The organism is Streptomyces sp. NPDC050610 (genome assembly GCF_040654875.1).
Lineage (GTDB): Bacteria > Actinomycetota > Actinomycetes > Streptomycetales > Streptomycetaceae > Streptomyces.
In genome coordinates this window covers 1-230,686 of record NZ_JBFAIV010000005.1, presented here as the reverse complement: position 1 = coordinate 230,686, position 230,686 = coordinate 1, and the positions used below count along the sequence as shown (strand labels likewise).

At 72.1% G+C, this 230,686-nt stretch carries 186 protein-coding genes and 5 pseudogenes; 87 read left to right on the top strand and 104 right to left on the bottom strand.

The annotated features are described in order from the left end of the window. Positions 1–276 precede the first annotated feature (276 nt). The 6 genes from AB0I22_RS08865 to AB0I22_RS08840 all read right to left on the bottom strand — a co-directional run bounded on the left by AB0I22_RS08865 (position 277) and on the right by AB0I22_RS08840 (position 8,581). A complete protein-coding gene (locus AB0I22_RS08865; protein WP_363129977.1) occupies positions 277–1,260 on the bottom strand; it encodes a ParB N-terminal domain-containing protein in 984 nt (327 codons plus the stop codon). Positions 1,261–1,423: 163 nt separating this feature from the next. Next, positions 1,424–2,035, bottom strand: coding sequence for a hypothetical protein (locus tag AB0I22_RS08860; protein WP_363129976.1), 612 nt, complete (start codon positions 2,033–2,035; stop codon positions 1,424–1,426). Positions 2,036–3,177: 1,142 nt separating this feature from the next. Next, positions 3,178–6,027: an AAA family ATPase gene (locus AB0I22_RS08855; protein WP_363129975.1), complete on the bottom strand. Its 2,850-nt coding sequence runs from the start codon at positions 6,025–6,027 to the stop codon at positions 3,178–3,180. Between the two features lie 537 nt (positions 6,028–6,564). Next, positions 6,565–7,380, bottom strand: coding sequence for an SAM-dependent methyltransferase (locus AB0I22_RS08850; protein ID WP_363129974.1), 816 nt, complete (start codon positions 7,378–7,380; stop codon positions 6,565–6,567). A 101-nt stretch (positions 7,381–7,481) separates the two neighbouring features. Then, a complete protein-coding gene (locus tag AB0I22_RS08845; RefSeq protein ID WP_363129973.1) occupies positions 7,482–7,715 on the bottom strand; it encodes a DUF397 domain-containing protein in 234 nt (77 codons plus the stop codon). 5 nt (positions 7,716–7,720) lie between these two features. Then, positions 7,721–8,581 carry a helix-turn-helix transcriptional regulator gene (locus AB0I22_RS08840; protein ID WP_363129972.1) on the bottom strand — a complete coding sequence of 287 codons (861 nt, stop codon included), beginning with the start codon at positions 8,579–8,581 and terminating at the stop codon, positions 7,721–7,723. Positions 8,582–8,876: 295 nt separating this feature from the next. Here AB0I22_RS08840 and AB0I22_RS08835 point away from each other — a divergent pair, with 295 nt between their 5' ends. Then, a complete protein-coding gene (locus tag AB0I22_RS08835; RefSeq protein ID WP_363129971.1) occupies positions 8,877–9,302 on the top strand; it encodes an ATP-binding protein in 426 nt (141 codons plus the stop codon). Between the two features lie 32 nt (positions 9,303–9,334). On the opposite strand, the gene AB0I22_RS08830 is transcribed toward AB0I22_RS08835, so the two are convergent. The 7 genes from AB0I22_RS08830 to AB0I22_RS08800 all read right to left on the bottom strand — a co-directional run bounded on the left by AB0I22_RS08830 (position 9,335) and on the right by AB0I22_RS08800 (position 18,893). Then, positions 9,335–10,579 (bottom strand): SLC13 family permease, encoded by a 1,245-nt coding sequence (locus tag AB0I22_RS08830; protein ID WP_363130102.1) that lies wholly within the window; start codon positions 10,577–10,579, stop codon positions 9,335–9,337. A gap of 101 nt (positions 10,580–10,680) precedes the next feature. Next, positions 10,681–11,856: a glycoside hydrolase family 6 protein gene (locus AB0I22_RS08825; RefSeq protein ID WP_363129970.1), complete on the bottom strand. Its 1,176-nt coding sequence runs from the start codon at positions 11,854–11,856 to the stop codon at positions 10,681–10,683. A 141-nt stretch (positions 11,857–11,997) separates the two neighbouring features. Continuing rightward, a complete protein-coding gene (locus AB0I22_RS08820; protein ID WP_363129969.1) occupies positions 11,998–13,224 on the bottom strand; it encodes an XdhC/CoxI family protein in 1,227 nt (408 codons plus the stop codon). Between the two features lie 34 nt (positions 13,225–13,258). Then, positions 13,259–14,707: an NCS2 family permease gene (locus tag AB0I22_RS08815; RefSeq protein ID WP_363129968.1), complete on the bottom strand. Its 1,449-nt coding sequence runs from the start codon at positions 14,705–14,707 to the stop codon at positions 13,259–13,261. A gap of 141 nt (positions 14,708–14,848) precedes the next feature. Then, complete coding sequence (pucD, locus tag AB0I22_RS08810) at positions 14,849–17,254, bottom strand: xanthine dehydrogenase subunit D (RefSeq protein ID WP_363129967.1); 2,406 nt, start codon at positions 17,252–17,254, stop codon at positions 14,849–14,851. A 2-nt stretch (positions 17,255–17,256) separates the two neighbouring features. Further along, complete coding sequence (locus AB0I22_RS08805) at positions 17,257–18,003, bottom strand: 2Fe-2S iron-sulfur cluster-binding protein (protein WP_363129966.1); 747 nt, start codon at positions 18,001–18,003, stop codon at positions 17,257–17,259. Continuing rightward, entirely contained in the window at positions 17,994–18,893 is a 900-nt protein-coding gene (locus AB0I22_RS08800) for a xanthine dehydrogenase family protein subunit M (protein WP_363129964.1), read from the bottom strand. Before AB0I22_RS08800 ends, AB0I22_RS08805 begins: the two co-directional genes overlap by 10 nt. A 449-nt stretch (positions 18,894–19,342) precedes the next feature. Here AB0I22_RS08800 and AB0I22_RS08795 point away from each other — a divergent pair, with 449 nt between their 5' ends. Together AB0I22_RS08795 and AB0I22_RS08790 are read left to right on the top strand one after the other, a co-directional pair. Then, positions 19,343–21,010, top strand: coding sequence for a PucR family transcriptional regulator ligand-binding domain-containing protein (locus AB0I22_RS08795; protein ID WP_363129963.1), 1,668 nt, complete (start codon positions 19,343–19,345; stop codon positions 21,008–21,010). Positions 21,011–21,194: 184 nt separating this feature from the next. Then, the gene (locus AB0I22_RS08790; RefSeq protein ID WP_363129962.1) at positions 21,195–22,577 is read left to right on the top strand and encodes an MFS transporter; all 1,383 of its coding nucleotides are present in this window, start codon (positions 21,195–21,197) and stop codon (positions 22,575–22,577) included. 21 nt (positions 22,578–22,598) lie between these two features. On the opposite strand, the gene AB0I22_RS08785 is transcribed toward AB0I22_RS08790, so the two are convergent. Next, positions 22,599–23,564, bottom strand: coding sequence for a C45 family peptidase (locus AB0I22_RS08785; RefSeq protein WP_363129961.1), 966 nt, complete (start codon positions 23,562–23,564; stop codon positions 22,599–22,601). Positions 23,565–23,856: 292 nt separating this feature from the next. On the opposite strand from AB0I22_RS08785, the gene AB0I22_RS08780 reads away from it, so the two are divergent. After that, positions 23,857–24,573, top strand: coding sequence for a glycoside hydrolase family 75 protein (locus AB0I22_RS08780; protein ID WP_363129960.1), 717 nt, complete (start codon positions 23,857–23,859; stop codon positions 24,571–24,573). 143 nt (positions 24,574–24,716) lie between these two features. On the opposite strand, the gene AB0I22_RS08775 is transcribed toward AB0I22_RS08780, so the two are convergent. Then, positions 24,717–25,745 (bottom strand): alpha/beta hydrolase, encoded by a 1,029-nt coding sequence (locus AB0I22_RS08775; protein ID WP_363129959.1) that lies wholly within the window; start codon positions 25,743–25,745, stop codon positions 24,717–24,719. A 425-nt stretch (positions 25,746–26,170) separates the two neighbouring features. Here AB0I22_RS08775 and AB0I22_RS08770 point away from each other — a divergent pair, with 425 nt between their 5' ends. Next, complete coding sequence (locus tag AB0I22_RS08770; protein ID WP_363129958.1) at positions 26,171–26,965, top strand: hypothetical protein; 795 nt, start codon at positions 26,171–26,173, stop codon at positions 26,963–26,965. A 90-nt stretch (positions 26,966–27,055) separates the two neighbouring features. On the opposite strand, the gene AB0I22_RS08765 is transcribed toward AB0I22_RS08770, so the two are convergent. Together AB0I22_RS08765 and AB0I22_RS08760 are read right to left on the bottom strand one after the other, a co-directional pair. Beyond that, entirely contained in the window at positions 27,056–27,475 is a 420-nt protein-coding gene (locus tag AB0I22_RS08765; RefSeq protein ID WP_363129957.1) for a GNAT family N-acetyltransferase, read from the bottom strand. Positions 27,476–27,517: 42 nt separating this feature from the next. After that, positions 27,518–29,104: a monooxygenase gene (locus AB0I22_RS08760; RefSeq protein WP_363129956.1), complete on the bottom strand. Its 1,587-nt coding sequence runs from the start codon at positions 29,102–29,104 to the stop codon at positions 27,518–27,520. 95 nt (positions 29,105–29,199) lie between these two features. On the opposite strand from AB0I22_RS08760, the gene AB0I22_RS08755 reads away from it, so the two are divergent. Further along, complete coding sequence (locus tag AB0I22_RS08755; protein WP_363129955.1) at positions 29,200–29,910, top strand: TetR/AcrR family transcriptional regulator; 711 nt, start codon at positions 29,200–29,202, stop codon at positions 29,908–29,910. Positions 29,911–30,011: 101 nt separating this feature from the next. Here AB0I22_RS08755 and AB0I22_RS08750 read toward each other — a convergent pair whose 3' ends face one another. Then, the gene (locus tag AB0I22_RS08750) at positions 30,012–30,779 is read right to left on the bottom strand and encodes a DUF4232 domain-containing protein (RefSeq protein WP_363129954.1); all 768 of its coding nucleotides are present in this window, start codon (positions 30,777–30,779) and stop codon (positions 30,012–30,014) included. A gap of 101 nt (positions 30,780–30,880) precedes the next feature. On the opposite strand from AB0I22_RS08750, the gene AB0I22_RS08745 reads away from it, so the two are divergent. Further along, entirely contained in the window at positions 30,881–31,312 is a 432-nt protein-coding gene (locus AB0I22_RS08745; RefSeq protein WP_363129953.1) for a DUF6191 domain-containing protein, read from the top strand. Between the two features lie 104 nt (positions 31,313–31,416). On the opposite strand, the gene AB0I22_RS08740 is transcribed toward AB0I22_RS08745, so the two are convergent. Beyond that, complete coding sequence (locus AB0I22_RS08740; RefSeq protein ID WP_363129952.1) at positions 31,417–32,220, bottom strand: GntR family transcriptional regulator; 804 nt, start codon at positions 32,218–32,220, stop codon at positions 31,417–31,419. A gap of 150 nt (positions 32,221–32,370) precedes the next feature. Between AB0I22_RS08740 and AB0I22_RS08735 the strand changes: the two genes are divergently transcribed. Continuing rightward, a complete protein-coding gene (locus AB0I22_RS08735) occupies positions 32,371–33,195 on the top strand; it encodes a (2Fe-2S)-binding protein (protein WP_363129951.1) in 825 nt (274 codons plus the stop codon). Positions 33,196–33,392: 197 nt separating this feature from the next. Next, a complete protein-coding gene (locus tag AB0I22_RS08730) occupies positions 33,393–34,445 on the top strand; it encodes a DUF2637 domain-containing protein (protein WP_363129950.1) in 1,053 nt (350 codons plus the stop codon). A gap of 54 nt (positions 34,446–34,499) precedes the next feature. Here AB0I22_RS08730 and AB0I22_RS08725 read toward each other — a convergent pair whose 3' ends face one another. Next, positions 34,500–34,919, bottom strand: a complete 420-nt coding sequence (locus AB0I22_RS08725) for an ATP-binding protein (RefSeq protein WP_363130101.1) — start codon at positions 34,917–34,919, stop codon at positions 34,500–34,502. Between the two features lie 272 nt (positions 34,920–35,191). On the opposite strand from AB0I22_RS08725, the gene AB0I22_RS08720 reads away from it, so the two are divergent. Further along, on the top strand, positions 35,192–38,359 hold the full coding sequence (locus AB0I22_RS08720) for a glycoside hydrolase family 38 C-terminal domain-containing protein (protein ID WP_363129949.1): 3,168 nt from the start codon (positions 35,192–35,194) through the stop codon (positions 38,357–38,359). 12 nt (positions 38,360–38,371) lie between these two features. On the opposite strand, the gene AB0I22_RS08715 is transcribed toward AB0I22_RS08720, so the two are convergent. From AB0I22_RS08715 to AB0I22_RS08705, 3 genes are all read right to left on the bottom strand, one after another. After that, positions 38,372–40,114, bottom strand: a complete 1,743-nt coding sequence (locus tag AB0I22_RS08715) for a pyruvate dehydrogenase (RefSeq protein ID WP_363129948.1) — start codon at positions 40,112–40,114, stop codon at positions 38,372–38,374. 84 nt (positions 40,115–40,198) lie between these two features. Further along, positions 40,199–41,107: a protein phosphatase 2C domain-containing protein gene (locus AB0I22_RS08710; protein ID WP_363129947.1), complete on the bottom strand. Its 909-nt coding sequence runs from the start codon at positions 41,105–41,107 to the stop codon at positions 40,199–40,201. A 1,512-nt stretch (positions 41,108–42,619) separates the two neighbouring features. Continuing rightward, a complete protein-coding gene (locus AB0I22_RS08705; RefSeq protein WP_363129946.1) occupies positions 42,620–46,024 on the bottom strand; it encodes a S8 family serine peptidase in 3,405 nt (1,134 codons plus the stop codon). A gap of 248 nt (positions 46,025–46,272) precedes the next feature. On the opposite strand from AB0I22_RS08705, the gene AB0I22_RS08700 reads away from it, so the two are divergent. From AB0I22_RS08700 to AB0I22_RS08685, 4 genes are all read left to right on the top strand, one after another. Next, positions 46,273–47,262 (top strand): helix-turn-helix domain-containing protein, encoded by a 990-nt coding sequence (locus AB0I22_RS08700; RefSeq protein ID WP_363129945.1) that lies wholly within the window; start codon positions 46,273–46,275, stop codon positions 47,260–47,262. Positions 47,263–47,552: 290 nt separating this feature from the next. Then, entirely contained in the window at positions 47,553–48,035 is a 483-nt protein-coding gene (locus AB0I22_RS08695) for a DUF456 domain-containing protein (protein WP_363129944.1), read from the top strand. A gap of 241 nt (positions 48,036–48,276) precedes the next feature. Next, positions 48,277–50,664, top strand: coding sequence for a Tat pathway signal sequence domain protein (locus tag AB0I22_RS08690; protein ID WP_363129943.1), 2,388 nt, complete (start codon positions 48,277–48,279; stop codon positions 50,662–50,664). 76 nt (positions 50,665–50,740) lie between these two features. Further along, complete coding sequence (locus tag AB0I22_RS08685) at positions 50,741–51,502, top strand: rhomboid-like protein (RefSeq protein WP_363129942.1); 762 nt, start codon at positions 50,741–50,743, stop codon at positions 51,500–51,502. Here the strand turns inward: AB0I22_RS08685 and AB0I22_RS08680 are convergent. The 7 genes and pseudogenes from AB0I22_RS08680 to AB0I22_RS08650 all read right to left on the bottom strand — a co-directional run bounded on the left by AB0I22_RS08680 (position 51,499) and on the right by AB0I22_RS08650 (position 60,397). After that, positions 51,499–51,987, bottom strand: a complete 489-nt coding sequence (locus AB0I22_RS08680) for a DoxX family protein (RefSeq protein WP_363129941.1) — start codon at positions 51,985–51,987, stop codon at positions 51,499–51,501. The genes AB0I22_RS08685 and AB0I22_RS08680 overlap by 4 nt on opposite strands. A gap of 168 nt (positions 51,988–52,155) precedes the next feature. Further along, the gene (locus tag AB0I22_RS08675) at positions 52,156–52,650 is read right to left on the bottom strand and encodes a methylated-DNA--[protein]-cysteine S-methyltransferase (RefSeq protein ID WP_363129940.1); all 495 of its coding nucleotides are present in this window, start codon (positions 52,648–52,650) and stop codon (positions 52,156–52,158) included. Next, the gene (locus tag AB0I22_RS08670; RefSeq protein WP_363130100.1) at positions 52,647–54,230 is read right to left on the bottom strand and encodes an AlkA N-terminal domain-containing protein; all 1,584 of its coding nucleotides are present in this window, start codon (positions 54,228–54,230) and stop codon (positions 52,647–52,649) included. The genes AB0I22_RS08675 and AB0I22_RS08670 overlap by 4 nt, the downstream gene beginning before the upstream one ends. A gap of 82 nt (positions 54,231–54,312) precedes the next feature. Next, positions 54,313–55,413 (bottom strand): ribosome small subunit-dependent GTPase A, encoded by a 1,101-nt coding sequence (rsgA, locus tag AB0I22_RS08665; protein WP_363129938.1) that lies wholly within the window; start codon positions 55,411–55,413, stop codon positions 54,313–54,315. 282 nt (positions 55,414–55,695) lie between these two features. Then, on the bottom strand, positions 55,696–58,296 hold the full coding sequence (locus AB0I22_RS08660) for an ABC transporter permease (protein WP_363129937.1): 2,601 nt from the start codon (positions 58,294–58,296) through the stop codon (positions 55,696–55,698). Positions 58,297–58,498: 202 nt separating this feature from the next. Next, positions 58,499–59,124, bottom strand: a pseudogene (locus AB0I22_RS08655) (YoaK family protein). 106 nt (positions 59,125–59,230) lie between these two features. Then, positions 59,231–60,397: a YihY/virulence factor BrkB family protein gene (locus AB0I22_RS08650; RefSeq protein WP_363129936.1), complete on the bottom strand. Its 1,167-nt coding sequence runs from the start codon at positions 60,395–60,397 to the stop codon at positions 59,231–59,233. Between the two features lie 217 nt (positions 60,398–60,614). Here AB0I22_RS08650 and AB0I22_RS08645 point away from each other — a divergent pair, with 217 nt between their 5' ends. From AB0I22_RS08645 to AB0I22_RS08585, 13 genes are all read left to right on the top strand, one after another. Next, complete coding sequence (locus tag AB0I22_RS08645; protein WP_363129935.1) at positions 60,615–61,886, top strand: GAF domain-containing protein; 1,272 nt, start codon at positions 60,615–60,617, stop codon at positions 61,884–61,886. A 114-nt stretch (positions 61,887–62,000) separates the two neighbouring features. Further along, positions 62,001–62,639, top strand: a complete 639-nt coding sequence (locus tag AB0I22_RS08640; RefSeq protein WP_363129934.1) for a GNAT family N-acetyltransferase — start codon at positions 62,001–62,003, stop codon at positions 62,637–62,639. A gap of 670 nt (positions 62,640–63,309) precedes the next feature. Beyond that, entirely contained in the window at positions 63,310–65,010 is a 1,701-nt protein-coding gene (locus AB0I22_RS08635; RefSeq protein WP_363129933.1) for a nitrite/sulfite reductase, read from the top strand. After that, the gene (locus tag AB0I22_RS08630) at positions 65,007–65,216 is read left to right on the top strand and encodes a hypothetical protein (protein ID WP_363129932.1); all 210 of its coding nucleotides are present in this window, start codon (positions 65,007–65,009) and stop codon (positions 65,214–65,216) included. The genes AB0I22_RS08635 and AB0I22_RS08630 overlap by 4 nt, the downstream gene beginning before the upstream one ends. After that, a complete protein-coding gene (locus tag AB0I22_RS08625) occupies positions 65,213–65,905 on the top strand; it encodes a phosphoadenylyl-sulfate reductase (protein ID WP_363129931.1) in 693 nt (230 codons plus the stop codon). The genes AB0I22_RS08630 and AB0I22_RS08625 overlap by 4 nt, the downstream gene beginning before the upstream one ends. Positions 65,906–65,930: 25 nt before the next feature. Beyond that, complete coding sequence (cysC, locus tag AB0I22_RS08620) at positions 65,931–66,476, top strand: adenylyl-sulfate kinase (protein ID WP_363129930.1); 546 nt, start codon at positions 65,931–65,933, stop codon at positions 66,474–66,476. Further along, complete coding sequence (gene cysD / locus AB0I22_RS08615; protein ID WP_363129928.1) at positions 66,473–67,408, top strand: sulfate adenylyltransferase subunit CysD; 936 nt, start codon at positions 66,473–66,475, stop codon at positions 67,406–67,408. Before cysC ends, cysD begins: the two co-directional genes overlap by 4 nt. Positions 67,409–67,410: 2 nt before the next feature. Beyond that, positions 67,411–68,757, top strand: coding sequence for a GTP-binding protein (locus tag AB0I22_RS08610; protein WP_363129927.1), 1,347 nt, complete (start codon positions 67,411–67,413; stop codon positions 68,755–68,757). Positions 68,758–68,964: 207 nt separating this feature from the next. Continuing rightward, positions 68,965–70,074, top strand: a complete 1,110-nt coding sequence (locus AB0I22_RS08605; RefSeq protein WP_363129926.1) for an ABC transporter substrate-binding protein — start codon at positions 68,965–68,967, stop codon at positions 70,072–70,074. 51 nt (positions 70,075–70,125) lie between these two features. Then, entirely contained in the window at positions 70,126–70,929 is an 804-nt protein-coding gene (locus AB0I22_RS08600) for an ABC transporter ATP-binding protein (RefSeq protein WP_363129925.1), read from the top strand. After that, on the top strand, positions 70,916–71,821 hold the full coding sequence (locus tag AB0I22_RS08595; RefSeq protein WP_363129924.1) for an ABC transporter permease: 906 nt from the start codon (positions 70,916–70,918) through the stop codon (positions 71,819–71,821). The genes AB0I22_RS08600 and AB0I22_RS08595 overlap by 14 nt, the downstream gene beginning before the upstream one ends. Positions 71,822–71,826: 5 nt before the next feature. Continuing rightward, complete coding sequence (locus AB0I22_RS08590) at positions 71,827–72,609, top strand: sirohydrochlorin chelatase (protein ID WP_363129923.1); 783 nt, start codon at positions 71,827–71,829, stop codon at positions 72,607–72,609. A gap of 157 nt (positions 72,610–72,766) precedes the next feature. Further along, positions 72,767–73,519 (top strand): hypothetical protein, encoded by a 753-nt coding sequence (locus AB0I22_RS08585; protein WP_363129922.1) that lies wholly within the window; start codon positions 72,767–72,769, stop codon positions 73,517–73,519. Positions 73,520–73,555: 36 nt separating this feature from the next. Here AB0I22_RS08585 and AB0I22_RS08580 read toward each other — a convergent pair whose 3' ends face one another. Further along, a complete protein-coding gene (locus AB0I22_RS08580) occupies positions 73,556–73,891 on the bottom strand; it encodes a cupin domain-containing protein (protein WP_363129921.1) in 336 nt (111 codons plus the stop codon). 169 nt (positions 73,892–74,060) lie between these two features. Here AB0I22_RS08580 and AB0I22_RS08575 point away from each other — a divergent pair, with 169 nt between their 5' ends. Beyond that, positions 74,061–74,372 (top strand): hypothetical protein, encoded by a 312-nt coding sequence (locus tag AB0I22_RS08575; protein ID WP_363129920.1) that lies wholly within the window; start codon positions 74,061–74,063, stop codon positions 74,370–74,372. Positions 74,373–74,851: 479 nt separating this feature from the next. Here the strand turns inward: AB0I22_RS08575 and AB0I22_RS08570 are convergent, their stop codons facing one another. From AB0I22_RS08570 to AB0I22_RS08555, 4 genes are all read right to left on the bottom strand, one after another. Further along, entirely contained in the window at positions 74,852–76,069 is a 1,218-nt protein-coding gene (locus AB0I22_RS08570) for a macrolide family glycosyltransferase (RefSeq protein ID WP_363129919.1), read from the bottom strand. 108 nt (positions 76,070–76,177) lie between these two features. Beyond that, positions 76,178–77,473, bottom strand: coding sequence for a sugar ABC transporter substrate-binding protein (locus AB0I22_RS08565; protein ID WP_363129918.1), 1,296 nt, complete (start codon positions 77,471–77,473; stop codon positions 76,178–76,180). Beyond that, positions 77,473–78,321, bottom strand: coding sequence for a carbohydrate ABC transporter permease (locus tag AB0I22_RS08560; RefSeq protein ID WP_363129917.1), 849 nt, complete (start codon positions 78,319–78,321; stop codon positions 77,473–77,475). Before AB0I22_RS08560 ends, AB0I22_RS08565 begins: the two co-directional genes overlap by 1 nt. Beyond that, complete coding sequence (locus AB0I22_RS08555; RefSeq protein ID WP_363129916.1) at positions 78,318–79,217, bottom strand: sugar ABC transporter permease; 900 nt, start codon at positions 79,215–79,217, stop codon at positions 78,318–78,320. The genes AB0I22_RS08560 and AB0I22_RS08555 overlap by 4 nt, the downstream gene beginning before the upstream one ends. Before the next feature lie 359 nt (positions 79,218–79,576). Here AB0I22_RS08555 and AB0I22_RS08550 point away from each other — a divergent pair, with 359 nt between their 5' ends. Then, complete coding sequence (locus AB0I22_RS08550; protein ID WP_363130099.1) at positions 79,577–80,425, top strand: aminoglycoside phosphotransferase family protein; 849 nt, start codon at positions 79,577–79,579, stop codon at positions 80,423–80,425. A 72-nt stretch (positions 80,426–80,497) separates the two neighbouring features. Here AB0I22_RS08550 and AB0I22_RS08545 read toward each other — a convergent pair whose 3' ends face one another. Then, positions 80,498–81,229, bottom strand: coding sequence for a GntR family transcriptional regulator (locus tag AB0I22_RS08545; RefSeq protein ID WP_363129915.1), 732 nt, complete (start codon positions 81,227–81,229; stop codon positions 80,498–80,500). A 66-nt stretch (positions 81,230–81,295) separates the two neighbouring features. On the opposite strand from AB0I22_RS08545, the gene AB0I22_RS08540 reads away from it, so the two are divergent. The 3 genes from AB0I22_RS08540 to AB0I22_RS08530 all read left to right on the top strand — a co-directional run bounded on the left by AB0I22_RS08540 (position 81,296) and on the right by AB0I22_RS08530 (position 83,424). After that, complete coding sequence (locus AB0I22_RS08540; RefSeq protein ID WP_363129914.1) at positions 81,296–81,718, top strand: VOC family protein; 423 nt, start codon at positions 81,296–81,298, stop codon at positions 81,716–81,718. Then, a complete protein-coding gene (locus AB0I22_RS08535) occupies positions 81,715–82,476 on the top strand; it encodes an SDR family oxidoreductase (protein ID WP_363129912.1) in 762 nt (253 codons plus the stop codon). The genes AB0I22_RS08540 and AB0I22_RS08535 overlap by 4 nt, the downstream gene beginning before the upstream one ends. A 297-nt stretch (positions 82,477–82,773) precedes the next feature. Then, positions 82,774–83,424 (top strand): DUF4232 domain-containing protein, encoded by a 651-nt coding sequence (locus tag AB0I22_RS08530; RefSeq protein ID WP_363129910.1) that lies wholly within the window; start codon positions 82,774–82,776, stop codon positions 83,422–83,424. 277 nt (positions 83,425–83,701) lie between these two features. Here the strand turns inward: AB0I22_RS08530 and AB0I22_RS08525 are convergent, their stop codons facing one another. From AB0I22_RS08525 to AB0I22_RS08510, 4 genes are all read right to left on the bottom strand, one after another. Continuing rightward, a complete protein-coding gene (locus tag AB0I22_RS08525) occupies positions 83,702–84,919 on the bottom strand; it encodes an ABC transporter permease (protein ID WP_363129909.1) in 1,218 nt (405 codons plus the stop codon). Further along, positions 84,916–85,584 carry an ABC transporter ATP-binding protein gene (locus AB0I22_RS08520; protein WP_363130098.1) on the bottom strand — a complete coding sequence of 223 codons (669 nt, stop codon included), beginning with the start codon at positions 85,582–85,584 and terminating at the stop codon, positions 84,916–84,918. Before AB0I22_RS08520 ends, AB0I22_RS08525 begins: the two co-directional genes overlap by 4 nt. 167 nt (positions 85,585–85,751) lie before the next feature. Further along, a complete protein-coding gene (locus AB0I22_RS08515) occupies positions 85,752–86,927 on the bottom strand; it encodes a peptidoglycan-binding protein (RefSeq protein WP_363129908.1) in 1,176 nt (391 codons plus the stop codon). After that, positions 86,914–87,543: a hypothetical protein gene (locus AB0I22_RS08510; RefSeq protein ID WP_363129907.1), complete on the bottom strand. Its 630-nt coding sequence runs from the start codon at positions 87,541–87,543 to the stop codon at positions 86,914–86,916. Before AB0I22_RS08510 ends, AB0I22_RS08515 begins: the two co-directional genes overlap by 14 nt. 128 nt (positions 87,544–87,671) lie before the next feature. Here AB0I22_RS08510 and AB0I22_RS08505 point away from each other — a divergent pair, with 128 nt between their 5' ends. From AB0I22_RS08505 to AB0I22_RS08490, 4 genes are all read left to right on the top strand, one after another. After that, complete coding sequence (locus AB0I22_RS08505) at positions 87,672–88,370, top strand: response regulator transcription factor (protein WP_363130097.1); 699 nt, start codon at positions 87,672–87,674, stop codon at positions 88,368–88,370. Continuing rightward, positions 88,363–90,219, top strand: a complete 1,857-nt coding sequence (locus AB0I22_RS08500) for a HAMP domain-containing sensor histidine kinase (protein ID WP_363129906.1) — start codon at positions 88,363–88,365, stop codon at positions 90,217–90,219. The genes AB0I22_RS08505 and AB0I22_RS08500 overlap by 8 nt, the downstream gene beginning before the upstream one ends. Before the next feature lie 170 nt (positions 90,220–90,389). Beyond that, complete coding sequence (locus tag AB0I22_RS08495; protein WP_363129905.1) at positions 90,390–91,016, top strand: class I SAM-dependent methyltransferase; 627 nt, start codon at positions 90,390–90,392, stop codon at positions 91,014–91,016. Positions 91,017–91,143: 127 nt separating this feature from the next. After that, positions 91,144–91,635 (top strand): DinB family protein, encoded by a 492-nt coding sequence (locus AB0I22_RS08490; RefSeq protein ID WP_363129904.1) that lies wholly within the window; start codon positions 91,144–91,146, stop codon positions 91,633–91,635. A gap of 15 nt (positions 91,636–91,650) precedes the next feature. On the opposite strand, the gene AB0I22_RS08485 is transcribed toward AB0I22_RS08490, so the two are convergent. The 4 genes from AB0I22_RS08485 to AB0I22_RS08470 form a co-directional block, all read right to left on the bottom strand. Next, positions 91,651–92,442 (bottom strand): DUF6796 family protein, encoded by a 792-nt coding sequence (locus AB0I22_RS08485; RefSeq protein ID WP_363129903.1) that lies wholly within the window; start codon positions 92,440–92,442, stop codon positions 91,651–91,653. Between the two features lie 115 nt (positions 92,443–92,557). Continuing rightward, a complete protein-coding gene (locus tag AB0I22_RS08480; protein ID WP_363129902.1) occupies positions 92,558–93,637 on the bottom strand; it encodes an FAD-dependent monooxygenase in 1,080 nt (359 codons plus the stop codon). Continuing rightward, positions 93,637–94,431: a 3'-5' exonuclease gene (locus tag AB0I22_RS08475; protein WP_363129901.1), complete on the bottom strand. Its 795-nt coding sequence runs from the start codon at positions 94,429–94,431 to the stop codon at positions 93,637–93,639. Before AB0I22_RS08475 ends, AB0I22_RS08480 begins: the two co-directional genes overlap by 1 nt. 224 nt (positions 94,432–94,655) lie before the next feature. Next, positions 94,656–95,900 carry an SAV2148 family HEPN domain-containing protein gene (locus AB0I22_RS08470; RefSeq protein WP_363129900.1) on the bottom strand — a complete coding sequence of 415 codons (1,245 nt, stop codon included), beginning with the start codon at positions 95,898–95,900 and terminating at the stop codon, positions 94,656–94,658. A 467-nt stretch (positions 95,901–96,367) separates the two neighbouring features. On the opposite strand from AB0I22_RS08470, the gene glgX reads away from it, so the two are divergent. Further along, positions 96,368–98,521: a glycogen debranching protein GlgX gene (gene glgX, locus AB0I22_RS08465; RefSeq protein WP_363129899.1), complete on the top strand. Its 2,154-nt coding sequence runs from the start codon at positions 96,368–96,370 to the stop codon at positions 98,519–98,521. Positions 98,522–98,834: 313 nt separating this feature from the next. Beyond that, entirely contained in the window at positions 98,835–101,273 is a 2,439-nt protein-coding gene (gene treY / locus AB0I22_RS08460; RefSeq protein WP_363129898.1) for a malto-oligosyltrehalose synthase, read from the top strand. Between the two features lie 83 nt (positions 101,274–101,356). Here treY and AB0I22_RS08455 read toward each other — a convergent pair whose 3' ends face one another. After that, a complete protein-coding gene (locus AB0I22_RS08455) occupies positions 101,357–101,572 on the bottom strand; it encodes a hypothetical protein (protein WP_363129897.1) in 216 nt (71 codons plus the stop codon). 124 nt (positions 101,573–101,696) lie between these two features. Between AB0I22_RS08455 and AB0I22_RS08450 the strand changes: the two genes are divergently transcribed. The 3 genes from AB0I22_RS08450 (at position 101,697) to treZ (ending at position 105,504) form a co-directional block, all read left to right on the top strand. Continuing rightward, on the top strand, positions 101,697–102,908 hold the full coding sequence (locus AB0I22_RS08450; protein ID WP_363129896.1) for a histidine kinase: 1,212 nt from the start codon (positions 101,697–101,699) through the stop codon (positions 102,906–102,908). Beyond that, a complete protein-coding gene (locus tag AB0I22_RS08445; RefSeq protein ID WP_363129895.1) occupies positions 102,905–103,624 on the top strand; it encodes a response regulator transcription factor in 720 nt (239 codons plus the stop codon). Before AB0I22_RS08450 ends, AB0I22_RS08445 begins: the two co-directional genes overlap by 4 nt. 134 nt (positions 103,625–103,758) lie before the next feature. Then, entirely contained in the window at positions 103,759–105,504 is a 1,746-nt protein-coding gene (gene treZ, locus AB0I22_RS08440; RefSeq protein WP_363129894.1) for a malto-oligosyltrehalose trehalohydrolase, read from the top strand. A gap of 79 nt (positions 105,505–105,583) precedes the next feature. Here the strand turns inward: treZ and AB0I22_RS08435 are convergent, their stop codons facing one another. Next, positions 105,584–106,840: an Ig-like domain-containing protein gene (locus tag AB0I22_RS08435; protein WP_363129893.1), complete on the bottom strand. Its 1,257-nt coding sequence runs from the start codon at positions 106,838–106,840 to the stop codon at positions 105,584–105,586. A gap of 368 nt (positions 106,841–107,208) precedes the next feature. Here AB0I22_RS08435 and AB0I22_RS08430 point away from each other — a divergent pair, with 368 nt between their 5' ends. Then, the gene (locus tag AB0I22_RS08430; protein WP_363129892.1) at positions 107,209–109,356 is read left to right on the top strand and encodes an NB-ARC domain-containing protein; all 2,148 of its coding nucleotides are present in this window, start codon (positions 107,209–107,211) and stop codon (positions 109,354–109,356) included. Here the strand turns inward: AB0I22_RS08430 and AB0I22_RS08425 are convergent. Then, the gene (locus AB0I22_RS08425) at positions 109,269–109,802 is read right to left on the bottom strand and encodes a hypothetical protein (RefSeq protein ID WP_363129891.1); all 534 of its coding nucleotides are present in this window, start codon (positions 109,800–109,802) and stop codon (positions 109,269–109,271) included. The genes AB0I22_RS08430 and AB0I22_RS08425 overlap by 88 nt on opposite strands. After that, the gene (locus AB0I22_RS08420) at positions 109,790–111,052 is read right to left on the bottom strand and encodes a hypothetical protein (protein WP_363129890.1); all 1,263 of its coding nucleotides are present in this window, start codon (positions 111,050–111,052) and stop codon (positions 109,790–109,792) included. The genes AB0I22_RS08425 and AB0I22_RS08420 overlap by 13 nt, the downstream gene beginning before the upstream one ends. 293 nt (positions 111,053–111,345) lie before the next feature. On the opposite strand from AB0I22_RS08420, the gene AB0I22_RS08415 reads away from it, so the two are divergent. Then, positions 111,346–114,501 (top strand): tetratricopeptide repeat protein, encoded by a 3,156-nt coding sequence (locus AB0I22_RS08415; RefSeq protein ID WP_363129889.1) that lies wholly within the window; start codon positions 111,346–111,348, stop codon positions 114,499–114,501. Between the two features lie 39 nt (positions 114,502–114,540). On the opposite strand, the gene AB0I22_RS08410 is transcribed toward AB0I22_RS08415, so the two are convergent. From AB0I22_RS08410 to AB0I22_RS08375, 8 genes are all read right to left on the bottom strand, one after another. Beyond that, positions 114,541–114,732 carry a hypothetical protein gene (locus AB0I22_RS08410; RefSeq protein ID WP_363129888.1) on the bottom strand — a complete coding sequence of 64 codons (192 nt, stop codon included), beginning with the start codon at positions 114,730–114,732 and terminating at the stop codon, positions 114,541–114,543. A gap of 331 nt (positions 114,733–115,063) precedes the next feature. After that, on the bottom strand, positions 115,064–116,305 hold the full coding sequence (locus tag AB0I22_RS08405) for a TIGR02679 family protein (RefSeq protein ID WP_363129887.1): 1,242 nt from the start codon (positions 116,303–116,305) through the stop codon (positions 115,064–115,066). A 90-nt stretch (positions 116,306–116,395) separates the two neighbouring features. Then, positions 116,396–120,598, bottom strand: a complete 4,203-nt coding sequence (locus AB0I22_RS08400; RefSeq protein ID WP_363129885.1) for a TIGR02680 family protein — start codon at positions 120,596–120,598, stop codon at positions 116,396–116,398. A 119-nt stretch (positions 120,599–120,717) separates the two neighbouring features. Further along, positions 120,718–122,070, bottom strand: a complete 1,353-nt coding sequence (locus AB0I22_RS08395; RefSeq protein ID WP_363129884.1) for a TIGR02678 family protein — start codon at positions 122,068–122,070, stop codon at positions 120,718–120,720. Beyond that, positions 122,067–123,632 carry a TIGR02677 family protein gene (locus AB0I22_RS08390; protein ID WP_363129883.1) on the bottom strand — a complete coding sequence of 522 codons (1,566 nt, stop codon included), beginning with the start codon at positions 123,630–123,632 and terminating at the stop codon, positions 122,067–122,069. The genes AB0I22_RS08395 and AB0I22_RS08390 overlap by 4 nt, the downstream gene beginning before the upstream one ends. A gap of 171 nt (positions 123,633–123,803) precedes the next feature. Then, positions 123,804–124,205 carry a hypothetical protein gene (locus AB0I22_RS08385; protein WP_363129882.1) on the bottom strand — a complete coding sequence of 134 codons (402 nt, stop codon included), beginning with the start codon at positions 124,203–124,205 and terminating at the stop codon, positions 123,804–123,806. Continuing rightward, positions 124,202–124,474, bottom strand: a complete 273-nt coding sequence (locus AB0I22_RS08380; RefSeq protein WP_363129881.1) for a hypothetical protein — start codon at positions 124,472–124,474, stop codon at positions 124,202–124,204. The genes AB0I22_RS08385 and AB0I22_RS08380 overlap by 4 nt, the downstream gene beginning before the upstream one ends. Before the next feature lie 59 nt (positions 124,475–124,533). Continuing rightward, positions 124,534–124,989: an ATP-binding protein gene (locus tag AB0I22_RS08375; RefSeq protein ID WP_363129880.1), complete on the bottom strand. Its 456-nt coding sequence runs from the start codon at positions 124,987–124,989 to the stop codon at positions 124,534–124,536. A 159-nt stretch (positions 124,990–125,148) separates the two neighbouring features. Between AB0I22_RS08375 and AB0I22_RS08370 the strand changes: the two genes are divergently transcribed. From AB0I22_RS08370 to AB0I22_RS08360, 3 genes are all read left to right on the top strand, one after another. Beyond that, a complete protein-coding gene (locus tag AB0I22_RS08370; RefSeq protein WP_363129878.1) occupies positions 125,149–126,027 on the top strand; it encodes a helix-turn-helix transcriptional regulator in 879 nt (292 codons plus the stop codon). Next, complete coding sequence (locus AB0I22_RS08365) at positions 126,024–126,269, top strand: DUF397 domain-containing protein (protein WP_363129877.1); 246 nt, start codon at positions 126,024–126,026, stop codon at positions 126,267–126,269. The genes AB0I22_RS08370 and AB0I22_RS08365 overlap by 4 nt, the downstream gene beginning before the upstream one ends. 106 nt (positions 126,270–126,375) lie before the next feature. Beyond that, the gene (locus tag AB0I22_RS08360) at positions 126,376–126,837 is read left to right on the top strand and encodes a hypothetical protein (RefSeq protein ID WP_363129875.1); all 462 of its coding nucleotides are present in this window, start codon (positions 126,376–126,378) and stop codon (positions 126,835–126,837) included. 1 nt (position 126,838) lies between these two features. Here AB0I22_RS08360 and msrB read toward each other — a convergent pair whose 3' ends face one another. The 4 genes from msrB to AB0I22_RS08340 all read right to left on the bottom strand — a co-directional run bounded on the left by msrB (position 126,839) and on the right by AB0I22_RS08340 (position 130,975). Next, positions 126,839–127,246 carry a peptide-methionine (R)-S-oxide reductase MsrB gene (msrB, locus tag AB0I22_RS08355; RefSeq protein ID WP_363129874.1) on the bottom strand — a complete coding sequence of 136 codons (408 nt, stop codon included), beginning with the start codon at positions 127,244–127,246 and terminating at the stop codon, positions 126,839–126,841. 13 nt (positions 127,247–127,259) lie between these two features. Further along, a complete protein-coding gene (gene murC, locus AB0I22_RS08350) occupies positions 127,260–128,663 on the bottom strand; it encodes a UDP-N-acetylmuramate--L-alanine ligase (RefSeq protein ID WP_363129873.1) in 1,404 nt (467 codons plus the stop codon). A gap of 306 nt (positions 128,664–128,969) precedes the next feature. Next, positions 128,970–129,614, bottom strand: coding sequence for a response regulator transcription factor (locus tag AB0I22_RS08345; protein WP_363129872.1), 645 nt, complete (start codon positions 129,612–129,614; stop codon positions 128,970–128,972). Continuing rightward, positions 129,611–130,975, bottom strand: coding sequence for a sensor histidine kinase (locus tag AB0I22_RS08340; RefSeq protein ID WP_363130096.1), 1,365 nt, complete (start codon positions 130,973–130,975; stop codon positions 129,611–129,613). Before AB0I22_RS08340 ends, AB0I22_RS08345 begins: the two co-directional genes overlap by 4 nt. 272 nt (positions 130,976–131,247) lie before the next feature. On the opposite strand from AB0I22_RS08340, the gene AB0I22_RS08335 reads away from it, so the two are divergent. Then, a complete protein-coding gene (locus tag AB0I22_RS08335) occupies positions 131,248–132,414 on the top strand; it encodes an ABC transporter permease (RefSeq protein ID WP_363129871.1) in 1,167 nt (388 codons plus the stop codon). Between the two features lie 83 nt (positions 132,415–132,497). Beyond that, positions 132,498–133,214, top strand: coding sequence for an ABC transporter ATP-binding protein (locus tag AB0I22_RS08330; RefSeq protein WP_363130095.1), 717 nt, complete (start codon positions 132,498–132,500; stop codon positions 133,212–133,214). Between the two features lie 30 nt (positions 133,215–133,244). On the opposite strand, the pseudogene AB0I22_RS08325 reads toward AB0I22_RS08330, so the two are convergent. After that, positions 133,245–133,457, bottom strand: a pseudogene (locus AB0I22_RS08325) (IS630 family transposase); the annotation flags it as partial. A 110-nt stretch (positions 133,458–133,567) separates the two neighbouring features. Further along, entirely contained in the window at positions 133,568–134,452 is an 885-nt protein-coding gene (locus AB0I22_RS08320; protein ID WP_363129870.1) for a helix-turn-helix transcriptional regulator, read from the bottom strand. Between the two features lie 130 nt (positions 134,453–134,582). Between AB0I22_RS08320 and AB0I22_RS08315 the strand changes: the two genes are divergently transcribed. Beyond that, the gene (locus AB0I22_RS08315) at positions 134,583–135,110 is read left to right on the top strand and encodes a cupin domain-containing protein (protein ID WP_363129869.1); all 528 of its coding nucleotides are present in this window, start codon (positions 134,583–134,585) and stop codon (positions 135,108–135,110) included. A gap of 616 nt (positions 135,111–135,726) precedes the next feature. Here the strand turns inward: AB0I22_RS08315 and AB0I22_RS08310 are convergent. Further along, a complete protein-coding gene (locus AB0I22_RS08310; protein ID WP_363129868.1) occupies positions 135,727–136,869 on the bottom strand; it encodes an FAD-dependent monooxygenase in 1,143 nt (380 codons plus the stop codon). A gap of 170 nt (positions 136,870–137,039) precedes the next feature. Here AB0I22_RS08310 and AB0I22_RS08305 point away from each other — a divergent pair, with 170 nt between their 5' ends. The 3 genes from AB0I22_RS08305 (at position 137,040) to AB0I22_RS08295 (ending at position 140,486) form a co-directional block, all read left to right on the top strand. After that, complete coding sequence (locus AB0I22_RS08305) at positions 137,040–137,375, top strand: winged helix-turn-helix domain-containing protein (RefSeq protein WP_363129867.1); 336 nt, start codon at positions 137,040–137,042, stop codon at positions 137,373–137,375. 137 nt (positions 137,376–137,512) lie between these two features. Next, a complete protein-coding gene (locus tag AB0I22_RS08300) occupies positions 137,513–138,253 on the top strand; it encodes a hypothetical protein (protein WP_363129866.1) in 741 nt (246 codons plus the stop codon). 382 nt (positions 138,254–138,635) lie between these two features. After that, positions 138,636–140,486, top strand: coding sequence for a S53 family peptidase (locus tag AB0I22_RS08295; RefSeq protein ID WP_363129865.1), 1,851 nt, complete (start codon positions 138,636–138,638; stop codon positions 140,484–140,486). Positions 140,487–141,083: 597 nt separating this feature from the next. Here the strand turns inward: AB0I22_RS08295 and AB0I22_RS08290 are convergent. Beyond that, complete coding sequence (locus AB0I22_RS08290) at positions 141,084–141,560, bottom strand: indole-3-glycerol phosphate synthase (RefSeq protein ID WP_363129864.1); 477 nt, start codon at positions 141,558–141,560, stop codon at positions 141,084–141,086. A gap of 125 nt (positions 141,561–141,685) precedes the next feature. Next, positions 141,686–142,501, bottom strand: a complete 816-nt coding sequence (locus tag AB0I22_RS08285; protein ID WP_363129863.1) for a pyrimidine reductase family protein — start codon at positions 142,499–142,501, stop codon at positions 141,686–141,688. A gap of 119 nt (positions 142,502–142,620) precedes the next feature. Here AB0I22_RS08285 and zapE point away from each other — a divergent pair, with 119 nt between their 5' ends. Next, a complete protein-coding gene (gene zapE / locus AB0I22_RS08280; RefSeq protein ID WP_363130094.1) occupies positions 142,621–143,697 on the top strand; it encodes a cell division protein ZapE in 1,077 nt (358 codons plus the stop codon). A 429-nt stretch (positions 143,698–144,126) separates the two neighbouring features. On the opposite strand, the gene AB0I22_RS08275 is transcribed toward zapE, so the two are convergent. Together AB0I22_RS08275 and AB0I22_RS08270 are read right to left on the bottom strand one after the other, a co-directional pair. Then, positions 144,127–144,894: a MerR family transcriptional regulator gene (locus tag AB0I22_RS08275; protein ID WP_363129862.1), complete on the bottom strand. Its 768-nt coding sequence runs from the start codon at positions 144,892–144,894 to the stop codon at positions 144,127–144,129. A 198-nt stretch (positions 144,895–145,092) separates the two neighbouring features. Beyond that, positions 145,093–145,719 (bottom strand): TetR/AcrR family transcriptional regulator, encoded by a 627-nt coding sequence (locus AB0I22_RS08270; protein ID WP_363129861.1) that lies wholly within the window; start codon positions 145,717–145,719, stop codon positions 145,093–145,095. Positions 145,720–145,989: 270 nt separating this feature from the next. Between AB0I22_RS08270 and AB0I22_RS08265 the strand changes: the two genes are divergently transcribed. Then, positions 145,990–147,390, top strand: a complete 1,401-nt coding sequence (locus AB0I22_RS08265; RefSeq protein ID WP_363129860.1) for an alkaline phosphatase PhoX — start codon at positions 145,990–145,992, stop codon at positions 147,388–147,390. A gap of 55 nt (positions 147,391–147,445) precedes the next feature. Here the strand turns inward: AB0I22_RS08265 and AB0I22_RS08260 are convergent, their stop codons facing one another. The 4 genes from AB0I22_RS08260 to AB0I22_RS08245 all read right to left on the bottom strand — a co-directional run bounded on the left by AB0I22_RS08260 (position 147,446) and on the right by AB0I22_RS08245 (position 150,183). Further along, on the bottom strand, positions 147,446–147,658 hold the full coding sequence (locus AB0I22_RS08260; protein WP_363129859.1) for a hypothetical protein: 213 nt from the start codon (positions 147,656–147,658) through the stop codon (positions 147,446–147,448). 62 nt (positions 147,659–147,720) lie between these two features. Further along, entirely contained in the window at positions 147,721–148,389 is a 669-nt protein-coding gene (locus AB0I22_RS08255; RefSeq protein ID WP_363129858.1) for an ABC transporter, read from the bottom strand. After that, the gene (locus tag AB0I22_RS08250; protein ID WP_363129857.1) at positions 148,386–149,330 is read right to left on the bottom strand and encodes an ATP-binding cassette domain-containing protein; all 945 of its coding nucleotides are present in this window, start codon (positions 149,328–149,330) and stop codon (positions 148,386–148,388) included. The genes AB0I22_RS08255 and AB0I22_RS08250 overlap by 4 nt, the downstream gene beginning before the upstream one ends. A 178-nt stretch (positions 149,331–149,508) precedes the next feature. Next, a complete protein-coding gene (locus tag AB0I22_RS08245; protein WP_363129856.1) occupies positions 149,509–150,183 on the bottom strand; it encodes an AIM24 family protein in 675 nt (224 codons plus the stop codon). Positions 150,184–150,411: 228 nt separating this feature from the next. Between AB0I22_RS08245 and AB0I22_RS08240 the strand changes: the two genes are divergently transcribed. After that, entirely contained in the window at positions 150,412–151,131 is a 720-nt protein-coding gene (locus AB0I22_RS08240; protein WP_363129855.1) for an aminoacyl-tRNA hydrolase, read from the top strand. Between the two features lie 87 nt (positions 151,132–151,218). Here the strand turns inward: AB0I22_RS08240 and AB0I22_RS08235 are convergent, their stop codons facing one another. After that, positions 151,219–151,584, bottom strand: coding sequence for a darcynin family protein (locus tag AB0I22_RS08235; protein ID WP_363129854.1), 366 nt, complete (start codon positions 151,582–151,584; stop codon positions 151,219–151,221). Between the two features lie 282 nt (positions 151,585–151,866). Here AB0I22_RS08235 and AB0I22_RS08230 point away from each other — a divergent pair, with 282 nt between their 5' ends. After that, on the top strand, positions 151,867–152,805 hold the full coding sequence (locus AB0I22_RS08230) for a LysR family transcriptional regulator (RefSeq protein ID WP_363129853.1): 939 nt from the start codon (positions 151,867–151,869) through the stop codon (positions 152,803–152,805). Between the two features lie 344 nt (positions 152,806–153,149). Then, complete coding sequence (locus AB0I22_RS08225) at positions 153,150–153,479, top strand: hypothetical protein (protein WP_363129852.1); 330 nt, start codon at positions 153,150–153,152, stop codon at positions 153,477–153,479. Between the two features lie 142 nt (positions 153,480–153,621). Here AB0I22_RS08225 and AB0I22_RS08220 read toward each other — a convergent pair whose 3' ends face one another. From AB0I22_RS08220 to AB0I22_RS08210, 3 genes are all read right to left on the bottom strand, one after another. Further along, positions 153,622–154,029 carry a hypothetical protein gene (locus tag AB0I22_RS08220; RefSeq protein ID WP_363129851.1) on the bottom strand — a complete coding sequence of 136 codons (408 nt, stop codon included), beginning with the start codon at positions 154,027–154,029 and terminating at the stop codon, positions 153,622–153,624. 11 nt (positions 154,030–154,040) lie between these two features. After that, complete coding sequence (locus AB0I22_RS08215) at positions 154,041–155,306, bottom strand: hypothetical protein (RefSeq protein ID WP_363129850.1); 1,266 nt, start codon at positions 155,304–155,306, stop codon at positions 154,041–154,043. Positions 155,307–155,723: 417 nt separating this feature from the next. Continuing rightward, positions 155,724–156,113, bottom strand: a complete 390-nt coding sequence (locus tag AB0I22_RS08210; protein WP_363129849.1) for a DUF6083 domain-containing protein — start codon at positions 156,111–156,113, stop codon at positions 155,724–155,726. A gap of 375 nt (positions 156,114–156,488) precedes the next feature. On the opposite strand from AB0I22_RS08210, the gene AB0I22_RS08205 reads away from it, so the two are divergent. Beyond that, positions 156,489–156,932 (top strand): BlaI/MecI/CopY family transcriptional regulator, encoded by a 444-nt coding sequence (locus AB0I22_RS08205; protein WP_363129848.1) that lies wholly within the window; start codon positions 156,489–156,491, stop codon positions 156,930–156,932. Between the two features lie 65 nt (positions 156,933–156,997). Here the strand turns inward: AB0I22_RS08205 and AB0I22_RS08200 are convergent, their stop codons facing one another. The 4 genes and pseudogenes from AB0I22_RS08200 to AB0I22_RS08185 all read right to left on the bottom strand — a co-directional run bounded on the left by AB0I22_RS08200 (position 156,998) and on the right by AB0I22_RS08185 (position 162,111). Beyond that, positions 156,998–158,902 (bottom strand): alkaline phosphatase family protein, encoded by a 1,905-nt coding sequence (locus tag AB0I22_RS08200; protein WP_363129847.1) that lies wholly within the window; start codon positions 158,900–158,902, stop codon positions 156,998–157,000. Between the two features lie 258 nt (positions 158,903–159,160). Next, a pseudogene (locus AB0I22_RS08195) lies at positions 159,161–159,319 on the bottom strand (type 1 glutamine amidotransferase domain-containing protein); the annotation flags it as partial. 28 nt (positions 159,320–159,347) lie between these two features. Further along, positions 159,348–160,322, bottom strand: coding sequence for an alpha/beta hydrolase (locus tag AB0I22_RS08190; RefSeq protein WP_363129846.1), 975 nt, complete (start codon positions 160,320–160,322; stop codon positions 159,348–159,350). A 523-nt stretch (positions 160,323–160,845) separates the two neighbouring features. Further along, positions 160,846–162,111: an NADH:flavin oxidoreductase/NADH oxidase family protein gene (locus AB0I22_RS08185; protein ID WP_363129845.1), complete on the bottom strand. Its 1,266-nt coding sequence runs from the start codon at positions 162,109–162,111 to the stop codon at positions 160,846–160,848. A 116-nt stretch (positions 162,112–162,227) separates the two neighbouring features. Between AB0I22_RS08185 and AB0I22_RS08180 the strand changes: the two genes are divergently transcribed. Together AB0I22_RS08180 and AB0I22_RS08175 are read left to right on the top strand one after the other, a co-directional pair. Beyond that, the gene (locus AB0I22_RS08180; RefSeq protein WP_363129844.1) at positions 162,228–162,839 is read left to right on the top strand and encodes a TetR/AcrR family transcriptional regulator; all 612 of its coding nucleotides are present in this window, start codon (positions 162,228–162,230) and stop codon (positions 162,837–162,839) included. A 354-nt stretch (positions 162,840–163,193) separates the two neighbouring features. Next, positions 163,194–164,153 (top strand): NAD(P)H-quinone oxidoreductase, encoded by a 960-nt coding sequence (locus tag AB0I22_RS08175; protein ID WP_363129843.1) that lies wholly within the window; start codon positions 163,194–163,196, stop codon positions 164,151–164,153. A 268-nt stretch (positions 164,154–164,421) separates the two neighbouring features. On the opposite strand, the gene efeB is transcribed toward AB0I22_RS08175, so the two are convergent. The 3 genes from efeB to AB0I22_RS08160 form a co-directional block, all read right to left on the bottom strand. Beyond that, positions 164,422–165,717 carry an iron uptake transporter deferrochelatase/peroxidase subunit gene (gene efeB, locus AB0I22_RS08170; RefSeq protein ID WP_363130092.1) on the bottom strand — a complete coding sequence of 432 codons (1,296 nt, stop codon included), beginning with the start codon at positions 165,715–165,717 and terminating at the stop codon, positions 164,422–164,424. A 56-nt stretch (positions 165,718–165,773) separates the two neighbouring features. Further along, positions 165,774–167,060, bottom strand: coding sequence for an EfeM/EfeO family lipoprotein (locus tag AB0I22_RS08165; protein WP_363129842.1), 1,287 nt, complete (start codon positions 167,058–167,060; stop codon positions 165,774–165,776). A gap of 406 nt (positions 167,061–167,466) precedes the next feature. After that, positions 167,467–168,144 (bottom strand): nuclease-related domain-containing protein, encoded by a 678-nt coding sequence (locus AB0I22_RS08160; RefSeq protein WP_363129841.1) that lies wholly within the window; start codon positions 168,142–168,144, stop codon positions 167,467–167,469. 738 nt (positions 168,145–168,882) lie between these two features. Between AB0I22_RS08160 and AB0I22_RS08155 the strand changes: the two genes are divergently transcribed. The 5 genes from AB0I22_RS08155 (at position 168,883) to AB0I22_RS08135 (ending at position 175,681) form a co-directional block, all read left to right on the top strand. Continuing rightward, on the top strand, positions 168,883–170,325 hold the full coding sequence (locus AB0I22_RS08155) for a DUF692 domain-containing protein (RefSeq protein ID WP_363130091.1): 1,443 nt from the start codon (positions 168,883–168,885) through the stop codon (positions 170,323–170,325). A 487-nt stretch (positions 170,326–170,812) separates the two neighbouring features. Next, positions 170,813–171,607, top strand: a complete 795-nt coding sequence (locus AB0I22_RS08150) for a DUF4142 domain-containing protein (protein WP_363129840.1) — start codon at positions 170,813–170,815, stop codon at positions 171,605–171,607. 6 nt (positions 171,608–171,613) lie between these two features. Next, the gene (locus AB0I22_RS08145; protein WP_363129839.1) at positions 171,614–172,855 is read left to right on the top strand and encodes a DUF1996 domain-containing protein; all 1,242 of its coding nucleotides are present in this window, start codon (positions 171,614–171,616) and stop codon (positions 172,853–172,855) included. A 235-nt stretch (positions 172,856–173,090) separates the two neighbouring features. Continuing rightward, complete coding sequence (locus tag AB0I22_RS08140) at positions 173,091–173,990, top strand: TIGR04222 domain-containing membrane protein (protein WP_363129838.1); 900 nt, start codon at positions 173,091–173,093, stop codon at positions 173,988–173,990. Positions 173,991–174,115: 125 nt separating this feature from the next. After that, the gene (locus AB0I22_RS08135; RefSeq protein ID WP_363129837.1) at positions 174,116–175,681 is read left to right on the top strand and encodes an alpha/beta hydrolase; all 1,566 of its coding nucleotides are present in this window, start codon (positions 174,116–174,118) and stop codon (positions 175,679–175,681) included. Positions 175,682–175,816: 135 nt separating this feature from the next. Here AB0I22_RS08135 and hemQ read toward each other — a convergent pair whose 3' ends face one another. The 4 genes and pseudogenes from hemQ to AB0I22_RS08115 form a co-directional block, all read right to left on the bottom strand. Then, entirely contained in the window at positions 175,817–176,533 is a 717-nt protein-coding gene (hemQ, locus tag AB0I22_RS08130; RefSeq protein ID WP_363129836.1) for a hydrogen peroxide-dependent heme synthase, read from the bottom strand. Between the two features lie 10 nt (positions 176,534–176,543). After that, positions 176,544–178,013: a protoporphyrinogen oxidase gene (hemG, locus tag AB0I22_RS08125; protein WP_363129835.1), complete on the bottom strand. Its 1,470-nt coding sequence runs from the start codon at positions 178,011–178,013 to the stop codon at positions 176,544–176,546. Between the two features lie 243 nt (positions 178,014–178,256). Next, positions 178,257–179,138, bottom strand: a complete 882-nt coding sequence (locus AB0I22_RS08120) for a D-alanyl-D-alanine carboxypeptidase (RefSeq protein WP_363129834.1) — start codon at positions 179,136–179,138, stop codon at positions 178,257–178,259. Between the two features lie 303 nt (positions 179,139–179,441). After that, positions 179,442–179,579, bottom strand: a pseudogene (locus AB0I22_RS08115) (TetR/AcrR family transcriptional regulator); the annotation flags it as partial. A 222-nt stretch (positions 179,580–179,801) separates the two neighbouring features. Here AB0I22_RS08115 and AB0I22_RS08110 point away from each other — a divergent pair. The 4 genes from AB0I22_RS08110 to AB0I22_RS08095 all read left to right on the top strand — a co-directional run bounded on the left by AB0I22_RS08110 (position 179,802) and on the right by AB0I22_RS08095 (position 183,986). Beyond that, positions 179,802–181,007, top strand: coding sequence for a thiolase family protein (locus AB0I22_RS08110; protein WP_363129833.1), 1,206 nt, complete (start codon positions 179,802–179,804; stop codon positions 181,005–181,007). A 22-nt stretch (positions 181,008–181,029) separates the two neighbouring features. Then, positions 181,030–181,827 (top strand): protocatechuate 3,4-dioxygenase subunit beta, encoded by a 798-nt coding sequence (pcaH, locus tag AB0I22_RS08105; RefSeq protein WP_363129832.1) that lies wholly within the window; start codon positions 181,030–181,032, stop codon positions 181,825–181,827. Continuing rightward, positions 181,824–182,456, top strand: a complete 633-nt coding sequence (gene pcaG / locus AB0I22_RS08100) for a protocatechuate 3,4-dioxygenase subunit alpha (RefSeq protein ID WP_363129831.1) — start codon at positions 181,824–181,826, stop codon at positions 182,454–182,456. Before pcaH ends, pcaG begins: the two co-directional genes overlap by 4 nt. Positions 182,457–182,570: 114 nt before the next feature. Continuing rightward, positions 182,571–183,986, top strand: coding sequence for an FAD-dependent oxidoreductase (locus AB0I22_RS08095; RefSeq protein ID WP_363129830.1), 1,416 nt, complete (start codon positions 182,571–182,573; stop codon positions 183,984–183,986). Between the two features lie 41 nt (positions 183,987–184,027). Here the strand turns inward: AB0I22_RS08095 and hemE are convergent, their stop codons facing one another. Then, positions 184,028–185,128 carry a uroporphyrinogen decarboxylase gene (gene hemE, locus AB0I22_RS08090; protein ID WP_363129829.1) on the bottom strand — a complete coding sequence of 367 codons (1,101 nt, stop codon included), beginning with the start codon at positions 185,126–185,128 and terminating at the stop codon, positions 184,028–184,030. A gap of 90 nt (positions 185,129–185,218) precedes the next feature. On the opposite strand from hemE, the gene AB0I22_RS08085 reads away from it, so the two are divergent. From AB0I22_RS08085 to AB0I22_RS08055, 7 genes are all read left to right on the top strand, one after another. Then, complete coding sequence (locus tag AB0I22_RS08085; protein ID WP_363129828.1) at positions 185,219–185,857, top strand: DUF3000 domain-containing protein; 639 nt, start codon at positions 185,219–185,221, stop codon at positions 185,855–185,857. Between the two features lie 160 nt (positions 185,858–186,017). Then, a complete protein-coding gene (locus tag AB0I22_RS08080; RefSeq protein WP_363129827.1) occupies positions 186,018–186,683 on the top strand; it encodes a response regulator transcription factor in 666 nt (221 codons plus the stop codon). A gap of 75 nt (positions 186,684–186,758) precedes the next feature. Continuing rightward, positions 186,759–188,036, top strand: a complete 1,278-nt coding sequence (locus tag AB0I22_RS08075) for a ribonuclease D (protein WP_363129826.1) — start codon at positions 186,759–186,761, stop codon at positions 188,034–188,036. 577 nt (positions 188,037–188,613) lie between these two features. After that, the gene (locus tag AB0I22_RS08070) at positions 188,614–188,772 is read left to right on the top strand and encodes a hypothetical protein (RefSeq protein ID WP_363129825.1); all 159 of its coding nucleotides are present in this window, start codon (positions 188,614–188,616) and stop codon (positions 188,770–188,772) included. Then, positions 188,769–189,680 carry a hypothetical protein gene (locus tag AB0I22_RS08065; RefSeq protein ID WP_363129824.1) on the top strand — a complete coding sequence of 304 codons (912 nt, stop codon included), beginning with the start codon at positions 188,769–188,771 and terminating at the stop codon, positions 189,678–189,680. The genes AB0I22_RS08070 and AB0I22_RS08065 overlap by 4 nt, the downstream gene beginning before the upstream one ends. 241 nt (positions 189,681–189,921) lie before the next feature. Further along, positions 189,922–191,142, top strand: coding sequence for an acetyl-CoA C-acyltransferase (locus AB0I22_RS08060; RefSeq protein ID WP_363129823.1), 1,221 nt, complete (start codon positions 189,922–189,924; stop codon positions 191,140–191,142). Continuing rightward, on the top strand, positions 191,139–193,268 hold the full coding sequence (locus AB0I22_RS08055) for a 3-hydroxyacyl-CoA dehydrogenase NAD-binding domain-containing protein (RefSeq protein ID WP_363129822.1): 2,130 nt from the start codon (positions 191,139–191,141) through the stop codon (positions 193,266–193,268). The genes AB0I22_RS08060 and AB0I22_RS08055 overlap by 4 nt, the downstream gene beginning before the upstream one ends. Before the next feature lie 163 nt (positions 193,269–193,431). Here AB0I22_RS08055 and AB0I22_RS08050 read toward each other — a convergent pair whose 3' ends face one another. The 4 genes and pseudogenes from AB0I22_RS08050 to AB0I22_RS08035 form a co-directional block, all read right to left on the bottom strand. Further along, entirely contained in the window at positions 193,432–194,493 is a 1,062-nt protein-coding gene (locus AB0I22_RS08050; protein ID WP_363129821.1) for an NlpC/P60 family protein, read from the bottom strand. Between the two features lie 257 nt (positions 194,494–194,750). Continuing rightward, a complete protein-coding gene (locus AB0I22_RS08045; protein WP_363129820.1) occupies positions 194,751–195,233 on the bottom strand; it encodes a poly-gamma-glutamate biosynthesis protein PgsC/CapC in 483 nt (160 codons plus the stop codon). A gap of 74 nt (positions 195,234–195,307) precedes the next feature. Further along, positions 195,308–196,498: pseudogene (gene pgsB / locus AB0I22_RS08040) on the bottom strand (poly-gamma-glutamate synthase PgsB); the annotation flags it as partial. Between the two features lie 11 nt (positions 196,499–196,509). Next, entirely contained in the window at positions 196,510–198,363 is a 1,854-nt protein-coding gene (locus AB0I22_RS08035) for a HAMP domain-containing protein (protein WP_363129819.1), read from the bottom strand. Positions 198,364–198,931: 568 nt separating this feature from the next. Here AB0I22_RS08035 and AB0I22_RS08030 point away from each other — a divergent pair. Next, the gene (locus AB0I22_RS08030) at positions 198,932–199,876 is read left to right on the top strand and encodes a hypothetical protein (protein WP_363129818.1); all 945 of its coding nucleotides are present in this window, start codon (positions 198,932–198,934) and stop codon (positions 199,874–199,876) included. A gap of 166 nt (positions 199,877–200,042) precedes the next feature. Here the strand turns inward: AB0I22_RS08030 and AB0I22_RS08025 are convergent, their stop codons facing one another. Next, complete coding sequence (locus tag AB0I22_RS08025) at positions 200,043–201,197, bottom strand: hypothetical protein (protein WP_363129817.1); 1,155 nt, start codon at positions 201,195–201,197, stop codon at positions 200,043–200,045. Positions 201,198–201,359: 162 nt separating this feature from the next. On the opposite strand from AB0I22_RS08025, the gene AB0I22_RS08020 reads away from it, so the two are divergent. Beyond that, positions 201,360–201,761 (top strand): NTP pyrophosphohydrolase, encoded by a 402-nt coding sequence (locus AB0I22_RS08020; RefSeq protein ID WP_363129816.1) that lies wholly within the window; start codon positions 201,360–201,362, stop codon positions 201,759–201,761. A gap of 18 nt (positions 201,762–201,779) precedes the next feature. Here the strand turns inward: AB0I22_RS08020 and AB0I22_RS08015 are convergent, their stop codons facing one another. The 6 genes from AB0I22_RS08015 to AB0I22_RS07990 all read right to left on the bottom strand — a co-directional run bounded on the left by AB0I22_RS08015 (position 201,780) and on the right by AB0I22_RS07990 (position 211,148). Next, complete coding sequence (locus tag AB0I22_RS08015; RefSeq protein WP_363129815.1) at positions 201,780–203,291, bottom strand: amino acid permease; 1,512 nt, start codon at positions 203,289–203,291, stop codon at positions 201,780–201,782. Between the two features lie 759 nt (positions 203,292–204,050). Next, a complete protein-coding gene (gene dxs / locus AB0I22_RS08010) occupies positions 204,051–205,985 on the bottom strand; it encodes a 1-deoxy-D-xylulose-5-phosphate synthase (RefSeq protein ID WP_363130090.1) in 1,935 nt (644 codons plus the stop codon). A gap of 386 nt (positions 205,986–206,371) precedes the next feature. Then, positions 206,372–207,673, bottom strand: coding sequence for a sugar ABC transporter permease (locus AB0I22_RS08005; RefSeq protein WP_363129814.1), 1,302 nt, complete (start codon positions 207,671–207,673; stop codon positions 206,372–206,374). Further along, a complete protein-coding gene (locus tag AB0I22_RS08000) occupies positions 207,670–208,458 on the bottom strand; it encodes an ATP-binding cassette domain-containing protein (protein WP_363129813.1) in 789 nt (262 codons plus the stop codon). The genes AB0I22_RS08005 and AB0I22_RS08000 overlap by 4 nt, the downstream gene beginning before the upstream one ends. Positions 208,459–208,672: 214 nt before the next feature. Next, complete coding sequence (locus tag AB0I22_RS07995; protein ID WP_363129812.1) at positions 208,673–209,782, bottom strand: substrate-binding domain-containing protein; 1,110 nt, start codon at positions 209,780–209,782, stop codon at positions 208,673–208,675. A 154-nt stretch (positions 209,783–209,936) separates the two neighbouring features. Beyond that, positions 209,937–211,148 (bottom strand): ROK family transcriptional regulator, encoded by a 1,212-nt coding sequence (locus AB0I22_RS07990; RefSeq protein WP_363130089.1) that lies wholly within the window; start codon positions 211,146–211,148, stop codon positions 209,937–209,939. A 281-nt stretch (positions 211,149–211,429) separates the two neighbouring features. On the opposite strand from AB0I22_RS07990, the gene AB0I22_RS07985 reads away from it, so the two are divergent. Next, positions 211,430–212,203, top strand: a complete 774-nt coding sequence (locus AB0I22_RS07985) for a GNAT family N-acetyltransferase (RefSeq protein ID WP_363129811.1) — start codon at positions 211,430–211,432, stop codon at positions 212,201–212,203. Positions 212,204–212,256: 53 nt separating this feature from the next. Here the strand turns inward: AB0I22_RS07985 and AB0I22_RS07980 are convergent, their stop codons facing one another. From AB0I22_RS07980 to ngcE, 3 genes are all read right to left on the bottom strand, one after another. After that, positions 212,257–213,144, bottom strand: a complete 888-nt coding sequence (locus AB0I22_RS07980) for a carbohydrate ABC transporter permease (protein WP_363130088.1) — start codon at positions 213,142–213,144, stop codon at positions 212,257–212,259. Between the two features lie 421 nt (positions 213,145–213,565). Continuing rightward, the gene (locus tag AB0I22_RS07975; RefSeq protein WP_363129810.1) at positions 213,566–214,483 is read right to left on the bottom strand and encodes a sugar ABC transporter permease; all 918 of its coding nucleotides are present in this window, start codon (positions 214,481–214,483) and stop codon (positions 213,566–213,568) included. A gap of 302 nt (positions 214,484–214,785) precedes the next feature. Then, on the bottom strand, positions 214,786–216,219 hold the full coding sequence (ngcE, locus tag AB0I22_RS07970; protein ID WP_363129809.1) for an N-acetylglucosamine/diacetylchitobiose ABC transporter substrate-binding protein: 1,434 nt from the start codon (positions 216,217–216,219) through the stop codon (positions 214,786–214,788). Between the two features lie 651 nt (positions 216,220–216,870). Here ngcE and AB0I22_RS07965 point away from each other — a divergent pair. Then, positions 216,871–220,734, top strand: a complete 3,864-nt coding sequence (locus tag AB0I22_RS07965) for a GH92 family glycosyl hydrolase (RefSeq protein ID WP_363129808.1) — start codon at positions 216,871–216,873, stop codon at positions 220,732–220,734. A gap of 192 nt (positions 220,735–220,926) precedes the next feature. Here the strand turns inward: AB0I22_RS07965 and AB0I22_RS07960 are convergent, their stop codons facing one another. After that, positions 220,927–222,021 (bottom strand): alcohol dehydrogenase catalytic domain-containing protein, encoded by a 1,095-nt coding sequence (locus tag AB0I22_RS07960; protein ID WP_363129807.1) that lies wholly within the window; start codon positions 222,019–222,021, stop codon positions 220,927–220,929. Between the two features lie 102 nt (positions 222,022–222,123). Here AB0I22_RS07960 and AB0I22_RS07955 point away from each other — a divergent pair, with 102 nt between their 5' ends. From AB0I22_RS07955 to AB0I22_RS07940, 4 genes are all read left to right on the top strand, one after another. Then, on the top strand, positions 222,124–223,017 hold the full coding sequence (locus tag AB0I22_RS07955) for a LysR family transcriptional regulator (protein ID WP_363129806.1): 894 nt from the start codon (positions 222,124–222,126) through the stop codon (positions 223,015–223,017). A 226-nt stretch (positions 223,018–223,243) separates the two neighbouring features. After that, a complete protein-coding gene (locus AB0I22_RS07950; RefSeq protein WP_363129805.1) occupies positions 223,244–224,425 on the top strand; it encodes a serine protease in 1,182 nt (393 codons plus the stop codon). A 110-nt stretch (positions 224,426–224,535) separates the two neighbouring features. After that, positions 224,536–225,492 carry a VCBS repeat-containing protein gene (locus tag AB0I22_RS07945; RefSeq protein ID WP_363129804.1) on the top strand — a complete coding sequence of 319 codons (957 nt, stop codon included), beginning with the start codon at positions 224,536–224,538 and terminating at the stop codon, positions 225,490–225,492. A gap of 122 nt (positions 225,493–225,614) precedes the next feature. Beyond that, entirely contained in the window at positions 225,615–225,770 is a 156-nt protein-coding gene (locus AB0I22_RS07940) for a hypothetical protein (RefSeq protein ID WP_363129803.1), read from the top strand. A gap of 175 nt (positions 225,771–225,945) precedes the next feature. Here AB0I22_RS07940 and AB0I22_RS07935 read toward each other — a convergent pair whose 3' ends face one another. Beyond that, positions 225,946–226,791: an LLM class flavin-dependent oxidoreductase gene (locus tag AB0I22_RS07935; protein WP_363129802.1), complete on the bottom strand. Its 846-nt coding sequence runs from the start codon at positions 226,789–226,791 to the stop codon at positions 225,946–225,948. A 388-nt stretch (positions 226,792–227,179) separates the two neighbouring features. On the opposite strand from AB0I22_RS07935, the gene AB0I22_RS07930 reads away from it, so the two are divergent. The 3 genes from AB0I22_RS07930 (at position 227,180) to AB0I22_RS07920 (ending at position 229,680) form a co-directional block, all read left to right on the top strand. Then, positions 227,180–228,028, top strand: coding sequence for a DUF3592 domain-containing protein (locus AB0I22_RS07930; protein ID WP_363129801.1), 849 nt, complete (start codon positions 227,180–227,182; stop codon positions 228,026–228,028). A gap of 3 nt (positions 228,029–228,031) precedes the next feature. Then, positions 228,032–228,298: a hypothetical protein gene (locus AB0I22_RS07925; RefSeq protein WP_363129800.1), complete on the top strand. Its 267-nt coding sequence runs from the start codon at positions 228,032–228,034 to the stop codon at positions 228,296–228,298. A 1,010-nt stretch (positions 228,299–229,308) separates the two neighbouring features. Beyond that, entirely contained in the window at positions 229,309–229,680 is a 372-nt protein-coding gene (locus AB0I22_RS07920) for a hypothetical protein (RefSeq protein WP_363129799.1), read from the top strand. A gap of 143 nt (positions 229,681–229,823) precedes the next feature. Here AB0I22_RS07920 and AB0I22_RS07915 read toward each other — a convergent pair whose 3' ends face one another. Next, a complete protein-coding gene (locus AB0I22_RS07915; RefSeq protein WP_363129798.1) occupies positions 229,824–230,384 on the bottom strand; it encodes a DUF3291 domain-containing protein in 561 nt (186 codons plus the stop codon). Between the last annotated feature and the right edge of the window lie 302 nt (positions 230,385–230,686).

The window sequence follows — 230,686 nt, the reverse complement described above, 5'->3', positions numbered from 1 at the left end:
CCTGTTTTGACACCACTTGCCAGAACGTGGCGGGCCGCTGCCGCGGCGCGCACGCGGCTGTCCCGCGCGCCTGCCCCGCCCAGGGGCAGCGCCCGCTCACCCCGTTCCCGGAACGACGGCGACCGCCGTCCAACCGGGCGATTCCGCACTTGGACACCGCTCCGGAGCCCTGGAGCCCCGGAGCCCTGGAGCCGCTCCGGAGGGCTGACGCCGCGCCGGACAACTGCCGGCGCGCTGCCGCCGATTCGCCTGAGCACCACGCCGACTCGCCGAGAGCTAGACGGTCTCGGCGACCCGGCGCTCCACCCGGACGGCGAACTCCGCCCACAGTCCCGCGCACTCGCTGGCCAGGTGGGCCACGATGCTGCTGCAGTGCGGCGGAATGTTGTCGATGATCTCCTCCCACTCCTCGGCGCTGGCCGTGTGGATGGCGAGCAGCCGCAGCAGGGTGCGCCCCGTCTCGCTCATCCGCAGCGCCGGATCCGCCTTGAGCCGCTCCACGATCGCGGTGCGGTCCTGCACCGGCGCGCGCTGCGGGACCGCCCCAGTGCCGAATCCCTTGCGCGTGCTCACCGCGGCCACGGCGGTGCCGGAGGAGCCGTTGAGCCGGCTCTTGACCCGCGGTTTGGGCAGCGGGTCCTCGCCCCGGCGCAGCCGGTTCCGGACGTCGCGGGCCGTCTCGGGGGAGATCCCCGCCGCCCGCGCGATCTGCCGCAGCGAGAGGCTCGGGTTCTCCGCGATGACCTCGCTGGCGAGCCTGCGCCCCTCGGTGCCGTTGACCGGGCGGATGCGGCCGTCCTGGCCGATCCTGCTGCGCACGGCGGTCAGCCCGCCCGTACGGCGCCTGCGGATCTCGGCGACCGTGCCGGGTGCGATGCCGGTGACCGAGGCGACGATCCGGTCCGACCACTGCGGGTGCGAGTCGATGATGCGCCCGGCCGCGCGCTTCCTGTCCGCCAGGGACAGCGGGAGGCCGTGCGCGATGTTCGACTCGACGGCCAGCACGAAGGCGTCGTCCTCGTCGCCGTCGAAGAATCTGACCGCGATCTTGTCGTGGCCGCAGAGCGTGGCGGCCCGCAGCCGGTGCACTCCGTCGATCACGCGCATCGTCGAGCGGTGCACGATGATCGGCGGCAGCTCGGTCTGCGCCACCGTCAGCGCCTTTACGTGTTCCGGATCTTCCCCGGAGATCCTCGGTGAATCGGCCACCGAGAGCGAACTGATCTCGACTCCGACGGCCATCTGCTGATCGAATGGCACCTTTCCCGGCTCCAACGCCAGCTCCTCACGCTCTGAATTCCCCCGTGCGCAGGCGAGCGTCGGCACGCCCAAGGCGTGCGTCGGCGCACCTGGCGACTCATGCGAGGCCGCAGCGCATCGTTCCCCCGCTGGTCTGCCCCGGCGTACGGCGCCGCCCCTCGGGTCAGACATCGGACCGGCCGCGCTGTGCGGCGGGTCCGGCGGAGGACCGGCGCGGCTGTACGGACTGACCGCCGGCGGGGTCCGGGAGGACGGCGCTCTCCCGGACCCCGCCGAACACACCGGCCCCGCCGGTCTCATCGCTCCCGCTGGTCCTGTTGATCCAGCCGACCCCGTTGGTCCAGCCCGTCTCGTTGGCCCCGCCCGCCTCGTCGGTCCAGCTCGTCCCGTTGACCCAAACAGCCTCGTTGGCCCAGCCCATCCCGTAGACCCGGACAGCCCCGTTGGTCCAGCCGGCCCCGTTTGTCCAGCCGGTCCCATCGGTCGTTCCGAACGCACCGTTTCCACCGGACTTCGTCACGCGCGCGGCCGATTTCGGCTGCCCCTCGGAAGGGGCCTGCCCCTCGGCACGACGCGCGGTGACGGCCTTTCGGCCGTACTCGCCGGTCATGATCCGGAATTCGATACGCGTTCCCGGAATCGGCTCTCCCGGCTCTCCCCGCTCCCCCGCGAAGACCGTTCCGCCAAGGAACACATCCTCGCCGTCGTCGGCCGCGGTGAAGCTTGAGCCGCACATCTCATCGAATTGCAGGATTCCGGCCGTCGCCAAACCCACGCGCCCTCCCCCCGTTGCCCCGCCCCACGTCATGCGTCATGTACAGGCGGCGAATTTCCCCTATTCGGACTCCGACTCTAACAGCGTCTTTACCGGTCAGGCACCCCTATCCGGAGCGCCCGGCACGTGGTGCCATGATTCGCTGATCCGGGGCAACTACCGGTGAGGACAACTCGGTACTGCATTGTGCGTAAGACACTTCTGGCGGCGGGCCCGGCGTCGTCGGCTTGGCGGGGTATTCGCCGGTGCGCGGCCTCGTCCGCCGGGACGAGGCGAACCCCGAGAGCCGCCGCCCGGCTTTCACCGGCGGCCACGTCAGCGTTGCCCGGCGGACCGCCGCGGTTTTTCCGGTATGGACCAAACAGCGCGATCGGACCCGCTACGACCAGCGAGGAAGCCGAGTCGTCGCGAGCACGTCAGTAAAGGTATAGGCCATCGAGAATCACGGTTCAGGATCGCACGAAAATCAGGTGCCGACGGCCCGATGAAATCTTGATTTCAAAATCAGTACCCCTATCGGGGAATATGCGAGGCACCGGGTAATCTCCCCGGAAGCTTTGGCCGCACAATGAACGGAACGTGTCCGGTGTGATCAGGAGGCCGTACCCGCAGGCTGCGGAAAGCTCCAGGTGGGCGCCGTTTCTGCCGGTAACCGGATGGGGCCGCGTGAATCCTTGACGGCCGTGCCGGCGCCGGACGCCCCGCCGACGCCGGCTCCGCGCCCGACGGGGTACCCCTACCAGAAGGCAGCTCGTGGGCGAAAGGTGTGTCAACGACACTTCGGGCCGGTCCGGTCACCGGAAGGGACCCGCGCGGGAAATCCGCGCGTCGTGAACTCCGGCTCGGGGACCGCGAGTAGCGCTGGACCGGCAAGAGCGGCAAGGACGGCCGAGGCCGAGAGCTCCGGAACGGCGGGGCCGATGAATCCGGGGTAAACACGTGTGCGGCCCCCCCCGGAGCGCCGCCCATTGCCATTCAACGCGCCACGAGTTCCGGGGTGTTCGCCCGAGAATCGCGCGCGGCCGCTTCCGGCTGCCCAGCCGATTCCGCCCGGCCCGCCGATTCCCCTGGGCCCATCGGTTACCCCTGGACCCGCCGATTCCCCCGGACCCGCCGATTCCCCCCGAGCCCGCCGATTCGGTCTAGACCGCGCGGAGCCGGTCATGGGCGGCGCCGTCGCCGCCCCCCTCCGCGTCGCCCGGTCCCCCGGCGTCGAGCCTGAGCTTCGGCGCGAGGTCCGTGCGGCGCTGGACGTCGAGCTTGCGGTAGACGCGGGTCAGATGCTGCTCGACGGTGCTGACGGTGATGAACAGCTTGCCCGCTATCTGCCGGTTGGTGTGCCCGCGGGCCGCGAGCGTGGCCACCCGCAGCTCCGCGTCGCTGAGTTCGACGGGCTGCCAGCCGGTGCCGGGCGACCACTGCCGCCCCGCGAGCGGGAGGGAGGCCCCGGCCACGGCGGCCCGGGGCTCGTACGCGGGCGGTTCGGCGCCGCTCTCCCGCATCAGCTGCTGCGCCTTGCGCGCGAGCGTCCGCGCCCGGCCCTCGTCGCCGAGGTCCCGGTGCGCACGGGCCAGCGCGTCCATCGCACGGGCCAGCTCCAGCCGGTGGCCGCGCTCCCGCAGGATCTCCACGGCCTCGCCGAGGAGCCTGGGCCGCCGGGCGGGCTCGGCGACGGCCGCGAGCACCCGCAGCGAGACCCCGCGCGTCCAGGAGCGTCCGGCGCCGACCCGCGCCAGCTGCTCCTCCGCGAGCGCCCGCGCGCGACGGTGGTCGCCCAGCGCCAGATACGCCTGGGCGGCGTCGGTGCGCCACGGTACGAGCGCGGGGAGGTCCCGGTCCCAGCCGGCCATCAGGTCCCCGCAGGAGCGGAAGTCGTCGAGCGCGGCGTACGGGCGTCCGGCGGCGAGGTAGAAGTGGCCGCGCGCCCAGAGGTAGAGGAGCCCGCCGGGGCTGTGGAAGGCCGCGTCGGGCACGGGGATGCTCAGATGGGCCGCTGCCTCGTCGAGGCGGCCCATCGCGGTCTTGGCGTACAGCAGGGCGGCGACGGGCGAGGCGATGGCCGCCCCCCACTCCTCGGGGGAGACGAGGGTGAGCGCGGTGTGCGCCGACTCCTCCGCCGCGGCGAGTCTGCCCAGCCTGATCTCGACGAGCGCCTTGGCGCCGGCGAACATCGACTGCCACATCGGGGCCCGCCGCTCCGTCGCCTCCTTGAGCAGGGCGTCGCACCAGGAGGCGGCCCGGTCCAGGCTGTCGGCGAAGAGGAGCGCGGCCAGGGCGGCGGTGACGGCCGGCAGCGTACGGTCGTCCAGCCGGGTGTCGCGGAGCAGCCGCTCCGCGCGGAGCACCACGTCGCCGCCGGAGCCGCGGTCCAGCGCCCCGTCCAGCAGGGCGACGGCCCGTTGCTGGGCGCTCTGCGCCGGGGTGAGGTCCCGCCGCCCGGTGAGCAGGCCGGCCCGGGCCGGGAGGCCCGAGAGCCCCGGGTAGCTGTAGGCGGCCCAGAGCCGGAGGTACCCCAGCTCGCGCGGTTCCCCGGCGTCCGCCCCGGAGCCGCCGCGGGCGTCGACGGCGTCGAGCACTTCGACGGCCGTGCCCACCTGGCCGAACCAGAGCAGGTAGCCGACCAGGGTCCTGGCGTCCCGGCCGCGCAGGCGTCCGGCGAGGGCGGCCGCGGTGAGTCCGGGCAGGTACTGGGCGGCGGCGGACGGGCTGACGCGCCATCCGGTCCGCAGCAGGGCGGCCCTGATGGCGAGGGTCCCCTCCTCGTCGGCGCAGGTGTCGTGGGCGACGCGCAGGCAGTCCAGGGCCAGTCCGGCCGCGTCGTCGGCCAGCGCCTGTTCGGCCGCCGCCAGCAGGGTGGGCAGCGCCCATGGCTCGTCGACGGGCTCGGCCACGATCAGGTGCCGCGCCAGGGCGGTCGGCGGCTCCCCGTGCGCGTGCAGCACGCGGGCCGCGCGGGCCTCCAGCCGGGCCCGGTGGGCCGGCTCGATGCTCCGCAGCACGGCGGCCCGGCCCGCTTCGTGGCGGAACCAGCCGCAGCTCAGCAGCCCCATCTCGGTCAGCGCGGTCAGGCTGTGGGCGACGGGTTCGACGCCGGTGGCCAGGACTTCCGCCAGTTCGGGGTGGGCGGTGCGCGGGCCGAGGACCGCGAGCGCCCGCGCGGTGCTCCGGGTCGCGGGGTCGCTGCGGTACAGGCAGGCCGTGACGGCCTGCTCGAACGCCTCGCCCGGCACCAGTTCGGCGGACCGGGCCCGGCCCGAGGCGTGGTAGTCCTCCAGCAGCGCCCGCAGCAGCAGCGGGCTGCCGCCGCTGAGCCGGTGGAAGTCGGAGACCAGGGGGCGCGCCCGCCAGCCCTCCTGGCCGGCGGCGATCATCTCGGTCACGCCGCGCCAGGGCAGCAGGTCGAGCCGGAGCGGGCGGCAGTTGGGGCGGCGCAGCAGTTCGGTTCTGAACCGCGGGTCGGCGGCGGGGAAGCCGCTGCTCTCGCCGAGGACCACCAGCACGCGGCTGACGTCCAGCCGGCGGGTCAGGTAGAGGACGCACTCCAGGGAGTGGGCGTCGGCGTGGTGCACGTCGTCGACGACAATCACCACGGGGCGCTTGCGGGCCTGGGCGAGCAGGATGCCGCAGAGCCGCGGGAAGACGTCGATGGCCACTTCGGCGGGGACGGTGCCTTCGGCTCCGCGGACCGGCGCGGTGGCCGCGACCAGGTTCAGCAGCCGGGCGGCGCGGTCGGCGTCCGCGCCGGGCAGGTCCGCGCCGAGCAGCAGTTGCCGCATCACCCCGAGGGGCTGGTCGTGTGCGGCCCCGGCCGCGGTGGCGCGCAGCAGCAGCGCGCCCGTCTCCGCCGCGCGTTCCCCGAACGCGCGCAGCAGTGCCGTCTTTCCGCTGGCCACCGGTCCGCTGACCCAGGCCACCCCGCCGTGCCCGGCCGCGCTGGCGTCGAGCATGTTCCCCATGGCTGAAAGCTCTTTGTCGCGTTCCACCAACCTCATGAGCTGGTTTCACCCCCGAATACTGACTTCCGTTCCGTGCTGTGGCCCTTGTCGCGAGTGTGTTCGCCGCTGCCGCGGGGCCCTGTGCCGCGGGGTTCCCGCCCGCGAGAGCGCCTGCCGTGAAACGGGTGGGGGCCGAAGCCGTGCTTGTCGCTTCGGCCGCACCGTGGAGATCGTGGAAGGCGACGGCGATGGTGACGGTAGGAGCGTTCCGGAAGGGGTGGTGGGGTCGGTGGGCTTGCGCTTTCCGCTGTCGGCGGTACGGTCGGCCCGTGCGTGCGTCGGCGTCGCCGGCCGGTCGGCCCGGCGATCGCGTCCGCGTCGGCTACGGCTCCGGTGGAGCCGTCCCCCTGCCGGCGCTCTGCCCCACCCCGTCATCCACCTATTTTTGCCTGCTCCTTACCTGGTCGCCAGTCCAATCGTGAAACAGTTTCGGGAGTTGGCGATTCCGTGGTGTGCTGTACGGCGCCTGTGCGGGCGGACGGCGGACGCACAGCACGGCCGAAGGGCGGGGCTCCGCCGGGCGCGGTGGCGCCGTTACGGCTTGCGGGCCACGCCCGCGTAGAAGGAGACCGCCGCGTCGGTGATCTCGGGGGCCAGTTCGGCGCCCTCGTTCCGCCAGCGGTGCGGCACCTCGACGCCGGGGTCGAGGAGTTCCAGGCCGTCGAAGAATCGTTCCACCTGCTCCTTCGAGCGGACTCGGGCGGGGATGCCGCTGCGGTGGTAGATGGAGATGACCTTCTCCCAGGACTCCGGGTCGAAGTCCGGCGTGCAGTGGGAGAGCACGAGGTAGCTGCCCGAGGGCAGGGCGTCGACGAGCCCCTTGACGATCTCGAACGGGCCGTCCGAGTCGGGGATGAAGTGCAGCAGCGCGTTGAGCGACATCGCGATCGGCTGGTCCATGTCGAGCGTGGCGTGCAGCCGGGCGGCCTTGAGGATGGACTCGGGGTCGCGGACGTCGGCGTGGATGTACTCGGTGCGGCCCTCGGGGGTGCTGCGCAGCAGGGCCTGCGCGTGGATCAGCACGATGGGGTCGTTGTCCGCGTAGACGATCTTGGCGTCGGGGGCCACTTCCTGCGCCACCTGGTGCAGGTTGGGGGTGGTGGGGATGCCGGTGCCGATGTCCAGGAACTGCCGGATGCCGGCCTCGGCGAGCACCCGGGTCGCCCGGTGCATGAACAGCCGGTTGGTCTGGGCGCAGATCTTGATGCCGGGGAAGGCCGCCTCGACGTCCGCCGCGGCCAGCGCGTCGACGTCGTAGTGGTCCTTGCCGCCCAGGTAGTAGTCGTACATGCGGGCCGGGTGCGGCTTGCTGGTGTCGATGGTGCCGGGTGCGCCGCTGGTTTCGGCCATGGGTGTCCGCCCTCCGTGCTCAGGAGTGATCTGTTCGAGTGTGGGTGCCGCCGGTGGTCCGGGGGTGCCGGGGCGCCGGGGGCGGGGGTGCTGCGGGCCGGTCAGTGGACGAGGAAGTCCGCGTCGCCGGCGCGGGCGCCCTGGATGAACGCCTTGATCTCGGCCTTGGTGTAGATGAGGGCGGGACCGTCGGGGTCGGTGGACTGGCGTACGGCGATATGGCCGTCGGACAGCTTCTTCGCTTCCACGCAGCTGCCGCCGTTGGGTCCGCTCCAGGGCTTGTGCCAGCCCTCGGTGCCGAGGGCGTTGGCGGGCATTCCGTTGTGGATCTCCATCTGCGTCACAGCTCCTCTCTCAGGTCCTTGAGGATGGTCCGGGTCTGCTCGAAGGAGGCGGCCTGGACCGCCATGTGGTCCAGGGCCTCGATATAGGCCGCGACGTCGGGGCGGTCGTCGAGGTACCCCGCGCCGGTGAGTCCCTCGGTGTAGATGACATCGGGCTGTTCGCGCAGCCGGCAGCGGAACAGATGGAAGGGTCCGAAGGCGCCACGGTGCGGCCCGGCCGCGAACGGCATGATCTGGAGCCGGACGTTCGGCCGCTCGGAGACCTCCAGGAGGTGGTCGATCTGGGCGCGCATGACGTCGGGTCCGCCGACGCACCGGCGGAAGACCGTCTCGTCCAGGAGGGCCCACACGGTGGGCGCGTGGTCCGTGGTGAGCAGGTCCTGGCGCTTGACGCGGAAGGCGACGCGGCGTTCGAGCTCGTCGCCGTCGCCGTCGGAGCCGACCTTCAGAACGGCGCGCGCGTAGTCCTCGGTCTGGAGCAGGCCCGGTACGTAGTGCGGCTCGTACGAGCGGATCAGCTCGGCGGCGTCCTCCAGGCTGACGTAGGCGCTGAACCAGTCCGGCAGGACGTCGCGGAACCGGTGCCACCAGCCGGGCTTGTTGGCCTCCCGGACCAGGGCGAGGAAGTCCTCGCGCTCCTCCTCGTCCAGGCCGTACCGCGCCACCAGCTCCTTGACGTAGGGGATCTTGAGCCCTACCTCGGCCTTCTCCATCCTGCGGATGGTCTGGTGGGTCACGTCGATGGCCGCGGCGGCCTCTTCGAGCTCCAGTCCGGCGCGCTCTCTGAGCCCTCGGAGCTGTATGCCGAGTACCAGACGCAGGACGGTGGGCGCGGTACCCGTTCGCGCGTCACCCATACAGCACCTCCTCAACTCTCCGGCACATCATGCCCTGAGCCATAGCGTTGAGGATAGAAGCAATTTGAGATTGCCTTCCTGAAATTATCAGGTTGACCGCTTGCCAGTTGACTGTGTCGGCACCCATAGTGATCGAGTGGCGCACCTCACGAACCACGAGCAGTCCACGCCAACCAGCCGTCTGCACGGTCGAGTTGTCCTGCCGGTAACCGACACGCCGATGCGCGCCTTGGCCTGCCGTGCTGGACCGCGAGGCCGTCGACAGACCCGCCCCCTCCGCTGGAAGGCGCTCCTCGTGCATGTTTCGCCCCCCACCCCGCAGTCGCAGCTGGAGGACGTCTTCCAGCTGCCGAGCCGCACGGCGTCCGTGGCCGAGGCGCGGCACCGCACCCGCCAGTGGCTCGACCGGTGCGCCGTGCCGGACGGGATATGCGCGGCCGCGGTCCTCGTCGTCTCCGAGCTGGTGACCAACGCGGTCGTCCACACGGACAGCGAGCGGATCTCCTGCCGCGTACGGGCGGACACTGCCCAGGTGCGCCTGGAGGTGCGGGACAGCGGCTCGGGGCGGCGCGGCCCCCGGCAGCGGAGCGCGGGACCGGACGCCGAGAACGGGCGCGGGCTGCTGCTGGTGGGGAGCATGGCCGACGCGTGGGGCGTGGCCGCCCCCGGGCACAGCACGGGCCACACGGTGTGGGCCACGCTGCGGATCACCGGCGGCTAGCGCTCGGCGGCGGCTGTAGGACGTACGCGCCCTCAGCCGCCGACAGCGCGCAGCATCGCCCACAGGGCGACGGTCGAGGCGGCGAGGGTGGCGGGCACCGTCAGCAGGCCGAGGCGGGTGAACTCGCCGAGGCCGGGTTCGGCGTCCCGCTCGCGCAGGATGCGCCGCCACAGGAGGGTGGCCAGGGACCCGACGTAGGTGAGGTTGGGGCCGAGGTTGACGCCGATGAGGACGGCGAGGACGGGGCCGGGGCCGGCGGGGGCGGCGAGCGGCAGCAGGGCCAGTACCGCGGGCAGGTTGTTGATGAGGTTGGCGAGGACCGCGGCGAGGGCGGCGACGGCGAGGAGTTCGGGGAGCGAGTCGCCGTCCGGCAGCAGCTCGCCCATGGCGGTGCCGAGGCCGCCCGCCACGACCGCCTTGACGACGATGCCGAGGGCGAGGACGAAGAGGCAGAACAGCGGGTTCGCGGAGCGCACGAGGCCGGGCACGGTGGTGCGCCCGCGGCGCAGCGCGCGCACCCCGAGCACGAGCGCCCCGCCGAGCGCGGCCCAGGCCGGGTTCGCGTCGGCGAAGGAGGCGACGACGAAGCCGCCGAGGGTCAGCGCGAGGACGACGAGGGTGAACACGGGCACGGCGGGCGGCTCCGGGGACCGTACGGCGTGCGCGCCGCTCCTCAGGTCGGCGCGGAAGAAGCGGCGGAAGACCGCGTACTCGACGGCGATGGCCGCGAGCCACGGCAGGGCCATCAGCGCGGCGAAGCGGGTGAAGGTCAGACCGCTGGCGGCGAACGCCAAAAGATTGGTGAGGTTGGAGACGGGCAGCAGCAGGGACGCGGAGTTGGCGAGGTGCGCGGTGGCGTAGGCGTGCGGCCGGGCGCGGGCGCCGACCCGCGCGGCCGTCGCGAAGACGACGGGGGTCAGCAGCACCACGGTGGCGTCCAGGCTGAGCACGGCGGTGACGACGGCGGCCACCGCGAACACCCCGCCCAGCAGCCGCCCCGGACTGTCGCCGCCGCGCCGCGCCACCGCGTCCCCGGCGGCCGCGAAGAGCCCGTCGTCGTCGCAGAGCTTGGCCAGCGCGAGCACCGCCGCGAGGAAGCCGACGACGGGCAGCAGGGTGCGGGTCTGCTCCCAGGCGTCGGCGGGCGAGACCGCGCCGAGCGCGACCACGACGGCCGCGGCGGGCACGGCCGCGAGCGCCTCGGGCAGGCCCCGGGGCCGTACGACGGCGAAGGCGAGCACCGCCAGTAGCAGGAGGACCGAGACCGTCTCGTGCACGGCGGTCACAGGGCGGTGTTCACGGTGCTCGGTCCTTCCGGCGGCGTTCGGCTGCGGCCGGTGGCGTACGGGCCAGACGGTACGGGCGGTACGGGCCTGGCTCAGGTCAGCGGCTGCTGTGCGAAGCGTACGAGCTCCAGTGCCTGGTCGGGGAACCAGTCCCCGGCCTCGGGGTCGCGTGTGCCGCGCTCGGGGTCGGCGGGACCGGGGGTGCCGCGCAGGCACCGGCCGTCCGACTCGCCGGGGTTCTTGATCCACAGCTTGGCGTCGTGGAGCCGGTCGCCGGTCTGGGCGGTGGGCCGCTCCCCCAGGCCGCGGCCCGGCGGGTTGCACCAGTCCTGCGGGTCGGAGTAGACGCCGTCCGGCGGGGTCCAGGGGCCCTGTCCGTTGCGGCTGGTGTCGGTGACGAAGTGGGGCATACGGGCCGGGTCGGCGGGCGGGTGGGCGGCCAGCCACCGCCGGGCCTCGGCGCGCGGCCACCGCTGGTCCGGGCAGCCGGCGGGGTCGCCGCCGTCGCGCGCGTAGGCGACGCAGGCGGAGATCAGCGTTCCGTACCAGGCGTTGGCGTCGTCGTCCTGGTAGTTGGACGCGTTGGTGAAGAAGCCGGTGGCGCGGGCGACTCCGGCCTTTAGGAGGCGGGGCACGAGGGAGCCGACGCGGTGCCAGCCGGGGTGGCCGGTGTCGAGGTAGACCGTGGTGCGCGGCAGCGGCGCGAGGCGGTCGACGGCGTGGTTCAGCTCGGCGTAGCGGGCCGCGGTCTTCGTGCCGCGCTCGTCGTCCTGCCCGCAGTCGGCGGGCAGCAGCGCGAGCGAGTCGGGTTCGAGCACGACGAGCGCCGGGCGGTGGCCGATGCCGCGGGCCACGGCGTCGATCCACGCGGTGTACTCGGCGGTGTCATGGGCCCCGCCGGACGAGTAGCCGGCGCAGTCGCGGCCGGGCACGTCGTAGAGGACGAGGACCGGAGTCGTGCTCGTACGGGCGGCAGCGCGCACGGTGGCCCGTACGGCGCGCTCGGCCTCGGCCGGACGCTGGTCCCCGAACCAGACGGCCTGCGGGGTACGGGCCATGGCGACGATGCCGGCGGCGTCGCCGATCCGCCCGCGCGTCACGAGCCCGAGGGCCTGCCGGTAGGCGTCGGGGTCGGCGGGCGGCGCGTAGAAGCCGCGCGGGGCCGAGGGCTCCGTGGCCGCGTGGACGGCCGGCGCCGTGGCGATCAGGGAGAGCGAGACGGCGAGTTGGGCGAGGAGCAGGGCGATACGTCCCGGTCTGCTGCGCACGGCCCCTCCCGGTCCACGGGGACCGCTGGGGCCCGTGGTGCGACGGCGTCTTTCAAGACTCCGAGATTCGTGCAGTGCGCGGCGCGCGTCAAGACGGTGCAGGGCAGGTGGGCGGAGGGGACGGGTCAGGCGGACGGCGAGTCAGGCGACTGACCCGATGCGCCCGAGGGGCGTCCGGACGTCGTGGTGGATCGGGGTGTGCGCGCCGGTCAGCGGGGCTCCCGTGCCGCCCCGGCGGGCCGCGACGATCTCGCCCGCGATGGACAGGGCCGTCTCCTCGGGCGTACGGGCCCCGAGGTCGAGGCCGATCGGGGAGTGCAGCCGGGCCAGTTCCGGTTCGGTCAGGCCGGCGTCGCGCAGCCGGGCCAGGCGGTCCAGGTGGGTGCGGCGCGAGCCCATCGCGCCGACGTAGGCGACGGGCAGCCGCAGCGCCCGTTCCAGCAGCGGCACGTCGAACTTCGCGTCGTGGGTGAGGACGCAGAGCACGCCGCGGCCGTCGAGCCGCTGCGTGTCGAGGTAGCGGTGCGGCCAGTCGACGACGATCTCGTCGGCCTCGGGGAAGCGCCGCGGGGTGGCGAAGACGGGGCGGGCGTCGCAGACGGTGACGTGGTAGCCGAGCAGTTTGCCGACTTTGACGAGGGCGGCGGCGAAGTCTATGGCCCCGAAGACGATCATGCGGGGCGGCGGGGCGCTGGACTCCACGAGCAGCACGACGCGCTCCCCGCACTGTTCCGCGGTGGCGTCCGCCTCGGAGTCCGAAGGCGCCGGGTCCGTTCCCTCCGCCCCCAGCGGAGCCGCCACCGCCTCCGTGCCGACCGTGAGGGTGCCCGTACGTCCGGCGTCGAGCATCGCGCGGGCCTCCGCGGCGACGGTCCGGTCGAGTTCCGCGGGGCCGCCGAGCGCTCCCTCGTACGTTCCGTCGGGCCGTACGAGCAGGGGGCGGCCCAGCGGCGCGGCCGAGCCGTCGGCACGGCGGACGACCCGGGCGAGCGCCGCCGCCTCGCCGCGCGCGGCGGCGGACAGGGCGGCGGCGAGCGTCCGTGCGTCGGCGCTCCCGGCGCGGACCGGGGTGATGAGGATGTCGATGACGCCGCCGCAGGTCAGCCCCACGGCGAAGGCGTCCTCGTCGCTGAATCCGAAGCGCTCCAGGAGGCTTTCGCCGCTTTTCAGCGACTCGCGGCACAGTTCGTACACCGCGCCTTCCACGCACCCGCCGGACACGCTGCCGATCGCGGTGCCGTCGGCGTCGACGGCGAGGGCGGCGCCGGGCTGCCGGGGCGCGCTGCCGTGCGTCGCCACGACGGTGGCGACGGCGAAGTCACGGCCCTGATCGCACCATTGGCGCAGTTCGGCGGCGATGTCCAGCATGGCGGTCAACTCCTTATGTGCCCCGGTCCGTCCCTCACTTGACGCCCAGCCACTGTTCGATCGGGCCGAGCGCGAAGTAGACGAGGAAGATAACGCTCAGCCCCCACATGAACCCTCCCGGCTCGCGCCACTGCCCCCGCGCGGCCCGGATGGCGGTGTAGGCGATGACGCCCGCGCCGACGCCGGCGGTGATGCTGTACGTGAAGGGCATCAGGGCGACCGTCAGGAAGACGGGGATGGCGGCCGAACGGTCTCCCCAGTCCACATGCTTGGCGGCGCCCATCATCATCGAGCCGATGACGACGAGCGCCGCCGCGGCCACCTGGGCGGGTACGAGCCTGGTGACCGGGGTGAAGAACAGGCAGGCGGCGAAGAACCCCCCGGTGACGATCGACGACAGGCCCGTACGGGCGCCCTCGCCGGCTCCGGTGGCCGATTCGATGAAGACGGTCTGGCCGGAGGCCCCGGCGACGCCGCCGATCGCGCCGCCCGCGCCGTCGATGAACAGCGCCCGGGACAGGCCGGGCATCCGCCCCTTGGCGTCGGTCAGTCCGGCCTCGGTGCCGACGCCGATGATGGTGGCCATGGCGTCGAAGAACCCGGCCAGCACCAGGGTGAAGACGATCATGCCGACGCTGATGGCCCCGATCCGGTCCCAGCCGCCGAATTCGACGTGTCCCAGGAGGGCGAAGTCGGGGGTGGAGACGGCGCTGCCGTGCAGCGCGGGGGTGGCGCCGCCCCAGTCCCGGTCGGTGAGGCCGCCGAGTTTGGTGACCGCGACGGACAGGACCGTGCCGGCGACGATGCCGATGAGGATGGCGCCGGGGACGGCGCGGGCCTGGAGCATGAAGATGAGCAGCAGGGTGACGGCGAAGAAGAGGACGGGCCAGCCTCTGAGTTCGCCGGTGGCGCCCAGTTGGACGGGGGCGCCCGCGCCCTTGCCGACGAAGCCGGCCTTCACCAGGCCGATCAGTGCGACGAACATGCCGATGCCCATGGTGATCGCGTGTTTCAGCGGCAGCGGGATCGCGTTCATGATCATCTCGCGGAGGCCGGTGACCACCAGGAGCATGATGACGGCGCCGTACATCACGCACATCCCCATCGCCTGCGGCCAGGTCAGCCGCGGCACGACCTGGGTGGTCAGCGCCGCCGAGACGTTGAGCCCGGCCGCGAGGGCGAGCGGCACCTTGCCGATGAACCCCATCAGCAGCGTGGACAGCGCCGCCGCGGCGGCGGTCGCGGTGATGACGGCGGTGCGGCCGAGGGTGTGCTGATCGGCGTCGGGGCCGCTCAGCAGCACCGGGTTGAGCAGCAGGATGTACGCCATCGCCATGAAGGTGGTGATGCCGCCGCGCACCTCGCGCGCGAGGGTCGAGCCGCGGTCGGTGATGTGGAAGTACCGGTCGGGCCACGACCGGCCGTCGGGCGGGCGCGAGCCGTCGTCGGCCGCGGCCTGCGGCCGTATCGACTGATGGGTCATGTGCCTGCTCCCAAGGTTCACAGGGGCGCCCGCGCACGGCGCGGGAGCTGGGATGGTGCGTGGGCTGCACGACCCGGGGGACGGCCCGAGGCGGATGGACGGACGTACGGCGGTGCGCGCTCGTACCGCCGTACCGAGGGGTCAGGTGCCGGTGAGGTGTTCGGGCCGCACCGGCACGCGCTTGAGGGGGAGCCCCGTCGCCGCCCGGATCGCCGCCACGACGGCCGGGGTCGAGGACAGGGTGGGCGCCTCGCCGACGCCGCGGAGCCCGTACGGGGCGGCGGCGTCGGCCAGTTCGAGGATGTCGACCGGTATGGCCGGGGTGTCGAGGATGGTGGGAATGAGGTAGTCGGTGAAGGAGGGGTTGCGGACCCGGCCGTCGTCGCCGACGACGATCTCCTCCATCACCGCGAGGCCCAGGCCCTGCGTCGTGCCGCCCTGTATCTGGCCGACGACCGACAGCGGGTTGAGCGCCTTGCCGACGTCCTGGGCGCAGGCCAGCTCGACGACCTTGACCAGGCCCAGTTCGATGTCCACCTCGACGACCGCGCGGTGCGCGGCGAAGGAGTACTGGACGTGCCCGTCGCCCTGCCCGGTGCGGCGGTCGAAGGGCTCGGTGGGGCGGTGCCGCCATACCCGTTCGACGTCGACGGCGTCGCCCGCCAGGACGTCCACGAGGTCGGCGAGGACCTCGCCGCCGTCGGTGACCACCTTGCCGCCCTCCAGCAGCAGTTCGGCCGTGGCCCACGCCGGGTGGTACGTGCCGAACCGGGCCCGCCCCAGCTCCAGGACCTCGGCCCGCACCGCCTCGCAGGCGTGCTTGACCGCGCCGCCGGTGACGTACGTCTGCCGGGAGGCGGAGGTGGAACCCGCCGAGCCGACGCGGGTGTCGGCCGGGTGGATGGTGACCTGGGCGACGCCGAGTTCGGTACGGGCGATCTGGGCGTGCACGGTGACGCCGCCCTGGCCGACCTCGGCCATCGCGGTGTGCACGACGGCGACCGGCTCGCCGCCGACCGCCTCCAGGCGGACGCGCGCCGTGGAGTAGTCGTCGGCCCCCTCGGAGAAGCCGACGTTCTTGATCCCCACGCCGTAGCCGACGCCCCGCACGACGCCCTCGCCGTGGGTGGTGTTGGACAGCCCGCCGGGCAGGGCCCGTACGTCGGCGCCCTCGGTCGTCTCCCACTGGTTCTCCGGCGGCATCGGCAGCGCCTTGACGCGGCGCAGCAGTTCGGCGACCGGGGCCGGTGAGTCGATGACCTGCCCGGTGGGCGTCAGGGTCCCCTGCGACATGGCGTTCGCGCGCCGCAGCTCCACCGGGTCCATGCCCAGCTCCGCGGCGAGCCGGTCCATCTGGGCCTCGTACGCGAAGCACGCCTGGACCGCGCCGAAGCCGCGCATCGCGCCGCAGGGCGGGTTGTTGGTGTAGAGCGCGAGCGCCTCGATGTCGACGTGGTCGACGGCGTACGGGCCGACGGAGAGCGAGGAGGCGTTGCCGACGACGGCCGGGGAGGAGGAGGCGTACGCGCCGCCGTCCAGCACGATCCGGCACGTGACGTGGGTGAGCTTCCCGTCCTTGGTCGCCCCGTGCTCGTACCGGAGCCGGGCGGGGTGGCGGTGCACATGGCCGAAGAACGACTCGAACCGGTTGTAGACGAACTTCACGGGCCGGCCGGTGCGCAGCGCGAGGAGGCTCGCGTGGATCTGCATCGACAGGTCCTCGCGGCCGCCGAACGCGCCGCCGACGCCGGAGAGCGTCATCCGCACCTTGTCCTCGGGCAGGCCGAGGACGGGGGCGATCTGCCACCGGTCGGAGTGGAGCCACTGGGTGGCGATGTAGAGGTCGATGCCGCCGTCCTCGGCCGGCACGGCGAGGCCGGACTCGGGGCCGAGGAACGCCTGGTCCTGCATGCCCACCTCGTACTCGCCCGTCACGATGACGTCCGCGCGGGCCCGCGCCGCCTCGGCGTCGCCCCGGACGATCGGCTGGCGGTGCACGATGTTGGGGTGCGGCACGTGGGCGGCGTGGTGGTCGGTGCGGCCGGGGTGCAGCAGCGGCGCGTCCGCGGCGGTGGCGCTCTCCTCGTCGGTGACGACGGGCAGCGGGGCGTAGTCGACCTTGATCTTCGCGGCGGCGCGGCGGGCGGTCTCGGGGTGGTCGGCGGCGACGATCGCGACGGGCTCGCCGTGGTGGCGGACCCGGCCGTGGGCGAGTGCGGGCGTGTCCTTGATCTCCAGGCCGTAGTTCTTGGTGGCGGCCGGCAGGTCGTCGTAGGTGAGGACGGCGTGTACGCCTGGCTGGGCCAGCGCCTCGGCGGTGTCGACGGAGCGGATCTCGGCGTGCGCGTGGGGGCTGCGGAGGGTGAAGCCCCACAGCATGTCCTCGTGCCACAGGTCCGAGGCGAACGCGAACTCGCCGGTGGCCTTCAGCGTGCCGTCGGGGCGCAGGGTGGACGCGCCGACGCCGCCCTGGGTGGCGGCCCCCTGGGTCAGGCCGGTGGGGATGCGGGTCGCTCGGGCAGTTCGGGCAGCTCGGGTCGCGCCCATGGTCAGCGTCCTCCTTCGGCGGCCGGGACGGCGGCGCGGGCGGCCGCGAGGCGGACCGCGTCGAGGATCTTCTCGTAGCCGGTGCAGCGGCAGAGGTTGCCGGAGAGCGCCTCGCGGATGTCGGCGTCGGACGGTTCGGGGTTGTGCTCCAGGAGTTCGTCGGCTGCGACGAGCAGGCCGGGGGTGCAGAAGCCGCACTGCACGGCCCCGGCGTCGATGAACGCCCGCTGCACGGGGGCGAGCCCGGCGGCCTGGGCGGGGCCTACGGGCTCGGGCCGCCGGCGCTGGGCCGCGTCCACGCTCGTACCGGCGTCGGCCGCGGGGTTCGTGGCGTCCGCGCTCGTTCCCGCATCAGCCGTACGGTCCGTGGCATCCGCGCTCGTACCGGCGTCAGCCGTACGGTCCATCGCGTCCGCGCTCGTAGCGCCGTCGGCCGTACGTCCTGTGGCGTCCGCGCCCGCGGTCGGGTCAGCCGTACGTCCGGCGGCACCCGCGCGCCGCGCGGCGAGGTCGGCCAGGCCCTCGACGGTGACGACCGCGCGGCCCTCGGCCTGCCCGGCGGCCACCAGGCAGGCGCAGACCGGGACGTCGTCGAGGCGGACCGTGCAGGAGCCGCACTCTCCTTGTTCGCAGGCGTTCTTGGAGCCCGGCAGGCCCAGCCGCTCGCGCAGCACGTACAGGAGGCTCTCGCCCTCCCAGACGTCGTCGGCCTCCTGCGGCCGGCCGTTGACGGTGAAGTTCACGCGCACGTCGCGCCTCCCTCGGTGGAGCGGCCGGGGCCGCGGAACTCGTCCCAGGTCCAGGCGAGCGTGCGGCGGGCCATGACGCCGACCGCGTGCCGCCGGTACGCGGCGCTGCCGCGGACGTCGTCGATGGGGTTGCAGGCCCCGGCGCACAACTCCGCGAACTGCCGGTACAGCGACGGGGGCAGGGCCCGCCCCGATTCCCAGAAGCCGTCCGCCGTGAGCGCCGCGTTCAGGAAATCCTCCGCCGCGCGGGCCCGTACGGGCGTGGGCGCGGCCGATCCGATGCCGGTCCGCACGGTGCGGGTCGCGGGGTGGAGGGCGAGGCCGAAGGCGCAGACGGCGATGACCATGGCGTTGCGGGTGCCGACCTTGGAGAACTGCTGGGGCCCGTCCGCCGTGCGGACGCGGACGGCCCGGATCAGCTCGTCGGGGGCGAGCGCGTTGCGTTTGACGCCCGTATAGAACTCCTCCACCGGGATGAGGCGGGTGCCGCGCACCGAGGCGGCCTCGACCTCGGCGCCCGCGGCGAGCAGTGCCGGGTGGCAGTCGCCGGCCGGGGAGGCGGCGCCGAGGTTGCCGCCGACGGTGCCGCGGTTGCGGATCTGGGGCGAGCCGACGGTGTGCGCGGCCAGCGCGAGTCCGGGCAGTTCGGCGCGGAGCCGCTCCATGATCCGGGTGTAGGGGACGGCGGCGCCGAGGCGCACGTACTCCTCGTGGGTCTCCCACTCGGTGAGCTCGCCGACGCGGCCGAGGTCGAGCAGGTGCCCGGGCCGCCGCTGGTCGAAGTTGAGCTCGACCATCACGTCGGTGCCGCCCGCGATGGGCAGGGCCGCGGGGTGCTCGGCCTTGGCGGCGAGCGCGTCCTCCCAGCGGGTGGGGCTCAGGAAGTCCATGGGTGTGTGTCTCTTCTCGATCGGGTTCGAGCTCGCGTGCGCGGTCAGGGCCGAGTTCGTTCGAGTTCGTTCGAATCCTTTTGAGGGAGTTGCTCGGGGCGGTGCCGGAGTGGTGCCGAGGGCGTGCCGGGGACGTGCCGGGCCGTGCTTCGCCAATGCTGCTGACAGCGCTGATGCCGCTGCTATATCCGATGCCGCCGATGCCGCGCTCGGGCTCGTACCGGTCGTGCGGCGGCGGGTGCTTCCTGTCCCGTTCGGGGGAGGTGCGCGCCCCTTACGCAGCGGCGTACGCCCAGTACACGCAGGAGGCGGCCTCCGGGTGCAGTCACCGAAACCATGAAGCAGTTGGCTGGTCGCGGGCCCGGTCTTGTAGATTCGAACGAGAGGCGAGGTCCGGAAACCTCACCGCATTCCACTGGCGACGACAAGACAGATCGGCGGAGACGACGATGCGCCTGCGCGCCCTGCTGGAGACCGAGGCCCTGGGCCTGCGGCTGCTCGGCGGCGAAGACGAACTGGAGCGCACCGTCCGCGGCGTGATGACCACCGATCTGCGCGACCCGAGCCGGTACCTCTCCGGCGGCGAACTGGTGCTGACCGGTCTCGCCTGGCGGCGCGAACCAGAGGACTCCGAGCGGTTCGTCCGCATTCTCGCGGCGGCCGGGGTTGCCGGGCTCGCGGCGGGCGAGGCCGAGATGGGCTCCGTTCCGGACGATCTGGTGCTGGCCTGCGCCCGCCACCGGCTGCCGCTCTTCTCGGTCGTGGAGGCCGTCTCGTTCGCGTCGATCACCGAGCACGTGGTGCGGCAGGTCTCCAGCGAACGGGCCGGGGACCTGGCGGCGGTCGTCGACCGGCACCGCCGGCTGATGACCGCGGGCCCCTCGGGCGGCGGGCCGGACGCCGTCCTCGACCTGCTCGGCTCGGACCTGGACCTGCGGGCCTGGGTGCTCTCCCCCACCGGGCGCCTGATCGCCGGCGCCGCCCCGGCCGGGTCCGGGCCGGAGCTGTCCGCCGAGGTCCGCGCCGCGCTCGCGGGCGAGCAGTTGGCCGCGTCCCGTGCGGGCCGCCGCGGCCCGCACCGCTGCACGGCCGGGGGCGGTACGTACTCCCTCTTCCCGGTCCGCGGCGGCGGGCGCGAGCTGCGGGAGACGGTGCTCTCGGACTGGGTGCTGGCCGTCGAGGCGGACGCCGGGGACTGGCCGGCGGAGCGGCTCGACCTGCTGCACGGCGTCACCCAGCTGATCGCGGTGGAACGGGACCGGCGGGACGCCGCCCGCACCGTGCGGCGCCGGCTGGCGCAGGAGGTCCTGGAGCTGGTGCAGAGCGGCGCGGCGCCCGCCGAGATCGCGGCACGGCTGCGGGTGGCGACCCCCGTCCTGCTGCCGGGGCTGGGCACGGCCCCGCCCTGGCAGGTCGTGGTGGCGCGCGTCGAGTGGGCGGGCGGGGACCTGCCGGGCGGCCCCGTGGCCCAGTCGCTGCTGGAGGAGGTGCTGGTCGACCCGGCCGCCGTGGGCCCCGAGCACTCCGACCGGATCGCGGTCGCGCACACCGGGGACGAGGCCGTGGCGCTCGTACCGCTGCCCGCGCTCCCCGACGAGGACGCGGAGGACGCGCCGGCCCCCGGACTGCACGCGGACGCGCTGCTGGCCGCGGTGCGCGAGCCGCTGTCGCGCGGGCTGGCGGACGACGGGCGGCTGACGCTGGGCGTCAGCGCGGCGGTGCACTCCGCGGAGGGGCTGCGCGGCGCGCTGGAGGAGGCGCGGCACGCCCGCCGCGTCGCGGCGGCCCGGCCCGGCGCGGTCTGCGCCGCGGGCCACCAGGAGCTCGCTTCCCATGTGCTGCTCCTTCCCTTCGTGCCGGACGATGTGCGCCGCGCCTTCACGGCGAGGCTGCTGGACCCGCTGCGCGACTACGACCGGCGCCACCGCGCCGAGCTGATCCCCACGCTGGAGGCGTTCCTCGACTGCGACGGCTCCTGGACGCGCTGCGCGGCCCGGCTGCATCTGCATGTGAACACCCTGCGGTACCGGGTCGGGCGGATCGAGCAGCTGACAGGCCGTGATCTGTCCCGGCTGGAGGACAAGCTGGACTTCTTCCTCGCTCTGAGAATGAGCTGACCGACGAGCCCGAAGCGGCCCCCTGGCGAGCGTTCGCCAGGGGGCCGCTCGCGTCTGCGGACCCACCGCCGAGGGGCGGCGTATCGCGGTGATCCAGTATTTGCATACAGTATGCAGGTACGCATGACGGCGTATACGCGTGACGACATAAGGCGTATACGCATGAGACGTAATCGGAGCCCGCATGGCGAAGTTCTCCACGGCCCCCCGGCTCCGGCCGGACGCGCCGACCGCGACCACCGGCCCGTCCTCCCGGGCCGCCTGGGCGATGGCCCTGCTCTACCTGGGCCATCTGGTCTCCATCGACTACGTCGCCTCGGCGCTGCCGATCCTGGTGCGGGCGGGCGGCGGCTCGCTGCACCAGGTCGCCCTCTTCGGGTACGTGATGGTGCTGTGGTCCACCCGCTTCGCCGTCGCCCCGCTCCTGGACCGCCTCGCGGCGCGGCGGTTCTCCTACCGCCTCCAGCTGCTCGTCTTCCGGCTGCTGGTGCTGGTCTCGCTGAGCACCCTGCTCTTCACCCGCTCCTGGCCGGCGCTGGCCGGCTGCGGGGTGGCCGTGGGGCTGTTCAGCGGGTGGGAACGGGCCGCCGGGGACGCCCTGGCGGTACGGGCGGCACCGGCCCGGCACCGCAGCCGGCTCTCCGCCGCCGAGTCGATGGGCATCCTGCTGGGCACCGCGATCGGCGGCGGCGTCGCCCTTACGCTCGGTTACCGGACGGCGGTGCTGCTGATCCTGGCCATCGGCGTGGTGACGGCGGTACCGGTACTGCTGCTGCGGGAGCGGCCGGAGGCGACGGGGGCGGTAGCGGCTGAGGCGGTCGGCGCTTCCCCCGCGCAGGAGGGGGCCGCCGCCCGCTCCGGCGCCCGCCTGATCGGCCTGCTGGCGGTCGCCGGGCTGACCCTGAACTGGCTGGGCGTCGGCCTGGCGCACAAGCTGACCTCGGTCCTCATGGTGGACCAGCACCTCTCCCCCCGGACCATCGGCGCCTTCATGGGCACCGCGGGCCTGGCCATGTCCTTCGTGGGCGCGCTGCTGTGGATACCGGTGCGGCGGCTCCCCCGGCCGCGGCTGGTCCTCGCCGTGGTCTGCGGGGAGGCGCTCTCCTGCGCCCTGCTGATCGCCGCCGCCGCTCTGCACGCGGCCCCGCTCACCCTGTTCTCGGTGCTGGTCTCGCGGGTCTCGTACGCGACCTTCTCCGCGCTGTCCACGCTGCTGGCCTTCACCCTGACCCGCCAGGACCGGCCGGCCACCCAGGTCGCGTGCTTCACGGCGATCCCGTTCCTGATCTCCCACCTGGCGATCGCGCAACTGGTGCCGCTGGCCGGACCGAAGGCCCTGGGCTACTCGGCGGTGTTCGCGGGCGCCACGGTCCTCACGCTGCTCAGCGCGGCCTTCCTGGCCGAGGCGGTGCGCAGGCACCATCGGGCCGACACCAGCGGCGATGCCGAGGCCGATGCCGAGGCCGACACCGCCATCGCCGCTGGTGTCGGAGCGGAAGCCGGTACGGAGGCCGATGCCGGTCTCGATTCCGACAGTGCCCGCCCTGTGTCCGCAGCGGCGAAGTGAGCGGCCGAGGGTCCGCCGCGCTCACCCAAGAGCCACCGTCCGCTCCCCCGGCGCGAAGGCGCCGAAGGACTGCTCCCAGGCCGCACCGGGCCAGTGATAGACCACGCGCCCCTCAGTAGGCCGGTAGTCGGCCGTGTAGACCGTGCCCAGCCCCTTGTCGTACGCGAACTGGTACAGCGGCGGCTCCAGCATCACGGCGGCATCGACGCCCTTCGCGGGTACGGCGCTGTTCGCCCGTACGGCCGCTCGTACGGTGGCCAGCCGCTCCTGGGTCCGGGTGAACCGCTCCTGCTCCTCGGGGACCGGCAGGCTCTGATGGTTGGCGGCGCAGGCGTCCGGGGCTTCGGTGAGGGGGATGTCGGGGCCGGTGTAGACCGTGACGGCGCGTTCGGCGTCGACCAGGGTGATGTTCTGCGGGATGCCCACCGGTATCGAGCGGAGTGCGGCGAGTGCCTCGCCGACGGTGTCGCAGGTCTCCAGGAGGTAGCGCAGCACGATGAGGACGCTGAAGCCGGGGCCGTGTACGTACCGGCCGCCGAAGGTGAGGGAGACGGCGAGCCCGGCGTCGTTCATTCCGTCCAGCAGCCCCCACCCCTCCTCCTGCATGCCGATCACGGGGCGCAGGAAGCAGGAGGAGACGATGGTGCCTTCGCACTGTGCGGGAGCGAAGTCGTAGTTGCGCAGCAGGGCGCCCGGCGCGCCGGTCTGCGTACAGCCGGAGAAGAACGGCCGCAGCGCGGCGTGGGTCAGATAGGTTTCGCCGCCGGGCCGGTCCAGCTCTCCTGCGAGCCGGTCGAGCACCGGGGCCAGTTCCGGCAGGTGCGTCTCGAAGAGCCGCCGGGCCCGGGCCGCGCCCGCCGCCGTGCGCCCCTCTTCGCTCAACCAGCCCTCGGCGACCGGCCACAGCTCCTGTGCGTGAGCGGCCCAGCGGCCGTCGCCGCCGTCGCCGACCTCGATGGCGCGGAAGGTCTTGTGCTGCTGAGGCATGGCTCTCCCCTGTTCGGTCCGGCCGCTCCTGTGCCGGCCCGGGACGGATGCTGCGCAACCTAGCCGGAATCGCTTGCGAATTACCAGGTCAGGCCGTGGGCGTCGGGTTCGGCGCGGCGGCGTGGGGAGGTACGGACCGACGGGCCGTCAACCGCGCGGGCGGCGGCGGGTGCGGCGCCTCGGCCTCCCGGCGTTCCGGAATTCCGGCTGCCGGAAGGGTTGACGCGGTCATGCCCAGGCGGGGACATTGACGCGGCACGGTAAGGAAGGTTTCCTAACAGAGGGATCCCCCATGCGTAAACGCACCCTCGCCGTCGGCATCGCCGCCGCGGCCACCGCTCTCGCCGTCGTCCCCGCCGCCGCGCAGGCCCACAACTCGCCGGTCGGCGCGACCGCGAAACCGGCCGCTCCCCGGCTCCAGGAAGGTTCGGTCAGCGCCGCGGACCTGCTGGCGAAGGTCAACGGCTGCAAACAGATATCCAAGGGCAAGTACCGGACGGACGAGGAGACTTCCGCCACCGTGCCGGTCTGCGAGAAGACCGGCGCCGTCTTCTGGAAGGCGGACATGGACGTCGACTGCGACGGCCAGGTGACCTCCAAGTGCAACAAGCAGACCGACCCGTGGTTCCAGGACGACACCTACTACCACACGTCCGACGACAAGCCCCTCAACGCCGAGAAGCTGCCGTACGTCGTCGTGCCGAGCGTCAGCGGCATCTGGGACTACACCAAGTCGGGCATCAAGGGCGGCGGCGTGGTGGCCGTGATCTACAACAACCAGGTCGAGTACGCGGTCGTCGGCGACACCGGCCCCGACAAGATCATCGGTGAGGCTTCGTACGCCGCCGCCAAGGGGCTCGGGATCGACCCCGACCCGGAGACCGGGGGTGCCGAGTCCGGAGTCACCTACATCCTCTTCAAGAACTCGCAGGCCAGCCCGATCGAGAGCCACAGCGACGCCGTGCAGCGCGGCGACGCGCTGGCGAAGAAGTTCGTCGCCGCCAACTGATGTGATCAGTACGTTCGTTGACGGTCAACCGTAGACGGCAGCCCAGCCCGTACGCGCTCCCTGCTCACGGTCGACAAGGAGCACGTACGGGCGGGCACTCCTGCTGCCCCGTCAGCTCACGAACCGTCAGAAGCCGGGCGGCCTCATGTGCGGGACAGCACCCCGTCCGGCAGCCCCCGCAACCACTCCGTCAGCAGTCCATTGACCTCCTCGGCACGCTCCTGCTGAATCCAGTGGCCGCAGCCTTCGAGGATGTGGGAGGCGACCAGGCCGGGCAGCGTCCGCGGGAACGCCTCGATCGCGTCGGCCAACCAGGTGGTGGAGGAGTCGAGTTCGCCGCCGATGAAGAGCGAGGGCTGCGCGATCGGGGCTCCGTCCCAGGCGGCGAGGTCCTCCCAGTCCTGGTCGACGTTGCGGTACCGGTTCAGCGCCCCGGTCAGCCCGGTCCTCTCGAACTCGCCCGCGTAGAAGTCGAGATCGTCCTCACTGAGCCAGGAGGGCAGGACGCCTCGGGGGAAGCGGTCGGAGAGCCGCGCGCCTTCGGGGACGAAGAAGAGGCCGCCCGCGCCCTCCTTCGGCATCGTGTCCGCCGACAGCCCGGCGTAGAACCCCGCGAGCCAGCCGCGGACGTCGGCCTCGATCTCCGCCTCGGCCCGTCCGGGCCGCTGGAAGTAGCTGACGTAGAACTCCTCGTCCCCGCCGATCATCGCGAAGGCGTCGGTGGGCCGGGGGCCGCCGCGGGGCGCGTACGGGACGCTGAGCAGCCCCACGGCCGTGAAGACGTCGGGCCGCAGGAGCGCCGTGTTCGCGGCGATGGTCGAGCCCCAGTCGTGGCCCACGACGGCCGCCCGTTCCTCGCCGAGGGCGCGCACGACCGCGACGTTGTCGGCGACATGAGCGAGCATCCGGTACGCGCCGGCCTCGGCGGGCTTCGACGAGCGGCCGTAGCCGCGCACGTCGACGGCGACCGCGCGGTAGCCCGCCGCGGCGAGGGCCGGGAGCTGGTGGCGCCAGGCGTACCAGGACTCGGGGAACCCGTGGAGCAGGAGGACCAGCGGGCCGCTGCCCTGTTCGACGAGGTGGATACGGCCGCCGGGCGTCTCCACCAGCCGGTGCCGTACGTCCAGCGCGGGCGCGGGGGACGAAGCGGGCGAGGGGGTGGGCTGGGGCATGGTTCCTCCCGGTGGCACTGATCAGTCGTCATGTCCGTACAAAGGGTGTCGCTCTTCGGCCGTCGCACCCTTGCCCCCGATCATGCGGGCGTGCCGCGCCAGGAGCGAGAGAAATTGCCGCCGCGGCAAATTCACCGATGCCGCGCAGCCCTCCGGAACCCGCCTCCCCTGGCTCTGTGACCTGCGGCCTCCGTGCTCACCTCCCGCTGCCGCCGAGCGTCGCCGGACATGAGGGTTCGGCAAATCTCCTCAGCCGCAACGGACTTCGGCCGACGCCTGGGCGGGGCCGGCGTCCGCGAGCAGCCGGGTTGTTTGTGAATTGCTTCACACCAGCCCCTTGGCCGGGCCCATGTCTTCGTGCTGAGATGCGGACAGGCTTCCAGCTCGACGGCGCGCTTGGGGAGGGCACTGTGGCGGATACCGCCATGCGGGATTCTGGGTTGCCGGAGCCAGAGGGATCACACCCTCCGGGTGGCGATCCGCTCGACCGGGCGGTATGGAGACTGCGCTCGCGCGCCTGCTGGGACGACGCCGCCGCGCTCCTCGCGCCGCGCGCCGAGACGGAGCCGGAGCCCGCGCTGCGGCGCGCCCGGGTGCTGATCGAGCGGTGCATGTTCACGGCGGCCGGGTGGGAGACGGCCGCCGACGCGCTGCGTTCGGCGGAGGCGCTGGCCGACGACGACGAGGCGCGCGGGGCGGCGGCGTGCGAGCGCGGCAGCCTGGCGTACGCCTCGACGCTGTTCGGAGTGCGGGACCGCGCCGACGAGGCCCGTTCCGCGCTGGGCCGCGCGGCGGCCCTGCTCAGACCCGGCTCGCCGACCCGCCCGCTGCTCGACTTCCGGCGCGGCCTGATCGCCCAGCACCTGTCCCGGAACGCGGCCAGTGCGTCGGCCGCCTTCCAGCGCGCCCACGCGGGCGCCACCGCCCACGGCCACCGGCTGCTGCTCTCCTCCACCTGGCGGCATGTGGCGGCGATGGCGGAGGAGGACGGCAGGCTCGCCGAGGCCCGGTACGGCTTCGCGGAATCCCTGCGCATACGCGAGGAGTTGGGTTACCTGATCGGTATCGCCCCGGCCCTGGCGTCCCTGGCCGAGGTCGAACCCGACGCCGACGAGGCGGCCCGGTTACGGGAAGAGGCCCGCCGTCTGGTGCAGTTGCTCGGCGGCGTGCCGTCGTGGCTCGCCAAGCGGCTGGCGGAGGCGGAGACGCGTTCGGAGTGATCGGAGTGATACGCGCGCGGTGTCCGACGCGGCGTCATCGGTTTCGCTGGTAGCCCAACGAGCCGGTTGACGCCGCGAGGTGACCACACATCAGTTATAGAGGTACGTCATCCACTGGTCCGGCTCCGCCAGCCCCTGGAAGCCGATCTTCGCGTAGACGCCGTGGGCATCCGGGGTGGAGAGCATTATGCGCCGCACCCCGCAGGGCTCCAGCTCGTCGCGGGCGGCCTCGACCAGGGCCGTGCCGAGCCCCTTCCCGCGCGCGGGGCGGTCGACGTAGACATCGCAGAGCCAGGCGAAGGTGGCGCGGTCGGTGACCACCCGCGCGTAGCCGACCTGGACGCCGGACGCCCGGTCGTACGCCCCGAAGTTCAGCGAACCGGCCATCGCCCGGTCCTGCTTGTCCCGCGAGCGGCCGAGCGCCCAGTGCGCGTCGGTCGAGAGCCAGTGGTGGACGAGGGCCGCGTCGAGCCGGGCCGGGTCGCTCGAAATCTCGTAGTCGTCGCTCATCCCGAGGACCCTGCCATACCGGCCGCCCGCGCGCACCAGAGATCAGCCGTCGCTCCCGCCTGCGGCGGGACCGGCCCATTCGCTCAGAGCCGCGGCGCGTCCGGCGCGCCGGGCGGCCTCGTCGGCGGCCCGGGACACCCAGGCGACGTGGCCGTCGGGGCGTACGAGCACTTCGCGCACCCCGTCGAGCGCGGCGTGCTCCTCGTGCTCGGCGACGGTGACCGCGGTGACGCGTGAGCCCCACCCGGCGGTGACGCTCTCCGCGAGGTCCGCGTCTCCGGCGAGGTCCAGCAGCACAAACCGCCCCCGGTGGAAGAGCTCGTACGCCCGTACCGCCTCCGATCCGTCGGCGGTCAGCCCGATGTCGGGCATGCGCTGCCCCACCAGCGGGTCGGCGTCCGGCGAGGCAGGCGGATAGGCGACGCTCAGGGCCGAAACCTGCCCGGCGAGACGGTGGTTGACCTCCGGAATCCTCAGCAGCTCGTCCATGAGCTCGCGCAGCCAGACGGCGGGGCGCTGGTACTGCGGGACGTACGTCAGCTCCATGAGCATCGTCTGCACCGCGGTGTTCTCGGTGACGGAACGGCCGACGGGGCGGCGCTCGGCGTCGTAGCTGTCGAGGAGCCCCCGCGGCGCCCAGCCGTGCAGCTCGGCGGCCAGTTTCCAGCCCAGGTTCATGGCGTCCTGGAGGCCGGTGTTGAGGCCCTGGCCCGCCGCGGGGAAGTGGATGTGGGCGGCGTCGCCCGCCAGCAGTACGCGGCCGGAGCCGGGGGAATCGGCGGGGCCCTCGGAGCGGTAGCGGTCCGCGAGGCGGGTGGCGTTGCCGAAGCGCGACAGCCAGCGCGGCTCGGCGATCCCGTAGTCCGTGCCGCAGTTCCGGATCAGGGCCGCCCGGAACTCCTCCAGGGTCACCGGCTCCCGGCTGGAGACCCGCATCCGCTCCGGGTCCATGCAGACGAACCGGGTCAGTCCGCCCTCCATCGGTGCGGCGATGACGCCGAGCGCCCGCGCCGCGGCGAGGGCGGCGGGGTCCGCGCCGACGGCCGCGAAGTCGCCGAGTATGCCGGTGAAGGTCTCGTCGTCGCCGGGGAAGCCGATGCCCGCGGCCTGCCGTACGAAGCTGCGGCCGCCGTCGCAGCCGACGACGTAGCGGGCGCGTACGGTCTCGACGGCGCCGTCAGGCCCGCGCAGCTCCACGTCGACGCCGTCGGCGTGCTCGGTGAGCCCGACGCCTTCGTACCCGCGCTCCGTCTCCACGCCGAGTTCGCGGGCCCGCTCCGCCAGCAGGGCTTCGGTACGGGCCTGGGCCAGGAACAGGGTGTAGCCGTGGCGGCTGTCCAGGGCGGTGAAGTCGAGCAGGGTGCCGAGGCCGGAGAAGTGCCAGCCGGGACGGGTGGCGCCGAGCGCGAGGAAGCGGGGCGCGAGGCCGCGCAGGTCCATCAGCTCCACGCTGCGCGGGTGGAGGGTCAGGGCGCGGGAGTTGCGCTGCGGTTCGGCGCGGCGCTCGACGAGGCGGGGCCGGACGCCGGCCAGGGCCAGTTCGCACGCGAGCATCAGGCCGGTGGGGCCGCCGCCTATGACGAGCACATCGGTGTGCGCGTCCAAGTTCGCGCCCGAGTTCGTGTCCAACGGATTCGTACCCAACGGATTCGTGTCCAACGGAGACACCCTCCCTCATTTAGTGAACAGCGTTCACGTGAACGCTGTTCACTATAGTGGGGTCCATGAGTTCTCCGTCAAGCGCCGAAGGCGCCACGAGCACCGCCAGGGGCCGTCCCGCGCGGCTCGATCCGTCGCACACGGTCGAGACGGCGCTGCGCCTGCTGGACGAGTCCGGCCTCGACGCGCTGACCATGCGGCGGCTGGCCGATGCGGAAGGGGTGCAGGCCGGGGCGCTGTACCGCTACTTCGCCACGAAGCAGGAGCTGCTGACGGCGATGGCGGAGCGGATGCTGGCCGGGGTCGCGACGGAGGCTTCCGCTTCCGCGGCGGCGGGCGACTGGAGTGAGCGGCTGGCGGCACTGGGCCGGGCCATGCGGACGGCGCTGCTCGCCCGGCGCGACGGCGCCCGCGTCTACGCCGGGACGCACTCGACGGGCGCGCACACGCTCGGCTTCGCCGAGGCCGTGACGGGTGTGCTGCGCGGGGCGGGCTTCGGCGACGAGGACGCGGCGCACGCCCTGATGGCGGTGGGCGCCTTCACCCTCGGCCACACACTGGAGGAACAGGCCGCACTGGAACCGGACGGCGCCGACGGCGCCGCGCCCGCGGACCCCGGACGCCTGCGTCACGCGGTGGCGTCGGGGCCCTACCCGCACTTGGCCGCGGGCCTGCCCACCCTGGCCGGGGGCGACTTCACCGCCCACTTCGAATTCGGGCTGCGGCTGCTCGTGGACGGACTCCGGTCATTGGAACGGAACCGCCACCGCCTCTGACATCGGGTGCTGTACGTACGGACGTCACAACGCCGTACGGGCGCGCCGACGCCCCTACGAGCGTGACGCGCCCGTACGGGCGTGGCGGCGGCGCGGTTCGGTCAGCCCGCGTTGACGGGGTTGACGAACGTACCCGGGTGAGTGGCGGTCGACTGGTCGAGGATGGCGCCGCCGTACGGCCACTTGAGCTGGAAGTGATGCGTCTCGTTCGGCGGGGTGACCAGCACCGTGCTCGGCTTGATGATGTGCTGATCCGAGTCGAGCGGCTCGGGGAGCAGCCGGATGGTGAAGGACGTGTCCTCGCCCGGCTTCAGGTTGACGGGAACCGGCTTCCGGAACGAACGAGGCAGGTCGATGGCGCTGCCGTTCGCGGGCTTGAGCCGGACGCCGGGAAAGCCGCTGAGGGTGCAGGCGCTGCTGCCGGTGTTCTTCAGCCACACGGCGGCGGTCTGCTGATCGTCGCTCTTCATGTCCGGCGCGGCGCCCCAGCCGGCCTTCATCTCCGCGGTGGTGCAGCGGCCGCCGGACGCGCTCGCCGACGACTTGCCGTGGGTCGAGGCGCTGTGCTGGGCGTGAGCGGCGGACGAGGCGGAGCCGCTGCCCGAGCCGGCACCGCCGCGGGAGTCGCTGTGGCTCGGCGACGGGGCCTCCTTGGTGACCGAGTCCGCCTCCGAGGAGTTCCGCGAGGCCTGCGCGTCGAGCGAGGCGGAAGGGGGAGACGAGGAGGACGAAGGGGACGAGGAGGAAGAGGCCCCCGCCGACTCGGACTTGTCGCCGTCACAGGCGGTCAGCGCGAGAGCCGCGGCTGCGACCAGAGTGGCAGCGGCGGCGGCCTTGCTGCCCCGGCGGAGCGCGGTGCGGTGCGGCATGGATTCCCCTTGGTGTTGCGGTGACGTGCGGGCCTTTCGCGTACGCAAGGAGAACTGTGCTCGGAGTCTCTGATGATCCACTAACGCATCGCTAACGCCGCATGGGGACAGCGCGCGAGAGCCACCTCCCGTGCGGCTCGGTGCGGGCCCAGTTCGGGGCCGGTGCGGGCCCGGTGACGGAACGTTTCCGCCGAGCCGCGCGTTTCCCCCTCGTGCTGAGTCTGCTGACGGGGCCCGCGCTCGCCCTGCTGATCGTGATTCCGCTGTTCCTGCTGGCCGCCGTGCGCAAAGGCGTACGCCTGGCCCGGCGCCCGGGCCGTGCGGGGCACGCGTACGGCAGCCGGGGCGTGGGGGCCACCGCGACCGAGGAGTTGCATGCCCTGATCTACCCGAGCAAGCGGGTCCAGCTCGTGCAGCGGCGCATAGAGCTGGTGCTGCGGGACGACGAGCGGGACGGCGCCCCCGAGCGGACCGGGATCGACCTGGCGGCGGGCACCGCGCGTATCGGCACTGAACGCCCGTACCGGCGCTGATCGCTGTTACGCCGCCTGGTCGCTGTTACGCCGCCTGATCTCCGTGGCACCGCCTGCCCGCCGAATGCGCCGCCTGACCGCTCGTACCGGCGCCGGCCCTCGGGTCAGGCGGCTCCCGTGAAGTGCTCCGTGACCAGCATCTCGACGGTCGCGAAGTCCTGTGCGGCGAGCGCTTCGAGGAGGGCGAGGTGTTCGGCGGCGTCCGCGACGAGGTCGGCGGTGCGGGCGGCCGGGCCGTGGGGGGCGACGGGCCACTGGGAGCGGCGGTGGAGGTCGTCGGCGACGAGGACGAGCTGGCGGTTGCCGGTGAGGGCGAGGAGCGCGCGGTGGAAGGCGCGGTCGGCTTCGGCGTAGAGGGCGCGGTCGCCGCGCGCGGCGGCGGTGGCGGTGGCCTCGGCGAGGGGGCGGAGGGCGGGCCAGTCGACGGTCTGGCTCGTACGGGCGAGGCGCAGCATGGCGGGGACTTCGAGCAGGGCCCGTATCTCGGCGAGTTCGGCGAGGTCGCGGGCGCTGCGGCGGGCGACGCGGAAGCCCCGGTTGGGGACGACCTCGACGGCGCCTTCCAGGACGAGCTGCTGCATCGCCTCGCGGACGGGGGTCGCGGAGACCCCGAAGCGCTCGCCCAGCGCCGGGCCGGAGTAGACCTCGCCGGGTATGAGTTCGCCGCCGACGAGCGCCGAGCGCAGGGCGTCGAGTATCTGACCGCGCACGGAGTGCCGCTGCGGCAGTTTCCGCGCGGGAGTCGACGGCGCCGACGGCGGGGCGGGCGACGGGTCGGCGTCCGGGTGGCCGTACGCGGGCTCGGCGCAGGGATGTTCTCCGCGCGCGGCCCGCGCGGCCGGTGTGGCCTGCGCCGGCACACTGGCCCGCAGCCATGACGGCGCGGTCTCCGTTCGCCCCTGCTCCATCTGCTTCCTCCTGTCGTCCTTTACGAACGATAGGCGGACCCTGTGACAGTTCAAACAGTGGAGCGATTCAACACTGGAGCAGTCAATCAACCCAGGTGTCGGGTAAGGTAAGGCTTACCTGTAAATGATCGTGATTCGGTGGAGCCCCGCATGTCCACTGCCGCAGCCCTCCCCTCATCGCCGGTCGGCGCGGCGTACACCCGGCTCTCCGAGGCCTTCCCGGGGCTGACCGTCACCGAAGAGCCTCCCCAGCGGGGCGACGGCTGGGTCTCGGCGGCGGAGCTCGCGGCGGGCGGGGCCGCGCTCGACGCCTTCCTCTCCTGGGACGACGCGCAGATCCTCGCCGACTACGGGCAGCGGGCCCGCCCCGACGTCGTCGCGAGCTTCGGTCTGCACCGCTACGCCTGGCCCGCGTGCCTGCTGTTCACGGTCCCCTGGTTTCTCGACCGCCGGGTCCCCCGCGTCCCGGCGGACGGCGTCTCCTACCAGCGGGCCGCGGGCCGGATGACCGCGCGGATCGCCTCGTTCTCCTGTCTGCCGGGCGACCCGGCCGCGGCCCTGCCCGGCGCGAAAGTCGTGGCGGACGAGGAGGAGCTGCGCGCGGAGGCGCGGTCGGCGATCGGCGAGCACCTGGAGCCGGTGCTGGACGGGTTCCGGCCCCGGATGCGGCGGGGGCGGCGCGCGCTGTGGGGCATGGCGACGGACGAGATCGTCGAGGGGCTCTGGTATCTGGGGCACCTGTTCGGCGCGGAGGCCCGGGCCAAGCGGGAACTGGGGCTGCTGCTGCCGGGCGGCACCGGCCCGTACGTCGGCGACGCGGCGTTCCGCGAACTGACCGGTCACCGGGGCGAGCAACTGGGGACGCGGGACCGGGCGAGCTGCTGCCTTTTCTACACGCTGCGCCCCGAGGACACCTGCGTCACCTGCCCGCGCACCTGCGACGCGGAGCGCATTGAGCGGCTCTCCGCAAGATAGGCCCGTTCATTCCACCCGATCGAGTGGTGCGAATAGAACGCAATCGGTTTTTCCATCACGCGAGTTCGAACAGAAACACACCTATTCGTAGGCCCTTGGGGCCCATTGGTGACTTGTTGCTCCAAAATCCCTTGCCGAACAGCGAATTCCGCCAGGATGGCGCGAGAAACGCCGTACTGCAATGCAAGGGACGCGAAATGAGACTGACCGACATATCGCTGGACTGGGCGCTTCCGGGTGCCGTGGCGCTCGTCGGGGTCGCGGTGGCGGTGGCGGTGTTCCTGCGCGGCCGGCGCGCCGGCGCGGCGGACGACGGGGCCAAGGCCGGGGACACCTGGGAGCGCAGCGAGGAGCGCCGGCGGCGCAAGGAGGCCGTGTACGGCAGCGCTTCGTACGTGCTCCTCTTCTGCTGCGCGGCGGTCGCGGCCGCGCTCTCCTTCCACGGCCTGGTCGGCTTCGGGCGGCAGAACCTCAACCTCTCGGGAGGCTGGGAGTACCTGGTGCCGTTCGGGCTCGACGGCGCGGCCATGTTCTGCTCGGTGCTCGCGGTGCGCGAGGCCAGCCACGGCGACGCGGCGCTCGGCTCCCGGCTGCTGGTGTGGACGTTCGCGGGCGCCGCCGCCTGGTTCAACTGGGTGCACGCGCCGCGCGGTCTGGACCACGCGGGCGCGCCGCAGTTCTTCGCGGGCATGTCGCTGTCGGCCGCCGTGCTCTTCGACCGGGCGCTCAAACAGACGCGGCGGGCGGCGCTGCGCGAACAGGGCCTGGTTCCGCGCCCATTGCCGCAGATCCGCATGGTGCGCTGGCTGCGGGCGCCGCGCGAGACGTTCCGCGCCTGGTCGCTGATGCTGCTGGAGGGGGTGCGGTCGCTCGACGAGGCCGTCGAGGAGGTGCGCGAGGACCGTCGGGAGAAGGAGCGGGAACGGCTCCGGCAGCGCGAGGCGGGCAAGTTGGAGCGGGCCCGCATCAAGGCGTACAACCGGCAGCACCGGGTATGGAGCCGCGGCCGCGGCCGTCAGGTGCCCGCGGCTCCGTCCGGCGTGCGGCAGCAGCCGCAGATCGGCTCGGAGCCCGCGATACCGGAACCGGAGCCGGAGCCGGAGCAGCTGCCGGTGCGGCCACGCCCTCCTCTTCAGGCCGTGACCGCCCCGGAGCCGATCGATCTCACCGCCGAGGACGACACGCAGACGGTCCCGCGGCTCGACTCCCTCGAAGAGAAACTCAAGGAGATCGAGCGGCAGTTCGGCTGAGCCGCGGCGGGCCGGTGCGGGCCGGCGGGCCGCGGCGGACCGGACGCCCCGCCATCAGGCCGGTCCGCCGTTCAGTTCGAACCACACGGCTTTCCCCACGCCGTGCGCCCGCACCCCCCAGGCGTCCGAGAGGGTGTGCACGAGTTGGAGACCCCGGCCCGACGTGTCGTCCGCGTGGGCCGCGGCGCGCAGCGTCGGGCGGCGCGCCATGAAGTCCCGCACCTCCACCCGGAGTCGTCCCTTCACGAATCCGTCCGGACCCTCGGCGATCGCGGCGGTGACCACCGCGCCGTCGCCGGTGTGCACCAGTGCGTTCGCGACGAGTTCACTCGTCAGCAGTTCCGCGATATCGGCCTGTCCCGGTACCCCCCACTCCCGCAGCATTTCCCGCAGCGACTGGCGGACGTCCGAGACGGCCGACAGATCGGCGCGTCGGAGCCGCCGCTTGAGATACGGCTGGATGTCCCCCTCCACGGGTTCGGAGGCGTGGTGGGAACCGTCACCGCGATGTCGGCTCCCCACGCCCGCACAACCTGGAATACGCCTCTTCATTCCTCCCCGCCCCGACCGCTCCCTCGACAGTCCGGCATCGAACACGTTCACGGGAATGCATGCCCCGCGTCACCGTGCCCGACTCCTGTTGAGCCGTCAACATGGCGATATGGGGGCGGGGACGGGTGCGCCATACCCCGAGCGGGAATTGATGCTATGACCATGAATACGGTGACCGACGCCTAGGAGCCGTGATGCACAACGACCGACCACTGGTGGAAGGGCGCCTGGAACGGGCGCTCAGCCAGTTCATCCGGCCCGCGCAGTACGCGGAGCGGACCCCGCTGGCGCTCACCGTCTGGCACGCGCCCGGCGAGCCCGTGCCCGTACAGGAGGCGCTCAAGGGGACGTACGAGCCCTTCGCGACCGGTACGGCCTGGGGGCGGCCCTGGTCGACGAGCTGGTTCCGGCTCGACGGCACGGTGCCGACCGCATGGGCGGGCCGGCGCGTCGAGGCGGTCATCGACCCCGGCTTCTCCGGCGACGGGCCGGGCTTCCAGGCCGAGGGGCTCGTCCATGACGCCGACGGCGTGCCCATCAAGGGCGTCCACCCCCGCAACCGGCATGTGGCCGTCGCCGCCCGCGCCGCCGGGGGCGAGCCGGTCCACCTCCTCCTGGAGGCCGCCGCCAACCCCGCCGTGCTGCGCCACGGCTTCGCGCCGAACCAGCTCGGCGACGTGCTGACCTCGGGCGACGCCCCGCTGTACCGCTTCGCCTCGGCGGACCTGGCCGTGCTCGACGAGAACGTATGGCACCTCCTCCTCGACATCGACGTGCTCGTCGAGCTGATGCGGGAACTGCCCGCCGACCGGTCGCGGCACCACGAGATCCTGCGCGCCCTGGAGGACGCCCTGGACGCGCTGGACCTGCACGACGTCGCGGGGACCGCGGCGGCGGGCCGGGCCGCGCTGGCGGAGGCGCTGGCCCGGCCCGCGCACCCGAGCGCGCACCGCGTCTCGGCGACGGGGCACGCACACATCGACTCGGCGTGGCTGTGGCCGCTGCGCGAGACCGTCCGCAAGGCCGCCCGCACCTTCGCCAATGTCACGGAGCTCGCCGACGAATACCCCGAGCTGGTCTTCGCGTGCTCGCAGGCGCAGCAGTACGCGTGGGTGAAGGAGAATCAGCCGCATATTTGGGAGCGCATCAAGCGGGCGGTACAGGAGGGGAATTGGGCGCCGGTCGGCTCCATGTGGGTCGAGTCCGACGCGAATATGCCAGGAGGCGAGGCGCTGGCCCGTCAACTGGTGCACGGGAAACGCTTCTTCCTGGAGGAGCTGGGGGTGGAAACGGAAGAGGTGTGGCTGCCCGACTCCTTCGGCTATACGGCCGCATTCCCGCAGCTCGCCAAGTTGGCCGGAATCCGCTGGTTCCTCACCCAGAAACTCTCCTGGAACCAGTCCAACCGAATGCCGCATCACACCTTCTGGTGGGAGGGCATCGACGGCACCCGGGTTTTCACGCATTTCCCTTCGGTGGACACATACAACTCTCAGTTCAGTGGCGCGGAGCTCGCCCACGCGGAGCGGAATTTCGCCGAGAAGGGCCGCGCCACGCGCTCGCTCGTGCCGTTCGGCTGGGGCGACGGGGGCGGCGGGCCGACCCGCGAGATGCTGGAGCGGGCCCGCCGGCTGAGGTCGTTGGAGGGTTCGCCGCGCGTCGAGATCGAGCGGCCGGCGGCCTTCTTCGCGGCGGCGGAGGAGGAGTACGGGGCCCAGGCGCCCGTCTGGTCGGGCGAGCTGTACCTGGAGTTCCACCGGGGCACGTACACGACGCAGGCGAAGACGAAGCAGGGCAACCGGCGCAGCGAACACCTGCTGCGGGAGGCCGAGTTGTGGGCTACGGCGGCATCCCTCGACGCGCCGTCGTACGCCTATCCGCACGACGCGCTCGACCGGATCTGGAAGACGGTGCTGCTGCACCAGTTCCACGACATCCTCCCCGGCTCCTCCATCGCCTGGGTGCACCGCGAGGCGCGCGACACGTACGCGCGGGTCGCCGCGGAGCTGGCGGAGATCACGGCGGAGGCAGTACGGGCCCTGGGCGTGCGTGCGGGCAGGGCCGCCGGGATCGGCGTACTCAACGCCTCGCCGTACGGGCGGCGCGAGGTCGTCCCCCTCGACCGGGACGCGGCACGGGCGCTGCCGCCCGGAGCCCTTACGCAGGAACTGCCCGACGGGCGCGTCGCGGTGGCCGCCGCCGTCCCGGCGCTCGGTTCCGCGCCGCTCGGTTCCGCGCCGATCGGGGAGAGCGCGGCTCAGGAGGCGGGGCAGGAGCCGGGAGCGGTGACCGCCACCGCCGAGGGCGGCTCGTACGTGCTCGACAACGGCCTGCTGCGGGTCACCGTCGACCGCGACGGGCTCCTGACGTCCGTACGGGACCTGGCCGCTGGTCGCGAGGCGCTGACCCCCGGCGGGCGCGGCAATCTGCTGCAACTGCACCCCGACCACCCCAACCAGTACGACGCCTGGGACATCGACCGGCACTACCGGCGCAAGCACACCGACCTCACCGACGCGGTGTCCGTCGAGCTGACCGCGGCGGGCCCGCTGCGCGCGGAGGTCACGGTCGTACGGGCCTTCGGGGCGTCCCGAGTCGAGCAGGCGGTGCGCCTCGACGCGGGCGCCGAGCGGGTCGACATCGTCACGGAGGCCGACTGGCACGAGTCGGAGAAGGTGCTCAAGGCCGCCTTCCCCCTCGACGTGCACGCCGAACGGAGCGCGGCCGAGATCCAGTTCGGGCATGTGCACCGGCCGACGCACGCCAACACCAGCTGGGACGCGGCCCGGTTCGAGATCTGCGCGCACCGCTGGCTGCGGGTCGCCGAGGCGGGCTACGGCGTCGCGCTGCTCAACGACTCGACGTACGGGCACGACGTGACGCGGACCCCGCACGCGGGCGGGCTCGGCACGACCGTACGGCTCACCCTGCTGCGCGCCCCGCACAGCCCGGACCCCGAGACCGACCAGGGCACGCACCGCTTCGCGTACGCGCTGCGGCCGGGGGCGGCGGTGGGCGACGCGGTCGCGGAGGGGCTCGCGCTCAACCTGCCGCTGCGGGCGGCGGCCGTGTCCGCGCGGCCGCCGCTGGTCTCGGTGAGCGATCCGGCGATCACCGTCGAGTCGGTGAAGGCGGCGGAGGACCGCAGTGGGGATGTGGTGGTGCGGCTGTACGAGTCGCGGGGCGGGCGGGCCGACGGGGTGCTCCGCGCCGGGTTCCCGGTGGCGCGGGCGGAGGTGACGGACCTGCTGGAACGGCCGCTGCGGGCGGCGGAGACGGGGCCCGCGGGCCCGGAGGAGGTCGCGGTGTCGCTGCGGCCGTTCCAGATCCTGACGCTGCGTCTACAGCCGGCCAGGAAATGAGGTGACGTAGCGTCAGGGGCGGGGCACGTTGCGGAGGTTGGAGCGCGCCATCTGGAGCATCCGGCCGACGCCGCCGTCCAGCACGATCTTGCCCGCCGAGAGGGCGAAGCCGCTGACCATCTCCGCGCTGATCTTCGGCGGGATGGACAGGGCGTTCGGGTCGGTGACGATGTCCACCAGCGCCGGGCCCTTCTGGGCGAAGGCGTCCCGCAGCGCGCCCCGCACCTGCTTGGGCTTCTCGACCCGCACGCCGTACGCGCCCGCCGCCCGGGCGATGGCCGCGAAGTCCGGGTTGTGGTTGGTCGTGCCGTACGACGGGAGCCCGCCGACCAGCATCTCCAACTCGACCATGCCCAGCGCGGAGTTGTTGAAGAGGACCACCTTCACGGGCAGGTCGTACTGGACGAGCGTGAGGAAGTCGCCCATCAGCATGGAGAATCCGCCGTCGCCCGACATCGAGACGACCTGCCGCCCCCGGTCGATGAACTGCGCGCCGATCGCCTGCGGCAGGGCGTTGGCCATCGAACCGTGGGTGAACGAACCGATCACCCTGCGGCGGCCGTTGGGGGTGAGATAACGGGCCGCCCAAACATTGTTCATCCCCGTGTCGACCGTGAAGACCGCGTCCTCGGCGGCCTCCTCGTCCAGGATCGAGGCGACGTACTCCGGGTGGATCGGCACATGCTTGTCGACCTTGCGGGTGTACGCCTTGACGACGCCTTCGAGCGCGTCGGCGTGCTTCTTGAGCATCTTGTCGAGGAACTTGCGGCTGGGCTTGGCCCGCACCTTCGGCGTCAGGCAGCGCAGCGTCTCGCGGACGTCGCCCCACACGGCGAGGTCGAGTTTGGAGCGGCGGCCGAGGTGCTCGGGGCGCACATCGACCTGGACGATCTTCACATCGTCGGGGAGGAAGGCGTTGTACGGGAAGTCGGTGCCCAGCAGGATCAGCAGATCGCACTCGTGCGTGGCCTCGTACGCGGCGCCGTAGCCGAGCAGACCGCTCATGCCGACGTCGTACGGGTTGTCGTACTGGATCCACTCCTTGCCGCGCAGCGCGTGCCCCACCGGGGACTTCACCCGCTCCGCGAACTCCATCACCTCGTCGTGCGCCCCCGCCGTGCCGCTGCCGCAGAACAGCGTGACCCGGTCGGCGTCGTCCACCATCCGGGCGAGCGCCTCGATCTCGGCGTCCCCGGGCCGTACGGAGGGGCGCGCCGTGACGATGGCGTGCTCGATGGAGCGCTCCGGGGCCTGCTCCCCGGCGATGTCGCCGGGCAGCGAGATGACGCTGACGCCGCCCTGCCCGATCGCGTTCTGGATGCCGGTCTGGAGGACGCGCGGCATCTGCTGGGGGTTGGAGATCAGCTCGCTGTAGTGGCTGCACTCCCGGAACAGCTGGTCGGGGTGGGTCTCCTGGAAGAAGCCGGTGCCGATCTCGCTGCTCGGGATGTGGGAGGCGATGGCGAGGACGGGGGCCATGGAGCGGTGCGCGTCGTACAGGCCATTGATGAGGTGCAGGTTGCCGGGGCCGCAGGAGCCGGCGCAGGCCGCCAGCTTGCCCGTGAGCTGGGCCTCGGCGCCGGCCGCGAAGGCGGCCACTTCCTCGTGGCGGACCTGGATCCAGTCGATCGCGGCGTTGCGGCGGATGGCGTCCACGATGGGGTTGAGACTGTCGCCGACGACACCGTAGAGCCGCTGCACCCCGGCCCTCACCAGGATGTCCACGGTCTGCTCCGCCACGGTCTGCTTCGCCATTGCGCGCTCGTCCCTTCGGGTGCCGCCGGTCGCTCCCGCACCGGTCGTACGGGGCCGCCTTCCATCAACCCACGGATCGCGCCGCTATGCCTCCCAGACGACGCACGCGGTGCGGTCGGCCGCGTACCCCTTCGCCCGCAGCTGCGCGTCGGCCAGGAACGCGGCCAGTCCGGGCGGCTCCGCCTTGGACTCCGCGCCGGGCTCCGTACGGGCCCGTGCCCAGCGCTCGGCCAGCCGCTCGCCGAACGCGGGCTCGCCGCGCAGCGGCTCGGCGAGGCCGGGGCTGCACAGCAGGAGGGCGTCGCCGGGCCGGGCCGAGCAGATCCGGAAGCGGAAGGGCTCGGTGGGGGGCTGTTCGGGGGCGGGGGCAGGGGCTGAGACGGGGCCGGAGGCGGGGGCGGCCCCTTCGCCGGGGGCGACGACGCCGAGATCGACGGTGACGCGGTCCCCGATGACGCGGTCACCGCTGGGGCCCTTAGCAGTCTCCGTGTGCTCCAAGTCCTGCCACGCCCCGTCGCGGAGCCGGAAGAGTCCGCCCTCTCCGACGCCGAAGAACACGCGCGTACCGCACTCCGGGTCGGCGGGCAGCAGCAGACAGCGCAGGGCGGCGGAGTACTCGGCGGGATGCCGGCCCAGCTCATGGGCGCGGGCCCGCAGCCGCCCGTACGAACGGTCGGTGAGCCGGTGCAGCCCGGACCCCAGCGCCCCGCGGCGGCCGGCGCGAATGTCCTCCGCCAGCCGCCCCTGGCTGCGCCCGACGGCCCCGCCGATCCACTCGCACGCGTCGCGCGCGGCCCGATGCGCGTCCGGCGCCGCCCACACCCCGCTCGCCACGGCCACCAGCACGAGCGCGTCGTCCCCCGCCCCGAACCGTGCCGTCAGCAGCGCGTCCCGCCGCGGCTCCCCCCGGTAACGCGCGGAGTCCCCGCGCAGCGACACGGCCCGCAACGTCGCCGCCCCGCACCGCGCCCCGTCCAGCACCGTGTCCGGCACCAGCCCGCCGAGATCGGCGGGATCGGCAGCGGGCAGCGCCGTCGGCTCGGCTTCATAGGTCGGCGGCCGGTCCCCGACGAATCCGACTCCACCGAACCCGATCCCACCGAATCCGGCTCCAGGGGACGGTGCCGGGTGAGGCCCCGGAGATTCAGGCCCGGCCACGGCTTCGGCTACGGGCCCGGTCACGGCTTCGGTTACGGGCGCGGCCTCGGGGGCGTCGTACGTGCTCTCGGGGGCGGCTGCGACTTCGCCTGCGGGGGCGGCTGCGTTCGCGGGTTCGGGGGCGGCTGCGACTTCGACTACGGGCTCGGCCTCAGCCGCGTCGTACGTGCCCTCGGGGGCGGCTGCGACTTCGCCTGCGTACGCGGCTTCGGGGTCGGCTACGGCTTGGGCAGCGAGGTCGCTCGCAGACCCGTCCGGGAGGCCGCCGACCGGGTGGAGGCCTATGGCCGGGGGTTCCGGAAGGCGGGGTGGCTCTGCTGCGCCTTGGGCCTCAGGCAGGTCCGGCGGCTCGGGGAGGGGGAACGGTCCGGCTACTTCCAGGACCTCAGGCGGATGGGGTGGAGCGGGAGGATGGGGCGGCGGCTCGGCGACGTCCGCGACGCCGGGCGAGCCTGGCGCACCGGGGGTACCGGCGGCATCGGGCGACCACGCCGTCACCTCGTCCCACGCGAAGTCTGGCGGACCGGGAAGGTCCGAGGACGCCTCCGTCTCTGGGAGGCCGGGCAATTCCGGCGGGGCGGCAGTGTCCGGGGCCGCATCCAGTGATCCGGCCTGGTCAGGCGGCCGCGCGGCCCCTGGGTCCCGGAACCGGTCACCCTCGCCGGAGTCGGAGTCGGAGCCGGAGCCGGAGCCGGAGGCACTACCGCTGCCCCTCTCCCCCGAGGACCACCAGGCGAACGGTGCCCCCTCCTCCGACGGGCCAGGGTCCGGTGGATCTGGTGGCAGTGGGGCGGAAGTGTCGGCCAATGGGCCGGGGGGCGGTGGCGGCGCGTCGTCACCCGGCGGACCGGCCGACGACGGGGCCAGGACGTCGCCGGTCGGTCCCAACAGCAGCGGAACCGTGGCGTCAGCCGGTGGACCCGCTGACGGCGGGGCCAGGGCGTCGCCCGACGGCCCCAGCAACAACGGAACCGTGGCATCAGCCGGCGGACCGGCCGACAGTGAAGCCGTGGTGTCGGGCGGCAGGCCGGGCGCCGGTGAAGCCGCGACATCGGCCGACAGGTCCGGCGCCAGTGAAGCCGTACCGTCGACCAACGGACCCGGCGGCGATGAAGCCGTACCGTCGAGCGGCAGGTTCGTTCTGGAGGAGTTCGTGTCGGGCTGGTTCTCGTCGTACAACTGGCTCCACCAGTCGTCGTCGCTGCCGTCGTGCCGCTCCCCCTGCTGGTTCATGCCCTTATTGTCCACAGTCCGGGGCCTACCGGAACAGTGCCTTCGCAAGTCCCCCCCCGAGCGGGTGCGGCGTGGCGGGGCCCCGGCGCGTGGCACCGGGGCCCCGCCGCACGTTCAGCGCACGTCGTAGGCGCGCTTCACCATCTGGGTGACGGAATTTCCCTTCGCGTCCGTCAGGGAGACCTTCAGGGTGACCGGCTTCCCGGACGCGCCCGTGTGGTCGACCACGGCGTTCCAAGTGCCGTGCTGCTGGGCCACCTTGGCGTTGGTCAAGGTGGTGCCGCCGTCGTACGAGTACGCCAGCGACGCCTTGGTGATCTTGCCGGGTTCGTATCCGGCGTGCCCGTGGGCCGAGAGGCGGATGTGCTGGCCGGCCGCGGCCGGGAGGGTGTTGAGGCCGTCGACCGGGAGGTCGTAGGCGGGGAAGAGGACGGGGAGCCCTCGGGAGTAGACGTCGGGTTCGAGGCGGGAGCGGAAGTTCCACGTGGTGGTGGTGTCCGTGGAGCGCAGCCAGTTACGGTCGGAACTGGTCAACTTCGTTGTGTTCAGCTGGAGTTCATACGCGGCGTCGCCGTCCGGGACGTCGAAGACCCCGTACGGGTACGGGCTCTCGCCGATGGTCTTGCCGTCCCGACGCAGCGTCATGTTGCCGATGTCGCCGAAGGAACCGCCGTACGACCAGTGGTCGCCCGAGCCGTCGTTCCAGAACGCGGGCTGGATTCCCATCCGGCCGCCCTGCCGCTCCGCGACGAGCAGCGCCTTGCCCTGCGCGTCGCGCGCGGCGTCCGGCCTCAGCACGCCGCGGTACCACTCCTCGTCGCGCCGCTCACCGGCCCGGTAGGTGCGGTCCTGGTCCTGGAGGACGGCGGCGAAGGGGAAGGTGGTCTGCGCCTGGTGCTGCCAGCTGCCGCCGCCCGGCGTGTAGTACTCGGTGCGGGTGCTGGGCGCGTGGACCTGGTCGAAGACGCCGATGCCGACGGTCGCGGCGGGGTTCCACGTCGGCCGCAGCGACACGATGTCGGCGTAGTCGGCTGCCTTGCCGACCGCGTTCCAGCGGGCGGTGACGGCGGCGAGCTTCTTGTCCCGGGTCCGGTAGGCGCGGTCGGAGCCGAGGGGCCCGCGCTCCGGGTAGGAGAGGTTGTAGACGTACGGGCCCTTGGCGTCCGAGCCGTACGCGCGCCAGTTGCTGCTGAACTCGTACCCGCCGTCCCTGGCCTTGCCGACCACGGAGGCGTAGACCTTCTTGACGTCGGCGGGGGCGCTGAGCGAACCGGCCGTCGCCCAGGCGTCGTCCCACCAGCGTCCATACGACAGGACGGTGCGCCGCACCTCCGTCTTGCGGTCGGTGCGCACGGTCAGCCGGTGGGCCTTGCGCGCGTCGAGGACGACGGTGGTGTCCTTGGTGAGGTCGAGCTGCGGGTGGGCTAGGTAACTGACCGAGTCAGGGAGGGAGTTGGCGTCAACCCCACCGCTCGTCACGAAGCTGCTCAGCAGGTAGTCGCCGGGCCTGACGTGGAACAGCTGCTCCTTGGCCCCGTCGTTGACGCGCTGCTCCCCCGTGCTGGCGTCGGTGCTGACGACGTCGAGCGAGGACGCGCCCCGCGCGGGCGCGCCGTCCCGGTCGATGAGCTTGACCCGGAGCGTGACCGTCTGCGGCTGGATGTAGAGCGCGAAGGGTACGGAGACCCGAACACCCTTGCCTTTGGCGATAATTCGCCCCGAGACGTCGCCGTACTGGGCGTGCTTCAGATGGGCGCTGGGGTCGAGCCGCAGCGGCACCCGCACCGTGCCGCCCGCCGGGACGGTGATCTGGCGCTTGCCGAGTCGGGCCATTCCCGAGGTGACCGAAGAGCCGTCGTTGCCGCGCACGTCGCTCACGGACAGCGTCAACTTGACGTCGGCCCCGGTGGTGTTGGTGTACGGCACGTCCACGCTCGTACGGTCCGAGGAGTCCTGCGGCCAGCTGAAACTGCCGCCCTGCACGGCGGACGCGCCGAGCACCGGCTGCCGGTAGGCCAGGCCCGCGTCGAGCCGGCCGCCGCCGGTCTCGTCCGCGCCGCCGACCTTGCCGCCGGTCTGCGCCGAGCCGACCAGCGCGGCCTTGACCTGCCGCGCCGTCCAGTCGGGGTGCGCCTGCCGGACGATGGCCGCGGCCCCCGCGACGTGCGGGGTGGCCATGGAGGTGCCGGACATCGTCTGGTACGCGTAGACCCCGCGGCCCCCGGCCGCCGCGGCCGAGATGCCGACGCCCGGGGCGGCGATCTCCGGCTTGAGGGTGTGCGTGGTGAGCACCGGGCCGCGGCTGGAGAACTGCGCGGTGGTGTCGTCGCGGTCGACCGCGCCCACAGTGAGGACGTCCGGCACGCAACCGGGCGACGTGACGGAGGGCTTGGCGGGTCCGGCGTTGCCCGCGGCGACCACGAAGAGCGTCTTGTCTCCGTCCGCGAGCTGCCGCGCGGCCTCGCTCATGGGGTCGGTGCAGTCGCTGGGCTCCGGGGAGCCGAGGCTCATCGAGACGACGTCGGCCTTCTGGTCGACGGCCCACTGCATGCCCGCGATGATCCATGAACTCGCGCCGGAACCCGAGTCGTTGAGCACCTTGCCGATGAGCAGGTCCGCCCCCGGGGCCACGCCCTTCTTCTTGCCGCCGCTGGCCGCGCCCGAGCCGCCGACGGTGGACGCGGTGTGCGTGCCGTGCCCCTGGCGGTCGTCGGTGGAGGGCGAGTCGGTGAAGTTGCGGGAGTCGGCGACGCGGCCCTTGAGGTCCGGGTGCCCGGCGTCCACGCCGGTGTCCAGGACGGCGACCTTCGCGCCCTTGCCGTCGTACCCGGCCGCCCACGCCTGGTCCGCGTGGACCTGCTTCGTCGACCGGTCGAGGGTGGTGGCGACCTTGCGGTCCAGCCACAGCTTCCTCAGCCCGGAGCCCGAGCGGGAGCGGCGGTCGGCCACGTCCTGCCACACCTGGCCCGCCTGCTTCTTGTCGGCCTTGAGCGCGACGCCGTCCACGGCCGGGAGCAGCAGTCCGCGCCGCGCCCCGCGCGGGGCGGCGGGCGCGCTGCGGGCGACGTTCACGGACGGTTCGTAGGTGGCGATGAGCGGCAGGTCGCCGGTGTGGGCGTCGTCGTAGCCCTGCCGGATCAGACCGGTGACGTTGAACAGTTCCTCGTCGACCCGCTTCGCGGCCAGCGCCGCCGTCGCGGACTCCGGGTAGACGTAGAGGTCCTTGCCCAACTGCCTGGTCCGTACGAGCGGTTGGCGGCCCCGCGAGTCCGGCAGCGGGGTGGCGGTGGCGTGCCCCTGGCTGTCGGTGACGACCTGGACGCGGTCGCCGGTCACCAGCGTGACGGTGGCGGCGCCGCCCTGCTTCGCCGCCGCTCTCGCCGCCTCGCTGCCGGCGATCGGTCTCTTGCCCGCGTCGCCACCGCCGTGCGGCGCCCCGGCCGCTGACGGTGCGAACGCGGTGACGGCCAGGACCGCGGCGCTCGCCGCCGCCAGGGCCGTACGCGATATCGGACGCATCGATCTCCTCGGTCTACCCAGTGGTGTGCGGAAAGTCGCGTGACACACATGGCGTGGCAGCCCGTGGCAGCGGCTTCCGCGGGTGCGGGAGCCGCCGTCCGGTGCTGTGGTGCCGTCACATTGGCAGAGCGGCGCGGAGTGCGGGGATGATGTCCGAGGCGGAATTGTGCCGTGGCTCATTCCCGCCACGGGGTGGGGGAACCGCTGGTGGAACCGGCGGGAACGGTCCTATGGGGAGGGCACATCGCATGCTGACAGCGCTCGGTCTGGACGAGGCACAGGAAACGGCCTACCGGACGCTCGTGGCGCTCGGCGCGGCCGAGCTGACCGACCTCGCGCACCGGCTGACACTGCCGGAGGAGGAGGCCGTACGCACGCTGCGCCGCCTGGAGCACCAGGGGCTGGCCGCGCAGTCCTCCGCCCGCCCCGGCCGCTGGGTCGCGGCGCCGCCCGCCGTCGCCCTGGGGGCGCTGCTGACCCAGCAGCGCCACGAGCTGGACCAGGCGGAGCTGGCGGCGGCGCTGCTCGCCGAGGAGTACCGGGCCGAGGCCGCGGAGCCCGCCGTGCACGACCTGGTGGAGGTGGTGACGGGCGCGAGCGCCGTGGCGCACCGGTTCCTGCAACTGCAACTGGGGGCGGCCGACGAGGTGTGCGCCCTGGTCACCGGGGTGCCGCAGGCGGTGACGGGGATCGAGAACGACGCGGAGGAGCAGGCCGCGCGGCGCGGCGTCCGCTACCGCGCGGTGCTGGAGCGCGCGGTCCTCTCCGGCCCGCACGGGCTGGCCGAACTGTCCGCCGCCCTGGGCCGCGACGAGCAGGTACGGGTCGTGGACCGGGTCCCCACCAAGCTCGTGGTCGTCGACCGTACGCTCGCGATGGTGCCGCTGACCTCGCGGTCCGCCGAGCCCGCGGCCCTCGTCGTGCACGCCAGCGGCCTGCTCGAATCGCTGATGGGGCTCTTCGAGGCGGTGTGGCGCGACGCGCTGCCGCTGCGGCTGGGCGTGTCGGGCACGGTCCACGAGGACCCGCCGGAGGGGCCGGACGGTACGGATCTGGAGATCCTCTCGCTGCTGCTGGCGGGGCTGACCGACGCGAGCGTCGCCAAGCAGCTCGATCTCGGGTTGCGGACGGTGCAGCGGCGGGTGAAGGGGCTGATGGGACTGGCGGGGGTGACCACCCGGTTACAGCTGGGGTGGCACGCGTACGAGCGCGGCTGGGTCTCCCGCAACGGCCGGTGACGGCGGGGCGGGCAGGGCGGGCGGAACACGCGGACGCGCCACCGGCCACGCGGACGCGGCGTGGCCTCGGGAACGCCCCCCCATGCCTTCACGCCCCACGCCCCCCACGACGTAAACCGGCACGCGGACGCACCCAGCCGCCCGCAGGCGCACGCGGGCAGGCGGTAGTCGCGCGTCCGCTTCGGCCGCTGCCGGGAAAACCGGGGCGTGTGGGGCCTCCGCGCCCGTAAGTGGTGAATGTCGATATTCGCCCGGAAGCGGACCCGCACGGCTTCCGGCAACCTTGGTTCATGGAGACGCCGCAGCTACTCCTGGTCGGGCTGGTCCTGCTGCTCGGCCTGCTCGGCGTGGTCACCCCCGGCGTGCCCGGCCCGCCGATCGTCTGGGCCGGCGTGCTGTGGTGGTCGATGACCGCGCGGACCACGCTCGCCTGGGGCGTACTGGCCGGGGCCACCGCGGTACTGCTGCTGAACCAGGCGGTGCAGTGGCTGCTGCCCGCCCGTTCGCTGCGCGGCGCGGGCATCACACGGCGGACGTTCCGGCTGGCCGGGGCCGCCGGGGTGGCGGGATTCTTCGTGGTGCCGCTGGTCGGGGCCCCGCTGGGCTTCGTCGCGGCGATCTACGGCGTGGAGCGGCGGCGGCTCGGCGGCCACGGCCAGGCGTGGGCGTCCACGCGGGGCGTGATGCGGGCGATCGGAACCAGCGTGCTGGTCGAGCTGTTCGCCTGCCTGCTGGCGGTGGGCGCGTGGGCGGGCTCGGTCCTCTGGGGCTGACCTCGGGGGCGGATCTGTGGAGCCGACCTCGGGTACCGGCCTCGGGTACCGACCTCTGACACTGGCCTCGGAGACCGGCCCCTGAGGCCGCCCCGGCCCGTATCGCGCACAGAGCACCCACTCATCGGATCTCTGTCAGAACTATTGACGACTCCTTCCCCGCTTCCTACGTTCCTCCGGTGGAAACCTCGGATGAATCCGGGGAATCAGTGTGAGCTCGTCACGCGCGCCTGGAGGCGGAGTGGATACCTCGAACGGAACATCCAGCGGAGCGTCCAGACGGGCCGTGCTCGGCGGGGCCCTCGCCGCGGGCGCGGCGGGCGCCGTAGGGCTCGGGGCCCCGCCCGCGCACGCGCTGCCGGCCGTCTCCACCCCCGCGGGCCGTCAGCCGCAGCACGCGCACGACCCCTGGCGCGAGGTCCTGGCCGACGCCGACCTCGTCTGGCGGAAGCTGCCGAAGACCTGGTACGAGGGCCCGTTCCTCGGCAACGCCCTGCTCGGCTCCGGCATCTACGCCGAACCCGGCCGCAACGCGATCCGGTTCAACGTCCAGCACAGCGAGGTGCAGGACCACCGCCCCGAGTTCGGCTCCCTCTTCGGTCTCGCCCGGCTGCCCATCGGCTGGTTCACCCTCGAACCGGTCGGGCGGATCACCGGCGTCGACTGGCGGCTCGGCCTGCACGACGCCGAACTCACCGGCACGGTCACCACCGAGGCGGGCGCCCTCACGCTCCGGGCCATGGTGCACAACTCCCGCTCCGTCCTGGCCGTGGAGATCGCCCCGAGCGCGGGCGAGCGCGGCTTCCGCTGGACCTTCCACCCCGCCGAGGCGATCAGCCCGCGCGCCGCCTTCAAGCCGCTGCCCGCCGGGTACGCCGGCAATCCGCCCGCGACCGTCGAGAACCACGGCGGCCTACGGGCCGCGGTCCAGCCGCTGCTGGCGGGCGGCCAGCACGTCACCGCGTGGCGCGAGCGGGCGCACGGGCACGGCGGCCGGCGCACCCTGTACGCCGCCGTCGCCTGGTCCCACCCCCGGGCCACCGCCCGCGCGAAGGCGCTGCGGACCGTACGGAGCGCGTCGGCGCTGCCGTACGACGCGCTCGCGCCCTCGCATCGCGCCTGGTGGCACCGGTACTACCGGAAGAGCTTCCTGTCGGTCCCCGACGCCCGGCTCCAGCGCTTCTACTGGGCGCAGCTCTACAAGGCCGCTTCCGCCGCCCGCCGCGACGCGCCCGTCATGGCGACGTCCGGCCCCTGGCTGGAGCCCACGCCGTGGCCCGCCACCTGGTGGAATCTCAATGTGCAGTTGGAGTACTGGCTGATCCACGGCTCCAACCACCTCGAACTCGACGCCGTGACAAGGGCGCTCGGCGAGTTCCGGCACCGGCTGAGCGACGAGCTGGCGAAGCCGTACCGGGCGGATTCGGCGGGGATCGCCCGTACGACCGATATGACGCTGCTCAACGGGGCGTCCGTCGCGAACGGCGGCTACGCGGTCGGCGTGCCCGGCCAGGACCCGCCCACGCCGGAGGTCGGCAACCTCACCTGGGCGCTGCACAACGTCTGGCTGAGCTACCGCCACACCATGGACGAATCGATCCTCCGCGACGTCCTCTTCCCCTTGCTGCGCAAGGCCGTCACCTACTACCTGCACTTCCTGACCCCCGGCCGGGACGGCAAGCTGCACCTGCCCGCCACCTTCTCCCCCGAGTACGGCGTCAACGCGCCGGACTGCAACTACGACCTGATGCTGCTGCGCTGGGGCTGCTCGACGCTGCTGGACGCGGCGGAGACGCTGGGCGTACGGGACGCGCTCGCGCCGCGCTGGCGCGAGGTGCTGGCCAGGCTGACCCCGTACCCGACCGACGCCGACGGCTTCATGATCGGCGCGGGGGTGCCGTTCGCCAAGTCCCACCGCCACTACTCCCACATGCTCGCGGTCTACCCCCTCTACGAGGTGACGTGGGAGCAGCCCGAGCACCGCGCGCTCATCGAGAAGTCGCTGAACCACTGGGTCGGCTTCGAGGGCGCCCTCCAGGGCTACACCTTCACCGGCGCCGCCTCCATGTCCGCCCAAATGGGGCGCGGCGACGACGCGTTGAAGTACCTCGGCGAGCTGATGGCCCGTTTCATCCAGCCGAACACCATGTACAAGGAGTCCGGCCCGGTCATCGAGACCCCGCTGTCGGCCGCGCAGTCCCTGCACGACATGGTGTGCCAGAGCTGGGGCGGGGTGGTCCGGGTCTTCCCCGCGCTGCCCGGCTCCTGGCGTGCGGCGGCGCTGCGGGACTTCCGTACACAGGGCGCGTTCCTGCTGAGCGCGGTCCGCGAGGAGGGCCGGACACGGTGGGTGCGGCTGCACAGCGAGGCGGGTGCGCCGTGCGTGGTCCGGCACGGGATCGAGGGGCCGGTGGAGGTCCGCGACGAGCACGGGCGGCGGCTGCGGTACGAGCGGGCCGCCGGGAACGGTGGGCGTGACCGTCATGACCGTACGGGCGGCACCATCCGCATCGCGCTGCGCAAGGGCGGAACGGCCCTGATCACGGCGCGCGGGGACCGCCCCGACCTCACCGTCGGCCCGGTCCCCGCGAACGCCCCCGCCCCGCGCTGGGGGCTGCCGGACGCCTGAGCCAGGCCCCAGGGGTCAGGGGTGTGTCCGGGATATCCCCGATGGCAGGGGTCCGCCCGGAGCCGATGATCGGCTGATGGACTCTCATACGGGCCCCGGGCGGGCCGAGCAGGAAGCCGCGGCGGCCGTCCCTCCCCCGGCTCCGGAGCGCGGGGGAACCGGCGCGCCCCGGCTCCGGCGCGCCGGTACACGGCTCAGGACGTGGGTGGCGACGGCCCCGGCCACCACCGCCCTCTGGGCCTTCCTCGTCGTCCATTCGGTGGTCCTCTTCCAGTTGGACCCGGGCGGCCGGGCCGAGGTGCTGCGCAGCCACAGCACCAACCTCACCCAGCTCGCCGAGCACCCGGTCACGGTCCTGGCCGACTCCGCCCTGTGGATCGAGATACCGGACCTGCCGATGGTCGCCCTGCTGGCGCTGTGCGTCCTCGCGCCCGCGGAGCGCCGGTTCGGCACGCTCCGCACGGTCGTGGTGTTCTTCCTCGGCCATGTGCTGGCCACGCTGGTCACCGCCGGGGTGCTGACCACCCTGCTCCACACGGAGAGCGCGCACTTCCCGGACCGCGGTTTCGGCAGCGCGATCGACGTCGGCGTCAGTTACGGGAGCCTGTGCGTGGCCGGGCTGCTCGCCTACTGGGTGCCGAGTCCGCCCGTACGCCTGCTGACCATGGCGGGGCTGCTGGCCGCGGTGGTCGCGTCCGGCAGGTTCTTCGAGGACTACACCGCTTTCGGACACAACACCGCCGTGGTCCTCGGCTTCCTGCTCTATCCGGTCGCCGCGCCGGTGCTGGGCAGGAGGGCGGAGGGCCTCGGCGGTGCTTCCGTCGGCGCCGTCGGTTAGCCGCGGCCCCGGGCCTTGAGCAGCCGGTCGAGGGCCGGCGCGCCGGGTCCGGTGAAGACCAGGAGCAGGAAGGCGAAGGCGTAGGCGGCGGAGAGTTCGCCGCCGTTCTGGAGCGGCCACAGGGCGGTGGCCTGGTGCGCGTCGAAGTAGGCGTAGGCCATCGAGCCGGAGCAGATCAGGGCCGCCGTGCGGGTGCCGAAGCCGAGCAGCACCAGCCCGCCGCCGACGAGTTGGATGACGGCCGCGTACCAGCTGGGCCAGGCGCCGGCGTCGACCGTGCCGCCCTGCGGGCCCGCGCCGCCGAGCACCCCGAAGAGGGCGGCGGCGCCGTGGCAGAGGAAGAGCAGGCCGATGACGGTGCGGAAGAGGGCGAGCGCGTACGGGCGGGCGGCGTCGAGCCGTTCGGTGAGCGGCGCGTACGGGCCGGCGGCGGGCGGGGGCGCGGTGGGCGGCACGGGGGTGCGGGCCGCGGTGGTGGCAGGCATGGCGGGCTCCTCGGATCGGATGGCGGTCGGTCGCCCCGAGGCCGCTCGGAGCGGGCTCGGAGCGGATCAGTCGCCTTCCACCTTCGCCGAGGCCGGGCGCCCGCGCGTCGTACGGCGGGCGGCTCGTGCCGTACTCCGCGGGCGGTACGCGGAAAGGCCCGGGCCGCCCTATGACTCCAGGTCCAGCAGCAGCCGCTTGCGCTCCAGGCCGCCCGCGTACCCCGTCATCGAGCCGTCCGCGCCGATCACCCGGTGGCAGGGGCGCAGGACGAGCAGCGGGTTGGCGCCGATCGCGCCGCCGACGGCGCGCACCGCCATCCGGGAGGCTCCGACGCGGGCCGCGATCTCGCCGTAGGTGGTCGTCCGCCCGTACGGCACGGCGTCCAGCGCCGACCAGACCTTCTCGCGGAACTCGGTGCCGTGCGTGGTGTATTCGAGCCCGAAGTCGCGCAGTTCCCCGGCGAAGTACGCCTTGAGGCGGCGTTCGGCCTCGGCGAAGGCGGCGGGCTCGCGCCGGTCGCCGGGGCCCGGCCGGGCGGCGCCCTTCTGGCCGGGCACGGACAGGGAGGCCAGGGCGGTGCCGCCGGGCGCGGTGGGCGAGGGTTCGCCGGTGAGCAGCAGCAGCCCGAGGGGGCTGTCGATCTCGGTGTACAGCACGGTCATCCGCTCTTTTCCGTCTTCGTCGTCATCACTGTCACTGCCGTCGCTGTCGTCGCTACCGCCGCCGTCGTCGTCGCGGCGTTCCATAGGTGGTGCAGTGCGTACGAGCGCCAGGGCCGCCAGCCCTCGGCCGCTTCCGCCGTCGCCCCGAGCGCCGCCAGCCCGTGCCGGACGCCCGCGTCGCCCGGCAGGAACACATCGGGGTCGCCCAGCGCCCGCATCCGCATGTAGCGGGCGGTCCACGGGCCGATGCCGGTCAGGGCGAGCAGCGCCTGTTCGGTGGCGTCGCGGTCGACGCCGGGGTCGAGGGCGACGCTGCCGTCGGCGAGCGCGCCCGAGACGGTGCGCAGGGCCCGCCGCCGCGCGTCGGGCATCCCCAGCTCGGCCAGGGTCGCGTCGGCGAGGATGCCGGGCTCGGGGAAGACGTGGGTGAGGGCGCCGTCGGGGGCGGAGAGGGGTTTTCCGTACGCCGCCACGAGTACGCCCGCGAGCCGGCGGCCCGCCGCCACGGTGACCTGCTGGCCGAGTACGGCCCGTACCGCCAGTTCCTCGCTGTCCGCCGCGCCGGGCGAGCGCAGTCCGGGCCGGGCCGCGACCAGCGGGGCGAGCCAGGGGTCGGCGCCGAGCCGTTCGGCGACGGCGTACGGGTCGGCGTCCAGGTCGAACAGCCGCCGCAGCCGGGCCACGGCGGTGGCGAGGTCCCGGAGGTCGGTGAGGTGCAGTCGGCACTCCAGCCAGCCGCCGCCGGGCGCGGTCGCGCCGCGGGCGGTTCGGCGGCCCGCGCCGCCGTGTTCGTCCACCTCGGCGACGGCGGTGCCGTACGGGAGGCGGAGGGTGCGCCGGTAGGTCCGGGCGCCGGGCGGGCCGAGGGTCTCCTCGATGCCCGCGATGGCCCGGCGGTCGAGGAAGTCGAAGATCTCGCGGGCGGCGTACGGGCCGCGGTACGCGAGCCGCAGCGGGATGCCGGCCGGGGCGGGGTGATCGCGCTCGTCCTGCCCGGTGTTCCTGGCGTTCCCGCCGGGGGCCGGACGGGCGGCGGCCCGCAGTCCGGTCGGTGTGCTGGCGTAGATCTCGCGGATCGTGTCGTTGAACTGGCGGACGCTGGCGAAGCCCGCGGCGAAGGCCAGTTCGGTGACGGGCAGTGTGGTGGTTTGCAGCAGCACACGCGCGGTGTGGGCGCGCTGGGCGCGCGCGAGGGCGACGGGCCCGGCCCCCAGCTCCTCGGTGAGCTGCCGGTGCACCTGCCGGGAGCTGTAGCCCAGCCGCCCGGCGAGCCCGCCGACGCCCTCCCGGTCGACGACGCCGTCGCCGATCAGCCGCATGGCGCGGCCGACCAGGTCGGCGCGGACGTTCCACTCGGCCGACCCGGGGGCGGCGTCCGGCCTGCATCTGCGGCAGGCGCGGAAGCCGGCCCCCTGGGCGGCGGCGGCCGACGCGTAGAACCGCACATTGGCGCGTTTCGGCGTGACCGCCGGGCAGCTCGGCCGACAGTAGATGCCGGTGGTCGAGACGGCGAAGAAGAACTCTCCGTCGAAGCGCGCGTCCCGCCCGCGCACCGCCTCGTACCTGGTCTCTTCGTTCATCACGCGTACCAGTCTGCGGTACCCGCGCCCCGGCGACCAGCGGAAATCGGACGTGACGCTCGGGGCGCGGGCCAGGGGACCGTTACTGCTTGTGCGGCCCCCGCTTCCGCTCCGCCATGTGCCGTCCGAGCGCCTGCTTCTGCCGCCAGTCGCGGCGCCGCTCGGCCCGCAGCCGGGCGTCCGTACGGGCGGCGAGCCGCTCGTTCTCGCGCAGCAGCTTGCGGTAGCTCGTCAGCCGACGTTCCGTCAGCTCGCCGGAGTCGGCCGCGGCCAGCACGGCGCAGCCCGGCTCCGCGACATGGCCGCAGTCGTGGAAGCGGCACTCCTCGGCGAGCGCTTCGACCTCGGCGAAGACCTGCGCGACGCCGCTCTGGGCGTCCCACAGGCCGACGCCGCGCAGCCCGGGGGTGTCGATGAGCACACCGCCCCGCGGCAGCGGCAGCAGATTCCGCGTGGTGGTGGTGTGCCGCCCCTTTCCGTCGCGGTCGCGAATGGTCTGTACGTGCTGTGTCTCCGCTCCGGACAGCGCGTTGGCGAGTGTGGACTTGCCCGCGCCGGACGGTCCGAGGAGTACGGCCGTACCCCCGGTGAGCACCGCGGCGAGCACGTCGACGCCCTGTCCGGTCTCCGCGCTCACCGCGAGGACGAGCACACCGGGGGCGGCGCCCTCGGTGTCGGCGACGAGGTGGCCGAGCACGGCGGGGTCGGTGACGAGGTCGGCCTTGGTGAGCACGACCAGCGGCGTGGCCCCGCTCTCCCAGGCGAGCGCGAGGAACCGCTCGACGCGCCCGAGGTCCAGTTCGGCGGTGAGCGGCACGGCGATGATCGCGTGGTCGACGTTGGCGGCCAGGATCTGGCCTTCCGACCGCTTGCTGGAGGTGGACCGTACGAACGCGGTGCGGCGCGGCAGCAGCGCCCGTACGTATCCCTGCTCGCGGTCGAAGGCGGCCCAGTCGCCGGTGCACATGATGCGCACCGGGTCGCCGGTGGTGACGAGGGAGGTGTCGCCCTGCACGGTGGCGGTGGTGTCGCCGTCGGCCACGACGAGGTCGCAGCGGCCGCGGTCGACGCGCACGATCCGGCCGGGCACGAGCCCCTCGGCGGTATGGGGAGCGAAGCTTTCGGCGAACCCCTCGTCCCAGCCGTAGGCGGTGAGCGGGTGCGCGGAAATGATGTCTGACAAGGGATGACCCTTCACAAGGGCGGCCCCGGCCGTGCGCGCCGAACGGCGCGCGGAGAAGAGAGAGGTCGAGTCAGCCGGAGACCGTGGGGGTGGGATGGGTGAGCTCGTGAACCTGGGCAGCGCCCAGCGCGATGACAGCCGTCACGGTTCTCACCTCCGCTTCCCTCGCACAGCCTCCGGCGGCGGCGGTCGGCCGCCGTCCTGGACGCTTCCGATGCTAGACCGGCCGCGCGTACGGGCGCCACGGGTTTTCCCGTCGGCGCCCGTACGCGCGCCCATCGCTCACTCCGTATCGGACCCGATCGCCTCCAGCAGCGGGATACGCGCCGCCCGGCGGCCCGGCCACAGGGCCGCGAGCACGCCGATGGCGGCGGTGGCGACGAAGCACAGGGCGATCCTGTCCCAGGGCAGCGCGAGGGGGACGCCCTCCTGGCTGAGGACGGCCGCGGCGCCGAAGACGATTCCGGCGAGCAGTCCCATGACGGCGCCGAGCAGGGCGATGGCGACGGATTCGAGGCGCAGGACGGAGGCGAGGCTGCGGCGGTCCAGGCCCAGGGCGCGCAGCAGGCCGATCTCCCGGACGCGTTCGGAGACGGCCATGCCCATGGTGTTGACCACGCCCAGGGCGCCGATCAGGACGGTGACGCTGAGCAGGGCGTACATGATGTTCAGGAACGGGGCCATCCGCTCGGCGGCGGCCTCGCGGGCGTCGGCGCGGTCCTGGATGAGGAGCGCGGGGTTGTCCAGCGTGCGCCGGATGGTGTCGCGGAGGGCCGCGGTGCGGCCGGGGGCGGCGTCGATGAGGACGGATTCCACGTGGGGCCGGTGTTCGGCGCCGGTGGTGCGCGGGAGGGCGGCGGCGGAGATGAGGGCGGGGGTGAAGGAGTCCGGCGCGTCGTAGATCGCGACGACCGGCAGCGTGGTCCGCGCGGTCGACCCGGCGACCGTGGCGGGGACGCGGGAGCCGAGCCGCCAGCCGTGGAGGCCGGCCGTCCGCTCGGTGACGGCGATGCCGTGGCCGAGGCCCTTCAGCGAGCCTTCGCGAATGTCGACGGGCGCGAGCCGGGCCACGGTGGCGGGGTCGACGGCGGTCGCCGAGAGGGTGTCGCGCTCGCCGGGGACGGTGAGTTCGGTGCGGACGACCGGGGTGACGGCGGCGGCGTCGGGCAGTTTCGCGACGCGGTCGGCGACGCGGGGCCCGATCTCGGCGAAGTCGACGGCCGTGACGCGCAGGTCGGAGGTCATGGCGCGGTCGGCGTCCCGTTCGTCCGCACGGGTCGCCGAGGAGACGACGACGGTGACGGCGGTGACCATGGCGAGGCCGACCATGAGGGTGGTGGCGGTGGCCGCGGTGCGGCGGGGGTTGCGGCGGGCGTTCTCGACGGCCAGCTTGCCCCGGATGCCCGCGAGCCGCGTCATCGGGGAGCGCAGCAGGCGAGTGGCGCCCAGGGCGAGCAGCGGGGCGAGGATGATCAGGCCGACGAGGAGTACGGGCACGGCGAGGAAGAGGAGGTTCTCGTCGCCGGTGGCGGCCCCGGTCAGCAGCGCCCCGAAGGCGGTGACCGCCCAGCCGGTCCGGTTGCGGCGGCGCAGTGCGGCGGGGGCCGGCGGTTCGCTGGTGCGCAGCGCCGCCACGGGCGGCACGGAGGCCGCGCGGCGGGCCGGCAGGTACGCGGACAGCGTGGTGACGCAGATGCCGACGGCGAACGCCGCGAGCAGCGGGGTGGGGGTCAGCGGCCGCAGCGGGGCGGCCGGGCCGTCGGCGACGCCGAACAGGGTGCTGAGCAGTTCGGCCACGCCGATGCCGAGCGCGTACCCGGCGGCCGCGGCGACCGTTCCGACGAGCGCGGCCTCGGCGAGGACCAGCCGCATCACGTACCCGCGGGTGGCTCCGACGGCGCGCAGCAGGGCGTGTTCGCGGGCGCGGGCGGCGCTGAGCATGGTGAAGGTGTTGGCGACGAGGAAGGTGGAGACGAACAGCGCGATGCCGGCGAAGCCCAGCAGCAGCGTGGTGAGCTTGTCGTTGTCGGCGGCGGAGGCGTCGGAGTCCTGCTCCGCGGCGGTGACGGCGCGCAGGCCGGTGGGCAGCTTCCGCCGGGCCAGCTCCGCCAGCAGGGAGTCGGCGGTGCCGTCGGCGGCGGTGAGGGTGATCGCCGAGTACGTGCCGGGGGCCGTGAACTGCCGCTGCGCGGTGGCCGTGTCGTAGGCGGTGAGGGTGGCGCCGGCGGCGGTCCGGCTGTCCTTCGCGGTGAAGACACCGACCAGCCGGACGGTGCGGGCGGCGCCGCCGACGACGACGCGCACCGTGTCGCCGACCTTCTGCCCGGCCCGTTCGGCGGCGCCCCGGTCGACGGCGATCTCCGAGGCGGTGCGGGGGCCGCGGCCTTCGGTGAGGGGGTAGCGGGGGTCCTTCCCTGCGGCGTCGGGGGCGTAGTTGACGCCCGTGGCGCGGTAGAGGTCGCCGACGAGAGTGCCGTCGGGGCCGACGAGGAAGGAGCGGCCCTCGGCGGTGCCGCGGGCGGCTGCCGCGCCGGGGAGCGTGCGGAGCTCGCGCAGCAGCGCGTCGTCGAGCCGGGGCGCGGAGCCGGGCCCGGCCGCGTCGGCGGGCCCGGTCCGCTCGTCGGCTGTGACCGTGACGGACACGTCGGGCTGCGAGCCGGCGTGCGCGCGGGCCATGGCGGTGCGGACGGAGTCGCTGTAGATGAGGGAGCCGGTGACGAACGCGACGCCGAGCAGGACGGCGAGGGCGGGCAGCGCGAAGCGCAGGCGGTGGGAGCGCAGGCTGCGGGCGGCGGTGCGGAGCAGGGACGGGGTGCGGGTGCGCTTCGCCCGTTCTCGCGTCGCCTTCACGCGGGGTGAGCGGGCATCGGTCCTCTGACGCATGGCGTATCGCTCCTGCACGGCTCTGTACGGCTCCGCACGGTTCTGTGCGGAAAGAGAGCGTCCGCGCCCGGAGTTGGGGCTCCGGGCACGTCCGCCGCTCGATCGTGCGCCGTGGAGCGGGGGCGGCGGATCGGCCGTAGAGCCGACGTGCCGAGGCCCCCATCGGCCGAAAGGCCGACGGGGGCGCGTAAGAGAGGCGGGGCTACCCGGCTGGAGTTCCGCGCCGTGCCGCCGCCTCCACGACCAGCGCGGACACCGCCAGCGGCACGGCCACCAGGCCCGTACCGGGCGACCACAGCAGCTCGACGAGCGCCGTTATGGCAGCGCCCGCCACGATGGCGAGGAGCCGACCGCCCACCCATCGGTCGGCCGGGCGCAGCGCGCGGTTGCCCGCGCGGCCCGCGAGGGTGGTGAGCGTGCCGGTGATGTAGTTGGTCGGGGAGGCGCAGACGCTTCCCTGTATCCCCATGGCCAGGGACACGGCCGCGAGCAGCGCGAAGTGCGGCCAGCCGCTTCCGCCGAGGCCCGCCGCCCACACCACGGCGACGGCCACGAGCAGAAGGCCGCCCCGGCCACGTAGCCGATGAGGGTCGTCCCGGCGCGGAAGGCGACCCTGTCGCCGCCGGAGCCCAGGGACGCGCCGATGAGGATGAGGTTTCCCGTCATCACTCCGGCGAAGACCTTGCCGAGGCAGATGAAGGCGAACGCGTCCACGGCCCCGGACGCGGCGCTGAGGAGCAGCAGCGCGGCGTCGGCTCGCAATCGGCCGTGGCTCTGGTCGTCTGCTGTTACCCCTACAGAACGCGCTGATGTGGTTGCAGAACTCATTTGATCAACGTAGCCCTGTCCGCGTTACGGACAACTCCGGTATAGCGCGCTAAAGGAAGGCTTTACAGAGCTCTACGAGGCTTTGCGGGGCTTTACGGGACGGAGGTCATTCCTTGTCCTGTTTGGAGTGGTGGAGCCGGGACTTCACGTCCTCCGGCGGGAGGAACGAGGCCCAACGCTCCGGGAATTCGGCCGGCGGCTCCACGTCCTCGTCGGCCGGTCCGTACTCCTCGTCGTCCCCGTCGCCCTCGGTGTCGTCGACCAGCCCGCGCGCGGCCCGCTCGACGGCGTGCGCCGCTGCGGCGGCCAGGGCGGCGGCGTCCCGGGTCCGTTCGACCTCGGCGCGCGCGGCGGTCGTGGCGACGGACGGCCATACGCGGTCTATGGCGGCGTTGACGGCGGCGCCGACGAGCACCGCGAACGCGGAGACGCCGATCCACAGCAGCACGGCGACGGGCGCGGCGAGCGAGCCGTAGATGGTGGGGCCCTCGACGGTGTGCGTGAGGTAGATGCGCAGCAGGAAGCTGCCCAGGACCCAGATCGCCAGGGCCACGAGAGCGCCCGGAATGTCCTCCTGCCACGGTGAACGGACCGGCACGGACACGTGGTACAGCGTGGTCAGGAAGACGATGGACAGGAGGATGACCACGGGCCAGTACAGGACGCGCACGAGGTCCGTGCTCCAGGGCACGAGGGAGACCATCGTGTCGGGGCCCACCACCATCAGGGGCAGCACCACCGCCCCTATCAGCAGGGCGACGATATAGAGCAGGAAGGCGAGCAGCCGCGTCTTGACGATGCCGCGCCTGCCCTCCAGCCCGTACATGATGGTGATCGTGTCGACGAAGACGTTGACGGCCCGGGAGCCGGACCACAGGGCGATGGCGAAGCCGATGGAGGCGACGTCGGGGCCGCCGCCCTTGACGACGTCGTCGAGCAGCGGCCGGGCGATCTCGTTGACGCCCTTGTCGGACAGGACCGTGGCGGACGCCTTGAGGATGTTCTCCTGCACGCTGGCGATGATGTGCGAGTCGGTCCACACGTCGAGGTAGCCGAGCAGGCCGAGGATGCCGAGCAGCAGGGGCGGCAGGGAGAGCAGGGTGAAGAAGGCCGCCTCGGCGGCGAGCCCGGTGACCCGGTACTCCATGCAGGAGTTGACGGTGTCCTTGAGGAGCAGCCACGCCAACTTGCGTTTCGACACGTTGCGGTAGAGGGCCCGGGCCCTACGGAGGAGCCCGACCGGCCGCTCCGGTGGTTCGTTCGCTGGCTGCACCTCCTTACCGTATCCGCCACCTCGGGGGTGACCTGCACGGCAGGGGGTGACAGTGGAGGGTGGCGCCGCGCCGACTCGGCACCACCCTCCGACCGCTCCTCGCCACCTTCGACCACGGGGCCGACGGCTCGCAACAGTTGCAATGCGTTGCAACCATTCGATATCGGATCTCGGCGATGGCGGCGTGCGCGACCCGCCACAGCGGCACCATGGCAGCGTGAACCGCAGACCAATCCCCCAAGGTTGCCTGCCGGCCGTCCGGGATGCCGTCCTGGGCGGCGGCAGGCCGCCGGCCCCGCCGCGCCCCGTGATCGACGACTCCTGGCACCGGGTGCGCCGCAGCGGCCTCGATCCGGACACCGGGCGGCCGTCCCGGCCGCTGTCGACGGAGGAGATCGAGCACCGCCGGCACGCCTCCCCGCTGGGCCAGTTGCTGCCGCAGCTCAAGGGCGGGCTGATGTCCGTCGCCGACGCCGAGCGCCATCTGCTGGTCGTCACCGACCCCGAGGGCAGAGTTCTGTGGCGGTACGGCGACCGGGCGGTGCGGCGGAGCGCCGACCGGATCGAATTCGGCCTGGGCGCCGCCTGGTCGGAGGACGCGGTCGGCACGAACGCGATCGGCACCGCCCTGGTCGAGCGGCGGCCGGTGCAGGTGCACTCCGCCGAGCACTTCGTGCGCACCCACCACGCGTGGACGTGCGCGGCGTCGCCGCTGCACGATCCGCGGGACGGCCGGCTGCTGGGCGTGGTGGACGTCAGCGGCCCGGCCGAGACGTTCTATCCGGCAACGCTGGCGCTGGTGACCGCGGTGGCCAAGGTCGCCGAGGGGGAACTGCGCACCCGGCACTGGGAGACCGTGGACCGGCTGCGGTCGATGGCCGCGCCGCTGCTGTGCCGGCTGGGCGGCCGGGCCCTGGTCGTCGACCGCGACGGCTGGACGGCGGCGGTCGTCGGGATGGCGTCAGCGGGCCGGGTGGCGCTGCCCAAGTCCGTACAGGCGGGCCGCCTGTGGCTGCCGTCGCTCGGGATGTGCTCCGTGCAGCCGCTGCCGGACGGCTGGCTGGTGCGGCTCGACGACGACGAGGCGCAGGCGGACGAGCGGGCCCGGACGGCGAACCGGGTCGTGGTGGACCTGCGGCGGCCCCGGCCGTGGACCATCACCGTCTCGGGTGAGGCGGGCCACTGGGCCCAGGACCTGACCCCGCGCCACGCGGAGCTGCTGTACGCGCTGGCCCGGTACCGGGCGGGGCGGACGGCCGCGGAGCTGGCGGTGGACCTCTTCGGCGACGCGACGCGCACGGTGACGGTACGGGCGGAGATGTCCCGGATGCGGCGCACCCTGGCGGGGGTGCTGGCGCACCGCCCGTACCGCTTCGCGGAGAGCGTCGACGTGCAGTTGCGCTGCCCGCCGGACGCCGCGGATCTGCTGCCCGGCTCGACGGCCCCGCTGGTGCTGGGCGCGCGGCGCGGCCGGGACGCCGTGCCTTGACGCGGCGGGACCCGCGCCCGCGTACGGCGTGGCGGGCGGGGCCGCCGACCGACGGCGTCGACCTCGCGGGACCCGCGCCCGCGCGCGGCGCGGGCGCGTGGTTGGGTGACGCGCATGAGCGATCGCATCACGGTGACCACCTGGCACCTGGAACAGACCTCGCCGGCCGATCTGACCCCCGCCGGCGGCGCGGCGGAGGCGCCGGGCGTCCGGATCGTACGGGCCGAGGTCCCCTCGCCGGAGTTCAGCCGTTTCCTCTATACGGCCGTGGGCCAGGACGTGACGTGGACGGACCGGCTCGGGTGGCCGTACGCGCGGTGGCGGGAGTTCCTGGACCGGCCGGGCGTGGAGACCTGGGTGGCGTACGACCGGGGGACGCCGGCCGGGTTCATCGAGCTGGACGGCGGAGACGGCCAACCCGGCACATCCGGTGCATCCGGTGCATCCGGCGAATCCGGCGAATCCGGCGAATCCGGCGAATCGACGGTCGAGATCAGCTATTTCGGGCTGCTCCCCGCCTTCCGCGGGCGCCGCATCGGCGGCCTGCTGCTGTCGTACGGCACGGCGCGCGCCTGGGACCTGGCCGACCGCCGGCCGGGGCGGGCGGAGACGAAGCGGGTGTGGGTGCACACGTGCAGCAAGGACGGGCCGCACGCGCTGGGCAACTACGAGCGGCGCGGCTTCCGGGTGTTCCGGACGGTGACGGAGGAGGAGCCGGCGCTTCCGACCCCGGGCCCGTGGCCGGGCGCGTAACGGAACCCCGCCCCTGAGCGGGCGCGAGGAACTGCGCGCCCAGCCCCGCCCCATCCGCGGACGACACACCGGCAGCACCCCGTCAGGCGCGCGGGGAACTGCGCACCCAACCGCACTCCGCCTGCGGACGAAACACCGGCAAAGCCCCATCAGGGGCACGGGGAACTGCGCACCCGGCCCCGCCCCGCCCGCGGACGAAACACCGACAGCACCCCATCAGGGGCGCGGGGAACTGCGCGATCAGCCCCCACGAACCCGCGGACAACTCGTCCCCAGCGGCCGGCACGGCGCGCGACCGGCGACCACACCGTCTCAATCTTCGGGACAATAAAATCCGCCATGCGGACACTGGTGGACTGCCGACAGAGCCCCGTGCCACGCTTCCGTCATGTCTCGCGCCGGAATTGCCTTGGTGAGTCGACTCCACGTCGACTTCGGCCGCATGTCCAGCGCCATCTGTCCGGCGGGCTGAGAGTCCCAGCACCGCCGACTTCTTTCCCGCTTTCCCGCCGTCCCGGCCGCCCTCGCCGGCGCGGACGGACCGCACCCTGATACGCCCACCGCCGCCGTGGCTCCTTGTGCCCTGCCGGGTACGCCCGCGCGCCCAGGGCCTGCCGGGGTGCCCGCGGGCACGATCCGCTTTCCCAGAGCCGCCCCGAAGGACACCGCCATGGCTGCCACCACGCCGGAACGCCCCGTCGCCGCCCCGCCCCGCCGCAAGGCCGGCCGCCACCGCGGCGAGGGCCAGTGGGGCGTCGGCCACCACACGCCCCTCAACGGCAACGAGCAGTTCAAGAAGGACGACGACGGTCTCAATGTGCGGACACGCATTGAGACGATCTACTCGAAGGCCGGTTTCGACTCGATCGACCCCAGCGATCTGCGCGGCCGGATGCGCTGGTGGGGCCTGTACACCCAGCGCAAGCCCGGCATCGACGGCGGCAAGACCGCGATCCTGTCGCCGGAGGAGCTGGACGACAGGCACTTCATGCTGCGGGTGCGCGTCGACGGCGGCCGGCTGACCGCCCGGCAACTGCGCACCGTCGGCGAGGTCTCCGAGGAGTACGCCCGCGGCACCGCCGACATCACCGACCGGCAGAACATCCAGCTGCACTGGATCCGGATCGAGGACGTGCCCGCGATCTGGGAGAAGCTGGAGGCCGTCGGGCTGTCCACGACCGAGGCGTGCGGCGACTGCCCCCGCGTGATCATCGGCTCGCCGGTGGCCGGGGTCGCCGCGGACGAGATCATCGACGGCACGCCCGCCGTGGAGGAGATCCACGACCGCTACATCGGCAGCCCGGAGTTCTCCAACCTGCCGCGCAAGTTCAAGACCGCGGTCTCCGGCTCGCCCGTGCAGGACGTGGTGCACGAGATCAACGACGTCGCGTTCGTCGGGGTCGTGCACCCGGTCCACGGGCCGGGCTTCGACCTGTGGGTGGGCGGCGGCCTGTCCACCAACCCGCGGCTCGCCGAGCGGCTCGGCGCGTGGGTGCCGCTGGACGAGGTGGCGGACGTCTGGGCCGGGGTCGTCGGGATCTTCCGGGACTACGGCTATCGGCGGCTGCGCAACCGCGCGCGGCTGAAGTTCCTGATGGCCGACTGGGGACCGGCCCGGTTCCGTCAGGTGCTGGAGGACGAGTACCTCGGCCGCGCGCTGGTGGACGGGCCCGCCCCCGATGAGCCGTCCTCGCGGTGGCGCGACCACGTGGGCGTGCACCGGCAGCGGGACGGCCGCTTCTACGTGGGGTTCGCGCCGCGCGTCGGCCGGGTCGACGGCACGACCCTGACGAAGATCGCCGAGCTCGCGGAGACGCACGGCTCCGACCGGCTGCGCACCACCGTCGAGCAGAAGATGATCATCCTGGACGTGGCCGAGGACCAGGTCGACTCGCTCGTCGCGGGTCTGGAGGCGCTGGACTTCCAGGTCGCGCCGTCGCCGTTCCGGCGCGCCACGCTGGCCTGCACGGGCATCGAGTTCTGCAAGCTGGCCATCGTCGAGACGAAGGCGCGCGGCGCCCGGCTCATCGACGAACTGGAGCGCCGGATGCCGGAGTTCCGGGAGCCCGTGTCCATCAACATCAACGGCTGCCCCAACGCCTGCGCCCGTATCCAGACCGCGGACATCGGTCTCAAGGGGCAGCTCGTGCTCGACGAGGACGGCAACCAGGTCGAGGGCTACCAGGTGCACCTCGGCGGCGCGCTGGGCCTGGAGGCCGGGTTCGGCCGCAAGGTGCGCGGCCTCAAGGTCACCTCGGACGAGCTCCCCGACTACGTCGAGCGCGTGCTGACCCGCTTCGAGGCGCAGCGCACGGACGGCGAGCGGTTCGCGGCCTGGGCGGCGCGCGCCTCGGAGGACGATCTCTCATGAGCGAGCGCGCCGCACCGTTCCACTGCCCGTACTGCGGTGACGAGGACCTGCGCCCCTCCGAGGAGGGGCACGGCGGCTGGGAGTGCCACAGCTGCAACCGCGCCTTCCAGCTCAGGTACCGGGGGCTGCTGACGCGGGGCCTGACCGCCGGCGTCCCCGCCGAAGCGTCCGAAGCGTCCCAAGCGTCCGAAGGAGAAGGCTCGTGACAGCCACCACGGACTTGCCGCACCTCGCCGAGGAGGCGGGCCGGAGGCTGGAGGACGCCTCGGCGCTCGACATACTCGGCTGGGCCGCCGACACCTTCGGCGCCCGCTTCTGCGTCACCTCCTCCATGGAGGACGCGGTCGTCGCCCACCTCGCCGCGCGCGTCCTGCCGGGCGTGCGCGTCGTCTTCCTGGACACCGGCTACCACTTCCCGGAGACCATCGGCACCCGCGACGCGGTCGCCGCCGTCATGGACGTCAACGTACTCACGCTGACGCCGCGCCAGTCGGTGGCCGAGCAGGACGCCCAGTACGGACCCCGGCTGCACGACCGCGACCCGGACCTGTGCTGCGCCCTGCGCAAGGTCCGGCCGCTGGAGGAAGGGCTCGCCGGGTTCGACGCGTGGGCGACCGGGCTGCGCCGCGACGAGTCCCCGACCCGGGCCGGCACCCCGGTCGTCGGCTGGGACGCCAAGCGGCGGAAGGTGAAGGTCTCGCCCATCGCCCGCTGGACGCAGGATGATGTGGACGCGTACGTGGCCGAGCACGGCGTGCTCACCAATCCCTTGCTGGCGGACGGCTTCGCCTCGGTGGGCTGCGCGCCCTGCACGCGCCGGGTGCCGGCGGGCGAGGACCCGCGCGCCGGGCGCTGGGCGGGCAGCGGCAAGACCGAGTGCGGGCTGCACGGCTGACATGACGAGACCTCAGGAGAGTGCGATGAGCCTGCCCGACCAGGGGGCCACGATCTGGCTGACCGGGCTGCCGAGCGCCGGCAAGACCACGATCGCGTACGCGCTGGCGGAGCGGCTGCGCGCGGACGGACACCGGGTGGAGGTGCTCGACGGCGACGAGATCCGGGAGTTCCTCTCCGCCGGGCTGGGCTTCTCCCGCGCGGACCGGGACACCAATGTGCGGCGGATCGGCTTCGTCGCCGGGCTGCTCGCCGCGAACGGCGTGAAGGCCCTGGTACCGGTCATCGCGCCGTACGCGGACTCCCGCGCGGCGGTGCGCGAGCGGCACCAGAAGGCCGGCACCCCGTATCTGGAGGTGCACGTCGCCACGCCCGTCGAGGTGTGCTCCGTACGGGACGTCAAGGGGCTCTACGCCAAGCAGGCGGCCGGCGAGCTGACGGGGCTCACCGGGGTAGATGATCCATATGAGACACCAGCCGATCCGGACCTGCGCATCGCGGCGCACGAGCAGGGCGTCCACGAATCCGCGGCGGCACTGTTCGCGCTGCTCAGTGAGAGGGGACTGGCATGACGACGGTGGCAGCCGTGGGTGAGGACACCGAGAATCCCTACGCCCTGTCGCACTTGGACGCGCTGGAGTCCGAGGCGGTGCACATCTTCCGGGAAGTGGCGGGCGAGTTCGAGCGGCCGGTGATCCTCTTCTCCGGCGGCAAGGACTCGATCCTGATGCTGCACCTGGCGCTGAAGGCGTTCGCGCCCGCGCCGGTGCCGTTCGCCCTGCTGCACGTGGACACCGGGCACAACTTCCCCGAGGTCCTCGACTACCGCGACCGGACCGTCGCGGAGCACGGGCTGCGCCTGCACGTCGCCTCGGTCCAGGAGTTCATCGACGACGGGCGGCTGCGCGAGCGCCCCGACGGCACCCGCAACCCCCTCCAGACGGTGCCGCTGCTCGACGCCATCGAGACGGGCCGCTTCGACGCGGTCTTCGGCGGCGGCCGGCGCGACGAGGAGAAGGCCCGCGCCAAGGAGCGCGTCTTCTCGCTGCGCGACGAGTTCGGCGGCTGGGACCCGCGCCGCCAGCGCCCGGAGCTGTGGCAGCTCTACAACGGCCGGCACTCCCCCGGCGAGCACGTCCGCGTCTTCCCGCTGTCCAACTGGACCGAGCTGGACGTGTGGCAGTACATCGGCCGCGAGTCCATCGCGCTGCCCGCCATCTACTACGCGCACGAGCGCGAGGTCTTCGCCCGCTCCGGCATGTGGCTGGCCCCCGGCGAGTGGGGCGGCCCCAAGGACGGCGAGCACGTCGAGCGGCGCACGGTCCGCTACCGCACGGTGGGCGACATGTCCTGCACCGGCGCCGTCGACTCCGACGCCGCCACCATCGAGGCGGTCATCGCGGAGATCGCCGCCTCCCGCCTCACCGAGCGGGGCGCCACCCGCGCCGACGACAAGCTGTCCGAGGCCGCCATGGAGGACCGCAAGCGCGAGGGGTACTTCTAACCATGACCACGACCTTCGACACCACCCTCGATACGGGCGCCACCTCGCTGCTGCGCTTCGCGACGGCCGGCTCGGTCGACGACGGCAAGTCCACCCTGGTGGGGCGGCTGCTGCACGACTCCAAGTCGGTGCTGAGCGACCAGCTGGAGGCCGTCGAGCACGCCTCCCGCAGCCGCGGGCAGCAGGCCCCGGACCTCGCGCTGCTCACGGACGGGCTGCGGGCCGAGCGCGAGCAGGGCATCACCATCGACGTCGCGTACCGCTACTTCGCCACGCCCCGGCGGCGGTTCATCCTCGCCGACACCCCGGGGCATGTGCAGTACACCCGCAACATGGTCACCGGCGCGTCCACCGCCGAGCTGGCCGTGGTGCTGGTCGACGCCCGCAACGGCGTGGTCGAGCAGACCCGCCGGCACGCCGCCGTGGCCGCCCTGCTGCGGGTGCCGCACGTGGTCCTCGCCGTCAACAAGATGGACCTCGTGGACTACGCGGAGCCCGTGTTCGCGGCGATCGCCGAGGAGTTCACCGCGTACGCCGCCTCGCTCGGCGTCCCGGAGATCACCGCGATCCCGATCTCCGCCCTGACCGGCGACAACGTGGTCACCCCGGCCGCGAGCATGGACTGGTACGGCGGCCCGACCGTCCTGGAGCACCTGGAGACGGTGGCCGTGGTCGCCGACCCGTCCCGTGACCCCGCGCGCTTCCCCGTCCAGGTCGTGATCCGCCCGCAGACCCCGGAGCACCCCGACTACCGCGGCTACGCCGGGCAGATATCGTCCGGCGTGCTCCGCGTCGGGGAGGCCGTGACGGTGCTGCCGTCGGGCCGTACGAGCACCATCACCGGCATCGACGCGCTCGGCCGGGGCGTGGACGTGGCCTGGGCCCCGCAGTCCGTGACGCTGCGCCTCGCCGACGACCTCGACGTCTCCCGCGGCGACCTCATCGCACCGAGCGCGGGCGCGCCCGCCGCGACGCGGGACATCGAGGCGACGGTCTGCCATGTCGCGGACCGGCCGCTGAGGGCCGGCGACCGGGTGCTGCTCAAGCACACCACCCGTACGGTCAAGGCGATCGTCAAGGACATCCCGTCGCGGCTGACGCTCGACGACCTCTCCCAGCACCCGGCGCCCGGGGAGCTGGCCGCCAACGAGATCGGCCGCGTCGTCGTGCGCACCGCCGAGCCGCTGGCCCTCGACGCGTACGCCGACTCCCGGCGCACCGGCTCCTTCCTCCTCATCGACCCCGCCGACGGCACGACGCTGACCGCCGGGATGGCGGGCGCCGCGTTCGCCTCGTCCCGGCCGGGCGTTCAGGCGGACGACAACGCCGATTCGGGCTGGGACTTCTGATGGCGGCCCGGGACTTCTTCTCGACCTTCGACAAGGAGGGCGGCCGCGTCGGCAGCGGCTCCCTCGGCAGCGGCCAGGGCGGGGTCGGGCGATGTGCGCGCTGACGACGGACTCCGCCACGCGCCGCACCCGATCCCGAAGCCCCGCTGAACCGCCGGGCGCGCCTTAGGGCGCGCTGTACCCGGCTTGGTGAGAGGAACCCCTCCCATGTCTGCCGTACGCCCGCCCCGCCGCCGCTTCCTGGCGGCCGCCGCCGCCCTTCCGCTGCTGATCGGCACCCTCGGGGCCTGCGGGTACGGCTCCCAGCGGCAGGACGGCGGCGGCAAGGCCACCGCGACGGGGAAGAAGGTCGACGGCCTCGACTCCGTGAAGATCGGCTACTTCCCGAACCTCACGCACGCCACGGCGCTGGTCGGCGACCACGAGGGGATCATCCAGCGGGAGCTGGGCGGCACCAAGGTCAAGTCGACCACGTTCAACGCGGGCCCGTCCGAGATCGAGGCGCTCAACGCGGGCTCGATCGACATCGGCTGGATCGGCCCGTCGCCGGCCATCAACGGCTACGTCAAGACGCACGGCACCGGCCTGCGGATCGTCTCCGGCTCCGCGTCCGGCGGCGTGAAGCTGGTGGTGAACCCCGAGAAGATCAAGTCCCTGGACGACGTCAAGGGCAAGAAGATCGCCACGCCGCAGAAGGGCAACACCCAGGACGTGGCGTTCCTCAACTGGATCGCCCAGCGCGGCTGGAAGGTCGACCCGCAGAGCGGCAAGGGTGACGTCTCCGTGGTCCGTACGGACAACAAGGTGACCCCGGACGCCTTCAAGTCCGGTTCGGTGGACGGCGCGTGGGTGCCCGAGCCGACCGCGTCGCGGCTGGTGGCCGGCGGCGGCAAGGTGCTGCTGGACGAGTCCACGCTGTGGCCGGACCGCAAGTTCGTGATCACCAATGTGATCGTGTCCCAGAAGTTCCTGGCCCGCCATCCGGACGTCGTCGAGGCCGTGCTGCGCGGCTCGGTGAAGACCAACGCCTGGATCAAGTCGAACCCCGCGAAGGCCCGGGCGTCCGCCAACGCCGCGCTCGGCGCCCTGGCGGGCAAGGGACTGCCGCCCGAGATCCTCGACCCGGCCTGGCGGAGCATCCGCGTCACCGACGACCCGCTCGCCTCGACGCTTGACGCCGAGGCGCGGCACGCCGTCAAGGCCGGGCTGCTGTCCGAGCCCGATCTGCGCGGCGTCTACGACCTGACGCTCCTCAACAAAGTGCTCAAGGCCGAGGGCAGGCCGACGGTCGACGCCGCGGGGCTCGGCGCGAAGTAGCGCCCGGCCCCCATCCGCACCGCCCACCCAGCTGACAGGAGGTGACCGGCGATGGCACCGGCACTGACCACCGAGACGCCCCTGAAGGACGACGGCGGCGCGACCGCACCGGCCGCCGTACGGATCGACCGCGTCCACAAGTCCTTCGGCCGCCCCGGCGCGGCCCAGCCCGTCCTGGACGACATCACCCTCGACGTCCGGCCGGGTGAATTCGTCTGCATCCTGGGCGCCTCCGGCTGCGGCAAGTCGACGCTGCTGAACCTGGTGGCGGGGCTGGACGAGCCGACGTCCGGCGCCATCGAGGTGCCCGGCGGCCGGCCCGCGCTGATGTTCCAGGAGCACGCGCTGTTCCCGTGGCTGACCGCGGGCCGGAACATCGAGCTGACGCTGCGGATGCGCGGGATGCCGCGGGCGGAGCGGCGGACGGAGGCGGAGCGGCTGCTGGAGCTCGTACGGCTCGGCGGCGCGTACGGCAAGCGGGTGCACGAGCTGTCGGGCGGCATGCGGCAGCGCGTCGCGCTGGCCCGCGCGCTCGCGCAGGACTCCAGGGTGCTGCTGATGGACGAGCCGTTCGCGGCGCTGGACGCGATCACCCGCGATGTGCTGCACGGCGAGCTGACCCGCGTGTGGGAGGGGACGGAGCTGTCGGTCCTCTTCGTCACGCACAACGTCCGCGAGGCCGTGCGGCTCGCCGAGCGCGTGGTGCTGCTGTCCTCGCGGCCCGGCCGGGTCGCGCGCGAGTGGGCGGTGGACATCCCGCAGCCGCGCCGCATCGAGGACGCGGCCGTCGCGGAGCTGTCCGTCGAGATCACCGAAGAACTGCGTGGGGAGATCCGCCGCCATGGCCAGCACTGAGACCACCGCCGAGGAGACCGGACGGCCGGACGGGCGGCACGATCTGGCGAGCGTCGAGGCCGGGCTGGACGCGCTCGACACCGTGCAGGTCAAGCGGGTGCCGATCTCCCACACCCTGCTCCACAAGGTGCTGCCGCCGGTGGTCGCCGTGCTGCTCGTCCTGGCCGTGTGGAAGCTGCTCGTCCTGGCGGAGGTCACCGACGACTACAAGCTGCCCGACCCCTCGGCCGTCTGGCACAGCCTGCGCGTCCTGTGGCTCCAGGGCACGCTCGGCGACATCGTCTGGACGAGCGTCTCGCGCGGCCTGCTCGGCTTCCTCGCCGCGCTCGCCATCGGCACGCCGCTGGGGCTGCTGGTGGCCCGGGTGAAGGTCGTGCGCTCCGCGCTCGGCCCGATCCTCTCCGGCCTCCAGTCGCTGCCGTCGGTGGCCTGGGTGCCGGCCGCCGTGATCTGGCTGGGCATCACCGACTCTGCGATGTACGCGGTCATCCTGCTGGGCGCGGTGCCCTCCATAGCCAACGGCCTGGTCTCCGGCATCGACCAGGTGCCGCCGCTCTACCTGCGCGCCGGCCGCACCATCGGCGCCACCGGGGTGCGCGGGGCGTGGCACGTGCTGCTGCCGGCCGCGCTGCCCGGCTACATCTCGGGGCTCAAGCAGGGCTGGGCGTTCTCCTGGCGGTCGCTGATGGCCGCCGAACTCATCGCCTCCTCCCCCGACCTCGGGCTGGGCCTGGGCCAGTACCTGGAGAACGCCCGTACCGACTCCGACATGCCGGGCGTGCTGCTCGGCATCATCCTCATCCTCTTCGTCGGCATCGCCATCGACCTGATCATCTTCAGCCCGCTGGAGCGCCGGGTGCTGCGCAACCGCGGTCTGGCGGGCGCCCGTTGACGGGCGTGCGGCGCCTGGCCGCCCCGGGCCCGGCCCCCGCGCTGCTCGTCGTCGCGCACGGCAGCCGCGATCCGCGGCACGCGGCGACGGTCGGGGCGCTCGTCGAGCGCGTCCGCTCGCTCCGCCCGGACCTGCGCGTCGAGGCCGGCTATCTGGACTTCTGCGCGCCGAGCGTGCCGCAGGCGCTGTCGCGGCTCGCGGCGGACGGGGGACGTGAGGCGGTCGCGCTGCCGCTGCTGCTGACCCGGGCGTTCCACGCGAAATCCGACATCCCGGCCGTCCTGCACGCGGCCGCGGCCCGGCTGCCGGGGCTCGCGGTCCGCCGGGCCGAGGTGCTGGGGCCCTCGCCGCTGCTGGTCGGCGCGTTGGAGAGGCGGTTGTACGAGGCCGGGGCGCGCCCCGAGGACCGGGGCTCGACGGGGGTCGTGCTGGCCTCGGCGGGCTCCAGCGACCCGGAGGCGGTCGAGGTGCTCGCCGGGATCGCGCGGGAGTGGCGGCGCACCGGCTGGCGCGCCGTGCGGCCCGCGTTCGCCTCCGCCCGGCTGCCGAGGACCGAGGACGTGGTGCGGGAACTGCGCGCCGAGGGGGCCCGGCGCGTCGCCGTGGCCCCGTACGTCGTCGCTCCCGGCCGGCTGCCGGACCGGATCGCGCGGGGCGCGCGGGAGGCGGGCGCGGACCTGCTCGCCGAAGTGCTGGGGCCGTGCGAGGAGTTGGCGCGGCTGATGGCTCTCCGGTACGGACAGGCCGTGGCGGCGCCGTCGGAGAGCCTCCCGGCGCTCAGCGCCTGACCGGCCGGCCGGGGCGGCGCCACTGGCCGATAAGCGGACGCCAAGGGGTCGTACAGATCCTGTCTTTCCCTCCCAAGAGCCATACGTGACGGCTGAGGCCATGCCTACACTGCGATGCACGTTGGCCACGGTCAGTACGGACCGAGGAGGTGCGATCGTGCCGATCAGAAGTGTGGAGACGGTGCTCGAACCGGATCGCCTGGCGCAGCTCGCCGAAGCGGGCGCTCCGGGCGAGGGGTTACGGGAGCGGTTCGAGCGGGACGGATATGTGAAGCTGCCGGACGTGGTGCGCGGGGCCCGGCTCGGCGCGCTGCGGGCCGAGACGCGGCGGCTGGAACGGCTCGCGCGGCGGCGGGACTTCACGGTGACGGCCCCGGACGCCTCGCCGCGCCGCATGGCGACGGTGAGCGGGCAGGTGGCCGGCGCGCTCGCGCCCTGGATACCCCGGCTGTACGCGGACGCGTCGCTGGCCGCGCTGATCCGGCGGATCTCGGGCGTCGAGGCGGTCGAGGCGCCGGACCTGCTGGAGCGCTATGTGCTCACGGTGCTGCACCGGCGGGGCGATACGCACGGCCCGCATCTCGACGGCCATCCGCTGACGTTCGTGCTGTGCGCGGACGCGCCGTCCTCGCCGCGGGACGGCGGGCTGCTGGAGTACGCGCCGGGCGAGCTGGACCCGGCCGGGCTGGAGAGCACTGTGGCGATGCGGGCGCACCACCGGCCCGGCGACGCGTATCTGCTGCGCGGCGACGCGTCCGTGCACCGCGTCACCCCGCTGCGCCGCGCCGGGCTGCGCCGGACGGTGCTGGCGCTGTCGTACGGGGCGCGGTCGCCCGTACCGCCCGTATCGCCTGCTTCGCGCGTGCCGGAGCAGGGGCGGGCGCGGCGCGCGGCGCCGCTCGGGGACTGACAGCCTCGGCGGCCCCCGCCGTCAGCCCTCGGGGTATCAGCCCTCGGGGTAGAAGATGAAGAGCGTGCAGCCGGTGGTGGACTGCGGTATGTGCGAGGAGCCGGCCGGGGCGTGGATGAAGCTGCCCGCGGGGTAGTCGCGGACGCCGTCGTTGAAGACGCCGGAGGCGACGTAGACCTCTTCGGGGCCGGGTTCGTGCACGTCGAGCCCCTCCCAGCAGCTGCCGGGGTCGATCTCCACGATATGGGCCGAGGCGCCGTTCTCCCCCGTCCACAGGGTGCGCAGCCGGATGCCGGGGAACAGCTCCTTGGCCGGCGTCTTCGCCGCCTCGGCCCATACGTAACCGTCCATGCCGCCCATTGCGCCGCTCATGCCGTGCTCCTTGTCGATCAGTTGAGGAAAGCATGCCATGGGCGGCGGGCCGAGCCCATGGCCGAGCCTATTGGTGTCACCACCAGGAAAAGGCCGCGGATCACGTTACGTTGATGATTTCCGTTACGGCTTCTAACATCGATATATGGCGGAACAAAGGGCAGTTGTCATGGTTGACATCGACGTCAGACCGTCTCCCGTCGCGGCATGGTTCCACCACCTGCTGACGAGGCCGGTCATCGAGGTCGACGGACGGGAATGCGCCGCGAAATGGGGCGCCGCGAAAATCCCGGTGCGCCCCGGCGAGCACCGCCTCAGCGTGTATTTCCGGTACCGGGGGCAGAAGAGCGCGCGTCTCGCCGAGGCGGGCGCGGACTTCGCCGTGGACGAGGCGTCGACGGGATTGCACGTCGCCGTCAGGCTCGGCCCCCGCAACGGCGACCGGTTCCGGATCGACGGACCGGCGGTCCACCGCCATTAGCCCCCGGGCCGCACGGGACCATCGGCCGCCGTGCCTCGTGGGGGAAAGGCACGGCGGCCGATGGCGGTCTCCGGTGCGGCGTCGGCCCGCATACGGCCCGGGGCCATCTCGCGGTCGTCGGCAGCCTGTTGAGCGGTAAGCCTTGTTGCGGTACTCCCGGAGCGCGGGAAGATCCGCTCCGGGATAACTCGAAACACTGTCGGATTGACGCGCTCAATACAACCGCCATAGCCATGTGTGAGATACGCAACGCCCCTATGTAACTCCAAATCCCAACCAACGACGGCAAATTGGACAGCTATTCGGCGGCGGTCGCTTCCGCGGGATTTCCGGGCGCCCTTCGGAGCCCGGGACGGCTTCGACGGCCCTGGCGGGGCGGGCTCCCGTACGGCTGCCCGCCCCGCGCGGACGGCGGCACCGGGCTCCCCTGACAGGGAACCCGGCCCCCACGCCCCGTACGCCCCGTCCGCCCCCGCCCGTCAGCCCGGCAGCTCCGCCTCGATGAGGTCGGCGGCGCGCGGGGTGCCGCCCTCCGCCGCCAGCTCCGCCTTGAGTTCGGCGCAGCGGGCGGCCACCGCCGGGTCGTTCACGAGGGAGAGCACGGCCTCGCGCAGCCGCTCGGCCGTGGCCTCCTCGGTGGGTACGTGCCGGGCGACGCCCAGCTCTTCGAGGACCGCCGCGTTGCCGAACTGGTCGACGGCCTGCGGCACGGCCACCATCGGGACGCCGCAGGCGAGCCCCTCCCTCGATCCGCCCGCTCCGGCGTGGGTGATGAACGCGTCGGCCTGGCCGAGGATGGCGACCTGCGGCACCCAGTGGTGCACCTCGATGTTGGCGGGCAGGGCCGCGCCCTCGGGGACGATGTCGGCGGCCTGGACGTGCTTGCCGACCTGGAGCACGACGTGCCAGCCGGGCAGGTCCCCGAACGCCTTGACGCACTCGCGGTAGAAGTCCGGCAGCTTGGTGAAGGTGGAGCCGAGGGAGATCAGCAGCACCTTGTCGTCGGGGTCGAGCCCGGCGGGCCGCTGCCAGTCGCCCTGGTGGCCGCCGTCGCTCTGGCAGGAGCCGACGAAGGTGGTGCGCCGCCCGTCGACCCGGTCGGCGTTGGGCTGGAGGGCGCGCGGGATGAGCGCGATGATCCGGTCGGGCCGGCCGATGAAGAGGTCGGGGTCGATGGTCATGCCCTGCTCGGTGAGCCAGTCGCGGAAGAGCTGGTCGTAGGCCGCGCCGCGCGGGGTCTCCTTCATGGCCCGGAAGGGCTCGGACACGGGCTCCTGGTCGTATCCCTCCCAGGCGACCAGGTTCGGGGAGAGCTGCACGATGGGCACGCCCCAGCGGTGCGCGAGCACCCGGCCCGGGTACGCGGTGATGTCGTACAGGACCAGATCGGGGCGGTCGTTCTCGTAGGCGGCGGCGAGCTGCGGAAGCGCCTGGATGGCGTCGTTGAGGAAGATCTCGACGTGGTCGATCAGCTCGCTCCCCCACGCCTCGGGCTGCTCCTCCGTGGGCAGCGTCGAACGGTAGATCACGGGCTCCGCGCCGACGCTGGCGACCAGTTCGGCGAGGGGTTCGGGGATGGCGTAGGTGACGCGGTGGCCACGGGCGACCAGCTCGCGGATGACGTCCAGGCTGGGCTGGACATGGCCGTGGGCCGCGATGCTGAACATGGCGATATGGGCACGCTGTGGCGTTGGCATGGACGGCACGCTATGCGAGACGATACGTATCGTGCAATGTCATTTCCGGGTGGGCGCGGCGCCGACCCCGACGGGCGCGGTACGGGCGTACGCGCGCCCGTACCCCCCTCACCTCTGATACCGCGCCAGCACCAAGTTCCCGTCCTCCACCAGCCGTCGGCGCAGCTCGCCCATCCCGATCGCGCCGCTGTAGTACTCCTGGAACGCGGGCGTGGCGATCTTGTCCTTCCACTCCGGGTAGCCGCGTACCGACCGGGCCGGGGCCGGGCGCAGATCGGCGGCGAGCGCCGCGCCCGTGGACCAGCCGTGCCGCGCGGTGTGCAGCTCCGGGGCGGCGAGCGCCTCGGCGCCCGTGGGCAGCATCCAGTCGCCCTTCGCGAGCCGCGCCATGTTCGCCGGCCGCAGCAGGAAGTCGATGAACCGCACCGCCTCCTTCTTGTGCGGGCTGTCCTCGGCCACGGACAGGGTCTGCGGGCTCACGCCCTGGCTCCGCTCGCCGCCGGGCCCGGCGGGCGCGGGCAGCACGGTCCAGTCGAACCCCTCGGGCGCCTGCTGGACGATCTGCTGGCGGTAGGAGAACCCGAGCGGCACCATCGCGTACTTGCCTCCGAAGAAGCCCGGCAGGGTGTCGGCGCCGCCCATGGACAGCGTCGTACGGGCGGCCGAGCGGTCCCGTACGACCTGGTCGCGGATGACGCGCGGCACCCGTTGGTCGGCGGCGGCGAAGCGGACGGCGGCCTTCCCGTCGGCGCCCCGGTGGAAGACCTGGCCGCCGGTGGACAAGGACAGGTTGAGCGTCGCGGAGACCGGGTCCTTCAGCGGCCAGGCGACGCCGTACGTGCCGCCGCGCGTCATCCGCCTGGCCGCCTCCTCGAACTCCGGCCAGCTCCACGGGTGTTCGGCGTCGGGAATGCGCACGCCCGCCTTCTTGAGCAGCGTGCGATTCGCCATGATCACGCGCGGCTCCTGGAGGAACGGCACACCGTAGACGCCCTCGCCGAATGTCGCAGCCTGCCAACTCCGCCGCGGGATATCGGATTTCAGGCGCGCGGGCAGGAGGGGGCCGAGATCGGCGAGGTAGCCGCCGTACGCGAAGTCGGCGAGGTCGTCGGAGGCGTCGTGGATGATGTCCGGCGCCTCGCCGCCCTCGAAGGAGGTGAGGAGCTGGTCGTGGACGCTCTCCCAGCTCCCCTGCACGTACTCGACCCGGATATCGGGGTGGGCCGCGTTCCACTCCCGTACCAGGCGCTTGTTGATCTCCACCGACTCGTCCTGCCAGGCGAGCGACTGGTAGCGCAGGGTGATCCGGCCGTCGTCGCGGTCCGTTCCGGAGGCGCAGCCGGCCAGGAGGAGGGCGAGCGCGCAGACGAGGGCGGCGACGGCGGCGAACGGGCGCGTGCGCATCAGTTCTTCACCGCCCCGGCCAGCATCCCGCCGGTGATCCGCCGCTGCACGAACGCGAAGAGGACGAGCGAGGGGAGGGTGGCGAGCAGCGCGGCGGCGGCCAGCGGGCCGAGGTCGGCCACGCCCTCCGCGCCGATGAAGTGGGTCAGTACGACGGGCATCGTCTGCTTCTCCGGGGACTTCAGCAGGACCAGCGCGAAGAAGAACTCGTTCCAGGAGGTGATGAACGCGAAGAGGACGGTGGCGACGATGCCCGGCGCGAGCAGCGGCGCGGTGACCGAGACCAGGGTCCGCAGCCGCCCCGCGCCGTCCACGGCCGCCGCCTCCTCCAGTTCGCGCGGCACGGCCCGTACGTACCCGGTGAGCATCCACAGCGCGAACGGCAGCGCCCAGACGACGTACACCATGACCAGCCCCGGCACGGTGTCGACCAGGCGCAGGGTCTTGAGGACCAGGAAGAGCGGGATGATCACGAGGACGATGGGGAACGCCTGGCTGACGACCACCCAGCCGCTCGCCGCCCGCGTCAGCCGGGAGCGGCGGCGGGCCAGTACGTAGGCCATGGGCGTGGCGATGACCGTCGCGATCAGGGCGGCCGAGGCGGCGGCGGTCAGGCTGTTGAGGGCGGCGCGCAGCAGGGGCTGCTCGTCGAACGCCTGCCGGAAGTTGTCGAGGGTGGGGTGATCGGGAATCCAGCCGGGGTGCAGGGAGGCCAGTTCGCGGGCGGGCTTGAAGGCAGTGGAGAGCAGCCAGGCGAGGGGGAAGGCGAGGAAGACGAGGTAGCACAGGAGGGCGAGGTACTGGCCGGCGCGGGTCGCGGCGCGCCGCGCGGGGCGCCCCCGGCTCATTCCTCGCCTCCGTTGAGCCGGCCCGCCAGATAGCAGGCGAGGAGCACGGCGACGACGGCGACCATGACGCAGCCCATCGCGGCCGCGTAGCCGAACTGCCCGTAGCGGAAGGCCTCTTCGTAGGCGAAGAGCATGGGGAGCCGGGTGTGCCCGCCGGGGCCGCCGTTGGTCAGGACGTAGACGAGGGCGAAGGAATTGAAGTTCCAGATGAAATTGAGCGCGCTGATGGCGAGCGCGACGGGCCGGATGGCGGGCCAGGTCACGGCGGCGAACCGCCGCCAGGCCCCCGCGCCGTCCATGGCGGCGGCCTCGTGCAGCTCGCCGGGCACGTTCTGGAGCCCGGCGAGGAGGGCCACCGTCGTCTGCGGCATGCCCGCCCAGACGCCGACGAGGACGACGGCGGGCAGCGCGGTGGACAGCCCGCCCAGCCAGTCGACGCCGGTGCCCAGCGTCTCGTTGAGGATGCCCGCGTCCGGGTGGTAGACGAGCCGCCACATGATGCCGACGACGACCTCCGGCATCGCCCAGGGCACGATCGCCAGGGCGCGGGCCGCCCAGCGCAGCCGCAGGTTCTGGCCGAGGAGGAGCGCGAGGCCGAGGGCGAGCACGAACTGCGGGACGGTGACGCCGACCGCCCACACCAGCCCGACGCGGAACGACTCCCAGAAGAGGGAGTCGTGCAGGAGGTCGCGGAAGTTGAGGAGGCCGATCCAGCGGGTGGGCGCCGTGCGGCCCGACTGGGAGTCGGTGAACGCGAGCGCGATGCCGTAGAGCAGCGGGCCGACGCTGAGCAGGAGGATCGGGATCAGCGCGGGCAGCACCAGGAACCAGCCCCCGGCGGCGCGCGGCCCGCTCACGGGCTCGGCCGACCGCCTGGGCGCGGTCGCGAGGGTCACGTCAGGGGCTCCTTGGGATCGGCTCGGCGACGGCTCGTACGGGCGCCCGGCCCCTGGGCGGCCCAGGCCCACGTCATCGTGGTGAGGGCGGGAACCGCAGTCAAGGGTTGTGCGGGGGCCGGTGTGGCGTCCCCGTGTCGCGTGGTGCGTCCACGCCGTCCGGAAGCAGGCGCCTTGCACCCGGCACCTGCCACCCGGCGCCGGGGCCCGTCGCCGGGGAGAGGACAATTGTCGTGATCGACTCAATAGCCTGCGGAGGATACGGCGTGGCGGACGCGGCGGCATCAGCGAATACAGCGGACTCGGCGGACTCAGCGGACTCGGCGGATTCGGCATTCACCGAGCGACGGGCGCGCGAGCTGCTCGCGGCAGCGGGTCTTCCCGGCCTCGCCGCCGACGCGGCGCTGGTCGCGCTGGGCGAGAACGCGGTCTTCAGCGGGCAGGGCCTGGTGGCCAAGGTGGGGCGCGACCCCGAACTGCTGCCGCGCGCCGCGCGCGAGCTGCGGGTGGCCCACTGGCTCGCCGAACGCGGCGTCCCGGCCGTACGGGCCGCCGAGCCCGAGGCCCGTACGGCCGACGGCCGCCCGGTCACCCTCTGGCACCGGCTCCCCGAGTCCGCACGCCCCGCCGGCCCCGCCGACCTCGCCGGCCTGCTGCGGCTGGTCCACGCGCTGCCGTCGCCGGGCCCGGCCGACGGCGGCGAACTGCCGAGGCGCGAACTGCTCGGCGGCGTCGAACGGTGGCTCCGGCTGGCCGGCGACACCATCGACCCGGCCGACGCGGCGTACCTGCGCGAACGCCGCGACGGCTTCGCCACCGCGGCCGCCGCCCTGACCCCGCGCCTGGAACCGGGCCCGATCCACGGCGACGCGCTGCCGCGCAACGTCCACGTCGGCCCCGACGGCCCGGTCCTGGTGGACCTGGAGACCTTCTCCGCCGATCTGCGCGAACACGACCTGGTGGTGATGGCCCTCAGCCGCGACCGCTACGGACTCGCCCCGGCCGCCTACGACGACTTCGTCGCGGCCTACGGGTGGGACGTGCGCGAGTGGGACGGCTGCGCCGTGCTCCGGGGCGCGCGCGAGACCGCCAGCTGCGCCTGGGTCTCCCAGCACGCCCCCGGCAACCCCGCCGCCCTCGCCGAATTCCGACGCCGCGTCGCCTCACTGCGCGACGGCGACCCCACGGTGCGCTGGCGCCCCTTCTGACGTTCCGGCGGTACGGGCCCCTTGGAGCAGCGCGTACGGGTGGCCGTCGGAGTGACCGACCGGTCCGGCGCACTAATCGTCAGCGCCTGCCGAACGACGCCTGACGATCGGCCCCTGACGGTCGGCGGCGAAACCTGTGCGACCGGCGAGCAGGCTGCATCGGGCGGACTCGACGTGTTCCTCGGCGCGCCGCGCGAGCGTCTCGCGGTCATCCGAGCGCAGCAGCGCCGCCAGTTCGCGGTGCTCGTCCACGACGCGGGCCCGGTAGTGCTCGAAGCCGAGGGCGATACGGCGGGCCTGGAACAGGTGGACCTGCGAGCGGACGGCGTGCCAGGCGGCGAGGAGCCTGCCGTTGTCCGCGGCGTCGTAGATCCGGTCGTGGAAGGCGAGATCGAGAGCGAGCAGCCGTGTCCCGGCTGCCTCGCGGCCGGCCTCTACCGCCATCTCCCGTACCAAGGCGTCGAGTTCGTCCAGCTGACCGGCGGTGGCCCTGCCCTGGGCGCTGGTCGCCGCGAGCCGGTCCAGTGCGGCGCGCAGGGTGTAGACCTCGTCGACGTCCTGGGGCGTGACGTCGATGACGGTGGTGCCGCGGTGCCAGGCGCTGCGGACGAGCCCCTCGCGGTCGAGGTGTGCGAGCCCTTCGCGCACCGATCCGCGGCTGACGCCCAGCGAGGCGGCGAGTTCGACCTCTCGCAGCTGCGATCCGGGCGGGAAGTGGCCGGCGAGGATCGCTTCGCGCAGGAGGTCGGCGGCCTCTTGCGCCAGGCCGCGGCGGCTGGCTTTGGGGAGCGGTGCGGCAGTCATGTCTGAATGTTGACATTCGACATCGGCGCTTACAAGCTGGCGGCACACCGAGCCGAAGGAGTGCCGATGTCCATGCGCCCCGCCTTCCATCTGGCCGTACCGGTCGACGACCTCGACAACGCCCGCACGTTCTACGGCGACGCCCTCGGGCTGCGCGAGGGGCGGTCCGGCGACCACTGGATCGACTGGGACCTGTGCGGCCACCAGTTGGTGACCCATCTGATCCCCGGCGACCGCGTGCCGATCGGAACCAGTGAGGTCGATGGGCACGCGGTGCCCGTGCCGCACTTCGGGCTGCTGCTGCCGACCGAGGACTTCCACGCACTCGCCGAACGCCTCCGCGCGGCCGGCGCCGAGTTCGCCGTCGAGCCCTGCCGCCGCTTCCCCGGCGAGCCGGCGGAGCAATGGACGATGTTCCTGCGCGATCCGGCCGGCAACGCGCTGGAGTTCAAGGCGTTCCGCGACGAGGCCCAGGTGTTCGCGCGATGAGGCGGGTACTGGTCACCGGGGCCTCGCGCGGTATCGGCCGGGCCGTGGCGCTGGCGTTCGCCGAGTGCGGGGACCGGGTGGGGGTGCATTACGCGGCCAACCGCGCCGACGCCGAGGAGACGCTGCGGCGGCTGCCCGGCTCCGGTCACGCCCTGCTGGCGGGCGACCTCGGCGACCCGCAGGCCGCGCGCGACATCGTCGATGAAGCCGTGGACCTGCTGGGCGGGGTCGACGTCCTGGTCAACAACGCCGCCACCGCGACCTCCGACGCCACCCGGCACCCGGTGGCCGAGGTGTCCTACGAGGACTGGCAGCGTGTCTGGCACCGCATGGTCGACGTCAACCTGCTCGGCGCGGCGAACGTCACCTACTGCGTCGCCCGGCACCTGATCGACCGCGCCGGCACGGGCAGCATCGTCAACATCGGCTCCCGCGGCGCCTTCCGCGGCGAGCCCGACTTCCCCGCGTACGGCGCGAGCAAGGCCGCGCTGCACGCCTTCGGCCAGTCGATGGCCGTCGCGCTGGCACCGCACGGCATCGCGGTGACGTCCGTGGCGCCGGGCTTCGTGGCGACCGAGCGGCAGGCCCCCAGGCTGGCGGGTCAGGACGGCGAAAGCCTGCGCGACCAGAGCCCGTTCGGGCGGGTCGGGACGCCCGAGGAGGTCGCGGCCGCGGTGCGCTATCTCGCCTCACCGGAGGCCGCCTGGTCCTCCGGAACGGTCCTCGACCTCAATGGCGCGTCCCATCTCCGCACTTGAGCGGCTGTCGTCCTCAAAGCACGCGCGATGTCGCCGATGGGCCGGCCACCTCCTCATGGCAGGTGGCGCCGCGCGGCCGCGCCGCCCGGCGCCCCGGGTCCGAGCGTCGCACGGCGTCCGAGCGGCGGTTGCGGCAGGACGCGGCAGGACGCGGCAGGACGCGGCAGGACGCGGCAGCCAAAAGTTAGCCGGACGACAGCGGGGGCTGGAATATTGACTGCCGTCCGGGGGCGAGAGGATCGGCAACGGACACCGAACCGTGCCGGGCACCACGCCCACAGCTACCGAGGAGCACCCATGCACCGCCGTAAAACCGTCCGCAGGGCCGTAACCGCCGCCGCCGTCGGGCTGGCCGCCACCGCGGCCCTCACAGCGTGCGGGGCGAACGACTCCTCGGACTCGAACGGCAAGAGCGGCTCCTCCTCGACCGCGGCGCCGTCCTCGGACACGCTCAGCGGGTCGTCGGCGGACTCCTCCAACGGGTCGGGGGCAACGTCCGGGAAGAGCTCGGACACCTCCTCGACATCTTCGACGTCCTCGAAGGCGTCGACGTGCCGCACCGCGAATCTGCGCATCACGGCGAAGAACCAGGGCGAGGCCAACGAGGGGCTGGGCTCGATCGTCATCAGGTTCACGAACACCGGCGGCAACTGCCGGATGAACGGGTTCCCGGGCGTCGACCTGAAGACCAACTACGGCACACAGTCGGTGGACCGCAACAAGCAGGAGGTGGGGATGGCGTTCACCCTCAAAGCGGGCAAGACGGCCACCGCGAACGTTGTCTACCCGATCAACGACACCGGCGGCTCCGGCGTCCACGGCACCGCCCTCGTGGTCACCCCTCCGAATGAGACGCACCACGCCACCGTCCCGGTCGAAGTCAGCCTGCCGGTGAGCGACAAGGGCAATGGGGGCCTGGAAGTCACCCCGATCTTCGAAGAGCACTGACAGACCGCGCGGCAAGACTGTCGCCGCGCCGCCGCCGGGCCGGGTGAGGGCGGGGCGGGGGCGGGGCGGGGAAGCGCTCCGCCCGTGTTCGTAGCGGCGGAGGAGACGGCGGCGGCCGGCGCGGTCGGTGTCCGGGCCCTGGCCGAGAGTGTGGCGCCCCGCCCCGGCCGTGGTGGCGGGACGGGGCGCCGCAGGCGAGTGACACTCCCAGGGCGCGGCCATTCCGGAAGTGCCTCACCGTGCACCGTGCGGGGCTACGGAGAAGGCGTTGGGCGGCTCACTGTGTGGCCAGTGCCTCGGTCGGGGCGAGCCGGGCCGCGCGTACCGACGGGTAGACGCCCGCGATCACGCCCACCAGGATCGCGCCGCCGAATCCGGCGCCCACCGCGCCGGGCGGGATCACCAGCGGCCAGTCGCGCCAGGCCGCGTACCCGAGGGTCGCCGCGGCTCCGATGACGGTGCCCGCCACCCCGCCGAGGCCGCTCAGGACCACCGACTCGGTGAGGAACTGGCCCCTGATCTGGCCCCGGTTGGCGCCGAGCGCCCGGCGCAGGCCGATCTCCCGGCGTCGTTCGAGGACCGAGATCACCATGGTGTTGGCGACGCCGACGCCGCCGACCAGCAGCGCCACCGCGCCGAGGCCGAGGAAGAGCGCGGAGAACGTGTTCTCGGTGGCCCGCTTGGCGGCCAGCGCGTCCGAGGGGCGGCTGACCTGCACCATGGCGGGCTCCTGCGGGTTCAGTGTCGCCGCGAGGACGCCACGTACCCCCTCGATGGCGTCCTCGCGCGCCTTCACGTAGACGACCGTCGGGTGGCCGTCGAAGGCCAGGCGCTTGCGTGCGACGTCCCAGCCGATCAGGACCGAACTGTCCAGCTCGTCGGCCAGCGGCACCGGCGCGAGGATGCCGATGACGGTGTACATGTCCTTGCCGATGGCCACTTGGGGCGCTTGTCCGCCGCTCATCATGGTCCGGTCGACGCCGAGCCGGGTCGCCGCGTCGTGGCCGAGTACGACGGTCGGGAAACGGGAGCTGGTCGCGTCGAGGAAACGGCCGCTCTGCAGGTGGGCGTTGACCGACGAGAGCAGGTCGGTGCGCGCCGCGAGCGCCGCGATCCCGGCGCCGTCGCTCTCCGGCACCTGGTCCGAACGGCGCACCTTCGCATGGGTGTTGCCGACCGCGCTGGCCCCGGTCACCGGTCCGACCCGAAGCGCGGAGGCGACCGAGCTCTCGGGCAGCAGTACGGGCGGCTTGTGGTCGGGCACCGGTTCGGCGCGCAGCATGTTCGTGCCGAGTGCCGACAGTTCGTTCATCAGCGCCTTGTGGCTGGAGGCCGGGATGCCGATGACCAGGATCAGGGTCGCGATGCCGATGGAGATGCCGAGCGCGGAGAGCGCGGCGCGCAGTTTGCGGGTGCGTACGCCGAGCAGGCCGAGCCGCAGGATGTCGCCGGGGGAGAGCCGTACGGGGCGCACGGATCCCGACGGCGCCCTCATGAGGACGTCCCGGACGCCGTGTCGGCGACCACGCGGCCGTCGAGGAGCTCCACGCGGCGCGGCAGCTGGGCCGCGATGTCCCGGTCGTGGGTGATGACGGCGATGGTGGTGTCCTCCGCGTTGAGCCGGGTCAGCAGGTTGAGTACGGAACGGCCGTTGGCGGTGTCCAGGGCGCCCGTCGGCTCGTCCGCGAGGACCAGCGAGGGCCCGTTGACCAGGGCGCGGGCGATGGCCACGCGCTGGCGCTCGCCGCCCGACAGCTCGTGCGGACGGTGCTCGGCGCGGTGCGCGAGTCCGACGCGGGACAGCGCCTCCAGGGCCAGCGGCCGTCTCTTGCGGCGGGCGACTCCCGCGTACAGCAGGCCCGTCGCGACGTTCTCGGCGGCGCTCAGGCCGTCCGTCAGATGGAACTGCTGGAAGACGAAGCCGAGCCGTTGGCCGCGCAGCGCGGACAGCTGCCGGTCGGTGAGCGTCGCCACGTCCTGCCCGTCGATCTCCACGCTGCCCTCGGTCGGCCGGTCCAGGGTGCCCATCAGGTTGAGCAGCGTGGACTTGCCGGAGCCGGACGGGCCGAGGATCGCGAGCAGTTCGCCGCGTTCGACGGTGAGCGAGACCCGGTCGAGAGCCGTGACGCCGCCCGCGTAGCGGCGGGAGGCCGCGTGCACGGCGAGGACGGGCGGTGTGTTCCCGTACCCGCTGTTCGGCGGCGCGTTCTCGTACCCGCCGTCGGGCGGCACGTTCCCGTACCCGCCATCCGGCCCCGACCTCGACTCCGCCTCCGCCCCCGGCGGCGGCGCCGGGGCGGGGGGCGCGGAATACGCCGGTTCCGGGGTCACGAGGCCACCACGACCTTGGCGCCCTCGGTCAGGCCCTTGCCCGTCACCTCGACCATGCCGCGCGAGAACATCCCGGTCTTCACGGCGATCAGGCTCCCGCCCGGCCGCTGCACCGCGTAGCCGCCCTCGCTGAGGGCGAGGAGCGCGCCGACCGGGACGGTCAGTACGTCGTGCCGGGTCTGCGAGGTGAACCGTACGCGGACCGAAGCCGCGTCGAATTTCCCCGGGGCGGAGTCGGTGAGATGCACGGTGACGTCCGACTTGGCGGGGCCGCCCGAATCCGCGTCGCCGCCGCCCGACACGGTCCGGCTGATGTTGCTGACCTCGCCCGGCGTCTCCTTGCCGTCCGGCAGGATGACGGAGACCTTCGCGCCCTTCTTGATGGAACCGACGTCGGTCGTCGCCACCGACACGGTCACCGCCTTCGCGGTCGGCGTGAGGGTCAGCAGTTCCCCGGCCGCGTCGTCGCCGAGCTGCGCCTTGACCACGCCGACCCGGACCTGGCCGGGCAGCACCAGGACGTCGCCGACGTCGAGGGAGCCGGTCGGCGCCATGCCGACGTACTTCTGCCAGCGCTTGATCGCGGCGCTCAGCGAAGCGGTGAACCGGCCCTGGTCCGCGCCGGCCCCGCCGGGTCCGGGCCGGCCGTCGGAGCCGCCGGGCACCCCGTCGAAGTCGTATCCGAGCGCCCGCAGGTTGTCCGCGACGACCTTCACGTCGGGGCCCTTCGTGCCCGGCTTGTCCAGCTTTCGGTAGAGCGGGGTCGCGCCGTAGAAGACGGGCACCGGATGGTCGTCCACTTTGTACAGGGGCTTGCCGCGGGTCACGGTGGCGCCGCTGGCCGGCAGCCAGGTCACCACGCCCTTCTTGCTGCCCTTGACCGGCTTCTCGGTCCCGTAGCCGAGCGTGCCGCCCAGTTCCTGCGTGTCGGAGAGGTCCGTGCGCTGCACGGCGGCCGTCTTGACGGCCGCCTTGCCGGTGGCCGCGGTCCCCTTCGACCCGCCGTCGGTGGCCAGCACGACGCCGCCGGCGATGGCGGCCACCACCAGGACGCCGGCGGTCACGAGAACGGCGCGGCGCCGCCGGGGGCGGGGCGCGGGGGCGTCCGCTTCTTCGTCCGCGTACGCCGCGTCGCCGTCGTCCGTCGGCGCCTCGTACTCAGTGCTTGCCACCGAAGGCCTCCAGCTCGCACGCCTTCTCGATCTTGTTCTCCTGGGCCTCGCTGAGGCCCGACGACTGGTCCGTGAAGGACCAGTCCGTGCCCTTGTCGCCGCCGAGGACGACCTTCATGCCCTTGTCCTGCATGCACTTCACCTCGGCCGCGAGCATCTGGTCGAACTTCGGGTTCTTCTTGCGGTCCAGTACGTCGGGCGCCTGCGGCATCTTGCTCTCGCACTTCGTGTACGCGGCCTTCGGCTCCTTCTTGCCCCCGACGCCGAGGACCTTGCCGTCGGGACCCGCCGGAAGGTCGTGGCCCCGCTGGCTGTTCATGCGGACGCCGTTCTCCTTGAGGCAGCCGTAGTAGCGGTCCCAGATAGCGACGATCTCCTCGTCGGTCGAGTCGAGGCGCCACCGGGGACGGCCGCTGTCGGACGAGGCCTTGCCGGAGTCGTTATTGGCGCCCGCTCCGGGCTTCCCCGTCTCGATGGACGCGACCCCGTCTGCTTTGTCCCCCTTCGCATCGTCGCCGCCCCCGCCGCAGGCGGTGAGCAGTGTGGTCAGGGCGAGGGCACAGGCGGCGGACAGCCAGGCGGTCCGTGCGGAGCGGCGAGGGGTGGAAATCGGCATGCCACGAGAGTGGCGGCCGGATATGAAGAACTTGTCAGGCCGATGTCGCCATGCCGTCAGCCCGCTCTCCCCGGTCCGGACGTCCCCGCGCGGGCGGCCTAGGCTCGGGCCTCGTGAACGCGTACGTGATGGTCGCCGAGGACGACGAGAAGCAGGCCGAGCTGGCCCGCCGCTACCTGGAGCGCGAGGGCCACACCGTGGTCGTCGTGCGCGACGGGCGCGAGGCGCTCGACCACCTCCACCGGGCCGCACCCGACCTGCTCGTGCTCGACGTGATGATGCCGCGCCTCGACGGCCTCGACGTCGTCCGCTCCCTGCGCGCCGAAGGGCACGAACTGCCCGTCCTGATGCTCACCGCGCGCTCCACCGAGGACGACCTGCTGCTCGGCCTCGACCTGGGCGCCGACGACTACCTCACCAAGCCCTACAGCCCGCGCGAACTCGTCGCCCGGGTCCGCACCCTGCTGCGCCGCGCCGCACGCACCGCCCCCAACCTCGCCCCCGCGCCCGACCCGGTCCTGCGCGTCGGCGCCCTCGCCGTGGACCCGGACCGCCACCTGGTCACCGTCGAGGGCGCCGAAGTCGTCTGCACTCCGGGCGAGTTCCGCATCCTGTCCGCGCTCGCCGCGGAGCCCGGCCGGGTCTTCAGCCGCCGGCTGCTCCTGGCCGAACTGCACGGTTTCGACCGCTTCATATCGGCGCGCACCGTCGACGTGCACATCCTGAACCTGCGCAAGAAGATCGAGGCCGACCCGCGCGCCCCCGCCCGGCTGCTCACCGTCTACGGCGTCGGCTACAAGCTCACGGCAGGCAGCGTCCATGCGTAGCCGCCGGGGCGCGCCGCGCGACCGGCTGCCGCTGCGCCGGTCGCTCCTCGGCCGCCTGCTGCTCGTCTCCGCGCTCGTCGCGCTCTGCTCCGTCGCCGCCACCGCCTGGCTCGCCGTGCAGACGACGTCCGGCGCGATCAAGCAGCAGCAGGGCCGGCTCCTCGCCGACGACACGGAGATCCTCGACTCCCTGACCGGGTACGCCGCCACGCACACCTCCTGGGACGGCGTCGCCGGGACCGTACGCGACCTCGCGCGCCGCACCGACCGCCGTATCGCCCTCACCGCCGAGGACGGCGCGCCGATCGTGGACAGCGCCCCGTCGGCCGGGGAGCTGCCGTCCCGGGCCTCGGCGCTCGTCGATCCGCTGGCCGGCACCGGCGACACCCCCATCGACCCGCGCGCCGTCGGCCCCTTCCGGCTCCCGGCCGCCGAACGGCCCCTGCTCAAGGCGCTGGCCGGACGCCGTGCCAAGTGCCTCACCGACCGCGGCATCGACGCCGCCGTGGCCCTCACCCCGAGCGGCCGGTCCGTCGTCCGCACCCTCGGGGACCCGGCGGACAGCCGCACCCGCGACTGCTCGCCCCGGCCGCTGAACGCGCCGACGCCGACCGAGGCCAAGGCGCTCAAGACCCTCGACCAGCTGCTCGCCGAGTGCCTGGACACCGGGCCCGGAAGGAGCGTCCACGTCAACCCGGACTTCAGCTGGCGCGTGCCGCGCGCGGCGGACCCCGCCCTGGAGGCGCGCGTCCCGGCCTGCCTGACCCAGGCCCGGCAGAAGCAGCTACGGGCATACGTCGCCCCGACCGCCCGGCTGATCCTCGCCTCGCCCCGGTCGGAGGGAACCGCCGCACAGGGCTTCACCCTCTCGCCGGGCAACACGGCGCGGATCGCGGGCGCCGCCGCCCTCGTCCTCGCGCTCACCGTCGGCGCCTCCGTGCTCGCCGCGACCCGGCTCGTGCGGCCCCTGCGCGCGCTCACCGGCGCCGCCCAGCGGATGCGCGACGGGGACGACGACGCGCGGGCCGTGGTGCGGGTACGCGGCGACGACGAGATCGGACGGCTCGCCGCCGCCTTCAACGAGATGTCCGAGCAACGCGCCCGCCTCGCCGAACAGCGCCGCGCGATGGTCGGCGACGTCGCCCACGAACTGCGCACCCCGCTGTCCAACATCCGCGGCTGGCTGGAGGCCGCGCAGGACGGGGTGGCCGCCCCCGACGGCGAATTCATCGCCTCTCTGCACGAGGAGGCCGTCCTGCTCCAGCACGTCATCGACGACCTCCAGGATCTGGCCGCCGCCGACGCCGAGGAACTGCACGTGCACCCCGAACCGGTCGGCACGGCCGAACTCCTCGGCCAGGTAGCCGCCGCCCACCGGGCACGCGCCGAGGCCGCGGGCGTCACCGTCACCACGGACGTGCCGCCCGGCCACTGGCTCACCGCCGACCCGGTCCGGCTGCGCCAGGCCGTCGGCAACCTGGTGTCCAACGCGGTACGGCACACACCGCCGGGCGGCTCCGTACGCGTCACCTGCCGCCCCGGCCCCGCCGGGGACACCGTCATCGAGGTCGCCGACTCCGGCACGGGCATCCCCGCCGACGACCTGCCGCACGTCTTCGACCGCTTCTGGCGCGCGGAGAAGTCCCGCTCCCGACGCACCGGAGGCAGCGGCCTCGGCCTCGCCATCGTCCGCAAGCTGGCGGAGGCGCACGGCGGCACGGCCGACGTCCGCAGCGCCGTCGGCCAGGGGTCCGTCTTCACCCTGCGACTGCCGAAGGAGCACCCCGCCGAGGACGGTAAGACCGCGGGAATCGAAGCCCGGGGCGCCCGCCCCGACCGGTGTCCTTAGAAGCGACCGTGGTCCGAGAGTCCGGAGCGCCCGCCCCGGGTCCAGGGGCGGTGCGCGCCGCAGGCGATGGCCTCCGGTGCGGCCGTCTTGCCGAAACGGCATGGATTGGTGCCAGTTCCGGGCTCGTCGGCTAAGACTGTCCCCTCACGAAACCGAGGGGAAGGAACCCAATGGAGCACGTCGACGCCGCTGCGTACTGGGACAAGATGTACGCGGAGCGACCCGCGGCCACCGATCCGCGGCCGAACGCACGCCTCGTCGAGGTGGTGTCCGAACTCCCCTCGGGAGACGCGCTGGACCTCGGGTGCGGTGGCGGCGGCGACGCGCTGTGGCTCGCCGGCCGGGGCTGGCGGGTCACGGCTCTCGACGTCTCGGCCGTGGCGACATCCCGGCTCACCGAGCTGGCCCGCTCGCGCGGTCTGAGCGACCGGATCACCGCCGAACAGCACGACGCGCGCGCCTCGCTGCCGGAACTGCGGCTCGATCTGGTCACCGCCCACTACTTCCACGCCCCCTACGACATGGACCGGACGGCCATCCTCCGCTCCGCCGCCCACCTGCTGCGCCCCGGCGGCCGGCTCCTGGTGGTCGATCACGGATCGACGGCGCCGTGGTCGTGGAACCAGGATCCGGATGTGCACTATCCGACCCCCGAAGAGGTCGCGGCGCCGATGCGCCTCTCGCCTGAAGAGTGGACGGTCGAACGCGCGGACTCGCCGCGCCGGGTCGCGACCGGCCCCGACGGGAGCACCGCCGAGGTCATCGATCATGTTCTGCTCATCCGCCGGAACGCGTGACGCCGCCTCGCGAAGTCCGCAGGCCGCAGGCCGCAGGCCGCAGGCCGCAGGCCGCGACAAGCACTGCACGGCACCACATGGCACCGCACCACATGGCACAGCATCGCGTCGCACAAGGAGAATCTCCGTGCCCACCGCCCCTCGCCGCAGCGACACCCCTCCGCCCCGCACCGCGAACAGCGAAGCCGACGTCCTGCGCGGGTTCCTCGACTACCTGCGCACCTCGATCGCCGCCAAGGTCGAGGGAGCCCCGGAGCCGCAGGCCCGCACATCGGCGGTGGCCTCGGGCACGACCCTGCTCGGCCTGCTCGGCCATCTGACCGCCGTCGAGAGCGCGATGTTCACCGGCGAGCAGGTCACCGACTGGCAAGCAACGCTCCGGCCCGCCCCTCAGGACAGCGTCGCCGACGTCGCCGCCCGCTACCGGGCGGCCGTTGACCGCGCGAACGAGGTCCTCGACGCGTGCGCCGACCTCGGCGCACCACTCCCCCGGGCGGGGCGTTCAGGCTCAGCGCCGAGCGTTCGCTGGGCGCTGACGCACATGATCGAGGAGACCGGCCGCCACGCGGGCCACGCGGACATCCTCCGCGAACTCATCGACGGCTCCACCGGGCGCTGAGCGGGCCGGCCCGCTTCACACCGCCGGGTTCTCCCGCTCCGGCGCGCCGGCCGTCCCCTTCTCACCGTCCGATGCCGCCACCGGCGTCGGACGGTCCCTGTCCATCCCCGTCCCCGGGCGCGCCTTCCAGAGCGCGATGGTCGACACCGTGAACATCAGCAGGTTCCCGATGCTCAGCTGCGCCCCCTGGACCGCGGTCCCCACGGAACCGGGCAGCACCGCGGCGATGAACCCGCCGAGGGGAAGGAAGATCAGCGGATTCACCACGCACATCCACCGGGGGAAGACGGTGGCGCCCCGGAGCACGCAGACAGCCATCCATACGGACCCCAGCACCCAGCAGGCCAGCAGCACCCCGTAAGGGATCATCAGTACGTCCGCCATGTCGCCCGGCAGCCCGGTCAGGGCTGCCGACCGCGAGCCGGAGGCGTCGACCGCCTTTGCCGCCTGGCCCCAGTAGTAGAAGGAGCCGTGAGCAAAGGGAGCGAGCGCGAAGCCCGCGGTGAGCAGCAGGAACGGCGGCAGGGAGAGCAGCCGCCGCGCCGGGCGGAGCCCCTGGTACAGGTGCCAGCACGCGACCAGGTAGAGCGGACCCGTCAGCACGCCGAGCAGCGCCCCCCAGGCCAGTCGCGACGTGGACGCCGGCAGCATCGCGGCCAGTGAGTCGCCGGCCGTTCCGCTGTAGTCGTTCAGCAGGGGATGATCGGCGGCCGACGCCATGGGTTTGCCCAGGAGCAGGATGTCCCCGACGAGCCAGGCGATCGACGCCAGAACGCCCGCGATCCCGGCGAGCCGTACCAGTCTCATCCCGCTTCCACCCATCCGCACAGCGCCGGCACCCGGCGCAATGATCAAAGTATGGTTAGCCTAACCTAACCATCTGGAGTGGTACAGGGAAGGTTCCATCGGTCTCGCAAGAGCCTCAACGCGCGCCCACCCACCGCCGGATCGCGGTGTCGAGCCACCCCGAAGCATCCGCGTCGGATGACGTCGCGGCCCCCGCGATCACGCCGTCCGGACGTACGCACAGGCTCGGCGGCGACGCGAGCGCCACACCGGACTCGGGGGCGGGGTCCGCCACGTACGCGATCCGCGGCTTCAACTGGCGCACAGAGTCGACGAAACCGCCGTCGGGCGACCGGTCGACGAGGACGAAACGGCCGTCGCGAGCCTGGTCGGCAAGCCGGCTTCCGGGCGCCGGCGGGATGTCGCCGGCTATCGAGCCGACCGGCGCCACGGCGTCGGCGGCGGCGACGCCGTCGTCGTAGCGCCGCGCGATGCCCGCGGTCAGCGCGATCATGCGGTTCATCGCCCCCGGCACGGTGAACAGTTCGCCGACGACGATCTTCCGGAGCTGTGCCGTGTGCTCGTCGCCGCGCATCAGCGCGACCTGCGCCCGCGTCCAGTCCAGGACCCACGCCGCGATCGGGCGGCGCTCACTGCCGTACATATCGAGGAGGCTCTCCGGGGCCCACCCGTTGACCGTCGCGGCGAGCTTCCAGCCGAGGTTGACCGCGTCGCCGAGGCCAGGGTTCAGCCCCTGACCGCTGAACGGCGAGCGCACATGCGCGGCGTCGCCCGCGAGCAGCACCCGGCCGTGCCGGTACGAGCGCGCCTGCCGGGCGTTGTCCGACCAGCGGGTCGCGCGGCCCCGAATGCCCTTGACGGTCACGCCGGTTCCGGTGACGTCCCGCACTGCGCCCTGCGATTCCTCGACCGTGACGGGTGCGCCCCGGTCCTCGGGCTGCGGGCCGAAGCGGGCGACGAGGATACGTCCCGGAATCGGGCCGTACGCGTAGATGCCGCGCGGCGTCCACGTCCAGCCGCACCCCAGCCGGGCGCAGCGGTGGCGTGCGCGCGGGACGGTCGTCCGGTCCGCTACGAGCGGTGGCCGAGCCCCGCGGCCGGAAAGACCGCCCTCCGCGCGCGCACGTGCGTCATGCGTACGAGGACACGTGGGGCCCGGACACCGGCCCGCCCTCCGCGCGCGCACGTGCGTCATCAGCTCATCCGGGGATGACCACTCGTCCGCTGAACGGGAATCCGGCCGGACCCGGGCGAGGACGGCCCCCCTTCGGGACGGGCGTCGCCGTTCGGGATCACCGGCCAGGCCGGCTCTATGTACGCGGTGGGGTTCGACGTGCGGCGCAGGTAGCTCTGTAGCGAGGCGGACTGCTCGGCCGCGGCGGCGACTTGGAGTTCGTACAGGTCCGCGAGCGGTATCGACCCCACGGGCGCGTGCGTCTCGCCCACGCGCCGTGCCGCACGGGCGGCGGCCACCGCGTCGGCCTCCGCGTGGTGCGCGGCGTCGAGCGGTACGCCGTAGTGGGCGCAGAGCGCTTGCAGGGTGCGCTTGCCCTTGCGGTACCGGTCCGCGTGCTTGTCCAGCACGAGGGGGTCGACGACCGGCCAGGGGCCGGGGCCCAGCCGTTCCGACAGCGGTGCGACGCCGTGGCGGCGGCACTCGCGGTCCAGCAGCGACAGGTCGTACCGCGCGTTCATGACCACGAGCGGCGCGCCCGCGCGCAGCACCTCGGCGACGGCGTCCGTGATCTCCGCTATGGCGGGCGCGGCCGAGGAGCCGTGGGCGCGGGCCCGCTCCGTGGAGATGCCGTGGATGGCGGCGGCCTCTTCGGGGATGGCGATCCCCGGGTCGAGCAGCCAGGTGCGCTCGCCCGCGACGCCGCCGCCCGGCTCCAGCCGTACGAGTGCCGCGGTGACGACGCGGTCGTGCTCGACGTCCGTACCCGTCGTCTCCAGGTCGAATCCGGTCAACGGCCCCCGGTACCAGTTCATCGCGACCCCCTCCTCTGTGGTGCTTCCCCCGACTGGTCCCCAGCCTCGCATGCCCCACTGACAATGCCCCCGGCCCCCGGCGCCCACGCCCGTGACGGGCCTCTCGCGACGCCGCTCCCACACCGACGGCCGCCGCGCCGACAGCTCCGCGCCGACAGCCTTCGTAAGGCCGTCACCCCGACGCTCCGTCACCGCCCCCGCGGCGCCGTCTCTCTACGACCTCTCTACGACACCGGCCGCGAGTCCGCCCACACCCCGTCGAACTCCTCCCGGTATGTCGCGAAGAGTCCGTTGTCGGCGTCCTGGTCCTCCCGTACCACGTCGCGTTCCCGCCCTCCGCCGCGCAGCACCAGCACCGGCGCTTCCATGCCGCGCGCCTTGCGGAGGTAGGACTGGACGACGGCGAGGCCGTCCGCGCCGTCGCCGTTGACGAGGTAGGCGGTGAAGCGCGGCGTCTCGTCGAAGACGCGGATCTCGAAGGCGGCGGTGTCCCGGAGCCGGTCGCGCACCCGCCGCATGTGCATGATGTTCATCTCGACGGAGCGGCTCATCTCGCCCTTTTTGATGCCGAGTTCGCGCTCCCGGCGGCGTACGGCGCTGCTCGCGGGGTTGAGGAAGAGCAGTCTGGAGCGGCAGCCGGCCTCGGCGAGCCGCACGAGCCGCCGCCCGGAGTAGTTCTGCACGAGGAGGTTCAGACCTATGCCGACCGCGTCGAGCCGTCGGGCGCTGCCGAAGAGGTCCTCCACGGGCAGTTGCCGCTGGAGGCGCACCCGGTCGGAGTGGACGCCGATGACGTCCGCGTACCGGTCGCCGACCAGGTCCTCCACCGCGTCGACCGGCAGCCGGCCGGCGGCCGAGCTGTGGGCGCCGACGCCGAGGATCTCCAGCAGCCGGGCGGAGGCCCGTTCGGCCTGGGCGAGCACGGTCACGGACAGGGCGCGGTTGCGGGAGACGACGTTGCGGGAGACCTCCAGCTCGTCGAGGGCCAGCTCCAGCTCGCGTCGGTCGTCCATGTAGGGCTCGAAGCAGGGCCAGTGCTGTACGAGCAGTTCGCGCAGCTGGGGCAGGGTGAGGAAGGAGAGCACGTTGTCGTCGGCGGGGTCGAGCAGATAGCCCTTGCGGCGGCTCACCTCCCGTACGGCGGCGGCGCGCTGCACCCATTCCTGCCCGGCGGGCCCGGCGGCGGCGACGACCCACTCCTCCTCGCCGTGCACCGGTTCGTAGACCGGCCGCAGCACCGCGGCGACGACGGCGCGCAGCCGCTGTTCGACGAGGTTGAGCCAGATGTAGGCCCGTCCGGCGCGCCGCGCCCGCGTGCGCACCTCGCTCCACGCGTCGGCGCCCCAGTCCAGCTCCGCGCCGATCTCCATCGGCCGTGCCAGGGACACCGCGCCGGGTGGAGCGTCGGTCGAGCCGTCTCCCTCGGAAGCTTCGCTTCCGGGGGGCAGCTCCAACCCGCCCGAGCTCACCTGTGCACCGCCTTCCGCCCCCGTCCAACGATCAAGGCAGACTACTGTGCGGCGGGAGTGCGGTGCAGCCCGATGGGGGCAGTCCTGCGCCAACTCTCCCACTCGCGGTATCCGTTGCGGCCGGGCCCGGCGGAGGGAGTGAGCGGATTCATAGCGACCGCCCGTCATGGACGGCCGGGGACGGTGGTACCGGACCGGTCGAGGACGGCAGTGCCGGACCGACCTGGGACGGCGTACCGGCCTGGCGCGGCAGTATCGGACCGGTCGGGACCGTGGCCCGATGCCCGGTCCCACCCATTTGTCCGAGGGTCACCCGGTTGGAGTGACCGAAGTAAGAGGTGGCCGCTCTGCTTTTGGGGAAGATCTGCCGAAAGGACCGCCCGAAGGCGTCAGTTGGGCGAGGATTCCATTCCGACCTGGAGCAGGGGTCCCCACGGCGTCCGATACAGAAGTGGAAGAGTCGACTCATGCAGGTCTGGCCGGGACAGGCGTACCCCCTCGGTGCCACGTACGACGGCGCCGGCACCAACTTCGCGGTCTTCTCGGAGACCGCCGAGCGGATCGAACTGTGTCTGCTGCACGACGACGGCTCGGAGACGGCGGTGGAGCTGCGCGAGACGGACGCGTTCGTGCGCCATGCGTATCTGCCCGGCATCATGCCCGGTCAGCGGTACGGCTTCCGGGTGCACGGCCCGTACGAGCCGGAGCGCGGGCACCGCTGCAACTCCGCGAAGCTGCTGCTCGACCCGTACGCGCGGGCGGTCGGCGGGCAGATCGACTGGGGCGAGGCGGTCTACGGCTACCACTTCGAGCGGCCCGAGAAGCGCAATGACATGGACTCGGCGCCGCACATGATGTCCTCGGTGGTGGTCAACCCCTACTTCGACTGGGGCGACGACCGGCCGCCGCGCACCGACTACCACCGCACGGTCATCTACGAGGCCCACGTCAAGGGGCTGACGATGCTCCACCCGGAGCTGCCCCAGGAGCTGCGCGGTACGTACGCGGCGCTGGCCCACCCGGCGGTCATCGACCACCTGACGAAGCTGGGGGTCACGGCGCTGGAGCTGATGCCGGTGCACCAGTTCGTACAGGACCACCGGCTGGTGGACTCCTCGCTGGCCAACTATTGGGGCTACAACACCATCGGTTTCTTCGCCCCGCACAACGCGTACGCCTCCTGGGGCGACCGCGGGCAGCAGGTGCTGGAGTTCAAGTCCGCCGTGCGGGCGCTGCACGCGGCGGGCATCGAGGTCATCCTGGACGTCGTCTACAACCACACCGCCGAGGGCAACCACCTCGGGCCCACGCTCTCCTTCCGGGGGCTGGACAACCTCTCGTACTACCGGCTGACCGACGACCCGCAGTACTACATGGACACCACCGGCACCGGCAACTCCCTGCTGATGCGCAGCCCCCATGTGCTCCAGCTGATCATGGACTCGCTGCGGTACTGGGTGACCGAGATGCGGGTGGACGGCTTCCGCTTCGATCTGGCGGCGACGCTGGCCCGTCAGTTCCACGAGGTGGACCGGCTGTCGTCGTTCTTCGACCTGGTGCAGCAGGACCCGGTGGTGAGCCAGGTGAAGCTGATCGCCGAACCGTGGGACGTGGGCGAGGGCGGCTACCAGGTGGGCAATTTCCCGCCTTTGTGGACCGAGTGGAACGGAAAGTTCCGCGACACCGTGCGGGACATGTGGCGCGGCGAGCCCCGGACCCTGGCCGAGTTCGGCTCCCGGCTGACCGGCTCCTCCGACCTCTACCAGGGCGACGGCCGCCGCCCGCTGGCCTCGGTCAACTTCGTCACCTGCCACGACGGCTTCACCCTGCACGACCTGGTCTCGTACAACGAGAAGCACAACGAGGCCAACGGCGAGGACAACCAGGACGGCGAGAGCCACAACCGCTCCTGGAACTGCGGCGCGGAGGGCGACACCGACGACCCCGGCGTGCTCGCGCTGCGCGAGCGCCAGATGCGCAATTTCATCGCCACGCTGATGCTCTCCCAGGGCGTACCGATGCTCAGCCACGGCGACGAGTTCGCCCGTACGCAGGGCGGCAACAACAACGCCTACTGCCAGGACAACGAGATCTCCTGGGTGCGCTGGCCCTCTCCGGATACGGAGGGCGAGGGAGGCGAGGAGGACGGGGACGGCGGAGACCCGGCCCGCAGACTGCTCGACTTCACCCGCGCCATGGTGTGGCTCCGCCGCGACCACGCGGTCTTCCGGCGCCGCCGCTTCTTCCACGGCCGGCCGATGCAGGGCACCCACGACGACCTGTCCGACATCTCCTGGTTCACGCCCGAGGGCGAGGACATGGTCCAGCGCGACTGGCAGGCCGATCACGCCAAGTCGCTGACGGTCTTCCTCAACGGGAGCGCCATCTCGGAGCCGGGCCCGCGCGGCGAGTCCATCGCGGACGATTCGTTCCTGCTGATGTTCAACGCGCACGACGAATCCATGGAATTCACGGTTCCGGTCGACCACGGGAGGCAGTGGCAGCTGATCGTCGACACGGCCCGGCCGGACGGCGTCGAGCGCGCCGGCCCCAAGGTCCAGGGCGGCGACCGAATCACCCTCGCGGACCGCAGCCTGACCGTCCTCCAGCGCCCGGCCTGAGGAGCCGACGGACGGGGGCGGCGGGCGGCGGATTCCCCCGACGGACCGACGGACCGCCGGGCGCCGGAGTTACCCGACGGGCCCCGGGCCCCTCCGACCGGCCGACGGGCCACGGCCCCCTCTGGCCGGCCGACGGGCCACGGACCCCTCTGCCCGGCCGACGGCCATCCGACGGTCCGATTCCGACAACGCCTCGTCCGACAGCCCGGCGATCACCCCCCCTGCCCAGCGAGATCGCCCGCCCACGGCCCGATAGTGCGTGTACCGCCCACATGGATCGCCGGAGCGCCCCGGCGCGGGTACGTACGTTCCCATGAGGCCCGATCCCGCCGCACCGCCCACCGCCACCTACCGGCTCCAGCTCCAGCCGGAGTTCCCGTTCTCCGCCGCCGAACGGGCCGTTCCCTACCTCGCCGACCTCGGCGTCTCCCATCTGCACCTCTCCCCCGTGCTGGAGGCCGTGCCGGGCTCCGCGCACGGCTACGACGTGGTGGACCACAGCGCCGTACGGGCAGAGCTAGGCGGCGAGGACGGGCTGCGCGCGCTGGCCCGTACCGCGCACGCGCACGGGCTCGGACTGGTCCTCGACATCGTGCCGAACCACATGGCGGTCCCCGCGCCCGAGCGGCTCAACCGCCCGCTGTGGGAGGTGCTGCGGGACGGCCCGGCCTCCCCGTACGCGCGCTGGTTCGACATCGACTGGGCCGAGCACGGCGGCAAGGTGCTGCTGCCGGTGCTCGGCGGCCGGCTCGGCGAGGAACTGCGCCACCTGAGCGTGTCGGGCTCGACGCTGCGCTACTACGACCACGAGTTCCCGCTCCGCCCCGGCACCGAGCGGCTGCCGCTGCCCGGCGTGCTGGACCAGCAGTGGTACCGGCTCGGCTGGTGGCGCCTCGCCCGTACGGACCTCAACTACCGGCGGTTCTTCACCATCTCCGACCTGATCGCGGTGCGCGTCGAGGACCCCGAGGTCTTCGACGCCACGCACGCCAAGGTGGTGGAGCTGCTGCGGGACGGCGTGCTCGACGGCCTGCGCGTGGACCACCCGGACGGCCTCGCGGACCCGGCCGGATATCTGCGTCGGCTGCGCGAGGCGGCCGGGGGCCGGTGGACCGTCGTGGAGAAGATCCTCGGCCGCGACGAGCGGCTGCCCGCCAGCTGGCCGGTCGCCGGGACCACCGGCTACGACGCGCTCGCGCGCATCGACGGCCTCTTCATCGACCCCGAGGGCGCCGAAGAACTCGCCCGCGCCTACCGCGCCTTCGCCGCCCCCGCCGCCGACCGGGGCGGCGACTGGCCCGCGACCGCCCGCCGGGCCGCCCGCAAGGTCGCCGTCCACGAGCTGGCCTCGGAGGTCGAGCGGCTGGTGCGCACCGCCGACCGGATCTGCGCGGCGCGGCCCTCGCTGCGCGACCACGCCCCGGCCGCGCTGCGCACCGCGATCCACGAACTCCTGGTCCGGCTCCCCGTCTACCGCCCGTACGCCGTGCCCGGCTCGCCCGCCGCCCCCGAGGATGCCGCGCTTCTCCAGGAAGCGGCGGAGGGGGCCCGTACGGCCTTCGCGGTGCCCGCGGAGGCACACGCCGTGGACGTCGTGCGGGACGCGGCGCTCGGCCGGCTCGGGGACGGCCCGGACCAGCGGGACTTCTGCGCGCGCTTCGCGCAGACCGCCTCCGCGCTGCGCGCCAAGTCCGTCGAGGACACCGCCTTCTACCGCTACGCGCCGCTGCTGTCCGCCGCCGAGGTCGGCGGCGCGCCCGAGCGCCCGGCCGTGGCGCCCGAGGAGTTCCACGCCTACTGCGCCCGTACGCAGCGCGACTGGCCGGCCTCCGGCACGGCCCTGTCCACGCACGACACGAAGCGGAGCGCGGACGTCCGCGCCCGGATCGCCGCGCTGAGCGAACACCCGCACCAATGGCGGGAGTTGCTGGCATCACTGGAGCCTCTGGCACCCCTGGACCCCGACGCGCACCACACGGCGGCGGGCTCCGCGCCCGACAGGCATGTCGCCTGGGTGACCTGGCAACTGGCCCTGGGGCTGGGCGACGCGGACGCTGATGCCGCCGCCGAGCGGCTGGTTCCGGCCGTGCTCAAGAGCGTGCGCGAGGCCGCGCTGCGCACCACCTGGACCGAGCCCGACGCGGCGTACGAGGCGGCGGTGACGGCGTTCGCCGAGGCGGGACCCTGCGGTCCGGCAGGCGCCGAACTCGCCCGGTTCCGCGCGGCGATCGCCCCGTCCGTACGGGCCAGCACGCTCGGAGCGGCCCTGCTGCACCTGACCATGCCCGGCGTACCGGACCTCTACATGGGCACCGAACGCGAATATCTCGCCCTGGTCGACCCGGACAACCGCCGCCCGCCCCGCCTGCCGGACCAGCCCCTCGGGGAGGCCGGTGCGGCCCCGGGCAGCCTCTCGGACGAGAAACTTCTGCTGACGCGCGCCGCGCTGCGGCTGCGCCGGTCGCGCCCCGAGTCGTTCGGGACGGCCGCCTCGTACGAGCCGCTGGCCGCCACCGGCCCGGCCGCCGGCCACTGCACCGCCTTCGCCCGCTCGGGCGCGGTGGTCGGCGTGGTCACCCGGCTCCCCCGCCGCCTCGCGGACACCGGCGGCTGGCGCTCCACGGCACTGCGACTGCCGGACGCGGACAGCGGCTGGCACGACCTGCTGACGGGCCGGGCCGTGGCCGGCGACGTCGTCCCGCTGTCCGAGCTGCTGGGCCTCTACCCGGTGGCGCTGCTCGTACGGGCATGAGCGCGGGGATGCGTACGGGTATCAGCGCGGACGCGCGTACAGGTCTGAGCACGGGTGCGCGTACGGGCATGAGCCGATCCGCGTCAACCGCCCTTCCGCTTGGCGAGGGTGTCCGACCCCACGAGAACGGCCGCGCCGAGCACGGCGAGGACGATGCCCGCGAAGACCTCGTAGCCCGCCAGGAAGGGGAGGCGCGTGAACAGCCACACCGGACGGTGCCAGCCGGTGAAGTGGCACAACAGGGCCGCGCACCCCTCCACCAGCAGGATCACGCCCAGCGACTCCCATGTCTTCTTCATGCTGCCAGGCTAGGAAACCGCAGGTCGGGGGCGAGTCGGCCAAAGGTATACGGCCGTGCGACTTTGGTCGGCGATCGGACTCGCGCCCGGCCGCCCCGCCCTTCAGGTCAGTAGATTCGTCGACATGAACAGCTCATCGGGGGACGCCCGAACGGCGCGCGACTGGATCGTCGACATCTCCTGCTTCCTGCTCGCGGCGGCCTTCATCCTGCTGACCGCCGACTCGGCGGCGCGGGACACGACGCACAGCGTGCTCGTCGCCGACCAGCTGGTGGGCGCGCTCAGCTGCGCCGCGCTGTGGCTGCGCAGGCGGTGGCCGGTGGCGCTGGCGACGGTGCTGGTGGCGCTCAGCGCGTTCTCGCAGTTCGTGCCGGGCGCGGCGGCGGTGGCGCTGTTCACGGTCACCGTGCACCGCCCGTTCCGGGTCACCGCGTGGCTGGGCGGCCTGGCGGTGGCGACCACCGTCGTCTACCCGCTCCTGCGCCCCGAGCCGGGCCTCTCCCTCGCCGCGGCGGTACTGGTCGGCTCCATGCTCTATCTCGCGGTGATCGGCTGGGGTATGTTCGTACGCTCCCGCCGCCAGCTCCTGCTGTCGCTGCGCGAGCGGGCGCGGCGCGCCGAGGCCGAGGCCGGGCTGCGGGCGGAACGGGCGCAGCGCCTGACGCGGGAGCGGATCGCCCGCGAGATGCACGACGTGCTGGCCCACCGGCTGTCGCTGCTGAGCGTCCACGCGGGCGCGCTCGAATACCGTCCGGACGCGCCGCCGGAGCAGATCGCGGTCGCGGCCGGGGTGATCCGCGACAGCGCGCACCAGGCGCTGGAGGATCTACGGGAGGTCATCGGGGTGCTCCGCGCCCCGGACGACGACGGCGACGGCGGCGGTGAGGGCGGCGGCAGCGGGGCCCGGCCGCAGCCCACCCTGACCGACCTCCCGCGCCTGGTCGCGGAGGCGCGGCTCGCCGGTACGGACGTCTCGTACGAGGCTGTCGAGCCGGTGTCCGCCGCCGGTTCCGTGCCCGCCGCCACCGGTCGCACGGCCTACCGGATCGTGCAGGAAGGGCTCACCAACGCCCGTAAACACGCGCCGGACGCGGCGGTCGACGTACGGATCACGGGGGCGGCGGGCGAGGGGCTCAGCGTGTCCATCAGCAATCCGCTGGCCCCGGACGCGGGCCGGCCGCCCGCCGCGGGCGCCTCGGCGAGTCCGGCGATCCCCGGGGCCGGCGCGGGGCTGATCGGCCTCGCCGAGCGGGCCCAGCTGGCGGGCGGGCGGCTGGAGAGCGGCGCGGACGGCGCTGCCTTCCGCCTCTCCGCCTGGCTACCGTGGCCCGCATGAGCGACCCTGCCCTTCCGCCCACCGCCCCCGCTGACGACGACTCCCCCGAACCGCCCCCCGTACGGCTGCTGCTCGTCGACGACGATCCGCTCGTACGGGCCGGGCTGCGGCTCATGCTGGGCGGCGCGCCCGATCTGGAGATCGTCGCCGAGGCGTCCGACGGCGTCGAGGTGCTGCCGCTGGTGGACCGGTACGCGCCCGACGTCGTCCTCATGGACATCCGGATGCCGACCGTGGACGGGCTGGCGGCGACCGAGGCGCTGCGCCGCCGGCCGCGGCCGCCGCAGGTGATCGTGCTGACCACGTTCCACGCCGACGAACAGGTGCTGCGCGCGCTGCGGGCGGGGGCGGCCGGGTTCGTACTGAAGGACACCCCGCCGGCCGAGATCGTCGCGGCCGTACGGCAGGTGGCCGCGGGCGAACCGGCGCTCTCGCCGACCGTGGTGCGGCAGCTCATCTCGCAGGTGGCGGGCTCCGGCGCGGACGGCCGGCGGACGCGGGCGCGGGCGCTGCTGGATCAGTTGAACGACCGGGAGCGGGAGGTGGCCGTCGCGGTCGGGCAGGGCATGGCGAACGCCGAGATCGGCGCGGCCCTGTTCATGAGCGTCGCCACGGTCAAGACGCATGTGTCGCGGATTCTCGCCAAGCTCGATCTGTCCAACCGGGTCCAGATCGCCCTGCTGGCCCACGACGCGGGGCTCCTCGACCGGGAGTGAGGCACGGCGCGTACGAGGGGCGGGGTCCGGCCCGTACGACGAGTCCAGCCCGTATGGCAAGTGGGAGCATCGCCCGGAAGCCGCCGAAGGAGCACCATAGGGGCATCGCCGTCCAGGGGACAGGGGAGCCGACAATGCAGTTCGAGGTGTGGTCGCCCGACGCGCGGCGGGTCTCGCTCCGTCTCCAGGGCCACGAGTACGGCATGGAGCGCGACCCGGACCGCCCCGGCTGGTGGCGATGCGCGGCGGAGGCGGGGCACGGCGCGCGGTACGGGTTCTCGGTGGACGGCGGCCCGGTGCTGCCCGATCCGCGCTCGCGCCGCCAGCCGGACGGGCCGGACGGGCCGAGCGCCGTGGTCGACCACGGCCGTTTCGGGTGGCGGCATCCGTGGCACGGCCGGCCGCTGCCGGGCGCGGTCCTGTACGAGCTGCACGTCGGTACGTTCACGCGCGAGGGCACCTTCGCCGCGGCCGCGCGGCGGCTGCCGTACCTGGCCGGGCTGGGGGTGACGCATGTCGAGCTGATGCCCGTCTGTCCGTTCCCCGGTACGCACGGCTGGGGGTACGACGGTGTGGCGCCGTGGGCGGTGCACGAGCCGTACGGCGGGCCGGACGGCCTGAAGCGCTTCGTGGACGCGGCGCACGCGCTGGGGCTGGGCGTCGTGCTCGACGTGGTCCACAACCACCTCGGCCCTTCGGGCAACTGCCTTCCCGCGTACGGACCGTACTTCACGGACCGGCACCACACGCCGTGGGGCGCGGCCGTCAATCTGGACGCGCCGGGCTCGGACGAGGTCCGCCGCTACTTCACGGGCTCGGCGCTCGCGTGGCTGCGCGACTACCACGTGGACGGGCTGCGGCTCGACGCGGTGCACGCGCTCGTCGACACGCGGGCGGAGCACTTCCTCGCCGAACTGTCCGTCGCCGTCGACGCGCTGGCCGCCAGGCTCGGCCGGCCGCTCTTCCTGATCGCCGAGTCCGACCGCAATGATCCGCGCACCATCGCGCCGCGCGAGGCGGGCGGCCATGGCGTGCACGCTCAGTGGAACGACGACTTCCACCACGCCGTGCACGCGGCCCTGACCGGCGAGTCCCAGGGCTACTACGCCGACTTCGCCGCCTCCCCGATGGAGGCGCTGACCAAGGTTCTCATCGGCGGTTTCTTCCACGACGGCGCGTACTCCTCGTTCCGGGGCCGCTCGCACGGCCGCCCCCTCGACCTGCGCACGACGCCCGCCCACCGGCTGCTGGCCTACACCCAGACCCACGACCAGGTCGGCAACCGGGCGCTGGGCGACCGGCTCGCGGCCTCCCTGTCCCCCGGCCTCCTGGCCTGCGCGGCGGCGCTCACGCTGTGCGCCCCGTTCACGCCGATGCTCTTCATGGGCGAGGAGTGGGGCGCCCGCACCCCCTGGCAGTACTTCACCGACCATCCCGATCCGGAGCTGGCGGAGGCCGTACGGACGGGTCGGCGGCGCGAGTTCGCGGCCCATGGCTGGGCCGAGGAGGACATCCCGGACCCGCAGGACCCGGCCACCCGCGAACGTTCCTGCCTCGACTGGTCCGAGCCCGAGCGCGCCCCGCACGACGCGCTGCTCGCCTGGTACCGGCGCCTCATCGAGCTGCGCCGCACCGAGCCGGCGATCACCGACCCGGACCCCGGCCTCCGCTCCGGGCTGTCGGTGAGCAGCGGTCTGACGGTGACGATGCGCACGGGTCCGCTGCACATCGTCGTCAATCCGACCGGGGAGCCGGTGGAGGTGTGGCTCGGCCCGGACGCCCGGTGCACGGAGGTGGTCGCGGCGTGGCGGCCGGTGACGCTGCCGGACGAGGAGGGCACGCTGCTCGTACCACCGGAGACGGCAGCAATCCTGCGCTGAAGACGCCGGTGGCGGCACTCCGAACGGAATGCCGCCACCATGTGACCGTGCCCGGGGCTCCAGGGCTCCAGGGCTGGGATCAGCTGTTGCCGCCGCCCTTGATGGCGCTCTTGGCGAGCCACTGGTCCCAGGAGACGTTCCAGTCGCCGTAGCCGTTGCCTTCCGCGACGGTCTCCGGGGCGTGCTTCACGTCGAAGACATCACCGGGGATGACCTGCTCGTAGAACCACTTGGCGTCGCCGTTCGTGCGCATGCCGATGCAGCCGTGCGTCTCGTTGGAGTTGCCGCCGAACGTGTTCGCCGCCTTGTTCATATGGGCGTACGTGCCGGACGGCGTGAGGTGCACCGCGTAGTAGTACCAGTCCTTGTACTCGTCCCCGTACCCGACTGACTGCGAGGTCATGTACACCTTGTGCTGCTTGTCCAGGACCGGCATGACGCCGCCCCAGGTGTCGCGCCCGGGGGCGCCCAGGGTGACGGGCAGCGTCTTGACCTTCTTGCCGTCCTTCTCGACGGTGAGGGTGTGGGCGCTGTTGTCCGCCGTGGCGATCAGCGAGCGGCCCACCGTCCAGGTCTCGGAGGCGTTCTTGACGGTGTAGTGCTGCCCGCCGGTGTTCACGCCGTTGAGGTTGGCCTTGACGGTCACCTTGGTACCGGGCTTCCAGTACTCCTTGGGCCGGAAGTCGATGCGGCCGGGATTCTCCGCGGACCGGTCCTGCACCCAGCTCCAGGCGCCGTCCACGTGCGGGCTGGTGGAGACCTCCAGGGCCTTCTGCACCGCGGCCTTGTCGTTGATCTTCTGGTCGAAGGTGACCGACACCGGCATGCCGACGCCGTACGTGCCGCCGTCCGCCGTATTGATCTTGAAGTTGACCGGGTGCTTCGGCTTCAGAGTCGTGAACCCGGACGTCTTGGTGGTGCTGTGCCCGTCGGAGTCCTTGGCCGTCGCGGTCACCGTGTACTTGGCGCCCGTCTCCAGATGCCCGGTGCTCTGCCACGAGGCATCACCGAAGCCCATCGCCCCCGTGGCCGCCTTCCCGTCCGGCCCCGTGACCTTGACCTCGGTCAGCTTGCCGCCGCTGGCGGTCACCTTGACCGGCTTGTCCGTCGCGACCGTAGCGGCGTCCTTGGCGGGCGCGATCGCGATGGACGCGGAGGAGGCGGCATCGTCGCCGGCCTTCCCCGACGCGCCGTCCTTGCCACCGCACGCGGTCAACAACAGCGCCGCCGCAGCGGCCGCCCCGCCCACGGTCAGCGCCCGCGCGAGTTTACGGTCGGGTCGACGCGTGATCCGCTCGTCAGCTCTCGTTATCTCTCCCCGGTTGTGCTCAGACATGTGCGCCGTCCACCTCATGTACTCCAGTCCCTGGCTCCGCCCGCGCCGCTCAGTCGCGACCTGCCACTTCTTTGTCCTTAGACGGGTCGGGGAGGCCATCCCGTTGCACTCCGCCATGTTGCGATTCGACAAAAAGAGACGGATGAGAGCGGAGGAGACGAATTCGCCTGCCTTCCCAGGGGACGGCACCCGGCACCACCCCGCGCCTGAGCAGGTCCGGGGCCCGGGGAACGCTTCCGTCCCTGTGGTCTTCTGTCGTCAGAGAGCCACATCACCCTGACGGGACGGATACCACCCGCTCATGAGGAAAGGCTGTTCTCCGGGAACCGGCACGACGGAGCCCTACGCACACGGTCGAGGGGGGACGGGTGGGAGGCAGCGAACACCACAGCCGCAATGAGTTGAGCGGCACGGTGCACGGCCCCGCGGTACAGGCGCAGACCATCCACGGCGGCATCCACATCCGTACCGAAGCGCCATCCGGACACCAGCCGCCATGGCAGCTTCCGCCGTCGGTCCGCATCACCGACCGCACAGCGGTGCTGAGCGCACTGGAACGGCACCGCTCGCACTCCGCGCAGGGCGACCACCCCACGCTGGCCGCGGTCAGCGGCCTGGGCGGCGTCGGCAAGACAGCGGTGGCGCTGGCCTGGCTGAACACGCTGCGCCCGCACTTTCCCGGCGGACAGCTGTACGCGGACCTGGGGGCACAGTCCCCCGGCGGACCGGCCGATCCGGGAGAAGTCGTCGGCCGTTTCCTGCGCGCCCTGGGGGTGCCGACCCAGCAGGTACCGACGGCCTTCGCCGAACGGACGGCGCTGTACCGCTCGTTGACGGCGGAGCGACGGCTCGTCGTGCTGCTCGACGACGCCGCGTCGGCGGCCCAGGTCCGCGCACTGCTGCCCGGCGGCCAGAGCGTGACGGCCGTCACCAGCCGCTGGCGCATGCCCGGCCTGACCGTGGACGGCGGCTACGCGGTGCATCTGGAGCCCCTCACTCCGGAGGCGGCGCTCGAACTGCTGGAGGCGACGCTCTCCGACGGCCGAGTGGCCGCACAGCCCGATCAGGCGCGCGCCCTGGTCGAGCTCTGCGCCGGCCTGCCGCTGGCCGTGCGAGTCGCCGGGGCCCGTCTCGCGGCGCGCCCTCAGCGCGGCATCACCACAATGGTGCGCGCGCTCACCGAGGAGCACCACCGACTGGAGGCGTTGGCCATCGAAGGCGACCACAACGTACGAGCGGCGCTGGACGTCTCCTACCAGGGGCTGCCGCCCCGCGCCGCCCGGCTCTACCGCCTCCTCGGGCTGCATCCCGGCTCCGAGTTCGGCAGCCCGGCAGCCACGGCGGTGCTGGCCGAGGACGCGACGGACACGCTGGACCTGCTGTACGACGCGAATCTGCTGACCGACGTCGGTGACGAGCACACCGGCGAGGAGCGCTACCGCTTCCACGACCTCGTCCGACTGCACGCACTCGCCAAAGCGGAGGACGTCGAATCCGCGCAGGAGCGGGCCGCCGCCCTGCGCCGTATCGCCGACCACTACCTCGCCACCGCCACCCGCGCCGAGGGGATCATCGACCCCCACCACCTCACCATGAACCGCGACTACGGCGCGGGGCCGGTGGTCACAACGGACTTCGGCGACGACGTGGCCAGCGCGCTGAACTGGCTGGAACGCGAGCTGCCCAATCTGATGGCGGTGATCCGCAGTGCACGCCCAGCGGGCTTCGCGACCGTCGGATGGCAGCTCGCCGATGCCCTGTGGCCCCTCTTCCTGCGGCGCAAGTTCTACGAGCATTGGCGGACCGCCCATGCCGAAGGCGCCGCCGCCGCAAGGGAGTTGGGAGACACCGAAGCGGAGTGCCGGATGCTGACCTCCGGCGGCATCGGCGAGCTGGGCATGGAGAGCCCCGAGCGCGCTCTGGAGATGTTCGAGCAGGCGGCACGGGCGTTCCGCGCCACCGGGAACGAACTCGGGTACGCCCGTACGCTCAACTACCAGGGCCTGGCCCACCAGCGGCTCGGCCGACTGGACCGGGCGGCGGAGTTCTTCGCGGACGCCGCTTCTGAACTGTCCCGGTGCGGCGACCACCGGGCGGGCGGCCTGGCCCGCTTCAACCTCGCCGACATCGCCCTCACGAGAGATCTCCCCAGGGAGGCCATCGCCGGCGCGGAGGCCGCGTACACGACTCTCACGGAAGCGGGCGACACCTACAACGCCGCACGCGCGGCCACCCTGCTGGGCCGCGCACACCTCGCGGTGGGCCTGCTCGACCAGGCCGAGGATCAGCTGTCCCTGGCCCTGACGACGCTGCGCGCGACAGCCTCCGGCTACGAGACGGCCCGCGCTCTGGGCACCCTGGCGGCCCTCGCCGAGCAGCGCGGACAAGCGGATCTCGCCCGTACGCACTGCCGGGAGGCCCTGGACCTCTACGACGCGGCGGGCCGCTCCCGATCCGCCGACGCCGAAGCGGCGCGCACGCTCCTCGGACAGCTGGAGGACCGCGCCGGAGAATGATCCAGCAGCAGGCGCACCGGAACCGACGCGAACTCCGCCACCGGCAGGCCGGACATCAGCCAGGTGTGGGCCAGCGAGGCCCACATCGCCCACGACGGTCTTGCCGTCGACCGCTGCGCACTGAGCGTCAGCGAGTATCCGTTGGTGGCGAACCGTATCCAGCAGTCGTGGCCTCGGGATACCGCCGCCACCAAGGCGCCCGGATGGGCTGCGGCCAGCTCCGCCGCGCTCCGGTTCCCTCCTTCCTCGTCCCCCTCCCTGAGGAGCACGTCGGCGAGCCGGGGCCATGGCGCGAGTGCGGGGAGTTCCACCCTCAGATGTTCGTCGACGATCAGAACGCCGGAGACCGGGTGGACCAACATCACCCGCGCCCGGCGCACCGCCTCTCGTTCCCCGGCGGCTTCGGGGACAGCCGACTCGGATGCATAGACGGTCAGCGCCGCCATGACACGACACTTCCCGGCTCGTCGTACCGCACAGTGAGCGGAAGCGGCGCGGGCTCCACAGCGATCCGCACCGCGGGTGGCCGGAGCCGTAGCTTGCGGTAGATCAGCGCGCGCATCTTCTGGGCGAACTGCCCCGGCTCGGACGTTATCCGGGCCGCGATTCGCTCGTAACGATGCGGCCGGTACGCCGTGGAACTCCGGTTGAACTGCTGGCGCAGTGGCCGGTCCCCGCATAATCGGGGCGCGAAGGAGATCAGTTCGGCCAGTGGCGACGCCGGGTCGACATTCGCTTCGGGAAGGCCGGCCGTCAACACCGGCGCGCCGGTCATCGCACCGTAGAGGGTGACGGAGCCATGATCGCCCACGATGTAGTCCGCGGCGACGAGTGCTCCGACCCAGTCGGCGCACTGGCTGATCACGGTGAGCCCGGAGCGCCCCAGCGCCGCCAGCCAACTGCGGATCTGCCATCCGCCGTGGGCGTTCCACACGTTCGGGTGCAGCAGCAGCGCGACACGGTACTCGTCGCTGGGCAGTTCGCCGACGAGCCGCTCCAACAGCCCCCAGCTCTGTCCCAGGAGCGATTCGGGCCCCCAGGTAGAGCAGAGGAGGATCATCTGTTGGCGGGCCCTGACGTGCACGGCCTCCCGGTACAGCACCCGCGAGGAAAGGCTCGCGGTGATGCGGTCGTAGCAAGGGTCACCGACCACTCGCGCGGCGGGCAAGGCCTCCGGGCACTCGCGGCCGAGACGGGCCAGCTCCTCGTGGTGCGCCAGCACGATCGCCTCGGGGATCACCGTGCCGTCCCGTATCAGGCGTTGCCTGCTGAGCCCGTACACGCCCCGCTCCGCCACCAGGCGTCCGCGCTGTCCAGCAGGGACGATCTTGTTGTGCCCGGCGCCGTGCGGCAGCACGATCACTGGGGCGTGCAGCTCGTGCAGGCTGCCGTGGCTCGCGGCCAGCGCGAGGTCGAACTCGGTCTGCACCGCCTGGCCCCACGGCAGCACGAGCCCGTTGAGTTCCTCCAGGAATTCCTCCACCCCGTTGCTGAACACATCGGGAGCGGCGGTGAAGAACACCTGTATCCGCGGGTCGCCCTCCAGCAGGCGAACCGCGTCGAACAGCCTCTTCCCGGCGGTCACCGTATGCACCACGACCAGCAGTCTCCGGTGGATTCGGCGCGTGGCCCAGCGCTCAGCGTCCAGGCGCACCGGCACATAGTGCCCGTGCGCTTCCATCATGGTCATGCTCATCGGGTCCGCCCCCTGGTCTTCTCCGCCCCCGGAACGGTCGTTCGCTCCGGTCAACCGCGACGGTCGCGGCCGCTGACCAGGGGATGCCCCGAGGGCTGGATGGACGGCTTGCAGGAACCTTGCACTCCACGTGCAGCTGTGCGGCAGCGGTCGCGAAACCGCTTGTGCGCCGGTCGTGCTTCCATGCGCCCCTGTCCGCTCCCCCTCGCCTCGTGGCAAGAGTGAAGTGAGTTCCGCACGGATGTGCGGGCGCTGCCGACGGCAGCAAGAAGAAGCGCACCCGTCGGGGGGCGATGGTGGAACTTCTTGCTCTGGGATCACTTGAACTATGGCACCACGAGCAGCAGCACGCGCTCGGTTCGGTGAAAGAGCGCTGTGTATTGGCCGTCTTGATCCACGCCCGAGGCGAACCAGTCAGTGTGGACGCCCTGTTGGACCGCCTCTGGGACGACGACCTGCCCCGGACTGCCCTGGAAACGCTGCACACCTATCTGTCCCGATTACGGGGCCGACTGCGCCGGGCAGTCGGTGACCTGGCCCGGGTGGAACGACCGTCGCCACGTCTGTACCGGCTCCGCGTCGACCCGAAAGACGTCGACCTGATGCGCTTCCAGTGGCTGCGCGCCGACGCGGACGCGGAGGCCGGCCGGGGCGGGAGGGAAGCGGCCATCGGTCTGCTGCGCAGGGCCGAAACCCTGTGGCGAGGCGATCCCCTGGCAGAGTTCACCAACGAGTGGGCCGCGTCGTCGCGAGCCCGGCTGGTCGAGGACTTCCGCCGTGTACGGGAGGAGCGAATACGCCTGGAGCTGGAGTTGGGACGGCACGCGGATCTCATCGGTGAACTCCACGAACTCGCCGCGCAGAATCCGCTCGCGCAGCGCGTGATCGCCCAGCTGATGCTGGCGCTGTACCGCTCCGGGCGGCACGACGAAGCGCTCACCCTCTATCGGACCACACAACGACGTCTCGATGTGAGACAAGGGATCAAGCCAGGAGCGGAGCTGCGAGAGCTCCACCAACGGATTCTCCGGCAAGACCGTTCGCTGCTCAGTGATGCCGTTGCTGTTCCCCCAGTGGTGGTACCGGAGCCTCGGAATTACTTGCCGCGCGACACCCGGGACTTCACAGGACGGGCGAGCGAACTGCGTATCCTACTCGCGCAACCCACGTCCGCGGCGGGTGCGGAAACAGCGATGCCGCTAACGATTGTTCACGGAATGCCGGGAATCGGAAAGACCGCGCTGGCTATTCACGCTGCCCACCAGATGCGTGCATCCTACCCGGACGGACTTTTCTACGTGGACTTGCACGCCTACAGCGGCCATCCGCCTTACGACCCCGCCGAGGCGCTCGCCGCACTGCTGCATGCCTCCGGAGAATCCGGCGCATTGCCTGACTCGCTCGATGAGCGCGCGGCCAAATGGCGGGAGTGGACAGCCCGCCGCCGCATACTCGTCGTCCTCGACAACGCCCGAAACGCCTCGCAGGTCAGCCCTCTGTTGCCCGGCTCCCCCACCTGCCGGGCGATCGTGACCAGCCGAAATCGGCTTACCGGACTCGACGGTGCCACTTCGCTATTCGTCGACGCCCTCTCCGCGACGGAGGCAACCGGACTCTTCACCCGTATCGCGGGCAGCGCCCGGGTATCCGCCGACTGCGCGGCCCTCGGGCAGGTCGTGAACACGTGCGGGGGCCACCCGCTCACGCTCCAGCTATTGGCGAATCACTTCAGGCATCATGATTCCTGGGATCTACGCCATCTCCTGGATCGGCTCGCTCAGTCCGCCGACCCTCTGGGCGAGTTCGACGGATCGGTCACCGCCGCGTTCCAGCTCACATACAGCGAGCTCAGCGCACCCGCGCAGTGCTTGTTCCGCCGATTGGCACTGCACACAGGCCCTGACATTACCCTCGAAGCAGCGACCGCACTCATCGCGCCGGAAACCGGAGTGGCATCGGAACCGATTCGCCGGAGCGTGGAAGAGCTGCTCGATTGTCATCTGCTCGAAGAACCCGTACGGGACCGCTACCGGTTCCATGACCTCGCCCGCGCCTTCGCCCTCCGGCTCTGCTCCGAGACAGAACCGGAGCCCGTCCGCCACAAGGGCGTCGACCGACTCCTCGACTACTACCTCACCAGCGCCCACCGCGCCGACCGCCTCACCCATCCACGTCGTCCCACCCTGCCGCTGGGAAAGGCAGGGCGGTCTCCGTACGCACCCGAGTTCGCCGACACGGACGAGGCGTCAGTGTGGCTCGCCGTGGAACGCGCCAACCTTCTGGCGGCGGCACGCGCCGCCGCCGCCACATCGCCCGGTCATGCCGCGCTCTTCCCCTACGTACTGGCAGAGTCACTCAAGATCTGGGGCACTTGGAATATCGCCGCCGACCTCTACGACGCGGCGGTAACCGCCCTCCGTACGCGCGGCGCCGGCACCGCCCTGGCCCGGACCCTGGTCGAACGAGCGGCCATCCTGGCTCAGCAGGACCCCACCGAGGCTCTGCGCTGCGCGACAGAGGCCCTGACTCTCTTCCAGGACCGCCAGGACCCACGCGGCTGCGCCGACTCCCTGCTCCAGTCGGGCCGCGCCGAACTGGCTTCCGGAAACGGCGACATGGCGCTGCGCCTCCTGGACCGGGCCCTGTCGAGCTACCGGGAGATCCCCGATCGCTCGGGGGAAGCGGACTGCCTCAACGTCCAAGGCGCGGCCGTGTATTACAGCGGGCGACACAAAGACGCATTCCAGACGTTCAGGTCAGTCCTCAGCATCCGTGAGGAACTCAATGAAGTGGGAGGAATGATTACCGCCCTGAACGACATGGGCGAACTCCACTCCAGGCAGGGACAGTTGGAAGAAGCTCGGGACTACTACGAGCGGTCCTTGGCGCTGGTCCAGCGACACGGCGGCCGGCAGGAACTCGCCATCCTCAACACCAATCTCGGAGCGATCCACCAGGAGACGGGACAGACCGCGCGGGCACTTGAGTGCTTCCAACGCGCCCTCGACAGCCACCGATCCGGAGGCGACGCCCTGGGCGAGACCAACGTACTGATCAACATCGGCACGACCTACGCACAGACTGGGCGGCGAGGCGAAGCGCTGCTCCACTTCAGCATGGCCGCCGAGGTCGCTCACAGCATCGGCAACGCATACGAACGTCAGCGCGCCCTCATCGGCATGGCCGACGTCCAGCGCGACTCAGGGCGACTCGGCATCGCGCTGGACATCTACGAACAGGCCCTGGAGGTGGCTCGGATCGCCGACTCCCCGTTGGGTTCCGCCCACGCGCTCGCCGGGCTCGCGCGAACCGCTCTCTCATCGCGCAGCATCGAAGTGGCGCGCCAGTACGGTGCACAGGCCGTCACCATCTATCAAAGCCTTGAAGCCACGGCGGAGGCGGAGAGCCTTCAGAGCCTTCTCATGGACCACGGCGTTACCGGCTCCTGAGAATTCCCAGGAGCCTGTCGCCTGAGCGGAAAGTCCGGGTCAGACCCGCGCGAGACTCGGCACGTCCACGGGCTCCCTATCCACGCCCGCCGACTTCCACCACATCAACTGCACGTTACTTGCATCGGTGACCACGCCCCGCGGCCCCCACCACATCAACTGCACGTTGCTCGCGTCGGGGACCACGCCCTCCTGCTCCGGCAACGTCGCCTGCGCGATACTCGCCGACACCGTCGCCGACTGTTCGGACAAGCCAGCACGAAAGCTCTTCGTCACGGCTGCCGAACCAGCCGCACCGACGCATACAACTACTGCAGTTACACAGACAACGCCAGCGAGAACTTTCCCGATACGGCCCACAATTCCCCTAACACTTAAAAGAGTTGACGACCCGTGCCCACAAGATCATCGCTGAATGCCGCAGGCTAGCACTTGAGAGGCCCTCGCGAGACCACGTATCAGGATCCGGATCATGGCAGCCGAGGACAGCGTCCGAGTCGCGACCGACCGACGGTATGCCGTGGCTACGCGCCTCAGCAGTCACACCACTGCCGCACGCCTCTCACCTGCGGATGCGGTTCCGAACGTGCACCGCCAGATCCCCCAGCAGCACCTCCGCCACCCGCTCCTCGACGACCGAGGCCCCCGCCTCCCGGAGGGCTCCGGCCAGCTCCTGGTCCCAGGGCGCCTCGGTGATCCGGCCGGGGTCCGGGCCCCGTTCAGCGGACCGTAGGGCCGTCAGGTAGTCGGCGGTGGTCATGCGCCAAGGTTTGGCGGGGGTTTTGGCCAGGATGTGGGCGGCGATGCGCAGGCCCTCGCCGTCGAGGTCGCCGTGGTAGTGGAGGTGGCAGTCGGCGGCTGCGAGGTGGCGGAGCAGGAGCATAGCGGCGCTGTTGGGCCAGCCTGAGGTGCACACCATCGGCGGGCAGGACGGGCCGAAGCGGCTCAGGGCGAGGGCGAGGATGCTCGGGTTCTCCGTGATGTGCACGTGCTGGGCGGGGAATCGGAGGTCGCCTGGGGTGCGGAGTTGCGCGAGGGTGAGGTGGGCGGCGTGGCCCGCTTCGGAGTACGCGGTCAGGGCGCGGGCGAGCGGGCCGGAGCCGGACGGGTGGAAGCCCGCGGTCAGGACCGTGGTGGACAGGGCGTCGTCCGCGATTCCGGCGCGGCCCCACAGTGCACGGCGGTCGGCCGCGGATTCGGGTGCGGGCGTCTCGTGCAGCGTGGCGAGAGCCCGTAGGACCAGGGAGGAGAGGCGGGTTCCGTCGTCGAGGGCGTGCGAGTCGGAGAGGACGGCCGTCGCGAACACCGGCAGCGGTTCGCCCTGTGCGGGCAGGGCGGCCAGGGTGCGCAGTGCCTGTTCCAAGGACTCGCGGGTACGGTCGACGGAGCCGGCGATCAGGCCCGTACGGCGCAGTTGCGCCGTCCACGCGGCGAGCGCGGGCTGGGCGGTCACCGTCGGGTGGGCATCCAGCCATGCCCACAGGTCGGCGCGGCGCGTCCGCTCCGCTTCGCGTTCGGCGGCCCGGTCGCCGAGCGGCCCGACGATGTCGGCGACGACGGCCCGTACGCCGTGTCCGCAGATCTCCAGGAGCGCGGTGTCGAGCCGCGCCAGGTCCACGCTCGTGTACGCGTCCGGCAGCCGGTCGAGGCCGAGCAGGTCGGCCAGCGCGCTGCGGCCCTCGGGGGTGAGCGGCCCGACGCGGAGCCTGCTGACGGGGCGGCCCGCGGAGAGCCGGTGGTGGGCGGCTTGCCAGAGTGGGGCCAGCTCCGGGCGGTCCGCATAGCGGCGGCCCGGGGAGTTCATGGCCGCTCCCCGGGAGTCGGCTCCGGGCGGTCCGCATAGCGGCAGCTTGGAGACCTCATCGCCGCTCCCCGTGACGGCGGACCAGGCCGCTCACAGTCCCTCCCCATCAGGTACGAGCTCGGCTCCGTCCCAGACGAAGCGGGCCGTCGTGACCGCCTCGTCCGCCCCGGCGTCACCGGCGTCGCCCCCACCGTCGCCGGTGATGAGCTGGTGCACGGCGATGCCGTCCAGTTCGCGGTAGGTGCACCACTCGTGGTCGGAGGTGAGCATCAGGTCCAGGTCGAGGGCGCGCAGCAGGTCGAAGACCTGGCCGCGGTTGGTGGCGTCGACGCCGACGAACACCTCATCCAGCAGGATCAGCCGGGGCGCCCGCGGGACGGCGTGGTAGTGCGCGGCCACGGCGGCGAAGAGCGGCAGATGCAGCGCGATGGCCTTCTCGCCGCCGGACAGCGCGCCGTGCAGCTTCTTGGTCAGCAATTGCCAGCCGTGCCCGTTCGCCCGGTCGAGTTTCACCACGAACTGGTGCCAGGCCGTGTAGTCCAGCACCTGCGCCAGTTGTTCTTCCCAGCTCGCGGCCGTGTCAGCGGCCTTGGCCTCCTCGATGCGGTCGCGGAAGAACCGGTGCAGCGCGTCGCGGTCCGCTTCGGTCACCCGTACCGGGTCCTTCAGCAGCAGTTCGCGGGCGGCTCTGGTGCCGGGCGGCAGTGCGGGGTCCACCTGCCATACGAGCCGGACGGCGACGCGGGAGGCGGTGCGTACCCGCTCAAGGCGGGCGTTCATGGCGTCGACCAGTTCGTTGGCCTGGCGGATACGGGCCGCGAGGTGGCGGCGGGTGTCGCCGGTCAGGGTCTGGTCGAACAGTTCGCGTTCCGCGGCGGTGATGTCGTCCCGGCTGCGGTCGCGTTCGGCGGTGAGTGCGGTCAGGAGCTGCGCCGCGCCGATCGACGCGCCGTCCATCGCGGCCGTGAAGACCTGGACGTCGCCTTCGTCGTCCGGCCCGAGGTCCAGGTCGGCACGGTCGCTGAGGGCCTGGCGGCTCTCGTGCACCGTCTCGCCGAGCCGGCCCAGGGCGTCCGCCAGGTTCTTCGGCGCGTGCGGCACGGCGTGCCATTGGGCGGCGACCGTGCGGGCGGCCTCCAGGGTCGCCTTGGTGCCGTCGCCCGGTGCGAGTTGGAAGTCGGCGGCTCCGGCGTCGGCGGGGAAGCCCAGGGCCGCGTACCGGCGCAGCCGCCCGGCGGCGGCGTCCCGCGCGGCGATGGCGGTGTCGCGCTGATCGGCCGCGCTCAGGCGGGAGTTGCCGAGCGCGCCGATGCGGCCCGCGAGGTCGATGAGTTCGGCGGAGAGCCGCTTGACCTCCTCGTGTGCGCGCCGCAGGTCCGCGCGGAGCTGCTCGATCCGGGCCAGTACTTCCTTGTACTCCGCGCCGACCGAGCGCGTGACCTCCTCCAGTGTGGCGGCCAGCGTGCGGGCGGCCGTCTCGGCCCGGTGCGCCTCGCTCTCCCGTTCCTCGGCGGTTCGCAGGGACCGGTCCGCCTGCCCGCGCACCTCGGCGGCGGTACGGAGTCCATGGGCCAGTCGCAGTTCGGCGAAGATCCACTGGCCGGCCGTCTCGCGCAGGTTCTCGGCGCTCTCGACGAGCCGTTCCAGCGCCTCGCGGTCGGTGGGCAGGGCGTGTTCCGCCGCCGTGGCCTCCAGCGTGAGCCGGGCCGCGGTGACCCCCTTCTCCTGTACGGAACGCCTGGTCACGGCCGTACGTACGGTGTCGTCGTGGTGGGCGACGTCGCTTTCGGCGTGGTCCAGCGCGCGCTGGGCCGCCGCCACCGGGCGGTGGTCGGGCCGGCCTCGCCGCTCCAGGTCCAGGGCCCGGCGGCGGCCCGCGACGGTGGACAGTTCGTTGTCGCACTCGGCGATGGTCACATCCAACTCGCCGATACGGTGCGTCAGTTCGGCGATTCGGCGCGTGCGGGCGCGGTGCCGTGCCATGGCGCCGATGTGGGCCGATTCGGTCTTGGCCCAACTGCCGGTCATGCTCGCCAGCCGCCAGGTGCCGTCCGCGCCGACCGCCGCGCGGTGCCCTTCGGGCAGGGTCTCGCCGTAGGCGATGCCGGACAGCAGCCGCAGGATGCGTTCGGCGGGCACCGGAGCGTCGGGCTCCGGCCGCAGGACGTCCGCGAGGCTGCGGGCGGGGGCGGGCACCGACCCCACGGCATCCGCGAAACCGCTGCCCGCCACCGGCTCCGCCCAGTCCGCCTCGGCGAACGTGTCGTGGCCCGCGGCGAGTAGACCGCCGTGCGGCCCCACCCAGGCGTCGAGCAGCCCCGCGGCCTCCAGCGCCGCCTCGGTCCCGGCCTGCGTGGCGTCCGGTACGGACTCGTGGAAGGCGACGAGCTTCCACAGCGGCGCTCCGGGCAGTACGGAACGGTCCGCGGTACGGGTCCGCGGCGGTTCGGGCGGCAGGTCGCTCTCGCCCTCCAGCTCCGCGGCCTCCGCCGCCAGCCGCTCGCGCACGGCCGCCTCCTCGGCGCGGCGGCGCGCGGCCGTGGTCTCCGCCGACGCGAGGGCGCGGTCGGCGGTGCGCACGGCGGCCTCGGTGAGCGTCAGCACCTCCGCCTCGTGTGCCGCCTGCGCGGCCAGTTCCTCGATGAGGTCGGCGCCGAAGGCGAGTTCCGTGCACCCCGCCGCCCAGGCGCGCAGCCGCCGGGCCTGTTCGCCGAGCGCGGCCCGGTGGTCTTCGTCGCACGCGGTACGCCGCTGGGAGGCGGCGGCCAGCGCCGCCCTGGCGTCCTCCAGGGCGGCCTCCGCGGCGTCGCGTTCGCGTACCGCGTCGCGGTGCGCGTCGAACGCGGTCCGGACGGTGGCGATCGCGCCGAGCCTGCCGCGCACCGCGCCGTGCAGCAGTTGCCTGGCGAGGTCCGCGTCGCCCGCCGCGACGGCGGTCGCGGCCTCGGCGTACGCGGTGGTCAGCCCGGCCTGCCGGGCCGCCCCCTCGGTCGCGGCGGCCGCGTCGCGCGCCCGGCCGGCCTCGGCCGTGGCCGCGGCGTCCGCCTCCGCGGCCCGTACCGCGTCGCCATGCGCCTCCCCGCGCGCCCCCTCGGCGGCGGCGCCCCTGGTGTCGGCCTCCCGCCGCGCGTCGGCCGCGCGCTGCCCCAGCCGGTCGAGTTCGCGGCCCTTGCGGTAGGTCTCGGACTCGGTGAGCCCTTCGATCCGGGAGCGCAGCTCCTCCCCCAGCTCTTCGACTTCCGCCTGTTTCTCCTGCGCGTCGGTCCGGCGTACGAGCGCCCGGTCGTACTCCTCTTCGCTCTCGCGCGCCGCACGGGTGCGGTTGTCCATGTCGGTGGTGGCCGCGATCAGGTCCGCGGCCCCGGCGCGCAGGACGCGCTGCGCGTACGAGCGCTGGCGCGCGGCGAGCGTCTGCGCGGCGCGCACCTCGCCGTCCAGCTTGGCCAGGTGCTCGCGCTGCCGGTCCAACCGCTCGAACCCGTCGGCCAGGTCGGAGAGTTCGCCGCGGTCCAGTGGCGGCAGCGCGCGGGAGAGCAGGGTGGACAGGAGGGACGGGTCGAGCCGTTCGGAGAGTTTCGGGGTGCGCAGTTGGAGGAGAGCGGTGATCAGCGCGTCGTAGCGCTGCTCGGTCAGGCCGGGGAAGAGGGTCCGGCGGACGGCGGCGCGGTGGTCGGCGCCGGAGGCGTGCAGTTCGCCATGCCCGGTGAGGGCCTGGGCGAGCGCGGCGCGGGTCAGGGGCTGACCGGACTCGCCGACGAGCGACAGACCGCCGGGCACGCCGGGCACGCCGACGCGCTGAGTGGTGGTGAAGTAGTCGGCGGTCACCGAGGTGGTGCGCTCGCTGGCCTGCAACCGGGCGCCGATCGTGAACCAGGCGCTCCCGCCAACCTCTTCGCCTCCGTCGCCCCCTTCAGCCCCGTCGCCCGCCCCATCCCTCTTCCCCGTCCCATCCCGCTGGCCCGCATCCGTACGGAATTCCAGCCAGACGTATCCCACCCGCGTGACGCCCGAGGCCCCCTCGCCCATCAGGTTCCAGTGCATCGTGCGCTCGGAACCGCCGAACGTGGACAGCCGGTTGGGGCGCAGGCTCGCGTCGTACAGGAAGGGCAGCAGCACCTCCAGGGCCTTCGACTTGCCCGTGCCGTTCGGCCCCCGGAGCAGCAGCTTGCCGCGGTGGAAGGTGAATACCTCGTCGTAGTAGCGCCAGACGTTGAGCACTCCGGCGCGCGACGGCTGCCAGCGGAGCGCACTCGCACGCTCCGCGCGGGGCTGGGGAAGCGCGGTGACCGTCACGGGACCACCCCTTCGAGCCGGGCAAGCACGGTGACGTTCATACGGGCGTCCCTTCGGACTGGCAGGGCACGGCAACCGTCATACGGATGCCCCTTCGGACCGGCCGAGTACGGCAACCGTCATACGGGCCTCCCTTCGGGCTCGGCGGCGCCGGTGACCCGGTAGCGGAACGCGGCGGGGCGGGCGGTGATCCGGTCGCCCTCGCGGCGTACGAGCCCGAAGCCGGCCAGTACCGCCACGGCGTCCTCGGCGAGGCGGGCCGCGCCGTCCTCGGACCGGTACGCCTTGGCCCAGCTCGGGAAGCGGCCGAGCAGCCCGGCGGCGGCGGCCGCGAGCTGCTCGGGCGTGGTGCCGGCCGGATCGGCGGTGACGGTGTCGAGCAGCAGCAGGGCGGCGACCTTGGCGTGGCTGGAGTCGTCGGGGAACTTGCCGTCGGTGGCGATCCCGTCCGGATCGGCGAGCAGCCAGCCCTCGGCGCGCTCCTCCAGCACGCAGCCGGCCTGTTCGGCGGCCCGGCGCATGATCTGCCGCCCGGTCGGCGAGGCGAGGTAGCCGAGCTGGGCCTCGGTGAGCTCGTCCCGGTACACCACCGGATCGTCGAAGAGGCGGCGCAGCACCGAGTGGCGCAGCCACAGGTTGCGCTGCACCACGGAAGCGACCGGGGTCGTGTCGGCGGGACCAGTCGGCTCAGATGCCACGGCAGACTCGACCAACTCCTCAGAATCGGCCGCCCCGTCAGCGCCATCGACCCTGTCCGAACCGACACCCCCACCAGCGGACTCCGCCCCCCGAACCCCATACCGCCGCTCCCGCACCAGCCCGGCCAGCAATTCCTCGAACCGCCCCGGAACGCTGTCCGGCTCGACCGCGAGCCGCGACGCGCCGTTGGGCGCGGCGAGCAGCCGCATGAGGACCCCCGCCTGCACTTGGTAGAGCACCTTCGCCTCGGCCGAGTCCGTGAAGCTGTCCGTCGCCCCGTCGACGGTCCGCAGCGCCCCGTACGACTCCAGCAGCCGCAGGACGTCCACGAACGCCATGCGCTCGGCGCGCTGGGCGGTGTCGAAGGGGGCCAGCGCGGGGTCGGCGGCGGCGGCCTGGGCGACGCGGCCGGCGAGCAGCCCGATGGTGGTGACCGGTACGGACAGCAGCTCGGCGGCGGTCACGCACAGCAGGACGTAGCGGCGGCGGTCGAACGGCGCGCGGCCGGACCTCGTCCGCCGGGCGGGGCGGCCGGCGTCGGCGTGCTGCCGTACCTTCGCGAGCCGGGCGTGGCCGAGCCTCGGTTCGACGGTCAGCGTCCAGCCCAGGGTGTAGTCGAACCAGCGGACCAGCGACTCCCTGCGGCGGCGCACCAGGTCGAACGCGTCGGGGTCGGCGCGTTCCGTCAGCAGCGGACGGGCGAGCAGTAAGCGAATGCCGCGCGCGACCTCTTCGCGTTCGGCGATCACGAGTTGGTTGGCGAGTGAGCTCATCCGGCTGCCTCCGCTCCGGCTGACTGTGCGGGGAGTCGCGTACGCGCCGTACGGACCTCGATCACGTAATCCGGCCCGGTCAGCCGGCCGCGCGCGGTGCGCAGCACGGCCTGCGCGCCGTCGGCCGGGGGCCGCAGCACCACTTCCACCCGGCCGTCGCCCGTGACCGCCCGCCGGGCCCCGGTACTGTCCGGGGCGACGGCGAGGGCTCGGCCGAGCAGGTCCAGCAGCCGTTCGAAGGTCCCGTGGTCGAGGGCGCCGAAGGCCGACAGTCGCAGTGGCGATTCCGTACGCAACAGGCTCCAGGCGGCTTCGAGTTCGGCGCGTTCCGCGCGGGCCCGTTCGGCGCGGGCGGCCTTGAGCGCCGCGACGTCCCGCACCCGGCCCGTCCGGGTGAAGCGTTCCGTACGGCCGCTGGAACGCAGCAGGGCCGACACCTCTACGGGCGGTACCGTCGCCCAGCTCTCGGAGGCGCCGCTCAGTTCGGGGTCGGCGGGTACGAGGTGCGCGTGCCGGGCGGAGCCGAGGCCGAACGCCGCCGACCACAGCCGGTGCAGTCCGTCCTCGTCCGGGGCGGCGGCGAACCAGCGGGCGAGTTCCCTGAAGTCCTGCGCCGCGCTGGACGAACGGCGGCGCGACTCCGTGATCCGGTCCAGCACCTGGAGCAGGGTGACGATGGCGCGGCGCGCCACATGGTGCAGTTGCTCCACGCGGGGCGATGAGCCGTCGGCCGGCAGGAACCAGGCGCGCAGCCCGTCCCACCGGGCCCGCCGCAGGCTCAGCCAGGCCGGGGCGGGGTCGCCGCCCGCGGTCGGCGGCAGTTCCGCGCCGCGCAGCGCCCGCCGCCACAACTCCTCGACTCCGTCGCCCTCTCCCGCCGCCTCGCCCCCACTCGCCCCGCCTCCCCGCGCCTCGACGCGGGAGATGGCGCTCGCGATGGCGTGCGCCCGCTGGTCGAGGTTGGTGAGGAACTCCTGGAGGTAGCCGACCGTGGCGGCCTTCACCTCGTGGAAGGTGGCGAGGTCGGTGCCGTCGGCCCGTAGGAGGCGCTGGAGTTCGCCGTTGAACTGCTTGGTGTTGGAGCGCAGGGCGTCCAGATGCCCCTCCAGCTCCTGGAGTGTGCTGAAGACGCGACGGTCGGTGGAGCCCGCGTCGCCGAGCAGCGCCGCCAGCTCGGCGACCCGGTCGGCGATGGCGTCCAGTACCGCGGTCTGGAGCGCCCCGGTGGAGGCGAGAACCGCCAGCGCGTGCTGAACGCCCGCGAACGCGGCTTCGCCCCGGCGCGTCAGGGAGTACTGGAGGTTGCGGCGCTCGTACTCCTCGGCCGTGTGGTAGTTCTCGGCGTGGTTCTGCACGACGTCCAGCAACTGCCACTCGCCCAACTGCTTGAGCGCCGACACCAGATCGTCGTCGGTGAGCGCGTCGAACCAGCCGACGCCCCGCAGCCGTTCCCGTACATCGTCCAGGCCGAGAGCCGTCACCAGCCGTTCGTTGGCGTCGCCGAACGCGCGCAGAATCGCGGCGTACAGCGGCGCCCGATCGCCGGTGGTGAACCGGAACATGTCGGCCGGAATTCTGGCCGCCCCGTCCATCCCGCCCCTCGCACGTCGGCTCCGCATTCCGTACGTTCGCCAGCGTACCGGGCCCCTCCGACAGCCATGGCGGGTACGGGCGGGCCCCGCATCCATCCGGGCGCGATCGGGCACCTAACTCCGATCGGACGTCAGCAGGCCTCAGCGATCGAGGTCCATGACAGCCGCCCCCAACCCCTCATACGGCTCCGGCGAAACAGTCGCGATGAGCACAGCATCGCCAGGGCACTCGTGCTCCAGCCGACGCGCGGCCACCACGGCCGCGGCCTGCCCCAGAGCAAGACCGTCGGCCTCCCGGCGGACCAGCTCGAAGGCCGCGTACGCGGTGGCGTAGTCGACATCCACGGTGCGGAAAGCGTCGATCTGCCCTACGTGCGCCAGGAGACCCGCGGCCTCACGCTCCGCTTCGACCAGGGACAGCAGAGGAATCCACAGACGGGCGGCCGGATCGAGATAGGCGTTGTGGATCAACCCGGAGAGCTGCCTGCTGCCGCGCAACGCCATCATGCTCGGCGCATCGAGAACGAAGTGCTCCAGAATCACGCGGTGCTCTTACCGCGCCGGTGATAGACGGCGACGGCCTCATTCATCTTCCTGCGCACGTCGGCGGCTTCCTCATCGGTGACGTAGTGCCCGAAGTGCTCGGCCATGTAGGCACGAGCACGCTCGGCCCGCTCCCTGCGCTCGTCGGGAGTGAGCGTGGTCTCGGCGAATTCCTGCACTATGGACCGGATCGAGCTGCCGCGGGCTTCGGCGAGAACGGCGAGGCGGTCGCGAACCTCGGCGGGTACCCGGATCATGACATCTCCCATGGAAGAAGTATACGTTCACGTATACGCGAGCGCCCGCAGACGGGGCGGAGTCGCCCGGATCAGGCCGGGAGATCCAGCTCGACCCGTACGGTCTTGCCGACGGGTACGCGGTCGATCACCGCCCACCGGTCCGCGAGCGCCTCCACGAGGACCAAGCCACGACCGGTCTCCGAGTCCGGCGCGGGCAGGGAAGCCTCCCCCGGCCCCGGAACGCGCAGCTCGCCCCGCGTGTCCGAGACCTCGATCCGCAAGGTCTCCGGCGTCCACGTGAGCCGCAGCTCGAAGTCCCGTCCGGCGACCCGCCCATGAGTCACGGCGTTCGCCGCCAGCTCCGCCACGAGCACGGCGACCGAACTCGACGTGGAGCTGGAGTGCGGAATACCCCAGCTCTCCAACTGATGCAACGCCAGGTGCCTGGCGAGGCGCGCGCCGAGCCTGGTCGAGCTGAACCGCTGAGTGAACGCACGCACGGTGACGATGCGCTGATGCGGCTGATGTGTGGGGGGTGTCGTCATGAGGCCCAATGTGGCCTGCCAAGACCCCAGCCACCAGGAGGGCCGCGCGTACGCTGAGTCAGCGTACGCGCACGAAGGGTAGACAGTACCGATGACTTGGCGTAACCATGGCCGCGTCGTGAGTGGATAGCGAGACAGGCGCGCGAGAGGTAACTGAACATGACGGACGGGTCGGACGGTACGGAAAGCACGGACGATGTGGCCGGCAGCCCCGGCTACACAGAACCCGAACCCTCGGACAGCCTGCGAACCTTCGGCGCGGTGGTGCAAGCCCTGCGGGAACACGTCGGCCTCAGCCGCGAAGAGTTCGCCGCCCTGGTGCGCTTCTCCAAGCACACAGTCGCCTCGATCGAACTGGGCCGCCGCATGCCGGACCCGGCGTTCGTGGAACGCGGGGAGGACGCTCTGGGGAACACCGGGGCGTTGCGGAAGGCTTCGCCGTATCTGACACGGAAGCCGGGGCTGGCGGCGTGGTTCAGGATGTGGGCTCAGCTGGAGCAGGTAGCAATCAGTCTGTACACGTACGAATGTCGGGTGCTCCCCGGCCTGTTGCAGACCAGGGCATACGCGCAGGCGGTCTCGTTCAGCGTTCCACCGCTTCCGAACGAGGAGGAGTTGGACCAGCGGATCACCGCGCGACTGCTTCGGCAGAACTTGCTGTCCACGCGCCGCAAGCCACCCTGCGCCTTCAGCTTCATCGTCGAACAGGCGGTACTGGAGCGGCACACGGGTGGCGAGGAAGTTACCCGGGAGCTGTTCGATCACCTGCTGGACGTAACCGAGCGGCACTGGAACGTGGAGTTTCAAATCATGCCGCTGCGGCAACCGACACACGCCGGACTGGACGGTCCTATGCAGTTGCTGGAGTCACCGGAGCACCGATGGTTCGGATACTCCGAGGGACAAGAGTCCGGCCAGTTCATCTCGACTCCGAAAGCGATCAGCCTCCTTCATCAGCGGTATGCCAAGATGCGCTCGCAGGCTCTCACCCCCGAGGATTCCCGGGGCCTGTTGAAGCGAATGCGAGGAGCGCTATGAGCACAACGGGACTGACTTGGTTCAAGAGCAGCTACAGCGGCTCACAGGGTGACAGCTGCGTCGAGGTAGCCCTCTCCTGGCACAAGTCCAGTTACAGCAGTGGGGGCGACGGTGACTGCGTCGAGGTGGCCGCCTGCCCCGCCACCGTGCACGTCCGGGACTCCAAGGACAAGCAGGGCCCGCAGCTGACGCTCTCCTCCACCGCATGGGCGGCCTTCGTCGCGTACGCGGTACGGAGCTGACCGCACCCACCACGTAGGCGAACCCCCCGCGGAGCGGACCGGTACCGTTGGGGGTTCGTACTCGTGGGCCTCCTGGTGGGCTGCGTGATCACCTGGAGGAGCAGAGATGACGACGAACCGTGGACGCAAGGACGTCATCCGGGACCGGATGGCGGCGACGGGCGAGTCGTACAACGTGGCGGCGCGGAATCTGAAGTCGATGAAGGACATGGGCGCTACGCGTGAGGCGGTGCTCACGCAGCGTTGGCGGCCGGCGGAGTCGCTGGATGTGCCGTGTCCGTGCGGCGGGACGTGCGAGCCGGGCGAGAAGTGCGAGCGGTGCCATGCGCGGTACCGGCATGTGGCCCGTATGCCGGGGAGCACCACGGACGTGGAGACGTGGGCGGACCGGTACGAGTGCATGGGGTGCGCGTCGGTCTACACGCTGACGGTGGTGCTCCCCGGACGCCCGTGGGGTGTCGCCGAGACGGTGGTCAAGGGCGGGGCGGCGGAGCCGGTCGTACAGGCCACGGTGTTCCCCGGGGTCGTACATCCACTGCTGCGCCCCGAGGCGTCCGGGGAGAACTGACTCAGCCCTCGTCGGGGGTCAGGGCCAGGGAGATCGAGTTGATGCAGTACCGCTGGTCCGTCGGGGTGGGGTAGCCCTCGCCCTCGAAGACGTGGCCGAGGTGGGAGCCGCAGCGCTTGCAGCGGACCTCGACGCGGACCATGCCGAGGGAGCGGTCCTCGATCAGTTCGACGGCGTCGGAGTCCTTGGGGTCGTAGAAGGACGGCCAGCCACAGTGGCTCTCGAACTTTTCGGTGGAGCGGAACAGCTCCGCGCCGCAGGCGCGGCAGGAGTAGACGCCTGCGGTCTTGGTGTCGGTGTACTCACCGCGGTAGGCGGGCTCGGTGCCGGCCTCGCGGAGGACGTGGTACTCCGCCGGGGACAGTTCGGCCCGCCACTGCTCTTCCGGCTTGTCGATCTCGTACGGCATCTGCGGTCTCTCCTCAGCTGTCCCGGCGGGCCATGCGCTCCAGGATGCGCGGACCGAGGTCCGTCACATCGCCCGCTCCCATGGTGAGAACAAGATCTCCCGGCTTCGCCATTCCGGCGATGACGTCCGGGATGGCGGCCATGTCGTGCTCGGGGGTGACGTCCGCGCCCTTGGCGGCGGCCGCGTCGGTGATCAGGGCGCTGGTGACGCCGGGGATCGGGTCCTCGCGGGCCGGGTAGATGTCGAGGACCACGCAGGCGTCGGCGAGGGTGAGGGCCTCGCCCATCTCGGTGGCGAGTTCCTGGGTGCGGCTGAAGAGGTGGGGCTGGAAGACGACGAGGATGCGGGAGCCGGCGGCGGCGCCGCGGATGGCCTCCAGGTCGGCGGTCATCTCGGTGGGGTGGTGCGCGTAGGAGTCGATGACCTGGACGCCGCCCGCCTCGCCCTGGAGCTGGAGGCGGCGCTTGACGCCGGTGTACTTGCCGAGGGCCGAGGCGAGGTTGTGGACCGGGAGGCCGAGGGCGACGCCCGCGGCGAGGGCGGCGACGGCGTTGTGCGCGTAGTGGCGGCCGGGGACGGAGACGGCGAAGGTGAGCATCTTGCCGTTCAGGACGACGGTGACCTCGCTGGCCAGACCGCGCGGGTTGACCTTGGTGACGCGTACGTCCGCGTCCTCGGCGTCGCCGTAGGTGACGACCTCGATGTCGTGGCGTCCGGCGATGCGCCGGGTGAGTTCGCGGGCGCCGGGGTTGTCCGCGGAGATGACGAGGGTGCCGCCGGGGCGGATGCGGCCGACGAAGGTCTCGAAGGACTCGTAGATCTCGTCCATCGAGGCGTAGTTGGCGTGGTGGTCCAGCTCCACGTTGAGGATGATCGCGACCTGGGGCGCGTACTTGTGGAAGCTGCGGTCGCTCTCGTCGGCCTCGGCGACGAAGATCTCGCCTTCGCCGTGCCGGGCGTTGGAGCCGGGCGCGTCGAGGTCGCCGCCGATCGCGTACGAGGGGTCGAGACCGAGGGCGCCGAGGGAGACGGCCAGCATGGAGGTGGTGGTCGTCTTGCCGTGCGTACCGGCGACGGCGATCGGGCTGAGGCCGTCCATCAGCGCGGCGAGGGCGTCGGAGCGGTGCACGACGGGGATGCCGCGGTCGGCGGCGGCCACCAGCTCGGGGTTGTCCTGGCGGATGGCGCTGGAGACGACGACGCAGGTCGCGTCGGCGGCGAGGTGCTCGGCGGCGTGGCCGATGTGCACGGTGGCGCCGAGGTCGCGAAGGGCCGCGGCGGTCGCCGACTCGCGGGAGTCGCTGCCGGCTACGCGGGCGCCGCGCTGCGCGAGGATCTTGGCGATGCCCGACATCCCGGCGCCGCCGATGCCGATGAAGTGCGGTCGTTCCATGGCGGACGGGGTGCTGGGGGCCATGCGCTCTCCATACGGGTGCTCTGAGGTTCTGTGGATCTTGCGTCCGGCTGCCGCCGGGATCGTCTTAGATCGTCGTCGGTCGTCATCAGTCGTCGCCGGTCGTCGTGGACGGCGTCGTGGACGGCTTCTGACGGCCTCTGGCAGCCGACGACGATTGTCGCACTCCAACCTGACAACCGGGGCCGAGCCCGCTGTGGCGGGGGCCGTGCGTGAGGGCGCCCGTTCCGCCGGGCGTCACGCCCGACGTTACGTCGGCCGTCGTGCCGGGCGTTACGTCGGCCGTCACGCCGGGCGCTTTGCCGACCGTCACGCCGGGCGGATCAGGCCGCCCGCGAGGCCGGCGGCGATGGCTGCCGTCCGACTGTCGACGTTCAGCTTGTCGTAGATGTGCACGAGGTGGGTCTTGACCGTGGCCTCGCTGATGAACAGGCGACGGGAGATCTGCTTGTTGGCCAGGCCCTCGGCCAGGAGACGCAGGATCTCGATCTCGCGCGGGGACAGCGTGGGCCGGCCTGCTCGTACGCGGCCCAGCAGGCGGGCGGCCACGGGCGGGGCCAGGACGGTCTCACCGCGGGCGGCGGCGTGGACGGCGGTGGCGACTTCCTCCGGCGGGGCGTCTTTCAGCAGGTAGCCGGTGGCCCCGGCCTCGACGGCCGCGAGGATGTCGGCGTCCGTGCTGTAGGTGGTGAGGATGAGTACCGCCGGGGGTTCGGGGAGGGCGGTGATGCGGCGGGTGGCCTCGACGCCGTGCATGCCGTCGCCCATCTGGAGATCCATGAGCACGACGTCGGGCTGCGGCTGCCCGTTCTCCCGCGCCTCGGCGAGGAGGCGCAGCCCGGCCGCGCCGTCCGCCGCTTCGCCGACCGCCTCGACGCCGGGCAGTTCGTCGACCATGGCGCGGAGCCCGCGCCGTACAACGGGGTGGTCGTCGACCAGCAGCACGCGGATCATGCGGCGGCCCTGTTCCGTGCCGAGGGGCGGGACCGGGACGGCTGTGTACCGGTGTGTGCGGCCACCTCGGTGCCCGCGTCCGTACCTGTCTCCGTACGGGCCTCCCCCGCCCGTACCCGTACCGGCAGAGCCGCGGCCACGGCCGTACCCTCGCCCGGCGCGGACTCCACGGTGAGGGTGCCGCCGAGTTCGGCGATGCGTTCCCGCATGCCGTGCAGGCCGAAGGTCATGCGGCCCGCTCCCCCGGCGGAGCCGCCCGGTGTGAAGCCGACGCCGTCGTCGTACACGTCCAGCGTCACCTGCCCGTCCAGAAAGGCGAGCGTGACGGCGGCCCGTTCGGCGCGGGCGTGGCGGGCGACGTTGGCGAGCGCTTCCTGGGTGAGGCGCAGCAGGGCGACCTCGGCCTCTATAGGGAGCCGCCGGGGCTCGCCGTCCAAGTGGAAGCGGACCTCGGGCCCGCCCGTGAAACCGGCGGTCAGGCGGCGCAGCGCCTCCGGCAGCGAGGCGTCCTCCAGGGCGGGCGGAGTGAGCGCCCGTACGAAGCGGCGGGCCTCGGCGAGGTTGTCGGAGGCGGTCCGTCCGATCTCGCGCAGGTGCGCGCGGGCGGCCGGGAGGTCGGCGGGTTCTGTGCCTGCCGTGGACGCACTGACCCCACCGGTCCCGCCTGCCCCGCTGGTCCTGCTCGTCCCGCGGGGCTCTGCCGCCGCCGCGGCCTCGGCGGCGCGGGCGAGCAGGACGATGCTGGACAGGCCCTGGGCAAGGGTGTCGTGGATCTCGCGGGCCAGGCGCTGGCGCTCGGCGAGCCGCCCGGCCTCGCGCTGGGTCGCGGCCAGCTCGTCCCGGGTCCGTACGAGGTCGTCGATCAGGTGCTGACGGTTGCGGCTCTCCCTGTAGAGCGCGGCGTACCCGTAGGCGGTCAGTACGGCGACCGCCGCGCCCGCGACCGGCCCGATGACCTTCGCGGCGGTGAACCCGCCGGGCCCCACCGCCTGCACGGCGACGACCGCGGCCGTGGTGGCGGCCACGGCGGGCAGGGACCAGCGGACCGGCATGACGTGCAGGAAGAGGAAGAAGAGCGGGAAGACGACATAGCTGAAACCGCGGTCCATGACGAGGAGGACCAGCCACAGCCCGGTGACAGCGGCGAGCCACAGCCCGGTACGGGAGCCGAGGGGCCGCCGCCCCTCCCCCGCCTCTCGGGATTCCCGGGCTGCCCCGAGGCCGTAGACGATGGCGAGCGCCACGCCGGGGATCAGTACGTACGGGCTCCGGGAGCCCTCCGAGCCGATGGCGGCGACGGCGGCGGGTGCGAGGGCGATGGCGAGCAGCACGTAGAACGCGCCGTGCAGCGCGAGGCGCATCAGGCGCAGCGACGGGGCGTCGGCGTGCTGATGGCGGTGGGCGCGGGGGCGGTCCACCTGCCGCTCGGGCGGCCGGGGTGCGTCGGGGTTGCTCACTCCATCGAGCGTACGGCGCTCGCGCGAACCCCTTTCCGCGCTTCCCATCAACCGTTCGATTGATTTCGAGGTGGACCCGATGGACGGGGCGAGGACCGCTCCTGTCCCCGATGACGGGCGCGCGGCGGCGACGGAGGGTTGGGGACGTCCTGACAAGAAGCCCTGGGAGGGTTCCTGTGTTCGTCGCGCTCCGTGACATCCGCTTCGCCCGAGGGCGATTCGCCCTCATGGGCGCGGTCGTCACGCTGATCACCACCCTCGTGGTCTTCCTGTACGGCCTGACGGGCGGGCTGGCCCGCGAGGCGTCCTCGGCCGTGTCCGGCCTGCCGGTGGACCGCATCGTGTTCGGCGCGCCGGCGGGGGCGGAGCCCGAGGTGTCGTTCGGCAACAGCACGATCGGACCGGAGCAGGAACGCGCCTGGACGAAGGCTCCCGGCGTCTCGTCGGCGGAACCGCTGGGCGTCGCCATGACCCGGCTGACGGCCGACCGCAAAGCCGTGTCCGTGAGCGCCTTCGGCACATCCGACGCGCTGCGGCCGGCTCTCGTCTCCGGCGCCGCGCCGAAGGACGGGCAGGACGGGCAGGGTGGGCGGGACAGGCAGGGCGGCCAGGTCGCGGTGAGCGAGTCGACGGCGCGCGAGAACGGCATCGGCGTCGGGGATTGGGTGACACTCGGCACTGAGCGGTTGACGGTCTCGGGCCTGACCGCCGATCGCTCGTTCGGGCACGCGCCGAGCGTCTGGACGAGCCTCGCGACCTGGGAGCGGGTGAGCCACCAGCAGCGCCCGACGGCGCTGGCGGTCAAGGGCGACGGGTCTCCGGACGGCGGGGGCAGCGGATCAGGGGTGGGCTCCGGTACGGCCTCCGATACGGGTACGGGCTCTGGTACGGGCTCCGGTACGAGCGCGACGAAGGCTGTGTCGGTCGACGCCGCGCTCGCGGGGATCGACGGCTACTCGGCCGAGCACGGCACGCTGCAACTCATCCAGGGGTTCCTCTTCGCGGTGAGCGCACTGGTCGTCGGGGCCTTCTTCACGGTCTGGACGGTGCAGCGCAAGCCGGACATCGCGGTGCTCAAGGCGGTGGGCGCGAGCAGCGGCTACCTGGTGCGGGACGCCCTGGCCCAGGCCCTGATCGTACTGGTCGCGGGGGCCGCGCTGGGCGGCACGGCGGGGGTGGCCGGCGGGGCGCTGGCCGCGGCGTCGGTGCCGTTCGAACTGGGCGCGGCGACCGTGACCGTACCGGTGCTGGCGATGGTGGCGCTGGGCCTGGCCGGTTCCGCGCTCGCCGTACGCCGCATCACGTCCGTAGACCCGCTGACCGCACTGGGAGCCACCCGATGACCGCCGCCGACTCGACCGCTTCGTCTGCCTCGACCACCTCGACCACCTCGACCGCCTCGACCACCTCGACCGCCTCGACCATCGTGACGGACACCGCCACAACCGCCGCCCTGTCCCTGGAGTCGGTGACGCTCACCTATCCGGATGGCGACCGCCGCCTGACCGCTCTGGACGCGGTGTCCCTGCGGGTGCCCGCCGGGGAGCTGGCGGCGGTCGTGGGCCCGTCCGGTTCCGGGAAGTCGAGCCTGCTGGCGGTGGCGGCGACGCTGCTGCGGCCGGACGAGGGGCGGGTGGTCGTGGCGGGCGAGGACACGGCGCGGCTGAGCGCGCGGGCCCGTACGGCGCTGCGGCGCAAACGTGTCGGCATCGTGTTCCAGCAGTCGAACCTGCTGCCGTCGCTGACCGCGCTGGAACAGCTGCTGGTGGTCGAGGACCTGCGGGGCCGGGGCGCGCGGGCGGCCCGCGGCCGGGCGGCGGAGCTGCTGGAGTCGGTGGGCCTGGACGGGTCGAAGCAGCGGCGCAGGCCGCACCAGCTCTCCGGCGGCGAGCGCCAGCGCGTGAACATCGCCCGCGCCCTGTTCGGCGGCCCGTCCGTACTCCTGGTGGACGAGCCCACGTCGGCGCTCGACCACGAGCGCGGGGAGCGGATCGTAGAACTGCTGGCGGAAGTGACGCGCCGTCACCTAACGGCGACGGTACTGGTCACCCACGACCACGGCCTCCTCGCCCGCGCGGACCGCGTGCTCTCCATGGAGGACGGACGCCTGGCGCCGCATCCGGCCGGGCCCGGGAACCGGTGACCCTTCGGTGACGCCCCGACAGCCGCCGTCGTTGAAGTTGTGGATCACATCGCGGACCCGGTCCTCGCCGGTGAACGACACCTCGGCGATCTTCGCCACCGCCACCGGCATGCCCTGTACCGACAGCAGCACCATCTTGGCCCGGCGCCAGGTCACCACCGATCCGGTGCCTCTGCGGATCATCCGCAGCAGCCGTTTTCCCTCGTCAGCGTCGACCCCGCGTACGCGTACTCGATCAGCCACCACCCCGACGAGGTGCCGGGCCACGCACCGCCCGCGGGCCAGCCCCCCGACGGCTCGTCACCAAAGCAGGGCGAATATTGCCTGACACGGCATCAGCGGGGTGACGCTTGTCAGCGCTCGTGTGCGGTCGAGCTGGTCCAGCTGGCCAGAAGGTCGAGTGCCTGACGTGCGGGTGAGTCGGGCTCGGGCGAGTAGATGGTGATACAGAGCCCGGGGTCAGTGGGCAGATGGAGGGCTTCGTAGGGCAGGGCCAGGTTCCCGATGAGCGGGTGGTGGAGTTGCTTCATGCCGGAGTGGTGGAACTTCACGTCGTGCCTGGCCCAACGCTGGGCGAACTCGTCGCTCTTTGTGGAGAGCTCTCCGATCAGGTCCGTCAGGCCCTTGTCCTGCGGCGAGCGGCCGGTCTCGGTGCGCAGCAAGGCGACTGAGTCGTTGGCGGCTTTCTCCCACTCGGGCCAGAAATCGGCGGAACCAGGATCGAGGAACAGGAATCGCGCGGTGTTCACCGGACCACGCTGCGCGAACAACGGGGAATCGTAGACCGGGGCATACAGAGCCTGGCCGAGAGAGTTGGCGGCGAGGATGTCGAACCGCCCGTTGCGGATGTAGGCCGGCAGGTCGGTCATCGCGTCGAGCATCCGCAGGACCACCGGTCGGATCCGCCCAGTCGCAGCGGGTGGCCGACGCCCGGACGCCGTGGCCGCGCGGGCCAGGTCGTAGAGGTAGGCCCGCTCGGCATCGTCGAGCTGAAGTGCGTGGGACAAGGAGTCCAGCACCGAGTCCGAGGCGCCGCTCAAGTTCCCGCGCTCAAGGCGGATGTAGTAGTCAATGCTCATCCCGGCCAGCAATGCCACCTCCTCCCGGCGCAACCCCGTCACTCGTCGTTTGACACCGAAGACGGGCAGCCCTGCCTGCTGGGGCGTAATGCGGGCGCGTCGGGTACTGAGGAACTCCCGCACCGCGCCGGCCTGCTCATGTCTCTCGCTGTCGGTCACCTCACCACCATAGGCCGTGCGGCGGTGTGCTGGGAGGTACTGCCATTACCTGGAAGAGCGGTAACTCCCACCGGCGCACGAATGCGGATTTCATGGCAGGGCACGGCAGCAACGCATTAGGGAGCTCAACATGACGATACGCCGAGTAGCCACTGGTCATGACGCGGAAGGCAAGGCTGTTTTTGCCAGCGACGTGGAGCTTGAGCACGACGGGGGCGGTGGCCCTATTTACCAGATCTGGGGCGGCGACTACAAAGGTGTGCACTTCCCTGACGCCGGTTCGGAGCCCGCCTGCGAAGACGAGTACTTCCCGAAGACTGGCGGGTTTCGTTATGTAATGATCTCGCTGGCGCCGAATGGCGCAGACCCGGTGCCGGAGCTAGCACCGGGGACATTTACCCCGCGGCGGCCAATGCGTCAAGGCTTCGACGGTAATTTCCCCGAAGGCGGCGGGATGCACAAGACGGCCAGCATCGACCTCATGGTGGTCTTGTCCGGAGAACTCACCCTTGAACTCGACGATGGCGCCAGCAAGACTCTGAAAGCAGGCGACACAATCATCCAGAACGGGACGAAGCACCGGTGGATAAATAATGGTGACGTGCCAGCGGTCTGGGCGGCCGTTATTATCGGTATTGACCACGACGACTTCGCCTAGTAGTGCAGAGCTAGTTGCTGGAGTGTCGCCGACACTCCAGCAATAGTCCGTGGAGTAATCAGAATGAGATTCCCCCCCCCGAAGAATTTCGGCTTGCTCCCCCGAAGGCGCAGTCACCCCGGCAGACCTTGAGCCTTTTCCCACCTCAGGTTGAGGCGTGACGAAGGGCGGGGATGGTCTTCACGATGGCGGTGACTCGGTTGGTGCTACAGCGGAGTTTCCGCGGGAGGCGCCAGCCCTTCAGGGCGGCCATGGCTTGTTCGCCGAGGCAACGGATTCCGGCCTGGGCGCTGTTGTGCCGATGTTGCCGCTGTGCCGACGTTGCCGCAGCTTGAGACGCCGACCGCGGGCGGGCGCCCGGGTGGTGCCGCCGGCGCCTCGATACGCCTTGTCCGTCCAGCACTTCACCTCCGCGTCGCGGGGGGGTGTAGCCACCGGCAGTACCCATGCCGTGGCGAGCGCCCGGAACGGTGGGTGAGGCCGTCGGCAGCCGGCCTGCCGCATCGGCGATGGCCTACTACACGGAGCCGGGCTCGTCGGACATGGCGGCACCGACACGGCTGAGAGCTACCGCGGAGCTGCGCACCGACTGGTGACCGGTCGGTGCGGGCCCGGCCTACCGGTTCGCGGCTTCGCGAGTGGCGGTCCGGCTCGTGCGCCCGACCGCGCGGCCCACGGCGTTGCGCACCACGAGGCCCGGCCGGGTGCGGGGCACCATGAGCCTGGAGAGCAGGCCGACGCGTCGCTGCCGCGGGCCTACCTCACGGCGGAGCCGCGACTCGTAGGCGGTGAAGGCGCGGGCGTGATCACCGGGATGGGCGGCGAGCTCTTCCGCGAGGGCGTACGCGCCCGCCATCGCCATGCTGGACCCGTCGCCCAGCAGGGCTGTCGCCGCCGCCGCGTCCCCGAGCAGTACGACCCGTCCGCGGGACCACGAGGGCATCCGGACGGTGGTCAGGCGGTCGAAGTACGGAGCCGGGTGGTCGAGGAACGCCGCCACGAGTTCCGGTGCCCGCCACCGCACGTCGGCGTAGGCGTCGGCCACGGTCTGCTTGTGAAGGGCGATGTTCTTGCGGTCGTGGGGCGCCAGCTGTGCGGCCCGGAAGGTGAAGATCGCGAGCGGAGTGGTCCGCGAGGGGTGGAGGACCAGCATCCGGTTCGGCACGGTCAGCATCGTCATCTCGCTCGGGTCCTCGATGGCGTCGGGTTCCAGCGGGACGGTCGCGCCGTACAGGCCCAGGTCGCTCGCGAACTGCCGCTCGGGTCCGAACACCAGGCGCCGTACGGTGGAGTGCATCCCGTCGGCACCGACGACCAAGTCGAAGCGCCGTGGCGCGGACCGCCGGAAGGTGACGTTGCCCCCGCCTTCATCCTGGTCGAGAGCGGTGACCGTGTCGTCGAACAAGAACTCGGCCTCGGTCTGCGCCGACCGGTGGAGCACCTCGGACAGGTCGGCTCGGGTCACCTCGACCGTCGGCGCCTTGTCCGAGGTGAGCGGGGATTGCAGGATCCGCCTGCCGCCGGGGTCGAGCAGGGTCAGCGACCGATTGCGGGTGGCGAGCTCGCGGAGTTGCGGGAGGATGCCCATGCGCTCGGCGACCGGGATCGCGGGCCCCTTCACGACGATCGCGCTACCACCGGAGCGCAGCTGCCGGGCGTGTTCGACGACCGTCGGCCGGTATCCATTATGGGACAGCCAGTACGCGAGTGCGGGCCCTGCGATTCCGGCGCCGACTATCAGCACTTCGGGCTTCTTCATGACGATGACCTCTAGGAGTGTCGATGACCAGGTCCGCGGCGAGTGCCAGGCCGGGGCTCAGGGAGCGGCGGCACGGGGCAGCACTACCCGGTCAAGGTACGATCAACTTCGTACCTCAGTGGAGCACATCCTTCAGGTACGATGCAAGCCGTACCTGAAGGGGGTGCCGCGTGGCCGGGAGGAACCTGGTCGGCCCGGAGGCCGATGCGCTCGATCTGGGTGCGGTGTTTCGCGCCCTCGCCGACGAGCACCGTCGTTCGGTGATGATGGAGTTGGCCGCCGACCGCAGCGACAGCGAGCGGGGCTGCAACTCGTTCAATCTTCCGATCTCGAAGCAGACCCAGACCCACCACTTCCGGGTCCTGCGCGAGGCAGGTCTCATCGACGAGATCGACTACGGCAACCGCAAGGGCATCCGACTACGACGCGCGGACATCGAGAAGAGATTCCCCGGGCTGCTCACGCTCCTGGGCGCAGAGTCCCCGGGCGGTACCGCTCCTCGCTGAAATCACCGCCTACCAAGGCCCCGACCCTCTTCGGCCCCCCGCAACCTCGCCGCCCCACTGGCCGACTTGCTCCGGAACGGAGCCTCGGATCAGCCACTGACGCTGGGGCTGTGAGCGGCCGTAGGAGCGCACCCCGGATGACCCACGACAACGGCAACGGCAACGGCGAACCTCGTCACCTCCTCGTACGCGCTCAAGGGGACCGCTCCCCGCTGTACGCGTCGAACGACGGGCTCTTCGCGGACACCAGCGGCTTCGTCCGCAACGTGCCCGTCGACCACCCCGCCCTGGGCCTGACGCACGGTGATCTGGCTCGTCAGCTGACCACGTGGTCCGAGAGCCGCCCGCCGGTTGGCTCCGCTGCCCGCCCGGCGCTGCGCGAACACGTCAAGAAGGGCCTGGAGACCGCCCAGGCGCCGGCCCGGTATCTCGGTCCCACGTGGGCGGTGCGTTACTGGGACGAACGGCACGGGACGACGAAGTTCGCGTGCTGGGGATGCCTGCGCCCGCACTGGACCCTCGACCCTCACGACAGCCCGCGGCACCCGCTCCACATCACCGTCGAGGGCGAATACAAGTGGCACCCGCTCCGTGCGGAGGGGTTCGGGGACTTCGCCCCGGACGACCAAGCCGCCGCACTCGGCCTGTCCGAAGAGTTGGTGGCCGACCTGTACGCGTGGGCGGCGGAGATCGACGCGGCCATGGAGACGTGGCTGCGGAATCGCGATGACGCCGAGCTGGAGGCCGCGTACGAGCGTCTGCGCGGCGACGGTTCACAACTGGCCGAACGCCTCGGGCGCGAACTCGGCCCGGGAAGGACCGTCACCTACCGAGGGCTCCAGCCCGCCGCCCGAGGGCTCGCTCCAGCCGCTCAATAAGCGCTGTGCATCGTGAAGTTGCAGGTCGCGGGCCTGGTGTGCGCGGTGATTCGGGTACTCGCGCTGGTCGGTGACCGATGCCCCGCGGCCAGACGCTGTCCAAAAAGCACTGGCCGCGGGCGGTCGTGCGCCTCGGTCGCGGCGGAAGCGATATCCAAGCGGTATCCCTAAAACTATCTTGACATGTTTCTGACATTTGCGGATTACGGTCGGAGCGTGCCGTGGCACCGGTCAACAACACGGCCGACGAGCTGCCCCCTTTGGATCGAGACATCCGGATGGAGACATCATTTTGCGGACAAGTAGATGGCTGGCGCTGGCTGCCGTTGCCGGGCTGGCCCTTACAGCGACGGGTGAAGGCACAGCCGACGCTGCGACGGATATGAATCAGCGGGCCTTGGTGGGAAACACACCACTGTGGACCGAGTCGGCCGAGCACCTCGGGCACGCGGACTCGGGTGGGACTCTGAAAGCAAACATACTGTTGGCCGGTCAGGATCCCGCGGGGCTGGCCCGTCATGCTCAAAAGGTTTCGGACCCGCACAGTCCCTCCTACCGGCATTTCCTGACCGCACAGCAAGCTCTTGACCGGTACGGGACCAGCCATGCGCAATTGGAACGGGTCACGGCGTGGGCGCGTGCCGCGGGTCTGAAGGCTACGGTCAGTGGACCTCACTCGATTTCTGTGCGGGGAGACACGAGCCGGCTTGAGGCAGCCTTCGGCACCCGCATCGACGAGTACCGCGTCGACGGACGTACAGTGCGGGCGCCCGCCCGTTCTGTCAGCGTTCCGCATTCCCTCGCAGGCGACGTCTTCGGTGTGACCGGACTGGATACGAAGCAGCCGGCGCATCCTATGAGTGTTCACAAGAACGCCCCGTCCACAACCGACAGTAAATGCTCGTCGTTCTACGGGGAAAAACCAGCGGCCAACCTTCCGAAGGCTTACGGGCGGACCGTCTCATGGGAACCGTGCGGCTACACGCCGGCGCAGATACGCAGCGCCTACGGCATCAAGGGGACCGGGCTCACCGGCAAGGGCGCCAAGGTCGCGATCCTCGCCTCCCTGGTCTCTCCCACCCTTCTGGCGGACGCCAACACCTACGCCGCTCAGCACGGTGAGCAGCCCTTCGCCCCGGGACAGCTGACCATGCGCCTACCGCCGGGTGCGCCTCAGATCGTGGGCGACGACGAAGGGGCGATGGATCTCGAAGCGGTGCATGCGATCGCTCCGGACGCCGCAGTCACCTTCGATGTCGGGACAGGCGACGTGACCGGCAACGCGGTGCTGGACGCGCTGACCGACGTCGTCGACCACCGGCTCGCCGATGTACTGACGAGCTCCTACGTGGAGGGCGTTCTGCCCGGTGGACAGGGTGAGGACCCGGTGGATCCGGCGATTGTGAAGGCAACCGAACAGTCCCTCCAGCAGGCCGCCGTTGAAGGCATCAGCACGAACTTCTCATCGGGCGACAGCGGCGGTTTCAACGGCGGCGATGCTTCCCATGGGACTCCGCAACTGGAATATCCCGGTTCCAGCCCCTGGACCACCGCTGTCGGCGGGACGAGTCTGGCTATCGGGGCCAAGAACGAGTACGAGTGGGAGACCGGTTGGGAGAGTGACGCTTCGAACCTGGCCGCCGACGGCAAGTCCTGGGCTCAGCCTCTGCCCGGAACCTTCTCGGCCGGCGCGGGCGGCGGTGTGAGTACCGTTTTCCCTCAGCCTGCCTACCAGCGCAATGCCGTACCTGCCTCGCTGAGCTCACCGGACGGCAAAAAACCGATGCGGACAATGCCCGACGTAGCTGCTGTGGGCGACTTCCATACCGGCATCCGCGTCGGCGTGTCACACCCATCCGCTACCGGCCAAAAGCCCCAGTACCGCGAACAATCCGACGGGGGCACAAGCCTGTCATGCCCCCTCATCGCCGGCATGGAGGCCCTGGCCGTCCAGGCAGGAGGCGGCGCATCTCTGGGATTTGCGAATCCGGCCCTCTACGCTCTCCAGGGGACGGGGGCCTATCATGACGTCACCGACCACCCCAGCGGGGCGCACGAGAAGGAATCCCTCGCTGCGGAGATGGTGAAGCCTCGAACGCAAGAAAAGTACACTCAGCTGTTCACTCTCGGGCAGTCGGCCGACTCGGGTCTGGTATCAGCCGCCGGCTATGACACGGTCACCGGTCTGGGCTCACCGACGGGAAAATTCTTCAAAGCCCTGGCAGGCAAGTAACGCACATGAACAGGTAACGCACGTAAAGCTGTACGCGCGTGAAAACAGGGCCTCTTGGCAACTCGCGGTCGTCAATTCCAGCGAGCGGCAAGAGGTCCTGTACCTTCATCCGCATCTGGCGTGTGAGCTGACCCGAGTTCCGCAGAGTCGGTGATCCTGTTTCAGCCCGGATCCACCGGCTTGTTTCCGGGGGCCGGTCATCGTTTCGGGGCCGGCCGTGGAGGCTGCTGGCGGATCGTAGGCGAGGGTCGGTCGCGGGCGCGGCCGAACCCGGCATCCCGCCGGAACCGGCCACGGACACGGCCCCGGCCCCGGGCCCGGACCCGCCCGATGATCTGCACCACGGCCACCGATCATCGGCCATCGGCCACCGCCCAGCGCGAGTACCCGAATCGCCGCGCACACCAGACCCGAGACCCGTGAACGGCGACTTCACCATGCACACCACTCACTGAGCGGCCCGTGCCCGTACGCCCCGCCCAGCCCCCCCGGGAGAGCGGCGCTCCGTGGCACGGCCCCCTCGGCTCAAACGGCCGGGACGGCCGAGGCGTTCATTCGCCTCGGCCGTCCCGGCCGGCGTTTCGAGTCAGTGCAGTCTCACTCGTCCCCGTCCGCGGCGTGGGCGTAGAGCTTCAGGACGGGTACGCCGACCTTGTGGCGGGCGCGGGAGGCCCAGTCGCGGTGGAAGAACTCTTCGACCAGGTGCGGTGCGGTGAGAACGATCACTTCGTCGGCGCCGGTCTCGTCGACGACGCCCCGCAGCATGTCCAGCGGGTGCCCGTCGACGATCTGGCCGACGGCTTCGCTGCCCGATTCGCGCAGCATGTGCAGGGAGTAGTTGAGTGCCTGCGCGGCCGGGCGGGCCGCCTCTTCGCCCTCCGGCTCCTCCGATTCGTGGACGGCCTGTTCCAGCTCGCCGAGGGCTACGTCGTCGATCGCGCGCAGCAGCCGGTCCTCGTCCCCCCTCGGCCGCATGAGGACGACGAACGACATGTGGTCGTCGTGGAGGGATGTGACGAAGTCGACGTCCGTGGTGGTCAGCGGTTGTTCGATCATCAGTACGCTCGTGAACACGGTGGGAGCCCCTCTCCTACGTGGGCCACCGGGCCCAACAGAAACCATCCTGCGCGTGCCCCGTGGGCACGCTGACTCAATTCTGCCCGCCGGAAGCTAACCGGAACGGGAAATTCCGCTGATTGTCAGATTCGACGGTATCGGGTGAAGAGGAAGCCGGCCTCCTCCATGACGGACGCGAGGACGAATCGTTCCGGCACCTCCAGACGTGGCCCGTTCATGATGCGCGGTGCCGCTCCCGCCGCCACCATCGGGGCGAGGGAGAGGCACAGTTCGTCGAGTGCCCCCGCGGCCGCGAACTGACCGAGCATTTTCGGCCCCCCTTCGGTCAGCAGCCTGGTGAGGCCGCGCTCCGCGAGCACCCGCTTGACCCGGCCCGGCTCCACCCGCGCCGAGTCGCCCGCCACGATCACCTCCGCCCCCGCCCTGCGGGCCGCGGCCACCCGGTCCGGCGCGGCCCCCGCACCGGTCAGCACGATCGTCGGCACCAGCGGTTCCGTGAACAGCGGCAGCGAGAAGTCCAGGTCCAGGCTCGCGCTGACCACCGCGATCACCGGGGCCTGCGGCTGGCCGAGCGCCGCGCGCCGGGCCGCGAACGCCTCGCGGGCGCGCGCCGGCCGGTACCCCTCCTGCCGTACGGTCTGCGCGCCCACCACCACCGCGTCGGCGAGCCCGCGCAGTGTGCCGAAGATCCGCATGTCGGCGTCGGAGGACAGCGGCTGCGACCGGCCCTCGTGGTGGGCCGCGCCGTCCAGCGACGAGACCATGTTGGCGCGCAGCCAGCCGGTGTCCCGGTCCCCGTCCGGGCGGCCGCCCTGGCCGCCTTCCAGGGCCTCGTCGCGGTCGGTCGGATAGGCGTAAACGTCCGCCAGCTCGTCCAGACCCCATTGGCGGTTGCCGAGATCGGATGTTTCGTGAGAGGCGGGGAACAGGCGTCGCATACGCGGCAGTGTGACATGGCTCGCTCACCGCGCCGAGTCCCCGGGCGGAGCGACTAGGCTGGACGGCTGTGTCGCCCTCAACCACCTCCGAGTCCAGCAGCGCTCCCGACTCGCTCCCGATAGCCGGTGCTCCGGCCGACGGCGCGCCGATCGCCCTCACCGCCCGCGCGCCGCACGTGCCCGCCGACCGGCTGGTCGCCGAGATGGTGCCGCCGCCGCGCTTCGGTTCCGCGCGCTTCGACACGTACATCCCCGACCCGAACCAGCCGAGCCAGGCCGAGGCCGTGACGGTGCTGAGCGCCTTCGCCGCCGGGCTCGGCGGCGGGGCGAGCGCGGCGGCCGGCGGCAAGAAGCGCTGGTTCCGGCGCGGCGGCGGGACCGCGGCCCCGGCCGGCCCGCGCGGCGTCTACCTCGACGGCGGCTACGGCGTCGGCAAGACCCACCTGCTGGCCTCGCTCTGGCACGCCACCCCGGCGGCCCCCGAGCACAAGGCGTTCGGCACGTTCGTCGAGCTGACCAACCTCGTCGGAGCGCTCGGCTTCCAGCAGACCGTGCAGACGCTGGGCGGCCACCGACTGCTCTGCATCGACGAGTTCGAACTCGACGACCCCGGCGACACGGTGCTGGTCTCCTCGCTGCTCAGCAGGCTGGTCGAGCAGGGCGTCGCGCTCGCCGCCACCTCCAACACCCTCCCCGGCAAGCTCGGCGAGGGCCGCTTCGCCGCCGCCGACTTCCTGCGCGAGATCCAGGGCCTGTCCGCGCACTTCCGGCCGCTGCGCATCGACGGCGAGGACTTCCGCCACCGGGGCCTGCCGCAGGCCCCGGCCCCGTACGACGACGAGACCGTCACCAAGGTGGCGTACAGCACCGAGGGCGCGTCCCTCGACGACTTCCCCTCCCTCCTCGAACACCTCTCCCAGGTCCACCCGAGCCGCTACGGCGCGATGTGCGACGGCGTCCGGGCCGTCTGCCTGACCGGGGTCGAGCCGGTCCCGGACCAGTCCACGGCGCTGCGGCTGGTGGTGCTCGCCGACCGGCTGTACGACCGGGAGGTGCCGGTGCTGGTCTCGGGGAAGCCGTTCGAGGAGCTGTTCAGCGAGGAGATGCTCAAGGGCGGCTACCGGAAGAAGTACTTCCGCGCGATCTCCCGCCTCACCGCGCTCGCGCGCGACGGCAAGGGGCTCGTGGAGGGGTAGCGGGGCCGGGGGCGCGGCAATGCGGGGCGGGGACGCGGGGCTGTGTTCGTGTGCGGACGGTGCGGCACCGCGCTGGCGCGATCTACGACCACGTCAGTCAGGGACCACCCGTCCGACCGGCCGTTCCAGCACCTTGATCGACGGCCGACGGCCTCGGTCGCAGCCGTACGAAGCTGACGGCGGCGTGCGCGGCGAGCGCCACCGGCACGGCCAGAAGGACATCCCACCGAACCGTGCCGACCGCGGCCAGGAGGCAGCAGACCGGGACGGCGAGAAGGGTGGGAAAGGTTGAGATCAGAGCGGTGCGTATGCGGGTTCGCCGGTTCACAGTCGGACTCCTTTGGCGGGTACAGCAGGTACAGCGGGTAACACGTACAGCGAGTACGGACGGCGAGCGCGGATGACGTCCTGGACCGCGGTGGACGCCGGTCAGGCCGTGCCGCGGCGGGCGAGGTCCAGATAGTCGGCCAGCTCCTGCCAGTCGTCTGCCGGGGCCTCCGGGTAGCCGGCCATGGCGGCCGGGCTGTCGCGCCAGGCGTCCCGTACGCCGGCGGCGATGCCGGCGTCCCCGCCGGTGAACAACGTGCTTAGCTCGTCCATGCGGACCACCAGCCGCCGGACCTTCTGATCGTCGGGAGGGGTTCCGGCCGCGCGAAGCCGGTCGGCCCTGCGGTACAGCTCCGGCCACTCGATCTCCAGCAAGTAGTGCCGCGCGGGGCCCATCGCCTCGGCACGGGCACGCAGCACCCGCAGCTGGTCGGCATCCAGGTGGCGGCGCAGCGTGTGTTCGCCCTCCGGACCGGCGCCGCCGATCGCCCGAAGCGCGGAGAGCAGTTCCGCGGGCGTCGGCGCCCGGCCCGCGTCCAGTTCGCCGCCGAGCCGCAGGAGCCTCTGCCGCAGACCGTCGAGAGCGGCGATGGAAGCTTCCACGCCTGCCAGGTGGTCCCTGACCAAGCGCGCGGGATCGACTCCGGCGTCGAGGCAGACCGCGATGGTCTCCAAGCTCAGCCCCAGGCTGCGGAGGGCCAGTACCTGGTAGAGACGGACGAGGTCTTCGTCGGCGTACTCGCGGTGCCCGCCCGCTGTGCGCCGGGAGGGACTGAGCAGACCGATGGTGTCCCAGTGGTGCAGTGTGCGTACGGTCAGTCCGCTGGCCTCGGCGAGCGGACCGACCTTCCAGGTCGCGGAAGCAGTCATGGGGCAACGATGCATCCTCACGCGACGTGAGGATCAAGTCATGGCGACGGCCGCCCCTCCGTGCCCGGCCGTGGAGCGCCGCACCTCATGAGGAGTCGCCCGCTTCCCGAAGGGCGGTGGGCGGAGGGCGGGAGGGAAGGCGAGCGCGCGGAGCGGCGCTCTGGCGATCGGAAGGTCAGGGCTGCCCCGCCCAGCAGGTCAGGACCCCGCCGCCGTCAGGTAGCGGGTGAGCATCGCGACGAGTTCGTTCTCGAAACGGTCGACGTCGACGGGGTTCGGTTCGGCCACGAGGCGGTGGACGAGGAGTTCGACCGAGGTGACGACGAGGCGGGCGGCAGTCTGCTTGTCCTCGACGCGGACCTCGGGGTGACGGTCCAGCAGTTCCCTGGTGAACTCGACGCTCGATGCCTCGTACGCGTACATCAGCTCCATCAGCTGGGCGGTGCGCGGGGCCTGTTCGAACAGCACGCGGAGCAGCTGGGGGTGGCCGCGGTGGTTGCTGATCGCGCCGCGGACGAACAGGCGGAGGATGTCTTCGAGCGATTCGGGCAGCTCGCCGTCCCGGCGTTTCTGCACGAGGGTCAGCCCGGCGTCGAGGTGGGCGGCTGTCAGCTCGACGAGGATGGCGTCCTTGTTCGGGTAGTACTGGTACAGCGACCCGATCGAGATCCCGGCCCGCTCGGCGATCCGGTTGGTGGTGCCGGCGGCGTAGCCGTAGTCGGCGAAGACGTCGGCGGCCGCCTTCAGGATGCGGCGGCGCGTGAGCTCCGCGCGTACCTGCTTGGGCTGCTTGCGCGGCTGGAACCGCCGCTGGCCCGACGTCATGGCGCCCCTCGCCCCTCTCGGTGATGCCCCTCGGTGATGTGCCCCTCGGTGATGCCCCTCGGTGGTGGCTCTCCGCATCATGCGGAACAGTGCGCACCGCACTACGTGAGCAATTACTCATAATTATGCCGTGGCCTGGTCGGGAAAGACAAAGCCCGGCCCCGGCGAAACGTCGCGCGCACCTGCTTCCGGCGGCGGGAGCCACGTGCTACACACAGGCGCGTCACACTCCTGTCCGCTCGCTCCTGTCCGCCAGCAGGGAGTCGTCTCATGTCCACAACACGACGTCAGATTCTGTCCAGAACCGGTGCGCTGGGGGCGGGGATCGCCTTCACGGGCGCCGTCCCGGAGCTCTTCGCCGGTACGGCCGCCGCGGCCCAGAGCCCCCAAGGCCACGGCGGGACCGGTTACGGCCCGCTCGTCCCCGACCCCGACGGCCTCCTCGACCTCCCCAAGGGCTTCCGGTACCGCGTCCTGTCGCGCGAGGGCGACCCGCTCCGTTCCGGCGAGGGCAAGGTGCCGAGCCACCACGACGGCATGGCGGCGTTCCCCGGCCGCGGGCGCCACGCGAGCGGCCGCGACCGGCGCGTCCACCTCGTGCGCAACCACGAGAACCGCCCCACCGCCGCCCACCGCGTCCCCGCCGTCGACGGCCTCACCTACGACCCGATGGGGATGGGCGGCTGTACGGCCCTCGAACTCGACGCCGACCACCGCGTCCTCGGCGAACGCGTCGCCATCGCCGGCACCTCCACCAACTGCGCGGGCGGCCCCACCCCCTGGCACACCTGGCTGACCTGCGAGGAGAACGAGGAGAAGGCCGGCACCAACGGCTACACCAAGGATCACGGCTTCATCTTCGAAGTCGACCCCTACGACCCGCGCCGCACCGGCGCCGTACCGCTCACCGCCATGGGCCGCTTCCAGCACGAGGCCATCGCCGTCGACCCGGACAGCGGCGCCGTCTACGAGACCGAGGACGCCTTCGATCGCCCCTTCGGCCTCTTCTACCGCTTCCACCCGCACAAGCCGCTCGGCGGCCGGGGCTCGCTGCGCGCCGGAGGCCGGCTGGAGGCGATGCGGGTGCCGGGCGTGCCCGACCTGTCGGTCGTGCAGGAGCCGGGGACCGTCTTCGACGCCGTCGAGTGGGCGCCCGTGCCCGACCCCCTCGCCCGCCACACCCCCGTACGCCTCCAGGACTTCGGCCGCCGCGGCATCACCCACGCCCAGAAGCTCGAAGGCTGCTACTGGGGCGGCCGGAGCGTCTACTTCGTCTCCAGCTTCGCCAAGCGCGCGAACGGCTCGGCCGCCGACCACTTCGGCCAGGTGTGGCGGTACGACCCGAAGCGCCACCGCCTCACGCTCGTCGTCGTCTTCGGCCCCCGTACGGACGTACAGCTGCCGGGCGAGTCCCCCGACAACATCACCCTCGCCCCCGGCGGCGGCCTCATGGTCTGCGAGGACGGCGAGGGCGCGCAGTACGTCTTCGGCGTGACGCCCGGCGGCGACGTCTATCCGATGGCGCGCGGACGGCAGAACATCGGCACCCCGGACAAGCCCGAGTGGGGCGAGTTCGCGGGCGTCACCTTCTCCCCCGACCACAGCACGATGTACGTCAACGTCTACACGCCCGGCACGACGTTCGCGGTGACGGGGCCCTGGCGTCGTTGAGCAGCGGCGGCGGGGCCGCCCCGTCCGCCTTGACACCCCGTCAGCCCGAACTCCGTCAGCCCGAGCAGGCCGTGCGCTGCGCTTCCTGCCATTCGCACACCGGGCAGAGCGTGGCGCCTGGCCGGGCGGCGGGGTATTCGGTCGGCTCGCCGCAGTGGACGCACTCCGCGTACGGGGGCCCGGCCGCCGCAGCCGGTGGAGCCGGTGGAGTGATCGCCGGTGCCGCGGTGTCCTCGCGGCGGTCGCTCGTACGGTTACGGTCGTCCATGCCGCCGACCCTATCCCCGGCCGCCGCCGCCCCTTCGGCGGTTGCTCCGGGCGCCGCCCCGCTCACGACCGGCGTGAACTGAGCGCGCAGGCGATCGCCGTGGCCGCGGCGGCGAGTACGGCGGTCGCCGCCAGCGGCAGTAGCGGTGTCGCCACCTGGCCGCTGAGCGAACCGGTGACGAGCCCGGTCACGGCGGCGTGCGCGGGCGACCCGTCGACCACCAGGACCAGCAGCGCGGCGATCGCCGTCGATGGCACGGCCCAGCCCGTACCGCGCAGCAGCGGCCGGTTGCAGAGCGCGCCCACCGCCGTTCCGAGCAGCGCGCACGCGAGCGCGGTGAGCAGCCCGGCCAGGGTCGCGGGTCCGACCGGGACGTCGATCTGGCGGTCGGAGCTGCGCGGATCGCTGATGACCGCGACGAGCGCGGTTCCGAGCGTCCCGAGGAGGACCGAGCACGTGAGCGCGGTGAGCACGCTCGCCAGATGGACCCGGGCGGGGCTCGTCGCGGCGGCGGCGACGTGCCGGGCGGCCGGCGGCTCGTTGGTCACGCAGATCCGTACGAGCCACGCGGCGGCGAACAGCAGCGCGACCCCGGCGTAGCCGAACGAGTCGAGGATCGGCTGTCCGCCCTGCACCCCGATGGCCATGAACAGCGCGTACAGGATCAGCGGCGGCAGCAGGCGGTGCGAGCGGAGGAGGAGTTCGGCCTGGTAGCGGAAGAGGGCGGTCATGTGCGGTCGGGCCTCTGAGTGGGAGAAGAATCTTGAGAGGGCGCGGATGTGGGAGGCGGTTCTTCCTTCGGGCCCGCCGCCTCCCCGGTGTGTACGGGCGCCACCTCCCGGATGTGCCAGGCGGGCCGGGCCGCGAGGAGCGCGCTCAGCACGGCGTCGGAGTGCGTCGCGGGGACGGTGAGCCCGACCGTTCCCTCGCGCTCCGGCTCGCACGCGGGCGCGCCGGGCAGGTCTCGCGGAAGCGTGGCGCCGGGCGGGCCCTGCGCCGTGATGCGTACGCGCGGGCCTGCCGTGTCCACTCCGTCCGGAGCCGCGGTCTCGGCGGGGGCGACCCGCCCGTCGCTCGCCACCCGGTACACGGCGTCGGCCGCGCCCGCCAGCCGCCGCGGGTCGTGGTCCACGAAGACGACGGCGCCGCCCTCCGCGACCCGGTCGCGCACGGCCCCGTCGAGGATGTCGCGGGCCGTGCGGTCGAGGCCGGTCCACGCCTCGTCGAGGACGAGGAGTTCGGGTGCGGCGAGCAGGGCCTGTGCCACGGCGACCTTCTGGCTGGTGCCCTTGGAGAGCTCGGCCAGGGGCGTACGGGCGTGGGCCCCGGCGCCGAACCGTTCCAGCCAGTCGGCCGCCGCGTGCTTGGCCGCGCTCCGGCCCAGGCCGTGCACGCGTCCGATCATGGCCAGGTAACCGCTGGTGGAGAACGGGAGCGCAGGGGGGAAGCGTTCGGGGACGTAGGCGGTGCGCGGGCGGCCGGTGATGCGGCCGGCGCTGGGCGCGTCGATGCCGGCGAGCAGGCGCAGCAGGGTGGATTTGCCGGTGCCGTTGGCGCCTTCGATCCGCAGCAGGGAGCGCGGCGGCACGTCGAGGTCGACGCCGCGCAGCACCCATGGGCCGCCGAGTCCGTAGCGTCGGCCGACGCCGCGCAGTTCTATGCCGCCGCTCATCCGCCCGTACCGCTCGTGTCGTCCGTACCGCTCGTGCCGCTGGTGCGGCTCGTACCGCTCATGCCGCTCGTACCGCTCGTACCGCTCGTACCGCTCGTACCGCTCATGCCAGTTGACCGTAGCCGATCAGTCGCTCGTCTCAGTAGCTCGTCTCAGTTGTTCGCCTCAGCTGCCCGTCTCAGTTGCTCGTCTTCTCCGGCTTGGCCTCGCTGGGCCGTACGATCACGAACCCCTCTCCCGACAGCATGAGCTGGACCGCCTCGCCCGACCCGCCCCGCAGCATGGAACCGAGGCTCTGGGAGCGGTGCAGGGAGGTCTGGAGGCGGTCGCTCCAGCCGACGACGGCGTCGGTGTCCACGTACACGGGGGCGTGCTGGCTGACGGGGATGACGATGGGGTTGCCCTCGCAGATGATGCCGAGCTTGCCGTGGCCGGTGAAGACGGAGTTGAAGAGGCCGCCGCCGGTCATGCCCGCGCCCTTCACGACCGATATCTCGTAGGAGAGCGTGGGGTCGAAGCACAGGATGTTGCGGCCGTTGACGGTGAGGCCGTCGCCGGGGGCGAGGTCGACGATGAAGCAGTTGGCGGCCTCGTGCGCGAACCAGACCTCGCCCTGCCCGCGGACCGCCATGAGGGCCAGCCCCTCGCCGGTCACGGCGCGCTTGAGGAACTTGCCGACGCCCTGGCCCTGCTTCTCGAACTGGAGATCCCCGCGGAACGCGACCATGGCGCCCTGGCGTGCGAAGCACTCGCCCTGGACCGTGTACTTGATCGACTTGGCGTTCTGTACGGTCATGCCGGCCGCGGCGGCGGGCTGCGCCATGTGCTCGGCGGCGAAGAGGTCACTGTGCATGGCCAATGATCACCCGGAACCAGCAGCTCCGCCAAGGGTTCGCGGGGGCGCTCGGCAGAGGTGCGCGGGAGCGGTCAGCAGAGGTCCGCGAGGGCGATCGGCAAAGGCGCGCGGAGGCGATTGGCGGAGGCGCGCGAGGTCGGTTGGCAGAGGCGCGCGGGGACGGTCGGCAGAGGCGCGCGGGGACGGCGGGCAGAGGTCCGTGAGAGCCGGTGGCAGACTGGGCGGATGACCAGTTCCAGCGCCGCGACCAGTCCGTTCCGCCACGAGGAGACGGACCGGGACGCCGCGCCCGAGTACGTGCTGCCGCTCGTCGTCCGGATCGAGAAGGCCGCGCCCCCGGCCCGTACGGACGCCCTGGAGACGGCGGCGCGCGCGGTGCTCACCCTGCTCTCGGACGAGCGCGCGACGGCCGACGACGGCGAGTGGGCGCAGGCCGTACGGGACTGGCAGGACGCCCGCATCCGCAAGGTGGTGCGCCGGGCGCGCGGCGCGGAGTGGCGGCGCGCGGAGTCCCTGCCCGGCATCACGGTCCGGGGCCGCGCCGCCGAGGTCCGCGTCTACCCGCCCGTACCGCTGGACGGCTGGCCCAAGGAGCTGGTCAAGCTCCAGGTCTCGGGCACGGACCTCGACGACCCGGAGCCCCCGCCCGCCACCGGTCCCGAGGGGCCGGTGCTGTGGCTCAGTCCGGAACTCGACATGTCGGCGGGCAAGGCCATGGCCCAGGCCGGCCACGGCGCCCAGCTCGCCTGGTGGGAACTGGACGACGGGGAGCGCGCCGCCTGGCACGAGGCGGGGTTCCCGCTGTCTGTGCGGACGGCGGAGCCGCGTGCGTGGGCGGCCCTGACCGGCTCCGGGCTGCCGCTGGTCCGCGACGCCGGGTTCACCGAGATCGCTCCGGGTTCCTGCACGGTGGTGGCGGACCACCCGGCGCTGCGGTCCCGGTAACCGATCGCCTCCCGATCGCCTCCCGGTGGCCGACCGGTCCTCGATGGCCCGTCAGATCACCGCACTCTCGCCGGCCTTGATGACCAATCAGGTGGTGATGCTGGTGACCGGGTCGACGTTGTACATGCGCGCATAGCCGTTCTCGGTGCCGACGAGGAGTTCCACGACCTCGAAGTAGCGGTCCCAGAAGGGGGTTTCGCGCAGCGCGTCGATCAGGAGCTGGTAGGCGTTGTGGTCGTCGGCCTCCCAGACCCAGACGTCGGTGACGCGGGTGGAGTAGAACTCCGTGTCGTAGAAGCGCGAACGGATGCCGGCGGTCCTGGCCTTGACGACGGACATGACCTTGGTGCTGAAGGCGTCCACCCGCTCTTCGGGGGTCATGGCGAGCCACTCGGGCATGGTCTTGATGAGCATGAAAGCGGTGACGGGGGTCGCGGTTTCTGCGGCGGACATGATGGGTGCCTCCTGAAGGGGAATCGGTAGGCCTTCATCCTGCGGAGGATCACCGAGTTGCCACAATAGGAACATCAGCAACGGATCATTGCCTGAAATGGAATTTGGCTGGTGAGCGGTTTGAGCGGCCCGGAAAGCCCGGACAACCAGAAAATCCCGAATAACCCGCACGGCCCGCGCACCCCAAACAGCCCGCATGGCACGCGCACCCCACGCGGTCCGGACACCCCACACGACCCGCACAGCCCGAAGAACGATCCGCCGCGCGGTCCCGCGCCGGCGATGGACGCCAACCTCGCCGTCGCCCTGCACGCTCTGCTCGCCGAGCAGAGCGTCACCCGCGCCGCCGAGCGCCTGCACACCTCCCCCGCCGCCATGAGCCGCACCCTGGCGCGGCTGCGCCGCGTCCTCCAGGACCCCCTCCTGGTCCGCGCCGGACAGAGCATGGTCCCCACCCCCCGCGCCCAGGCCCTGCGCGACGAGGCCGCCGCGGTGGTGCGCAGCCTCGGCGCGCTGCTCACCCCCGGAACCGGCGTCGATCCGGCCACCCTGCGCAGCACGTTCACCCTCCAGGCCGCCGACCTGGTCGGCGCGGCGCTCGCCCCCGGGCTGCTGGAACTGGCCCGGCGGGAGGCGCCCGGGGTCTCGCTGCGGTTCCGGGCGGAAGACCTGGAGGCGGGGCCCGCCCTCCGCGACGGGCGGATAGACCTGGAGGCCGGTTCCATCGACCACGTCGACCCCGAGACCCAGGTCGAGGAGCTGGTCACCCTCCGGATGGCGGCGGCCGTCCGCCCCGGCCACCCCCTCACCGAGAAGCCCCTCACCCCAGCCCGGCTCGCCGCCGCCGAACACGTCGCGGTCAGCCGCCGCGGCCGGTTCGCCGGCCCCCTGGACACCGCCCTCGCCGAGCACGACCTGCACCGGCGGGTCACCGTCGTCCTCCCCAGCCACCTGGCCGCGATGGCCCTCGCCGCCCGCAGCGATGTCGTCTGCCTCATCCCCACCGCACTCCCCGGCGCCGCCCCCTCTCCCCTCACCGGCACCGCCACCGCCCTCGGCCTGCGCCTCCTCGACATCCCCCTGCCCCTGCCGCCGGTGACCATCGGCATGGCCTGGCACCCCCGCCACGCCGCCGACGGAGCCCACCACTGGCTCCGCGACGCCGTGCGGCGGACTCTTCTGGCGCCCCAGGAAAATCAAACGAATGAGCCGCACTCATAGAACAGTTGGCCGAATCACTCCCCCGACTCCCCGTCCGCGTCTCCGCCGGGCGTCCGGTGGGTAGTCCTCAACTGATCAAGGTGAACGAACGCTCACCACTGGATCGGCGAACGCCCGCTACGCGGCGTCGGGACGGGGCAGCGGATGGACCCACACGCGAACGCGATCGGCGGCTCGGCTCAGCTCAACGGCCCCACGGTGCAGGCGCGTCAGGTCAGCGGCGGCATCCATCTGCACGGCGCCCCGCCCCCGCGCCCACCAGTGCCGCGCCAACTCCTGCCCGTATCACCCCACTTCATCGACCGGGCCGCCGACATCGCGACCCTGGACGAGGTCTACGCGCGATGCGCGGCGACGTCGGCACCGCTGATCGTGGTCAGCGGGGCCACTCCGGCGCGCACGAAGAGGGCTTGGACCAACTCGACCAAGCCCTCTCGGTGTTCGAGGCGACGGACTCCTTCCTCTGGCAGGCCCGGACCCTGGAAATGCTCGGCGACTCCGTCCGGGAACGGACCTCCGAAACCGACAATCCTGCCGACTCCGCCGGTCCCTCCGACGCCGCCAGGGACTTCTATCAGCGGGCGTTGGCCCTCTACGCCCGCCTCAGCCCGGATGACGCCGCTCGGTTACGGAGCCGCCTGGAGCGGTTGGAGGGCGGCGCGCCCGGCAGCTGAACGCCGGTCCGGCCACTCGATCAGCGCCATACGGGCGGCGGCCAGCTCACGCAGCGGGCGGCCCGCCGCCCGCCAGGCGTGCAGGCAGGACGCGAACAGGCCCCGACCTCCCGGGCCCGTCCGCACTCCCAGAGTTCCGCCCTCAGCGGCCCGGCAGCCGCGCCCGTATGCCCCCGGCCCCGCCTCGTCGCTCACGAAGCCGGGGCCCGCGCTGCTGCGAGGGTGGCGTGGCGCGGCGCGGCCGGGTGCCGTACGGGGCGTCCGCGCACTCCAGCCAGCGCCGGGCCGGGCGCGCGTCGATGTCCACGGCGAGGATCACAGACGGGACCGATCTGAGGAACGCGGACCCATGCGCTCCGTATCCGGCACGAGCCAGCACCACGTACGTGCCCGACGGCGCGGCGAGATGCAGGCCGAGGGCCGGGGCGGTACCTGACCAGCCAGCCCGGGCGCGCGCCACCGTGTCCAACGCCGCGCGCCCCGCCGCCCGTACGAGCTCCACGGTCACCAGGCGGTACTGCTCGCCATACCCGAGCGGTGCGTGGGACACCGTCGCCGCCGTCACGCCGACGCCTGCGCGTCCCCCGCGTCCCGCGGCCCCAGCGGCGGCGGTACGGGCAGCGGCCGGGTCATGGGTTCGTGCGCGGGCTGGCCGAGGCCGAGTACCCGGTACATCAACCGCCGCATGTTCCGGTTGAATCTGCCGGGCTCGGAGGTGATGCGGGCCGCGATGGGCGCGTAGTCCTCGCGGCGGTACTCCGCCGCGGCGTAGGCGAGTTGGCCGAGGAGCGGGTGGGTGGGGGAGAGCGCGGGCGCCGTGACGGCGAGGGCGGCGGCGGGCGAGTCGGGGTTGATCTCCTGCTCCGGGGAGGCCGCGAGGAGGATCGGGGCGCCCGTCAGCGTCCCGTACAAGGTGACCGAGCCGTGGTCCCCGATGATCGAGTCGGCCGCGATCAGCACGGACCGCCAGTCCGCCTCCGGGGGCACCAGCCCGATGCCGAGGTGTTCGCACCGCGCCAGCCAGGCGCGTACCTGCCACGCGCCGTGTCCCGACCAGACATTGGGGTGCACGAGGAACGCCATCCGGTACTCCTCGCTCCGCGCCTCGCCCAGCAGCAGCGGCAGCAGCGCCTCGAAGCGGCCGAACGACGACCGCGGGCCCCAGGTCGACGTGACCGCGATCAGCTTCTGCCCGTCGCGCAGGCCGAGCGCCCGGCGGTAGGTCTCCCGCAGCGGCAGGCTGGCCACGATCCGGTCGTGCGCGGGGTCCCCGACCACGGCCGCCGCGGGCAGCGCCTCCGGGCACGAGCGCGCGAGTTCGCGGAGGTCGTCGCGGTGCGGCACGACGACCGCGGCGGGCAGGGGCCCTCCGCCCGGCGCGATATCCGGCCGGCCGAGCCCGAGGACGTACGAGCCGGGGGCGCCGACGAGGCGCTTGAGGTAGTTGGCGCCGTGCGGCAACGTGATCACCGGCGCGCGCACCTCCCCCACCCGCCGCGGCCCCGCCGTCAGCGCCAGGTCGAACTCCATCCGCACCGCCTCGTCCCACGGGAGCACGGCGCTGCCCAGCCCGTGCAGGAACTGCGCGACCCCGTCGCCGAACTCGTGCGGCGGCGCGGTGAACACCACCTGGACGCGGAAGTCCGCCTCCAGCAGGGCGACCACGTCGCGCAGCCGCTTCCCGTACGGCACCGTGTGCACGATGACCAGCACGCGCTTGCGCCCTGTCAGCGTCAGCCACTGTCGGACGTTTTCCTTGCCTTGGTCCGTGTCGTGGTCCTTGCCTTGGTCCGTGCTGTGGTTCCCGAACGCGCTGATTGCTGTCATGACACCCCCCAGGTCTGCTCGGACCCCAGATCCGCCCGAATTCCGGATCCGACCGGATTACGGACCCGACCGGCTTACGGGCCTGACCGGATTACGGTTCTGCTCGGATTCCGGATCTGCTCGGATTCCGGATCTGCTGGGATCGCTTCCGTGCCGCCACCCGGGACGAACGGCGGCTTCAAGGGGATGCCCGGGGGTGTGTGCGGAAGGCTTGGCAGACCCTTGGAGAAACCTTGCAGGGTGCCGAAAGCCCTCGAGTTCCGCCGCTGGTTTCGACGCGGGTTTCGACGCGGGTTTCGACTTGAGCCGCGTCTCGGACTCCGGCTCGGTCTGCGACTTCGGCCTGGCCCGCGACTTCGGTCGTGCCGCGGACTCACCGAGCGGCGAAAGCGGGCCGGGGCGGTCCCGTTCGCAAAGTCAGTCGTATCCCGCCCCGCGCCGGGAATTGCGCCGCCACAGTGTGAGCAGGGCGGCCGAACCGGTGGGGGCAGGGCGTGCCGGGCAGATGTCGAAATGACTGATGCGGCAGGTGTCCGAAGGGACGGCGGAGCCGAGATTGACGGCTGTGCCGTCGCCGGCGATGCGCCAGCGTTTGCCCGCGGGAACGGCGGGCAGCGGCCAAGCACCGGGCTCCATGAGAATCCACCGGCCGCGCACCGTACGGTGCCAGGCCGCCGCGCCGCCGCACCGGTTACAGGCCGTACGGGCGCTGTGCTTGGGGACCTTGGGGTCGGGGACGGGGGTCGAGGTCCGCGCGGCGCGCGCGATGACGTCGAGGACGGTCGGCAGTGTGTCCGACAGCTTCACCGGGTCCCGGCTGGACCCGCACTCTTCACCACGATGGCCAGAGAACATCGGCTCCCCACCAATCGGCCCGCGCCAACAGGTCTTTCTCGCGGATGACTTGTCCGACTCGCTGACGTGACAGATCTTTCCATCAATAGGCGTTGTATGCGCGTCTCTTGTGCAAAGCCCGACTGAACGCCGGAATCGCGCTGCCGCGGCTTTTGGCGGTCGCCCGCAGCGGTGGCACACTCGTGAACGGAACTTTTACTCACCTGTAGAAGTGTCGCGTGGCCGTATGAGGCGAGTGGAGGGAACGACGCGCGCATGGAATCGGATACGGACGGCCCAGCGGGCGCGGCGGGTTCAACGGGCGCGGCGGGTTCAGGCGCGGTGGGCTTGGGGAACGCGGAGAGCCCGGGGAGCGCGGCGGGCTGCCCGGCCGGTACGACGCGCCGCCGCGCCAACGGCGCGCTGGAGGGCGAGGTCCTCGCCACCCTCCAGCGGGCCGGCACGGCGCTCACTCCGGGAGAGGTCCTGACCCGCCTCGGCGGGGAGCTGACCTACAGCACGGTGGTGACGATCCTCTCCCGCCTCTACGGCAAGGAGGTGCTGACCCGTGCCCCGCGCGGCCGTGCGTACGCCTACGCGCCCGTGGCCGACGAACCGGGCCTCGCCGCCCTCCGCATGCGCAAGGTCCTCGACGCCCGGCCCGACCGCGAGGCCGTACTGAGCCGTTTCGTCGACGACCTGTCCGACGCCGACGGGGAGCTGCTGCGCCACCTGCTCGGCGCCGCACCGCGCGAGAAGAAGGGGCAGGGCGAGGCGGTCGAGGCCGATTAGCGGCGTCGGCGCCGCCGCCCCCCTCTTCACAGCCCCCTCCGCACAGCCCCTCGTACGAGCCCCCGTCAGCAGCCCGTACGCGCCCGTCGCCGCCGGAGCGCCAGCGCGACCCCCGCGCCGCCGCCGAGCACCAGGACGCCCGCCACGATGCCGATCGGGGCGGCCGGGAACGGCGTGCCCGTATCGGTCATCCCCTCGGTCGCGGCGTTCTGGGTACGGGGCCCAGGGTCGCCCTTCGCCCTCGCGGTCGTCCCAGTCGTCCCGGTCGTCCCGGCCGCTACGGGGGCGATCTTCCGTACGGAGGCGACCGATCCGTTCTCGTTCAGCAGCACCTGCTTGCCGTTGGGGTGTGCGAAGTCGAACATGCCCTCCAGCGAACCGGCGCGCGCGTCGAAGGACGCGTCGCCGATCGGCGCGACCCGCCAGTTCCGCTCGACGAACTTGATGATCGAGGTCTGCTCGGTCTGGGTGTGATCGACCGCGTTGACCTTGCTGTACGGGGAGATGACCAGCAGCGGCTGGCGGGTGCCCGGGCCGCAGCGGTCCGCGTAGCCGCCCGCCGGGGCGGGGCCGCGGCGGCAGGCCGGGGAGTCGACGGCCTTGCCGTCGGACCCCTTGGCGGAGTCCTTCGAACCGTTCAGCGGCTTCGCGTAGGCGTGGTCGTACCAGCCGTCGGAGTCGTCGTACGCGACCACGATCGCGGTGTCCTTCCACTGCGGCGACCGCTGGACGGCGTTGATCTGCTCGACCAGGAAGTGCTGTTCGTCCACCGGGTCGGAGTAGCCCGCGTGCCCGTCCTGGTAGGAGGGGGCCTTGAGGAAGCTCACCGAGGGGAGGCTGCCCGCCTTGAGGGCGGCGTGGAAGTCGGTGAGGTCGTAGTTGTGGTTGGCCCGCCCGGCGTGGCCGATCTCGGCGACGGACTTCGGCGGCAGGTGGTGCGGGTTCGCGGTCGACTTGTAGTACTGGAAGGGGTCGTGGTGCGGGCTGTAGTCGACGACCCGCGCGCCGCCGACGTTGGCGTGCGTACTGCCGCCGCACTTGGCGTAGTGGCCCCGCTCGCCGTCCCACGGGGTGCTCGGCCGGAAGCCGCCCTGGAACCAGCCCCAGGAGACCTTCCGCTCGTTGAGCCGGTCGCCGATGGTGGCGCCCTTCAGCTCGGCGAGGGCGTTCTTCCCGGTGTGGTCGCTGCCCGAGCAGTCGTCGTAGGCCGGGTCCGGGTCGTTGATCATCGTGCCGACGCCCTCGGTGTCCGGGGACCGCACGACGTACGGGTCCGGCTCCGCCGTCTGCTCCGGCGCCTCGGTGGAGGACTTGGGGTCGGTCGAGACCACGCCGTGCGTCTGGCCGGAGACCAGGTTGATCGCGCCGGGCGTGGACGGCCCGTATGTCGAGGAGAACGAGCGGTCGTTGAGCGCGTAGTGCTGCGCGTAGTTCCAGAGCCCCGTGACGGTGTTCCCGTCGTAGTAGTCCATGACCAGGCCGGGCTCGCCGAAGAGGTTCCCGGAGCACTTGCCGGAGTCGGTGTTCTGCACGTACGCGTCGGCCTTGCCGCCGTCGGCCGCGTACTGCTCGGGCCCGTACGAATGGTTCTGGTCGCAGGTCATGGCCTGCTGCGGGGTGAGCCGCTTGGGGAGGTACTGGTTGGGGTTCTTCTTGAGCAGCCCGGCGGTGCGCAGGTTGTCGATGTCGTCGGGGGTCCGCGCGGCCGGGATGAACGTCGTTCCGTCGGTGTTCGCGGCCTTCGGGTAGGTCGCGAAGTAGTGGTCGAAGGAGATGTTCTCGTCGAAGATCACCACCAGGTGCCCGACCGGGGTCGCCGTCGCGCGGCCCGGGTGGTGGGCCGCGGGGGCCGCGGCGCAGGCGGGTGCGGCCCCGCCCAGCACGGCGAGCGCGGCAGCTCCCGCCAGGGCTACCCAGCGCCGTGTCCCCGCCCTGCCCCGGCTGCCCCTGCCGTCGTCTGTACCGGTCATCCGTCTCCGCCCTCCACACCGCGTCGGTGATCACGTAGTACGGAACCGATCCTCCGCACGGCGTACGGCGTACGGCGCACCGGCCGATCCACGATGGCACGTCGGTGAACACCCGGTCAGGGGAACGGGGCCGAACCTTGACCGGGCGTTGACCCGCTTTCCCTCTTGAGGAGTCTTGAGGAGCTTGTTTCTCAGGAGTCGTACGGGCCCGCGTAGTCGTACGGGCCCGCGTAGCCGTACGGGCCCGCGCCTCGTCGTTCAGGCGCCCAGGTCCGCTACGAGCCGATGGGCGAGCAGTTCGGAGGAGGCGGGGTTCTGCCCGGTGTAGAGGTTGCGGTCGACTTCCATGAAGGGGCGCAGCGGCAGGCGTCCCTTACGGTAGTCGGCGCCGCTCTCGCGCAGGCGGTCCTCCAGAAGCCGTTGCTGAACCGCCTGCGCAGCCGCCTCAGGCGCCGTGCAGCGCCACGGCGAGGGCGTCGACGGCGAGCTTGCGGGCGACATTGGCGGCGCGGGTGTCGCGCAGGCTGTCCAGCAGGAGGGAGTCGTGGACCATGCCGGCCACGCGCACCGAGGTGACGTCCACTCCGGCCTCCCGCAGCCTGTTGGCGTACTGCTCACCCTCGTCGCGCAGCACGTCGGCCTCGTCGGTGATGACCAGGGTGGTGGGCAGTCCCCGCAGCTGCTCCAGGGGAGCCCGGAGCGGGGAGGCGTACATCTCGGCGCGCTGGGCGGGTTCGGTGGTATAGGCGTCCCAGAACCACTTCATGCCGTCGCGGGTGAGGTAATAGCCCTCGGCGAACTGCAGATAGGAGGGGGTGTCGAAGTCGGCGTCGGTGACCGGGTAGAGCAGCACCTGGGCCTTGAGGTCGATCCCGCCGCGCTCCTTGTTCATCAGCGCGAACACCGCGGACATGCAGCCGCCGACCGACTCGCCGGTGACGGCGACGCGAGACGTGTCCAGGCCGTGCTCCGCGCCGTGTTCCAGAACCCACCGGCCCACGGCGTAGTTCTGCTCGACCTGGGTGGGGTACTTCGCCTCCGGCGCGCGGTCGTAGACGGGGAAGACGCCCGCGGCGCCCGCCCCGACGGCGAGTTCGCGGAAGAGCCGGTCGTGGGTCTTCTCGTCGCCGAAGACCCATCCGGCGCCGTGGATGTAGAAGACCACCGGCAGCGGTCCGCTCTCACCCTTGGGCCGGATGAGGCGGGTGCGGACCGTGCCCCACTGACCGGCGTCGACGTCGACCCACTCCTCGTCGACGTCCGGACGGGGCACGCTGGTGTCGCTCTGAAGGCCGAGGAGGATCTCGCGACCCTGCTCCGGTGGGACCTCGTAGATCCGCGGATGCGGGTCGGTCGCCTCGGCGAGCTCCCGCGCGGCGGGTTCGAGGTAGGGGGTGAGGGGCGGAGGAATCTCGGTCATGACGGCTCCGTAAGTCGCTGGGCGGCCCAGGCGGGCCGGGTGCGTACTCTGTCGTGCCCGCGCCGTCCATCTGGTGACTGTCGGATGGAACGGCGCATATCCCATGCCCATCGTCGCGACTCACCCGCGAAGCGCAACCTGTCGCGGATTTCCCGCCGATGCCATCGCGACTCACCTGCTACGTGCGACCTGCCGCGGCCTCCCCGCCGATGTCGCCGCGGCTCGCCCGCGACGTGCGGCCTGTCTCGGAGTTCCCGCCGATGCCGACGCGACGCACCCACGACGTGCCCGACCTGCCGCGGGTTTTCCTCCGGCGTCAACCTGGCCGGAGTGCGCGCTGGGGCGTCCGTCACGTGAGGCCGCCCCACAGCCCGGTCGAGCACGTGGGGCCGTCGCACAGCAGCCCGTCCCCGACCGCGCGCATAGGGCCGTCTCACAGCAGCCCGGCCAAGCGCATGGACGGCTCACAGCAACCCGGCCCAGCACATGGACCGGCCCCCAACAGCCCTGCCCAGCACAGTGGTCACGCGGCCCGGCTCGCCGTAGTTCCGGTGTGCCACGATGAGGCCAGCCAGGTGCGGTAGCTGCGCAGAGCCCGCCGCTGCCGACCCTGCTCGCAGAGCAGGGCGCGCGCCGGGTGGGTACCCGGCCTGGGGGCCTGGCCGTGAGCGATGCGGCGCATCTGGTGGCGGACCTGGGCCATGCTCGCGGCGGAGGCGAGCGCCTTGTCGGACCAGGAGACCGGCCGCATCCGCCGGTCGGCCTCGCGGCCGTGCCGCCAGCGCGCGGGCAGGTCCGGGGTGACGGCCAGGGCGGTGCCGATCCCGACGAGTGCCACCCCTTCGGCGAGGACCTTCTCGGCGGTCTCGCGGCGGGTGATGCCGCCCGTGAGCATCAGCGGGACCGGGCTGGTACGCGCCAACTCCTTGGCCAGATCGAGGAAGTACGCCTCACGGGCCTGGGTGCGCTCGTCGGCGGGGCGGCCGGTCATCGCCGGGCTCTCGTAGCTGCCGCCGGACACCTCGACCAGGTCGACGCCTAGCGGCGCGAGCATCTCGATCACCTGGCGCGCGTCGTCGGCGTCGAATCCGCCGCGCTGGAAGTCGGCGGAGTTGAGCTTCACCCCGACTCCGAAGGACGGCGAGACGGCGGCGCGCACGGCGCGGACGATGTCCAGCAGCAGCCTGGCCCGGTTCTCCAGCGATCCGCCCCACTGGTCGGTGCGCTTGTTGACGAGCGGGGAGAGGAACTGCGACAGCAGGTAGCCGTGCGCGGCGTGGATCTCCACGCCGTCGAAGCCCGCCTCCTCGGCGCGGCGGGCCGTCACCGCGAAGCGGGTCACGGTGGCGTCGATCTGCTCGGGCGTCATGGCGACGGGGCGGCCGAAGCGGCTGCTGTGCCGGCCCAGATCGATGCCCACGGCGGAGGGCCCCCACACCACGCCGGGCATGCCGGACTGCACCTGGCGGCCGGGGTGGTTGATCTGCATCCATATCGTCCCGCCGCCCGACTTGCCGGCTTCGGCCCACTCGGCGAACGGCTTCAGCGGCGCGGCCTCGTCGAGCACGACACCCGCGGGGCCGGTCAGCGCCTCGGCGTGCACCATGACGTTGCCGGTGATCAGCAGTCCGGTGCCGCCCGCGGCCCAGCGCCGGTACAGCTCCAGAAGGCGCCGACCTGGCAACTGGCCCTCGTCGGCCAAATTCTCCTCCATGGCGGCCTTCGCAATCCGGTTGCCCAGGACCTGTCCGGAGCGCAAGGACAACATCGAGAACAGCTCGCTGGTCATCCGAATCCCTCTCCACCCTGCTCTGACTCGACCGATCGGAACGGTCGCATAGAATGTGTACATCGCTCACATTATCCGGAGAATGTAAGCAGCGCACACATGAAAGGCTGTGACCTGTGCCACAGGCAACCGCATACCACCACGGCGACCTGCGCGCCGCCTGCCTGCGCGCCGCGCGCGAGCTGCTGGAAGAGGACGGCAGCGCCGCACTGTCGATGCGGGCCGTCGCACGGCGCGCGGGCGTTTCACCGACCGCCCCCTACCGCCACTTCCCGGACCGCGAAGCATTGGTCTCCACCGTCGCCGCCGAGGGCTACCGGGAACTCACCGAACACCTCGCCGCCGCCCACCCCGCGCCCGCGACCCCCGACGAACTCGCGGCGGTCGCCGTCGCCTACGTCCGCTTCGCGCTCGACCATCCCGCACTGTTCCGGGCGATGTTCGCCGAGCCGTGCGACCCCGGCAACGAGGAACGGGTCGCCGCGACCGCGGCCATCTCGGAGTACGTCCGCGGCATCGTCCACCGCACCTTCCCCGACGCCGATCCGGACGCCCTGTGGACCTCGGTGTGGGCGCTCGTCCACGGCCTGGCATTCCTGCATCTGGACGGCAAGTTCGACGCCTCCACCCCCGACACCGTCACCGACCAGGTCCGCACTGCGGTCCTGGCGCTGCTCACCGCCGCCCCGGCGCTCTCGCAGGCGACCGCCGCCGCGCAGCCCCGGTAGACGGCGGCCGGCGGTCGGCAGCGCGTCCGGCGGGCGCGAGGGTGACCCCCTGTCGGGACAGGGGAGGGCCGGGGACCCTCCCGTGACATCTCACTGAGCGCCTGGCTCCCGACAGGGCGCAGGCAACCGACGGAGCGGCGACCGCCCTCGACGCCCCATGTTGACACCGCACACTTCCATCCCTAATGTGAGCAGTGCACACATTCGCTTTCGCGGGCGTCACGGACAAAAGGCTTAATTGCCTCACTGTCGATATCGTGACGAGGCACGGACAACGCCGGAGCCGCCGACGAGGCCGCGCCCCACGCACCCGCGAAGCCCTTCACTTCCCACCCAGCGAGCGAGCGGAGCATCATGAAGGCAGTAACGATCAAGGAAGCGGGCGGGCCTGAGGTCCTGGAGTGGACCGAGGTCGAAGACCCGTCCCCCGGCGTCGGCGAAGTCGTCGTGGACGTGGTGGCCGGCGCACTGAACCGGGCCGACGTCATGCAGCGGATGGGGCTGTATCCCGTACCGGAAGGCGCCTCGCCGTATCCGGGGCTGGAAGTCTCCGGCCGCATCAGCTCCATCGGCGAAGGGGTCACTGGCCGGCAGGTGGGCGACGAGGTCTGCGCGCTGCTGACGGGGGGCGGCTACGCGCAGAAAGTCGCAGTGCCCGCAGGGCAGTTGTTCAGGGTCCCCGAGGGGATCGGCCTGGCCGAGGCAGCCGCCCTGCCGGAAGCCGTCGCCACGGTGTGGTCGAACATCGTCATGACCGCGGGGCTGAAGGAGGGCGAGACCTTCCTCGTGCACGGCGGCGACGGGGGCGTGGGCACGATGGCCATCCAGATCGCCAAGGCGCTGGGAGCCCGCGTCGTCACCACCGTGGGCAGCCCCGAGAAGGCCGCCCGGGCCAAGGAACTGGGCGCTGACGTGACGATCAACTACCGCACGCAGGACTTCACCGAGCACGGACCCTACGACGTCATCCTCGACGTCGTAGGCGGACAGTACCTCGAACGCAACGTCCGCTCCCTGGCCATCGACGGCCGCCTGACCGTCATCGGCCTCCAGGACGGCCTGGAGGGCAGCCTCAACCTCGCCGAGCTGGTCTTCAAGCGCTTGTCAGTGCACGGCACCACTCTGCGCACTCGGCCCGCGGCCCAGAAGGCCGCCATCGTGGCCGAAGCCCAGGACAAGGTCTGGCCGATGATCGAGAACGGAACCGTGCGGCTCATCATCGATCAGACCCTGCCCATGGCCGAGGCCGCCGAGGCGCACCGGCTCCTGGACGCGGGCCAGCACGTCGGCAAGATCCTGCTGGTGAACGACTGACACGATCTGCCACGACCCGATGCCGGACGTCAGGCCGATCAACGGCCCAGGGGGCGGGCCGATCAACGGACCGGGGGGCAGGCCGATCAACGGACGGGGTAGGCCAGGCCGGTCAACGGACCAGGCGTCAGCTCGGTCAACGGGCCAGGGCTCAGGCCGACCGCAGGCCCGGGGGTCAGGTCGGCCGCCGGTCCGGGGACCAGGCTGGCCGCCGGTCCGGGGACCAGCCTGGTCTGTAGCCCGGGGGTCAGGACGGCCGCCGGCCCGGCTACTGGGTGAGCAGCGCCCGGCCCAGCCAATCGGAGGCGTCGCGTACGCCTGGCAGCGCGAAGAAGTAGCCGCCGCCGAACGGCGTGACGTAGTCCACCAGCGGCTCCCCCGCCAGCCGCTTCTGCACCACGGCGAACTGCCGCTCCAGGTCCCGCTGGTAGCAGCAGAACAACAGCCCCATGTCGAGGTTGCCGTTGGAGTCGAGGCCCCGGTCGTAGTTGTACGAGCGGCGCAGCAGCCGCTGCCCGTCGGTGGCGGGGGTGCGCGGGTTCGCCATCCGGATGTGGCTGTCCAGGGGGATCACATCGCCCTTGGGGTCCCGCGCGTACCGTGGCGTGTCGCTCTCGCGGTCGCCGTCCAGCGGCGCGCCCGTATCGCGGTTCCGGCCGAACATCCGCTCCTGCTCGGTGAGGGAGACGCGGTCCCAGAACTCCACCAGCATCCGGATCAGCCGGACCACCTGATAGCTGCCGCCGAGGGCCCAGCCGGGTTCGCCGGACACCTTGTCCGTCCAGACAAGGCGGCTCATCTCGCGGGCGTCGGACGTCGCGGGGTTCGCGGTGCCGTCCTTGAAACCCAGCAGGTTGCGGGGCGTTCCGGTGGGGCGCGGCGGGTTGGCGAAGCCGTCGAGGCGCCAGCGGATCTGGAGGCCGCCGCGGGTGTGCCGGGCGAGGTCGCGCAGGGCGTGCAGCACCGTGTCCCGGCTGTCGGCGCACAGTTGCACGCCCAGATCGCCGTGGCACCAGGCCGCGTCCAGGTCGTCGTCGGGGAACGAGGGCATGGCGCTCAAGCGGCGGGGCGCCCGGCCGCGCAGCCCGAAGCGGTCGTCGAAGAGCGAGGAGCCGACGGCGACGGTCACACCGAGTCCGCCGGGCGGCACCTGAGCGCCGAGGATGCCGGAGTCGGCGGGCGGCCCGGTGATGCCGACGGGATCGGGGACGCCGCCCGCCGTGAGGAAGCGGGACCGGTCGGTGAGGATGCGCAGCAGGTCGGTGAGTTCGCGCCGGTTCTCGGCGGTGACGTCGAAGGAGACGTACGCGGTGGCCGCCCGCGGCGGGGTGAGGATGGCGGCTTGGTGCGGTCCGTGGAAGGGGGGTCCTGGGGCGGCCCGGCCACCGTGGTCGGGGGCGGAGGCGGAAGCGGTTTGGTCGCGTACGGCTGCCGCCTGGCCGGACGTCACTCGGTCGGAGGCGGCCGCGACCAGGCCGGTACCGGCCACCGCCCCACCGAGCCCGGCCGCCGCGCCGCGCAGGAAGCCGCGCCGCTGTACATCCGTCGCGCGCGCATCCGCCATCCGCGCATCCGCCATGCGCGGATCTGTCAGGTGCGGATCTGTCAGGTGCGCGTCCGTCATGACGTCCTCCGTACATCGCAGAGCGCCGCGACGTTCGCGAGCCGCTCCGCCAACTCGCTCACCTCCGCGTTCACCTTCTCGCGCGGCGCGCGGCCGAGCCTGCCGAGGGGCGTCCAGCGGCCGTCGTGGTCCTGAGCGTCCAGCACCCGCTGGGTACGGTCCAACTGGCCGTACAGCGCGGGCAGTTCCGGGTACCGGGTCGCGAGGAGGGGGCGCAGCCGGGCGAGGACGGCGCGGGTGCCGTCGAGGTTGGCCCGGGCGGTGGCGAGGTTGCTGCCGCTGCCGTAGTCGGTGCGCCCGGTCAGCTCGAACTGCACGGTGTCCTCCAGGATCTCGTGCGCGCGCAGGCCGAGGTCCTGCGGGTCCATCCGCGCCTGCGACCAGGCGTCGCGCAGGGTGCGCGCGTCGTTCACCAGCCGGTCGGCGAGGGGGCGCAGCCGGGCGGCGGGCTCGCCGTGCCAGAGCCCGTACTCGATGCGGTGGAAGCCGGTGAAGCCCTTGTCGCGGATGCCGCCGGGCAGGCCGGCGGTGGTGCCGTTGATCGCCTTGTCGGCGTCGCCGAAGGCGCCGTAGGCGGCGCCCATCCGCTCGTAACCGAGGTGCGCGGACAGCCACGCCGTACGGGCCGCGGGCCGGTCCCCGCCGTCGATCGCCGCGCGCAGCCGCTCCGCCCCGGCCACCAGGTCGCCCGTACGAGCGCCGACCCAGCGCTGGTAGTCGAGGGTGGGCGGGATCAGGTCGTGCTGCGTGACGGGCACGGCGGCGGGCCCTGAACGTCCTCTGCCGGCGGCAGCGTTCGAGGGCCCGCCGGTGCTGCCCGCCCCGGAGGCTCCCCTGGTCCCCCTGGTGCCGCTGGTGCCGCTGGTGTCGTTGATGCGCACGGTGGGGCCGGTGACGGCGTCGGCGTCATCCGGGAGGCAGGCGAAGGCGTACGTACCGGCGCCCAGCCGCACCGGCAACCGGCGGGTGGTCCCCGGCCCCAGCCCCTCGACCTCGCCGTAGACCGCCCCCGTACGCGGGTCCTTGAGGTACGCCTCGGCGGCGGTGTCGGAGGTGTTGTGCAGGTCGAAGACCTGGGCCCCGGGTCGCGGGTCCCGCCAGCCGCGCCCGCAGCGGCCCGGCGAGATCTCGATGGCCGTGTGGCGCAGGTTCCCGGAGGTCGGGGATGCGGACGCGGACGGGTGCGGGCGGGGCCGGTCCAGGGCGCCGAACGCCCAGATCGCGAGAACCGCCATCGCCGCGGCGAGCAGCCCGGTGATCAACGCGCGGCGCGGGTCGGACATAGGTCCCGAACGTGCCACACCGAGCCTCCAATCGATCGTGCGACGCCAGGCGCCGGTTCGACGCGTAGCAGCCGGCCGTGGCGAGGCCGGTTCGAGCGGGGCGCGACAGGCGCGGAGGCCCGGTAACGCGGTGGCACGGTGGCACCCGGCCCGCTGTGTTGTCCTCGGCACGGGCGAACCGTCCCCGCCACGGCGGGGCGGCGGCGCGGCGAACTCGCGTGCCTGGCGGGATCGGCCACCCCGACCCTAAGCAACGCGAGGGCGCCGAACGCCCGTCCGAGGTCCGCCACGACCAGAATTCGCCCCCGCTTCACCGCTCCGTCGGCCGGGAGGCTCTGAGCGGACCGTTCTCCTCCCCCTGCACCCCCTCCCGGTCCCGCTTTACCGCCGTTCCACCGCCCGGCCGTCACACCTTCAGCCACGTCCGACGGTTGCGGGCGACCGTATAGACACGCTCGACGCGCTCCGGGTGGAGCACCCCGCCCAGTTCGCCGAGCCGGGCCACGTCCCGCTCCCGCAGCACCCGTATCCCACGCGGTGCGGAAGCCGCCTCGACCCGGGCCGCCGCCACGAGCACGAGCACGGGCCGTACCTCGGGCTCGAAGCCGCAGCCGCGCGCCAGCGCGAACCCCGCGCGGGCCGCCTCGCGCCGCGCCGCCCGGAGATACGGACGCGGCTGCCGCTCCCGTCCCACCCGCACCCCGTCGTCGCTCACCCGGACCACGGCCCGGCGGAGCAGCTGGGACTGAACGCAGAACACCCCTCCAGGGCCGATCAGCAGGTGGTCGATGTCCGTCTCCCCCAGCAGGGGTATGGAGTGCACCACCCGCCAGCCGCCGGCTGTCAGCTCCTCCAGCGCGGCCCCGACGAACTGCTCGCCCTCCAGGCTGCGCCGCCAGGCGTCCTCCTGCGGATGGCGGCCGAGCAGGCGCGCCGCCATGAGGTGCCCGGGGCCGGCACGGGACGCGTCGAGCCGGGCCCGCAACGCCTCCCCGGGCCGGTTCGGCGCAAGATCGTCATCGGGTGCCAGGAACAACCGCTCGGGGTCGTCCCCCTTCCACGGCACGCTCCACACATCGCCCACCCGCCAATGGCAGCAGCAGCGTGCCGCTCGGGACAAGCGTCTGCGGGAATTTCGGCAGAAGTGCGGGAACCAGCCCAAACGCCCACCCGTTGGACGAGATGAGACCCCGCACCATCCCCCCGGCTGCGGGGTCTCACCAACCCGGGCGCGACGCCCACCGCTCCCCCCGGCGTACGCCCCACCCCACAGCCCGGCGCACCACCCCGTGCACGCACCGCCTCGCCGCCCGGCGCACGGCTCCTCGCATCGCCCGGCAAACACACCCCGCGCCCCCATCGCCTCCGCCCGGCCCGCAGCGCGCCCATCACTCGCCGCGCGCTCCGCCCCGCCGTCCGGCACACAGCCCCTCGCGAGCTCCTCGCCCTCCGCGCTCTCCGCCCCGCCGCCCGACTCCCCACAGCTCCCGCCGCAGCTCTCGGCGAACAACCCCGCACGCCACTCGCCTCCGCCCGACACACAGCTCCCCCTTACGCTCGGTGCCCGGTCGCCCGTTCCCACGCCGCCCGGCACGCGGCGTCCCCGTCCACCCGGCGGACGGCCTCCCGTCGCCCGGTGCGCGCCACGCGCCCCACCGTCCAACGCCCGCCACGCGCCCCGCGCCGAAAGCTCAAATCGGCCTCTGAATCCTCCCGCCGGCGGGTTGCCCGCCCGGCCACGGGCACATGACCTTCGCAGACGACGGGCTGACGCGCGGAACGCGAAGGCGACCGGGTGGAGCACGAGCGCGAGGGGGACCGGGTGGAGCGCCTTGGGACGGGGATCGGTTGGCGGCCGGAGATCGCCGAGGGCATCGCTCGGCTGCCCGGTGTCGACTGGGTCGAGGTGGTGGCGGAGAACATCTGCCCGCGCGCACTTCCCGACGCCCTGCGGGCGCTGCGGGAACGCGGTACGACCGTCGTCCCGCACGGCGTCTCGCTCGGCCTCGGCGGGGCGGAGCGCCCGGACGCGGGGCGGCTCGCCGCGCTCGCCGAGCGGGCCGAGGCGCTGGACGCGCCGCTGGTCACGGAGCACATAGCGTTCGTACGGAGCGGAGGACAGGCTGCCGCAGGGCTGGAGGCCGGGCACCTGTTGCCCGTGCCGCGTACGCGCGACGCGCTCGACGTGCTGTGCGAGAACGTCCGGATCGCCCAGGACGCCCTGCCCGTGCCCTTGGCGCTGGAGAACATCGCCGCCCTCGTCAACTGGCCGGACGAGGAAATGACGGAAGGGAAGTTCCTGGCCGAGTTGGTGGCCCGGACGGGCGTACGGCTGCTCATCGACGTCGCCAACCTGCACACCAACCACATCAACCGCGACGAGGACCCGGCCACGGCCCTCGACGAACTCCCGCTGGAGGCCATCGCCTACGTGCACGTGGCGGGCGGCGTCGAACGCGACGGCGTCTGGCACGACACCCACGCCCACCCCGTGACCCGCCCGGTCCTCGACGTCCTCGCCGAACTCCGGTCGCGCACCGACCCGCCCGGCGTCCTCCTCGAACGCGACGACAACTTCCCCACCACGGACGGACTCGCGGCCGAACTGGCGGAGATACGCGCGGTGCTCGCGGCCCCCCGCGTACGCGCGGCCTCCGACGGCCCCGCGCCAAGGACAGCGGCCGTACGCCCGTACGCGCCCGCTCCACAGCGGCGGTTCACGGCCGGGCGCGGCGGCGACACCGGGCCCGCGCGCCGGCGGCTCGCCGCGGCCCAGACCGCCCTGCTGTCCGCGCTGGTCGCCGGCGGGCCCGTACCGGCGGGTTTCGACGGAGAACGGCTGCGGGTGCAGTCGAAGGCGCTGGCGGCGAAGCGGGCCGACGTGGTGGCGAAGGCCGCGCCCGAGCTGCCAGACATCCTGGGCGACGGCTACCGGCCCGCGTTTCTCCGCTACGCGCGGACCCGCCCCATGACCGGCGGCTTCCGTCGCGACGCGCTCTCCTTCGCCGAGCATCTGCTGACCTCGGACCACGACGGGCCGCAGGATCGCGCGGTACGGCGGGAGTTGGACCACTGGTGGCGTCACCGCTCCGGGCCCGCCCCGCTCCCGTCCGGACGAACGACCCGACTGGCCACCCAGCTGACCGACCGGTTCACAGATCGGCTCACAGGCCGGCTCACGGATCGGCTCACGGGTCGACTCACAGACCGCCTGACAAGCCGGCTGCGGCGAACCGCCGCACACCGCGCGCCGCAAGCGCACTGACCGGCGCCGGCCGCCGCCCCCCGACCTGCCCAACCGACGGGCCGGCCAGCGGTCCATCCAGCGGCTCAGCCGACAAGGCGATCCGCAGACCGGCCCACAGCCCGACCCACAGCCCGACCGACAGTCCGTGCCGCAGCCCGACCGACAGCTCCGCTGACGGGCCGACTCACAGACCAGCGGACGGACCGACTGCGGCGAACCACCGCGCGCCTCCTCCCGCGAGCAGGACGACGACCGGCACAGACCCCGCCCCCAACCCACTCCCTCCAGCACCGGAAAACCGGCCAATGTAGCAACCGCTCCGCCCCACAAGAGCGCCCTTCGCCCAGCAGTGACGCGGCACACACCTGCCCGTCGGCCAACTGTTTCGGCCCCAACTCCCAGGCGGGGGCCGTGATCCGCGCCCCGCGTCCCCGACCGGGTTCGCCGAAAAAGCCGGACGATCAACGCGTAACGCATACCGTGCGGTGCCGCACCAGGAGGCACCATGCGATCCCTCACCGGCACCGGACTGGTCGTCGCCGCGCTGGCGGCGACCGTGGCCGCGCTGCTCTTCCCCATCTGGTCGTACCGCGACCGCCTCGGCACCGGGGCCGCCGACCTGACCGCCGGCTCCATGGCCACGCGGTACGGCCCGCTCTCCCCGCTCGACCGCGACTTCGTCGACCGGGTGCGGCTGGCCGGGCTCTGGGAGCTGCCCGCCGGGCAGCAGGCCGAGGAGCGCGGCACCACGGCCGCCGTCCGCCGCGCGGGCGAACACCTCGTGACGGGCCACACCGCGCTCGACAACCATGTGCGCCAAGTGGCCGACCAGTTGGGCCTCGACCTGCCCAACCAGCCCAACGCCCAGCAGCGGGGCTGGCTGACGCGGCTCGGCGCCGCGCGCGGCGGTACGTACGACCGCGAGTTCGCCAACATCCTGCGGCTCGCCCACGGCAAGGTCTTCACGGTCGTCGCCCAGGTGCGGGCCACCACTCGCAACTCCCTCGTACGCGGTCTCGCCGACGACGCGAACGCGACCGTCCTGGACCACATCGGGGTCCTGGAGGACACCGGCCTGGTCGACTTCGACGCCATCGCCGGACAGACCCTGAGCTCCGCGCCGCCGCCCACCGACCGGCCCACGTCGGCCCGTACGCCCTCCACGCCTACGGCCCCCGCCCCCGCGAATTCCGCCGCTCCGAATTCCGCCCCTCCGAATTCCGACATGCCGTCCCCCTCCCCCACCTATTCCCTGCCACCCGCTGTCACCCGCCCCGAGCAGTCGCCCGAGGAGAAGTGAGCCCCCATGCCCGCCAGTCACCGCCGCCGTCTCGGCGCCACACACCTCATCGTCATCGCCCTCATCGCGCTGTTCGGCTCGGCAGGTACCTTCCTCGCCGTCACCGACAACGCCTCCGCAGGCACCACTCCCCCCGCCAACGACCGAGCCTCTCTCTCACCGACATCACCCAGCGTGACATCCCCCACTGACAATGCCCCTCCGGACCGGAGCGACGGCCAGGCCGACGGCCGCGATCAAGGCCGCGATCAAGGCCAGGCACAGGGGCGGGACCAGGATCGGGAACCGGGCCGGGGCCAGGACCAGAGCCAGGAGCAGAACCGAGATCCGGGCCAGGATCAGAGCCGGCGAAAGGGGCAGGGCTCGGACCAGAGCCACCAGCACGCCGGTCCAGCCGACTCCGACTTCGCCGACATCCGCGGCGTCCGGCCCAACGTCCGGACCCCTCGGGACCAGCGCTCCGCATCCACCGGCAGTTTCACCAGCCGGTGCGGGCGCAACGAGGAAGGCCACCGCAACCCCGACAACTTCATCGTCACGCCCGGCGTCCGCAACGGCGCCCACCACCTGCACGACTACGTCGGCAACCGCTCCACCGACGCCTTCTCCACCGACGCCTCGCTGAGCGCCGCGGGCACCACCTGCGACCGCGGCGACAAGTCCACGTACTTCTGGCCCGTACTGCGCGACCTCACCGGCGGCGCCGACACGGGCCAGGACGGCAACGTCGGCCGCGTCCTGACCCCGACCTCCGTCAGCCTCGCCTTCCGCGGCAGCCCCGCCGCCAAGGTCACCGCGATGCCGAAGGCGCTGCGCACGATCACCGGTGACGCGAAGGCGTTCACCAACGGCACCGCCAACGCCCGCGCGCAGTGGACCTGCACCGGCTTCACCGACCGCGTGCTGACCGACAAGTACCCGCTGTGCCCGCGCGGCAGCCAGGTCGTACGCCGGCTCGACTTCCCCAGCTGCTGGGACGGCAAGAACACCGACAGCGCCGACCACCGCGCCCATCTCGCCTTCCCGGGCAAGGCCACGGGCCGCTGCCAGAACGGTTTCCGTGCCGTGCCGCAGCTCCGCATGACGCTCACCTACAAGGTGCCGCAGGGGCCGAACTTCGCGGTCGACAGCTTCCCGGAACAGCTCCGCAAGCCGGTCACCGATCACGCGGACTTCGCGAACTTCATGTCCGGCGCGCTGATGGACTCGGCCGTACGCTGCATCAACTCCGGCCGCCGCTGCGGCTGACCGCGATTCACCGAGCCCCCGCCACGGCCGCCACCACGGCCCCGCCCGGGCCACCACCACGGCCGCCGCTCCGACTGCCCCCAGCGGCCCCCGGCGGCCCCGCTCCAACTACCTCCAACGGCCGTCGCGACCGCCCCCAATCGCCGTCGCGGCGGCCCGCCCCGCCTGAGACAACGATCCCAATTCCTGTTCGACCATGGCGCATTAGCCCGGTCATCGAGTAAAAAAGGCCGTCATGTGGGTTCTCTTCCTGCTTGTCGCCTGGGGTGCGGCGTTTCTCACCTGCGCCCGTCTGTGTCTTTTGGCGTCCGCCACCGCCCAGGCCCCGGGCTCCGCCACGGAGCCCGGAGATGACTCCGGGGCCTGGGCGCTGACCTTGTACGAGGCCGCTTTCCTGGCCGGCGGGCCGCACCGGGTCACGGATCTGGCGCTCGTGTCGATGTCCCGGCAGCGGCGGCTGCTGCTCGCGCACACCGGCTGGGCGACCGTCGTCGACCCGGTGGGCCGCGACGACATGGAACGGTCCGTGATCACGGCGATCGGCCCCGAGGGGCAGTCGCGCGTACCGGCCATAAGGACGGCGCTCACCGCCGCCGACTCGGTGCTGGCGCTGGCCGAGCGGCTCACCGCGGCCGGGCTGGCGGTGAGCCCGGCGGACCGTACGAACGTGTCCTCGGCGATCCGCCAGGTGCGGGGCGCGTCCGCGCTGGTGGTGTGCACCGCGGTCGCGGCGCTGCTGATCGTGCCGCCGCAGTCGGGCACGGCCCCGGTCGCGGCCTGGTTCGCGCTGCCCCTGGTGCTGACGGTCGGCTGTCTGGCCATCGCCCGTTACGAGATCCGGCCGTACACCCACTGGGCCTCGCCGGCCGGGGCCCGCGTGCTCGGCCGGATGGACGTACCCAAGGCCAGGGGTACCAGGGCCAGGGGTACCAAGGCCAGGGGTACCAAGGCCAGGGACGCCGGAGCGGTAGACGCCAGAGCGGGGGAAGTCGGCGCCGAGAGCGCCGCCCGCGAGGACGACGCGGCGGGCGACCGGTCGTTCCTCACCGCGCTGGCCGTACGCGGCCGTGCCGCGCTCGCCGATCCGCAGCTGCGCGCCGCGCTCGCCGAGAACCTCCGGGGCCCTCACCACTGAGCGCCCGGCCCCGCCGCCCTCGGCGGTTCGGGGGCATCGGGGCCGACACCCGGCCCCAGTGCTTTACTTCGCCGCACACCGACCCGAATATCCCTTTTGTCAGATAATGCGCGAAGGGACGGTCAGTGAGAGCAGCAGCCCTGTACGGCACCGTGGGATCGTTGATCCTCTCCGCACTCGCCGCCGCCCCGGCCGGCGGAGCCGCCACCGCGCCCCCGGACGGCGTCGCCCAGGCGCGCGGCGTCGCGGTCGCCGCCCGGCAGGCCGCGGCGCGCGGCATCTCCTTCGGCCGCTGCGCGCCCGTGGAGAAGCTGCCCGCAGCCGTCCAGTGCGGCACGGTCTCCGTGCCGCTCGACTACGCCCGACCCGACGGCCGGCGCATCGACCTCACCGTCAGCCGCGCCCGCGCCACCGGCCGCCCGGCCGAGCGCCAGGGCTCGCTGATCTTCAACCCCGGCGGGCCGGGCGGCTCCGGCATGGTCTATCCGACGCTCAAGGACAGCCCGGCCTGGCGCAAGGCGGCGCGGGCGTACGACCTCGTGGGCTACGCGCCGCGCGGCGTCGGCCGCTCCGCCCCGATCTCCTGCCAGGACCCGGCGGAGTTCGCCAAGGCCCCCACCCAGTCCCCGCGCCACCCCTCGGACGCCTTCAAACGGCACAAGGCCGCCCAGGCCCGCGCGTACGCCCAGGGGTGCGCGCGCCGCGCCGGGGCCGCGCTGCCGCACTTCACCAGCCTCAACAACGCCCGCGACCTCGACGTGCTGCGGGCGGCGCTCGGCGACGCGAAGCTCAACTTCGTGGGGGCGTCCTACGGGACGTACTTCGGCGCCCTGTACGCCACCCTCTTCCCCGGCCATGTGCGGCGCGTCGTCTTCGACAGCGTCGTCGACCCGGACCCGCGGCAGATCTGGTACCGCAGCAACCTCGACCAGGCCCCCGCCTTCGAGGCCCGCTGGGCCGACTGGAGCCGCTGGGCGGCCCGGCACGACCGGCACTACCGGCTCGGCCGCACGCCGGAACGGGTGCGCGCCGCGTACGACAGGGTCCACGAGCGGCTGGCGCGCGAACCGGCGGGCGGCACGGTCGGCCCGGCCCAGCTCCAGGCCGCCTTCCTCAACGTCGGCTACAACGACGCCTTCTGGGCCTCCCGGGCCCACGCCCTCGCCGCGTACCTGCGCGGCGACCCCAAGCCGCTCATCGCCGCCGCCGCGCCCGACCCCGCGACCGCGCGGGCCGACGAGAACGAGAACGCCGTCTACACGGCCGTCGAGTGCAACGACGCGAGCTGGCCGCGCGACTGGCGCGTCTGGGACCGGGACAACACCCGGCTCGCCCGCCGCGCACCCTTCGAGACGTGGGACAACGCGTGGATGAACCTGCCCTGCGCGTACTGGCCCGCTCACCAGCAGCGCGCCGTGGACGTCGGGGTGAAGGGCGGCGCGGAGCTGCCGCCGACGCTGCTGCTCGCCGCCGAGCGGGACGCCGCGACGCCCTACCCGGGGGCGCTGGAACTCCAGCGCCGGCTGCCCGGTTCGGCGCTGGTCACCGAGCGGGCGGCGGGTACGCACGGCATCGGCGGCGGCCCGAACCAGTGCGTCAACCGCCACCTGGAGACCTATCTGCTCACCGGAAAGACCCCGGCGCGGCGCGCCTACTGCGCACCGCGCCCGGAGCCGAAACCCGTCCCCTGAGGGCGGGCCGTCGGGCCATCTGGCGTCCCCTGAGGGAAGCCGCAAGGCCGTCCAGCGTCCTCTGAGGACGAGCCATCAGGCCATCCGGCGTCCCCTGGGGACCAAGCCATCAGGCCCGTCCCCTGAGGTCGCCGGTCAGGCCAGACCGGCGACCAGCTCGGCCACCGGCTTGCGGCGGCCGGTGTAGAAGGGCACCTCTTCGCGTACGTGCAGACGGGCCTCGGACCCGCGCAGGTGGCGCATCAGGTCGACGATGCGGTACAGCTCGTCGGCCTCGAAGGCGAGCATCCACTCGTAGTCGCCGAGGGAGAACGCCGGGACGGTGTTGGCGCGGACGTCCGGGAAGCCGCGGGCCATCTTGCCGTGGTCCGCGAGCATGCGGCGGCGGTCCTCGTCGGGCAGCAGGTACCAGTCGTAGCTGCGCACGAAGGGGTACACGCTGACGTACGCGCGGGGCTCCTCGTCGGCGAGGAACGCCGGGATGTGCGACTTGTTGAACTCGGCGGGGCGGTGCAGCGCCATGTTCGACCACACCGGCTCCAGGGCGCGCCCCAGCTTCGTGCGCCGGAAGAGGTTGTACGCCTCCTGGAGGGCGTCCGAGGTCTCCGCGTGCCACCAGATCATGATGTCCGCGTCGGCCCGCAGCCCGGACACGTCGTACGTGCCGCGCACGGTGACGTCCTTGGCGGCGAGCTGCGCGAACAGCTCGTCCACCTCGTCCGCGTAGCCGGTGCGGTCCTCGGGCAGGACGTCGCGCAGCTTGAAGACCGACCACAGGGTGTAGCGGATGACCTCGTTGAGGTCCTTGGCCTTCTTGCCGGCGTTCGGGGTCTTGTCAGGTTCAGCAGTCATGTCCCTATTCTCACTCGCTGCCCTGGGCGGCGGTCGGCAGGGTGGCGAGCAGTTCGTCGGCGGCCCGGTGGGCGCTGGAGACGCAGGCCGGAATGCCCACGCCGTCGTAGACCGCGCCGCAGACGCGCAGGCCGGGGAGGGTCGCGACGTGCTCGCGGACGCGGGCCACGCGGCCGAGGTGGCCGACCGGGTACTGCGGCAGTCCGCTGTCCCACCGGGTGACGCTGCTCTCCAGGGGGGCGGCCGAGAGGCCCACCGCCTCGCCGAGGTCCGCGAGCGACATCCCTACCAGCTCGGAATCCTCGCGCTTCAGATCCTCCTCGTCCTCAAACCGCCCGATCGAGGTGCGCAGCACGAAGACATCGGGGTCCGCGTCGGCGATCCAGCCCCACTTGCGGCTCGCGAAGGTGGACGCCTTGATCTTGTGCCCGTCGACGGGCGGCACCAGGAAGCCGCTGCCGTCGGGGAGCATGCTCGTGTCGGAGCGGCGGAAGGCCATGGTGACCAGCGCCATGGAGGCGTACTCGACGGCGGCGAGCTCCGCGGCGGCGGCCGGGGACGCGTCGGCGAGCAGCGCGGACGCGGCGGGCGCGGGGGTGGCGAGCACGATGGCGTCGGCCTCCAGCACGCTGCCGCCGGTCCCGCCACTGCTGCCGTCGCTGCCGCTGCCTCCGATGACGACCGTCCAGCCGGTCGCGGTGCGGGTGAGCCGGCTCACGGGCGCGTCGGTGCGGATGTCCGCGCCCTGGGCCCGTACGGTCTCGGCGACGGCCAGGGGCAGCCGCCCGATGCCGCCGTCGATGCCCATGAACACCGGGCCCGGGACCCCGTCCGGCTGCTTGGCGGCGGCGCGCGCCTGGATCTCCCGTACGCCCTCGGTCAGGGAGCGGTGGGCGCGGGCGGCCTCGAAGAGCTGAGGGACCGCCGCGCGCATGGAGATCCGGTAGGCGTCGCCCGCGTACACGCCGCCCAGCAGCGGCTCGACGAGACGGTCCACGACCTCGCGGCCGAGCCGCCGCGCCACGTACTCGCCGACGGCGACGTCCTCGCCGACCTCCGTACGGGCCAGCTCGCCGTCCTCGGCGATGCGCACGAGCCCCTCGTCCGAGATGACGCCGGACGCGGCGAGCGGCGCGAGGTCGCCGGGCACGCCCATGACGTGCCCCTTGGGCATGGGCCGCAGGCCGCCGCGGGTCCACAGGGCGGCGCTCGCCGTGGCCGGCGGCTGGAGCCGGTCGCCGAGTCCGGCCGCGCGGGCCAGTTCGACGCCTTCGGGCCGGCGCGCGAGCATCGACTCGGCGCCGAGGTCCACGGGGACGCCCGCGATCTCGCCCGCGCGCAGCTTGCCGCCGAGCCGGCCGGAGGCTTCGAGCACGGTCACCCGCGCACCGCCCGCCAGGAGCCGATGGGCTGCCGCCAGCCCGGAGATGCCGCCGCCGATGACGATCACATGGCCCGTGGGCGTGTGCGCTGTGCTCATGGGCCCACTCTCTCAAACGGTCATTTCGCACATCGAACGAGTCCCCGCCATAGCGGACGGGCCCCCGGCATGACCGCTCCTCGGCTCCGCCCGCCTCCCCTCATCTCCCTTCATCTCCCTTCATCTCCCCTCATCTCCGCCCGCCTCCGCCCGTCTCCGCCCATGGCGAAGGGGCGGGGGCCGCCTGTAAGCGGAACCCCCGCCCCTTCGCCGTGGGACGGACTCCTGGAAAGCGGCGGCGGGCTACTTCTTGAAGCCGTAGTCCATGAGCTTCTTCGCATCCGCCGTGCGGTTGGCCACGGAGGAGGAGGTCAGGACGGTGCCGATGACCGTCTTGCCGCCCCGGGTGGCGGCGAAGACCAGGCAGTACTTGGCCTCGGGGCCGGAGCCGGTCTTGACGCCGATGGTGCCCGAGTAGCCGCCGAGCAGGTTGTTGGTGTTGGACCACGACATGTAGCGGTAGCCGCCGTTGGCCATGGTGACCTTCTGCTTGGTCGACTTCGTCTTCACGACCGTGCGGAAGGTGGAGTACTTCATCGCGTTGGAGGCGAGCTTCGTCAGGTCGCGCGGCGTCGAGTAGTTGGAGCCGCCGCCGATGCCGTCGAACGAGTCGAAGTGCGTGTTCTTCAACCCGAGGCTCTTGGCGGTGGCGTTCATCTTGCCGATGAACGACTTCACGCGCGCGGGCCGGGTGGACCCGCTGCCGAACTTGTCGGCGAGCGCGTACGCCGCGTCGCAGCCGGACGGCAGCATCAGCCCGTACAGCAGCTGGCCGACGGTGACCTTGTCGCCGACGATCAGCCGGGCCGACGAGGCGTTCTTCGAGACGATGTAGTCGCTGTACGCCTTGTCGATCCTGACCTTGGCGTTCAAGTTGAGGTTCTTCTGCCCGAGCACCACCCGCGCCGTCATGATCTTGGTGGTCGAGCCGGTGGACCGGCGGGTGTCCGCGGCTTTGCCGAAAAGCGCCTTCCCGTTGCCGTTGTTCATCACGAAGCCGCCCTTGGCGACGATCGTGGGTGTGGCGATTCTGGCGGCGGCCTGCGCCGGAGCGGCGAGCGCTCCGGTGGCGGCCACGGCCCCCGCGGTGACGGCGACCGCCGACACGCGACGCACGTTCTTCATGCCGATCATCAAGGTGAACACTCCAAATACCCCTGACCTACAGTCATATGAGGGTACTGCCGTCTTGTAGGGCCTCTGCGCGCGGAACGAACTCCCGGTGCACCCCTCACATTTCCCGGCGCACCTGCCACACCAACCAGCACACCCTTCACACTTCTCGGCGCGCTCCTCAGCCCTCTCGGCGCGCTTCTCACGCTTCTCGCCCCAAGCCGCACGGCCGCGGTGGCGGGCGCGAGACGCTCATGGGTCTATGGGCGCCGGCCGGCAACTGGGCCGACCGCCGAGCGTCATGACCCCGGCGCGGCGGCCGCGGCAGAGGTCGACACGCTGCCGCGCGCCGTGGCGGCAGGCTGCGGCAAGGAGTTCGTCAACAGTGCCGAAGTGGCAGAAGGCGAGCGCCTCATTGACGCCCGCCCCGGCGGCGACAGACCGTACGGCCGTAGAACCACAGGCGCCATTGACAGCTCTCCGCACGGGGCCGAGACTCGGCACGAGCCGATCATGAACAAAGATTCACTGGGCGAACACCGAACCCAACGGACAACCGGCAACCGGCAACCGGCAACCGGCAGCGGACAACCGGCAAGCGATAGCCGACACCGGACCGGGCGAACATCGAACGCGCCGCCCGCCCCGGGCGGCGGGAAGGGACCCGAAGACCCCATGGCAGCCTCTCCCGCCGCCGGCGTCCGCGACGTCTACATCGTCGACGCCGTCCGCACCCCCGTCGGCAAGTACGGCGGCGCGCTCTCCTCCGTGCGCCCCGACGATCTCGCGGCGCACGTCGTACGGTCGCTCGTGGACCGCTCCCCCGCCCTCGACCCGGCCCGCGTGGACGACGTGGTGTTCGGCAACGCCAACGGCGCGGGCGAGGAGAACCGGAACGTCGCACGGATGGCGGTGCTGCTCGCCGGGCTCCCCGTCACCGTGCCCGGCGCGACCGTCAACCGGCTGTGTGCCTCGGGGCTGGAAGCCGTCGTGCAGGCGTACCGGGCCATCGCGCTCGGCGACGCGTCGGTGGCCGTCGCGGGCGGCGTGGAGTCGATGAGCCGCGCCCCCTGGGTGCTCCAGAAGCCGGAGCGCGCCTTCCCCGCGGGCAACCAGCAGCTGTACTCGACGACCCTGGGGTGGCGGATGACCAACCCGGACATGCCGCCCCAGTGGACGGTCTCGCTCGGCGAGGGCGCCGAGCTGATCGCCGACAAGCACGGCATCACCCGCGACCAGCAGGACGCCTTCGCGTTCGCCAGCCACGAGAAGGCGGCGCGGGCCTGGCGGGAGGGCGCGTACGACGCCGAGGCCGTGGCGGTGCCCGGCGTGGACCTCGGCCGTGACGAGACGATCCGCGACGCCACGTCGCCGGCGTCGCTCGCCAAGCTGAAGCCCGTGTTCCGCCCGGACGGCGGTACGGTCACCGCCGGCAACTCCTCCCCTCTCAGCGACGGCGCCGCCGCCCTGTTGCTCACGGACGAGGAGGGGCTGCGGACGGTGGGCCGCGAGCCGCTCGCGCGCGTACGGGCCTCCGCCGTCACCGGAATCGAACCGCACCACTTCGGCCTCGGCCCGGTGGAGGCCGTCCAGCGGGCCCTCGCCAAGGCGGGCCGGTCCTTCGCGGACCTCGCCGCCTTCGAGCTCAACGAGGCGTTCGCCGCCCAGGCGCTGGGCTGCTTCGCCGAATGGCCGGACCTCGACCCGGCCGTCGTCAACCCGCGCGGCGGCGCCATCGCCATCGGCCATCCGCTCGGCTGCTCCGGCGCGCGCCTGGCGGGTTCGGTCGCCCACCAGCTGGCCGCGGCGGGCTCGGGCACCGGTGTGGCGGCACTGTGCATCGGGGTAGGGCAAGGGCAGGCACTCGTACTGGAACGGTGACCACCAAGGGAGTTGACCGCAGATGGCGATACCCGCAGCCGCCCGGGGCGGGGCCGACCGGCAGCGCTCCGAGGGCGACGAGGCGCGGCCGGCGCACTTACCGAGGGGCCCGCGCCCGGCCCCGTACGACGATCCCGCCGGCCCCGACGGCCCCAATGGCACCGCCCCGTACGCGGGCGCGCCCGAACGCCACCCCCGCAGGCCCCTGGCCCCCGTCCGGCTCGACCCCGACGACGTCGAGCTGACCGGCCCCGTCTTCGGCGCCGCCGACGTCGACGCCCTCGACTCCGACCTCACCCGGCAGCACGGCGGCGAGCCGATCGGCGAGCGCATCACCGTCTCCGGCCGGGTCACGGACCGCCGCGGCCGGCCGGTGCGGGGCCAGCTGGTGGAGATCTGGCAGGCGAACGCCGCCGGCCGGTACGCCAACCAGCTCGACCGCCACCCGGCCCCGCTCGACCCCAACTTCACCGGCGTCGGCCGCTGCCTGACGGACGACGAGGGCGGCTACGGTTTCACGACGGTCAGGCCGGGCGCCTACCCCGAGGGAATCCAGCCCAATGTGTGGCGCCCCGCCCATGTGCACTTCTCGCTCTTCGGCGCGGCCTTCACCCAGCGCCTGATCACCCAGATGTACTTCCCCGGCGACCCGCTCCTCGCCTACGACGGGCTCTGGCGGTCGGCCGTCGACGCGGGCGTCGAACGCCGCCTCGTCGCCGCGTACGACCCCGCCCTGTCCGTGTCCGGCACCTCCCTCGGCTACCGCTGGGACATCGTCCTCGACGGCCCGTCCGCCACCTGGACCGAGGCCCGCCGATGACCCCGCTGGAGCCGACGCCTGCCCAGACGCTGGGCCCGTTCTACGGACACGCGCTGCCCTTCCCGCGCGGCGGCGACGTCGCCCCGGCCGGGCACCCGGACACGATCACCGTCCACGGCCACCTCTACGACGGCACGGGCGCGACGGTCCCCGACGCGCTCGTGGAGTTCTGGCAGGCCGGGCCGTCCGGCTCGCTCGCCGGGGCGCCCGGCACCCTGCGCCGCGACCGGGCGAGCGGTATGCCGCTGGGCCGCGACGGGGCGGAGTTCACCGGCTTCGCGCGGGTGGCGGCCGACGGCGGCGGCCACTTCGCGCTGCGCACCCTCGCGCCGGGCCCGACCGCCCGGCGCACCGCGCCGCATCTCGCCGTCTGCGTCCTGGCCCGGGGCCTCTTCGGCCCGCTGCACACGCGCCTGTACCTGCCCTCGCCCCGGCTCGCCGCCGACCCGCTGCTCGCGTCCCTGCCGCCCGAGCGGGCCGCGACGCTCATCGCCGTCCCCGAGACCGGCGACCGGGCCCGGCACCACAGCTACCGCTTCGACATCCGGCTCCAGGGCGGCGGCGAGAGCGACCGGGCGGGCGAGGAGACCGTCTTCCTCGACTTCCGGCACCCCGGCAACCCTCTCTGAGCGGCCCGGACCGTCGCCTCACGCGCCCGTCCTCTCCGGCCGGCGGCCGGACAAGGCTTAGCGTGACCGTACGTACCGTACGTACGGCCCGTACCGGCGAAAGGAACCGACTCCATGGCGGCGCAGCGACTGGTGGTCATCGGGGGCGACGCGGCGGGCATGTCCGCGGCCTCCCAGGCGCGCAGGCTCCGGGGGCCGGACGAGTTGGAGATCACCGCCTTCGAGCGCGGCCACTTCACCTCGTACTCGGCCTGCGGCATCCCCTACTGGGTGGGCGGCGAGGTCGACGGCCCCGACGCGCTGATCGCCCGCTCCCCCGAGGCGCATCGCGAGCGTGACATCGATCTGCGGATGCGCACCGAGGTGACGGAGATCGACGTGGCGGGCCGGCGGGTCCGGGTCCGCGACGTCGACGCGGACGCGGACGCGGCGGCGGGCGGCGACGAGCGCTGGCACGGCTACGACAAGCTGGTGATCGCCACGGGCGCGCGGCCGGTGCGCCCGCCGCTGCCGGGCATCGACGCGCCGGGCGTGCACGGCGTGCAGACCCTTGACGACGGTCAGGCGCTGCTGGACACCCTCGGCGCGCTGGAGAAGACGGAGGGCCGCCGCGCGGTGGTCGTCGGCGCGGGCTACATCGGTGTGGAGATGGCCGAGGCGCTGATCCACCGCGGCTACGCGGTGACGGTCCTCAACCGCGACGAGCAGCCGATGCCGACGCTCGATCCGGACATGGGCGCGCTGGTGCACGAGGCGATGTGCGGGCTGGGCATCGAGACGGTGCGGGGCGCGGCGGTCACCAAGATCCTCACCGGTGAGGACGGCCGCGTACGGGCGGTGGCGACGGAGGACGAGGAGTACCCGGCGGACCTGGTGGTCCTCGGCCTCGGGGTGCGCCCCGAGACCGGGCTGGCGCGCGCGGCCGGGCTGCCGCTGGGCCCCTCGGGCGGGCTGCTGACCGATCTGTCGATGCGGGTGCGCGGCCACGAGGACATCTGGGCGGGCGGCGACTGCGTGGAGGTCTGGGACCTGGTCGCGGGCCGCGCCCGGCACATCGCACTGGGGACGCACGCCAACAAGCACGGCCAGGTCATCGGCGCGAATGTGGGCGGCGGCTACGCGACGTTCCCGGGTGTGGTCGGCACGGCGGTCTCCAAGGTGTGCGATCTGGAGATCGCGCGTACGGGCCTGCTGGAGGCGCAGGCCACGGCCGTCGGGTTGCAGTTCGTGAGCGTCACGATCGAGTCGACGAGCCGGGCGGGCTACTACCCGGGCGCGCGGCCGATGCACGTGAAGATGCTCGCGGAGCGCCGTACGGGCCGGCTGCTCGGCGTGCAGATCGTCGGCCGGGAGGGGGCGGGCAAGCGCGTGGACATCGCGGCGGTCGCGCTCACCGCGCGGATGACGGTGGAGCAGATGACCGCGCTCGACCTCGGGTACGCGCCGCCGTTCTCGCCCGTGTGGGACCCGGTGCTCGTCGCCGCCCGCAAGGCGACGGCGGCGGTCGCGGCGGACGTACGGGCGTCCTGAGACCCGCCCGCGGCCCGCCGCTCACCGCTTGGGGCGCGGGGTCAGCGACCCGCGGTGTGCTCGTGCACGTACTCGACGACGGCGGTCAGCGCGCCGGGATCGGTGTTCGGGGGCACGCCGTGGCCGAGGTTGAAGATGTGGCCGTCGAGGCCGCGGGCGGCGTCGAGCACCTCGCTCGTCTTGGCCTCGACGGCCGCGCGCGGCGCGAAGAGCACGGCGGGGTCGAGGTTGCCCTGGAGCGCCTTGCCGGGGCCCACGCGCCGCCGTGCCTCGTCCATGGGCACTCGCCAGTCGACGCCGACGACGTCCGCGCCCGCCTCGCCCATGAGGCCGAGGAGCTCGCCGGTGCCGACGCCGAAGTGGATGCGCGGCACGCCGTACCCGGCGACGGCGTCGAAGACCTTGGCGGAGGCGGGCATGACGGAGCGGCGGTAGTCGGCGGGGGCGAGCGCCCCGACCCAGGAGTCGAAGAGCTGCACGGCCGAGGCGCCAGCCTCGATCTGCACCTTGAGGAAGGCCGCGGTGATGTCGGCGAGGCGGTCCAGCAGGTCGGCCCAGAGCTCGGGGTCGCCGTACATGAGCGCCTTGGTGTGCTCGTGGTTGCGGGAGGGGCCGCCCTCCACGAGGTAGCTGGCGAGGGTGAAGGGCGCGCCCGCGAAGCCGATGAGGGGCGTCGCGCCCAGCTCGCCGGTGAGCGCCGAGACGGCCTCGGTCACGTACCGCACGTCGTCCGGTTCGAGCGGGCGCAGCCGGGCCAGGTCGGCGCGGGTGCGGATCGGCTGTTCGACGACGGGCCCGACGCCGGGCTTGATGTCGAGGTCGATGCCGATGGCCTTGAGCGGTACGACGATGTCGCTGAAGTAGATGGCGGCGTCCACGCCGTGCCGGCGGACCGGCTGCAGGGTGATCTCGGTGACGAGGTCGGGGCGCATGCAGGAGTCGAGCATCGCGATGCCCTCGCGGAGCTTGCGGTACTCGGGCAGCGAGCGGCCCGCCTGCCGCATGAACCAGACCGGGGTGTGCGGTACGGGCTCGCGCCGGCAGGCCCGCAGAAAGGCGGAATCCTGGACGGATTCCCGAGCGGAAGGCGCCGCGTCGCGGCCGGTCTGCTGCTGGCCTTCCGGCCTCTGGGACGCACTCATGCACCAAATCTTCGCACGGGCCGAACGAGTGACCCGCCCATCGGGTGTCCCTCCCCGGAAGAAGAGCTCGTTCCGCCTAGTCTTCCGGGCATGGCTGCGGCGCAGGGACACCTCTCGGAAGGTCCGGACGGCGCGGACGGGGAGAGCTCCCCGACCGCTTTCCGGCAGGCGGTTGCCGGGCTGCAAGGAGTGCGGCTCAGGCCGGAGATCGAAATCGATCCGACACCACCGCCCCAACGGCTCGCGCCTTATTCGTACGCGCTGGAGGCGGCGGTCGTCGTGGAAGAGGAGGAGCTGGCCGACGGCCGGCTGATCCTGCTGCACGATCCGAACGGCCACGAGTCGTGGCACGGGACCTTCCGGCTGGTGACGATCCTTCAGGCGGACCTGGAGCCGGAGATGGCGGACGATCCGCTGCTGCCGGAGGTGTGCTGGTCGTGGCTGACGGGCGCGCTGGAGGCGCGGCGGGTGCCCTACGGGGCGCCGGGCGGCACGGTGACGCGGGCGGGCTCGCACTATTTCGGGGGGCTGGCGGACCGGGAGCCGTCGACGCGGATCGAGATCCGGGCGTCGTGGTCGCCGGTGGCCGTGGACGGGGTGCCGGACACGGCGGCGCACCTGGCCGCGTGGTGCGATCTGCTCTGCCAGATCGCGGGGCTGCCGCCGGGGGGCCCGGTGGACGCCGGGGTGGTCTCGCTGCCGCAGCGGCGCGGACCGCAAGGACGATGATCGATCAACCGTCCGATTTGCCCGAATTGTTACTCATCAATTCGTGATCATTCTCTAAAGCCGGGCCAGGTTGCTGCCGAAGGACCTTGTGACCGTTCCAAGCGATCACTCCGGCTTATCCCCAAGCCGGCGCCGTCCCACCACTCCCCCAGGAGGCCTGGTGTCTGTTCTTCTAGAGCAACCTTCGAGCCTGGTCGCCTACCGCCCGAACAAGCCGACGGCCATGGTCGTCGTGGCCGACCCCCGAGTCCGCTCCACCGTCACCCGCCACCTGTGGGCGCTCGGTGTGCGCGACGTCATCGAGGCGTCGTCCATCGCGGAGGCCCGCCCCCGCGTCGGCAACCCCCGCGACATCTGCGTCGCCGACGTCCACCTCCCCGACGGCTCCGGTCTCACCCTGCTCTCCGAGACCCGCGCCGCGGGCTGGCCCAACGGGCTGGCGCTCTCCGCCGCCGACGACATCGGGGCCGTGCGCAACGCGCTCGCCGGCGGCGTCAAGGGCTACGTAGTCACCGGCACCCGCACCAACATCGGGGTCCCCGGCCGCCCCGGCCACCCCCCGATCGGCTCCGCCGCGGCGGCCCGCATGCACCGCCGCCCGCCCGGCGCCCCCGGCCACCCCGGCGGCTACCGCGAGCTCTCCGGCCGCGAGGTCGAGGTCTTGAGGCTGGTGGCGGAGGGCCAGTCCAACAAGGCCATCGGCGTCTCGATGGGCCTGTCCGCACTCACCGTCAAGAGCCACCTCGCCCGCATCGCCCGCAAGCTCGGCACCGGCGACCGGGCCGGAATGGTCGCCGTCGCGCTGCGCACCGGCATCATCCACTGACCCGCCCCGCCCAGCGCGCCCGCCGACGGAACGTTCCGTCGGCGGGCGCTTCCTATACACAGATACCCTTGACCGGTGACCGACGCCCAAGAGACCGCAGAAGAAATGACACTGCGAACCACCGGGGGCGCTCCCCCGGACGACGTCGATTCGGCGCCGATTCCCTTGTTGGAGCCACGCGAGGGCATGCCCCCCGTCGTGGCCGACGCCGACGCGCTGGCAGCCGTCGTCGCCGCCTTCTCGGCGGCCACCGGCCCGCTCGCCGTCGACGCCGAGCGCGCCTCCGGCTACCGCTACGGACAGCGCGCCTACCTCGTCCAGCTGCGCCGCGAGGGCGCGGGCACCGCACTCATCGACCCGGTCGGCTGCCCCGACCTCAGCGCCCTCGGCGCGGCCGTCGCCGACGCCGAGTGGATCCTGCACGCCGCCACCCAGGACCTCCCCTGCCTCCGCGAAATAGGCATGACGCCGACGCGGCTCTTCGACACGGAGCTCGCGGGTCGGCTCGCCGGATTCGCCCGGGTCGGACTCGGCGCGATGGTCGAGAACGTACTCGGCTACGCCCTGGAGAAGGGGCACTCCGCCGTCGACTGGTCGACCCGGCCGCTGCCCGACCCGTGGCTGCGCTACGCCGCGCTGGACGTGGAGCTGCTGGTCGACCTGCGCGACGCGCTGGAGGAGGAGCTGCGGCGGCAGGGGAAGCTGGAGTGGGCGCACCAGGAGTTCGCGGCCATCGCCGCCGCGCCGCCCGCACCGCCGCGCAAGGACCCCTGGCGCCGCACCTCCGGGATGCACAAGGTGCGCCGGCGGCGGCAGATGGCCGTGGTGCGCGAGCTGTGGACCACGCGCGACCAGATCGCACAGCGCCGCGACGTCTCGCCGGGCAAGGTGCTCGGCGACAGCGCGATCATCGAGGCCGCGCTGGGCACCCCGCCCAACGCCCACGCCCTCGCGGCACTGCCCGGCTTCGGCCACCGGATGGGCCGCAAGCAGCTCGAACAGTGGCAAGCGGCCATCGACCGGGCGCGCGCCCTGCCGGACACCGAGCTGCCACAGCCCGGCCAGGCCCTGACCGGCCCCCCGCCGCCGCGCGCCTGGGCCGACAAGGACCCGGTCGCCGCCGCCCGGCTCTCGGCAGCCCGCACGGGCGTCTCGGACCTCGCCGAGCGTCTGAACCTGCCGCAGGAGAACCTAATCACCCCGGACACCGTGCGACGGCTGTGCTGGGAACCCCCGGCCGATCCGACGCCGGACGCGGTCGCCGACGTCCTCGCGGGCCACGGCGCACGCCCCTGGCAGATCGAGCAGGTCACCCCCGTGCTCACCGAAGCGCTACGGGCCGGGGTGGAGTGACCACCGCCGCCCCACGCACCCCCGCCCGCCGGTCCGCCTGGCGGGCGGGGGTCTGAACTCGGCGTAGGTCGCCCCGTCACTCGGTCTTGTGCCTCAGCTGATCTTTGTGCCTCCGCCCCCGGGAACGGCAGGCCATGGTGGAAGAAGTTTCACGACGAGTACGGGCCGATCGTCGACCGGGTTAAGAAGTCCGCAGGCATCGTCAAGGACGGCTTGGCGAGCATCCACACGGCGATGATCGACATAGATGACCGACATAGCGGACAGGCACGTGAAAAACGATGCCCTGGTCGGATCGATGTTCAGCAAGATGCCGTCGGCGGCCCCTGGAGACCCGCACCGCCCGGGGCACCACGGGTGAGTGCCAGTGACAAGGCCCGGGAGATCGTCACCGCCGTCACTGGAATCGAATGACCTGCGGCCGACGTCGATAAATTGCGGGACATCGCAGACGCCTGGCGCACGTTCGCCGACGACATGGAAGACATCGCCGCAGCGGCCAACAGGGCGGCGCAGACGCTGATCCACGACACCTCGGGCGAGACAATCGCCGGCGCCGTCATCGTCGCCGGGCATCGTGAAGCTCGACAGAAACGAGTACGCCGCCCTGCAGCAGGTGGCCAAAGCCAAAGGGGACATCAGCGCCGCACCGCAGCTGACCAGGAACCCGCGTTTCACCAACAATCCAGGCATCGTCGAGAAAGCCCTGGCCATCTACAACGGGACGTATTCGTGACATACAACCTCCTCACCGTCGACGCCGTCAGTCCCGAGACCATGGCCGTCGCTCTTGCCGGTTGCCTCGGTATCGCCGCAGGAGATGTGGAGGTGGCAGATCCGGACGGCGATCCCGACCTCCGGAACTGGGATGCGCCCGTCTCGTGCGAATACCGGGCGGTCCATGGTGACGTCGCGTGGTCGCTGGACATCTACGTCCAGGACGAGGCGGCTGATCAGCCACTTGAGCCCGAAGTCGCCGCGAGGTTCGCGAAGGCCACCGCGACGACCGTTCTGTTCCCCGCCGAGGAAGCCCCTCCGAGTGCCTATTGGGCGGTGACGCCGGAAGGGCTTCTCACGCGTGCCCGGCTCGAACTCTCCGACGAGGAGCCCCCTCTCCACGAAATCACCGCCGTCGAGGCAGCGGTGCCTCAGCTGCCCAAGGCGGTCGTGACGAGATTCGCCGAGATCGTGCGGGAGCAGAAGCCGGCGACCCCGGTGGCCGAAGCGTTCGCGGCGACGGTGGAGCAAGTGCGACAGGCCGCCTCGGGCCTGGCGCGGTATTCCCTCGATGACGGCATCGGCAGTCCCATCTGGTCCGCGAAGGACAACTTGACCGTATGGGAGCGGTTCGTGCGGCAACTGGAATCCGGCTGGGCGCCGTCGGGGTGGTATCCCGCCGACCTCTATCGAGAACGGCTGGAAGCCCGCGACGAGCTCGCCGGCATCGGCGCCCGGCTGCCCCATGAGGTGGCCGAGCCGCTCGGCAAGGCCCTGACCGAATTGGACAGCCGATTCGCCGCGGCGACAGAGGAGGACCTGTCGGGGAGTCTCCGCAGAGAGCTGTCAGGCCCCTCCGCGGATCAGGCCGCGGTCGGCTGGTGGTGGCGTCGCCGCCCGGAGCCCGTGCCCTGGCGACTGCCCTGACGCCCGCGAATTGGGTTCATCACTGATGCACCCGCCCCGCCCGCCAGTCCGTCCGGCCGGCCGGCGGGGGTCTTTTTTCGGCCTTTTGGCTCGACGCGAGATGTGACCTTCACCGCTTGGGCCAAGGGGGCTGGGCAGCCTGGTTACCCGCAAGTAGCATGGCGGTGGGAGCCAACGCCGTGCCCCGGCTCGGCACGGCTGTGCCCTCGTAGCGCCCGTACGCAACTGGAGGAGAGCCAACGTGCCTCGTACCGCTAGGGACGTCGTCTTCGTCGACGGTGTCCGCACCCCGTTCGGCAAGGCGGGCCCGAAGGGCATTTACCACGAGACCCGCGCCGACGACATGGTCGTCAACTGCATCCGGGAGCTGCTGCGCCGCAACCCGGACCTGGACCCGGCCCGTGTCGACGAGGTCGCCCTCGCCGCCACGACGCAGATCGGCGACCAGGGGCTGACCCTGGGCCGTACCGCCGGCATCCTGGCCGGGCTCCCCCAGTCCGTGCCGGGCTTCTCCATCGACCGGATGTGCGCGGGCGCGATGACCGCCGTGACCAGCGTGGCGGGCGGCGTCTCGTTCGGGGCGTACGACATCGCCGTCGCGGGCGGCGTCGAGCACATGGGGCGCCACCCGATGGGCGAGGGTGTGGACCCCAACCCGCGGTTCGTCTCGGAGAAGCTGGTCGACGAGTCGGCCCTGTTCATGGGCATGACGGCGGAGAACCTGCACGACCGGCTGCCACACATCACCAAGCAGCGCGCCGACGAGTACGCGGTGCGCAGCCAGGAGAAGGCCGCGAAGGCGTACGCCAACGGCAGGATCCAGGCCGACCTGGTGCCGGTCTCCGTGCGCCGCACCAACGCCGAGGCGGGCGAGACGGGCTGGGGGCTGGCCACCGCCGACGAGCCGATGCGGCCGGGGACGACGCTGGCGAATCTGGCGTCTCTCAAGACCCCGTTCCGCCCGCACGGCCGGGTCACCGCGGGCAACGCCGCCGGGCTCAACGACGGCGCCACCGCCTCGCTGATCGCCGCCGAGGACGTGGCGCGCGAGCTGGGCCTGCCGGTCAAGATGCGGCTGGTCGCGTACTCCTTCGCGGGCGTCGAGCCCGAGGTGATGGGGATCGGGCCGGTCCCGGCGACCGAGAAGGCGCTCGCGCTGGCGGGGCTGTCGATCGACGACATCGGCCTTTTCGAGATCAACGAGGCGTTCGCGGTGCAGGTGCTCTCGCTCCTGGACCACTACGGCATCGCCGACGACGACCCGCGCGTCAACCAGTACGGCGGCGCCATCGCCTTCGGCCACCCGCTGGCCTCCTCCGGCGTGCGGCTGATGACGCAGCTGGCGCGGCAGTTCGAGGAGCAGCCCGACGTCCGCTACGGCATCACCACCATGTGCGTCGGCTTCGGCATGGGCGGCACCGTTATCTGGGAGAACCCGCACTTCGAAGGGGCAGGCAAGTGACGACCACCGCTGAGCTGTTGAAGGGCGCGGCCGAGCTGTTCCCGGACGAGGTCGTGACGCGGGCGCACGTGCGCCACCTCGATCTGCCGGGCGGCGCGGGCAGGTTCGCGCTCATCACGCTGGACAACGGCCTGGACCACACCAAGCCGACCACCTTCGGCCCCCAGTCGCTGGCGCATCTGGACGCGGCCGTCGACCAGGTGGAGAAGGAGGCGGCGGACGGCACGATCGTCGGCGTCGGCATCACCGGCAAGCCCTTCATCTTCGCCGTCGGCGCGGACCTCAAGGGCGTCGAGCTGCTGAAGCGGCACGAGGACGCGTACGCCATCGGCAAGGGCGGCCACGACGTCTTCAAGCGGCTCTCCTCGCTGGCGGTCCCCACCTTCGCGTACTACAACGGCGCGGCGATGGGCGGCGGCGTCGAGGTCGGCCTGCACTGCACGTACCGCACGGTCTCCAAGGCCGTGCCCGCCTTCTCGCTGCCCGAGGTCTTCCTGGGGCTCGTACCGGGCTGGGGCGGCTGTGTGCTGCTGCCGAACCTGATCGGCGCGGACCGCGCGGTCTCCGTCGTCGTCGAGAACTCGCTCAACCAGAACCGCCAGCTCAAGGGCGCGCAGGTCTTCGAACTCGGCATCGCCGACGCGCTCTTCGAAGGCGCGGACTTCCTGGAGCAGTCGCTGATCTGGACCGCGTCGGTTCTCGGCGGCACCGCCGAGGTCGTACGGGCCGACGTGGACCGCGGCGAGGCCTGGGACCAGGCCGTCGCGCGCGGCCGGGCCATCGCGGACTCCAAAGTGCACAGCGCGGCCCCGGCCGCGTACCGCGCGCTCGACATCATCGCGGCGGCCAAGAACGGCGACCTGCGGGCCGGCTTCGAGGCCGAGAGCAAGGCGCTCGCCGACCTGATCATGGGCGGGGAGCTGCGCAGCGGCATCTACGCCTTCAACCTGGTGCAGAAGCGCGCCAAGCGGCCGGCCGGGGCCCCGGACAAGTCGCTGGCCCGCCCGGTCACCAAGGTCGGCGTGGTCGGCGCGGGGCTGATGGCCTCGCAGCTGGCGCTGCTCTTCGCGCGCCGCCTGGAGGTGCCGGTCGTACTGACCGACATCGACCAGGAGCGGGTGGACAAGGGCGTCGGCTACGTCCACGGCGAGATCGACAAGCTGCTCCTGAAGGGCCGCGTCAACCAGGACAAGGCCAACCGGCTCAAGGGCCTGGTATCCGGCTCGCTGGACAAGGCCGCGGCCTTCGGCGACGCGGACTTCGTCATCGAGGCCGTCTTCGAGGAGATGGGCGTCAAGCAGCAGGTGTTCGCGGAGGTCGAGGCGGCCGTCCCGGCCCACGCGATCCTCGCCACCAACACCTCCTCGCTGTCCGTATCCGAGATGGCGTCGAAGCTGAAGCACCCCGAGCGGGTCGTGGGCTTCCACTTCTTCAACCCGGTCGCGGTCCTGCCGCTGCTGGAGATCGTCCGGGCGGAGCAGACCGACGACGCGTCGCTGGCCACCGCCTTCGCGGTCGCCAAGTCGCTGAAGAAGACGGCCGTACTGGTCAAGGACGCCCCGGCGTTCGTCGTCAACCGCGTGCTGACCCGCTTCATGGGCGAGGTCCAGAACGTCATCGACGAGGGCACGCCCATCGAGGTCGCCGAGAAGGCCGTCGAGCCGCTCGGGCTGCCGATGTCCCCGCTGGTGCTGCTGGAGCTGGTGGGGCCCGCGATCGGGCTGCACGTCTCCGAGACGCTGCACGGCGCGTTCCCGGACCGCTTCACCGTCTCGCCGAACCTGGCGGCCGTCGTGAAGGCCGGTAAGCGCGGCTTCTACGTCCACGATTCCGGTAAGCCGGAGCTGGACCCTGAGGTCCTGGCGCTGCTCAAGCAGGGCGGCACCGCCCTGACCGAGCGGGAGGCGCGCGACCGCGTCCTGGACGCCGTGGCGCAGGAGATCGGGCTGATGCTGGACGAGGGCGTCGTGGCCGAGGCCCAGGACATCGACCTGTGCCTGATCACCGGCGCCGGCTGGCCCTTCCACCTGGGCGGGATCACCCCGTACCTGGACCGCGAGGGCGTCTCCGAGCGGGTCAACGGGAAGCGCTTCCTGGAGCCGGGCGTCGCGAGCGTGCCCGCGTAGCCGGAGCCGGAGCCGGAGCCGGAGCCGGAGCCGGAGCCGGAGCCGGAGCCGGAGCGTACGAGCGTGTGGCGGGGCCCTTGCGGAAAGGGCCCCGCCACACGGCGTTTGAACGTCGGCTTTCAGTTAATGGCGTCGATCGGCCAATGGCGGCGGCGATCGGCGCTCAGAGCCGCTTGGCGCTGCGCAGCCCCTTCCCGTAGTAGCCGGGTCCGTCGAGGCGCGAGTCGCCGCCCTCGTCGCCGAGGGTGGGCCCATTGCCCTCCTCGCGGCTGGAGATGAAGCGCGGGTGCCCGTCGGTGTCGAGGCCGAGGTAGATGCCCGAGTGGTCGAGCCGTCGGCCCGTGCGCCGGTCGATGTCGAAGAAGACCAGGTCGCCCGGTTGCAGCGCGTCCAGTTCGGCGGGGCGGGCGCGGCGGTTCGCGATGACGGAGACCCCGGGGCCGACGGTGGCCATGCCGTTGGCCGTACGAGGCAGGCCCGCTCCCTTGTGGTCGGAGCCGAGCAGCGGGTACCCGGAGCGGTAGCCGTAGACGAGCCGCACATAGCCGGAGCAGTCGACGGAACCGTACCGGACCCGCTCGGGGGCGGCGGCGCCGGAGTCGGGGAAGGTCCAGGGCTTGCCCAGGTACTGGTAGAAGTCGGACTTCTCCAGGCGCAGGTCCCTGCCGTGCGCGCCCTTGGGGTTGAGCGGGCCGAAGGACGCGTCGCCCGCGTAGCGGGTTCCCTTGGCGTCCTTCTTGGGCGCGGCCCCGCGCACGTACTGCATGGAGACGTCGAAGACGTCCGGCGCCCGGCTGCCGCGGTAGGTGCGCAGCCAGTCGGCGAACCACCGCGCGCGCTCCTCGCCGGGCTTCCAGGGCCGGGGCATCAGCCGCACCCAACTGTCGGTGACCACCGTGGACTTGGTGGCACGCGGCTCGGAGAACGTGCGGCCGGGGCCGGTGAGCACGGCGGTGCGGGCCCCGTCGGTGAGGGTGGCGAGGACGGCTCCCGAGGTGTCGCGCACCACGGTGCGGTCGGGGCCGGTGAGCCGGTCGTAGCGGTAGCCGGCCGTGCCGCCCGAGCCTCCGGTGAGGGCGGACGGGAGGCGGGTGTGGCGGGCCGTGGGGTCCGGGGACCGGGCCGCCGTGGGGTCGGCGTGGAGTTCGTACGTCAGGGCTCCGGCCGTGACGGCGAGGGCGCCGAGGACGGCGAGCGGGAGCCGGCTCTTGATGCGGGCTGCCATGGGTGTGAGGGCCTTTCTTCGGCGCGGTCGTCTTATGCGGCGCGGGAAGTTCAAACGCCGGTCCGGGCACAGATTTCGGACGCCGGTCCGGGACGGGTCTCGGACGCTGATCGCGCACGTACGGGTCGCACGTACTGGTCGCAGGCGCTGGTCTCAGGCGCTGGTCTCAGGCGCTGGTCTCGGACGCGAGATCCAGACGCCGGTCTCAGGTGCCGGTCTCAGACGCTGGTCTCAGGTGCCGGTCTCAGACATCGGTCTCAGACGCTGGGGAGCGCTCCGAGCAGCACCCCCGCGGTCAGCACCACATACGCGCCCAGCGTGACCGTGGCGGTCGAGACCAGCGTGGCGCGGGGCGGCTGGCGGACCAGTTGGTAGGCGATGAGGCCGGGGACGATGTAGCCGAGCGTCTGGTGCGCGAACAGCATCGGGAACTGCTGCTGGAGGATCAGGTACAGCGTGGCCTGGAGCAGGACGCCGCACAGGACGACCGCCGCGAACAGCCGCTTCCCGTAGAGGATGACGACGCCTTGCAGCACCCGGGTCGAGATGTAGGTCAACACGGTGACACCGAGGACCATCGCGAAGAGCCGGACGTCGCCGACGAGGGTCAGCGCCAGCCAGCCGGGGGTGATCATGCCGCCGGGCGAGAGGTTGGTCGTCAGGTAGCAGATGAGCGAGAAGAGGAGTCCCAGGGCGATGCCGATGGCGGCCATGTCCGGGGTGAGTTCGACGGGGGTCACGGGGTGGTGTCTCCAGTGCGGGAGCTGTGGGGGGTGCGCTGGACGGGGATGTGGGAGGAGGCGCCGGTACGGGCCTCGGCGGACTCGGCGTCCGGCAGCAGGGCGAGCCGTTCCAGGAGGTGTTCGCCCTGGCCGTGGATGTTGCCGACGGCCACCAGGGAGGCGTCGCCGGGCATGGCGTCGAGGAGTTGGGCGAGCAGTTCGTCGGGGTCGCGGCTGTCGCCGCCGAGGTCGACGACCCGGCCGTTCCAGTGGGCCGGGATGCCGTCGCGGGCGCTCCTGGTGGGGTGGCCGATCAGGAAGACGGTGTCGGGGTCGAGGTCGGGGATGATCGCGCCCATCTGGCCGTTGCGTTCGACGCGGTCGGGGCGGCAGTTGATGACGACGTGCAGGGGCCGGTCGATCGCGCCGAGGCCGAGCAGCTGGCGGACGTTCATCAGCGTCGACTCGGGGTCGTTGGCCGCGAAGACGTTGGCGAAGGAGAGCCGGTGGCCGCTGGGGGTGCGGTATTTCTCGACGGAGAGGACGCCGGGGTCCGGCGGCGCGTCGTACATGCCCTGGAGGGCCGTGGCGCGCTCCACGCCGAGGAGTTCGGCGACCGCGACCGCGATGGCGACGTTCTCCTTGAAGGTGAACCAGCTGAAGCCGCGCAGCTCCTCGTCGGAGACCGTCTCCGGGTCGACGACGATCAGCTCGCAGTTCCGCGCGGCCGCCTCCTCGCGCAGGATGTGCAGCCGGTCCCGCTCGGCGGTGACGCATACGCCGCCGACGGGCATCGAGCGGCACAGCGAGCGGGCGACGTCGTCGAGGGTGGGGCCCATCTCGGCGAGATGGTCCTCGCGGACGTTGCAGAGCACGCCGATGGTGGACCGGATCAGCTTGGTCTGGTTGACCTCCTGGAGGGCCGGCATCACGGCCATGCACTCGATGACCAGCGCGTCCGGCCGATAGGAGGCGGCCCGCCGGACGATGCCGATCTGCTCGACGACGTTGGCGATGCCGAACTTGCGGTAGACCGGCTCCTCCGTGGCGTCCGGGTGGATGAATCGGGCGGCGGTGCCCGTGGTCTTGGCGACGGTGGTCAGGTTTCCGCCGCGCAGCGCACCCGCGCACAGCCGGGTGATGGAGCTCTTGCCGCGGATGCCGTTGACGAGCACCCGCTGGGGAATCGCTTCGAGGGCGGCGTAGTGCCGGCGCTGTTCGACGATGCCCGCGACGAGGAGGGTGAGGGAGGCGATGAGGAAGACGCTGTAGAGGAAAAGCATGTCCCTGCTTGTCAGTTGCCCTGGGCGACGGTGGAAAGGGGGCGGTCAATGGCCGCGCTGTGGCGGTCGGCGTCCGCGAGCCGCTGTCTGATGAGTTCGAGGGAGCGGGCGATCGATCCGACCTCGTCGTGGTGGCGGGGGTAGATCACGCTCGTACGGTCGCCGGCCGCGAGCGCGGCGGCCGACCGGTCGACGGCGCGCAGCGGCCGGATCACGGTGAGCTGGAGCCAGCCGAGGCAGAGCAGGGCGGCGGTGAAGGCGAGCAGCCCCACGAGGATCGCGCGCCGCTGCGTCTCGTACGAGGCCAACGGCATCCAGGACAGCGGCTTCTGGGTGACGACGCGCCAGCCGAGGCCGTCCACCGGTGCGGTGCCCTTGACGGGTGCGGCGGCGGTGAGCGTACGGGCCTGGTTGCCGGGCTGCGCGCTGAAGGCGATGAAGCCCTGGTTGGAGCCGATCACCCGGTTGTGGGCGTCGACGAGCCAGGACCGGCCGATTCCGGGGCGGCTGAGCAGCCCGTTGAAGGCCGCGGGCTGGAACTCGCCGACGAGTCGGCGCCCGCCCTCGCCGAAGGGGACGACGGCGGCGGAGACCGGGACCTTGCCGCCGTGGTTGAGCTGGACGACGGCGGGCGCCGGGCCTTCCGCGTTCCTCGTGCTCCTCGCGTCCTTCGCGTCCTTTCTGCCCTTGGCGTCCTTCGCGTCCTTCGCGTCCTTCGCGTCCTTCGCGTCCTTCGCGCCGCCGAGGGCCGCCTTGCGGTCCACGCCGCCCTTCGCGACGCCGGACCGCAGCAGGATCTCCCCGTCCCCGTCCACGAGGTACAGGGCGCTCCACTCGGGATGCTTGGGCAGTAGCGTGTCCATGACATTCCCAGTGCGGATCCCGCCCTCGGCGCCGAGCCGGGCGACCGAGGACAGGTCGGCGATCCCCTCGCCGAGGGTGCGCCGGACGCGCTCGGAGGCCGCTTCGGTGCGGTACCGCTGGTCCTGGGCGGTCTGCGCGGGTACGGGACTCCGGCCGTCGGCGAGGTTGAGTACGGGCAGCGCCACGGCCCAGGCGGTGATGAGGGCCGCACAGCACAGCGCGGTCACCCGCAGCCCGCCGCGCACGGGCTTCGCCGCGGCGGGCTCGGGCCGCTCGCCGAGGAGTTGGCGGCGCAGCGCCTCCAGCGTCCTGCCGATCCGGGCGGTCTCGCCGCGGCCGGTCACGTTCACGGGCCGGTCCAGGCTGCCGCGTACGAGCCGGGCGGCCTCCATGTCCAGTCCGCGCAAGGGGCGTTGGACGCGGCGCACGAGCCACCAGACGACGAGGAGGCCGAGTACCAGGAGCACGACGGCGGCCAGCGGGCCGAGGAGCCGGTCGCTGCCGACGGCGGTGCCGGAGGGCACGGGGACGGTGGTGGCGACGGAGAGTCCGAGGCGCTGGACGCGGTCGCCGCCGGGGACGTCCGCGCGGCCGACGGCGAAGTAGCGGTCGCCGTCGCGGCGTACGGACCCCGCGTCGCCCGCGGCGAGTTCACGCACACCGGGGGTGTCGGCCTGGTCGCCCGAGGCTGCGATGACGCGTCCGCCGGGGCCGGTGACGAAGGTGGTGCGGTTGCCGCGCTCGGCGGGCAGCCGCAGCGTGCCCGCGGCGACGACCAGCTGTTCCGTGCCGTCCGGCCCGTCGAGGTAGGCGAAGGAGAGCAGTCGGGGCGCGCCGGAGCCGGTGGTCACCAGGCGGGGCCGGAGGCTGTCGTCCGAGCGGCCGTCGAACTTGTCGAGCGGTACGGTCTCGCCGCGCGCGGCGAGGAGTCTGCCCGTCTTCGGGTCCACGACCGCGAGTCCGCGCCACTTCCGATAAGCGGCGCCGAGTGAACTCAGCACCGATTCGGGAGGTTTTGGTGAATGTTGTTCAAGTATTGCTACGGCATCCCGAAGATCAGCCGTGTTCTGTTCGAGAGAAGACCCCAGAGAACGCGCCGTATCGGTCGCGACATGTTCTTGGGACTCGATGACGGCCCGCGAGACGGACCGGTCGTCGGAGCTACCGACGGTAAGAGAGGTAAGGGCGGAAATTGCCACCAACAAGGCCAACAACGCCGCTATTGGTGGCTGTACGCCACCGAGCAACGGCATATTCGCGCGCTTGCGCCGGGCCTGTGGCGGTCGAGGGGCAGCCCCCGCTGCCTGCATGGCATCGCTCCTGGTCAGGGAAGTTCGGCACGCCAGTTCATGAATTGGCGAACATCGTATCTCATGATTAACGGCATTCGCGGAGACCGCTCACCCGGCCGAAACACAACCTCGGTATCGACACGGGGAGTTGACGTGCTGTTTCACCAGCGTTGACACATGGTTCTCACGAATCCGACACACAACAGATTGCGGATTGGACCAACTCGGCTCGGGCCTGTGACAATTCGCCCGCCAAGACCGCCTACGCTGTATCTCCATGCAATTCCCCGCAGTCAAGTCACTCCGCCGACGACGCACCGCCCTCGTCACGTTTTCCGTTCTGTGCGCGGCGGGGGCCCTGGCGATCATCGCCGCCCTCCTCATATCCCACTCGGCCCCGGCACAGCCCGTGCTGCACCTGACCGACGAGGTCGGCGACTACGTGGCGGACTTCCCCCGCCACGACGGCTACCGCACCCCCACCGCCGACCAGCGGACCGCACTCGCCGACGGCGTCGCCGAGGTGCTCGACGGCAAGCTCGACAAGGCCCGCGAGAACCTCTCGGCCGTCGGCTACACGGTCCGCACCGCCCGGCTCGCGGGCACGGACCGCACGGTGGCCGAGATCACAGAGAAACACCGGACGGGCCACGGCTGGGGCCGCGTCTACATCGACCTCGGCCGGCGCGTCCGCTGGAGCGTCCAAGTCCCGCACCCGCGCTCCGACTTGCACACCGAACTCATCGGCGCCGGCCTCTTCACCCGGACGCCCGGCGGCATCATGGTGCTCGCCGGAGCCCCCCGCGACGCGGGCAAGGGCATCACGGCCGACATGGCCCACCGGCAGGACTCCGTCTTCGACGCGATCTGCACCGAGCTCGTGGCCCGCCGCGTCCCCGGCATCCAGGTGCACGGCTTCGCCGACGAGAACTCACCGGACCACGACATCGTGCTCTCCCCGGGCCCCGACGAAGCCGGCACGGCCCCCGCCCGCCGCGCCGCGAAGAAGCTCTCCGCCGCCGGGTTCGCCGTCTGCCGCGCCTGGTCCCAGGACTGCGGCCGCCTCGAAGGCACCACCAACGTCCAGGCACGGACCGCCGCCGACCACGGCGTCCCGTTCCTCCACGACGAGAACAGCCGCGAACTCCGCGACTCCGCCAGGTCCCGGGACCGGCTGGTCGCCGCGCTGGGCGAGATCGCGCGGTCGTGGATGAAGGAGTGAGGCCGTGGCGCCCTGCCTTCCGGGCGCGGGCTTACGGGCCCCGGGACCGCAGAGCGCGCCCCGGCCCCGTGGGGCGGCCCCAGTGCGTACGGTCTCGGCGGGCGGAACGTACATCCTCAGCGGAACGTACGACGGGGCCCCGGCACCCGCCCCGCCGAAGCAGCCGTCAGGCCGGGACCCAGGCCCCCAGCGCCAGCCCCGGCTCCTCCGCGCGCTGCCGGGCGACGCGCAGTCCGCCGTCGGCCGCGATGGCCGCCAGCACCACGCGCCCCCGCGCGTCCAGCGCCAGCGCGGGCGCGCCCACGCACTCCCCGCCGGTCTCGGACCAGAACGCGCCCGCCGACTCGTCCCCCGTCGGATACGCGGCGACGGCCACCCGGCCGGCCTCCGTGCGCTGGGCGAGCACCGTGCAGTCGTGGCCGTCGATGGCCGTACGGAGCAGGGCGACCGGGCCCGTACCGGCACCACCGCCGAGCGAGCCCACGACGCCGTCCGGCGCTTCCTCGCCGCGCGGGTCCGATGCATCCGCGCCCGAGGCACCCGCGTCGACGACACCTGTGTCCAAGGCACCCGCGTCCGAGGGGTCCGCGTCCTCGGCGCCCGCCCGCCAGGCGCGCACCTCGCCGTTCTTCGCGTCCCGCCAGAAGTGGGTGACGCCCGTCTCGCCCGTCGCGGCGGACGTGGCGGTCCCCGCAACCGCGACCGCCGGCACCGCCGGGGCCCGCTTCAGGTCACCGCCCGGCTTCTCCTGGCTCCAGCGGTGCGCGCCCTGCCGCGCGGGGGCGATCACGTCGATACGGCCGTCCTCGGTCGCCGCTGCGGAGAGCCCGTCGAGCAGGTCGTAGCCCTTGAGGTCCAGCCAGCCGCCCCAGGAGCCCTTGGCGTCCTGGCGTCGCCCGCACACGCCGCCACCGGCGTTGCGCACGAAGACGTGCAGCGCGCCGGAGTGGCCCACGACCGCCGCCGGCAGGCCGATCTGCTCGGCCCGGCGCCAGTCGCCGCCGTAGGGCGTGCCGAGGGCCCGCCACATCGTCGGCGGCCGGCCCGGCTGGAACTGCGTGGCGTGCACGACGTCCGTCGCGACCTCGCCGTTGTCCTTCGGCTGCCGCCGCAGTCCCACCAGATGCGCGTAGCCGTCGGGCCCTTGGGACACCGACAGGTACGGCAGCAGCCCCGGCGCGGCCAGCAGTTCGGGGCCCGTCCAGGAGGGGCCGCCGGGGCGGTCCTCGGTCCAGCGGGCGATGCCCTCCGCTCTCGGGGCGTAGGCCGTGAGCCGGCCGTCCGTACCGCGCAGCAGCCAGCCGGTGGTGGGGGTGTGCATGACTCGCCGCCAACCTTCCTGAAGAACGAATTCCGCGGTGCGCGGCACTGTCCGGCACACAAACCGATGGCCATCGACAATATCACTGGGCCTCGCGGCGGCTTCCGCCCGCGATCGGCTCCCGTCCCGGCGCCCCCGCGCGGCGCGTGCGACGCTGTCCCCATGCACACCCTGCTGATCGTGGACGCGGCGAACGTCGTCGGGTCGGTGCCCGACGGCTGGTGGCGCGACCGCCAGGGCGCCGCCGAGCGGCTGCGCGACCGCCTCGCCCCCTACGCCGCGGACGGCCTACCCGCCGCCGCCCTGGAGCCCCCGCTGGAGATCGTCCTCGTCGTGGAGGGCGCGGCCCGCCGGGTCGCCTCCGTGCCGGGCGTACGGACCGACGCGGCGGACGGCAGCGGGGACGACCGCGTCGTGGAGCTGGTCGCGCACCGCGCGCCCGAGCGGCGCTGCGTCGTGGTGACGGCCGACCGGGAGCTGCGGGCGCGCGTGGCGGCACTGGGCGCCGAGGTGGCGGGGCCCAGGACCGTACGGCCCGACGCCGGGCGCCGGTTCGACGCGTAGCGCGCCCGGTGCGCCGGGCTACCGCTTCCCCGCCCGCCGCACCCGGCTGTGCCGCTGCCCGTACACGAAGTAGACGACGAACCCCAGCGCCATCCACACCCCGAACCGCAGCCAGGTCTCCGCGGGCAGGTTCAGCATCAGCCACAGCGACGCCAGCACGGACAGGATGGGGACGGCCGGCACCAGCGGGGTGCGGAACGAGCGCGGCACGTCGGGCCGGGTCCGGCGCAGGATGATCACGCCGAGGGCGACCACGACGAAGGCGAACAGCGTGCCGATGTTGACCAGTTCGGCCAGCACGTCGATCGAGGTGAACCCGGCGACGACCGCGACGACGAGGCCGAGCGCGATCGTCGAGCGGTACGGCGTGCCGAACCGCGGGTGCACGCGCGAGAAGACCGTGGGCAGCAGCCCGTCCCGGCTCATCGCGAAGAACACCCGGCTCTGGCCGAGCAGCAGGATCATGCAGACGGAGGTCAGGCCGACCACCGCGCCGAAGCTGATCAGACCGGCCCAGAAGGGGTGCCCGACCGCCTTGAAGGCGTCGGCGAGCGGCGCGTCGACCGTCAGCGAGCTGTACTTCTGCATGCCGGTGACGACCACCGACACGGCCACGTACAGCACGGTGCAGATGGCGAGCGAGCCGAGGATGCCGCGCGGCACGTCGCGCTGCGGATTGCGGGTCTCCTCGGCGGCGGTGGCGACGATGTCGAAGCCGATGAAGGCGAAGAAGACCACGGCGGCGGCCGAGAAGACGCCCATCACACCGAAGTTGGAGGGCGTGAAGCCGAACATGACCTGGGCGAGCGGCGCCGCCAGCCCGTCGCCGCCGCTGCTGGGCTCGGTGGGCGGGACGAAGGGCTTGTAGTTGGCGCCCTTGATGAAGAAGGCGCCCACGATGACGACCAGCAGCACCACGGCGACCTTGACGCCGACCACGACCGACGTCACCCGCGAGGACAGCTTCATCCCGACGATCAGGATGGCCGTCAGCCCGAGCACCAGCAGGCACGCGAACAGATCGAAGCCGAAGTGCCCGCCGCTCGACCCGGACAGCGCGTCCGGCACCTGCCAGCCCGCCGTGTCCAGCAGCGAACGCACATAGCCGGACCAGCCCACGGCCACGACCGCGCAGCCGAGCGCGAGTTCCAGGACCAGGTCCCAGCCGATGATCCAGGCGGGGAGTTCGCCGAGCGAGGCGTACGAGAAGGTGTACGCGGAGCCCGCGACCGGGACCGTCGAGGCGAACTCGGCGTAGCAGAGCGCCGCGAGCGCGCACACCAGCCCGGCCACGACGAAGGCGAGGGCGACCGCGGGGCCCGCCGTCTCCTTCGCGATCTTTCCGGTCAGCACGAAGATGCCGGTGCCGATGACCACGCCGACGCCGAAGACCGTGAGGTCGAGGGCGGAGAGCGATTTACGGAGCGAGTGCTCCGGCTCCTCGGTGTCCTGGATCGACTGCTCGATCGTCTTGGTCCGCAGAACGCCTCTTCCGCTGCCGCGCGCCCGCTCCCCCGACGTACCACTCATCGCCGCACCTCCGTCTGCTCGGCCGTCGCCCGCCCTGAACTGGGCGATTCTCCGCAATGTTCGGCCCCATGCCGATCGCCTGCGGCGTTGCGCGGCCGGATTCACTCGAACTGACGCGTGGGCGCCCATGCCGGGTGTCCTCGCGGACCACTCGAAGGGGGACCCGGACCGGGCCCGGGACCGATGGACGTACGCCATACGGACACGGCGGCACGGCATTACGGGCGTACGGGGAGCGAGGGCTCCGGCTCTTTACTGACGTACGGGCATGGCTACGCGGCTTTACGGGCGTACCGGGCGAGGCTCGGGTTCACAGGCGTACAGGTGCGGCGGCCCGGCTATACGGGCGACCGGGCGGGCCTCGGGTTCACAGACGTACGAGCGCGACGGCACGGCTGTACGGGCGACCGGGCGAGGCTCGGGTTCACAGACGTACAGGCGCGGCGGCCCGGCTGTACGGGCGTACCGGACGGGGCTCAGGTTCACAGACGTACGAGCGCGACGGCGCGGCTGTACGGGCGACCGGGCGAGGCTCGGGTTCACAGGCGTACAGGTGCGGCGGCACGGCTATACGGACGTACGGCGAGATCGCGTACGGCCGGTCACGGGCGGGGCTGTACCTCCGGTCGCGTACCGCCGGTCCACTCCGGCGACCGCCCCGGCGCCCGCCGCGCCGTACAGGAAACCCGCACGAGAACGCGGCCGCACGGACCAGGTCCGTGCGGCCGCGTTCGTACCGTCGGCCGATACCGGCGTCGCTCAGTCGCGGGCCGTCTCCGCCGCCCTCGGGGCGGCAGCGGCGTCGGCCTGCTCGTACTTGCCGTCGATCTTGGAGACGAGCCCGGTCACCTGGCGGGCGATGTCCGGCGCCGTCAGCCCGATCTCGGCCATGACCTCCTTGCGGGAGGCGTGGTCGAGGAAGCGCGGCGGGATGCCGAAGTCGCGCAGCGGGAGGTCGACGCCCGCGTCGCGCAGCGCCTGCGCGACGGCCGAGCCGACGCCGCCCGCGCGGCTGTTGTCCTCGACGGTGACGACGACGCGGTGCCGCTCGGCGAGCGCCGGGAGCGCCTCGTCGACGGGCTTGACCCAGCGCGGGTCGACGACGGTCGTCGAGATGCCCTGCTTGTCGAGGAGGCCGGCGATCTCCAGGCACATCGGGGCCAGCGCGCCGACGGAGACCAGGAGCACGTCCGGCCGCGCGGTGCGATCGGCGGGCTCGCGCAGGACGTCCATGCCGCCGATCCGGCCGACGGCGGTCACGGCGGGGCCGACCGCGCCCTTGGAGTAGCGCACGACGGTCGGCGCGTCGTCGACCGCGACAGCCTCCCGCAGCTGGGCGCGGACCTGGTCGGCGTCGCGCGGCGCGGCGATCCGCAGGGTGGGGACGCACTGGAGGATCGACATGTCCCACATGCCGTTGTGCGACGCGCCGTCGGAGCCGGTGACCCCGGCCCGGTCGAGGACGAAGGTGACGCCGCACTTGTGCAGCGCCACGTCCATCAGGACCTGGTCGAAGGCGCGGTTGAGGAAGGTCGCGTAGACCGCGAAGACCGGGTGCACCCCGCCGGTGGCGAGTCCGGCCGCGGAGACGGCGGCGTGCTGCTCGGCGATGCCGACGTCGTAGACGCGGTCCGGGAACTCCTCGGCGAACTTCGTCAGGCCCACCGGCTGGAGCATGGCCGCCGTGATGGCGACGATGTCCTCGCGCTCGCGGCCGAGTTTGACCATCTCCTCGCCGAAGACGGAGGTCCAGTCCATGCCGGAGGCGGCGATGGGCAGGCCCGTGTCGGGGTGGATCTGGCCGACGGCGTGGAAGTGGTCGGCCTCGTCCTCCAGGGCGGGCTGGTAGCCGCGGCCCTTCTCGGTGAGGCAGTGCACGATGACCGGGCCGCCGAACCGCTTGGCGCGCTGGAGCGCGGACTCCAGGGCCTCCATGTCGTGGCCGTCGATCGGGCCGACGTACTTCAGGCCCAGGTCCTCGAACATGCCCTGCGGGGCGATGAAGTCCTTGAGGCCCTTCTTCGCGCCGTGCAGGGTCTCGTACAGCGGGCGGCCGACGACCGGGGTGCGCTCCAGGAGGTCCTTGCCGCGGGCGAGGAACCGTTCGTAGCCGTCGGTCGTACGGAGCGTGGCGAGGTGGTTGGCCAGGCCGCCGATGGTCGGCGCGTACGAGCGCTCGTTGTCGTTGACGACGATGACCAGCGGGCGGTCCTGGGCGTCGGCGATGTTGTTGAGCGCCTCCCAGGCCATGCCGCCGGTCAGGGCGCCGTCGCCGATCACCGCGACGACGTGGTCGTCCCGGCCCTGGACCTGGTTGGCCTTGGCGAGGCCGTCGGCCCAGCCGAGGACCGTGGAGGCGTGGCTGTTCTCGATGACGTCGTGCTCGGACTCGGCGCGCGAAGGGTAGCCCGACAGCCCGCCCTTGGTACGCAGCTTGGCGAAGTCCTGCCGTCCGGTGAGCAGCTTGTGCACATAGCTCTGGTGGCCGGTGTCGAAGAGCACCCGGTCCTTGGGGGACTCGAAGACCCGGTGCAGGGCGATGGTCAGCTCCACCACGCCGAGGTTGGGGCCGAGGTGTCCGCCGGTCTTGGAGACGGCGTCGACGAGGAAGGACCGGATCTCCGCGGCCAGCCGCTCCAGCTGCTCCGGGCTCAGCCGGTCCAGATCACGGGGTCCGTTGACGCGGGTCAACAGCTCCCGCCCGTCGACCGCCACCGCCTCTGGACGGCGCGCTTCGCGCGGCACCTTTGGCACTGTGCCTCCTTGCTTTGAGCTGTCGAGCCTTTGCCGGTCTGCCGAGTCTAATGTTCCGCCTGGGACGGCGATGGTCGGGCTATGCGATGTACGTCACCCATTCGGGTGACAAATCAGGGGTACTGCCCGGGCCCGGAGACGAGAAACGGCCTGTTCCCGGCCCTTCCCGACGCCTTTCGGGCAGCACACGAACGCCGGACGAGCTGGTATGCCAGCTCGTCCGGCGTTCGGGGGCCGGGGCGCCCCGGCCCCGTACAGGGCTCCGGCGGGGCTCCGGAGATCTTCGGCCCGAGAGAGGCCCGGCTATCGGCCCGAGGGAGGCCCGGCTACGCGCGGCCGGCCGTCTTCTGCGTCTTCCGGGACACCGAGTCGATCACCACGGCGGCGAGCAGCACCGCGCCGGTGATCATCTGCTGCACGGCGGCGCCGATGCCCAGCAGCGCCATGCCGGAGGAGATCGCCTGGATGACCAGCACGCCGAGCAGCGCCGACCCGGTCTTGCCGCGGCCGCCGAAGAGGCTGGTGCCGCCGATGACGGCCGCCGCGATGGCGTTCATCAGCAGGCTGCCCGCGCCGGAGGACTGGTTGGCGGCGTTGAGCTGGGAGGCCAGGAAGAGACCGCCGATCGCCGCCATCGTGCCGGAGAGCGCGAAGACGGAGATCCGGATGGCGACGACGTTGATGCCGGCGCGGCGGGCGGCCTCGACGCTGCCGCCGAGCGCGAAGACCTTGCGCCCGTACGACGTGCGCCGCAGTACGAAGTCGAGGCCGATGATGAACGCCAGGAAGATGACGACCGCGAGCGGCAGGCCCTTGAAGTTGTTGAACAGCCAGGCGATGAGGAAGGCGGGCACCGCGATGAAGACCGTGCGGAGCACGATCTCGCTCAACGGCCGGCTGGGCACCCCGGCCGCCTCCCTGCGCCGGCTGCCGAGGAAGGACACCCCGAAGAAGACGACCACAGCGAGCACCGCCACCCCGTACGCGACGGCGACATCGCTGAAGTAGTAGTTGGTCAGCTGGGAGAGCAGCCCGTCGGCGTCCAGGTTGATGGTGCCGTTGGAGCCGAGGATCTGGAGCATCAGCCCGTTCCAGCCGAGCAGGCCGGCCAGGGTGACGACGAACGCCGGGACGCCGATCCGGGCGAAGAAGAAGCCGTGGAACGCGCCGACCAGCGCGCCGCTCAGCACCGAGAGGATCAGTGCCTGCCATTCGGGCATGCCATGGCTGACGTTCAGCACGGCGAAGACCGCGGAGGCCAGGCCGCTCACCGAGCCCACCGACAGGTCGATCTCGCCCAGGATCAGCACGAAGACGATGCCGACGGCGATCAGCCCGGTGCCGGACGCGTCGACGAAGAGGTTGCTCAGGTTCCCCGCGCTGAGGAACCGCGCGTCCTGGAACTGGAAGACCAGGGCGATGATGATCAAGCCGATGACCACGGGCAGCGAGCCCAGTTCGCCGCTGCGCAGCTTGCGCCCGAAGTCGTCGAGGTAGCCCTTGAAGCCCTGCTGGCGCACGAGCAGCCGGGGGTCGACGACGGTCACGGCGCCCTCGGCAGCCGGGGCGTCCGATCCGGCCGGCCCGTCTACGGGGTCGCCCTCGGTACGGGACAGGTTCGCACTCACTTCTGCGCCTCCGTGGTACGCGCCTCACGGCGGGTCACGGCGTTCTCCGTGGCGCCCGTGATGGCGGAGATGATCTCCTCCTGGGATGTGGTCCGGACCTCGAACACACCGTTGTTGCGGCCGAGTCGGAGCACCGCGACCCGGTCGGCGACGGCCTTCACATCGGCCATGTTGTGGCTGATGAGGATCACGCCGAGGCCGCGCTCGCGCAGCCGCTCCACGAGGTCGAGGACCTGCGCGGTCTGCTCGACGCCCAGCGCCGCCGTCGGCTCGTCGAGGATGACGACCTTGGGCTCGCCGAGCAGCGACCGGGCTATGGCGACGGTCTGCCGCTGGCCGCCGGAGAGCGAGGCGACGGGGATGCGCACGCTCGGGATGCGGATCGACAGGGTGGCGAGCAGCTCGCGGGCGCGGCGTTCCATCTCGACCTCGTCGAGGATTCCGACGCGTACGATCTCGCGGCCGAGGAAGAGGTTGCCGACGACGTCGAGGTTGTCGCAGAGCGCGAGGTCCTGGTACACGGTCGCGATGCCCAGCGCCTGGGCGGTGTGCGGCCGGTCGACGGTGACGGGCCGGCCCTCCCACTCGATGGTGCCGTCATCGGCCGGGCCGACCCCGGCGATGGCCTTGACCAGGGTGGACTTGCCGGCGCCGTTGTCGCCGACCAGGGCGACCACCTCGCCGGGGTGGATCTCCAGTTCGACATCGGTGAGCGCCTGCACGGCGCCGAACCGCTTGGAGACTCCGCGCAACGCCAGCACGGGCGTAGCGGACACGTGAATCATCTCCTTCGCCCGCCTGACCGGCGGGGGTGTGGCATCCGGCGCCCGGCCCTCGGCGGGGTGGGATGAGGCGCTGGGCGCCGGACGGACTTCGGGGGTGCGCTGTGGCCCGTACGGGGTCGGCGCGCGATGGCATTACGTGCGTGCGCCGCGTGTGCGAGTCCCGTACGGGGCAGGGGAATTGACGGCTTGCTTAGGGCCGGCTACTTCAGGCTGGTTACTTCAGCCCGGCCTTGTCGCACTGGCCCTTGTACTTGGCCGTGCAGATCTCGTCCAGGTTGAAGAAACCTTCCTTGCCGACGTACTTGCCGATGTCGGCCTTGGTCAGCGCGAAGGGGGTGACGATGATGGAGGGGACCTTCTTCGCCGTGCCGCTGTCGACGGTGGACTTGGCGACCCCGTCGAGCGACTTGCCCTTGGCGAGGGCGACGGCCATCTCGGCCGCGGCGTCGGCCTCGGGCTTGTAGGGCTTGTAGACGCTCATGAACTGCTCGTCGGAGAGGATGCGCTGGACGGCGGCGAGTTCGGCGTCCTGGCCGGTGACGGGCGGGAGCTTGGAGTAACCCGCGCCCTTGAGCGCGGTGATGATGCCGCCCGCCATGCCGTCGTTGGCGGAGTAGACGCCGACGATGTTGTCCTTGCCGAGCGAGGCGATGGCGCCCTTCATGTTCTGATTGGCGTTCTCCGGCTTCCACTCCTTGGTGTCGTACTCCCGGCCGATCTTGACCTTGCCGTCGAGCACGGAGTGGGCGCCGTTCTTGTAGGACTTGGCGTTCGGGTCGGTGATCGACCCGTTCATCATGACGATCTGGCCCTTGGACGCCTTGTCCCCGAGCTCCTTGAGCAGCGACTCGCCCTGTATCTTGCCGACGCGCTCGTTGTCGACGGAGGTGTACGCCTTGATGGGGCCCTCGGCGAGGCGGTCGAAGGCGACGACGGGGATGCCCGCGTCGTCGGCCTTCTTGACCGAGCTGGCGATGGACTTGGCGTCCACGGCGTCCAGGATCAGCGCGTCGACCTTCTTGGTGATCACGGTGTCGACCTGCTGCTGCTGAACGGACGGGTCCTGCTTGGCGTTCTCGTACACGATCTTGGTGTCGGAGCCCGCCAGCTCCTTGATCTTCTTCTCCATGAGCGGCCGGTCGAACCGCTCGTAGCGCGCGGTCTGGTTCTCCGGCAGGAGCAGCCCGATGGTCAGCGGGCCGCTCTTGTCCTTCTTCTTCCCGCCGTTGTCGCCGGCCTCCTTGGCCGAACCACAGGCGGCAAGCCCGGCGGCCATCGAGACGGCGGCCACGGCCACGGCAGCACGACGCAGATGCGTGTTCACGTGAGATACCTCCCTGACGAGGCCGCGTCGTTGCGGCCGAGGTGGCTGGAAGTCAACTCGGCTGCCAGGGGGGCGTCAATAAGTAAATCCTTAACGAGATGGCAACGATGCCATTCGTTATCTGCGTGAACTCAAGAGGCGTGAGCTGCAGTGGTCAGGCGAGGGCCGTGGCGTCGGACGGCTGCACAGTCGGCTGCGTCCGGTCCAGCAGGGTCGAATCGCCCATCTCGCTCAGTACGAGCGCCAGCGCGCCCAACACCTCGGACCGGCTCCCCAGGGCGCCGGGCACGACCTCCAACTGGCGGGCCGCGCTGGGGATCGCGTACCGCGCGACGGAGTCGCGGATGGGGGCGAGCACCAGTTCACCGGCGTCCGCGAGGTCGCCGCCGAGCACGACGCGGCTCGGATTGAGGAGATTGCAGAGGTTCGCCACACCGCTGCCGATGTGCCGGCCCACGTCCGCGATGACCCGCCGGCAGCCGGGGTCGCCCTCGCGGGCCAGCTCCACCATCCGCTCCACGGTGAGGTCGGGGCCGTGGCTGGAGTGCAGCAGCGGCAGCACATAACGGGCGGCGGCGAACGTCTCCAGGCAGCCGCGATTGCCGCACCGGCACACCGGCCCGGACTCGTCGAGGGTGATGTGGCCGATCTCCCCGGCGGTGCCGCCGGGCCCGCGGTAGATCTGCCCGCTGATCACCAGCCCGGCCCCGACGCCGCTGGCCACCTTGATGTACGCGAGATCGGCCGCGCCGTGCCCGCTCCCCCAGACCAGCTCGCCGAGCGCGCCCAGGTTGGCGTCGTTGTCGACGTACACCGGCACCCCGAGCCGGGCGCCGAGGTCGTCCCGCGGATTGGTGCCGACCCACCCCGGCAGGATCGAGGTCGAGCCCAGCACCCCGGACTCGACGTCGATGGGCCCGGGGACGCCGAGCCCCACCCCGACAATCTTGCGCCGGCTGATGCCGTTGCTCTCGATCAGCCGGCTGACCAGCAGCTCGGCCCGGTCCATCCCCTGCGCGGCGGACGCGTCCACGTCCAGCGGCTCGGTCACCTCGTCCAGCACCTTGTGGGCGAGGTTGCCGATCGCGACGCGTAGGTGCGTATGCCCGAAATCGACCCCGACGACGATGCCGGCGTCCCCGGAGAGCGAGACGCTGCGGGCGCGGCGCCCTCCGGAGGAGGTCGGCGTGACCTCCACCGTGCCGCCTTCCTTCAACTCCCGCACGATGTTGGAGACCGTGGCGGCGGACAGCCCGGTGGTCCGGGCGATCTCCGCTTGGGTGAGCGACCCGGCCATCCGCACCGCGCGCACCACCCGCTCCAGGTTGGCCCGGTGCAGCGACGACTGCGATCCCGGAGTCTCCACGCCCATCCACTCCCGCCTCGACAGGCGGCACGACGGCCGCCCCGTCGGCCGGACCACGTCGATGGAGCCCGGCCATGTCTCCAACATGTGAACTCTAAGCTGAGCTGGCCCGGTTGTATCCCGTCAAGACCTTGAGCGGCGGCATCCACCGGGGAGCCCGAAGCGAATCTTCCCATATTCGCACATATCTTCGACGGCGGGCCCGGCGCACCAGCCAGGGGCGCCCGCCGGGCCCGGTGGCCGGACGGGGCGGAGGGCCGCCAACGACCTAACCTGACCGCATGAATTGGGACGACGAACAGCTACTGCGGCTAGAGGTGGACGCGATCTACGGGCTCACGGAGGAGCCCGGCCGGAGACTGCCGGGCGTGCGGGACGCGAAGGTGCGCGCGGTGTGGGCCTGGTCGCCCCGGGCCCGGGTCTTCGCGGTGCGGCCGGGCACTGAGGAGCCCGACAGCGGGCCGGAAGAGCCCGGCGGCGGGTCGGGAGAGCCCGGCGGCGGACCGGAGGCGTCGGGCAGCGGGCCGGCGGCGGTTGCGCAGCCGTACGCGCCCGGGGAGCCGCCGCGCGCGCTGGAGCGGCTGGCCGACTCGCTCGGCCCGGCGGCCGGGGAGGTCTCAGGCGGCCCCAGCTATGTCTTCCCGGCCGCTCTCGCCGCCCGGCCCCCGGCCTCGCTGCCCCTCATCACTTCCGACGAGAGCGGCAAGCGCGCCGCGGCGGCGCTGACGCGCCCCGGAAACTGGGAGACGGGCGAGTGGGCCGAGCTGATCGCCGGGGAGCTGGGCGAGTGGGCGATGGCCGTGCACGACGACGCGCCCGTATCGATCTGCTTCTCGCCCGCCACGAACGCCACGGCGGCCGAGGCGGGGATCTGGACCCGCGCGGACTTCCGCGGCCGGCGGCTCGCCCCGGCCGTCGTCGCGGCCTGGTCGGAGCGCGAGCGCCGGAACAAGGAGGTGCTCTTCTACAGCACCAGCGCCGCCAACCACGCCTCCCAGTCGGTCGCCCGCTCCCTGGGACTCACGCCGCTGGGCTGGATCTGGACGCTGCGCTGATCGAGGGGAGCCGGGCCCGTAAGACAGGCGTACGGGCCCGGCTCCCCCGCCCGCTACTTGATCGCCCCCGCCGTCAGCCCGCTCTGGACCTGGCGCTGGAAGATGATGTACGCGGCCAGGACCGGCAGCATCGCTATCACCAGCCCGGCGAAGAGCCCCGACCAGTCGCCCTTGTAGCCCTGGCTGACGGCCAGCGCCACCAGTCCCTGGGGCAGCAGCTTCTTGTCCTCGTCGCCGACGTTGAGCACGGCCGGCAGCAGGTACTGGTTCCACTGGCCGAGGAAGTTGAAGATGCCGACGCTGATCAGCCCCGGCTTGGCCATCGGCAGCATCACCTGGAAGAACGTCCGGGTGTGGGACGCCCCGTCGATGATCGCCGCTTCCGCGACCGAGCTCGGGAGCGTTCGGAAGAAGCCGCTCATGAAGAAGATCGTGAACGGCAGCGAGTAGGCGATATAGACCAGGATCAGCCCCGGATAGGTGTCCAGCAGCCCCATGTTCTTCATGACGAAGAACAGCGGCACCAGCGCCAGGATGATCGGGAAGCTCATCCCGCCCACGAACAGGAAGTAGATGAAACGGTTGCCGGGGAAGTCGAACCGCGCCAGTACGTAGGCGGCCATGGAGCCCAGCAGCATGGTGCCGGTGAGCGAACCGGCCACCACGATGATCGAGTTGAGGAAGTACTGGCTCATGTGGGCCTGGTCCCAGGCGCGGGACCAGTTGTCGAAGTGCAGGCTCGTCGGGAACGACCAGGGGGAGGTGAAGATCGACTTGTCGTCCTTGAGGGAGCTCATCACCGCCCACAGCAGCGGCAGGGTGACCATCAGCGCCCAGATGATCAGCGTCCCGTGCGAGAAGACGTTGAGGATTCTGCCCTCGCTGCCCAGGCGCCCGCGCGGCGAGTCGACCCCGGCCGGGCCGCCGCCCTGCGGCGGCACTCCGGCGCCGGACCCTTCGCCCGGACCGGCGGCCGTCCCTTCGCCCGGCCCTCCACCCGGCCCGGCTCCGGCGTTCGTCTCCGTCGCGTTCTTCTCCGTCGCGTCCGGGCGGCCCGAGGGCTCTGCTTGCGCGGTCACTGTGCTCCCCCCAGTTCGGCTGCTGCCCGCGGTACGACTGCTGTCCCCAGGTCCGTGGCTGCCCTCAGTACGGTCGATGCCCGCGGCTCGGTGACTGCCCTCAGTACGGCCGGGGTCCTGAGGTCCATAGCTGCCCGCGGCTCGGAAACTGCCCTCAGTACGGCCGGGATCCTAAGGCCCGTAGCCGCCCGCGGCTCGACTGCCCTCAGTACCGTCGCTGCCCTCCGTACGGCTGGTTCCCTGGGCCCGATCGCCGCCGCTCCCGACCCGGCTGCCGCGCCCATCAGAACTCCAGCCGCTCGCGTCGGCCGAGCTTCATGACGATGCCCGCGAAGAGCAGTGTGACGATGAGCAGCGCGACCCCCAGCGTGGTCGCGTAACCGGCCTGCCCGTCGCGGAACGCCTTCGTGTAGAGGAAGAAGGACAGCAGCTCGGTGGAGTAGTCCGGGCCGCCCGGCCCCACCGTCATGATCTGTACGACCGCGAAGCCGTCCAGCGCCATGATCCCCATATAGACCCAGCCGGTCTGCACGGTGTCCCACAGCAGCGGCAACGTGATCTTGAAGAAGCTCTGGATGCGGTTGGCGCCGTCCAGGAGCGCGGCCTCGTAGTAGTCCTTGGGAATGGAGCTCATTCCGGCGGAGAACAGCACCACATAGAAGCCGACGTTGCTCCACACCATCACCGCCATCACACACCACAGGGCGAGTTGTGGATCGCCCAGCCATTCAGGCTGTACGGAGTCGAGACCGATCGCCTTGAGCAAGGAGTTGATCGCACCGCTGTTGGGGTTGTAGGCGAACTGGAAGAGCAGGGCGACGATGGCGATCGAGAGCACCTGCGGAAAGAAGTAGACGATTTTGTAGAAGCTTGATCCGCGTACTCCGGCGACCGCCGCGTTCTTCCTGCGGCGGCCGCCGACATTGAGCATGAAGGCGAAGAACAGGCCGAGCCCGATGGTCACCAGCGGCAGCAGCACCAGCAGCAGGACGTTGTGCCCGACGGATGTCCAGAACACGTCGTCCTTGAACATGCGTTGGTAGTTCTTGAACCCGACCATCTTGAAGTCGGAGCTCAGGCCGGTCCAGTCCGTGAACGAGTAGTAGATGGCCTGGATGAACGGCGATATGACGAAGATCCCGTAAAGCACCAGGGGCACGAGCAGGAACCCCACGATGAAACGGTACTTACCGTGTTGCATGTCAACCGACCCCGATCTTCCCGTGCGGGCGCCGTCGTTGATGACGCAGGTGACGCAGGTGACGCAGGTGACGCGGACGCGGATACGAGCGGCGTTGTCGCACGTGTCGTTTCACAAGCGGCGCGGACGCGGACGACGCAAGTGACCTCATGCCCAGCTCACGCGCGCCCTTCACCGGCGCTCGCGTCGTTCACCAGCGCTCGCGTCGTGCACCGGGCGTGCGGCGCCCGCCTCATACGAAACACGCGCCGCACGCGAATCACACGCCGCCCGCATCAGAAGCACGTGCGCCGCCGCTCACCTCACGTGTGCTTGTACTTCTTGACGGAATCGTCCTTGCGGGTGTCGTCGGTGAACTTCTGGATCTTCTTGATCGTCTCGTCCGGGGTCATCCGCCCCGCCATCATCTCGCCCAGCGCGGAGACGCCGATCTTCTCCTTCTGCAGCGCCACATACCAGTCCTGCAACCGGGGGTTGACGACGTTCTTGCCGGCCTTGGTGGCCGCCGCCTGCGCGGACTTCAGCCCCGGCGGCAGGGTCAGGCCCTCGGTGCCGCCGTTGAGGGAGGTGAGCGAGGAGACCTGCCTGATGAAGTTCTGGGAGGACTTCTTTCCGAGCATGATCCGCATCAGCTCCATGCCGCCCTGCGGGTTCTTCGCGGCCTTCGGCACGATGTAGGGCTCGCTGCCCGACGCCCACAGCGTGCCGAACGGCAGCTTGTCGCTGCTGTCCAGGCCGGAGGGCGCGCTCACCGTCATCTCGAAGTCCTTGGGCGTGGTCTTCTTCGACTCGTTCTCCACCCAGGAGCCGTTCGGGATGAACAGCGCCTTCCCCTCGTTCCACGCCGTCTGCGATTCGATGTGGGTCAGTCCGGGCGTGCCCTGGAGGATGTAGCCCTTCTTGTACAGCTCGTAGTACGCCTCGAAGGCGGCCTTCACCGCCGGGTCCTTCCAGGCGTTCGGCTCCAGGTTGTCGATCTTGTCCAGGACCTCGACGCCGCCGATCTTGGCGATGAAGGGGTAGAGGCTGAACGGGAGGTAGTACGGGAACTTGCCCGGGTACGTCCAGCCGGCGATGCCCTTCTTCTTCGCCTTCGCGCACAGGGTGAGCATCTCGTCCCAGGTCTCCGGGTACTCGGCGTCGAGTTTCCGGAGATTGGTCTTCGAGTACCAGACGCCGTACACGGTGTAGGCGTAATAGAGGACCCAGGTCTCCTGGCCGTCGAACCGGCCCATCTCGGCGACGCCGGGGCGCAGCGTGTCGCGCACCGTCTTGCCCGGGTCGTCGATGGAGGGCGCGTCGAGCAGGGCGTTGAAGTCGGCCAGCTGCCGCTTGCCGACCAGGGTGCCCATGTCCATCTGCTCGGCGCCGGAGTTGTCGATCAGGTCGGGCGGGGTGCCGCCGTTGAACCGGGGCTGGAGCGTGGTCTGGATCTTCTGCGTCGGCGTGTGCTTGATCGACGCCTTGGGGAACGTCTGCTTGTACAGCGCCTCGGCGTCCTTCGCGTACTGCTGGCCGAGTCCGCCGTCGAAGATGACGACGTCCAGGGGTGCGCTCTCGTTGACGGCGAGGGGGTTCTTCTTGGTCTTCTTGCCCTTGTCCGCCTTGTTGCCGTCGTCGCCGCTGTCGCTGCTGGCGCAGGCGCTGAGGACGCCGATCGAGGGGACGGAGATCAGGCCGATGGCAGCTGCTCGCTTGATCAGGCCTCGGCGGCTGAATTCTGAGGTGGATCCCATGCTCAAGTCCTCGCTTTCCAACAGGACTCAGGCGGTAAGCCGGTCTCCCCTTTGAACTCGCCTTTGGCGAAGGGCCCGACACCGCGGGTCAGTCGAAGCAGGGTTGTGCTGGGTATGCCCGGGGGCCGGCGCTGTTCACACCACGTGCGATGGTCCGCGACGTCTTCCCCCCGGATCCGGGGCGGTGATGTACGACCTGTCCGGACGCCGACAGGTATAGTCCACTGCCCGTAGAATGAGCAAGATCGAATACAGCTTTGGTCAGCAGTCTTTCCCGAGTTGAGACCTCGATGACATATAACGCGCTACGCACCTTCGGCGAGGCCCTGACTCCGTTTGCCCCGTGAGCCGGTTTCCGCCTCGCGAAGACGTCCGTACCCTAACCGCTCGACTGTCGTGACCGCGACAAATTCGCCCGGCGACAGGATCCGACCCAGGCCGGAAACGGACCCGGCGGGAGGCGAAAAGGCCGGTTCTCCGGGCATCCGCCGGCCGAGTACCCTAACCCGCCCTCCGGCAGGCGCCCCGTCCCGCCCGCGCCCGCATGGATCACGTTCCGTCGCGCCCCCTTGACACCTTTGGCCCCTCGCGTCCTACTTATCTCTGCGCAACTCAATTGACAACGTTGTCACATGCGTTGAGAGGCACAGAATGCGACAGAGACGACGATGGCGGGCGGTCAGCGGACCGGCCGCTCTGCTGGCGGCGGCCGCGCTCGTGGCGACGGCACAGGGCGCGGCGGTGGCGTTCCCCGCCCAGCCCGGGAAAACCGGCAACGAGTTCCACTCCTCATTCGAGAAGGACGACCCCCAGCCGGACTGGCGGGATACGGTCGAGACCGGGCCGGACGGAAAGAAGAAGGCGTCCGGCGTGGACGGCGGCTACTCCTCCGGCATACCCGGCAGCGTGACCGACAAGGTCACCGCCGTACGCGCCAGCGGCGAGAACAGCGCGTCCGGTGAGGTGAAAGAGAATCTGGTGGACGGCGAGACCACCAGCAAATGGCTCACTTTCGAGAAATCCTCCTGGTTGGAATTCGACCTGGCCGAGCCGGTCAAGGTCGTACGGTACGCGCTCACGTCCGCGAACGACGCTCCCGGCCGGGACCCGAGGGACTGGACCCTCAAGGGCTCCGAGGACGGCAAGAACTGGACCGTGCTGGACGCCCGTAAGGACGAGTCCTTCGAAAAGCGGCAGCAGACCCGCGAGTTCGGGTTCAAGAATTCCACCGCCTACCGGCATTACCGGCTGGACATCGCGCGCAACGGCGGGGACGACATCACCCAGCTCGCCGAGTTCCAGATCTCGAACGGCGAGGACACCCCGCCGCCGCCCTCGGACATGCGCACCTCCGTGGACCGCGGCCCGACCGGCTCCCCCACCGCCAAGGCCAATGTCGGCTTCAGCGGCACGCACGCGCTGCGCTACGCGGGCACGCACAAGGCGAAGGGCCGCGCGTACTCGTACAACAAGGTCTTCGCCGTGCACACCAAGGTGACGCCGCGCACCCAGCTGTCGTACAAGATCTTCCCGTCGATGCCGGAGTACGACGCCAACTACCCGGCGACGCATGTGGCGTTGGATCTCGCCTTCACCGACGGCACCTATCTCAGCGACCTGAACGCCGTCGACCAGCACGGCGCCCGGCTGACCCCGCGGGGCCAGGCGGACTCCAAGACGCTGTACGCGAACCAGTGGAACAACAAGGAGTCGCGGATCGGCGCGGTGGCGGCGGGCAAGACGGTCGCCCGCGTACTCGTCGCGTACGACTCCCCCAGCGGTCCGGCGCAGTTCCGCGGCTGGGTGGACGACGTCTCGATCGCGCCCGCGCCGCCGGAGAAGCGGCTCGCTCATCTCGCGGACTACGCGGTGACGACGCGCGGCACCAATTCGAGCGGCGGCTTCTCCCGCGGCAACAACATCCCGGCCGCCGCCGTCCCCAATGGCTTCAACTTCTGGACGCCGGCGACCAACGCGGGCTCCACCGACTGGCTCTACCAGTACGCGGCCGGGAACAACGCCGACAACCTCCCCACCATCCAGGCGTTCAGCGCGAGCCATGAGCCGAGCCCCTGGATGGGCGACCGGCAGACCTTCCAGGTCATGCCGTCCACCGCGGCCGGCGTTCCGGACGCGAAGCGGACCGCCCGCGCGCTCCCCTTCCACCACGAGCGCGAGACGGCGAAGCCGCACTACTACGGCGTCACCTTCGACAACGGGCTCAAGGCCGAGATCGCGCCCAGCGACCACGCCGCGATGATGCGCTTCGCCTTCCCCGGCGACGACGCGAGCGTCATCCTCGACAACGTCAAGAATCAGGGCGGGCTCTCCCTCGACCCCGAACACGGCGTGATCACCGGCTACTCGGACGTCAAGAGCGGCCTGTCCACGGGCGCCGGGCGGCTCTTCGTCTACGGCGTCTTCGACGCTCCGGTGACCGGCAGCGGAAAGCTGAAGGGCGGCGGGGGCGACGACGTCACCGGCTATATGCGGTTCAAGCCCGGCAAGGACCGCACCGTCACGCTGCGCATCGCCACCTCCCTGATCGGCGTCGACCAGGCGAAGGCCAACCTCCAGCAGGAGATCCCGGCCTCGGCCTCCTTCGCCTCGGTCACCGGCAGGGCCCGCGCCGCGTGGGACTCCATCCTCGGCCGCATCGAGGTCGAGGGCGCCTCCCGCGACCAGCTCACGACGCTCTACTCCAACCTCTACCGGCTGTACCTGTATCCCAACTCCGGCTCGGAGAACACCGGTTCGGCGCACCGCCCCCGGTACCAGTACGCCAGCGCCTTCTCGAAGCCGACGGGCGACGACACTCCGACGCATACCGGCGCCAAGATCGTGAACGGCCAGGTGTACGTCAACAACGGCTTCTGGGACACCTACCGAACCACCTGGCCCGCCTACTCCCTGCTGACCCCGAAGCGCGCGGGAAAGATGGTCGACGGCTTCGTCCAGCAGTACAAGGACGGCGGCTGGATCTCCCGCTGGTCCTCCCCCGGCTACGCCGATCTGATGACCGGCACCAGCTCGGACGTGGCCTTCGCCGACGCCTACCAGAAGGGCGTGCGCTTCGACGCGGAGGCGGCGTACGAGGCCGCGCTCAAGAACGCGACGGTCGCCCCGCCGGACCGGGGCGTCGGCCGCAAGGGCATGGACACCTCCGTCTTCCTCGGCTACACGAGCACCAAGACCGGCGAGGGCATGTCCTGGGCGCTGGAGGGCTACCTCAACGACTTCGGTCTCGCGAAGATGGGCCAGGCGCTCTACGCCAAGACCCACAAGGCCCGTTACAAGGAAGAGTCGACGTACTTCCTCAGCCGCGCGCAGAACTACGTCAAGCTCTTCGACCCGAAGATCGGCTTCTTCCAGGGCAAGGACGCGGACGGCGGCTGGCGGCTCTCCCCCGACAAGTACGACCCGCGCGTCTGGGGCAACGACTACACCGAGACCAACGGCTGGAACTTCGCCTTCACCGCGCCCCAGGACACCAAGGGCCTGGCGAACCTCTACGGCGGCCGCGACGGGCTCGCGAAGAAGCTCGACACCTTCTTCTCGACGCCGGAGACCGCCTCCCCGGACCTCGCCGGCTCCTACGGCGGCATCATCCACGAGATGACCGAGGCCCGGGACGTACGGATGGGCATGTACGGGCACAGCAACCAGCCCTCGCACCACATCGCGTACATGTACGACGCGGCCGGCCAGCCCTGGAAGACGCAGGCCAAGGTGCGCGAGGTGACCTCCCGGCTCTACCTCGGCAGCGAGATCGGCCAGGGCTACCCGGGCGACGAGGACAACGGCGAGATGTCGGCCTGGTACGTCTTCAGCGCCCTCGGCTTCTATCCGCTGGTGATGGGCAGCCCCGAGTACGCGGTGGGCTCGCCGCTCTTCACCAAGGCCACCGTCCATCTGGAGAACGGCCGCGACCTCGTCGTGAAGGCCCCGCGCAACAGCGCCCGGAATGTGTACGTCCAGGGGCTGAAGGTCGACGGCAAGCGCTGGAACTCCACCGCGCTCCCCCACTCGCTGCTCGCGCGCGGCGGGACGCTGGAGTTCGCGATGGGCGACAAGCCGTCGTCCTGGGGCAGCGGCAAGCACGCCGGGCCCACGTCCATCACCCAGGGCGACAAGCCGCCGACGCCGATGGAGGACGCGACCACCCCGAAGTCGGAGGTCACCCTCACCGGCGGCGGCGACGGCTCGCACCTGGTCGACAACACCTCCGCCACGGACGCGACCTTCACCGCGGCCGAGGTGAAGCCGGGGCGCGCGACGCGGGCGGTGCAGTACACGCTCACCTCGGCGGCGCACGACAAGGCGCCGTCGGGCTGGGTGCTGCAAGGCTCCGACGACGGCAAGCGGTGGCGCCAGCTGGACCGGCGCGCGCATGAGTCGTTCCCGTGGGACCGGCAGACCCGCACGTTCACGGTCCGGGCCCCCGGTTCGTACACGCATTACCGGCTGGTGCCGACGGGGAAGGCGACGCTCACCCAGATCGAGCTGCTGAAGTAGCCGACCGGCGGCACGACGGGCACGAATCCGGTGGGCACGGAGCCGTCCAGGCTCTGTGCCCACTCGGGCGAATCCGCGCCCGCCCCGCCCGGGCCTGCCGCGGCTCCAGGTGCGGATGCGGATCCTCGCTGTCCTGGACCAGCCGCTCACGGACGACCTGGCGGGGCTCCTTCTTCAGGTTCTTCAGGTTCTTCAGGACGAATTCCGGGGGACGAGGACGGTGCGCTCGAACGGGCCGCCGTGTGCGGCGGCGTACGCGACGGCTTCGTTGACGGCGTCGAGGCCGAACAACCGGACCGTCTCGGGGGCGAGGTCCAGCGCGCCCGAGGCGAGGAGCCGGATGATGCCGACGTTCGCCGCGCGGGGGTACATCCACTGGCCGCGCACGGTGATCGAGTTGCGCATGATCCATGGGTACGGGAGCGCGAGGTCGTCGCCGCCGAGCATGCCGACGCCGCCCATGAGGACGACACGGCCGTACTCGCGCACGGTCATGGCCGCCGCTCGCGCCACCGTGCTGGGCGCGCTCGGCGGGAGCAGGTCGATCATCATGTCGATCGGGCCGTCGGCCGCGTCCGACATCGCCGCCCGGTCGACGTCCCCGTCGCCGGTCAGCGGCACCGGGCGCAGCCGCGGACCGAACCGGTCGGCGAGCAGGTCGAGCACCGCCCGGTTGCGGCCCGGCGCGACCACGCGGCCCGCCCCCATCGCGAACGCGACCGCGACCGCGCTGCTGCCGAGGTTGCCGGTGGCCCCGCTGACCAGCAGCGTCTCGCCCGCTTCGAGCCCGCCGGCCAGCAGCCCGCCGTAGGGGATGATGTGCGCGGTGAGCGCGGCCCAGCGGGCCGGGTCGTCCCCCGCGGCGGCCGGCAGCGGGAAGACGTTCTCCGTGTGGACCCGCATGAGTTCGGCGAACGCCCCGTCGTGCTGGCGCAGGGCGAGCCGCGCGCCGCCCTCGCCGCGGGAGCTCCAGCCCTGAAGCGTGATGTCGGGCGTCAGGGCGTCGTCCCGCGAGCGCACCGTGGGGTCGCACCACACCAGGTCGCCGACGCGCAGCCGGGTGGCGTCCGGACCGACGTGGACGATCCGTCCCACGGCGCCGACCCCGGGCACGACGGGAGGGACCAAGGGGTACTTCCGTTCGCCGCCGAAGACCTCGGCCGCGTACGGGGGGACGCTGGCGGCGAGCACTTCGACCACCACTTCGCCGCTCGTACCCGCCTCGGGGTCGGGCTCCTCCCGCACCGTGAGCGGGGCGCCGAAGCCCGTCAGTACTGCTGCTCGCATGCGATGACCTCCATGTTCGTCCTGATCCGTCGGGATCGACACTATGAGTCCGACAGGCATGAGGGAAGCGACGATCAGGCATCTGTGGTATGCGTATGTCGCATGGACATCTCCAGTACGGGCCTACGGGTGCTACAGCAGATCGCGGAATCCGGCAGTTTCACCGCCGCCGCCGCCAGACTCGGCTACACCCAGTCGGCGGTCTCACGGCAGGCCGTCTCCCTCGAACGGAGCGCGGGCGCCACCCTGTTCGACCGCCGCCCCGACGGGGTCCGGCTCACCCCCGCGGGCCTGACCCTGCTGCGCCACGCCCGGACCATCCTGGACTGCCTCGCGGCGGCCGAATCCGACCTCACCGGCGGCGCCCCGCGGACCGAAGTGGTGCGGCTCGGCCTGTTCCTGAGCGCGGGCGCCGTCATCCTGCCGGCCGCCCTCACCCGCCTCACGGACACCGACCCCCAGATCACGGTCACGACGACCGAGGGCACCACGCCCTCCCTGATCCGGGCGCTGCGGGCGGGCTCGATCGACCTCGCCGTACTGTCGTCCCGCCCGCCGCACCGGCCCCTCGACAGCGAGTCGCCGCGCCTGCACGTCGAGACCGCCGTGGACACCGAACTGGTCCTGGCGGCCTCTTCGACCGGGAAGTTCGCCGGCCGCGGCACGGTGCACGTCGACGAACTGGTCGACGCCGCGTGGATCGCCGCCCCGTCGTCGGGCTCCGAACCGCTGCTCGGCGTCTGGCCCGGCCTGCCCGGACGGCCGCGCGTCGTCCACCGCGCACGCGACTGGCTGACGAAACTCCGGCTGGTCGCCGTCGACTTCGGGGTGACGACGGTGCCGTCCCGGCTCGCGCCGGTGCTGCCGCCCGGGGTGAGCCTGGTACGCGTCGAGGGCGCGCCGCCCGAGGTCCGCCGCGTTCTGGTGGCGCGGCTCCCCGGCCGCCCCGCCCCGGCGATCACGGCCGTCACCCGAGCGATCATCTCGACCGTCTGACCTGTGCCGCCGCTCGGACCGCTGCTCGGACCGCTGCCCATGCGACCGCTGAGGCCCCTGGGCCCCCTGGGCCCCCTGGGCCCCCTGGGCCCCCTGGGCCCCCTGGGCCCGAACGTAATCCTTGAGTCTGATGCGATGTAGACCGGCGGTTGGATGTTGCGCAGGCCTACCGACACTACGTTTTTCGTCGTAGGCAACGCCGCACACCCACAGGAGTAATCCACTGATGGCATTCACCGGCCCCCGCCGCCGAACCGGCCGAACCGGCCAACTCCCCCGCCGAGCAGGCGTACTGGCCTCGGCGTCGGCGGCACTGCTGGTCGGGGCGGCCTCGACCGCCCCGACAGCATCGGCGATCTCACACGGCTCCGACGCCCCCGCCCGCGCGGCTCCCTGGATGGCGACGCTGGCGTTCTCCCACGACGACCCGCTGACCCAGCGCGGCTACTGCGGGGGAACGCTCATCGCCCCGGACCGCGTGCTGACCGCCGGGCACTGCGTGATGGGCAAGGCCCCGGCGGACTTCCAGGTCTATCTCGGCGCCGACAAGCTCTCCGAGCCGCACGGGGAGGCGCACCACGTGCGGGGCTGGTTCTGGCATCCGAAGTGGCGCGAGGTCGACACCGACGACGGGTCGTTCGCGGCCAACGACATGGCCGTGGTCGTGCTCGATCACCCGGTACGCGGCGTGCGGCCCGTTCCGATCGCGGACCCCGCCGAGGTCGCGGACAAGGTGGTGCGGGAGGAGGCCGGGACGCTCTACGGCCACGGCGGCACGGAGCACACCGACCCGAAGAAGGGCGGGATGACGGACCAGTTGCAACAGGGCGCGATGAAGCTGCTTCCGCCGAAGCAGTGCGCGCAGGACATCCCGCAGAAGTCGGTGGGCAAGTCCGACTTCTGCACCACCGGAGTCCCGGCCGGTCGCGGGGCGAAGGCGCCGAGCGTCTGCCCCGGCGACTCGGGCGGACCGCTCATGGTGTCCACGCCGGGCGGCCGCAAGGTCGCCGGCGTGCTCAGCGCGCAGAGCGGCGACGGATGCGACGGCAGCGTGCACCAGGGCGAGTTCATGAACCCCGGCCCCTGGAAGCGGGAAGCCCTGCGCCCCGACCCCGAACTGGCGCCGAACGGAAAGCTGCGGATCACCGGAACCCCGGCCGCCGGCCACCGTCTGAACGCCGCGATCGACGCGCTCGCCCCGAAGTCCGCCGAGGTGCACTACGCCTGGTATCAGGAAAAGGTCGACGACGACGGCTTCAAGTACAACGTCCCCATCGACGGAGCCACGGACCCGGGCCTCACCGTGTCCAAGGACCTCGCCGGCAAGCGGCTGTTGTGCATCGCGACACTGACCGACCCGGCGGGCAAGGTACGAATCCAGCAATCTGTCAGCCCCGTCGGTGCCTGACAAAAACGATTGACATGTAAAGGAGTTGTGCAAAGATCCAGGAGTTATCGCGACGCGTCTCACCACATGGGGGCGCGTCGCGACTCATCTCATGACTTCTGGAGACAAAAATGAATGCTGCTTCCCGACCCACCCGCAGACGCACCCTGTCGCGCGTCGCCACGGCGGCGTTAGTCGCCACCCTGGTCGGCACCACCGCGGGCACCGCCATGGCCGAGGACGCGGCCCCGACCCCGCTCCAGGACGCCGTGCGCCATGCCGCGAAGCACAAGGTTCCCGGGCACTCCGCCTCCAAGTCGATGAAGCTGAAGGCGTTCCCCGGCGACGCCCCCATCTTCCCGCTCTCCGCGGTCAACGGCTCGGGCGACCTGTACGAGTACTGGCCGAGCGGGAACGGCGGGCTGGAGGACCGCCAATACGTCACCGACGGCTGGGGCGACTTCGACGCGGCGTCCACCGTCGACCACTCGAAGACCGGCTACGCGACCGGCCTCTACGCCCGCACGACCGACGGCAGACTCATCTACGCGGGCGAGGGCGCGGGCACGGACGGGGCCCGCGAGGTCGGTCCCGGCTGGAACATGTACGACAAGGTGTTCTCCCCGGGCGACCTCGGCGGCGCGAAAGAGGCCGACATCCTGGCGCGCGACAAGGACGGCGTGCTCTGGCTCTACCTCGGCTACCCGGACGGAACCCTGACGGGCCGTTACCGCGTCGGTCCCGGCTGGGGCCAGTACACGGCGATCACGGGCCAGGGCGACCTGACTGGCGACGGAAAGACCGACATCGTCGCCCGCGACAAGGACGGCGTGCTGTGGCTCTACAAGGGCACCGGCGACTACAAGAAGCCGTTCGCCGCGCGCACGAAGATCGGCCCCGGCTGGAACCAGTTCAACGCCCTTGCCTCGACCGGCGATGTGGACATCGACGGCCACAACGACCTGGTCGCCCGCGACAAGGACGGCGCCCTGTGGCTCTACAAGGGCACCGGCAAGGCGTCCGCGCCCTTCCAGGCCCGAGTGAAGATCGGCAACTCCGGCTGGAACCAGTACAGGCTGCTGTTCTAAGCGACCACCACAGTCAGTTGCGACGTGCGCAACGACTGCTGCGGTGGCCGGAGTTGCGAGCATCAATGCCTGGCGGACGGCATAACCGCCGTGTACCGCACGGACGTTGACCGGAAGGCTTCGTGAATATCGACTGGATGCCGGACGCCGTCAGGGCCGACACGGACGGCGAGCTCAAGGAGAGGGGCCACCTCTCCACCGGCGCGCCGGCCACCGGGCACCTGTCCGACTCGACGTGGAAGGCGGTCGTCCGGGGCATCCGCCCCGGCACTGAGTAACACAGCCCTGGCTCTGCTTTCACCTGCTTTGACCTGCGCTAATCGAGGGGCGCGCCGACCCGCCTGGGGCGGCGCGCCCCTCGCGTCGTGAAGGACGGTCAGCTGTAACCACCCGGCCGCGCCCGGCCGCCCGGCTCGCCTACAGCCCGTCTCCGCCGGTCACCCCGCCGCCCCGTCACAAGACATCGGCGAGGCGGTCCACTTGGTTCGGGTCGCGGCCGTAGCAGTAGAGCATGACCTCGTCGGCGCCGAGGTTCGCGAAGTCGGCGATCGCACTGCGGATCTCGGTCGGCGTGGTGAGCATTCCGGTCACCATCCGGTCCGGCATGCCGGTGAAGGCGTAGTACGCGTGCATGTTGGCCTGGGCGTCGTGGACCACGTCTTCGGGGCCGAGCGCGACGTTGACCTGCGCGACGATGCGCGGTTCGCCGTCGCGGCCGTACTCCTTCCAGAAGCCGCGCGCGGTGTCGAACAGGCCGCCTGCCCAGGAGGGCGGCGCGGCGGCGAGGAAGCCGTCGCCCCAGCGTGCGACGCGCTCGATCGCGGCGGGCTTGAAGCCGCCGAAGAGCACTTCGGGGCCGCCGGGCCGGGCGGGCGCGGGACCGATCGGGCCGATGCCGTCGCCGTACGGCTCGTCGGACCACAGGCGGCGCGCCACCGCCATCTGCTCGTCGAGGCGTCGGCCTCGGGTGTGCATGTCGATACCCGTGACCTGGTGGTCGTCGTCCCGGCCGCCGATGCCCAGGCCGAGGACCAGGCGGCCCCCGGTCATCCGGTCCAAGGTGGCGGCCTGCTTGGCGAGGAGGGCGGTGTCGCGCAGCGGGGCGAGCAGCACCTCGGTCTGGACGCGGATGCGGGAGGTGGCGCCCGCGAGGACGGCGAGCGCGACCAGGGGCTCGGGGTTGTGGTAGACGAGCCGGTCGAGCAGGCCGAGCGTGCTGAAGGGCCCGGCGTCGGCGCGCTGGGCCCAGGTGAGCAAGGCGGCAGGGTCGGCGATGGGCAGGCCGATACCGATGTTCATGAAGGAGACCTCCGAAGGAAGGGTCGACAAATTCTGCTGCCGCCCCTCCGGCACCTCAGTGAGGTGGGACGTTCCCGCTCTGCGGCGTGCTTCTGGGGAACGTCTCGTCGAAGTGATTCCACCGTAGAGTCATCAGGTTTGACGGGACAAGCCGATTTGGAAGCTGCGGACACACCCCTATGCCCTGACTTCCCGTGGAGCTGATGGCGACGACCGGGATTGTGGACCGGGCACGGCTCAGTCCGGCGCGGTCACGAGCGGCACGCGAGGGCACACCTCGTTCCCGAACGAGCGGTGACGAACGGTATGCCGACTGCGTGTCGAGCCGTGCGCGTTGCCCTGAAGAGGACGTGTAACACCCCGTTCACCGGCATTTATGATCTTGGGCATGGGACGGATACCGGAAGTGGTGTTGCGGGGTCGAGGCGTCGTCTTCCGGCTGGAGGGGTACGCGGTGCGGGTGATGCGCGGGCGCACCACCTGGACGGTGCCGCTGGCGGCGATCGACCGCGTCGACTACGCGGGAGGACGCGTCCTTCTGAGACTGTCCCGCGATGCCGACGAAAGTGACGCTTTCACGCTCACCACTCGCAACGCCACCGCCGCCGGCGCTTTCGTCGGGCAGCTGCGTACGGCCTTGGCCCGCCGGCCAGCCTCGGCACAGGGGCCGGCCCACGTGGTGAGGGACGTCTCCGGGCGTCGCCTCCCGCGTCTGCCGCGCCTCTCGGCGGGCGGGAAGATCGCTCTGGGGATCGTGCCGTATATCGCCTTCTTCTACGTGGCCGGGAACAAGGGCGCGGAAGCGGGCATCGGTGGCCTGGTGGCCTTCATCATGCTCTTCGGCCCTGTGGGCTGGCTGATGCTGTACGCAGGCTGGACCGAGGTGATGCGCGACGCACTGATTCTGCGACGGCGGGGCATCACCGTCCCCGGCCGTATCCGGGACTACGACTGGCACCGCATCTCGAAGGACCAGGCGGAATGGCGCCCCGTCTACGAGTTCCGGACGCTGGAGGGCCGGAACCTCGTCGTCACCCAGCCGGTCGGCCGCGAGCACAAGGGCGAAAGGGGCCCGGTGGACGTGACCTACGATCCGCTGTCGCCGACCCGCGTCAGGAGCCTTCGCGACAAGCGGCTCGCCATACGCGGCATCGCGCTGACGTTCTTCGGCGTGCTCTCGGTCATCTTGATGGTCATCCCGTTGTGGCTGTTCATCTCCGCACTGCTGACGGGGTGAACGGTGATCCCGGGCAGAGACTGCCCGACCGGGCTCGGCCTCTTCTGGGGCGCCTCGGCGAGCCTCGCCCGTCTGGGGGTGACGGCCGGCGCACGGCAGTCGTTCCCCGTCGGCGGTCTCGCCATGGAAGCCCTGACCCTCGCCGTCGGCACACTGGCCGTCGCCCTCGTCGGCTGCGCGGCCCAACTGCGCGACGGGCCGCGCGCGAAGCGCTCTTCTCCAGTTCCGGCGACCCGTTCTGCCGCTTCCCCAGGGCGGGCAGTCCGGTAGCGCTCTGAGCGGGGAGCCGGGTGAAGCAGTGCGTGAGCTGGTCGGCCGACGAAAACTTGCTGACAGAGATTGATAATGTTTGCAGCCCTGTCCTGAGCGACCCTGGACTGAAATTCGTCCGGCCAACTGACGGGCTGGGCGCGATTCCCACTTCAGGCAGTTCGCGAGGCAAGGATATTTCAAGTGACAACTGCAGCGTTCGAGGGCCCTCCATCCGTTTTCCTCTGGTCGATATTTTCGACGGGTTGTGTGTGGCTACTGTTCGGGGCCGTCTTGGCCGTCACAGACGCTCTCGCGTTTCGTAGAAGAGTGACGTGTTCTGCTCGCTGCCTGGCGGTTCATGACGAGCCCGGCGGCATGGTGCGGCACTTGTTGGAGTGTGATTCCAGTATCGGAGGGGAGAATGACGTCCTGCTTCGAACCAAAGGAGTCAGTGTCGCAGTCGGACACCGCGTCTCAATTTCCTATGACCCGAAGAGGGCGCACGAAATATATACGGCAGACCGTCATCCCCGATTCGCGTACATGCGGGCGGTTGTCGGCTCGACGCTGATCGGCCTTGCGTTGATCGGCTACGCGCTGGTCCGGTGGACGCTCGTCTGACTCCCGGCATGCCGGATGCTGCTGGGCGCTACGATCCAGGGCTTTGGCCCGCGTCGACGGCGACGCCCTGGACCGAGCGGCCGGGAGCCGGCTCGCGGCCCGCCGACCCGACAACCTGGGCCGCCGGGCTGCGCCCCCGGTCGTGAACGGCAAGGCCATCCGGGGCCGGCCAAGGCAAAAGGCCGCAAGATCCATCTGCTCGCCGCACGGCATTGGCTGACGCCATTCGATGAGTGGCGCACATCAATCTGCCCCATATCCGGCTACACCGGAAGATTCCGGCTCCACGGAACGGCGGCAATCGGAATGTCGCCTACCCGTTGCCCGCGAGATGTTGATGCGCAATAGTCAGCCCGGCAGTCAGGAAAGGGCGACTGCACCGGTTTCGGCGAGCAAGGGGAGACGTCATGAAGCTGAAGAACGTAGTCCGATCGACCGCAGGTCTGACCGTCGCGTTGGGCACAATGCTGGCGCTGAGTACGTCCCCGGCCTACGCGGCGGACAAAACCCTGACCCTCAATGGTCGCGGCACCGCACATTTCAAGGACGACGGAGACAGATTCACCGTATGTGACACCAACGCGGACGGCCACGGTGTTCAGATGACCCTGTATCGCGTCTCCGACGGAAGGCCCATGTGGACGATCAACGACGGAGGTGACGGAGGCTGCGACGGCAAGACGTACGGCATCGTGGGCAGCACGCAGTATTACATGCACCTCTGTTGGAGCGTCCCCGGTGCCGCATGCGTCAAGTCTTCCAATTTCAGCGAGAGCTAGTAATTGGCTCGCACCCCTTCAACGGTTGAACGACTCCCGCCCCCGGTAATCAATCGGGGGCGGGAATGACCAAGTACCACTAGAGTACCTATGCTCGCCGACCGCGTTAGATCACTGATGTGTTCGCCGTCGTTCAGGCTTCCTTATTGGCGAACCTGGTCACTCTTCGGACCAACATCTTTGATCCCGGTCGGAGTTCCGTCCGGGTCGAACGAGTGGTGGAAGGTGAAGGCGTACGGCGCGGGGCTGTGGCCGTGGAGGTGCTCCAGCCTGGAAACCCCGTCCTGCCAGGCGGGTATCACGCCATCGGAGACCCACCAGAACACGTAACCCGGGTGTTCTGTCCTCTCGAACCAGTCGTAACGCCGGTTCAGCGCCTCACGGTGCAGACCGGTGTAGATGGCGTCGAAGGCGGAACGCACGTCGGTCCAGAGGGAAAGGGTCGCGGCCAGCGCGGTGGTTTCCGCCGTACGGCCCTTGCTGTACCAGGCCGGTACAGCGAATTCCCCCCATGCACCCCAGTCCAGGTCGAAGTGCGTGACCCCGTCGCCGCCCACCGCTTCAGCATGAGCAACATATCCAGGGTGCTGGCTGATCTTCCCGTAGATGAGCTCACCGATGTCCTGGAACTCGCGTGTGAGAGGTGCGGGGTCGGCGACAGGTGACTTCAGGACTCCGAATGTGTACAGAGCAAGATGGGGCATGCGTCTCTCCCTGGTTGAGGGTGCCTGATGTGGACCCGATTCGGCGGCTCAGGCCGCGTCACGGGTGGCCCAGCCCGAAGAAACCCCCTGCACGACCATGGCCGACCGCCGAAGACCAGATGAAGGTAACCGCCCCTGCGGGCCATGTCGAAGTTGCGTTTTCCCCGCCCAAGTGGCTTCGCACACAGGCCCTTTCAAGAGCCGAGGCGAGGGTGAACTGCCGTAGCTGTCCGAAGGGTTCCTCGACGAGGGTTGACCCAAGAGGCGTCGGGTGGGTCGCGGCACCCCGCGCGGGGTGCCGC

What these genes read in the sequence shown, in the direction of transcription:
- AB0I22_RS08855 (WP_363129975.1), bottom strand. Translation starts at nt 6,027, where the DNA reads ATGAGGTTGGTGGAACGCGACAAAGAGCTTTCAGCCATGGGGAACATG.
- AB0I22_RS08850 (WP_363129974.1), bottom strand. Translation starts at nt 7,380, where the DNA reads ATGGCCGAAACCAGCGGCGCACCCGGCACCATCGACACCAGCAAGCCG.
- AB0I22_RS08845 (WP_363129973.1), bottom strand. Translation starts at nt 7,715, where the DNA reads ATGGAGATCCACAACGGAATGCCCGCCAACGCCCTCGGCACCGAGGGC.
- AB0I22_RS08840 (WP_363129972.1), bottom strand. Translation starts at nt 8,581, where the DNA reads ATGGGTGACGCGCGAACGGGTACCGCGCCCACCGTCCTGCGTCTGGTA.
- AB0I22_RS08820 (WP_363129969.1), bottom strand. Translation starts at nt 13,224, where the DNA reads ATGCTGGACATCGCCGCCGAACTGCGCCAATGGTGCGATCAGGGCCGT.
- AB0I22_RS08815 (WP_363129968.1), bottom strand. Translation starts at nt 14,707, where the DNA reads ATGACCCATCAGTCGATACGGCCGCAGGCCGCGGCCGACGACGGCTCG.
- pucD (WP_363129967.1), bottom strand. Translation starts at nt 17,254, where the DNA reads ATGGGCGCGACCCGAGCTGCCCGAACTGCCCGAGCGACCCGCATCCCC.
- AB0I22_RS08800 (WP_363129964.1), bottom strand. Translation starts at nt 18,893, where the DNA reads ATGGACTTCCTGAGCCCCACCCGCTGGGAGGACGCGCTCGCCGCCAAG.
- AB0I22_RS08795 (WP_363129963.1), top strand. Translation starts at nt 19,343, where the DNA reads ATGCGCCTGCGCGCCCTGCTGGAGACCGAGGCCCTGGGCCTGCGGCTG.
- AB0I22_RS08790 (WP_363129962.1), top strand. Translation starts at nt 21,195, where the DNA reads ATGGCGAAGTTCTCCACGGCCCCCCGGCTCCGGCCGGACGCGCCGACC.
- AB0I22_RS08785 (WP_363129961.1), bottom strand. Translation starts at nt 23,564, where the DNA reads ATGCCTCAGCAGCACAAGACCTTCCGCGCCATCGAGGTCGGCGACGGC.
- AB0I22_RS08780 (WP_363129960.1), top strand. Translation starts at nt 23,857, where the DNA reads ATGCGTAAACGCACCCTCGCCGTCGGCATCGCCGCCGCGGCCACCGCT.
- AB0I22_RS08775 (WP_363129959.1), bottom strand. Translation starts at nt 25,745, where the DNA reads ATGCCCCAGCCCACCCCCTCGCCCGCTTCGTCCCCCGCGCCCGCGCTG.
- AB0I22_RS08770 (WP_363129958.1), top strand. Translation starts at nt 26,171, where the DNA reads ATGCGGGATTCTGGGTTGCCGGAGCCAGAGGGATCACACCCTCCGGGT.
- AB0I22_RS08765 (WP_363129957.1), bottom strand. Translation starts at nt 27,475, where the DNA reads ATGAGCGACGACTACGAGATTTCGAGCGACCCGGCCCGGCTCGACGCG.
- AB0I22_RS08755 (WP_363129955.1), top strand. Translation starts at nt 29,200, where the DNA reads ATGAGTTCTCCGTCAAGCGCCGAAGGCGCCACGAGCACCGCCAGGGGC.
- AB0I22_RS08750 (WP_363129954.1), bottom strand. Translation starts at nt 30,779, where the DNA reads ATGCCGCACCGCACCGCGCTCCGCCGGGGCAGCAAGGCCGCCGCCGCT.
- AB0I22_RS08745 (WP_363129953.1), top strand. Translation starts at nt 30,881, where the DNA reads ATGGGGACAGCGCGCGAGAGCCACCTCCCGTGCGGCTCGGTGCGGGCC.
- AB0I22_RS08740 (WP_363129952.1), bottom strand. Translation starts at nt 32,220, where the DNA reads ATGGAGCAGGGGCGAACGGAGACCGCGCCGTCATGGCTGCGGGCCAGT.
- AB0I22_RS08735 (WP_363129951.1), top strand. Translation starts at nt 32,371, where the DNA reads ATGTCCACTGCCGCAGCCCTCCCCTCATCGCCGGTCGGCGCGGCGTAC.
- AB0I22_RS08730 (WP_363129950.1), top strand. Translation starts at nt 33,393, where the DNA reads ATGAGACTGACCGACATATCGCTGGACTGGGCGCTTCCGGGTGCCGTG.
- AB0I22_RS08720 (WP_363129949.1), top strand. Translation starts at nt 35,192, where the DNA reads ATGCACAACGACCGACCACTGGTGGAAGGGCGCCTGGAACGGGCGCTC.
- AB0I22_RS08715 (WP_363129948.1), bottom strand. Translation starts at nt 40,114, where the DNA reads ATGGCGAAGCAGACCGTGGCGGAGCAGACCGTGGACATCCTGGTGAGG.
- AB0I22_RS08705 (WP_363129946.1), bottom strand. Translation starts at nt 46,024, where the DNA reads ATGCGTCCGATATCGCGTACGGCCCTGGCGGCGGCGAGCGCCGCGGTC.
- AB0I22_RS08700 (WP_363129945.1), top strand. Translation starts at nt 46,273, where the DNA reads ATGCTGACAGCGCTCGGTCTGGACGAGGCACAGGAAACGGCCTACCGG.
- AB0I22_RS08695 (WP_363129944.1), top strand. Translation starts at nt 47,553, where the DNA reads ATGGAGACGCCGCAGCTACTCCTGGTCGGGCTGGTCCTGCTGCTCGGC.
- AB0I22_RS08685 (WP_363129942.1), top strand. Translation starts at nt 50,741, where the DNA reads ATGGACTCTCATACGGGCCCCGGGCGGGCCGAGCAGGAAGCCGCGGCG.
- AB0I22_RS08680 (WP_363129941.1), bottom strand. Translation starts at nt 51,987, where the DNA reads ATGCCTGCCACCACCGCGGCCCGCACCCCCGTGCCGCCCACCGCGCCC.
- AB0I22_RS08675 (WP_363129940.1), bottom strand. Translation starts at nt 52,650, where the DNA reads ATGACCGTGCTGTACACCGAGATCGACAGCCCCCTCGGGCTGCTGCTG.
- AB0I22_RS08670 (WP_363130100.1), bottom strand. Translation starts at nt 54,230, where the DNA reads ATGAACGAAGAGACCAGGTACGAGGCGGTGCGCGGGCGGGACGCGCGC.
- AB0I22_RS08660 (WP_363129937.1), bottom strand. Translation starts at nt 58,296, where the DNA reads ATGCGTCAGAGGACCGATGCCCGCTCACCCCGCGTGAAGGCGACGCGA.
- AB0I22_RS08640 (WP_363129934.1), top strand. Translation starts at nt 62,001, where the DNA reads ATGAGCGATCGCATCACGGTGACCACCTGGCACCTGGAACAGACCTCG.
- AB0I22_RS08635 (WP_363129933.1), top strand. Translation starts at nt 63,310, where the DNA reads ATGGCTGCCACCACGCCGGAACGCCCCGTCGCCGCCCCGCCCCGCCGC.
- AB0I22_RS08630 (WP_363129932.1), top strand. Translation starts at nt 65,007, where the DNA reads ATGAGCGAGCGCGCCGCACCGTTCCACTGCCCGTACTGCGGTGACGAG.
- cysC (WP_363129930.1), top strand. Translation starts at nt 65,931, where the DNA reads ATGAGCCTGCCCGACCAGGGGGCCACGATCTGGCTGACCGGGCTGCCG.
- cysD (WP_363129928.1), top strand. Translation starts at nt 66,473, where the DNA reads ATGACGACGGTGGCAGCCGTGGGTGAGGACACCGAGAATCCCTACGCC.
- AB0I22_RS08610 (WP_363129927.1), top strand. Translation starts at nt 67,411, where the DNA reads ATGACCACGACCTTCGACACCACCCTCGATACGGGCGCCACCTCGCTG.
- AB0I22_RS08605 (WP_363129926.1), top strand. Translation starts at nt 68,965, where the DNA reads ATGTCTGCCGTACGCCCGCCCCGCCGCCGCTTCCTGGCGGCCGCCGCC.
- AB0I22_RS08600 (WP_363129925.1), top strand. Translation starts at nt 70,126, where the DNA reads ATGGCACCGGCACTGACCACCGAGACGCCCCTGAAGGACGACGGCGGC.
- AB0I22_RS08595 (WP_363129924.1), top strand. Translation starts at nt 70,916, where the DNA reads ATGGCCAGCACTGAGACCACCGCCGAGGAGACCGGACGGCCGGACGGG.
- AB0I22_RS08580 (WP_363129921.1), bottom strand. Translation starts at nt 73,891, where the DNA reads ATGAGCGGCGCAATGGGCGGCATGGACGGTTACGTATGGGCCGAGGCG.
- AB0I22_RS08575 (WP_363129920.1), top strand. Translation starts at nt 74,061, where the DNA reads ATGGTTGACATCGACGTCAGACCGTCTCCCGTCGCGGCATGGTTCCAC.
- AB0I22_RS08570 (WP_363129919.1), bottom strand. Translation starts at nt 76,069, where the DNA reads ATGCCAACGCCACAGCGTGCCCATATCGCCATGTTCAGCATCGCGGCC.
- AB0I22_RS08565 (WP_363129918.1), bottom strand. Translation starts at nt 77,473, where the DNA reads ATGCGCACGCGCCCGTTCGCCGCCGTCGCCGCCCTCGTCTGCGCGCTC.
- AB0I22_RS08560 (WP_363129917.1), bottom strand. Translation starts at nt 78,321, where the DNA reads ATGAGCCGGGGGCGCCCCGCGCGGCGCGCCGCGACCCGCGCCGGCCAG.
- AB0I22_RS08545 (WP_363129915.1), bottom strand. Translation starts at nt 81,229, where the DNA reads ATGACTGCCGCACCGCTCCCCAAAGCCAGCCGCCGCGGCCTGGCGCAA.
- AB0I22_RS08540 (WP_363129914.1), top strand. Translation starts at nt 81,296, where the DNA reads ATGTCCATGCGCCCCGCCTTCCATCTGGCCGTACCGGTCGACGACCTC.
- AB0I22_RS08535 (WP_363129912.1), top strand. Translation starts at nt 81,715, where the DNA reads ATGAGGCGGGTACTGGTCACCGGGGCCTCGCGCGGTATCGGCCGGGCC.
- AB0I22_RS08530 (WP_363129910.1), top strand. Translation starts at nt 82,774, where the DNA reads ATGCACCGCCGTAAAACCGTCCGCAGGGCCGTAACCGCCGCCGCCGTC.
- AB0I22_RS08525 (WP_363129909.1), bottom strand. Translation starts at nt 84,919, where the DNA reads ATGAGGGCGCCGTCGGGATCCGTGCGCCCCGTACGGCTCTCCCCCGGC.
- AB0I22_RS08510 (WP_363129907.1), bottom strand. Translation starts at nt 87,543, where the DNA reads ATGCCGATTTCCACCCCTCGCCGCTCCGCACGGACCGCCTGGCTGTCC.
- AB0I22_RS08505 (WP_363130097.1), top strand. Translation starts at nt 87,672, where the DNA reads ATGGTCGCCGAGGACGACGAGAAGCAGGCCGAGCTGGCCCGCCGCTAC.
- AB0I22_RS08500 (WP_363129906.1), top strand. Translation starts at nt 88,363, where the DNA reads ATGCGTAGCCGCCGGGGCGCGCCGCGCGACCGGCTGCCGCTGCGCCGG.
- AB0I22_RS08495 (WP_363129905.1), top strand. Translation starts at nt 90,390, where the DNA reads ATGGAGCACGTCGACGCCGCTGCGTACTGGGACAAGATGTACGCGGAG.
- AB0I22_RS08485 (WP_363129903.1), bottom strand. Translation starts at nt 92,442, where the DNA reads ATGAGACTGGTACGGCTCGCCGGGATCGCGGGCGTTCTGGCGTCGATC.
- AB0I22_RS08480 (WP_363129902.1), bottom strand. Translation starts at nt 93,637, where the DNA reads ATGACGCACGTGCGCGCGCGGAGGGCGGGCCGGTGTCCGGGCCCCACG.
- AB0I22_RS08475 (WP_363129901.1), bottom strand. Translation starts at nt 94,431, where the DNA reads ATGAACTGGTACCGGGGGCCGTTGACCGGATTCGACCTGGAGACGACG.
- glgX (WP_363129899.1), top strand. Translation starts at nt 96,368, where the DNA reads ATGCAGGTCTGGCCGGGACAGGCGTACCCCCTCGGTGCCACGTACGAC.
- treY (WP_363129898.1), top strand. Translation starts at nt 98,835, where the DNA reads ATGAGGCCCGATCCCGCCGCACCGCCCACCGCCACCTACCGGCTCCAG.
- AB0I22_RS08455 (WP_363129897.1), bottom strand. Translation starts at nt 101,572, where the DNA reads ATGAAGAAGACATGGGAGTCGCTGGGCGTGATCCTGCTGGTGGAGGGG.
- AB0I22_RS08450 (WP_363129896.1), top strand. Translation starts at nt 101,697, where the DNA reads ATGAACAGCTCATCGGGGGACGCCCGAACGGCGCGCGACTGGATCGTC.
- AB0I22_RS08445 (WP_363129895.1), top strand. Translation starts at nt 102,905, where the DNA reads ATGAGCGACCCTGCCCTTCCGCCCACCGCCCCCGCTGACGACGACTCC.
- treZ (WP_363129894.1), top strand. Translation starts at nt 103,759, where the DNA reads ATGCAGTTCGAGGTGTGGTCGCCCGACGCGCGGCGGGTCTCGCTCCGT.
- AB0I22_RS08435 (WP_363129893.1), bottom strand. Translation starts at nt 106,840, where the DNA reads ATGTCTGAGCACAACCGGGGAGAGATAACGAGAGCTGACGAGCGGATC.
- AB0I22_RS08425 (WP_363129891.1), bottom strand. Translation starts at nt 109,802, where the DNA reads ATGGCGGCGCTGACCGTCTATGCATCCGAGTCGGCTGTCCCCGAAGCC.
- AB0I22_RS08420 (WP_363129890.1), bottom strand. Translation starts at nt 111,052, where the DNA reads ATGAGCATGACCATGATGGAAGCGCACGGGCACTATGTGCCGGTGCGC.
- AB0I22_RS08415 (WP_363129889.1), top strand. Translation starts at nt 111,346, where the DNA reads ATGGTGGAACTTCTTGCTCTGGGATCACTTGAACTATGGCACCACGAG.
- AB0I22_RS08405 (WP_363129887.1), bottom strand. Translation starts at nt 116,305, where the DNA reads ATGAACTCCCCGGGCCGCCGCTATGCGGACCGCCCGGAGCTGGCCCCA.
- AB0I22_RS08395 (WP_363129884.1), bottom strand. Translation starts at nt 122,070, where the DNA reads ATGAGCTCACTCGCCAACCAACTCGTGATCGCCGAACGCGAAGAGGTC.
- AB0I22_RS08390 (WP_363129883.1), bottom strand. Translation starts at nt 123,632, where the DNA reads ATGTTCCGGTTCACCACCGGCGATCGGGCGCCGCTGTACGCCGCGATT.
- AB0I22_RS08380 (WP_363129881.1), bottom strand. Translation starts at nt 124,474, where the DNA reads ATGGGAGATGTCATGATCCGGGTACCCGCCGAGGTTCGCGACCGCCTC.
- AB0I22_RS08375 (WP_363129880.1), bottom strand. Translation starts at nt 124,989, where the DNA reads ATGACGACACCCCCCACACATCAGCCGCATCAGCGCATCGTCACCGTG.
- AB0I22_RS08370 (WP_363129878.1), top strand. Translation starts at nt 125,149, where the DNA reads ATGACGGACGGGTCGGACGGTACGGAAAGCACGGACGATGTGGCCGGC.
- AB0I22_RS08365 (WP_363129877.1), top strand. Translation starts at nt 126,024, where the DNA reads ATGAGCACAACGGGACTGACTTGGTTCAAGAGCAGCTACAGCGGCTCA.
- AB0I22_RS08360 (WP_363129875.1), top strand. Translation starts at nt 126,376, where the DNA reads ATGACGACGAACCGTGGACGCAAGGACGTCATCCGGGACCGGATGGCG.
- msrB (WP_363129874.1), bottom strand. Translation starts at nt 127,246, where the DNA reads ATGCCGTACGAGATCGACAAGCCGGAAGAGCAGTGGCGGGCCGAACTG.
- murC (WP_363129873.1), bottom strand. Translation starts at nt 128,663, where the DNA reads ATGGCCCCCAGCACCCCGTCCGCCATGGAACGACCGCACTTCATCGGC.
- AB0I22_RS08345 (WP_363129872.1), bottom strand. Translation starts at nt 129,614, where the DNA reads ATGATCCGCGTGCTGCTGGTCGACGACCACCCCGTTGTACGGCGCGGG.
- AB0I22_RS08340 (WP_363130096.1), bottom strand. Translation starts at nt 130,975, where the DNA reads ATGCGCCTCGCGCTGCACGGCGCGTTCTACGTGCTGCTCGCCATCGCC.
- AB0I22_RS08315 (WP_363129869.1), top strand. Translation starts at nt 134,583, where the DNA reads ATGACGATACGCCGAGTAGCCACTGGTCATGACGCGGAAGGCAAGGCT.
- AB0I22_RS08310 (WP_363129868.1), bottom strand. Translation starts at nt 136,869, where the DNA reads ATGAAGAAGCCCGAAGTGCTGATAGTCGGCGCCGGAATCGCAGGGCCC.
- AB0I22_RS08300 (WP_363129866.1), top strand. Translation starts at nt 137,513, where the DNA reads ATGACCCACGACAACGGCAACGGCAACGGCGAACCTCGTCACCTCCTC.
- AB0I22_RS08295 (WP_363129865.1), top strand. Translation starts at nt 138,636, where the DNA reads ATGAATCAGCGGGCCTTGGTGGGAAACACACCACTGTGGACCGAGTCG.
- AB0I22_RS08285 (WP_363129863.1), bottom strand. Translation starts at nt 142,501, where the DNA reads ATGCGACGCCTGTTCCCCGCCTCTCACGAAACATCCGATCTCGGCAAC.
- AB0I22_RS08275 (WP_363129862.1), bottom strand. Translation starts at nt 144,894, where the DNA reads ATGACTGCTTCCGCGACCTGGAAGGTCGGTCCGCTCGCCGAGGCCAGC.
- AB0I22_RS08270 (WP_363129861.1), bottom strand. Translation starts at nt 145,719, where the DNA reads ATGACGTCGGGCCAGCGGCGGTTCCAGCCGCGCAAGCAGCCCAAGCAG.
- AB0I22_RS08265 (WP_363129860.1), top strand. Translation starts at nt 145,990, where the DNA reads ATGTCCACAACACGACGTCAGATTCTGTCCAGAACCGGTGCGCTGGGG.
- AB0I22_RS08260 (WP_363129859.1), bottom strand. Translation starts at nt 147,658, where the DNA reads ATGGACGACCGTAACCGTACGAGCGACCGCCGCGAGGACACCGCGGCA.
- AB0I22_RS08255 (WP_363129858.1), bottom strand. Translation starts at nt 148,389, where the DNA reads ATGACCGCCCTCTTCCGCTACCAGGCCGAACTCCTCCTCCGCTCGCAC.
- AB0I22_RS08250 (WP_363129857.1), bottom strand. Translation starts at nt 149,330, where the DNA reads ATGAGCGGCGGCATAGAACTGCGCGGCGTCGGCCGACGCTACGGACTC.
- AB0I22_RS08245 (WP_363129856.1), bottom strand. Translation starts at nt 150,183, where the DNA reads ATGCACAGTGACCTCTTCGCCGCCGAGCACATGGCGCAGCCCGCCGCC.
- AB0I22_RS08240 (WP_363129855.1), top strand. Translation starts at nt 150,412, where the DNA reads ATGACCAGTTCCAGCGCCGCGACCAGTCCGTTCCGCCACGAGGAGACG.
- AB0I22_RS08235 (WP_363129854.1), bottom strand. Translation starts at nt 151,584, where the DNA reads ATGTCCGCCGCAGAAACCGCGACCCCCGTCACCGCTTTCATGCTCATC.
- AB0I22_RS08230 (WP_363129853.1), top strand. Translation starts at nt 151,867, where the DNA reads ATGGACGCCAACCTCGCCGTCGCCCTGCACGCTCTGCTCGCCGAGCAG.
- AB0I22_RS08225 (WP_363129852.1), top strand. Translation starts at nt 153,150, where the DNA reads ATGCGCGGCGACGTCGGCACCGCTGATCGTGGTCAGCGGGGCCACTCC.
- AB0I22_RS08215 (WP_363129850.1), bottom strand. Translation starts at nt 155,306, where the DNA reads ATGACAGCAATCAGCGCGTTCGGGAACCACAGCACGGACCAAGGCAAG.
- AB0I22_RS08200 (WP_363129847.1), bottom strand. Translation starts at nt 158,902, where the DNA reads ATGACCGGTACAGACGACGGCAGGGGCAGCCGGGGCAGGGCGGGGACA.
- AB0I22_RS08190 (WP_363129846.1), bottom strand. Translation starts at nt 160,322, where the DNA reads ATGACCGAGATTCCTCCGCCCCTCACCCCCTACCTCGAACCCGCCGCG.
- AB0I22_RS08185 (WP_363129845.1), bottom strand. Translation starts at nt 162,111, where the DNA reads ATGACCAGCGAGCTGTTCTCGATGTTGTCCTTGCGCTCCGGACAGGTC.
- AB0I22_RS08175 (WP_363129843.1), top strand. Translation starts at nt 163,194, where the DNA reads ATGAAGGCAGTAACGATCAAGGAAGCGGGCGGGCCTGAGGTCCTGGAG.
- efeB (WP_363130092.1), bottom strand. Translation starts at nt 165,717, where the DNA reads ATGGCGGATGCGCGCGCGACGGATGTACAGCGGCGCGGCTTCCTGCGC.
- AB0I22_RS08165 (WP_363129842.1), bottom strand. Translation starts at nt 167,060, where the DNA reads ATGTCCGACCCGCGCCGCGCGTTGATCACCGGGCTGCTCGCCGCGGCG.
- AB0I22_RS08150 (WP_363129840.1), top strand. Translation starts at nt 170,813, where the DNA reads ATGCGATCCCTCACCGGCACCGGACTGGTCGTCGCCGCGCTGGCGGCG.
- AB0I22_RS08145 (WP_363129839.1), top strand. Translation starts at nt 171,614, where the DNA reads ATGCCCGCCAGTCACCGCCGCCGTCTCGGCGCCACACACCTCATCGTC.
- AB0I22_RS08140 (WP_363129838.1), top strand. Translation starts at nt 173,091, where the DNA reads ATGTGGGTTCTCTTCCTGCTTGTCGCCTGGGGTGCGGCGTTTCTCACC.
- hemQ (WP_363129836.1), bottom strand. Translation starts at nt 176,533, where the DNA reads ATGACTGCTGAACCTGACAAGACCCCGAACGCCGGCAAGAAGGCCAAG.
- hemG (WP_363129835.1), bottom strand. Translation starts at nt 178,013, where the DNA reads ATGAGCACAGCGCACACGCCCACGGGCCATGTGATCGTCATCGGCGGC.
- AB0I22_RS08120 (WP_363129834.1), bottom strand. Translation starts at nt 179,138, where the DNA reads ATGAAGAACGTGCGTCGCGTGTCGGCGGTCGCCGTCACCGCGGGGGCC.
- AB0I22_RS08110 (WP_363129833.1), top strand. Translation starts at nt 179,802, where the DNA reads ATGGCAGCCTCTCCCGCCGCCGGCGTCCGCGACGTCTACATCGTCGAC.
- pcaH (WP_363129832.1), top strand. Translation starts at nt 181,030, where the DNA reads ATGGCGATACCCGCAGCCGCCCGGGGCGGGGCCGACCGGCAGCGCTCC.
- pcaG (WP_363129831.1), top strand. Translation starts at nt 181,824, where the DNA reads ATGACCCCGCTGGAGCCGACGCCTGCCCAGACGCTGGGCCCGTTCTAC.
- AB0I22_RS08095 (WP_363129830.1), top strand. Translation starts at nt 182,571, where the DNA reads ATGGCGGCGCAGCGACTGGTGGTCATCGGGGGCGACGCGGCGGGCATG.
- hemE (WP_363129829.1), bottom strand. Translation starts at nt 185,128, where the DNA reads ATGAGTGCGTCCCAGAGGCCGGAAGGCCAGCAGCAGACCGGCCGCGAC.
- AB0I22_RS08085 (WP_363129828.1), top strand. Translation starts at nt 185,219, where the DNA reads ATGGCTGCGGCGCAGGGACACCTCTCGGAAGGTCCGGACGGCGCGGAC.
- AB0I22_RS08050 (WP_363129821.1), bottom strand. Translation starts at nt 194,493, where the DNA reads ATGGCAGCCCGCATCAAGAGCCGGCTCCCGCTCGCCGTCCTCGGCGCC.
- AB0I22_RS08030 (WP_363129818.1), top strand. Translation starts at nt 198,932, where the DNA reads ATGCAATTCCCCGCAGTCAAGTCACTCCGCCGACGACGCACCGCCCTC.
- AB0I22_RS08025 (WP_363129817.1), bottom strand. Translation starts at nt 201,197, where the DNA reads ATGCACACCCCCACCACCGGCTGGCTGCTGCGCGGTACGGACGGCCGG.
- AB0I22_RS08020 (WP_363129816.1), top strand. Translation starts at nt 201,360, where the DNA reads ATGCACACCCTGCTGATCGTGGACGCGGCGAACGTCGTCGGGTCGGTG.
- AB0I22_RS08015 (WP_363129815.1), bottom strand. Translation starts at nt 203,291, where the DNA reads ATGAGTGGTACGTCGGGGGAGCGGGCGCGCGGCAGCGGAAGAGGCGTT.
- AB0I22_RS08000 (WP_363129813.1), bottom strand. Translation starts at nt 208,458, where the DNA reads ATGATTCACGTGTCCGCTACGCCCGTGCTGGCGTTGCGCGGAGTCTCC.
- AB0I22_RS07985 (WP_363129811.1), top strand. Translation starts at nt 211,430, where the DNA reads ATGAATTGGGACGACGAACAGCTACTGCGGCTAGAGGTGGACGCGATC.
- AB0I22_RS07975 (WP_363129810.1), bottom strand. Translation starts at nt 214,483, where the DNA reads ATGCAACACGGTAAGTACCGTTTCATCGTGGGGTTCCTGCTCGTGCCC.
- ngcE (WP_363129809.1), bottom strand. Translation starts at nt 216,219, where the DNA reads ATGGGATCCACCTCAGAATTCAGCCGCCGAGGCCTGATCAAGCGAGCA.
- AB0I22_RS07965 (WP_363129808.1), top strand. Translation starts at nt 216,871, where the DNA reads ATGCGACAGAGACGACGATGGCGGGCGGTCAGCGGACCGGCCGCTCTG.
- AB0I22_RS07960 (WP_363129807.1), bottom strand. Translation starts at nt 222,021, where the DNA reads ATGCGAGCAGCAGTACTGACGGGCTTCGGCGCCCCGCTCACGGTGCGG.
- AB0I22_RS07955 (WP_363129806.1), top strand. Translation starts at nt 222,124, where the DNA reads ATGGACATCTCCAGTACGGGCCTACGGGTGCTACAGCAGATCGCGGAA.
- AB0I22_RS07950 (WP_363129805.1), top strand. Translation starts at nt 223,244, where the DNA reads ATGGCATTCACCGGCCCCCGCCGCCGAACCGGCCGAACCGGCCAACTC.
- AB0I22_RS07945 (WP_363129804.1), top strand. Translation starts at nt 224,536, where the DNA reads ATGAATGCTGCTTCCCGACCCACCCGCAGACGCACCCTGTCGCGCGTC.
- AB0I22_RS07935 (WP_363129802.1), bottom strand. Translation starts at nt 226,791, where the DNA reads ATGAACATCGGTATCGGCCTGCCCATCGCCGACCCTGCCGCCTTGCTC.
- AB0I22_RS07930 (WP_363129801.1), top strand. Translation starts at nt 227,180, where the DNA reads ATGGGACGGATACCGGAAGTGGTGTTGCGGGGTCGAGGCGTCGTCTTC.
- AB0I22_RS07920 (WP_363129799.1), top strand. Translation starts at nt 229,309, where the DNA reads ATGAAGCTGAAGAACGTAGTCCGATCGACCGCAGGTCTGACCGTCGCG.
- AB0I22_RS07915 (WP_363129798.1), bottom strand. Translation starts at nt 230,384, where the DNA reads ATGCCCCATCTTGCTCTGTACACATTCGGAGTCCTGAAGTCACCTGTC.